We start from the raw sequence: 230,686 nt of genomic DNA, 5'->3' as shown, positions 1-230,686 counted from the left end.
AACGGATAAGCCGAAGGGTCATTTACAATTGCAGCAAAACGTTGCTTAAGGTTGAATGCCGTATTCGACTCTTTTGCCGAGAGGTAAGTGAGGACCCGTAGTGTGTAGCTATTGATGAGCTTCCTCCATTTAATAATATTTCCATTATATACAACATCACCCTGCATGGGCTCTTCAATATTTGCCAATTCGCTGTTGGCCTGCTCAAGCAGCTCAAGAGCCTGCAGGAATACAGATTCCTGGCTATCATATTTAGCTGTGTATTGAGCTTCATCGCCTTTCAGCGCTTCACTAAATGGAATATCCCCAAAACTCATGGTAAGCTGGATACCGAAATATGCACGAAAGAATTTTGCGACCGACTGGTATGCAGGTTTACCAACACGTGCTGCTTCTTTTTCCATTCGCAGCACCTGGCGAAGGTTGCTGTAATCACTGAAGCTACCACGCTGCCAGCCATAATATTGCTGATCAGATACACCATCCGTATATGCCAATTGCCTGCTGGCAAGGGCCGCACCTGTATTTACCTCGTTGAATGCTAATCGCTCAATAGTAGTAAGCAGGAGATCGGGAGTTGCCTGGGTAGTTCGGTTGGGGTCAACCTGGAAATCTTCATATTTGCTACAGGAGGCGAAGCCAAAAACGGCTATCGCTGAAATTGCTATATATATCTTTTTCATCTTGATCTTATTTTATAATCAGAAACGAACATTCAGGTTTATCCCGATGTTGCGGGTGGAAGGAGTTTGCAGGTTATCGCTTCCCGGATCCGGATCTACATTCTCAAGTTCTGAAACAAGGAAGAGGTTTCTTCCCACTGCTGATACAGAGGCGGATTGTATTTTATTACCCAGCCATTTTGTTGGGAGTTGCCAGGTTAGTGATACCTCACGTAGTTTGAGAAAGCTCTGTGAATAGTTATGGTAGTTGTTATCGATGGCGTTACTGGTGCTGATCATATAATCGATATAATTGACACCTTTAGTATTCGGGGCAAACTTCCTGGTGTCACTGAGTACATTTCCATCTTCATCATAAGTTATTTCGCCGGCTGTCACCACAACACCCTGCCCAATCCAAGAACTGATCCCTTCATTAGCATCATCCCTGTATTGGTTGACGGTACCAGGATGAGTGCCACCCCACCACATTTTCTGGTTGGTAGTAGAATACATCAAACCACCGATCCTTCCATCTACAAGGAATTTGAAGGAGAAATTCTTATAGTTAAAGCTGTTCTCCAATCCATATACCAGGTCGGGATTTGCATCACCAATATACCTGGTGAAATTATCCCATCTGGGGAAGCCATTACTGTTGTAAACCACATTACCGGCACCATCCGTTTCATATTTCCAGTCGAAGATCCGGTCCACTCTTTCCCCTACCCTTATCTTGTTAAGTTGTTCTGCACCACCGTAAATAGCGGTTAGGTAGCGGCGGTAATTGCTGAGATTGGCATTAATATCCCATCGGAAATTTTTGTTCTTAACTGGGTTTGCATTGATCATCAGCTCAAATCCTTTGCGCTTGTATTCATTTCCATTCTCCAACCTTGATGTGTAACCGCTTGTTTCAGAAACAGGGATGGAAACGATATTATTATAATCACGACTCTGGTAATAAGTGGCATCAATTCCAAGTCGGCCGTTGAATAGTTTTAGCTCCAAGCCCGCTTCCCAACTATCAGATGTTTGCGGTTTAATATCAGGATTGATCTGTGCGCTGCCATAAGACAATGCCGGTGTATTGTTCCAGCTGGTTCCTTTATCATATGCCTGCAGGAATCCATAGGTATATTCATTGTCATTAAGTGTACCACTGCTCACCCGCGACCATGAGCCTCTTGCTTTCAGGTAGCTTATTTGTGAAGGAAGGTCGATCAGGTTGGAAAGTATCACTGACCCCGACAGAGAAGGATAAAAATAACTGTTGTTGCCAACCGGGAGGGTGGAGATCTTATCCTGCCTTCCTGTAAGCGTCAGGTAAAAACTATTTCTATAATCAACGTCAACATATCCATATAGGCTGCTGGTTCTCCTCTCCTCAAGACCGTTAGAGCCCTGGATGGGATTGGCAGAGTTGGCAAGGTTATAAAAGCCGGGTACCGTTAGTCCATCTGTACTTGCAGTTTGGTACCGATGGTTACGATAGTAATTGGATGCGCCTACCTGTGCGTTTATATTGATCTCACCAAGGCTTTTGCGATATGCAAGCATGAGATCAGAAATAATATCGAGATAGTTTACAGTTGAAGTGCTGAAATTGCCGCGCGAAATATTGCTATAACCAACATAACTATTAGGCTCTTTATATGACCTGTTGAGTGCATAACCATTAAGGCCATTTCTGAGTTTCAGGCTAAATGATTCAGAGAGATCATAGTTGAGATCAAGGGCACCAAAGTAGTTATCCTTATGATATCCGCGGAGGTATTCATAAGCCTGGAAGTAAGGGTTATTGTACCAGGAAATATTGTAATGGTTCTGCTGGATGCCTTCCTTGCCGGGTACCCAGTAATTGCGCAGCTTTCTAACATCCACATCGGGGCCGGTCCATAGCACAAGGTTGTATAGATAATTGGTTGGTCCATACCCGGTTTCCGGAAAATTATCGGTGTATTCGCGGTTATAAGTAAAGCGGCTATCGATGCTGAATTTGGAAGTGAGTTTATAATTACCGGCAAGGCTAAAGGATGTGTTGTTGAGGCTTGTATTAGGTACTACGCCATTTTGGTAGATATGTCCTGCAGAAGCCCTGAAACTTCCATTATCTGAGGCTTTGGTAATGCTGATATTGTTGCTGACAATAAGGCCTGTTTCAAAGAAGTTGCGAACATTATCTTGTCCCCTTGAAAGGAATGGCGTAGGGATTCTTTCACCGGTAACGGGATCAACGGGACTATCAAACTGGGTAGTCTCGAAATATCCGCTGGGAGTGGATGCGTCGCGCTGGTTAAGTTTCGGTCCCCATATCCATCCACCACCTTCTGTTCCACCGCCGCTTCCATCTACGAAGGCATATTTCCCTTTATTACCATTACCATAGGTTGTTTGTACATCGGGGATGCGGATGAACCCGGTTTGAGCAAGTATGGATGAATTGACTTCAATGCTAAGCTGATTGCCTTTACCTCTTTTTGTGCTGATCATGATGGCGCCGTTCTGGCCAATGGAGCCATAGAGTGCTGATGCAGCGGGACCTTTAAGTACACTGATATTCTCCACATCATCGGCGTTGATCTTCCACATGTCGGCCGATTGATCAGGAATTCCATCGATAACGATCAGGGGTTTACGCCCACGAAGCGAAAGGCCCGCATCCTGGAAAAGGTCGGTGGAGTTATTAATCTGTAAGCCCGCAACACGTCCTGTGAGTGAGTTCACCACGTTAGGCTCACGCGCCTTCACTAGGTTTTCACCCTTTACATCCTGTACGGCATAGCCCAGTCTTGCTTTTTCTTTCTTGATACCAAGAGCAGTAACAACCACTTCCTGCATATCAGAAGATTCAGCCACCATCACGATTTCAAGATTGCCAGCAGCATTCACTTTAATAGTTTGTCGGGCAAAGCCAACGGAACTGAAGACCAGTTCATCACCCACTGCTGCTAAAATTGAAAAGAGTCCGGATTCATCCGAAACAGTAGTTTGACCTGAGGCAGATCGCTGTACTGTAACTCCTGGAATGGCTTTTCCATTTGTTTTGTCTGTAACGGAACCTTTTACCAGGATATCCTGAGCAAGGATGTTGTGAGATAACATAATAAGGATGCAAAAAGAAAGCACCCGGGTTAAGATGATTCGCATAAGCTATGTGTAGTTTCGAGGCACGAAATTCACATTCCCAGATTATGCAGATGTTAACGCAAGAAGAACTTTACATGAACAAGCAATAAATAAAAACAGGATATGAAAAGAATGAAACCAATAAAATACCCAACTTTATAATACGGATTCATATGGTCAATTTACAAACAGTAAGGAAAATTGCATTGTCACTAGAGGGCACTATAGAAATGCCGCATTTTGAAAAGACCAGTTTCAGGTTGAAAAAAAAGATCTATGCAACCATGGACGAAAAACAGCAGGTGGTAACCATTAAGCTCAATGAAATTGACCAGAGCATTTTTGTTGCAATTGATAAAGGAATGATCTACCGGGTGCCAAATAAATGGGGGCTACAGGGATGGACCATCATTGATCTGAAAAAAGTAAATGCTGAGCTTCTGAAAGACGCTTTGGAAAAAGCCTGGCAAACGCTGAAAGGTGCTTAACTTCTTTCATTAAAGAATTCATGCATAAACAGCAATTGGTATTTAACTGCCTGTTGCCAGTAAGGCCAATTGTGTACACCCGGTCGCACTATATAATCATGCGGAATATTACGGTATAAAAGTTGGCGGTGCAGGTTTTCATTAACCTCATAAAAAAAGTCACCGGTACCACAATCAATTATGAGTTTTAATGATTTTGGCGGAATAAGGTGCAGCATATTTATCACTGTATGCTTCTCCCACTGTTCGGATTGAAGAGAATATTCACCTAATCTTTTCGCCATATCCCAGTTATGAGGAAAAGGTCGGATATCCACTCCGCCACTCATACTTCCTGCAGCACCAAATACAGACTGGTGGCGTATTGCAAGATAAAGAGCACCATGGCCACCCATGCTAAGTCCGGTGATGGCACGCCCTTTACGATCTTTAATGGTTTTGTATTTAGCATCGATCCATTCAACCAATTCATTCGATATATAGGTTTCGTATTTAAAAGTGGTATCAATTTTACTATCCCAATACCAGCTTCCGAAACCACCATCCGGGCAAACGATCATCATGTTAAACTGATCTGCCAGCTTCTCAAATCCGGGTGCCTTGGTTATCCAGCCGGCGTAATTGTCGCTGTAGCCATGAAGAAGGTAAACAACCGGCAATTCCTTGATGCTGTTATAACTATTTGGACGGATAACAACAGCCTTGATCTCCTTTTTCATGGAAGGGCTATAGGTAATAACGGTATCAACAATAGCGCAGTTTCCGGAATTAAATGCAAGGAGAAAGATAATTAACGAGCAAAATAATTTCACGGCTTTGTTTATTTGTTTGTGAACGAATATACTGATGACATTTATAAACGCGACTTTAGCAAGGCGGAAAACATTGTATCAGCCTTTTGGTCATAACCTTTCAATGTACGCGAGCTGATCAGTTCAAGGTTAAATTTATCTTGAAGGAATTGAACATTTTCTTCGTTCTCATTTCGGAAAACAGAGCAGGTAATATAAAGGAAATAACCGCCGGGCAGAAGTTTAGGAATTGCATTAGAGATGATCTTTTTTTGCAGGGCGCTATATTCATTTATGGAGGAAGCATTAAAATAATATAGTTGTTCTGGATTACGGCTCCAGGTGCCACTACCTGTACAGGGTACATCCGCAATGATCAGATCCTGTAAAGGCAGCAGGTTATATTTCTCGCCGATCTGTTTTGCGGAGCTAAGTGAAAGGTCAGCAACAAAGCCATCGTAGGAGTAAATGCCGGCCTGCTTAAAGCGCTGAAAGAGGTTCTGCAAGATTGAGGAGCGTATATCTGTGACAGTAAAAGTCATTCCCGGCATACGATCAAAGGCAAGCATTGTTTTTCCACCACTTGCTGCACAACAATCCCAAACCACGGCATCCTCTTTACTTAAAATGTCTGTTGCCACGAGGTCAATCATTTCACCTATACGCTGAGAATTGAGATCCTGAACTACCACCTCTTTGTTCAATTCAAAATGATCTTCAACCTTAAAACCGTTTGGCAATCGGAGGGTATTTTCAAATTCGATATTAAAGGGAATGGCAAGTTGTTCCAGTTTCCTTATGATCGATTTTTTATAGCCGGGTCTTATGCGTAGAAACAGATCTGGCTGTACGAGATGCGATGCTGAAAAAGCTTCAGCATCAATGCCTTCGCTTAGCATATCAGTCCAAGGAAATATGTTTAACCGAAGGGATGAGAGTTTCTCATTCAGGGGCAGGCTTGCTTTTTCATTATATTCTTCGTGAAGTGCTGCAAGTAAAGGATTTGGTTCATCAGAACAAAGATAGAGTGCCAGAAGTAATCGTTCTTCTGCTACCATATCTCTGCAGGCATGGCCGAGCCGGAACCAGCAATAACAAAGCTGCGCGATCTGTTTACGATCGCGCGAGCCATGTTTTTTATTTGTACTGAAATAGTTCTTAAGGAAATGTACAAAAGGCATCTCGCCTTTGTAGGTGTGCAGCAACTGAATAGCTGTATTTAGATGTGCCCTTGCAAACATTATACTTCGAGCAAGGTCTTAACCGGGTCCTTACCAAAGAGAAGTAGTTCAGGAGTTTCCAGCAACTCTTTCACACGAACAAGGAAACCAACGGATTCGCGACCATCAATGATGCGGTGATCATAACTCAGTGCCAGGTACATCATTTGTTTCACCACTACCTGTCCATTTATAGCCATTGGTCTTTCCTGAATCTTATGCATTCCCAGGATAGCTGATTGTGGTATATTGATTATTGGTGTACTCATAAGTGATCCGAAAACACCACCATTGGTGATTGTGAATGTACCTCCGGTCATCTCCTCCATGGTGAGCTTATTGTCGCGCGCTTTTGTTGCAAGCTCCACCACTTTCTTTTCAATGCCTGCCATACTAAGGCTTTCGGCATTACGGATCACAGGAACTACCAGCCCTTTTGGAGCGGAAACTGCAATAGATATATCACAGAAATCGTGGTAAATGATTGAATCGCCATCGATATATGCATTTACTGCTGGCCATTCCTGCAAGGCATAACAAACTGCCTTTGTAAAGAAACTCATGAATCCAAGATTTACACCGTGGGTTTCTTTGAACTTGTCCTTGTACTTAGAGCGTATTGCCATAACAGGGCCCATATCCACCTCATTAAAAGTGGTGAGCATGGCGGTAGTATTCTTTGCCTCCACCAGCCGGCGTGAAACCGTCTTGCGGAGGTTACTCATCTTCTCGCGCTTTTCATTACGTGTGAACATTTCAGCACCGGGCTTGCGGCCTGGATTATTAAGCGCTTCCATTACATCCTGCTTCATGATCTTACCACCAGAACCACTTGCGCTTACTGATTTGGGATCAACTTTTTTATCAGCGATAATTGCTGCCGCAACAGGACTTGCCTTAATGTCATTCGGAATTGAGGTAACAGGTGCATTGGCTGCAGAAGGCTTTGCACTGGGTTCAGCAGGTTTAGATGCAGGCGCTGTTTCCGCTGATGCAGCCGATGGCACGGCAACATCAGAATTAATTGTAGCAACAACATCTCCTATTTTCAAGGTATCACCTTCTTTGGCAACCGGACTAAGCTGACCAGCTTCTTCTGCATTCAATTCAAAGGTTGCTTTCTCACTTTCCAGTTCACATAATATTTCATCACGCTGTACAAGATCTCCCTCTTTTTTTAACCACTTTACAAGGGTCACTTCAGTGATGGATTCTCCTACTGTAGGAACCTTCATTTCAATAACACCCTTGCCTGCTGCCTTTGCCTGCTCCCCTCCATCTTTAACAGGAACTTTTTCGGCAGTCTCATCCTTTTGAATGCTGGCGGGTTCTGCAGCCTCAGCTTTGGCTGGTTCAGTTGATCCGGCCGGAGCAGCTGCCGATTCATCAATGGAAGCAACGAGATCGCCAATTTTCAAGGTATCACCTTCCTCAGCCTTTGTTACCAATGTTCCGGCACGTTCGGCATTGAGTTCAAATGTTGCTTTTTCACTCTCAAGTTCTGCAATGACCTCGTCACGTTGAACATAAGAGCCATTAGGCTTTAGCCATTTTACGAGGGTCACTTCAGTGATGGATTCGCCTACTGTAGGAACTTTGATATCGATCATACTTTTCAGTTATTGAACTTGAGCTTATTGTTTATTCTTAATTCTTTAGTCTGCACTAAAAATATGCAGCATCATATTCCAAATGCAGTCTCAATGATCTCCGACTGCTCCTGGGTATGAACCTTCATGTATCCGGTTGCAGTAGAAGCACTTGGCTGACGACTGATTACTCCAAAATTAATATTTGCCAGGTTCATTTTCAGGAAGGATGCAGCACCCATATTGAGTGGTTCTTCCTGCACCCAGAACCAGGTGGCTTTATTATATTTCCTGTAAAGATTATCCAGTTGTTTTTGAGGGAGTGGATATAATTGTTCCACTCTTATGATAGCTACATCTTTTACGCCATCTTTATGCTGCTTTGCTGCCAGGTCAAAATAAACCTTACCACTGCAGAATAATACTTTCTTAACGGAAGCTGCATCTCCAACAAATACATCATCAATCACCTCCTGGAACTGACCGCTCGTAAAGGCTGCCTTTTCAGAATAGGAATCAGGCAAGCGAAGGTTTGCTTTTGGAGAGAAATTGATCATTGGTTTGCGGAAGGGCCATTTGATTTGCCGACGCAACGCATGGAAGAAATTGGCTGCTGTAGTGATATTAGTTATCACCATATTCAGCTCTGCACACATTTGCAGGAAACGCTCGAGACGGGCCGAACTATGCTCGGGTCCCTGACCTTCATAACCGTGGGGTAAAAGCATTACCACACCGTTCATTCGATTCCATTTTTGTTCACCTGCAGCAATGAACTGGTCAATCATGGTTTGGGCACCATTACAGAAATCTCCAAACTGTGCCTCCCAGAGTACAAGGGAATTTGGACTGGCAAAAGCATAGCCGTATTCAAAACCAAGTACACCATATTCACTTAGCAATGAATTGAAAATGCGGAACTGTGCCGTTGTGCCTTCAATACGACTGAGCCTGTTATAAGGTTTATCGGTCACTTCATCGCGTAATACTGCATGCCTGTGACTAAAGGTACCTCTGCGAACATCTTGTCCACTCATACGCACATCATGGCCCTCCAGCAACAGGCTGGCATAGGCCATCAATTCACCCGTTGCCCAGTCAAGTTTTCCTTCCTCCCTGAATAAGCGCACCTTATCCTGGATGATCTTTTCAACTTTCTTAAGGGGTTTAAAATCATCAGGCCATTGCATTATGGCATCAAATAATTTATCGAATGCCTCTACAGTAATTGCTGTACTATCAGGGCTCCTGTCAAAATCTGTTTCCACAGCACGACGCAAGCTTTTCCAGGCCAATTCAGGCTGCTGATATTTATATGGAAGAGGATTCTGTTTTACTTCATCGAGCCGCTCCTGAAGATCAGCCCAGAACTTTTTCTCCATTTCCTGTGCTAATCCGCGGGCATTTTCATTTCCATCTTCCATCAGGAAGTGCGTATACACTTCACGTGGGTTTTGGTGCTTATCGATCAATGCATAGAGTCCGGGCTGGGTGAACTTTGGATCATCACCTTCATTATGACCATGGCGACGATAACAAACCATATCAATAAAAATATCGGAATTGAATTGTTGGCGATATCGGGTGGCGATCTCTACGCATTTTACTACTGCTTCAGCGTCATCCCCATTAACGTGGAGTACAGGAGCCTGAACTGTTGCAGCAAGAGAAGTACAGTAATCAGAACTGCGTGCATCATCAAAATCGGTAGTAAATCCAATTTGGTTATTGATAACAAAATGTATGGTGCCACCAGTATAATAACCTTCCAGCTTGCTCATCTGAAGTACCTCATATACGATCCCCTGTCCTGCTATAGAGGCATCTCCATGGATAAGTATCGGTAATATCTGGTCATAATTACTGTTGTAAAGAATGTCTGCCTTCGCACGCGCCAATCCCACAACTACTGGATCAACAGCTTCAAGATGTGAGGGGTTTGGTGCGAGTTTAAGGTGAACTGTTTTGCCTTCATCTGTTTTTACATCAGAGCTATACCCCATGTGGTATTTTACATCGCCGCTTCCCATGGTCTGGTCCATAACGGCCGTTCCCTCAAATTCACTGAAAATATGTTCATAGGTTTTGCCGAGTATGTTGGCAAGGATATTAAGGCGACCGCGATGTGCCATACCGATCACCACTTCCTTAACACCCATTGACCCCGCAGTATTGATGATTGCATCCAGTGCCGCAATAGTTGTTTCACCACCTTCAAGGGAAAACCTTTTTTGCCCGATGTATTTTGTATGGAGAAACTTCTCGAATATCACTCCCTGGTTTAACTTCTCCAGAATCCGGCGTCTTTTCTCCAGAGGCAGGTCCTTGGTGAACTCCTTCTCCATGGCATTGGTAAGGAAATCCACTTTGGTCTGATCACTGATATATTTGAACTCGATACCAACATGGCTGGCATAAGCATTCTGCAGATGATTCAGAATATTCCGGAGTTCAGTGGTACCGAGCCCCACCCTATGGCCGGCATGAAATTTCCGGTCGAGATCTGCTTCGGTGAAGCCAAAAAAGGCCAGGTCGAGGTTTGCACCCCGGTCGCGGCGCTTGCGAATTGGATTGGTTTTGGCAACCAAGTGCCCCTTGTTGCGATATCCTAGTATCAGCCTGTAAGCGCTGATCTCCTTCTGAATATCAAAATCAGGCGGAAGGCCAGCCAATGCGGTGGTTCCATTATCAGAAGATGGTCTGACAGCTGGCAGATCACCGTTTATGGCAAAATCAAATCCTTCAAAAAACTTACGGTACTCCGGGTCTACACTGCCGGGATCTTTTACAAAATCCTGATACAGAGACTCTATATATGCCGGGGATGAACTTGTGATAAACGAAAAATCCTTCATATGAGAAGCCCTTTTGGGTCTTATTTTGGGTATGCAAATATCGGGGAAAAGATGGAGAAGTTTGCCCAAATCGCATAGCATTACTCAGTCCTGGAGTCAATAGAAAAAAATCAAGGTTTTATTTTGTTGTTCCATCTATGCTCGCTACCTTTGCCGTCCTAAATTTTGAAGAATGGCAAATCATAAGGCTACCAAAAAAGATATGCGTCAGGCTGCCAAGCGTCGTGACAGAAACCGTTACCACGGTAAGACTACACGTAACGCAATCCGCGACCTGAAGGCATTGGATGAAAAGAAAGCAGTTGAAGAGGGCATGCCCAATGTAATAGCTATGATTGACAAGCTGGCCAAGCGTGGAATCATCCACAAGAACAAGGCAAGCAACCTGAAGAGCAAGCTTGCTAAGCGCGTCAATAATATGGCTCCAGCCCAGTAATTGGTATTCTGAACATCTTTCCTTAATAATATTAGGGTACTGTCTTTGACAGTACCTTTTTTTGTTGGGTCGTATGCTGTCGTCTGGGTGGTTCATTACCAAGCATTTATACTAAATTGCCAGACCAATAACTAAAGCATGCGAAAAATTTTATTCCGCCGGAATCTCCTCTTCTACTCAGTTTTTCAGATCATTCTGCTGTTCAACTTCCCCATTGTTTCATACGCGCAGGTACCTCTTACAATTTATGAGGAAACCAATGGGAAGCACACCGCTACATACTTCCAGGTAATTGATTTTTACCAAAAGCTTGATGAACTCTCGACCAGGGTCCAGATGCAGAGCATGGGAACAACCGATGCAGGATATCCCTTGCACCTGGTATTATTCAGTAATGACGGGAAATTTGATCCGCGACGCTGGCAATCTGGCAACAAGGTGGTGATCCTGATAAATAACGGCATTCATCCCGGTGAACCCGATGGAATTGATGCCAGTATGATGTGGGTTCGTGATCTGGTTACTGGCCGTAAAAGGATTTCGGATAGTGTGGTTTTAGCTTTTATCCCGGTTTATAATATTGGCGGGGCTCTTAACCGAAGTGCATTTTACCGGGTTGACCAGGATGGACCGGCAGAATTCGGCTCCCGAGGAAATGGCCAGAACCTCGACCTTAACAGGGATTTCATAAAGGCCGACTCTCGTAATGCACGGAGTTTCGCTGTAATCTATCAATACCTCAAGCCGGACATATTCATTGATAACCATGTTAGTAATGGTGCTGACTATCAGCATATTATGACGTTGATCAGTTCGCAGCATAATAAATTGGGAGGCAGGTTGGGTGAGTTCATGAATAAGCAATTTGAACCATCCATATACCTGATGATGAAAGAAAGGGGTTATGACCTTATACCCTATGTAAATGCGTTTGGTGATACCCCTGAAACGGGCTGGCCCGAATTCCTGGAAGGCCCCCGCTATAGTAGCGGATACGCAACCCTGTTCAATAGTTTTGCTTTTGTTCCGGAAACCCATATGCTTAAACCTTATCCCCAGCGCGTAGACGCTACTTATGCCCTTATGGAATGCTTTGAACGCTATGCGGCTGCCAATGCGGATACTATCCGGCAAATAAGGAAAATGGCCCAGGAGGAGCAACTCAATCGCAGCGTGTTCCCGGTACAATGGGTACTCGACCGTTCAAGGTTCACTGAGATAAGTTTTAAAGGATATGAGGCAGGCCGTAAACCAAGTGCAGTATCGGGGCTTCCACGGCTTTATTATGACAGGAACAAGCCATTTGATAAGAAAATTAAATTCTATAACCAATATGTGGCCTCGGTAGAAGTTTTGGCCCCCAAGGCCTATATAATTCCGCAAGGTTGGTGGAAAGTAATTGAACGCTTACAGGATAATGGTGTAAAAATGGAGCGACTTCAGCGGGATACGATATTGGAGGTGGAAGCATTAATGATAAATGAAAACAAAGTTTCAACACGTGCATTTGAGGGGCATTACCTGAATAGTTCGGTTAAGGTTAGCCGAAAGCTGATCAAAAAATCTTTTAGAAGAGGAGACTGGCTGATCCAAACTGCCCAACCCGCAAAAAGGTTTCTCGTGGAAGTGCTTGAACCGGAAGCAATGGATTCTTATTTTACGTGGAACTTCTTTGACCCGATACTATCCCAAAAGGAAGGATTTAGTTCGTATGTTTTTGAAGATACGGCAGAGAAACTGCTGGCAGAAAATCCACAGCTGAAAATGCAATTGGAAGAAAAGAGGACCACCGACACCAGTTTTGCCCGGAATGCCTACCAACAACTGGATTTTATATTCAAAAATTCACCTTATGCGGAGCCTGATCATAATCGTTACCCTGTATTCCGGTTGCTGAACTAACAAGATAATTTTAACAGCCGCCGCCATAGGGAAGGCCTGCAGTTTCGTAATTTTGCGCAATTGCTTCAAGTTATGAAACGAATCCACCACATGATACCATGCCTTTTATTGGGAGTGATGCTTCTTGCAGGGAAAGCTGACCTATACTCACAGATGGCTATTGATGTGGAGCATAATTCCTGGCATCCAATCACTAAAATGCGCGATTCCGGCAAGTTGAAAAAAGGAATTCCAGATGGTGAATGGAAGGGATGGTATGCCAATGGCTCGCAGCGATATCTGAGAACATATAGTCACGATAAATATGAACGCCTTCGTCAGGAAGTGAAAAAGCATCCCCGTTTTATTTTTATCCCCCTTGCGATCGAAGCAAAAAATGATCGCCGCAAACTTGACCTTGCTACTAATGCAAATTATTCCATTGCTTCGGCGCCATTCGAAAAATGTCTTCATGATGGTTTATACATCAACTACTCGGAAGACGGAATGATGCTGGATTCTGGTTATTACAAGTATGGCCTACGGGAAGGCCATTGGGAAGAATGGAATTCCACGGAACAAACACGCCTTTCGGGAGCTTATCGTCATGGCAGGAAAACAGGAAGCTGGACTGCTACTGATAAAACAGGAAAAACCAGGTCCATCCTGCAATACAACAGGAAAGGAGAACTGGTTCACCAGAAATTCTATGAATGATATTATTAGCTGGACTTATTGGTTAATCGACCTTCTTTACATTTCCACTGCCCCTGATATTACTTTTGACAGAAGGGTTTCCTTTGTAACTAACATCACCACTACCCATAACCGAAATATCGAGTGAACGGCTAGCTTCAACACTGGCGTTACCACTTCCTTTTATCTCTATAGATGCCGTCTCTGTTTTAAGATCAATTGCTTCCAGGTTACCACTGCCAGCACTTTCCATTTTAATGCTGCGCGTTTGCCCTGAAACCTTTACGTTTCCACTACCATAGGAATACAATTCGAGATCAGGACATTGTACCTGAACGTTAATATCCCCACTACCTTTTGTTCCCATCTCCATACCAGTGCTATCGGTAATAACAGATTCACTATTGATGTTACCGGAACCAAGGGTGTAGACGGATTCAAAATCAGGCGAGGTAACTATAATATTAACCTCACGGGTAGGCCTCAGGTTAAATCCTTGTTCGCTGCGGATCACAATTGTATTCCCTTCAATATTTGTTTCAATATGCTGAAGGATATTATCTTCCCCTTCCAGAAATACCTCATGGCGGGGACCATTTTTAATTACGATATTAAAAGATCCCTTTTGTTCTAGTTTAGAAAATTCACCGGGTGTTCGTGTAGTTGTTGTTGTGTTGCCGTTGCCTTTTACCTTTTTACCAAAATTGTAAACACAGGAAGAAAGGAACAGTGATAAAGCGATCAGAATAAAGTTTACGGTTCTCATTTATGCAGGTTTTGTATTTGATTAGACTACCGGTCGCAAATTAAGTTACAATAAATAAAAAAAATCTGATCTGCCTATAGGTCTGTAACTGGTTTATACCTGGGAACAAGCCACTTCATTACAGTCCATGCTACCAGGTAAGCTATTGAACAGATGGCAAACATAATAGTATAACCGGTTTCAATTTTTCCGAGAGATTTATAATGATCAAAAATGGCCCCACCCAGTTTAGTAACAAGTACACCACCCAGTCCCCCAGCCATCCCTCCTATTCCAACCACTGAACCAACAGCCTTAGCAGGAAACATATCTGAAACAGTGGTAAAAATATTGGCGCTCCAGGCCTGGTGAGCAGATGCACCAATGCCAATTAGTAATACCGGCATCCAATAGGATACCTGTCCCAGGGGCTGGGCTGCAAGAACCACCAGGGGTATTATGGCAATCAGCAGCATGGCCTTCATTCGCCCATCATAGGGCTCGAAACCTCTTTTAATAAAATACATGGGAAACCACCCACCTCCGATACTACCGAACATGGTCATGCTGTATAGTATGGCCAATGGTAACATGATAGCAGTTCCGGTCATTTGGTATTGATCATTAAGATAAGCGGGGAGCCAGAATAAGAAAAACCACCAAACACCATCTGTCATGAACTTACCGAATGCAAATGCCCAGGTCTGCCTGTAGCCCAGAAGTTTGAACCAGGGGATACTGGAATACTTTAACTCAGTTGTTTGAACAGACTGGCCTTCATTAATATAATTACGTTCAGCCTCTGTAAGCCTTTTCTGTTTTTCGGGTTTCTCATAGGCATAAAGCCAGAAAAACAGCCATATAAAACCGAGGGCGCCAATACCCAAGAAAGCAGCTTCCCAACCCCATTTTACTGCAATCCAGGGAACAGTGAGCGGCGCAAGTATGGCCCCCACTGTAGTTCCGGAGTTGAAAATGCCGGTTGTTAGGGAACGTTCTTTCTTTGGAAAATATTCAGCTGTTGCTTTAATGGCAGCAGGAAAATTACCCGCCTCACCAATTCCGAGCAATGCACGGGAAAACATAAATCCTGCAACAGACACAGATACAGCTCCTATTCCCACCCAGGCAATTAAACTTACGATGCTTTGTCCGATCGGAATAGCCAGGGCATGAACCATTGCAGCAAGTGACCATATGATAATGGCCCATGAATAGCCCGACTTAGTTCCTAACCTGTCAATAATTCTTCCTGCAAAAAGCATGGATACTGCATAGGTGAACTGGAACACTGATGCAATATTTGCATAATCGGTATTGCTCCAACCGAATTCTAGTTCCAGTGCAGGCTTAAGCAGACTGAGCACCTGGCGGTCGAGATAATTTATAGTGGTCGCAAAAAAAAGAAGCATGCAGATGGTCCAGCGATACTTACCTATTAAAGCAGGCTGTTCAAGAGGTGCCGTTGACTGCATGTGATGGTTTTTATTATTTAATTTATACTTAATCCTAGCGCACAATTTTAAGCAGTTCGATCGCTTTATTTGCAAGGCTGCCAATTTCATTAAAGTTGCGATCGGCCAGCAACTCTTTACTGATCATTTTACTACCTATACCCACTGCACATACTCCCGCGGCAAACCACTCACGCAAATTTTTTTCCTGTAACTCAACTCCTCCCGTTGGCATAAAAAGCAAGTCAGGAAATATATCTTTCACTACAGCTATGAATCCTGGTCCCAGAATATTACCGGGAAATATTTTCACCATTTTCGCACCTGCATTTTCTGCCAGCAAAATTTCAGTTGGAGTCATGCAACCCGGGATCCATAATGTTCCTGAATTAAGTGCCATCTCCCCTACTTCAGGTATCATTGCAGGGGAAATTATATAGTCAGCTCCTGCATCCAGAAAATTCAGTGCCTCGCTTTTTGATTTGATAGTACCTATACCAAGGATCATTCCTGGCCATCTGATTGATCGCTCTCTGGAAAGTGCCTTGAAGTTGTTTAGGGCATGTTCACCACGATTTGTATATTCAATTGTGCGGATGCCACATTTATATAGAATATCTACCACTGAAATGCTTACCTCCTGGTCCTTATCATAGAAAAGAGGGAGAAATCCCTGATCGCAAATGAGATTAATAATTGAATTTGACTTCATTTACAAGTGGTTGATTTTTTAAAACTGATTAGGATTTTTGGAACAAATTATTAGCTGTGAGCTTGAAGTTGGCCTGGTTTACCCAATTGCTGACCTTATCAGTGAATCCCGGTAACTTATTCAGATCTGTACCCCACAATGCCAAATTACCGAGTATTGCTTTAACGATTTCATTTTTGTTATCCTTCCAGTGCTTTGCAAAGATGGCTGCATTATCATCATTTATTGGATAATCAACCATTTCCCACTTTCCAGTATACCCATTACCGGTAGATCCGGATCTCATAAACAGAATATGTGCAGCAAATCCACATGCAATCAGGTCAGGTACATTATTAAACCGTATCATGTATTCCTGCAATACTGGTAGAACGCGGGTTTTAAGCTTTGAACTGTATTGGAGTGTTATATTGATCCACTTATGATCAATATAAGGATTCCTGAAACGGTCCAGTACCTGATCAGCAAACTCATTGGCTTCTTCGAGGGAGATATCATCACCAATAATGGAGGGGATAATTTCCTGATTCATTATGTCCTGAATTAGTTTGCGCATGTGCTCATTTTCCATGGCATCTTTTACCGTTTCTATTCCGTTAAGAACGGCAATACCACAAACAAGTGAGTGGGTAGCATTCAATAGTCTAAGTTTTAATTCGCGGAACTTCCGAATATCGGGGGCAATAATAACGCCTTTGTCAACCTGGCTAAAGCTTAGAGTATCTTTCACAATTGCCAAGTCGGCAGCAATTGCCCAGAGACCATACACTTCGGATACAACCAAAAGTTCATCACGGTATCCAAGCAATTGTTCTTCTCCGGCCATGTGTTGACCATCAGGTTTGCCAGGTACAATACGGTCTACCAATGAGTCACAGAAATGATTATGGGCAATCAGCCAATTGAGAAATTCATCCTCCATTTGATTCAATTGTGCCAGTGTGAGAATTATCTCTCTAAGTTTCTTCCCATTCTCAGGAATTAACTCAGTTGGAATGATGACCATGCCTTTATGAGGGTTACCCTGAAAAAAATGATACCGACGGTAAAGAAAAGCAAGGAGTTTTCCTGGGAATGACTTCGGAGGAGAATTAATTATTTTATCTTCTGCATCCAGCACCAGACCTATTTCGGTAGTATTTGATATTAGCAGTTCCATTGCGGGGTTCTCAGCACAGGCAAGAACAGCCTCCCAATCTTTTGATGCCGATAATACGCGGCTGATAGAAGCATTGATAATTGTTTTTTCAACATGCATACCATTTTCTATGCCCATCAATTTATGGGTATACAATGAATCCTGGCGCTGAAATGATTCGGTTGACCCCAAGTCGGTAGTTTTGACAACCACAATCCTCCCATTAAAAATTCCACTCTTATTAGCCTTATCTATATAATAATCCGGGAGCGCACGCAATAACACACCTGTCCCGAACTGGAGAACTTTTTCAGGTAATTCAAATATCTCCTTTCCCGGCATTTCAATCCATTCCGGAATACTTCCCTCCGGCATTGATCTTGAAAGAATATTTTGCATGATGGTAGATTATATGAAAGCAGTTATCTGTTACAATATCGGAAACAAATCCTAGCAGAGTATTCATCTTAGGCAACTCCGGTTCCACAAACCTCAGCCGGAGATATTATCTTTGCGGCACCATGACAGAAAAAATACTCATATTAGATTTTGGCTCTCAATATACACAATTGATAGCCAGGGCTGTGCGTGAAGCGAATGTTTATTGCGAGATCATTCCTTATCATAAACCATTCGAAATAGATCCGTCCCTAAAAGGAATTATTCTCTCGGGTTCACCATTTTCAGTGAATGATGAGAATGCTCCGGATGTTGATATCCGTTTTCTGAGTGAAAAGTTGCCGGTATTAGGCGTTTGTTATGGAGCACAGTTAACGGCAAAAAAATTTGGCGGAAGAGTTGAGAAGAGTGATAAACGTGAATATGGCCGGGCATTTATGAGAACCATTAAAGAAGACGTTATACTTAAAGGAATATCAACGCCATCACAGGTTTGGATGAGTCATGGCGACAGCATCCGCGAACTGCCAGACGGGTTTGAGTTGCTTGCTGATACGGAATCTATTCCCGTTGCTGCATTTAAAAAATCTTCAGGAAGTGAAATTTTATATGCTGTTCAGTTTCACCCTGAAGTATACCATTCCATAGAAGGTAAAAAACTCATTCGCAATTTCCTTGTGGAGATATGCGGATGTTCTCAGGATTGGACGCCTGCACATTTTATAACAGATACAGTGGAGGCTCTTAAGAAACAGATTGGAGACCGCAAAGTGATCATGGCACTGAGTGGCGGGGTTGACAGTACAGTAGCGGCAACCCTTATCCACCGCGCAATTGGAGATAATCTCTATGGTATTTTTGTAGATAATGGTGTATTGAGAAAAGGGGAATATGAGCAGGTACTTAAAACTTACAAAGACAACCTGCATCTTAATGTGAAGGGCATAGATGCAAAGGATACTTTCTATCGGGAACTGGCTGGCAAAACCGATCCTGAAGAAAAAAGGAAAGTGATCGGAAAGCTTTTTATTGATGTGTTCCAGGAAGAAGCCGCTAAAATTGAGGGTATTGGCATGCTTGGACAAGGAACAATTTACCCGGATGTGATTGAAAGTATTTCAGTGCATGGTCCTTCGGTAACCATCAAAAGTCATCATAATGTAGGCGGCCTTCCGGAAAAAATGCATCTGGGATTGGTAGAACCACTGCGTTACCTTTTCAAGGATGAGGTGCGGAGGGTTGGCAGGGAACTGGGTATTCCGGATGAATTACTTGATCGTCACCCTTTTCCCGGTCCGGGGTTGGCAATACGCATTCTTGGTGAGATCACAGAAGAAAAAGTTAAACTCTTGCAGGATGCTGATCATCGATACATCTCAGGGCTCAAAGAACACAACTTATATAAAACAGTATGGCAGGCTGGCGCAATCCTGCTTCCGGTGAAGAGTGTGGGGGTTATGGGAGATGAACGCACCTACGAATATACGGTTGCATTGAGGGCGGTAACTTCTGTAGATGGGATGACTGCCGATTGGGCTCATCTCCCCTATGATTTTCTGGCACACATTTCGAATGATATCATTAACAATGTTCGGGGAATCAACCGGGTAGTATATGATATTAGTAGTAAGCCGCCGGCCACCATCGAATGGGAATAAAAGAACAAACCGTTAGATAATGAGGTTTACCAAATGGATTTTTTTATTGGCAGGAGTTATTTTTACCAGCTTTGCTATCAGTTCAAAAGCTCAGGATTCAGCTATAGTTAATTTACCGGACACACTGAAAGCGGTTAAGACCAAAAAGCCTGTTTTAACCATATTATTGCCTTTGTATCTTGATTCAGCTTTTGATGCAAGTGGCCAATACCGTTATGGAAAACAATTCCCACGCTTTATGCTTCCGGGTTTAGAATTCTATGAAGGTGTTCAACTCGCAATTGATTCACTAAAGAAAGAAGGTGTTGTTTTGGATGTAAATATAGTTGACACCCGATCGAGCCAAAGTTTAGGAAAGATTTTAGCGCAACCTGCCGTTAAGAATGCCGATTTATTACTTGCACATATCAGTTTTAATGAATTGAAACCACTGGCAGAATTTGCAAATGATGAAAAACTTCCTTTTATCAATGTGAATCTGCCCAATGACGGAGGTGTTACCAATAATCCGTATATGGTAATCCTTAATAGCACGTTGCAATCGCATTGTGAGGGTATATATAATTTTCTGCAAAGAAATTACAGCAAGGGCCCAATTGTGGTATTCCGAAAGGCAGGAGCGCAGGAAGATAGGTTAAAGGCCTATTTCAGTGATGTGGAAAAAGCAACTATGGGCACAGCATTGAAGCTCAAATACGTAACCTTACCTGATGGGTTTACCGAGGCCCAGCTAAAAACACACCTGGACAGTAATCGCATAACGATGGCGGTTGCTGGTAGTCTTGATGAAGGATTTGCGCGGCATCTTGCCACACATCTTGCTACGCTTAACAAGACCTATCCCGTACAGGTTATGGGAATGCCTACCTGGGATGGAATAAGAGATCTTGACAAGAAAGAATACAAGGATCTCGAAATATTTTATTCCATTCCGTTCAATCCCGTACGTACAGATGCGTTGAGCGAATCAATTGGCAAGCATTTCAAAGACAATTTATATTCAAGGCCGAGCGACATGGTGTTCAGGGGTTTTGAAACCATGTACCGTTTTGGCAAACTGCTTGAGGAGCAGGGTCCCAATATCAGTTCCAGCCTCGGTGAGAAAAAATTTAAGGTATTTACCGACTTTGATATACAGCCAGTATTGCTTGATAACCAGAAGCAACAACTCGATTATTTCGAAAATAAAAAGCTTTACATTATCAAGAAGCTAAATGGTGCTGTGCAGACTGTGTTTTAACAATCTTACCGCAATCTAGGATCCGTTGCGAACCTAAGCTCGAACATGTATGTGGCGTTGATGTTGTAAATGCCTTAAAGAATTCAATCGCCAGGTAAATGAATCTCATAACTTTCACAGAAGCGGGATTATTTTGCGAAGTAGGTCAATTTTATATTGACCCCTGGAAGCCCGTTGATCGTGCCGTTATCACGCATGCCCATAGTGATCATGCACGATATGGATCCAAGCATTACTTGTGCCATACTTATACAAAGCCTTTACTTGAGTTAAGACTGGGGCCGGGTAATTATCAGGCAATTGATTGGGGGGAAAGAATCAGCATCAATGATGTATATGTTAGTCTGCACCCTGCGGGCCATATTATTGGTTCATCACAGGTAAGAATTGAATATAAGGGGGAAGTTTGGGTATTCAGCGGCGATTACAAGACAGATAATGATGGTATAAGTGGTCAATTTGAGGCCATTCCCTGTCATACTTTTATTACAGAATCCACATTCGGACTTCCAATTTATAAATGGGAAAAGCAGGAAACCATTTATGAAGAAATCCGTAAATGGGTGACACAAAACAGGGAAGATGGATTCAGTTCCGTGTTACTTGCTTATAGCCTGGGAAAAGCACAAAGAGTAATTAATGCACTCGAGCAAAACCAAAATATATATGCACACGGCGCTATTTGCAATTCGCAGCAACTATTGATACAGCAGGGCTGGGAACTCCCTTCGGTACAGCGAATTTCTGTTGATACAGAGAAGTCTGCCTTAAAAAATTCTATTGTGATCGCCCCTCCCAGTGCGGATGGCAGTAGCTGGATGAAAAGATTTTCCCCTTATCGTGTGGGTGTTTGCAGTGGTTGGATGCAAGTGCGGGGTAATGTAAGGAGGAGAAATGTTGATGCGGGATTTGTTTTGAGTGATCATGCCGACTGGGATGGATTAATATCAGCCACAACTGCAACAGGGGCAGAAAAAGTATATGTTACACATGGATTTCAATCAGCTTTTTCAAGGTATCTCAATGAAAAAGGCATTGAAGCTTATGAAGTTAAAACGGCCTATGGTCAGGAAGAAGAAGATGAAGGCAAAGAAAACAAAATTGATACACCATGAATGGTATGTCATTATTTGCGTTGCTTGTACAGGTGTTGGGAACTTCCACTAAAACCAATGATAAACTGGATGCATTGGTTAACTATTTTGGTCAGGCATCACCTCACGATAAAATTTGGGTGATCGCCCTGTTTAGTGGCAGACGACCTAAAAGAGCAGTAACCAGTACTCTGCTTGCGGCATGGTGCCGTGAAAAGGCAGACATGTCACAGTGGCTATTTGAAGAATGTTATCATACTGTGGGGGACCTTGCCGAAACAATTGCCTTATTATTACCTGATATTGAGAGAGGCATTAATCCCCACTCCCTCTCCTATTACCTCGAAAAGCTTATTGATCTTTCACAAAACTCTGAGGCTGATAAGAAATCATTCATAGTGGAGAGTTGGGAGCAACTTAACCGCCAGGAGAAGTTCGTATTCAATAAACTAATTACAGGAGGGTTCCGGATTGGTGTATCGCAGCAGATCATTGTACAGGCTTTAGCCCGAACGGTTTCGCTTGAAACTACTCTTATAACCCACCGTATCAGTGGCAAATGGGATCCAATGGCCACTTCCTTTGAAGAATTGCTTGGCAGTGATCTGGCGTCAACTGACGATTCCAAACCTTATCCATTCTTTCTTTCCTATGCGCTTGAGCAATTACCGGAAGAACTGGGTTCGCATGAGGAGTGGCAAGCAGAATGGAAATGGGATGGCATCAGGGGGCAATTAATTAAAAGGAATGATAAGCTCTTTGTGTGGAGCCGGGGGGAAGAACTTATAACTGATAAATTTCCCGAGTATGATGGACTGCTTAATACCCTGCCAAATGGAATTGTTATTGATGGCGAAATAATGCCTAGCCGGGATGGACAACCTTTACCATTCGCATTATTACAAACAAGAATTGGCCGTAAAAATGTTTCCAGGAAACAACTACTGGAAGCACCGGTTACTTTTTTTGCTTATGATTTACTTGAAGTTGACGGAAATGACATCCGATCTTATTCACTTTCTGACAGGCGAAAACATTTAGAAACAATTGTAAAAACTATTAATAACCCGGCATTATTAATATCACGAATTATTGACTTTGATAACTGGAATGATTTAAAAATTCTACGCGATTCATCACGCGAAAACGGAGCGGAAGGATTGATGTTAAAACGCCTCTCATCCGCCTACCAGGTTGGTCGTAAACGCGGAGATTGGTGGAAATGGAAAATTGATCCACTTACAATAGATGCGGTGCTGGTATATGCGCAGAAAGGACATGGGCGAAGAAGTAACCTTTATACAGATTATACTTTTGCAGTTAAAGACGGAGACAAGCTTGTAACATTCACCAAGGCTTATTCGGGCTTAACAGATAAGGAATTTGCCCAGGTGGATGCTTTTGTGAAAAACAATTCACTGGAGAAATTCGGTCCGGTGCGAACCGTAAAGCCCGCGCTTGTGTTTGAGATTGCGTTTGAAGGTATAGCGGCATCTGCAAGGCATAAAAGTGGAGTGGCACTTCGATTTCCACGTATGTTGCGTTGGCGTCATGATAAAAATGTGGATGATATAAACACTCTCGAAGATCTGAAAAGAATGCTTGAGATTTATGGAAAATAAAAGTGGTAAATTGAGCTATGCAAATGAAGTACAGAATCTGTGTAGTATTGATGCTTGCCATTGTTGGCATGGTGAATCTGCTTGGAACTGGTAACCCCGCAAGGGATCCTGAGAAGCCTGTTCCAATTCCCGCCTCACCGCAGCGACCCGGTAATGCTGCAAAAGGATATGAATATCTTACCACGGGAGATTATGTGAAAGGGGGTATACCATATGATTTTTTTCTTCTTGGCAAGGGGAAGGAAAAATACAATTACCTTAAGCGCTCAGGCCTGAATGCAAACCTTAGCCATGAATTTACTGCCGTTACAGCGGCTAATGGAGAAAACCTGGTGGCCCCTAATTGTATGCAATGCCATGCACAGGTATTTAATGATAGCCTGGTAATGGGCATGGGAAATAGTTTAATGGATTTTTCTTCGGGGGCTGCACAGCAATTAAACCAAAAAAATGTAAACATGCTTGCCATGATGCTCAAAAACGCATCGCCAGCCAAGTATGAAGCAGCAAAACATTTTCTGGAGGTGACCGGAACAATTGGTCCTTATCTACAGACTGCCACAAGAGGGGTTAATGCGGCTGATCGTCTGGCCGCTGTTCTTGTAGCACACCGCGATCCACTAACATTACAATGGCGCGATTCCGCTATTATGGACATTCCATCTGAAGTAATCCCAAGCGACGTGCCAGCATGGTGGCTCTTAAAGAAAAAGAATGCCATGTTCTATAATGGGTTCGGCAGGGGTGATTTTGGAAGGTTCCTGATGGCATCCAACCTCCTAACGGTGAAGGACAGCGCAGAAGCAGCTTCAGTTGATAGAAAAATCAGTGATGTTCTCGCTTATATATATACGCTGGAACCACCTAAATACCCTGGAAGCATTAATAAGGCATTGTCTGAAAAAGGCAGGATTATTTTCAAAGACAATTGTTCAAAATGCCATGGCAGCTACGGGGAGAAAGAAGAGTATCCTAACCTTCTAATACCCCAATCAGTAATAAAAACAGATTCGGCATTATTCAAAGCCAATTATCAGAACCCGCAGTTTGTAAATTGGTTCAATAACAGCTGGTTTGCCATGGGTGATCATCCTGCCCGTTTAGTGCCTTATAATGGTTATATAGCCCCTCCATTGGATGGGGTTTGGGCTACCGCACCGTACCTTCATAATGGATCTGTTCCTACTATAAACACCTTATTGAACAGTTCGACCCGACCTAGATATTGGGAACGAAATTTTTCCAGACCAGAATATGATTATGAAAATCTGGGATGGAAATATGAATCTAGGGATTCTGCAACTGGCACAACAATTTATAATACTACCCTAAAGGGATATGGCAATTACGGCCATGATTTTGGTGATAAGTTGAGCAAAGATGAGCGATTGGCCGTGATCGAATACCTGAAAACATTGTAAGAAAATACTTTGGCGTTCCAAAAAACCATAGGATATAAAGTTGTTGAAAAATGGTTGGAGAAGCAGGGACGAAGACCATTTCTATTCCAGTCTGAAACATGGGAAGCAATTCACCTTGGTGAAAGTGCCTTGGTAAACGCGCCTACAGGTTATGGCAAAACATTCTCTGTATTCCTGGGCGCTGTCATTCAATTCATAAATGACAATCCAAACGACTATCAATCAAAATCTTCAAACGGCCTTCAACTTCTATGGATCACTCCGCTTAGAGCACTTGCCAAAGATATAGGAAGGGCTATGGAAGAAGTAATCGGAGAATTGGGGATCAAGTGGAAAGTGGGCATCCGGAATGGTGATACCCCAATTTCGGAAAGACAAAGACAAAAAAAAAATGTACCTGACGTTCTAATTATTACGCCTGAAAGTTTACACCTGCTGCTTGCCCAAAAAGGCTATGCACTTTTCTTTAAATCCTTACGAATCATTGCCGTTGATGAATGGCATGAGTTATTGGGAAGCAAACGAGGCGTTCAGGTTGAACTCGCCATCTCCCGCATTATCAAGGTCTGCCAATTATATCAGGAAAACCAAAATTCAATATCGAATAATCAATCTAAGCACCTTTCGGTCTTCGGCATCTCTGCTACTGTAGGTAATCTTGAGCAGGCAAAAAATGTTTTATTATCGCCTTTAGAGGTTGAAGGACGAATTATCCAGGCTAGTCTTCCCAAAATCACCAAAGTGGAATCCATCTTTCCTGATGAAATTGAAAAGTATCCCTGGGCGGGTCACCTTGGAATCAAACTGGTTGATAAAATTGTTCCTATAATCCGGAACAGCACTACAACCCTCCTCTTTATTAATACAAGGGGAATGACGGAAATGTGGTACCAGGCATTACTTACTGCAGCTCCGGATCTTGCCGGTGCCATTGCGATCCACCATGGCAGTATTGAACAGGAATTGCGGCAGTGGGTAGAAGAGGCCCTGCATACGGGTACACTTAAATGTGTAGTATGTACAGCAAGTCTTGATCTTGGTGTTGATTTTCGACCAGTCGAAACCGTTATACAAGTGGGTTCACCAAAGGGCGTTGCCCGCTTCCTTCAACGGGCCGGTAGAAGTGGACATCAACCAGGTGCAACAAGCAGGATTTATTTTTTACCAACTCATTCTCTAGAACTTGTGGAAGCAGCTGCCTTGCAGGAGGCGATCGATCTGGGAATAGTAGAATCAAGACAGCCAATGTTACTTTGTTTTGATGTATTGATTCAATATTTATGCACAATTGCAGTATCAGATGGATTCAGGCAGGAATTGATCTTTGATGAGGTAAAAACTACATATTGTTTCAAAGAAATGACCCAAGATGAATGGGCACTCATTCTACAATTCATAACCTCGGGTGGTAAAGCACTTCAGCAGTATGATGACTATAAGAAAGTTGAGATCGTTGATGGTATTTATCGCATAACAAGCAGACGTATGGCAATGCGTCATCGCATGCATATAGGTACAATTGTAAGCGATGCGATGCTGAAAGTAAAATTCATGACCGGAGGATATATTGGAGTAATAGAAGAATGGTTCATCAGCCGACTTGATCCAGGTACAACATTTACTCTTGCCGGGCGAAACCTGGAATTGGTGATGATCAAAGACATGACAGTGCTGGTGAAGAAGTCAAATGCTAAAAAAACTATCGTACCGAGTTGGATGGGAGGCCGGATGCCTTTATCAGCGAATCTTGGAAAACTTCTGAGAGAACAATTCAATGAAGCGGGCAAACAAAAGAACAAACGTAAAGAAATAAGTGCTTTAAAACCACTCTTTGATCTACAGTCATCACTCAGCCATATTCCGAAGGACAATGAATTGCTGATTGAACAGATAGAAACTAAGGATGGCTTTCACTTGTTTGTATTCCCTTTCGAAGGCAGGCTGGTTCATGAAGCTATGGCTGCTATCCTTGCCTGGCGGATAAGCCAGATCAGACCCATCAGCTTTTCTTTCGCAATGAATGATTACGGCTTCGAACTTCTAAGCGACCAACCCATTCCGGTTGATGATACTAATGTTTATGATCTGTTTTCACCAGATAACCTCTTCATTGACATCCAACGAAGTGTAAATTCTACGGAAATGGCTAAACGAAAATTCAGGGATATCGCCGTAATTGGTGGTCTTATATTCCAGGGCTACCCGGGTGAACATAAAAAAGCGAGGCACCTGCAATCAAGTGCTTCGCTTCTATTCAAAGTTTTTCAGGAATATGATAGGGACAACCTCCTCATGAGGCAAGCTTATCAGGAAGTGTTTGACCAGCAAATGGAAGAAGCTCGCTTGCGTGAAATGCTTGACCGTATACAATCTTCCAGCATAGTTCTTCAGTTTCCGGAAAAACTGACTCCTTTCTGTTTCCCTATTAAGGTTGACAGTATGCGAGAGAACCTAAGTTCGGAAAAGTTGGAAGACCGTATCCGAAAAATGCAGCTGCATCTGGGTGATTGATTATTTCAGATATTTCAACTGTGTGGTATACAGGATTATAAATAAAAGAGGCAATAATAACATAAAGGAAGCTCCACCTGCAAAACCAACTCCTATAAAAAGCAGGCTCCCGATAATTGGAAGAATTTCACCGATCAGCCACATAAAATACCCGGTCTTTTGAAGTTTTCTCATCTGCAATGCTCCATAAAAACAAAGCCCAATGCCCACAACCATTATAATAAAAAGTGGTATTCTGTTTTCATAGGCGAGACGTGCATTTTCAAGTGCTTCAGGCCCCATCATAGACTTCATAAATTCTGGCACTTTATCCATGTCACCGCTTGCCTGGGCTTCTTCCAATCGTTCGAGATTTTTCCGTCCATTAATAAGATTGAGTGATCCGAAAAATAACTCAATGGCGCAGCCGATCATTGTTAATATAGTCAACACGTTCAAAAGGGATGGAAGTTTTTTCTCATCCTTATCAAAGGGGTTTTGTGTACTCATAAAAACAGGTTTGGTTTATAATTCCATTAAAAATAAACCATTTAGCTTTGCATGGCATGCAGGCACCAATATCTTTTTCAATATCTGGCCAACAACTTTGGCTTTCCCCACTTAAGGCTATATTTTGGGAAGATCAAAATTCGCTGATCCTATCGGATCTCCATTTCGGAAAAAGCGGACATTTCCGAAAATCTGGTATTGCTATTCCGCAAAATGTGTACCGCAACGACCTCCAAAGGCTTTTCGCCCTTGTACAACATTTCCAGCCCTCATCAATAATTATAGTGGGTGATTTTTTTCACTCCACGCAGAACAAGGAAGCTGAATTATTCTCAAAGTGGCGAATTGATCATTCAGGTATTGTTTTTAACCTGGTAAGGGGTAACCACGATATATTTCCAGACCGCTGGTATGAAAGTAATAATATAAAATTACATTCGAAAACGTATCAGCAAGGTCCATTCTGTTTTGTACATGAATGGTCAAAGTGTGATGATGAGGAAAGGAAGGGATATCATTTTTCAGGCCATATACATCCAGGGGTAAGATTCAGGGGGGTTGGCAAGCAATCCCTGAGGCTTCCCTGCTTCTATTTTGAACATGACTATGCGATCTTGCCTGCATTTGGTGATTTTACGGGTCTCGCGATTATTGAACCAAAGAGGGATGCAAATGTTTTTGTAATTGCCGGTAACCAGGTATTGAACCTCCAATGATAAATCCATATCTGTATATTGCCTATGAGCCGGCTTATAATCATCCCCTACCCGAAGGTCATCGCTTTCCCATGCTTAAATATGACCTGGTACCTGAACAATTACTATATGAAGAAATCATAACAAAGGATAATCTTCACCCACCTGTTCCATGCAAAGATGCGATAATCCTCATGACTCATACAGCTGAATACCTTGACAAATTGAAATTGCAACAATTATCACCCAAAGAGCAACGACATATTGGGTTTCAACAATCTCCTCAGCTTACACAAAGGGAACTGATCATTACACAGGGCACTATTAATTGCTGTCATGCAGCATTGAAGAATGGCATCGCCCTAAATGTTGCAGGAGGAACTCATCATGCGTTTGCAGATCATGGTGAGGGATTTTGCCTGTTAAATGATTTTGCAGTGGCTGCCAACTACCTCCTCCTCCAGAAGCTGGCAGAAAAAATACTTATTCTTGATCTTGATGTTCACCAGGGCAATGGTACTGCAAAAATTTTCGATAAAGAAAACAGAGTTTTCACTTTCAGCATGCATGGCCGACACAATTACCCCTTTCATAAGGAGAAATCGGATCTTGATATTGAACTCGAGGATGGTACTGAAACTATCACCTACCTTCATCTGCTTAATCAAAATTTGAATTCTTTGCTGCAAAACTTTCAACCTGATTTTGTTTTTTATCTTTCAGGTGTTGATATACTTTCGACAGATAAGTTTGGAAAATTAAAGGTTACTATGGAAGGGTGCAAAGAAAGAGACCGATTGGTTTTCAGCCAACTTTGTTCATTTAAGATTCCATGTGTTGTTGCAATGGGCGGAGGCTACTCTCCAAATATCAGGCATATTGTTGATGCGCATTGCAACACATTTCGCGAAGCAGCAAATTTCTTATGGCAATAATTCATGATCTCTTTTTCCGAAGATCCTGATAATCCAGGTAATAAATGAATTTCAGGGTAAATTCATTTCCATGGTCAAGCCCCATTATATGCGAAAGATTTTTTCCATATCCGGGTCTGCTATAAAGATCATTACTATAATCTGGATCTATCCAATTTTTCCACCCTGCGATGATCCTGCTCCCTAGCCTGAAATCCCACACATAAAATATGTCAAGGTTGAAAATATTCACATTCAGATCGCGCCCTTCAATAAAGGGACGATCTGTCCAGTTACCATCTTTGTTAACTGAGTGGAAGGAGTGATTAGTTACCTTATTCCAATAATGACGCCCCCTTACAGTCATGTTCATGCGTGGGGCAAAATTGTAGATGCCACTCAGTATTGTGGTCACATCAAGATTCTGCCTGAAAGCAATGATAGGTCTTCCATCTGCCTCTTTTTCAAATGCAGAACCAAATTGGCCGTTGTCATTCTGGTATGCATTACTAATCTCCATCGATAATTTATCGCTGAACCGATATCTCAGACCCAGGCTGTATTTAAGGAACATATCATTATAAATGTCTTTGCTTTCTGCAAATCCGGCTGACCAATAGCCATACAGACGTTTACGGCTATCGCTACTACCGCTTAACCCAATAAAAGCCCAAGATGGTCGGCGGAGGAGTTTGTAACCAGAACGCAATTCGAAATAATCATTGTACCATGTGGGTGTGGCAGTTATCTCCACAGTAAGGTCCCAGAAATTTTTAAACCACCAGAAAGCAGTTGTTTTTATCCTGGCTTCCTGAAAACCAAAAGGTTTAAACAACGATGTATGATTGGCTGTGAAACGATACCGCTGCTGAATGAATTTTTCTGTGGGAGTGAATATATTATAACTCAGGTTTAAGGCAGTTGTAATTTCATTTGAAGCTGGAAGGAAACCAAGATCATTTGGATCATAGAGATCAGATTCAATGGTGTTACTTAAAGACCATTGCCACCTGCCGCTTACTTTTCCGAATGAAATAATATTGGCCCAGCCTTCACGACCATTTCCTCCGGTGATTTTACTGAAGCGGGGTTTAAAAAGAAAGGAATAGCGATTGTCTGGTGTATAAAGACCAAGATCAATTGCAGAAACATTTGCATCGGGCGATGACCCACTTCGCCATACATTGGTGTTAGTAAAACTTATATAAGATCGGTTTCTTAAAGCTTTATCCAGTACTATAATATTATAATTGGAGAGATGTTCGGTACGGATAATGGAATCATTCCCGGAAATTTCATTACGTATGATTGCGTCAACCGGTTGGGCAACCGCGTTAAATATTCCAATCCCCAGATTATGCTTATTTCTACCAGAAAATTTAATCGCATTAAATAAAGGAGTTACAGCCGGGTTCTGTTTGATTGTGTAATTTTCATCCTCTCCATAAGTCTCAGAGATCATAGCAAAGCGCCCGGGTGTTCTCCCCACCCTTCTGCTGTAAAAGATACCAGCCTTATTAAATAATTCTGTACCCTCTGTGAAGAAGGGTCGGTTTTCCTGAAACTGAATATCAAAAGGAGTCAGATTATTGATTTTGTTATCAGATATCACTTGCCCGAAATCTGGTATCAATGTTGCGTCAAGTGTAAAACTTTCATTAATGCCCCATTTAAGGTCCATGCCGCCACTACGCAACCACTCAACTTGTTTCTCGCCTTTTTCATTCGGGGTATTGGAGCGATAACCACCACTTACATAGGGAGAAAAGCTCAGCCGAAGCGGGGGACTTAGCTCGGTTAATCCATCTAAAATTCCAAACTGGTTTACGAAACCGTTTACTGCAGGATTCACAGGATTCCAAAAGCTTGTTTCATTAGCAATTCTGTCAAATCGCAGGAATTGGATTCCCCATGTTTGCATTTTTTCTTTGGAGAACCTGATTGCACTATAAGGAATTCTTATTTCAACTGACCATCCCTCCTTATTAAAGCTAACCCGACTATCCCAAACTGCATCCCAGCTTTTATCTCCGTAATTACCCCAGTCGCCACTAACCAGCGGGGACAAACGAGCATCCGATTGAACATTACGGGAAGTGACTAGAAACTGGAAACCATTTTGCTGATCTTTATAGGTATCGAGGAATACGGCAAAATGGTCAGCATCAGCCCGGTCGTGTTCGTCACGTGCAGTTAATTGTCTACGAACCCTGGAAGGGTCATCATAGAGCTGTGCTCCAACATATATAGCCGCGTTATCATAAAGAATCTTAACTGATGTTTTTTTTGCAGCAGGGTTTCCAAATGCAGGTTGATTAAGTATAAAATCGCTGGCAATGGGAGCATCGGCCCAAACCTGGTCATCCAGTAAACCATCAAGTTTCGGGCCCTGAACTACCTTTAATGCAATAGTCGTTTTATGTTGCGCCTTTAAAAACAAAGATGAAATCAGTAATAAAAAAAGGGCAATCGGTCGCATTCAAAAGGGATTATTTGTAAAACTACTTTAGAAGCCAATAATATCTATCACCTTTCATCATAAACTTAACCAAATCCACCTACCACTAAAAAAAGAAACCGGCATAGAAATGCCGGTCTTACTAACCCATAGTACTAAAAACAAAGATTTATAGTTAATTCATTTTTTTCTTAAGAGAGCTAACCTGTTCCTGCAGATTAGTAACAATAGTTGCCAGTTGATCTACATCCCAACGTTGCTGCAGATTGGCCCTGGTAATTACCATTTGTGCCTGCCACACTTCAACAATATCACTTGCATCTACCTGGTATGGCTGATAGACAGGGTTGTCACTTACCAATGTCAATTTTTGCTTTGATCTGGGATTTTTCATCACCCGTTTATATACAATACCTTCCTGCCTGGAAACAACTATATAGGTATTGCTGGTTTTTACCGCTTCAAGATCTTCAACTTTTTCTCCTACTATAATAGAACCACTGGGAGTTGGTAACATTGAATCTCCAAGTATCTCAAACGCCCTGTATTGTCCGGGCGCCAGCATTGGTAAAGTGAAAGTATTCAGTTCGTCAATAAACTCGGGGTCAGCAAATCCATTAAGATACCCAGCCGCCGCCTTAACTGGTACAAACTGTATAACGGTAGGTTCCGTTGCCAGTTTCTGAGCCCTTCTTTTTGCAATATAACTGCCCTTGGTTTCACCCAGGTCTTTAAGGAATAATTCATCAAGGCTAACCTTGAAGAGATCACTTACCAATTCCAGCACTTCGAGCCTTGGCTCAGCCCTCTCTTCCTCGTAGGCTCCTAAGAGCGAGCGTTTGATCTTCAGCCTGGTGGCGAAATCTTCCTGTGTCCATCCGCGAAGTTTGCGTAAGTACTTTAAGTTCTTTCCAGCGTAAGACATGCTAACTGATTTAGCACGAAATTACTAAATTTCTTATCATTACAAAATCTTTTTCAGGATTATTTCCTTCTTACATTCGCGTATGGCCAAGGCGAAAAGAATCAAAGAAGAACCCATCATACTGATAACCAACGATGATGGCATCACTGCCCCGGGCATAATAAACCTTGTAGAGGCAGTTAAAGATCTGGGTAAAGTTGTTGTGGTTGCACCAGACAAACCACAATCAGGTATGGGACATGCAATAACCATCGGATCACCTCTTCGGTTACATGCCTTTCACCAGTTTCCCGGCATTGAGGCTTACCAATGCACAGGTACCCCTGTGGATTGTGTGAAGCTTGCTGTTGACAAAGTGCTGCATAGGAAACCTGATCTATGCTTGTCTGGAATAAATCACGGCGCAAATCATTCCATAAATGTTATCTACTCCGGAACAATGTCAGCTGCAATGGAAGCAGGAATAGAAAGCATACCATCAATTGGATTCTCTCTGATGGATTATAGTATTGAGGCCGATTTTACTGCTGCCCGTGTTTATGCGCGTAAGATCACCCAGCAGGTCCTCAGTAAAAAGCAGGACAAGCATATGGTGCTGAATGTGAATATTCCAGCTGTGCCACAAGAGCATATCAAGGGGATTAAAATCTGCAGGCAGGCATACGCTAAATACCAGGAAGATTTCATGGAGCGGCAGGATCCTCATGGAAGAAGGTATTACTGGCTCACTGGTGAATTCATGAATTTTGACAAAGGAAAGGATACAGATGTATGGGCATTAAACAATAATTATGTTAGTGTAGTTCCCGTGCAATTTGATCTTACAAACTACGTTCTTAAGTCCAAACTTGAAAAAAGCTGGAAACACTGATGTTAAAACAAGACAATCTAAGGTTGGGCATATTTTTGGGATTCCTGGCTCCCATAGCAGGCCTAATCCTTTATTATTTTTTTGCTTTCTATACGCGACAGGTTGGCTTTCTTGAATTTCTGGGTTATCTCAAACAATACAAAAACCTTCTTACTGCGGTTAGCAGTATTTCCCTTGTGGCCAATGCTATTTTATTTACGGTTTATATCAATAACCGAAAGGATAAGACCGCGAAGGGAATTTTTGTCGCCACATTGATTTATGGGATAGCAGTACTTCTGATCAAGGTTTTGAAGTAGTCGTCACCCCTATCTTTGCTTACATGAAATACTATATCATCGCAGGCGAAGCAAGCGGCGATCTCCATGGCAGTAACCTTATAAGGGAAATGAAACTGAAAGACCCCGGGTCGATATTCCGTGGTTGGGGTGGTGATCTTATGCAAGCTGCCGGCGTAGAACTTGTAAAGCACTACTCAGAACTGGCTTTTATGGGTTTCGTGGAAGTGATAGCTAACCTCCGCACAATTTTGCGAAACCTTGATACCTGCAAAAAGGATATAGCTGCTTTCAACCCAGATGCTATTATTCTGATAGATTATCCAGGTTTCAATTTGCGCATCGCTGAATGGGCAAAACAACAACAATACCGCACTATCTATTATATATCTCCACAGGTATGGGCATGGAAAGAAAACAGGGTGAAGTTAATTCGTAAGACAGTTGACAAAATGCTGGTCATTCTTCCATTTGAAAAGGAGTTTTATAAAAAATGGAATTATCCCGTGGAGTATGTGGGTCATCCGCTTGCCGAAGTAGTCGATAATCATATAAAGGCCAATCCCCAGCTACAACCAAATAAAGATCTCGTAACATTATTACCTGGAAGCCGTAAACAGGAGATCCTCAAGAAACTGCCTTTGATGCTTGAAGTAACCCGATCATTTCCTGAACATAGGTTTGTAGTAGCTAAAGCGCCAGGACAACCGGATTCATTTTATGCGCCCTTACTGGCTGCTTACCCACAGGTCACCGCTGCCCGTGATGCTACTTACGACCTTTTGATGCAAAGCCGCGCTGCACTCGTAACTTCTGGAACTGCTACCCTGGAAACTGCATTATTCAGTGTACCACAGGTTGTATGTTATAAAGGCAACAGGATATCATACCTGATTGCACGAAGGCTGATCCGTGTGAAATATATTTCTTTGGTGAACCTGATAATGGATAGACCAATTGTGAAGGAGCTTATCCAGGATGAAATGAATGTTGCCAATCTTCGTGATGAACTGGAGAAAGTTCTTTTTGACAATGAATATCGAGACAGGATGGCTGCTGATTACCTGGAGCTGATCAGTAAGTTACAAAAAGGAGGCAGAGCTTCCGAAAAAGCTGCACATAGTATCTTGCAGTTCATGCAGGGTGCGGGCTAAGTTATTTTTTCAGAAACAGAAAACGGATAAGCATATAAATAAGTGCAGCCAGAAACATAAGAAGGGATAGGCGATTGATGCCATGCATATATCCTATCCATTTTGATTTTGGCGCATCGGGATCTTTTTTCTTTAAATATAGATATTCCGCAAGCTGTCTGAGAATGCCCATCCGTTTTTTATTATTAACAAAGCTAGCCGTTTTTTGTTTTCAAACGCGATTTCTGCCCCCAGGTTCATATTAGGTGATAGATATCACAGTACAGGCGTCTTCATTGTTTCAAATTTGCATTCAAAATAACAGCAATGGAAATAATTGGATATCTGGCAGCATTGGTAATTGGTATTTCCTTGGGATTGATTGGAGGTGGGGGTTCAATTCTCACTGTTCCCGTACTGGTATACCTTTTTGGTGTGGATCCTATAACAGCAACAGCTTACTCATTATTTATTGTTGGAGCTACCAGTCTGGTAGGAACCTGGCCAAAGCACAGGCAGGGAGAAGTCAATTTTAAAACTGCTTTAATTTTCGGAATCCCATCCATTCTGGCAGTATTCGCCACCAGAAAATTCATTGTGCCTGCCATCCCCCATGATATTTTCCATATAGGTGATTTTTTGGTTACCAAGCCTATTCTCATGATGATCTTATTTGCAGTCTTAATGGTATTTGCTTCTGTCTCAATGATTCGTGAAAATGGTAAAGCCAAAGAAATTGCAGAAGGTCCTCAGCAATTCAATTATCCGCTCATAATTATTGAAGGTGCAATTGTTGGTACACTTACCGGTTTGGTTGGTGCAGGTGGTGGCTTCCTTATTATCCCGGCTCTTGTTTTATTAAGCAAATTACCTATGAAACAAGCGGTGGGCACATCGCTTCTTATTATAGCAGCCAAGTCACTTATTGGCTTTACGGGTGATCTTGGTCATACTATAATGGATTGGAAGCTGCTGTTGTTAGTTACAGCTCTTGCTATTGCAGGAATTTTTCTGGGAAATACCATGAGCAAAAAAGTATCCCCCGAAAAACTCAAGAAGGGGTTTGGTTGGTTTGTACTGGTAATGGGCATATACATAATTATTAAGGAACTTTTTTTTGGTGGTGGCGGAGGCCATTGAAATTGATGGGAAGAATATAATAGCACGGTGCAAATGATAATTAATCTATCAAAAATGAAAAAAGCACACATAGTCATTTTAATGCTATTAGTGTTAACATTTAAAGAGGCAGCGGCCCAGCAGGCTATTGATCATTCATCTGCAGAATCAGATAGCAGCTCAATTCTACATGCCTTTAAAAACGGCAGGATTCATGGCCATTTCCGGTATTTTTTTATGGCTACACAAAACAGAGGGTCTCTGCAAGACTATTATGCTAATGCCATTGGTGGAGGCATAAAATATGAAACAGCTCTATTCCATGGATTCCAGTTTGGTGTTGGCGGATTCTTTATTTATAATATCGGATCCTCAAACCTTAGTGTTCCAGATCCAACTACAGGCTCAATGAATCGATATGAATTGGGTTTGTTTGATATAGAAAACCCTGGCAATAAGAATGATATCGACCGGCTTGAGGAATTATACCTGAAATATAAGATTGGAGAATCAACGATCGTGTTCGGTAAACAATTGCCAGATATGCCTTTTATAAATATGCAGGATGGAAGGATGCGTCCCACCGAAGTAGAGGGCGCCGTAACAACTATCAATGATATAAAAAATACAACAATCACAGCAGCCTGGCTCTATAAGATCTCTCCGAGAAGCACTGTTGAATGGTATTCAGTGGGAGAATCTATTGGTGTTTATCCGCAAGGAATAAGTCCGGATGGAAAACCTTCTTCCTATCGGGGACAACTCGAAAGCAAGGGGGTAGGAGTTTTGGGAATAAAAAGAAAAATTAGTGAAAGGTTTACTGCTGAGGTATGGAACCAATATGTAGACAACATTTTCAATACATCAATGATACAGTTCGATGTAAATCATCCCATAAAATCTTCCACCAAATTGAATGCTGGTTTGCAGTTGTATCGTCAGGATGCAATAGCCCATGGAGGCAATGAGGATCCTGAGAAGACATATTTCAAAAAGGGATCCAAAAGCTTTGCCTATAGTTTGATGACAGGTTTGAAAAGTAAAAAATGGGATGGCTCTCTCAATTATACCCGTATTACTAAGAGTGGCCGATACCTAATGCCGCGCGAATGGGGGAAGGATCCCTTTTATACATTCCTGCCCAGAGAAAGAAATGAGGGCACAGGCGACCTAGACGCTGTTGTAATTAAGCTGGGATATAATTTCCCAAAGGCGCATCTTCGTTCCACTCTTGGTTATGGGCATTATTATTTACCAGATGTCAGAAATGCAGAGCTTAATAAATATGCTATCCCCTCCTACCGTCAAGTGAACGCTACTGTAAAATATGATTTTCAGAAATTATTTGAGGGGATGGATGTTCAATTCATATACGTGGGAAAAATTCTGGCAGGGGAAGACTATGGAAATGATAAATATGTAATTAATAAGGTAGCCCTGTCACATTTCAACCTTATCATCAACTATAACTTTTAGTGCCATGATCAATAAGATAGACCCTGTATGGTTCTCCCGAATAATTCGCTTTGGGTTGGGCATTGCCTTCATCGCTATTGCCAGGCAATATGAAGACGCATGGCCCTTATATCTATTTGGCGGTATTTTTATTGTAACGGGATTCTTAAGGCCCCGGCGGTGCATTGATGACAAATGTGAACTGTGACCAATATCACAATAATTAACCTGGCAAAAGAGCATTTTTAATTGTATAAGCAGGAAACAGATGAAAACGATTGCATATTCAGGTCTCGAAGCAACTATAATGTTCTTATTTATTGTACTGTTGTTATCCGCCTGCACTCACAAAAAACCTTCAAAAGATATTGAAAAAACGTCGATGAAGGAAATTCCATGGCAGGGATGGAGTAAAGATTTCATCAGTCCCCAGGATAGCCTTGTACGGTATGGATATGAACTGATCTCCAATACATCTCAGTACCTGGGACCGAAAGGATCTGTTGCACAGATATCAAATGGCATGAATTGCCAGAACTGCCATATTTCGGGAGGCACAGTTCCATGGGGTAATAATTACAGTGCTGTTGTTTCCACCTATCCAAAATTTCGCGACCGTAGTGGTGGTATGGAGACAATTCCAAAACGTATAAATGATTGTTTTGAAAGAAGCCTGAATGGCAGGGCCCTTGATAGTAATAGTTTGGAGATGAGATCTATAGTTGCATATATGCATTGGGTAGGTGATGATATTCCACAGGGCGAAAAACCACCAGGTAGCGGAATTAAAGAATTAGCATTCCTTGATAGAGCCGCTGATCCTAATAAAGGTAGGAATGTGTATATTAATAGTTGTCAGAACTGCCATGGAAATAATGGCGAAGGTCAATTAAATATATCTGGTACCGGATATACCTATCCCCCATTGTGGGGAGCAAACAGTTATAATGAGGGTGCAGGTCTTTATCGTATATCGCGGCTTGCCGGGTTCGTTAAGGCTAACATGCCTTTCCTCCTGGCCACTTATAATCATCCTGTTCTTAGTGATGAAGAATCATGGGATGTTGCAGCGTATATAAATTCACAACCAAGGCCAGGGAAAGATATCAGCCAGGATTGGCCTGACATTTCTAAAAAACCAATTGATCATCCTTTTGGTCCCTATTCCGATGGATTTAGTGAAGAACAACATAAATTCGGTCCATTTCAGCCAATAAAGGAAGCGAGAGATAGCAGGAAAAAAACAGCTCTGAAGTAAGCAAAAAACTTTTAAAAAACAGCAATGTCAAGACCCCATCCATCCATTTGTGCATGCACCAATTGCAACGCTGGCAGACTTACCCAGAAAGAAAAAGAATTACACCTGGAAATTTCATCCAATAGCCGACGTGAATTTTTACGAACAGCAGGGATGCTGGGATTGGGAATGGGTGTTGGTGGTGGCCTTGTTACACCAATGGCCGCGGCTGCAAGCAACACTCCGGAAAGCAACTTAGAGGAGGCCGGGATTTATGCAAATAAAGCGGTTAAAAATGGAAAAGCATCAGTAATTACATTACTTCATAGTGCCGACATCCATTCACAGCTTTCAATTCATGATGAATTCTTCATTGAAAATGAAAAGGTTGTTTACAAGAAAAGAGGTGGGTTTGCAACACTTAAGACGATGATCAACAAATTACGTGCAAAGAATCCCTCTGGTACACTTGTAATTGATGGTGGCGATTGCTTCCAGGGAGGAGGAGTTGCGGCACTGACAGAGGGTAAAGCTATTGTTCCACTAATCAATAACATAGGATATGACATCATGCTTCCAGGCAATTGGGAAGTTGTATATGGAAAGGAAATGATGATGAAAGATATGTTTGCTTATAATGCAGTTAAGGTCTGTGCAAACATGTTTCACAAAACAAATGATACTTATAATGGGGATCTTATCTTTCCTCCCTACTTCATTAAATATATCGGCGGCTCGAAGATTGGGTTCATAGGATACAATGACCCTTTAACACCAAAGCGTCAATCACCGGCATATAGCGATGGAATTCAATTTACATCCCCCGAGTTGAACGTATCAAAGTATATCCGTTTACTTAAAGAGTATGAACATTGTGATATGGTTTTCCTGCTTACACATATGGGACTTGCCCAACAGGTTGGATTAGCCAACATGGTTGAAGTAAAAGGGGTCGATTATATTCTAGGTGCAGACACCCATGAACGGGTACGTACCCCAATTGAAGGGAAGTATACAAAGGTTACAGAACCGGGTGCATTTGGTTCGTTCCTCGCCAAACTTGATATTGTTCTTGAAAATGGAGTTGTTAAGGACCAGTCGTATCAGTTACTTGATGTTGATCCTGACCGATATAAACCAGATGCGGAAATGGAAAAGCTTGTAGAAAATGCCCGTGCGCCTTTTAAAGCACAATTGGACAAAGTGATTGGAAAAACAAAAACGCCATTGGTAAGATATTATGTTATTGAAACTCCGATGGACAATTTCATCACAGATGCAATCATGTGGAAATTTAAACCTGATATAGCCATTAGTAACGGTTTCAGATTCTGTCCACCCCTGGTTCCTGATCCGTCAACAGGAGTTGCCGAAATTACAAAGGATTATTTATGGAGTATGTTACCGGTAGATAGCGAGGCAAAAGAAGGTCTGATTACCGGACGCCAGTTATTGGATTGGATGGAAAAGGAACTTCAGAATGCATTCGCAAAAGATCCTGCAAAACGATTTGGAGGCTGGGTAGTTCGTTTTAAAGGTATGGATGTAAAATTCACTATTGGAAATGAGGTAGGAAAAAGAGTCCAACATATAAATGTTGGTGGTGAACCACTTGATATTCAAAAAAAATATCGGATCGTAGCATGTGAACGAGAGGGCGATCCGGATACCACATTATGCCGAATTGAAGGTGTTGCGGGGGCTAAACGTCTGGGCTCAACACTTCATAACATGATAGAAGAATACCTTGCGTTGCATTCGCCCATTTCACCAGAAATTGAGGGAAGGTGCACAGCAACTGATGCACCGGACTCCTTGTTGACCCAGTTGATGGGGGTAGGCTATGAATTCAGGTAAAGGCTTTCAACGCCTCTGCTTGAAATAAAATGTAAACAGAAAAAAGATAAGACGGATAATATCATAGGATGAACGTTGCAGAAAAAGTTCAAATAAATTATACTGTTTTGACCATTCCGTTTCCGTAATAGCTTTGCAATCACTTTCAATGATCTTCTTTAGCTCTTGTTCCACCGTTAATGAAAATAGGCCGTCGTTGATATCGAGATTCAATTCAATGCTGGCATAAGCACTAAGAAAATTGATATTGTATGATCCAATGGTTGTGAATTCAGAATCAAAGCAACTGATTTTTCCATGCAATATATTTGCCTGATATTCATAAAGAGAAATTTTGTTTCTAAGTAGCCATCGGTAAAGATAACGTTCAGCATTCTTGGCCATAACTATATCCGATTTACCTGCCGTTATTACATGAATTTTCACACCTCGGGCAGCTGCTCTTGCCAGACTTTTTCGCATCACGCGACCCGGCAGGAAATAACTTGACATGAGATAAACTTCTTTCTCAGCTGAAGAAAGTAACTCAATATAACTGCGCGATATCTCGGTGCGTCTGCGCACCCAATCTTCTCGCCTGATTCTAACTTTACAACTGCCTTCACTAAAATAATGCTCTGGTTTAAGTTGATATCGAACAGACTTTTTCTTACCCCAACCCGCTTTATTCCATAGGTCCTGGCAAATCAGGAATAACTTTCCACAAATTTCTCCTTCAACAAATACCGCCCAATCCAGCCAGGCTGTTTCCTGCGGCATATCATTGTACCGGTTACTAATATTGATACCCCCAACCATTGCCCTCGCGGCATCCGCAATTATAACCTTATGGTGGAGCCTTCTTCCAAAATAAAAATGCTTTGCCCTGAGAAGTGGTTCGAACCAGCGAAATTTAATTCCAGCTAACTTAATTTCTGCAATACGATTCCTGGACAAACCTTGTGAGGCATAACCATCGAGCAGCATAAATACTGATACGCCTTTTGCAGAAGCCTCATTTAATGCATTAAGCACAGATCTTCCTGTTTCATCATCATCGAAAATATACATCTGAAGATGAATTGAATGTTCTGCGGATCTTATCAGATCAATAAGACTTTCAAAATAATTTTTCCCTCCCCGAATCAATTTGACCCGATTATGAAACGTGAATCCACCAAGTGCATTTTTGGATTTCATGATTAAGTTAATATAGTACTTTTAGGTAGATTCAAACATGGCAATAAGTATTGAAATATGGAAGTTGATTGCAGGCATCGTTATCTTTATTATGGGTATGCGATTTCTGGAAGAGGCCCTGAAACAGATCGCTGGCCGTCCTTTCAAATTATTTCTCAGAAAGCATACTACCAATAAAGTTAAAGGCATCTTAGGCGGTGCAGTTGTTACAGGGATTCTGCAAAGTAGTTCAGTAGTAAATATAATGGTTTTAGCGTTTGTGGGTGCCGGAGTCATAAGTATGCAAAATGCACTGGCTTTAATGCTGGGATCAAATTTGGGTACAACACTCACAAGTTGGTTAATTGCCACCATCGGCTTCAAAATTAATATCGAATCACTTGCCTTTCCTCTTACAGGTATTGCAGGTTTGGCATGGTCCCTTACCTCCAGTAATTCACGATTTTATCAATGGCTACATTTTCTGCTGGGATTTGGTTTACTGCTTATAGGGCTGCAGTTCATGAAAGAAGGGGCAACTGAAACGGTGAAACAAATTGACCTAACCCAGTTTAATCAGTACCCCGCAATAATATTTTTGCTTTGCGGGGTAATAATTACCTCTTTGGTCCAATCAAGTAGTGCCACCGTCGCCCTTGTTCTTTCAGCAATATATACTGGAGGTATTACCCTATATGCGGGGTGTGCAATAGTTCTTGGTGCTGAAATTGGAACTACCATTAAACTACTAATTGCAGCGCAAGGTAAAATGGCTGACAAAAAACGGGTTGCCTTCGGAAATTTTCTTTTTAATACCTTAACCACAATCGTGGTTTTCTTTATGCTCACCCCTTTTTTATGGTTCATAACAGAAACAATCGGTATAAAAGACAACCTGATAGCACTGGTTTTTTTCCAGAGTACCGTCAACATTATAAGCATTATTCTGTTTTTCCCTTTGCTGAATATTTTTGGTAATTTTTTGCAGAAACGGTTTACAGAGAATGAAAAAGAAACCAGGTTTCTACACCTAGTTAAGCCAACAGACCAGGAACTTGCCCTTCAGGCAATGGAGAAAGAAGTAATTCACTTTATTTACCATGTTATTGATTTTTTTATAGATGCCCTTGAACTTAAGGAATTGTCTGTTGAGGGTAATCTTATCAATCATCATTACAATACAAAGGGCACACTGGATAAATATGAGTTTATTAAAGAGTTGCATGGCGACATTCATGGCTTTTATCTGAAAATGCAGGGAAACAATTCAGATTCTGAGAATGTATTGAGAACAGAATCATTGATTTCCGCAGTACGGAATGCAATGTATGGAGCAAAAAGTATGAAGGATGGCTTGCAAGATGCCTTACTGCTCCGGAATTCTTCAAATGAATCCAAATTCAGGTATTATAAGGCCTCTCAGGGGCGTATGAAGGGATTTCTGGAGCCGTTGCTACGAATAATGATAGCTCCAGATGATAAGAGGGCTGAATTGCTCGAGCGTCTCTATTATAGCGTGGCTGAACAGTATACAAACTCTGTAAGGTTATTGTATAAAGAGCATACTTATTCGAATCTTAATGAATCTGAAATAACTACGATTATTAATTATAACAGGGAACTGTACACGGCAAAAAAATCTATCCTTCTGGCAGTAAAAGATTTCCTATTAGGGTCAGAAGCAGCTGCCCGCTTTAATGATCTTCCGGGGTTCATTCGATGAAGATCATTTCCTATCCAACATTTTTTGATTACATTGAAGTGAACTATACCGGTATGAAATTGCCCCTCACTACCCAAAGATTTTTTGATGAAGCGGGAGCTATAAGCCGATTTACGGGTCGATTTTTCCATGAGGCGTTCAGGCCTCGATATGAAATTGCGGAATTTATAAATCAATGCTTCATTATAGGTTATCGATCATTACCATTGGTTGGGTTAACAGGTTTTATTATGGGCCTGGTATTGACCATGCAGCTGAGACCCTCCCTGGTAGATTACGGGGTAGAAAGTGAATTACCTGCGATGGTAGGAATCGCAATCATCCGGGAAATAGGCCCTGTACTTACTGCATTAATATTTGCTGGAAAAATTGGAAGTAGTATTGGAGCAGAATTAGGAAGCATGAAGGTAACTGAACAGATCGATGCCATGGAAGTCAGTGGAACTAATCCCTACAAATATCTTGTAGTGACACGCGTTCTGGCGACTACTCTTATGCTTCCATTGCTAGTTTTATTAGGGGATGCAATATCCCTTTATGGCGCATTTATGGGGGTGAACATTAAAACCAATACATCTTTTACCCTTTATTACACACAGGTGTTTGACGCACTTGCGTTCTCGGATGTGATCCCTGCTTTTGTTAAATCTTTTTTCTTCGGATTTGCAGTAGGAATAATTGGATGCTTCAAAGGTTTTAATTCCAGTAAAGGCACAGAAGGGGTTGGTCGAAGTGCAAATAGTGCTGTTGTTGTGTCGAGCCTGATGGTATTTGTCCTTGACCTGCTGGCCGTTCAGGTAACCGATTTATTGGGTCTAAATTAATTCGATGGAAGAGCGTAGTGTAAATAACACCGAATTGGTGATTAGTATTCGAAAGCTGTATAAGGCATTTGGAACTAACGCAGTTTTAAAAGGCTTCGATCTGGATCTTAACCGAGCGGAAAACCTTGCTGTACTTGGTAAATCCGGGAGTGGCAAATCTGTTTTGATTAAATGCATTATTGGACTGCTCAAACCTGATAGTGGAATAATTAATGTATTCAACGAATCCATTCCCGAAATGGAACAAGATGAACTTGATCACATACGTGCCCGCATTGGGTTTCTATTCCAGAGTAATGCCCTTTATGATTCCATGACAGTTAGAGAAAATCTTGCCTTCCCCCTCAGAAGACATTGGATTGAAAAGAACCAGGCAAAAGAACTTGAACTGATCGAGGAAGCGCTGGAAAATGTTGGTCTCGCCCACACGCTTAACATGATGCCTGTAGAATTATCAGGGGGTATGCGAAAAAGAATTGCCCTTGCCAGAACATTGATTCTGCGCCCGGAGATTATCCTTTATGATGAACCAACAACAGGTTTGGATCCCATTACCGGCAAGGAGATTAGCGAATTGATGGTCAGCATCCAGGAAAAGTATAAGACCTCCTCCATTATCATCTCACACGATATGAATTGCATCAAAATTACTGCTGACCGGATTACCCTACTAACCGAAGGAATCGCATATGCCACAGGAAGCTATGATGATCTGAAAGCTTCGGATGATCCTGTAGTTAAGCAATTCTTTGATTAATTTAGCAATATGGCCGAATCACGAATCAACAATCTTAAACTTGGAATTTTCACAATAGCGGGTATACTATTCCTTGTGATTTCGCTTTACATGATAGGAAAGGACCAGAACCTTTTTGGCTCTAACATTACCATAAGTACAAGGATGAGGAATGCAGGGGGGCTTGTGAGCGGCAATAATGTTCGGTATTCTGGCATCCAGGTAGGGACGGTGAGTGAGGTAAACCTGCTTTCAGATACAAGTATTGAAATTATTATGTTGATCGACGAGGATGCTGCAAATAAAATCCTGAATACATCAATCGCTTCACTTGGAACGGAAGGTTTGATAGGAAATAGGATCGTTAATCTAACTGCAGGTCAGGGTACAGGCAGGCCTATCAGGGAAGGTGACGTGATAACGGCGAAAAAAACAACGGATACAGACCAGATGCTTGAAACACTTTCTACAACTAACAAGAATGCTGCAGAACTCTCTTCTGAACTTCTGACTGCCGTCAGAAGATTAAATGGAAGTAGTGGCCTTTGGAGAATCATTGAAAATGACACATTGGCTACAGACCTAAAAACCACCTTGCAAAATATCCGGAAAGCTTCTGAAAATACAAATAAACTGACCTCTGATTTGAATGGAATGGTTAACTATATCAAATCAGGAAATGGATCAGCAGGAAAAATATTATTTGATACTACATTGGCCACCCAGCTGGGCGAAGCTCTTTCCAAATTAAACCACGCAGCCTCCAGTGCTGCAGCCCTGACTGAAAAAACTGACCAGCTCCTCACAGGTATAAAACATGATATAGAATCAGGTAATGGGCCAGCGAATGCTGTGCTAAAGGATTCCGGAATGGTTGTCAAACTCCACAATACCCTAACCAACGTAGAGAGTAGCACTGCTGCTTTCAATGCCAATATGGAAGCGCTAAAACACAATTTCTTATTAAGAGGCTATTTCCGTAAACAAGAAAAGATTAAAGCCAAAGATTCAGCTTTACGTAACCCAAAATAATGCAGGAGTTAGAGAATGTTAAAATTGACAAGAATCATGGTCCTCCCTGTCAACTATCAATTGTAGGTATTGATGAATTTGGTATCTTAGAAAGGCTAATAAATCCATCATATAAACCTATTTATCATGACAAACACTAATAAGTTACTTGCGGCAGTTGCAGCAGGTGTGGCAATCGGAAGCATACTGGGTGTTTTGTTTGCTCCTGATTCAGGCGAACATACCCGCAAAAAGATTGCAGATGGCACAAAAAAGTTGTCAGATGATCTGTTGGATAAGATAAATGAAGGAAAAGATCGCCTTTCAAGTGTACGTAATAATATGCGTAACAGGGTAGATTCTTTGAAAGAAAAAGTTGAAGAGTACACTTCTTAACTCCCATTTTAAATTTGATGACCATTTAGTGGAACTAACTGCTAAATGGTCATTTTTTTACCTAAGCCATTTCAATTCCCTCTTATTCGCCGAACCAGAGACTTTGCCGTTTCCATATTCCAGCCCGCAAACCTCCCCCGCTGAACAATGATTTCATTGTCCTCAGGATGGGTGAGGTAATAATGAAATACAAATTTTTGCCTGGGATCATGCCAGCCAATAATCTGACCGAACCTGAGATCATTGAAAACAAGACTGTCTCCTCTTTTTTCGATTGTATAGAATTCTTGTGAAAAACGAACCAGGTTTTTAACATCTTCATGGTCCGCAATGGAATCTAGATAGTGTGCATTTCTGGGGAAGTATTGAAAATCGATCTTTTTCTGTCTATCAAACACAGAACGGAATCCTACATGGTAACCACTATCATTACCTGCTACAACGAACCATAACCAATTATTCAATGGCGTGGGTGTTGTAAAGTATCTCTTCGCTGGTATATTCTGAGCTGCAAGAATTTGGCGTGTATCTCTGTCAATATTAAGCTTATTCACAATTGCGTAACTGAGATAGATGGCAGGAATATAAATTCCAAATTTCCACCAGAAACGTCGACGGACACTAAGCATTGGCGTTACCAACATTATAAAAGCGGCTATTCCTGGCCAAACTGAGAAAAACGGATCTGCTACGTAAAGTGTATTGAAAGAAAAACGGTGATGACTACATGGTTCAAACCACGCAGTGCCATAATTATTAAAGCCGTCTAAAAAAACATGGATAAGCATTTCGGCGATGAAAAATAACATCCATTTCTTTAAAGTGCTGACATTAGGTAGATGGATACGGTCTGCAATTAGTGCAAGAATTGGTGTCATCAGCACAACAAATAAGAAGGAATGTGTAAAGCCACGATGGGCAAGTAATTCCTCTGAAAGAGGCATCCAAAAACCTGCTATAAAATCGATGTCAGGTACGCTTTGTGAAACTGCCCCCCAAAACATTGCCTTTTTACCAATAGATTTTCCCCAGAAAGCTTCGCCTATACAGGCGCCTATTGCTATATGCGTAAGTGAATCCATGCTTTACGAGTATGGTAAATTAAAATAAATAAATGGCGATGAGCAAAAAAGAAAAAACTTCCAGCCCATCGCCATTGTATAAAAATCTACTTATCTGCTTATTTAAGCGTTTCCCTGATTTCGCCACAGGTAAGCATCTTATCTCCAAAATAGGGATTGCGAATTTCTTTCTCATTACTAATCCACTGTGCACCTTTGTCATTAAATGCCATAGGACAGTACTCTACATATAATTCTCCACTATTGAAACCACTGGCCTTCACTTTGGGTATCAAAAGATTGCTTATTGTTGAAAAAGCTACTCGCTGCGTTTCTATATCTGATGTTGCTGAAACTTTTGCCGCTTCTGCTGCAATTGCCTTACCATCTGTAAGTTGTAGGGCTCCTTCTTCAATAGCCATTGCAGCTTTCTTAGCTTCTACCACATCACCGTTAACAAGTGCTGTCTTGAGATGAATATAGTGCTGGTATACTGCATTCAGAGAAGCATCTTTAAGACTCACGGAAACAGTTGAATCCGGATTAACTGTTGTTACGGTCGCAGTGTCATGTCCACTATGGTCTTCTGTTTTGGTAGCTGCATCCCCGCAAGCAACCAGTGAAACTGATAAAATGGAAAGGATTCCGATTTTGATTGGCATTCTGATCATTTCATTGATTTTTATATGAATTAATAAATATTAATGCTGCATTACCGGATGCCTGCCTTTTTTGAGAATAAACTCGCTGTATAACAGATACGCTCCGCTTACAACTACCCTATCACCCACCTGAAGTCCCTTTACTATTTCCGTGCCATTCATTCCTTCCTCACCTACCACCACCTCAACTGGCACAAAAGTATTAGCCTCCTCTTCCTTCCATACATGCGTTGAAGCCCCATCCCGCAAAATTGCATTGGAAGGCACGGTAATTAACTCCTTTGATGCTTTACCGGGCAGAATCACCTGGGCGGATAATCCTGGCTGCCACAATTTATTGGGATTAGCTATAGTACCCCGAATCCGGATTACCTGTGTTTTTGGATCGATGGCGGGCTCAATGAACTCTACCCGCATTGGCATTTTAGTTCCTGAATTACCCCCCACTATAACCTGAAATATCATACCTTTTCTAACTTGAATAATTTCTGAAGGATAAATATCTGCTTCTACCCAAAGCCTGTCATAATTCTCGATTTCCATAAGTGTAGTTCCCTCACCTACATATTGTCCCTGTGTTACAGAAAGCTCTGAAACTTTTCCACTGACCGGTGAAAAATACGTAAAATATGGTTCGGGTTTACCCGACTTGATGAGTTGACTGATTTGCGCTTCTGTTTGCTGGTATAACATAAGACGTTGTTCGGCGGCTGCCGCAATATCGTTGAATCGCTTATCATCCTTAAAAGCGACCGACTGGGCACGTGCAAGCAAATACTCTTGTTGTAAACTCATTAGCTGTTCGGAATAAATCCGGTAGAGGGGTTGCCCTTTAGAAACGTTTACACCAAGTTCTTTTATATATAGTGTTTCCAAACGACCTGCTATCCTGCTACTGACAACCGCATTACTTTGTGGATCTTTAACCAGCCTGCCATTAAGCATTGTTTGGCTGCCAATTTTGCCTGATCCAATTACCGCAACATGAACATTTGCCAGTGCCTGTTGATTCTTATCTAAAATAAGTTTTGCCTCCTGGTTATTCCTATCAAATAAAACCAGGTCCATACCACAAATAGGACAGGTACCTGGCTTGGTTTGTATGATTTGTGGATGCATGGGACAGGTAAAATTATCAGGCATAGCTTCTGCCTGATTTGCTTTTTGATCGTTACATGCAGATAATATCATCGTAAATTCTAACAACGCAAAAAGCGAAACTTTCAAAAATGATTTTCGTTTCATTAATTGTTATTTTCTATAGTAGGAATAAAGCTTTCACTATCCACCAGAAACCAGGCATTGGATGATACTCTTAATGAACTGATATCGTCCAGTATTTGAACCCATTCATCATCCTTAACTCCTGTCCTTATCTCTTTTGGCAGAAACACATTTCCTTCTTTGTGAAATATGACTTGCCTATCGCCAAGATCCCAAACGGCTTTTCGTGGCAGCCACCAGCCATCATTAACTGTATATGCTATTAATGCAGTCATTATCTGTCCTGGACGGAAATCTTTTTTATCCATGTAAACACGAACTTCCGAAAAGGACCTCCCATTTAATACAACAGGCTCCACAAATCCAACTTTCACCCTATGTGTATTAAGCGAATCAGACAATGCCCAGATCATCATTTTTCTATTCTTATGGATATACGAAGCCAATTGATTATTAAAACTGAAACGGGCGATTAATCCATGATTCTGGTAAATATTGAAAACCGGTTCGCCGGCAGTCAGGTACTCCCCCTCTTTAGTTAGGATTGGTGTATTGCGAAAAAGATCTGGTGTGATGGAAGAGACTCCACCTATATCTACCACATCATCACCCATTCCGTCCATTCCATTTGTTGCCTGCCCCGCTGTGAGGACTTCTTCTCTTGCGGCTCCAGCGGAATTAGATTCAAGAATATAGCCGGTGGCTGGACTATAAACGCCAATCCGATATTGCGGTTGTCCTTTATTGATTACATCATTAATTTGCGAATAAGTCATACCAAGTAGTGAAAGTTTCTCCTTGGCACTCTTCACCAATCGTTCATCTGACCCAGACTTGACCAGGTATAATAGTTCACGCTGTGTAGCTACCAAATCAGGCGAGTAAATTTCCATAAGGAGTTCACCCTTCGATACAGGTTGATAATTGAAACGAACCCTCATCCTTTCAATTCGCCCGCTTACCCTGCTAGACAGAGTAATAGTGTTACGGGAATCATAATCAATGATACCCGGTACGGTTTGAATTAAAATCTTAGGCCCTTTTACAGCCGATACCACAGGAATATTAGAAACCACCCTTTCATTCACTGGTTTTAAAAGGTGGCCTACTGAAGTATCCAGGTTGAATTGATGGCCTTTATAGGCATCAGTCGCGGCTGGTTTTTGATTACAACCAGCTATCGCTAACAACATTATAATCAATAAACCAATGCTATTTATATAATTCCCTTTCATAGTCTACAATCATTTGATAGAGTTTAGCCTTCTCGTCTGCAATATTTACCTGCATCATTGATAATGCTTCCCAATCACCAATAAGGGTTGTAAGAGGAAGCTTATTTTCCTGATAGGATAAATAATTCACATCAAATGCTTTCTGCAATGCTGGCAAAATCTTTACCTCCATTGCATTGATGCGAGCCTGCATGGATATTATTTCATACTGCATCCCATAAAGCATTCCTTGTGTTTCCTGAAGCATAGCTGATCGCTCATTCTGCATGGCGCCAATAGTTAGCTGCATAGCTTTGACATCATTCCTGTACATTTTCGATGCCCACGGTGCAATGGGTATACTTACCATTGCCATAATACTGAATGCATTGGGCATCATTGAAGCACGCGGAGTCATATGATCATAGCTTATCCTGAAATCAGGCTTACGTTCTAATTTCATGGATTGAATATTCAACTCCATTGATTGAATTGATACATCCATCTTTTTAATGTCTCCACGCAATGAAGATAAAAAAGCAGTATCATTCAGATTGGTTTTAAACTCAGGAAGGCTGGTGGTATCGATAGTGAAAATAAAATCTCCTCTTTCGTTCATGAGGCTATTGAGATATGCCCTGCTTTTATTAATCTCACCCTCCAACATTGTAAGCATATTCCTGTTCTGTTCAATCTGAGCCTCAGCGCGAAAGATATTTCCCAATAAGCTTTGATTATATGGATATCGCACCTCTTCAATTTTTTTCATTGTTTCCAGTATCCTTTCATTCTTTTCCAAAATGCCACGTTTCTTTTCTGCCACTACCCAGTTATAATAAAGTTTCTTGCCCATTGCTTTGAGGTCATTCAATGTAATAACCCTTTCAGCCAGATCAATCTCTCCTTTACTTTGTATAAATGCTTTTTTGGCCCTCCGCTTAACGGGATTGGGAATTTCCTGCTCCAGTTTAATCATAAATGAACCCTTATCCCTATCATCCATTGGTTTTGAATACGGATACATAAAGGTTCCCGCACCAACCATGGGAGCCATCCATGCAGTAGATGCCTCTGCACTAAACTGATAACTACGGGCCTTCAGATCATATGATTTCAATAATATATTATTGCTATCAATTCTTTCCAATATCGCCCGCAAGCTCAATTTTAGTGAATCCTGAGCAGCACCAATATTTTGAATGCCCATGATTAAAATAGCCACATTAATGATTCGTTTCATGGATCTCAATTTTTTTATATTTCCTTAATTCATATTCTTTGGTGATCAGAAAAATAAGGGGGGTAACCAATAGTATATGGGTTGAAGAAGTAAGTACACCTCCTATCATGGGAAGAACAATAGGCTTCATAATATCGGTACCTACTCCGGTGGCCCACAAAATGGGAACCAATCCAAAAAGGGATACACATACAGTCATGAGTTTAGGTCTTAATCGTTTGGCCGCACCCATTACCACATATTCTCGCAGATCGTCCTTTGTAATAGAAGCTGCACTGTTTCCTTTCTTTGCCACTAACTGCTGCATTGCATCATTAAGGTAAATTACCATTACAATGCCCGTTTCAACTGCGATACCAAAAAGTGCTATAAATCCTACCGCAACACCAACAGAAAGATTCACTCCCCACAAATAAATCATATAAGCACCTCCTATAAGAGCAAATGGTACTGTGATAAGACTTAAAAAAGCTTCCCTAAGGGAATGAAAAGCGAAATAAAGCGAGAAGAAAATTATGAGAAGAACAATGGGGGCAATCCATAATAAGGTCTGTTGTCCTCTTATTAGATTTTCATATTGCCCACTCCATTCAAGGTAATATCCTTCCGGAAGAATTCCCTTTTCATTATTGAGTTTAGCTATCGCATCTTTTACTGTTCCTCCGAGATCACGGTCACGCACATTAAACATTACGGCCCCACGTAATAAAGCATTTTCAGAATTAATCATGGGTGGACCATCCTGAAGAGATACATTCGCCACAGACCCAAGTGCCACTTCACCGAAAGCCTTGCTTTGCAGTGGTATTCGCTTGATTCTTTCAATACTGTTTCTGTAGTCCTGTGCAAGTCTTACATTAATACTGAATCGTTGGCGTCCTTCTATTGTCTGACCAATTGCACTGCCTCCCAGTGCAGCTTCAACGGTGGAGTTCACATCATCAATCGTTAAACCAAATCTTGCCAATGATGTCCTGTCAGGTTCAATATGCATATATTTCCCCCCGGTAATAGGTTCAACATACAGATCAGTTATGCCAGGAGTTCCTTCAAGCGAGTGTTTAACTTTTTCCGAAACCGATGCGATAGTATCCAGATGCTGCCCAAAAACTTTAATGCCGACATCAGTACGGATTCCGGTTGATAGCATATTTATGCGATTGATGATAGGTTGGGTCCATCCATTTACAACACCTGGAATCTGAAGCTTCCGATCCAGCTCATTAATAATATCTTTTTTAGTAACCCCTTCCCGCCATTGATCTTTTGGCTTAAGCATAATAATGGTCTCAATCATACTTATAGGTGAATTGTCGGTTGCAGTACTGGCACGACCAGCCTTTCCTAAAACCTTTTCTACTTCAGGTACTGATTTAATTATTTTATCCTGTACTTGCAGAATACGCTTTGCTTCACCATTACTGATATCTGGTAACGTGACTGGCATGAAGAGAATGCTTTGTTCATCAAGCGGAGGGATAAATTCAGTTCCCACCCTCATCATCAGAGGCACAGTTATTAAAAGAGCTACTATGTTGATTGCTATGGTCGTCTTTCTCCATTTTAATACCCATCGGATTATGGGTTCATAAATCCGTTCTAGTAACCGATTCACCGGATTTGCATTATCGGGGCGGAATTTTCCTTTCATAAAAAAGGATATTAGTACCGGTGCAAGTGTAATAACCAGCAATGCATCCACAACCATTATAAAAGTCTTGGTGTATGCCAGGGGGTGAAACATTTTGCCTTCCTGCCCGGTGAGCATGAAAACCGGAAGAAAGGATGTAATGATGATAACAGTTGCAAAGAATACACCTCTGCTCACCTGTTTACTCGACTTTTCTATGGTCTGTAAACGTTCCTCTTCAGTGATCCAATTTTTAGATGGCTTGTTGGTCTTTAACCAGTTTGCATATTTTTCTCCAAGGTGTTTATAGGCATTTTCACTCATTATAATCCCATTATCCACAATTACACCAATTGCAAGTGCTATTCCCGTCAGAGACATAATGTTGGAGGAGATGCCAAAACCATTCAGAAGAAGAAAACTGGCTGCTATGGTGACGGGTATCTGTATGATAATACTCAGGGCGCTACGCCAATGGAAAAGAAATATAATTACAACAAGAGACACGACTATCATTTCTTCAACGAGTGTTGTCTTAATGGAGGAAATCGACTCTTTGATAAGTTCTCCCCGGTCATAAACAATGTCGAATTTCACACCTTTAGGGAGGCCAAGTGAAATCTCCTCCATTTTTACTTTTACACGGTCAATTACCTCCGAAGCGTTTTCTCCATAACGCATCACAACAATTCCACCAACCTTTTCCCCTTCCCCATCCTGATCAAAAATTCCAAGCCTTGATTCTCCCGTCATTTGTACGGTTCCAATATCAGCCACACGAACAGGTATTCCCCCATTATTTGAGATTGGTATATTTTCAATCTCCTCAACCGATTTGAGGTAGCCACTCGTTTTGATGATATATCCGATATCACTCATTTCAAATTTCCTACCACCACTTTCATTATTGTTTGAACGAATTGCCGCGATTACATCTGAAATGGATAATTTGAAATAAAGCAGTTTATTTGGTTGAATTGTAACCTGGTATTGCTTTTGAAATCCACCGAAGGAAGCAATCTCACTAACCCCAGGTACATTTTGCAATGCAAACCGGACATACCAATCCTGAATAGCTCGCTGTTCTCCAAGGTCCATACTCTCAGCATCAAGTGTATACCAAAGAATGTGACCAACGCCGGTACCATCCGGCCCGAGCTGCGGACTTATGCCAGGTGGAAGACTCCTGCTGACGGTACTAAGCCTTTCCAAAACTCTTTCACGTGCCCAGTAGATGTCAACATCATCTTCGAAGATCACATAGATAAAACTCATTCCAAACATTGATGATCCCCGTACATACTTAATTCGTGGCAGACCTTGTAGGTTTGTAACCAGTGGATAGGTGATCTGGTCTTCTACCAGCTGGGGCGCACGACCCATCCATTCAGTGAACACTATTACCTGATTCTCTGATAGATCCGGAATAGCATCGATCGGATTTTTCTTTATAGCAAATATTCCGGCAATGAAAAGGCCAAGCGACAATAACAAGACTATATATCTGTTACGCAGGCTCCATTCGATGAGACCATGTACCATAATTGGAAATTAGGGAGATAAAATAGATGGCAGGATTATGCACTACGGCAATATTTATATTACCGTAAGAAGATTTTATCAAATTCGAATGGACCCAATAAAAAGAAAAATTGGATGACTAACCGTTCGGGGTGGCGCATTGGAGTTGGGTATGCGCTTTTCTACAAAAAATACTTTTTCACCAATAAAATAAGAGAAATGAACCTCATTAATAATAGGTTCATAAGTGGCAAACAGATTTTCAGCTGCTTTTTTCTGATCCTGTTCCAACTTTACAAAACTTGCTTCATTATCACAACAACCTTTGCTCTCTGAAGAATGAATATCCATACCACATTCAGAGCAGTTATTATTACTCGGTTCAAACAAGCTCCAATCGGCCAATTTGCCCATACAGTAATGGAGGTTTAATGCGATTCCTGTACTTAGGGAAAGGTAAACAAATGCTAGTATGGTAAATAATATACGCAAGGACCAATAATATCTCAAAAATAAGTATAAATAGAAGAGTGATATTATATAATTAGGAAATCGGTTTCCAAAATTGTGGCAGCGAAAGCAAACAATGCCATTAGTAAGCATAAAAAAGGGAATGCAATCGCATTCCCTGAATATAGTGGAGAATACCGGAGTCGAACCGGTGACCTCTTGCATGCCATGCAAGCGCTCTAGCCAGCTGAGCTAATTCCCCAATATTAAGAACATATCCCCTTAAACAGGGATTGCAAATATAGAACCCTGTTCGATACCAGCAAAAATTTCCCGCCAATAGGCGGGAATAAAAATCGGATAAAATATATAAGGAATGCGACCTCTTAAGACTGCTTTATAACCTCAACGTTGATGAGAAGTTTAACTTCATCAGCTACTACAATGCCTCCTGCTTCTGTAACCGCACTCCATGCCAACCCATAATCCTGACGGTTGATTTTGCCTGATAATTCAAAACCAGCCACAGTATTCCCATAAAAATCATTCTGAATACCGCCAAACTCTACCGCAAGTGTTACAGGCTTTGTTGTACCTCGAAGGGTTAAATCACCTGTTAGTTGGTAATCATTCCCCGATTTATGTGTAAAAGAAGTTGAATGAAATTCTAATTTGGGATGACTTCCTGCATCAAAGAAATCTGCAGATTTAAGGTGTCCATCTCTTTGTTCGTTTCCGGTTGCGATACTATCGATATCAGCTGTAAAGTCAATTTTAGCATCTTTAAAATCATCATTTTCAGATTCTATTGTTCCATCAAAACTGGTGAATTTTCCAGTTACCGTAGAAATTACCAGATGCTTTACTTTAAATGCAATTTCAGAGTGATTGTTATCAATTTTCCAGGTTGCCATAATGTTTGAGTTTTAATGATAAGGCAAAATTAATGTTTGAACATCGTTTAGCCAAATCTTATGCTGTTAAATTTTTTCAAAGTGGTCTTTATAGAAAAAAATCCGGTCAAAGCCGGATTTACTATTTGTTAGGGGAAATGCTGTCTTATTCACCCCAAACTTCTTCCTCACCTTTAAGCCATTTTTTTACAAGCTCGGTGGTCACAGATTTTGGTCTTTCCAGTGGGAAAGAAAGTGCACGGCTCCATATCAGGCTGGCCATAACCCCCAATGCACGGCTAACACCGAACATGACGGTATAAAACTCATATTCTTTGAGTCCAAAATGAATCAGCAGTGCGCCACTATGTGCATCCACATTAGGCCATGGATTTTTAATTTTACCGAGGCTCTGTAAAATTGGAGGCACAGTATCATATATATTCCATACTGTCTGGCAGAGGGGATCATCCGGCATATGCTTTTTACCAAATTCCATCTGGGCTGTAAATCGTGGGTCTGTTTTTCGCAAGACAGCATGTCCGTAACCTGGAACTACTTTACCGGAAGAAATGGTTTCCTGCACATATGTAGCAATCTGCTCTTTAGATGGATTATCTGTGCCTAATTGCTCCTGCATTTCAAATATCCATTTAATTACTTCCTGGTTTGCAAGTCCATGTAATGGACCCGCAAGACCATTCATTCCCGCTGCAAAACTAAGATAAGGATCACTTAGTGCTGAACCCACAAGGTGAGTAGTATGTGCTGATACATTACCCCCTTCATGATCGGCATGAATTGTCATATAAAGACGCATGAGTTCATGAAAGCCTTCATTCTCATAACCCAGCATATGCGCAAAATTACCTGCCCAGTCAAGCAGACCATTAGGTTGAATATGCTCGTTATTTTTATACTTCCGCCTGTATACATAAGCGGCAATCCTTGGCAACCTTGCAATAAGATCCATAGCATCATCGAAGGCATAATCCCAATAATCCTTCTTGTTCATACCCTTGGAGTATTCCTTTGCGAAGTTGCTTTCGGTCTGAAGAGCCATTATCCCAACAACAAACATTGTCATAGGGTGAGTACTGAGGGGTAGAGCATCGATGGTATTGAATACATGGGTGGGTACATGCGAGCGTCGCTGCCATTTTGCTGTCATCTCATTTACATCAGCTTCAGTTGGCAATTCACCATACAGCATCAAATGAAAAAGTCCCTCTGGTAATGGCTCACTTCCATTTTTAGCTTTGGGTAACTTCACCTGCAATTCGGGAATTGAGTAACCGCGAAAACGAATTCCTTCCTGGGAGTCAAGAAGAGAAGTTTCAGAAACCAATCCAGTCATTCCACGCATACCCTGGTAGATCTGGGATAAATGCACATCCCCAATCTTTTTGTTACCATGCTCTTTCAGTAGGTCTTTGATTTCGGCTCCTGCCGCATCCGCTTTTGATTTGAATTTCTCTTTGTATGTGTCCATGAAGAACAATTTATATATGTACTATCGTTAGAATTTCCGACTGGCTATAACCAATAAAATTAGCTATTGTCAGTGGTACAACAAAGATTATTTGCTATCAGTTCTGTATGTAAGCCATTAAAATCCAATGATATTTATTTTGGAGCATTCCGGTACAGCCACCAGGCAACCACAGCGAATATTATATTTGGAAGCCAGGCAGCCAGTGCGGGGGGGAAACTGCCTTTTGTAGAAAAAACGGTTGAAAACCTATCCATCACTACGAATAATGCCGCGGTAACAATTCCAAATGCCATATGAAGCCCACTACCGCCCCGAGTTTTTCTTGCTGCAACGGCCACTCCCATAATCGCAAGTATGAAAACAGAAACCGGTGTTGCAAAGCGGCGGTATAATTCTACTTTATAGGTATTAAGTCCCTCTGTTCCCCGCTGTTCTTCCCGCTGGATGAATGTATACAACTCAGGTGTTGTAAACTTATCTTTCATGTATTCATCCCGACGTAATTCATCAGGTTTCATATTCAGGTCAACGATGATAAACTGGTGTCGAACTACTGTTTCTTTCAGCCCGTCAATCCTTCTTTCAAATGCATTTTCCGCACGCCATTTGCGGGTTGCTGTATCCCACCTTATGTAATCTGAACGCAGATTATAGAATACCTGGTTATCCTTTACCTTTTCCAGAAAGAAACTACTGGCTGATTTATTGAGCGTGTCATAATATTTCATACCAACAAAAGTGTTGGTATCGGCCCTGAAATAAAAATCCCGGCTCCCTCCCTGCCCCGCATAATAAGTGCTATGCTTATCAATATATGTCTGCTTAAATGAACTATGGATCTCATTAGCTCTCGGAATCACATATGCATTTGCCCAAAGCATTAATAGCGAAAGCAGGGTCGCTCCCATCAGGTAAGGACGTAACATCCTGTTATAAGGAATTCCAGCGGCGAGAATGGCAACCGTTTCAGATCTGCCTGCCAGTTTAGAGGTGAAGAATATAACTGATATAAATACTATCAGTGGGAAGATCATTGAAATTATGAAGGGGATAAATCCAAAATAATACTTGGTGATAATCCCGGTAAATGGTAGCCCCGATTTAACAAAATCATCTGTTTTTTCACTGGCATCTATAACCATTGCAATAATGGTAATCGTCAGTATGGTGAACACGAAGGTCACCATGAATTTTTTAAATATATACCAGTCGAGGATCTTCATTATTTCTCTGTTACCACAATCAAAAGTAGGCGAAATATATGTTGAATTAAGGTTAAGAAGATCAGCATCTGGTTTTAAGCACAGGGATCATCTCATTTTTCCAGCGTTGGAAATCTCCGGCTATAATATGTTCACGCGCCTGTTTTACAAGCCAGAGATAGAAACCCAGATTATGTACACTCGCAATCGTTAATCCAAGTATCTCCTTTGCTTTTACCAGGTGACGTAAATAAGCCTTACTATAATAATTACTGAAATTGCAATCAATGCCATCATCAATAGGTGAAAAATCCTGTTCCCATTTTTTATTATCTATGTTTATTACCCCTTTGCTGGTAAACAACATAGCATTCCGACCATTACGTGTTGGCATAACACAATCAAACATATCCACCCCTAAGGAAATATTCTCCAGAATATTCCAGGGAGTACCTACACCCATAAGATAGCGGGGCTTATCTTCCGGCAGGTTTTCGCAGCAGAGTGCAGTAAGTTCATACATCATCTCTTCTGGTTCGCCCACACTAAGACCGCCAATAGCATTACCCACTGCCCCTTTCGATGAAATGTATTCGCAGGATGCTTTCCGGAGATCAGCAAAAGTACTACCCTGTACAATCGGGAAGAGGTTTTGCGAATATCCATATAGGTCAGGAGTTTCAGCCAAACGGTTAACACATCTGCTTAACCATCGATGGGTTAGTTCCATAGATTTCCTGGCATATTCATAATTGCTGGGGTAAGGCGGACATTCATCAAAGGCCATAATGATATCTGCACCAATCACCCGTTGTATATCCATTACACTTTCGGGGGTGAACATATGTTTTGACCCATCTATATGCGACTGAAACAATGCTCCCTCTTCTGTCAGCTTTCGGTTACCAGCCAGCGAAAACACCTGGTAGCCACCACTATCTGTAAGTATAGGGTGATCCCAGCCATTGAAACGGTGTAATCCGCCTGCTGCCTGTAATACCTCCGTTCCAGGCCTGAGATAAAGATGATAGGTATTACCCAGTATGATTGTAGCCTTAACCTCATCCTGCAATTGCTGCTGTGATACTGCTTTTACGCTACCTACTGTACCCACGGGCATGAATATGGGCGTTTGAATACTGCCATGGTCAGTTGTAATGATACCCGCCCGTGCTTTAGACGATGTATCCTGATGCTGGAGACAGAAAGAAAGTGCTGACATGGCCGCAAAGGTAGGGGCTGCGATGGAGTTATCCCCAGTTGTTGATGATTCACATGCCAATAATCTTAACCTAAACGTATTTTTGTAGTCAGCAGACAAAACACCCCAAGCCCAGATGTTTATGGATTTATCGCAGCTTCAGTTCGACTGGCGGCTCACCGCCTTCGTTATTTTTTGTGTCATCAGTTTTATCCAGCTCCTATATTATTGGGGATTTTTCAGCAGATTGGCGTTTTTCAGGGAAAAGCCAAAAGTTATAAACCAGCAACATCCGGTTTCAGTTGTCATCTGCGCCCGGGATGAGGCTGGAAACCTGGCCAGAAACCTTCCCGGAGTCTTGTTCCAAAAATATCCCAGCACGCACGAAATACTTGTCGTTAATCATAATAGTCAGGATGATACCCGCTACCTCCTGGAAGAATTCAGGAAAACATTCAAAGGACTGGAAATAGTTAATCTGGAGCAAGAGGCGAAAGGAATACCAGGAAAAAAATACCCTCTCTCGATGGGAATCAGAGAAGCAAATCATGAGGTGCTTCTATTAACTGACGCAGACTGTGTACCCGCTTCTGAACACTGGCTTTTCAAAATGCAGGACGCCTATGAACCTGGTGTTGATATTGTATTAGGGTATGGGGCCTACCACAAACGCCCAGGCTTATTGAACAGGCTTATACGTTTTGAAACATTTCATACTGCACAACAATACCTTTCATATGCGCTCGCTGGAATGCCTTATATGGGAGTTGGACGAAACTTATCCTATAAAAGAGAACTATTCCTGAAAAATAAAGGTTTTAGTTCCATCAACCACCTACCCGGCGGAGATGATGATCTGTTCATTAACAAAGTTGCAACAGCAAGTAATGTAAAGGTGGTACTTGACCCTGAAGCTTTCACTTTGTCTGAAGCAGAAAAGACTTTCGGAAATTGGTACCGTCAGAAGACCAGACATTATACTACGGGTAAATACTATCGTCCCATTTTCAGGTTTTTACTTGGATTGTATACCCTCTCCCAGTTTCTTTATTATCCACTATTCCTTTTAAGCCTATTGGTATACAACTGGCAACTTACACTCGCAGTTTTTGGATTGCGATTTATCAGCCAGGCACTGATAAATTACCACTCCATGAACAAACTGGGGGAAAAGGATCTATGGGCATGGTGGTGGCTCTATGATATATGGATGTTCTTTTATTATTGCATCTTTGCAACTGCATTATGGAAAAAACCCCGTCAAAACTGGACCTGATCGAGAAATATTTTACTGATTTCACTCCCGGGCAAAAAGAGCAACTTAATGCTTTGGGAGATTTGTATCTCGAATGGAATAGTAAGATCAATGTAATCTCCAGAAAGGATATAGACCATCTTTATGAAAACCATGTATTGCATTCGCTAAGTATTGCTGCAGCATTTTCATTTCCTCCTGGTTCAAAAATAATTGATATTGGCACTGGCGGTGGGTTTCCCGGAATTCCCCTGGCCATTTTTTTTCCCGAATCCGAATTCCTGCTGGCAGACAGTATCAATAAGAAATTAACGGTAGTAAAGGAGGTAGCAAATGCCATTGGTTTAACTAATATATCCACCCGGCATGGCAGGGTGGAAGAAATCCGCGACCGGAAGTTTGATTATGCTGTGAGCAGGGCGGTTGCACCATTAAAAACACTCTGGCAGTGGAGCCGGCCCCTACTCCTGAAACGCCCTTCAGAAGGAGAGTATCCTGCATCGGGACTAATCTGCCTTAAAGGTGGTGATCTCTCCCAGGAAATCTCAGAAAGCGGTGTTAGACCTCGTTTAATTGAAGTGTACAGTCTTTTCCCGGAAGAATTTTTCCGCGAAAAATATGTGATTTATGTGCACCGGTAACTTTCCACAATTACCACTTTGTGGTATTGCAGAAATCATATATAACCGCACCTTTGCAATATGGCTATTACTGTATGTATTGTAGATGACACTCATGATATAAGGCTCGCCCTTGAAGAGATTGTTCAGCTTTCGGAAGAATTTCAATTGTTGGGAAGTTTTGCTAGTGCTGAAGAAGCGATAAGCAAGATGCCACTGTTGCAGCCCAAAGTAGTATTGATGGATATCAATCTTGGTGGAATGAGTGGTATTGAGTGCGTGAGAAGACTGAAGCCCGAAAACCCTGATATTCTTTTCATGATGTGTACCGTATATGAAGAGGATGAAAAGATCTTCGAAGCTCTAAGCGCCGGAGCAAGCGGATATATTCTCAAGAAAACCTCGCCCGCCAAATTACTGGAGGCCATTAGAGAACTCAATGAAGGAGGGGCTCCCATGAGTACCCAGATTGCCCGCAAAGTAGTAGCTGCTTTTCAGCATAAACCAGTTACGCCGGAAATTGCAGGAATCTCAAATACAGCATTGGGAACAATTGGCATTCTCTCAAACAGGGAAAGGGAAATTCTCGAACTTCTTGCTAAAGGATTACAATACAAGGAAATATCTGCCCAGCTTTTCATAACCGGTGAAACAGTTCGCAAACATGTTTACCATATTTATGAAAAACTCCATGTTAGCAACCGGGTAGAAGCTGTAAACAAGTATTTCGGTCGATAAAATACCCACTTTGTGGTATATACAGGAAAAAAATGCGCTGTATTTTTGGGTCGCAACAAGAGAGGGATGCCTCAAATATTGTTAATCATTAACCTTACCTACTGATTCGCCGCCCGTTTTTGGCTTTTCATAAATGATAATGCCGCTGCATAAGCAACGGCATTATCATAATTATGAATCAGGTGATCACCAGTTCAGTTCTAGTGTATTATCTTTTGCATTCACATCAGCCATACGGCCAGATGGATCAATTTCCACCTTTACGATATCCTGTAGCTTTCTTGATGTACTTACCTCATATGTGGGGTGCGTCCACTTCCATGCTTCATATGTCTTTTTGTTCATTTTCGGATCTTCCAGCCCTTTAGCACCAAACATAAGGTACATAGGTACATAATGCAATTCTTTAGAACCATCACGGAATGTAATCATAAGATCTACTGGCATTGGCATTTTACCGCTTCGTTTCAACCTGATACGGGTTTCATTACCCGTCTCGAACAAACTATCAATTCCATAATCAATTGTTTTGGTGGTATTAACCCAATATTCACGGTACCAGTCCAGTTTCATACCACTCCTTTTTTCTGCAATCCTAATAAAATCATTGACATTGGGATGTTTGAATTTCCAGGTATTGTAATAGTCAAGCAGAATTCGATCGCGCGTTGCTGCACCAACAATATATCCCAGCTGTTCAAGAAAGATCTCCCCTTTTGAATAAGCAGCGATACTGTAAGCGAAATTTGTTTCATAATGGTCTGAATGGGTGGTCATTGGTTCTTCTTTACCACTGCGTACCAATGCAAAATAATTCTGGTATGCTCCGGCATGCGGATTCTGCATTGAATTCTCATCAGCAATTCTCCGGGGACCTGTGCCATCGGCTGACCTTGTTACCTTCTCTTCGAAACTGACATCCCGGTAATACCGATCCACCAGGCTTTCTGCATAAGAAGTGAACCCCTCATCCATCCATGCATAGAGGCTTTCGTTTGTGGCAAGAACCATCTGGTACCAGTTATGCATCCATTCATGGAAAGCTGTTCCCAAACTTGGACCGCTAAGCAAAGTTGACATCGGGTATTCCATACCCCCATCGCCCCCGTGTATAAATGAATATTGCTTATAAGGATATTTCCCAAAGTTTTTCTCAATGAACGGAAGTACCTGAACCGCTGCATCAGCAATCTTCGTCCATGCCTCATCATTTTTGGTGTCGTTCTCCTTATAATTATAGAGCACATGAATCGTAGGGCCCTGAGGAACGTTTCTTACTATGTGCCTGAACTCGGGATCAGCGGCCCACATGAAATCGTGTACTTCAGGCGCAATGAAATGCCAGGTGAGTTTCGAACCCTCAGGTCGGGTTACCCTGGAACCAGGGGCTTCATAACCATACCCTATCTGCTGGGCATTCTGTAAATACCCGGTACCACCAAGAATGTAGTTTCTATCAATTGAAATCTTTACATCAAAATCACCCCAAACGCCATGGAATTCACGTGCTACATAAGGTGTAGGATGCCATCCCTCAAAATCATACTCGCAAATTTTGGGATACCATTGGCTCATACTATAACGTACACCAGTACTTGCGTTATCCCTGCCGGAGCGACGGATCTGCAAAGGCACCTGGGCTTCAAATTCCATATTAAAAACCACCTTGGTTTTAGGTAAAATTGGTTTTGAGAGCGTAACCTCCAATATAGTTTCATGCACCTTGAATGATTGAACCACACCATTCATTTTTAATGAAAGGATCTTCTGGTATCCTATTTCTTCAGGTTTCAGATTCTGTATACGGTCACGAACCCGTCCATCCCAATCCTGGCGGTTATTTGAATGTACGATCTTGCCGAGTTCACGACTGCGGGCATCCATCATACTGTTGGGCTGGAAAGCATTCCAATACAAATGATAGAATACACGGTGAAGGGTATCCGGAGAATTGTTAGTGTACTCCAGTTGTTGCTTGCCCGTAAACCGGTTTGTATTTACATCCATATTGATGTCCATCTTATAACGGACACGCTGTTGCCAACCGCTGGTTTGCGCATGTGATAAACTAAGGCTGCCAACAACAAATAGTAATAACAAAAAATACTTCATTGTCTTGTATGTGTTAGATTGATGCGATGATCGGTAAATTTCAGTAAAAATGCATAATGGAATAAATAAAAACAGGGTTCAGATTAATCTGAACCCCGTAGCATTAATAATATTTATTATATCAGAGCGTGAGCTTGTCTTTTAATAATCTTCCGTTTGATGCAAAGATAAGGTCTCGTTTATTCAGGTCTGATTTGCGAACAAGCAAACGGTACTCAAGGTGATCGTCGGGATAAATTAGCTGGTAATAACTGTCAATCTCCCAGTCTGCATATTTACTTTTTGAAAGCCCCTCTTCCACTGCATCGGGAACATCATCTTCGCTTATATCTTTCTGTGAACTTATCCACGTACCATCATTTTTAAATCCAGCCTCATAACGATCATTATTCATCTGGAAGTATACAACATAATGTGTGAGCTTATCCTTCCATTCAACACTTTCCGCATTGCGATACTTGTACTTGAAGGCATCGGTGACCACTGCCGGAATCTTCCTGATCTGTGCCCATCCTTCTTTGGGAAGGCCTACAAATGAAAGAAATAAAATTGCGATGATCGCTGATCTCATGATTGTTATGGTTTATTCGATGCAAATATCCTATGCATCCTGATAATGAAATCATAAAAATTAAGAATTGACACCTGCAACAACAAGTACTATCTCCCCTTTAACAGTTTTGCCACTGAAATAGCCCGCAACTTCCAAAAGCGTCCCCCTTTTATTCTCTTCAAACATTTTGGTTAATTCCCTGCTTACACAGCATTGCCTTTCACCACCAAAATATAAGGCGAGTTCTTCTAATGTTTTTACCAATCTCATGGGGGATTCGTAAAAGACCATGGTCCTCTCTTCTAAGGCCAGCTTCCTTAACATTGTCTGCCTTCCTTTTTTTGGTGGAAGAAACCCTTCAAAGCAAAACCTGTTGATCGGGAGTCCGCTATTTACCAATGCAGGAACAAAAGCGGTTGCCCCAGGCAAACACTCAACCCGGATATCATGACGAATGCATTCACGGACCAACAGGAAAGCAGGATCAGATATGCCGGGAGTACCCGCATCAGTTAATACAGCCATTTTTTTTCCACCCACCAGTTGATCAACAAGATGCTGCAGAACTTTATGTTCGTTATGCTGATGATACGGACTTAATGGTTTCTGAATATTATAGTGTGTTAATAACCTCGCTGAATTCCGTGTATCCTCAGCCAGGATCAGATCTACCGTACCCAGCACTTCCAAAGCCCTTAGTGTTATATCCTGCAGGTTTCCTATGGGCGACGGAACTAAGTAGAGCATCGGGAAATTTTGTTAGAGCAAGGACAAGGTTCTTACGATCAATTGATGGTGATCTCAAATTGTTCCATTACAGGATTTGCGAGAAGTTTTTTTGCAGCCTGCTCAGCAATAGATCTTGCTTCATCCCCGTTGGCCGCTTCAACCTGGAGTGTAATGTTTTTTCCTATGCGAACATCAGTTATTGCATTGAGTCCAAGATTTCCCAATCCACCCATAACAGCCTTGCCCTGCGGATCAAGGAGTTCTTTAAGGGGCATTACTTTAACCTGTACAGAGAAAGTCATTCTTTTCGGTTTTTGAGGGCCAAAGATACAATAATGTATGCAAGGAAAATAACGGGCATGGCCGCCCATTTCAATACAATAGCTGAAATTATTGCAATGGCGAGAATAATGAGTTTAGGAATATTGTTTTGTACACTATAGTCTTTAAACTTCAATGCCATGATGGGCAATGTACTTACCATGAGATAACTTAATACCAGTATTATGGCATAAAGCACCCATCTGTTCGACAGGATATTAATCACTGTTTCACTATTTGTACTCCAATAGATGAGTGGCATTGAGGCAACTACTAATCCGACAGCAGGAACCGGAACGCCTTTAAATCCATATGACTGACTTTCATCAATATTGAATCGGGCGAGACGGTATGCTGCAGCACATGGAATTAGGACTGATGGCAGTAACCAAATAAAACTGGTATCAAGACCATTCTCATCTGCAGCGAAACTTAACCTCAGAAACTGGTATAGGATCAGTCCCGGTGCCACGCCAAAACTCACAACGTCAGCCAATGAATCCAGTTGTTTGCCCATTGCACTGCTTGCTTTCAGCAGGCGTGCAATGAAACCATCAAAGAAATCAATAACTGCGGCTATAGCTATGAAAAGGGATGCAAGCCAGATCTTTTCAGGCATATCAACCATATACTGCCCTGCTGATCCGTTCACCATGGTTATGCCATTCTGAAGAATGACAATTATTGCCATGAAGCCAAAAACAAGGTTTAAAAGGGTAAAGAGATTCGGAATTTGTTTCATGCTTTGTTCAGGGTTTACTTAAGCAGTTATTTTTTCATCAGTTTTTCTATCTCTTCAGCAGTAATTGGAATATTTTCGAATAGATCCTTATTGCCTGTTCTGGTGATCCAGACATTATTTTCAATACGGACTCCCATTTGTTCTTCTTCAATATAAATTCCCGGCTCGATCGTAAAGACCATTCCTGCTTTTATAGGTTCGGTTCGTGTACCAAGGTCGTGAACATCTATTCCAAGATGATGGGATATTCCATGGTACAGATATTTCCGATATGCCCTGTTTTCAGGATCCTCATTCTTTACAGCATCCTTCGTTAAAAGACCAATTTTCAGGAATTGTTTCGTAGCCTCATCTCCAACCATCTCTGTATAGTTGAGAATTGTTATGCCTGGCTTTAATATTGATTTCGCATAATTGTGTAAGGCAAGGCATGCATTGTATACTTCCTTCTGACGTTTTGTAAATTTCCCGTTTACCGGAATTGTGCGGGTCAGATCAGCGCAATATCCGCCATACTCTGCCCCAAAATCCATAAGTATAAGTTCACCATCCCTGCATTCCTCATTATTACTTACATAATGAAGTGTCCTTGCCCTGTCACCACTGGCGATAATACTACCGTAGGCCGGACCTGTGGCTCGGTTTCTGAGGAACTCATGGTAGATCTCCGCTTCGATCTCATATTCCATTACACCAGGCCGGATGAATTTCAATAATCGACGGAAAGCCTTCTCCGTTATATCAACAGCTTGCTGCATTACCACAATTTCCTGGGGCGTCTTTATGGCACGAAGTGCCTTAAGTATACGCGCGCTTCTACGATATTGGTGAAGCGGATATCGCATTCGCATTTCCTCCGCATAACGATAATCCCTCACAGGCACCAGGTTTGCTTTCCTGTCATTCTCATTCGTATTTAGATAGATAGTCTCCGCTAGATGGATCATTGGTTGCAACAGGGCATCTAAGCTATCAAGCCAAACAATTGTTTTAATGCCCGATATGGCAGTGGCCTCTTCCCGGCGGTGGCGTCGCCCATCCCATTTCTCCTTGATCTCGTTTGGCCTCACAAGTACTAAAATCTCCCTGTATTTTGGATCAGGGTTGGCGGGGAATAAAATCAACATTGTATCCTCCTGTTCAATGCCGGTTAGCCAGTATAAATCAGAATTCTGCTTGAACTTGAAGAGTGCATCGCCATTTGTGGGCAGCTCGTCATTACTATTGAAAATAGCTATGGAATTTGCTTCCATTTCCTTTATAAACCTCTTCCTGTTTTCAATAAATATCTTAGAATCCAGCGGCAAATATTTCATATTCAGACATTTCGGGTGGCTAAAATAACCATGATTTTCGCTATTGCTGAAAAAAAGTGGATATGGACAGATATTGTTAAAAAAACTGACTCATAGAACAAATAAAAAAATAGCCATCATTCAAGCTAACAGTTGTTAGTATGTGGTTTTAAGTCAAAATACAAGCATTTTGCTGAACATTATTTAAAGATTGGCCTGTTTTTTTAAACAAATTCTATAGTGTTAGATTGACGCATTGTTAGTACACTTAATTTTCAACCCCTAGATTTGCGCTAACAAACGATTGTTCGAATATGTCAGTACCTACCATTATGTTTCCTGTTGACCAGCTCGTAAACATTGGTCTCCATGCAGCAGATAATGTGCATTATCAGTTAACCCCGGAAGAATTAGTCCAGGATACACTGCGTTTAGGTGAAGGTGTATTAAATGATACGGGAGCACTGGTGATCAGGACGGGTGAGTTTACCGGCCGCAGTCCAAAAGACAAGTTCATCGTTAAGGATGATCTTACCACTAATACAGTGCACTGGAATGAGTTTAATATCGGGATTGACGAAAAGTATTTCTTCATAATAAAGAAGAAAATCACCGACTACCTGGCAAAATGTCCAGAAATCTGGGTACGCGACGCTTATGCATGTGCGGATAGCCGTTACAGGTTGAATATCCGGATAGTTAATGAAAAACCCTGGATCAACCTCTTTTCATACAATATGTTTCTTCGCCCTACTGAAGAGGAATTGGAGAACTTCAAACCAGAATGGACGATTTTTTCAGCACCCGACCTTTTGCTTGATCCGGCAGAATGCGGCACTCGTCAGCATAATGCTGCTGTGATCTCTTTCCGGCATAAAACAATACTCATTGCAGGAACCGGGTATACTGGTGAAACCAAGAAGGGGATCTTCAGTGTGCTGAATTATATATTACCCCTGGAGCGGAATGTACTTAGTATGCACTGTTCGGCAAATATGGGAAGGGATGGTGAAACCGCACTTTTCTTTGGACTGAGCGGAACTGGCAAAACAACTCTAAGTGCTGATCCGAAAAGAAAGCTCATTGGTGATGATGAACACGGCTGGACAGATGACAATATTTTTAATTTTGAAGGTGGATGTTATGCAAAATGCATTGGGCTAACCGAAGATAAAGAGCCTGAAATATATAACGCCATACGACAGGGCGCCCTGCTGGAGAATACCATGTTTTTTGATGGAACAAACCGAATCAATTTTGACGACGGATCTATAACGGAGAACACCCGGGTATCCTATCCTTTGGATTTTATCAGCAATGCACAGGAACCTTCGCTGGGAAATATTCCAACGAATGTTTTCTTCCTTACATGCGACGCGTATGGGGTTTTACCACCTCTTAGCAAACTCACAACAGAGCAGGCCATGTACCAGTTCATATCTGGTTATACTGCAAAAGTTGCAGGAACTGAAGCAGGGGTTACAGAACCAAAATCAACCTTTAGCGCTTGTTTCGGCGCTCCTTTCCTCCCACTTCATCCAGGAAAATATGCTGAAATGCTGGGAGAAAAATTGCGTAAGCATAATGTAAAGGTTTGGCTGGTTAATACCGGATGGACGGGTGGCCCCTATGGTATAGGTCACAGAATGAAACTGTCTTACACCCGTGCAATGATAACAGCAGTGCTGGAAGGTAAAATGGAAACATCTAAATATGAAACACATCCTGTATTTGGAATGGAAATGCCGTTGGAATGCCCCGGTGTTCCTTCAGATGTTCTGAATCCACGCAATACCTGGCCAGACAGTTCTGCATATGATTCAAAGTGCAAGGCCCTTGCAAATCAATTCCTGGCAAATTTCGAAAAGTATGCTTCAGGGGTTTCTGCTGAAATTTTAGCAGCTGCTCCTAAAGTTTAGTTTTATAGTTTTCGGTCTCAAACGTTGCTTGCAGTCCGCCCCGTTCACGGGGCGGAATTTTTTTACCATATTTTAGCATTCACGCACACCACCCGAAAGAGGTGTTTTGCATCTTTGCTCTGGATAAAATTGTTTATTCATGATACTACCCTTCTTAATGATAATATTTGGAAGCATCGGAATTATAAATACTCCGGTGAAGCAGGCTAAATTTACTATTCCCAATAAATCCAGAATTACCCTTTCACATACCCCACCCAGATCCGAGAAGGAGGCGATCAACTGGCGCAATCGTCGTATCCTTAACTGGTCTGATTTCAAAGGCGCACCTATTGAAAGCTCAGATAATGCAGCATTAACAAGTACCTCTATTCTAATTAACTACGGCTATGATGAAAATGAACTTAGCTACCAGTTGAAATGCATCTTTTATCCTCATAAATCATGGACCAAAGTAGAGAAGGTATACATCCTGGCCCATGAACAAGGGCATTTCGACATATCACAGTTATATACACGAAAATTGCATAAAGCTCTCAGCGAGTACAAATTCAGGCACGCAACGGTGGAAAAAGATATTCAACTTATCTATCAGCGAATCACCCAGGAGCAGGCCGGTTACCAGCAGTTGTATGATAAGGAAACAAACCATTCAAGACACAGGGACAAACAAGTACTTTGGCAGCAGATCATAGAAGATCAGCTCGACTCACTTAAGCAATATGCCAATTACCCTCAATAGTTTCCTTAGCATATCAGTTCATTCTGAATTGTTTGACCAATAACTGTAATAAGCGCCTCCCATTTCTATTAATTCCTGATGACTTCCAGATTCCCTGACCATACCATTTTCTATAAGATGGATTGTATCTGCATTAATTATATTTCTAAGGCGGTGAGTGATCAATATTATCGTTGTACCCGAATTCTTTAATCCCTGGAGCAATTGATTGATCCGGCTTTCGCTTAATGAATCAAGATTAGCTGTTGACTCGTCAAGAATCAATATCTCAGGTTTTCTGTACAATGCTCTTGTAATACCGATCCGCTGCTTTTGTCCTCCCGATAAGTTAGTCCCCTTCTCTCCTATTTTGGAATAATAACTATCAGCCATTTTTTCAATAAACTGGTCTGCACCTGTGCTCCTACAAAGTTGAATTATTCGTTCCAGATCAGGTGCCGGATCACCAATGGCAATGTTTTCTATGATCGTTCCATTAAACAGATCAATCTGTTGAGGAACAACTCCTACATAATTCCGCAAACTGTTGTGACTATAATATGTAATGTCAAAATCACCTATGAATATTTTTCCTTCCTTTAAAGGATAAAGATTCAATAGCAATGATATAATGGTGGATTTCCCACATCCACTTTCCCCTACCACAGCAGTGATGCTGGATTTCCTGATCCGGAATCCAAGATTATTAAAAATCATATTCCGGGGGCCATAACTAAAACAAACATTACTGAATACAATGTCACCACCCATTGGGCTACTTAGTTCTAATAATGGTACTCCTGCAATTTGTTCTGCATCCAGATCGATCACTTCAAATAATCTTTCTGCAGCAATTGTCGCATCCTGGATCATTCTACCCGAACCTATTAGTGAAGCGACCGGACCAGTAAAATATCCGATCAGTGAATAAAAACTCAAAAGCTCTCCGGCCGATAATTCCTGCTTCATTACAAACCAGGCGCCAATCCATAGTACAACGATGATCAATAGCCGATTGATAAATTCGGAACTTGTTCCTATGAAAAGATTATAAAGTCCGGACTTATATCCAGTGTTAATTAATCTGAAAAAACTATCCTCTGTTCGTTCTACCACATATTCACCCAGGTTAAGCCGCTTTACAGTGGAAGCATTATGAAGCCCTTCAACGAAGCATGATTCAAGTTCAGCTGACCTTTCCATTATGCTACGCTGCCATTTTCGATTAGTTTTTGCGGCAATATGATATAATAAAAGATAAACCGGAAGTACTGCCATAACAACTAAAGCAAGCTTCCAATAGTATAGAAACATCAAAACTATAGTGAACGATACAATCAGGACACTTACCATAAGGCTAAGAGCCAATTCATTTATGAAGACCCGGATCTTTATTGCGTCACCCACACGGCTTAAAATTTCGCCCACCCGCATTGTGTCAAAAAATCGTACAGGAAGACGAAAGAGGTGTTTATAATATCCTGTTACCAATCTTGCATCCAAAGCCTGTCCTATTTTTAATCCAATAAGCGATCTGCATAAACCGATCACTACCTGGATAATAATGAGAATGATCATTACAGAACTCATCATATGTAATAACTCCAAACTGGAATTACCAATAACATCGTCGATGAGTTTCTGTATATAAATGGATGTGGCGAATCCCAGGACTGTATAAACGATGGCTCCCAGCAAAGCCTGTAACATATCTGGATAATGTGGCCTTACCAGTTCCATGAATCTTGAAGAAACAGATAGTTTTCTGTTCTTTGGTGTAAAGCCTGGCTGTGGAGCAAACATCATTATCACCCCCGACCATTTTGAAAGAAACAGATCCAGGCATTCCGATACAGTTTTCCCGGTTGCGGGATCCATATATTCAACGCCTGATCTCCTTAGCCTGTATATCACTACATAGTGCTGCAAGCCTGAATTGAGCACCAGGTGTGCGATTGCGGGTAATTGAACCAGGGGAAGATTATCTTTATTTGCCCTAACAGACCTTGCACTCAATCCAAATGTTTCTGCAGCCTCCTTCAATCCCAGTAAACTTGTGCCTTGCTGATCTGTTCCCGCATATTGCCGAATCTGACTAACCGTAATGAAGGTGCCGTAGTAATCCAGTATTGAGGCAATACATGCAGCACCGCAATCTGTGATATCACGTTGCCTTATAGCTTTTACCTTTTTCATTTCAGAACTAAATAGCAGTTACAGGATCAAGCCAGTTATCCAGTTTATCAAAGAGCAATTGCCACAAAGTTCTGCGTGCGATAATAAAGCGAGCCTCCAGACCCAGTCCCTTTTTCAGCCTTGCCTTAAACCCATTACTAGAACTGAGTTCAAGCTGGGTAATGGAACAACGAATCCTGAATACCGCAAGGTTATCCATGATTGTGTGGTCTTCATCAATTTTCAGGATTCTGCCGGAAACAGTTCCGAATGTTTTGTGGTCATAAGCATCAACACGAAAATTTACAGGTTGGAGATCATATAGAAAGCCCACATCTGCAGTATTAACATAACACTCAGCTATAAGTGTATCTTCTGGGGAAACTGAACAAAAGGTTTCCCCCGCCTGTATTGTATTGCCTTCATACCTTGAATTAATACCCATGATTATTCCACCTATTGGTGCAGTTATCAGCAGTTTTTTCTTCTCTGCCATAATTTGCCTTGAACGTGAATCAAGCTCTTGCATCTCCTGGTTTAACTTCTGTTTTTCCTCACTCCATCTCGAAAGCTGTTGGTGCCAGTAACTCCTTGCATTGAATTCGGCCTGTCTTAGATCTTTTAATTTCAGTTCATACTCTGACCTGGCAATGATCTTATCCGCCAATAAAGCAGATGCCGTAGCTTCTTCACTTTTCGCATATTGGAGCAATAGATTTTTTTCCTGGTAAGATTGTTGAAAACCTTTTAGCTGCTGCCTGTAGGCGTCACTATTAATTACCACTGAATTGGATAAATACGGCTGGCTGATCAATGTCAATTGTTCCAGGTCTTCCAGTAGTTTCCGCTTTCTTTTCAGCTCTTCGCTGAACTGAGATTCAATAATTGATTCATTCTCCCCGTTTAAGAGCGCAAGCACTTCTCCCTTTTGTACGCGTTGCCCCTCCTTTACATATAGGCTGTCAATAAGCCCTGAGATACCCGATCTTACAATTGTCCTTTCAAGAGCAGGTCGAATTTGTCCTGGTGATTTAACTACCACATCCATTTTTAAGAACCTTCCGGATCCTATTAAAATTAGTACAAGGAAAATGGAGACTAAATAAAGGATCCTGACGGAATTGGGTAGTCGTCCAGCCAATATCTGCTGCTGCTCAAATACTTTATTTGCCATGACTGTAAACTGTGATTCTGGTGTAAAAGGCCGGACGATATTACCCGCCGGCCTTATTGTTACTTTTTGTCGGAAGTTGAAAGAGTTGACTGGTAATCCATAGCTGTTTCTGCCAGTGTTACTATAGATTTTACAATTGTTCCCCCAATCTGACCTATGGTGTACCAAAAACCTTCACCTGATTCAGCACCACCACTTATTGTCACCAGCTCATCGGCGGTGAGTTCATTTAAGATTTTATTTTCCATTTTAATTTGTTTTATTATTTCTTATCAAAATTCCATCCGGCTATAAAGCCCTGAACCATCTCTTCTGCGGCCACAAATAAATTTGTAGTCACATTTATCAAACTAAGTGATGCTGAAGGGAGCAGAAGGTCTCCCCCATTTATATCCATCATTTCAGAGCACTTCAACTCCTCAAATTCCATTTCACTTAAACTTACCTGTTCCATACTACTTGAATTTTTAATTATGTATTCTTCTTTTGTCACTGGCCGGCAACGGGCATTACAATACAAATCTTCCCTTTACACGTGTTATAATTAATTACATCACTAAACTAATACATGCTTTAACCTCAGGTAAGCGTGTTATAACGGTAAAATTTCAGGTATAAAAAAATCCGCTCAATGAGCGGATCTCCAACAATAATTTGTATTCTAAAAAAAATTAAAACAGACCATATAATTGCGCATCCACTTTCCGGATGATATCGCCAAGGTCTTCCTCGTTCTCCGCAAATTTATTTTTGTCAACATCAATTACCAGCAATGGCCCTTCTTTATATGTATCTATCCATTTGTTATAAAAATCATTGAGCCGCTTGAGGTAATCAAGCCTGATATTTTCTTCATATTCACGGCCTCTCTTCTGAATTTGTCCAACCAGAGTGGGTACAGATGCCTGGAGGTAAATCATCAGGTCAGGTGGCTGAACCATGGTTTTGAGTGTCTGGAAGAATAGAAAATAATTATCAAAATCACGCTTGCTCATTAACTGCATCTCGTGAAGGTTGGGTGCGAAGATGTGCGCATCCTCATAAATTGTCCGGTCTTGTATAACAGTTTCGGTTCCACGATGAATATCAAGGATCTGATTGATTCTGCTGTTAAGGAAATATATCTGAAGGTTGAAGCTCCACCTGGGCATGTCTTCATAGAAGTCATTGAGGTAGGGATTATGATCTACATCTTCAAACTGGGGAATCCATTTATAATGTTTGCTCAATAACTCGGTAAGAGTGGTCTTACCCGCACCGATGTTTCCGGCAACGGCAATATGCTTAGGTTTTTTTCCTTTGGCCATAATAATTAAGCCTGGCTTAACAGGTTTTTGAATATAGGAAATTAATAGTATTTCAGTCCAATTGCTTCGCGAACCTTCTCCATGGTAGCACCCGCGCTTTTGCGTGCCTTCTCCGCGCCAAGTTCCATGATCTGGCGTAGATATTTTTCATCATTGCGAATGCTTTCTGTTCTCTCACGGATAGGGCTGATAAATTGAACCATATCTTCTGCAAGCTGCTTTTTCATATCACCATACCTGATAGATGCCTGGTTGTAATCAGCGGTAAATTTCTCCACCACATCATTAGCGCTCACCAGTTTCATTAGCAGGAAAATATTCTCGATATAGTCAGGCATAGGAGTACCGGGAGCCTCCGGACCCGCATCCGTCTTAGCTTTCATAACCTTTTTGCGGATGAGCTCATCATCATCGGAAAGGAAAATGGTTGCATACTGATTCTCACTCTTACTCATTTTCCCAAGCCCATCAAGACTGGGAACCTTTACCAGTTCTTCGCCGTAATTGAATGCAAATGCTTCTGGAAAAACTTCACCATATCTATGATTAAACCGGTTTCCATAATTACGGGTCATTTCCAGATGTTGTTCCTGGTCTTTTCCAACGGGTACCAGCGAAGCCCTGTGTAAGAGAATATCGGCAGCCATTAATACGGGATATGTCAGAAGCCCGGCATTTACATTTTCGGGATGTTGACGCACCTTATCCTTAAACGTAGTTGTTTTTTCCAATTCGCCTTTATAGGCAAGCATGTTCAGGTACAGATAAAGCTCAGCAGTTTCATGAACATGGCTCTGGCAGTAGAGGGCTACTTTTTCGGGATCCAGTCCGCAGGCAATATTTTCGGCAAGCACCCTGTGAACATTCGCCTTAAGTTCTTTTGTATCCGGATGGGTGGTCAGGGTATGAAGATCTGCCACCATGAAATAGCATTCATATTCATCCTGCATCCGCACATAATTGCGTATTGCTCCAAAATAATTTCCGAGGTGCAGGAAACCGGTACTCCGTATCCCGCTCATCACAACTGCTTTTTTTCCATTTTCCATAGAGCGGCGAAGATAAGAAGCTCCTTCAAAACCCATTCATTTCCATTATTTTTGTTGATAGCTTATGGAACTTACCAAAGAAATGATAGCCCAGCTTGCCAGTTTGGCCAGGCTGGAGTTTAATGAAGAGGAAACACTAAGGATCCAGGATGATCTGGCCCGGATGATATCTTTCGTTGAAAAGCTCGGTGAACTAGATACTACAGGTGTAGAGCCCTTGCTTCACATGACAGAGATCCGAAACAATCTCCGCGACGACCTGCCCCGGGGTTCTATGGACCGCCAGGCAGCCCTTTCCATTGCCCCTGATGCAGATCAGCAATATTTTTATGTTCCTAAAGTGATCAAAAAGTAATATGACCCAACCGATAATCCACCTTGAGTCCATTGTAAAGAATTACTATATGGGAAAACAGGCTATCACTGTTTTAAAAGGCCTGTCGCTAGATATCTTCAAAAACGAATATGTAGCCCTGATGGGGCCCTCTGGTTCGGGTAAGAGCACATTGATGAACATACTCGGATGCCTCGACTCACCTACCGATGGCACTTATATCCTTAACGGAAAGGATGTTAGCACCATGGCTGATGATGATCTTGCAGCCGTCAGAAACCAGGAGATCGGATTCGTATTCCAGCAATTCAATTTACTACCCCGACTATCAGCTGCTGAAAATGTTGCCCTTCCACTTGTATATGCGGGCATTGCCAAAAAGCAAAGAAATGAGATCGCTCTGGAGGTTCTCAATAAGGTTGGACTGGCAGACAGGAGCCATCACCGCCCTAATGAGCTAAGCGGGGGGCAGTGCCAGCGTGTTGCCATTGCCAGGGCACTGGTAAATAACCCCAGTATTATCCTTGCCGATGAGCCAACCGGAAATCTCGACACGAAAACATCCGTGGAGATAATGGATATTTTTGGAAAGATCCAGAGTAGTGGAAACACGGTTGTGCTTGTAACGCATGAAGAAGATATCGCCAATCACGCACACCGGATCGTGAGACTGCGCGATGGCATTATCGAATCTGATAAGCGTAAACACCTTGATGAACACACGCTTGTTCTCTGAGAATTTAAAACTGGCTCAACTTTCCTTCTTTTATTTTGTTGGAATCCCAATCCTAACTCATGGCTTTAAAGATTTATACAAAAACCGGCGATGCCGGTAACACTTCATTGATCGGGGGTACTAAAGTGCCCAAGAGTCATATCAGGATTGAAACCTATGGTACTGTTGATGAACTGAATTCCTATATCGGCTTCTGTAACGACCAGCTTAAGGATGAGGCATCAAGGGCAATGTTGAGGGAAATACAGGATCGTCTATTCACTATTGGTTCCTCCCTTGCCTGTGATCCGGATAAGGAACCCAAGATGAAGATGCCAGATCTGCTGGAGACTGATGTAACTCTTTTGGAGAAAGAAATCGATCGGATGAATGATACCCTCACGCCCATGAAATTTTTTATTCTACCCGGGGGGCATATGGCCGTATCATCTCTGCATATTGCGCGATGCATCTGCCGCAGGGCAGAACGGTTATGTGTTCACCTGCAGCAGGAAAAACTGTTTGTGGATCCATTGGTCATCAAATACCTCAACCGGCTAAGCGATTACCTTTTTGTATTATCCAGGTATATAGGTCACCTCCTTTCTGTTGAGGAGGTTCCGTGGAAGCCAAGACTTCATTAATCTCCGTTGACCATCCTGCCATCTTTCATGTGCAGCAGGCGGTCACTCATTTTGGCGAGTTCTTCATTATGGGTAACGATAAGGAATGTCTGGTTGAATTCTGCCCGAAGCCGGAAGAATAATTCATGAAGATCGCGGGCATTTATTGAATCGAGGTTACCGGTGGGCTCATCGGCAAATACTATCCGGGGCTCATTGATCAGCGCACGGGCAACTGCTACTCTTTGCTGCTCGCCGCCCGACATAGCCTGTGGTTTATTATCTATCCGGTGTGAAAGTCCCAGAGTATTAAGCAGCCGCACAGCCCTTTCCTCCACCTTGTCCTTGGGTCGGTTAGCGATCCAACCTGGAACGCATACATTTTCAAGGGCGGTGAATTCAGGCAGGAGATGGTGAAACTGGAAAACAAAACCTATATACTGATTCCGGAATGCTGCCAATTGCCGGCCGTTTAAGGAAGTGACAGCAGTATTGTTCATATTGATTGAACCCTGGTCGGGCTTATCCAGCGTACCCAGGATATGCAGCAAGGTGCTCTTCCCTGCTCCGGAAGAACCCACTATACTAACGATTTCCCCGGTACTGATATCGATATCCACCCCTTTCAGTACTTCTACGTCGCCGTACCGCTTATGAATATTTCTGGCCTGAAGCATGTGCGATTATATTCTTTTTTTGTCTAAAATGAAAAGGAAGCCGCAATATTAAGCGTTGTTGACCGAAAGGATTTGGAAATTTCATATTAACCCCTACATTTGCCGGAAAATTAAAATAAGTACAGATGTTCTGGACCCTCGAATTAGCATCCTATCTGGAAGACGCTCCATGGCCCGCTACCAAAGACGAGCTGATCGATTACGCCATCCGTAGCGGTGCCCCTATTGAAGTAGTGGAAAACCTGCAGGAACTGGAAGATGAAGGCGAGATCTACGAAGGGATCGACGATATCTGGCCGGATTACCCCTCTCAGGAAGATTTCTTCTTCAATGAAGATGAGTACTAGTTGCAGCGGTAAATGGTGATCAGGATCGGGCGCTTTTTATAGCAAATTTCATTAAAACATAAAATGAGGCTGTCTCAAATATGAGGCAGCCTTTTGCTTTTTCCCAGTTTTTTCCTTGCCACAACCAAAATCTATCCTAGGGTTATCCTAGGGTTATCCTAGGGTTATCCTAGGGTTATCCTAGGGTTTATAGCCTGGCAATACCTTAGAATAACCCTGAAATAACCCTAGAATAATAAATCTTTATAACTCAGCTCACAGTTATTTTAAGAAACAAAAAAGCCGCTTCAAAAATTTGAAGCGGCCAATTTATATGATTAATTGTGAGGTTAGTTATTATCCTTCAACCCCCAATTTCTGCATCACCTCTGTACTAACACCAGTAGTTGAATATCCACCATCATGGAAAAGATTCTGCATGGTAACCATCCTGGTAAGGTCTGAGAATAATGTGATACAATAGTTGGCACAATCCTCAGCAGTGGCATTTCCCAGTGGCGCAATAGCATTGGCATAATCATAGAAATCGCCAAAACCTTTAATACCCGTGCCAGCAGTAGTTTTGGTGGGTGATTGTGAAACGGTATTGATCCGAACCTTCTTTTCAACACCATAATGGTAACCAAAACTCCGGGCTATAGATTCCAGCATGGCCTTAATATCAGCCATATCGGTATAAAAAGGATAAACACGCTGTGCCGCCATATAAGTGAGGGCTACAACACTTCCCCATTCATTTATAGCATCAAGCTTACGCGCAACACTTAACATCTTATGAAACGACATGGCAGATACATCGATCCCTTTCATGAAATAATCATAATTGGATTCAGTATAAGGGATATTTTTCCGAATATTTACGCTCATTCCAATTGAGTGCAATACAAAATCGATTTTACCGCCTAAAACTTCCTGTGATTGGGTAAAGAGATTGGTCAGTTCTTCCACATTGGTTGCATCAGCCGGGATGATCTGGGAGCCTGTTTTTTCAGCAAGCTTATTTATCTCACCCATCCTCATGGCAATAGGTGCATTGGTGAGAACAAACGTTGCGCCTTCTTCGTGTGCTTTTTCAGCCACTTTCCATGCGATAGAATTTTCATCCAATGCTCCGGTAATGATACCACGCTTTCCTTTCAGTAAGTTATAGGCCATATGCAGTTATTTAAGATTGAGGGCCAAAGCTACTATTTCTGGGTTATCCATAGCGATCAGGCCAAAGTAAAATTTCAGTTCACCATCATCTCGCGGGCATTGTCCATGGCAGCCGTAGAAGGCTTATCACCTCCCAGCATTATGGCAATGGCCCTGATCCTCTCTTCCTCTGCCAGTACCCTGATCCTTGTTCTGACTGCCTTTGCAGCAGTATCTTTATACACCAGTAAATGCTGGTCGGCCTTGCCTGCAATCTGCGGCTGGTGGGTGATACATAGTATCTGACGGGCAGCGGAAAGTTCTTTCATAATGAGCGCAACCTGCCGGCTTGCCTCACCTGAAATGCCGGAATCAATCTCATCAAAGATCAGCGTGGGAAGATCCATTTTGCCTGCAACTAATGATTTTATACAAAGCATAAGCCTGCTTAATTCACCACCACTGGCCACTTTTCGTATGGGCGAAAACTGGTTGCTTTTGTTGGCATCGAATAGAAAATCTATTGTATCCGTTCCATGAATACCAGCATCGGCAGTTTCCAGTTGCACCTTTATCCTTGCATTCGGCATTCCAACCCTTGTAAGCAGATCATTAACCTGTTTTTCAAAGGGCTGGGTAAGTTTTTTCCGGGCTAGGCTTAATACCTGGGCATGCTGAAACATTTCATCAGCAGCTTGTTGCCTCTCCTTCTCAAGTTGGCTGATTGAATCTCCAAGTTGTTCAACAGCGGAGAGTTTTGCTGAAAGCTCATCCATGATTTCCAGCAGGGATGCGGTGGACTTTACACTATGTTTTTTCAGAAGCCGATAGCCGGTATTCAATCGCTCGTTGATCTGTTCAATCCTGGCAGCATCATAACCCATTTTATCTTGCAGGCGACCAGCCTCGGAGGCAACATCATCAAGTTCAACGTATACTGCCTGTATTCTTGTTGCCAGTTCACCCAGCTGAGGATGTTGTGAAGTATATGGTTGGAGCTGCTGGAGCAATTGCTTCATTATCTGAACTGTGGGCCTGTCCTGCCCCAGCAGTTGTTCATATACGTTAGAAAGTGCTGCTTTGATACCCTCCGCACTATTCAATAACTGTAACTCTGATTCCAGATTTTCTAACTCATTCTCTTTCAGGGCAGCCTCCTCCAGCTCATTGAAAAGAAACTGATGATAATCCATCTCCTTTGTTTCCCTGGAGCGGCGATCTGTAAGTATTGCAAGCTTATTATTTATTTCCAGCCATCCCTTGTAAGCCTTACGATATTTCTGAAGAACTGCTTCATTACCTGCCATTGCATCGATAACAGCCATCTGGAAACCGGATTCACCCAGTGAAACGGTGTCGAATTGCCGGTGCAGGTCAACAAGCTTACCACTCAACTCCTGCAACTGGTTAAGGGTAACAGGTGTATCATTTACAAAAGCCCTTGATTTTCCACTCACGGCTATCTCCCGCCGAATGACCAATTCAGCATTTACATCGAGGTCATTTTCCTGCAGAAACTTTGTTACTGCGTGTTTTCCAGAAGCGTAGAAAACGCCCTCCACGAAACATTTTTTTTCTTTATTTAATACAACATTACTATCCGCTCTCTCACCAAGAATAAGAGACAGGGCTCCCATCAGGATAGATTTACCAGCACCGGTTTCACCAGTGATTATATTCAACCCACCATGAAAAGAAATCACCAGCTCATCGATGATGGCGTAATTCTGTATATGCAACTCTTGTAACATCTGTTATAATGACCGGCAATTTAGGGAATAAATCAGGCAATCTTTTAAGGTGTATTCACGGAGAATACAGCTGCATAAAAAAAGCTACCCAAAAGGTAGCTTTTATAATATTTGAACACTAACGTATTACTTCACTTCAACACCGTCATTAAGCTCATTGTCAACCAGGATACGTCCGCAGTTTTCACAAACAATGATCTTCTTACGTTGCTTGATCTCGCTCTGGCGTTGGGGAGGAATAGCATTGAAGCAACCACCACAGGCATCGCGAAGAACCGGAACAACCGAAAGACCATTCCGGTAGTTATCCCTGATACGATCATATGAATGAAGAAGCCTCGCATCAACTTTCTCCCTTGCTTCTGCAGCAAGTTTGTTGAAATGCTTTTCCTCAGCTTCAGTAGTAGCGATGATCTTCTCGAGTTCATCTTTCTTATGCTTAAGAACACCTTCCTTTGAAGAAAGCGCTTTCTTTGCCTTATCCAGACCAACTACTTTCTCAGAGATCTCTTCATTAGCATCCTTAATATGTTTCTCTGCCAGCTTAACTTCAAGCTGCTGCATTTCGATTTCCTTATTGATGGCCTCAAACTCACGGCTGTTCTTCACGTTCGTGCTCTGCTTCTCGTACTTCTTGATCAAAGCTTCCGCTTCCTGGATAATTTCTTTCTTCTGATTGATAAATTCATTGATGCCATTGATCTCTTCCTCGATACGTGTCTGACGGGCATTCAGTCCCTGGATCTCATCTTCCAGGTCACTCACTTCCATGGGCAATTCTCCTTTCAGGATCTGGAATTCGTCGATCTTAGATTCGATCTTCTGTAACGCTACAAGTGAAACCAGTTTTTCTTCAACCGAAAAGTCTTTAACAGTTGCCATATTTGTTTTTGAGATTATATATAATAATTCACCGGGTTCGTCAACACCCCCGTTTTGAAGACGGCAAAGGTAGGAAATTTTTCCGCCAAAATATCATATAGGAGGTCTACTGTGAATTGCTCCGTTTCAAAATGGCCTACATCTGCGATCACCATCTGCCCATTAGCATCAAAAAATTCATGATACTTCATGTCACCTGTGATATATATATCCGCTTTCAATTGTAATGCCCTATTAACCAGGAAACTACCTGCCCCTCCGCAAACGGCGATCCGTCTGATCTTTTTGTTCCGCAATTCTGTATGCCGCACTACCGGTACGCGGAATAACTCCTTAAGCCTCCCAAGGAATTGCCGCTCTTCCATTTCTTCTCCAAGCTCTCCCATTATTCCTGAACCTACCCTATCCCATTGATTCTGAAGTTCTACCACGTCAAAAGCCACTTCTTCATAAGGATGGGAAGCTTTCAGCGCCGAAATTACCCCCCGCTCGAGGTAGGAAGGGAAGATCAGCTCCAGCCGACTCTCTTTTTCATAATGCCTGCTACCCTTCTGACCTGTATAAGGATCGGAACCTTCCCCTGCCAGGAAACTACCCTCTCCCTCGGCCTGGAAACTACATTCACCATAATTGCCGATGTGGCCGGCACCTGCAGCAAAAAGAGCATTCCTCACTATATCAACTTTATCGACTGGTACAAAACTGATCAGCTTCCTGAGTAAACCTGTTTTAGGAAGAATGATCTGCCTGTTCCTGAGTTCAAGCAGATCCGCGATCCGGCCATTTACCCCTTCCTTTACATTGTCAAGGTTAGTATGAATGGCATACAGGGCTATATCATTTTTTATGGAAGCTATAACTGCCTTTTCAACATAATTAGTTCCCGTTATCTTTTTTAATCCGCCGAAAATAATTGGATGGTGTGAAATCACCAGGTTGCAACCCCTCGCTTTTGCTTCCAACACCACCTCTTCAGTACCATCAAGCGAAATCAGGATACCTGTGCAATGCCAGGTTGCATCACCTGTAAGCAAGCCGATGTTGTCATAAGACTCCTTTAAAGAAGGAGGCGCAAATTGTTCCAATGCCTGGATGATCTCATGTATCTGCATAGTCCAAAGATAATTGGAGCTGGCTCAATATTTGTTAACTTTAATACCCTGCCCTACCGGATTTTTAAGGCATATTCAAAATGGCTAACCTACCAATATTGGCCAGATTCCTTAGATTGTGACCAGAATCACTAACCTATGAATGTTTCGGCGGTAACCGCATCTTTATATGAGCAGTATGTAAGTGAAATGCAGCAGATTGCGGATATCCGTTATTCAGCGGCTGTTTTACAGTGGGACCAGGAGACTTATATGCCTGCTGGTGGTGCTGATGCGCGCTCGAGGCAGATTGCCACTTTGAGTGAAATCGCTCATAACCGGTTCATTACAGATTCAATGGGCACCCTATTAAAATCTCTCTCTGAGCGGACCGACTTAAATGAAGAGCAGCAAAAAAATATCAGCCTTAGTCTTTACGATTATCAGCAACAGGTAAGACTTCCCGCTTCACATATCCGCGATCTGAGCGAAGCCTCATCTAGAGCCTTTCACAGCTGGATGGATGCACGCCGGTCAAATGATTTTTCTCTGTTTCAAGGATCACTCGAAACCCTGGTAGCGCTAAAAAAAGTGGAGGCTGATCTTCTTGGTTATGAAAACCATCCTTATAACGCCCTTTTAAATGAATATGAAAGGGGCGCAACCACCAGCTTATTGGATTCCGTTTTCTCTGAACTCCAGATACCATTAAAAAAATTACTTGAAAAGATCCGCCAATGCGAACAGGTGGATGACCGGTTCCTCAAGCAATATTATGCCGAGTCTGACCAATGGCAGTTCAGTCTTGCGTTGCTCGAAAGAATGGAATTTGATATGCAATCAGGCAGACAGGACAAGGCGGCCCATCCCTTCACCATAAATTTCAGCAGTAAGGATGTTCGGATCACCACCCGGATAGATGAACAGGATATTTCAAATATGACCTGGAGTACGATCCATGAATTGGGGCATGCTCATTATGAACAGGGATTGCCTGCCGGGCAATATGGGTTGCCGCTGGGTGAGTATGCATCACTGGGCATACATGAATCGCAATCAAGGTTATGGGAGAACAATATTGGTAGAAGCATGGCATGGTGCGAGCATTTCATGCCCCTGTTCCAGCAGCATTTCCCTTCACAACTGGGCGAAATCAGCGCTTCGAAATTTTACCGGGCACTAAATAAAGTAACACCTTCTCTGATTCGTACAGAAGCCGATGAACTGACCTATCATTTTCATGTGATCATCAGATATGAACTGGAGAAGGAACTTATTGGAGGCCAGCTTAATACAAAGGATATCCCTGATTTCTGGAACCAGAAATATTGGGAGTACCTGGGCATCAGGGTGCCGGATAATCGCCAGGGTTGTCTCCAGGATGTTCACTGGAGCCATGGAAGTTTTGGTTATTTTCCCACATATAGCCTTGGCAGCCTTTATGCGGCACAATTCTTTCATGCTGCTAAGGGGGCTGTTCCTGACCTGGAAGAGCAGATCAGATCTGGCAATTTCAGGGATTTGCTGACCTGGTTAAACCAAAGCATTCATCGCCATGGCCGTAGATTCAACAGTGAAGAACTCTGCAAGCAACTCTGTGGAGAGGGAATAAACATCAATTATTTCATGCAATATTCAACTGATAAATACCGTTTTATATACGGTTTTCAAACTGAGGAGGGTGTATTATGAGAAAACTATACTGGGTGATAATGGCCTGTGTGCTGGTAATTTCCTGCAAAAAGGCAATAGAAGAGAAGAAGGAAGACATTGTGCTAGACGCCATGACTAATGGTCAATGGTATGTTTTCTCCTTCAAAAATGGTGATACTGATATAACAACTGATTTTGCACCCTACACATTCCAGTTTTACCGCGATGGCAAAGTCAGTGGCTTTACAAGCTCCACTGAAGAAAAGGGAACATGGGCTGGTGATCCAAATGCAATGACGATCACTTCCAATTTCCCCACTGCTGCCGATCCGGTTAAGATGCTGAATGCAGTTTGGAAGATCACTAATAACTCCTGGGATTATGTAATAGCAGAAAATTCCGCCTCCGGCGTTACCAGGCTATTACATCTAAAAAAGAAATGATCCCGGAAGGCAGATGAAACCCGATTTAATCCGACTACCTTTTGAAAACAAGTTGCTTACTGATTTAACACAAAACAGCTTGTTGAGAAAGATCCATACTACCTTTTTTCTGATCCTGCTCATGGCGGGGTTCAATGTGGCGTACAGCCAGAAACCTGTGCCCAATTTCACGGCCTCAACAACAAGTGGCTGTGCTACACTTACCGTTAGTTTCAGAGATCAGTCTACCAATAATCCAACCAAATGGTACTGGCAGTTCAGTCACGACCAGGGATTAGTGGCCGACCAGATCTCACAGGCACAGAATCCAACCATCAGTTTTGGCACTCCCGGAAAATATACCGTTACACTGGTTGCAGAAAATGCATCGGGTCCTGAAAGGATCATTAAGGCTGGCTTAATAGATGTATTCCCCTCAGCGCGAATTGGCTTCAATGCCGACAGGAGAATTGCCTGTTCTCCAGCCACTATTCGATTTACGGATGGTAGTACCATACCAAACGGTGCGTCCATTACGAGCTGGCTATGGAATTTTGGGGATGGTGGCACAAGCACTCAAAGAAACCCAACTTATACCTATACTAATCTTGGATATTATAATGTTACCCTCACTGTTACCACCTCAAGTGGTTGTACAGTAACTGCATCGGCAGACCGGTTCATCCGGGTGATTGGAGGGGTGAAACCAAACTTTGATTTCAGCCGCTCACAAGACTGTAGTTCTCCTGTGAGTGTGAATTTTATTAACCAGACTGTTGCGCCGGGAGTTTTGCAGCATCAATGGACACTGGGCAACAACACCACTTCAACGGATAAAAATCCTGTTACAAGCTATAATTCACCAGGAACTTATAATGTTAAACTGGTTACCAGCAGTAGCTATGGTTGCAGGGATAGCATTACCAAACCCATCGTTTTCAATACAACAACAACTGATTTTAATACAGTTGGTTCAGTTTGCGTAGGAAGGGATATCAGCTTTACCAATGCAAGTACTCCCAGTCCCGTGTCTTCCCTTTGGGATTTTGGTGATGGCACCAGTTCCAGAGAAATTAATCCATTGAAAACATTTACGACTCCTGGAGTATATACAGTGACGCTTACAAATAATTATGCTGAATGTACAGGAACAGTAACGAAAAATATTACGGTAACAACTTCCCCAACAATTGATTTCACTGCTGATAAAACGGGTGGTTGCCAGGTACCGGTAACCATCAGGTTCACTGATCCGGAAACAAATTCTACCGGTTGGTTATGGGATTTCGGAGACGGGGGAATATCCAATGAAAAAAATCCAACCCATACATATACAACAGCAGGAAATTATACTGTCACCTTATCATTGATTACAGCAGCCGGATGCCCGGCAACTGTTGTTAAAACAAATTTCATTCGCATTGCCGAACCCGGTCCACTCGTAATTAGCGGGATACCAGCAGGTGGTTGTGTGCCCTTTACCATTAATCCAACTGCGGCATTTGCTGGCGGGAATGATCCAATTACAAGTTATCAATGGAATCTTGGTTCAGGTGGAACCAGTACCAGTGCCACACCTTCCTTCACCTTCTCCACACCTGGAACTTATAATCTTACGCTACGTGTAACCACAGCAAATGGCTGCACCAAAGACACAACTATTAATGCCGCCGTTAAGGCAGGTACAAAACCAACAGTGGATTTCAGTATTGATAAAACCACCGGATGTGCCGGTGATGAATATAATTTCACCTCTCTTGCAACGCCAGCCGATGAATGGATCTGGAATTTCGGCGACGGTGCATCATCCTCAGATGAAAATCCTTCGCATAAATATTTAGATACAGGATTATTAACTGTTCAATTGATCGCTTTCAATAATGGCTGTAGTGATACACTTACAAAAGCAGACTTTGTAACCATAGAAGCTCCAGTGGCACTTTTTGAGCCAATCATTGATTGTAACAACAGGCTTCGGGTACAATTTGACAATACATCCATTACAGACGCATCACATGGTGTAACTACCTATTTCTGGGATTTCGGAAACGGACAAACTTCAACTGCTGAAGATCCGGTTATGACCTATTCCGGGTATAGAAAATATACCGTGAAACTTGTTGCAACAGATCCCATATGTAGCTATGAACGTGAAGTGGAACTAAATCTTTTTGAACTGGCAAATGACTTTACCGTTAACAAAACATCTATATGCAGGGGAGAAAGGTTCCGCCTGAGTTTTACTGGTCTTGATCCTTCCCTGGTGGAATCCTACAGTTGGAGGATTGGATCAGGTGTTGCAGCTGCAGGTTCAAATAATTATGATACCAGTATCAATGTAAATGGCAGCTATGATGTTACGCTCACTATCGTTGATATTTATGGATGTACTCTTACACGAACAAAGACCGGACTGATAAACATTGTTGGTGCAGATGCAGACTTTACTGTAGTAAATGATGGTGGATGCGTCAACAGCCAGATCACAATTACGGATGCGTCAACTCCACCGGCAAGCATCACACAGTGGACATACATATTCGGAGATGGTACAGCGGAAACGTATACCAGCTCACCTATCACACATGTATATGCGAACCCGGGCATCTATAATATAAAGCTTACCACCCGCGATAATTTTGGTTGTATTGATACCCTTACAAAAATAGCAGCTGCTACAGTAAGCCAGCCACGCACAAACTTTAGCGCTGCCGATACAGTTTATTGTCCGGAGACACCGCTACAATTCAGTGACTCCACCCTGGGATCAAACCTGACCTACCTGTGGGATTTTGGTGATGGCGGAAGCTCCACACAAAAAGACCCACTGCACAGTTATGCAAAAAAGGATACTGTTTATACCGTTAAACTTTTGACAGTTGATCGTTTTGGATGCCGTGATTCTGTCACTAAAACAAATTATATCCGGATCGTTTCACCCAAAGCTGCCTTCAGTGCGTTTGATACCGCATCCATTTGTCCTCTGCTTGAAGCCAAGTTTATAAGCGAGTCAATAAATTATGACTCACTATACTGGAATTTCGGTGACGGAAATACTTCAACACTGCCTTCAACCAGTAATTTCTATGAGACCTTCGGACGCTACACGGTAACGCATTATGCACGGGGAGTAGGAGGATGTGTTGATTCTGCCACCGCAATCGTGAATGTTTATAATCCCTCTTCCACACTTGGCTTTACCTATGGCCCACTGGAAGCATGTAACCAGCTTGAAGTTACATTCAATATTAACCCTCCACCCGGAACGAGGTTTCACATAAACTTTGGAGATGGTACAAGAGACACATCAGGTGCAACTACCCTAACACATACCTATACCCGCCCTAATACATATACTCCAACTGTAACATTGTTTGATAACCTCGATTGTATTGCCAATGTTGGTGGAAGGCAACGCATACTTGTAAAAGGTGTTTTGCCTGTATTTGGAATGAACCAGGATCGCTTCTGTGACACCGGCATGGTAAGATTTACTGACTTCAGTATTGGAAACGATTCCATCACCAGCAGAAACTGGAATTTCAATGATGGCAATACCAGCACGGATACTGATCCTACTCACTTTTTCGCGGCAGCAGGCACCTATTATGTTACCCAAACAGTAACTACTATAACAGGTTGTTCAGCAACCTATATGGATACTGTACGAGTATATACAACACCGGTACCATTGATTGTAGGTCCCACAGAAGTATGTGTCAATGATGCAGTTCCATTCAATGCAACAACGGTAGTACCCGACTCACTTACTTTCTGGCAATGGAATTATGGCAATGGCCAATCGTCGCAGCAGCAAACAATTCTTGGCAAATTCAGCAGTCCGGGTACGGTGAATTTCCAACTGAAAGCTACCAATGAGATAGGATGTACAAACGATACAGCAATGGATGTTATCGTATGGCCATTACCGGTAATCACCCTTGACCCCGAAGCAACAATAGTGGTGGGAACCGGTCTTAACATGCCAGTAAGTTATAGTCCCAATGTAAATACATGGACCTGGACCCCTGATTATAATTTAAGTTGTACCAATTGTCCCGTGCCTTTTGCAAATCCACAATTCACAACCACTTATAATGTTGCGGTTATTGATTCAAATAATTGTAAAGCAACGGCAGGCATAATTGTAAAGGTAATTTGCGTGGACAAGAATTATTTTATTCCCAACACTTTCAGTCCGAATAATGACGGCGTCAATGACAGATTTTATCCCCGTGGTACCGCTATTGATAAGATACAATCCATGCGCATCTTCAATCGCTGGGGAGAACTTGTATTTGAGAGAAGAAACTTTCCTGCCAATTCGCAGTCAGATGGCTGGGATGGAAGAATCAGGGGCAATGTGGCGGCCATGGATGCCTATGTTTATATTATCGAAGTTATCTGTGATAATGGAGAGATTATACCAATTAAAGGAAATGTAACGTTGATCCGATAAGACCATGAAAAATCTTGTAATCAATATTGTTCAATTCCTGCTGATGGCATGCATAACACTTGCAGGCGGAAGTGCATATGCGCAGGATATTCATTTCTCACAGTTTTATGAAGCCCCCCTCCTTAGAAATCCTTCCCTGGCAGGAATCTTCACTGGCGATATAAGGGCGCAACTGGTATATCGCGATCAATGGAACAGCTTTACCAATGCATACAGGAGCGGATCATTCAATGCTGAGTATAAAATGCCAGTGGGCATTGGTGATGATTTCATTACTGCGGGAGTTCAATTATTATTTGACAGGGCCGGAACAGCTGCATTAACATCCAGCCATTTTTTACCTGCTGTCAATTATCACAAAAGCCTGAGCACAGAAAAAAATATGTACCTGTCGGTTGGGTTCATGGGGGGATTAGTACAACGGCGGATAGACCGTTCGAAGATCACAACTGATAACCAGTTTGTGGGAGGAGCCTATAATCCGGCAGTGGCTGATGGAGAGTCTTTTGCCAATGCAAACTTCAGTTATATTGATGGAAGTGTTGGAGCCAGTTTCAATACCAGCTTTGGCCCTGAAATGAAGAATAATCTATTTGTGGGGCTGGCATATCATCATCTGAACAAACCTCGTAACTCTTTCTACAGGAATGCAACAGAAGCATTGTATCCCAAATGGGTGGCATCTGGCGGTGTAAGATTCGATGTAAATGAGCAGGCATTCTTTAACCTCCAGGCAGATTATTCAAAGCAGGGCCCCGCAAGCGAAACAATTGGTGGGGCAATGTATGGTTATAGAATTGGCGACCCTGCAAACCCTGATTATACTATTTATTTTGGTGGTTTCCTTCGCCTGAAGGATGCACTCATACCGGCAGTTAAGATCGACTATGATCCATTCTCCATTGGCGTCAGTTATGATGTGAATGTGTCACAATTGAAAACCGCCAGCCAGGGAAGGGGTGGTTTTGAACTATCGGTTACCTATATCGGATTTGTGAACCGCTATAATTCTTCAAAATTCAAGATCTTCTGTCCCCGATTCTGATCAGGTAAATTTTCTTAACTATTTTTTGCCCGGCTTGTTATGATGCAAAGAAATAGTTTCCATGAAAATAAGTAAAGGACAAAAAGCGCCCGAATTCAGTTTGTTTGATTCAGCAAAAAACAAGGTAAGCCTGGCTGACCAGAAGGGTAAGAATATAGTATTGTTATTTTTCCCGCTCGCTTTTACAAGCGTGTGCACCACGGAACTTTGTAATGTTCGTGATAATATTGCCTTCTACAATAATACCAACGCCCAGGTATATGGCATAAGTGTGGATTCCGTTTATTCACTAGCAAAATATAAAGAAGAACAAAAACTGAATTTCCCGTTGCTGAGTGATTTCAACAAGGAAGTATCTGCAGCATATGACTCCCTGATGGAAACTTTTGCCTTTGAAATGAAAGGGGTTTCAAAAAGATCGGCTTTTGTAATTGATAAGGAGGGCGTCATCCAATATGCTGAGATCCTTGATAATGTAGGTGAACTGCCAGATTTTAACGCAATCCGTCAGACACTTGATAATTTAAACTAATATTCTGTTAGAATTTTCATAAGGGTCGGGATATTTACCGGCCTTTCTTTAATTTCAGGTGTGGATTGTAACTTTGAAGAAAATAGAATATCTTGTTTAAGCGTTATAACCATACAAATACGCCAATGAGGATAATATTTACACTATCCATTTTATTGTTTTTGTACACAGGAGGGGTTGCACAATCCCGCCTGCCGGTTAATAATACACCGGCAATACGCTTTTACCCTAACCCTGCAATCAGCCAGATAACATTTGATTTCCCCCGCCAATTCGAACGCAATTACACTTTCCAGATATATAATTTTCTTGGCAAGAAAGTATTTGAACAAAAGAATATAACCCCTAAAACTACGGTTGAATTAACCCAGTATTATCGAGGGGTCTATATATTCCAGCTACGTGATAAAACCGGGAAGGTTGTAGAATCCGGTCGCTTCCAGGTTGCCCGCTAACACAAAATCTTCCCTCCTGCTAAGCTATTATTAAAGCACCTGAACGATCAGGAATTTGAGGTAATGCGTGTTTTCTAATCCCCATACAATAGGATGGTCGCTGGCCTGGGTCTGGTATACAACCTGCCTTAATGTTCTTTTAGCATCATAAGCAGCCATCTGAATGATTTCCAGAAACAGTTCGGGCTGGATCAGGTTGGTACAGGAGGTGGTTACTAAAAATCCCCCTGGTTTAACCAGTTTCATTCCCCTCAGATTGATCTCTTTATACCCGGTAATGGCCTTTTGAATGTTTTCCCTGCTCTTGGTGAATGCGGGGGGATCAAGCATCACCACATCATACTGACGCCCATCCTTGCTCCATTGTTTTAATACATCAAAGGCATTGACCACCTGAAAGCTACACCTGTCAGAATAGCCATTAAGAGAGGCATTGGCATTGGCCTGCTCTACTGCCGAAGGAGAAATATCCAGTCCCACCACTGATTTTGCCCCATAATGCGCCGCGTGGATCTCAAATGTGCCGGTATAGGTAAAAGCTCCCAATACATCCGCATCCTTAACAATATGGCGGATGGCACGACGGTTATCCTGCTGGTCGAGGAAGTAGCCTGTTTTCTGGCCATTTTCAATATCTACCCTGAACTTAAGTCCATTTTCGTTGATGATGATGGTGGTATCAAAAGGTTCAGATAAAAACCCTTTTAGCTGAGGAAGTCCTTCTAATTCCCGAACCGGCACATCGTTTCTTTCATATATTCCCTTAGGTGAAAAGATGGTATTCAGCGCCTTCACTATGGCTGGCTTCCAGATATCCATTCCCAATGCCAGTGTCTGTAAAACAAAATAATCATTGAATTTATCGATGATAAGTGCCGGGAGGAAATCAGCTTCCCCAAAAATGAGACGACAGTTTTCTGTATAACCAATTTGCTGACGATAATTCCATGCTGACCGAATCCTTTCCAGGAAAAAGTTTTCGTCAATCTGTTCATTTTTATTTCGGGTTAACAGTCTTACAATTATCTGGGATTTAGGGTTTGCATAACCCCTGCCGATGAATCTCCCATCATGTGTGAGCAGCTCCACGATATCACCCCCATCCAATGGTCCCTCTACCTTACCTACTTCATTGCCGAATACCCAGGGGTGGCCATTCTCAACACGCCTGCTAACTTTCTTTTTAAGAAAAACTTTTGTCATGCCGGCAAAGGTAAGGTGTAGACCGGCTGGGAGAGAAGACAAAATGTCCCTAAATAAAGCTCTGGCAAAAAAATTGCCCCTTATACAATCATCTTAAATGAAAGCTGAACCAGTACTAAAAAAGCCAACTTTCCGTCAAAAATGGCAAAATGTACTAGGTTTGCTGCCAATTTGTTCAATTATGGAAGAGAAAGATTTAAAAGAAACAACCGACTTTGATATCAACGCGGATAGTGATGTACCCGGCACCAGCCATTTGAATGAACCGGTTAAGGAATCAGGTGAATTGGAGAAGCTGGAGATGGAATTGTCTGATATGAAAGATAAGTATCTCAGGCAGGTGGCTGAATTTGACAACTTCAGAAAACGCACCGCCAAAGAAAGGCTGGAGCTTATCCAGACTGCCGGAAAGGAAGTGATCGGCCAGTTGCTGGAAGTGCTGGATGATGCTGACCGTGCTCAGAAGCAATTGGAATCCAATGCTGATATAGCCTCTTTCAAAGATGGCAGCATATTAATATTCAATAAGTTAAGAAATATCCTGCACTCCCGGGGATTGAAACAAATGGAAAGTATCGGGACCGATTTTGATGCAGATAAGCATGAAGCCATAACCGAGATTCCGGCTCCCCAGGAAGGTCTTAAGGGAAAAGTTCTGGACGAGGTGGAAAAAGGCTATCTGTTGAATGAAAAGATCATCCGTTTTGCCAAAGTGGTGGTAGGTAAGTAACAAGCACAAGTATAACAATCTGATGTCAACGAAAAGAGATTATTACGAAATACTGGGGGTAGAGAAAACAGCATCGGCAGATGAAATAAAGAAAGCCTACCGTAAAGTAGCCATGCAGTTTCACCCAGATAGAAATCCGGGTGATAAAGCTGCGGAAGAGAAATTCAAGGAGGCTGCTGAAGCCTATGAAATATTGAGTGATGCAGATAAGAGATCACAATATGATCGCTATGGTCACGCGGGAGTAGGGAACGGCGCCAGGGGTTTTGGAGGCCAGGGCAATATGAACATGGATGATATTTTCAGCCAGTTCGGTGATATTTTCGGCGATGATATTTTCGGCTCCTTCTTTGGAGGTGCCGCTGGTGGCGGAAGAGCAAGGGGCGGTGGAAGGGCCCGTGGTGTTCGCGGAAGCAACCTTCGGGTAAAACTGAAGTTGAACTTTGAAGAAATAGCCAAGGGCGTTTCTAAAAGCATCAAGGTAAAAAAATATGTGGTCTGCAATACCTGTTCAGGATCAGGTGCAAAAGATAAGGGCAGCGTTCAGACCTGTTCAACCTGTTCCGGAAGCGGCCAGGTCAAGAAGGTTACCAATACATTCCTGGGTCAGATGCAAACTGTTACTACCTGCCCTACCTGTAATGGTGAGGGCACCACTATTACCGCCAAATGCGGAAGCTGTAAAGGTGAAGGCAGAACCTATGGCGAAGAAACAGTAACCATCGATATTCCTGCCGGCGTGCAGGAAGGCATGCAACTTAATGTAAGCGGAAGAGGTAACGCCGGAGAAAGAGGTGGGATGGCGGGCGACTTAATCGTCCTTATTGAGGAAGAACAGCATAAAGAGCTTCAGCGCGATGGGTTGAATGTGGCTTATGACCTTCATATATCCATTCCTGATGCCGTTTTTGGTATCCAGATAGAAGTACCAACCATTGATGGAAGGGCTAAGATCAAAGTGCCGGCGGGTACACAAAGTGGTAAGATCTTCAGATTGAAGGGAAAGGGATTCCCAGCTGTAAACAGTTACGAGAAGGGCGATCAGCTTATACATATTAATGTATGGACTCCTCAGCACCTAAGCGCCGAAGAGAAGGCTATCATGGAAAAATTGCAGCATTCGGGCAACTTTAAACCTAACCCCGATAAGAATGAAAGAAGTTTCTTCGAAAAAGTAAGGGAAATATTCTCCTGATAAAATAGAGCCGCTTTTGAAAATAGCGGCTTTTTTTATTATATTTCGTTCAGGTTAGCAATTCATAAAAATATGTAATCCTGGCTTCCATGACTGAAACCGGCTTTTTGGCCCTAAAAGAAAAGATCATTGCCCGACTATCGGAAGGGCTTGATAAGAGGCTTACCTATCACAACCTGGCTCATACATTAGATGTATTGGAGCAGGCTGAAAGAATCGCTATTGAAGAAAAAATATCCGACCCGAAAGCATTGTTGCTTGTAAAGCTTGCCGCTTTGTATCATGACACGGGCTTTCTTGATACCTATAAAGGGCATGAAGAAAGATCCTGTGAAATTATGCTGCATGACCTTGGAGGTAATTCATTAACAACAGGAGATCTTGACAGAATTAGTGGGATGATAATGGCAACAAAGATCCCTCAAAATCCTGCCAACCTGATGGAAGAGGTTATCTGCGATGCAGACCTGGATTACCTTGGACGAGACGATTTTCCGCCTATCAGCAATAATCTGAAAAAAGAATTTCTTGTATTTGGTGTTATTAAAGAAGAAAAAGATTGGGATCCATTGCAAATAGGCTTTTTTGAAAAGCACCATTATTTCACAGCCAGTTCACGAATGATCCGACAACCCCGGAAAATGGATTTTCTGAAAAGTCTGAAGGCTTCAGGAAAATAACAGAAACCACTAAATCCCTACCGGCTTATGCGTACCAACCGATTTTGGTTGAATGTCCTTAATGTGCACACCAGTGAATGGTGGATCGTCAAAAAATTATTCTGGCTCCAGTTCTTCCAGGGTGCTGGCATCTCCTTTTTCTTTACGGCCGAATTCGCGCGCTTCCTTGAAAGATTTCCGGTTTATGAATTGCCCTGGGTGATGGTACTCTCTTCTGTACTTCTCTGGTTAACCGGATTGATCTACAGCTACTATGAGCATAAGCTGAATTTTGCACGCTTCAATGAAGGGATCATCATCTTTATGGCCGCCAGTATGTTGCTCGTAAGGGTGGGATCAAATGTTTTTACCGGCGACTGGTTTTATTATTTCAGTCTGGCCTGGTTCTATGTACTATATCTATTAAACAATCTTGAATTCTGGGGAATAGCCTCCCGCCTATTTGATATCAGGCAGAGCAAGCGATTGTTCGGTGTGATCAGTTCAGGCGATATCCCTGCAAAGTTCATAGGATATACCCTTGCCCTGATCTTTGTTCCTTATACCGGAACCCTCAACCTCCTGTTACTGGGTGTGGTCAGTATGCTTGTATCAATCCCTTTCTTCAGGAGCATCTCAAAATCAGAGCATCGCCATTTTGCCCATGCACATCCAAAGCAAAGGGTGCATCATTCCTCCAACACTATACAAACCTTAATGCAGAGTTTTGTAAGCTCTGTCATGATCAGGCGTATTGCCATGATATCCATGCTGGCATCAGCCTGTATCATCCTGGTAAACTATGGACTCTATGCCAACGTTAAAGATGCCTACAGTGATGATGTTGAGCTGGCTAAGTTCATAGCTATGTTCATGGCGGGACTAAGAATCATTGCCCTGATCACGAAAACGATCTTCACCAGCAGGTTAACAGAAGCGATAGGTGTGAGATCATCTCTTTTTATTACTCCTGTAATTCTGATACTGCTCACACTCATGAACCTCTTTGCCAATTGGATGAGCTCAGATGAAAAACAGATCTTTTATCTTTTCGGTGCAACTTCTATTGCCATTGATGTATTACGAACATCCATAAATTCTCCAGTTCTGTTAACTATCATGCAACCCCTCCCAACGCATGAAAGATTAAGGGCGCACAATATCATTAAAGGCATCATGGATCCCTTCGCCACCTTGTTTTGCGGCATTATATTACTTGTGTTTTTCAAAATGCAGCAGGAGGTAAACCTGATCACCATCTGCTATACGCTGATCGTGCTTGCAGTTCTCTGGATCATCGGAATAAAATGGGTTAACAAGGAATATCTGAATATGCTGATCAGCACTATTTCAAGCAGGTTTTTCAGCCAGGAAGAATTTTCGCTGAATGATCCGGAAATGCTCCAAAAGATCAAGGATAAAATTACCAATGGTTCTGACCAGGAAGTACTTAGCATATTGAATATGGTAGCCAGCAAACAGAATCCCATTTCAGAAGAATTGCTAGGCTATTTTCTCTCCCACCCATCAGAAGCGGTTAAGCTTGAAACTGTAAAGCTTATCGGATTGAAGCAGATAGTGCCCTTACAGCACCAGTTAGAAACATTATTGCAAGAAACAAAAAATGAAACGGTAAAGCTGGAAGTAGTGAATGCCATCTGCAGTATAGCGGAAGACCACCAGACCATTTCACCATATCTACATAACCAGGATGGTGCAGTCAGGAAGGCAGCCCTAACAGGCATGCTCACCAACAAGAATAAGACTATCCATTCAGAAGCTGAGCAGGAGCTGGAAAGGTTACTTACAAGTAATGAAAGAATGGAGATCGATTCGGGCCTCCAGATCTTATACACTACAAGAAATGTATATGATCACCCCGCGCATGCAGCATTGATCAGGGGAAAAGAAGTCCCAGAACTGGCAGCAGTTGCGATACGTGCCATTGGAACAGCAGCAACTGATGAATCGCTGCAAGCCTTGCTCTCACATTTACCAAAACATGAGAAACCGGTTATCGCCGCTTTGCTCAGAGCAGGTCCGAAGGCAGTAGGGCATATTGAAAATTATATAGATAAACACCGTCCCGGTTTTTCCCTTAGCGAGCAGTTGGTAACTGTACTCGGCAAGATCGGTACTTCGGAATCCAAGCTCCTGTTAAGTAAATACCTGGGGCAGGAATCACTTTTACTTCCAGTTATTATCAAGGCGCTATACCGAAGTAAATTCAAAGCCACCAATGAATCCAGGCAAACAATGGAAGATCTTGCCCGTGCCTATACCCGCTATGGAGCAGAACTGCTTCATATGCAACTTGCCCTCAACCGGAAACATATTCCATCTGAATTGTTATCCAATGCCATAAAAATTGAACTGCATGAAATCAGGGAGTTACTCCTTTGCTTATTCGGATGTATGTATGACCGGGAAAAGATCAATAAGGTCAGGAACAGCTTTCTTTCCAATCAAAAAGAATCAATAGCCAATGCAATGGAATTGATTGAAGTGACCGTAAGGAAAGATATCGCCAGATATTTCAATATCCTGTTTGAAAACACCGGAATACAGGAAAGATGCAATGCCCTTCGCCAACTGTTTACAGAAAAAGAATACACGAATATTGACCAGATAATGGGCAGGATACTCACGGAGAGGCCTATCCGTTACCAGGATTGGACCAAGGCCTGTTCATTATATATATCGCGTAAATATGGAATCCGCGTTGATCACCTGCTATTCAGGAAGTACATTGATTCTGAGAGCCAGCTATTACAGGAAACAGCGCGGTATGCACTCGCTTAAACAAATGCAATTATGATTACATCCACTGATAGATTATTATTAATAGAAAAAGTCCTTATCCTTAAGGCGCTTTCTATTTTCAGTGAAACGCCGGAAAACATCCTGGCCGACCTCGCGCCACTCATGCAGGAGGAGGAATTTGAAAAAGATACCGTCATATTTGAGGAAGGAGAGATTGGTGATTGCATGTTCATTATCCACCGTGGACAGGTGAAGATTCATAAGGGGATCACAACACTTGCGATCCTTGATGAAAAAGAGGTATTCGGAGAGCTATCCCTCCTTGATGCAGAAACCCGCTCAGCAAGTGCTACGGCCTATGCGGACTGCACTTTATTCCGGATAGACCAGGAGCCCTTTTATGAGCTACTGGATACCCGTCCTGAAGTGGCCAGGGGCTTCATTAAAATCCTCTGTCAGCGCCTCCGGGCCCAGAATGAAAAGTCCATTTTATCGAATAGTTGAAATATTACTTATGTCAACCATTGATTATAAACATTAAAATACTTAACTTTCGAGATCGAACCCCCACCCTAATCCATTCCTATCAATACGTAGAATCTATTTACCCGCTTTTTATTGACGGATCGAACCTGGTATTAAAAATTTGCTCACGATTGTTGCAAGACGCCTAACTGCAATGGCACCCTGATTTCCGGAACCGACGCCGACTATCATCTGGTGCCCATTAAGGTTGTGTGCCTTGACAATCTTAATGAACCTAACAATGAAAAAGCCTTTCCTAAGGGTATGTAATTTTGCCTTCCTTTTATTATTCTTATCAGTTTCTTCAGTTGTGGTGGCACAAACACAAACACTGAACCGGAATCAATTTGTTATGTTCGGAGTGGAAAGTGTGCAGATCAGCACTTCCAATACCATTTCCGGAGGCGCTGTCGGTAGTACAAAAATGGTGAAGTCCACGGGTAATGTACTATTTACGGGTAGCCTTCACAGTGATGGAAGAATAGAACTGGCAAATGGTAACATTGTGAATGGTGTTGTTACTGCCGCAAACAAAGCTGGTGCGTCGGGCAATATTCTGCAGACAGGCTCCGGCGCCGCTTTTGGAGGAAATCTTGTAGTAAATGGTGACATTTTTATCAGTGCAGGAACCGTTAGCGGAACCGTGTACCAGCCTGCTGGCGCACAATACAGCGGTCCAAGTAAAGTACCGGAATTGCTTATTGACCAGTTACCGGTTCTGCCAGCACTCCCTCCCTTTATTCAATTTACTGGGGGTGCAGGAAATATAACCAATAACAGGACGCTTGAGCCTAATGATGTCAATGGCTATGGTAACATTAACCTGTCTGGTAACAAAACCATAAGGTTCAATGGCCCTGGAGTATATAAGATCAAGTCAATAAATCTTACCAATACCAACCGATTCATTTTTGACTTCAACGGATCAACTACCGGCAAGTTCATTATCCAGGTAGAAGGAAATATGCTATTAAGCAAGGTGGCTACAAGTTTTGAAGAAGGTCCGGCAGGTTCTACCAACGCTAGTGTTGCCACAAGAATATATACAGAGGTGCATGGTTCGGGTGATGCAAGCGGAAACAGCTTTCTGATAGCAAACGGATCAAGTTCAACACAATCGCGCTGGCTCGGTACTGTTTGGGCGCCGAATGGTTCAATCACTATAGGATCAGGCACCGGCAATACTGATCTGACAGGAGCACTCTGGAGTGGTAAAAATGTGATGATCAACAGTGGTGTTAATGTGGTTCACTCACCGTTGGTTAGTAATTGTGAAAATGCAACAATAGATGCCGGGTCAGATGCCAATATTGCATGTGATCAGCTTTCCATTCAATTAAATGGAAGCTCTACTAATATTCCTAATCCATCCTATACTTGGAGTACACCCACTGGTAATATCATAACCGATCCAAACCAGGCTACTATTACCGTTACTACAGCGGGAACATATACATTGACTGTAAGCAATGACGAGTGTAGTTTCACAGATGTGGTAAAAGTAACATCTTGTGTTAATGATGCAGTTGATGAGAACCCTTTCAAAGTGTTTACGATCGTTAATGCCAATCTCACACAACTGGTTGCGGATCCTACTTACGGTGAGGGACAGGGTATTTTCCAGTTCGATCCCAATAATAGCGGGCGTGTATTAATTGATGCTATTCTTCAGTCTGACAATATAAGTGCTGCAACAAATCACCTTGCAATAAATGGCTTTGACCAAACGGAGATCTCGAATAATCCATCCTTCTACAGGATCACCGGATTCTATGAGATCAGCAAATTGCTTGAACTGAACGGACACCCTGAATTTTTCAAAGAGGTTCGTCAAACTGTTGCACCATTTGGTCTTGCTGTTGGTGATGGCGGACTGTATAAAACAGGTGGTGATAGTAGTATGGGTGCCAGGTCGGCCCGCGCAGGATATACCATCACAGGTGCAAAATTCAAAAACCAGGCAGGTGCCGAACAGGATATTAAGATCGGGGTATTATCGGATAGTTACAACATGCTCGATCGGGTAATAAATAAGACCAGTTACCTGGGAACGCCTGTTGCAGCTGATATAGCGGAGGGTGATCTTCCTGCAGGTAATATGCCAGGTGGTGGAGTAGAGCTACCTGATGGTGATTTCCCATTCCCCTTCCAAACATCAGATGAAGGCAGGGCGATGTTGCAAATCATTCATGAAGTTGCGCCTGGTGCAAAGCTCGCATTCAGGACAGGATTTGTTTCTGAAAGCGATATGGCAGAAGGAATACGCCGGTTGAAAGAAATCAACTGTAATATTATTGTTGATGACATCACCCATGCAACGGCACCTTTTTACAGGGAAGGACTTATAAGCAAGGCCATTAAAGAAGTTACATCCCAGGGTGTGTTGTATTTCACATCCGCTGGAAACTTTGGCAGCAAATCCTATGAGGGAAAATTCTCTCCATCGGCTATTCCGGATGGAGGAGTGATACCATTAACAGGAGGTCAGCCGCTACAAAAACTCTTCCTTAAAGGAAGAGGAGTAAGTGATTATATGCTCATACTTCAGTGGGATGATGATTTCTATTCTGCTGGTGAAGTAGATGGAGCAGACTACGACCTTGACGTTTATCTGACCGATTATACAGGTAAGAATATCCTCGGCTATAACAGGGTCAACACTGGTTCCGATCCATTGGAAATTTTTCCTTTCAGGGTATCGGATGCAACTACTGCATATCTTAAGATCGTGAAGGCGAGTGGTCCGGATGCAGGTGCGGATGTAAGTTTTAAATATATCCTCTTCAGGGGCAATGTAGAAATAGAAGGCAACCCGAATGCTACTACTATTATTGGTCATGCCAATATACCGGAAGCATTTTCAGTGGGTGCGGTTCAATATAATCTTACACCGGCCTATGGTGTTACCAATGTTCAGGTTGAACCGTTCTCCTCATGGGGAGGTCCTATCAATGGCATCTCCACTAACAAGCCTGATTTTGTTGCGCCTGATGGTGTTAATACCAGTGTAAGCCTGGGCAACCGTCCATTGCTGGATAAAGACGGCCAGCCATTTGTAGATCCTGAAGCGCCATTGAATGCTGATGGCACTCCACGATACAACAGTTTCTTTGGAACCTCCGCGGCAGCACCGCATGCTGCTGCACTTTCAGCACTGTTGCTGGAAACAAGACATAAGTTCAATCCCAGCCGTGAGGCCTTTAATTACAATGAGGTAAGGGAAGTGTTTCAATCCACAGCACTTGACTTTACCAATGATGGAAGTGATTATGATGTCAAGAGTGGAAATGGTATGTTAGATGCATACCAGGCTTTGTTAACCGAAGCCAATCCAAAACCTGTCATAACGGAAGTTATTTCCTTAACATCATCTACTACCCCTGACCAGAAAGTTGAGATAACTGTTTTGGTGGAAGGCAACTACCTGGTGGAAGGTTCACAACTGGAGATTGATGGCGTGAAGTATCCAACAACAGTTGATCTTGTCAACAAGACCTTAACTGCAATTGTAGATCCTTTTGAGGGTAACCCCGAAGTGCGGGTTTGCAATCCATCAATAAGTGAGACGGGAACTGATGGACAATGTTCCAATGTTATCAACCTGCTTGATGCAGCCAGAACGCCGATCACCGTCAGGGCCAAATCATATACCAAAAAGTTTGGTGCACCAATACCCACCTCTTTTGAATATGAATTGCTAATTGGGGATGATGAAAATCCGGTGGATCTCAGTCAGCCACTTCCTGATGGACTTACATTACGTGATCTTGGGCTGACTAAACCTGGGCCTAACGCTGGTGATCCTGATGTAAGTACCGTATTATTGACCACAGCTGCAACCGCCTTAAGTCCATCCGGTACACCTGTTTCTATACAGGTTAATATTGAAGGATTTGAAAATGGTGTTCCATTAGACCTGGTTAAAAAATATGACTATAAAATTATAAATGGCATTATCGCCATAGAAAAACTGAAGGTTAAAATTCAGCCGGAAGACCAGGTGATAACTTATGGTGAAGACCTTAAGCCCGTCCAGTTTAAATACAGTACAGAGGTAGATGTTGATCAATCTATAATTGAGAATATCAGGGCTGAACATAATCTCTATATGGCCAATGGCTATGCGCTTGCAAAAGAACTTGACCTTACAAATCTCAGCAACCTGGCCACCCTTTCAACCGTCACATTCGAAAATGGCGTGGTAAGGGCAAATGGCGTAGTGAGGGCAAATGGCGTGGTCAGAGCGAATATTGTTGCGGAGTCATTTTATGAATATCTGAACCGTATTGCAAATGGAGTGGTGAGAGCCAACGGCATACCATATGAGAATGGTGTGGTAAGGGCAAATACCACTAATGGTGTGGTTAGAGCAAATGCTATTGTAAATGCTGATGCAATTATTAATGGTTTTGTGATCGTTGATAATATTCCGGTATCGGGCAGCGGCATCACACCAAATGGTGTAACAAGGGCCAATGGTGTTGTAAGGGCCAATTATATCAACTTCACTACCGACGCAAACGGGGTGGTAAGAGCTAATGTAGTTATAGACAATGCAGCTTATCCTTTCGCCAATATAAGCCTGGCGCCTGATCTGAACGGTGTTGTCAGAGCTAACGTTGTGCCTGACCTTAACTCACAAATAGAAAATGGTGTGGTAAGGGCAAATGGTGAACCTGTTGTAAACAGTGCACTATTTGATGGAATATCCAATTCAGGTGTTGTTGTGATTCTTGATGAATCAGATATTGCACGTGGCTATGTTGAAGGGTATATCTCCATCAACACAATTACCGGTCTTACTGTTACCAACAATGACAACCCGCACAGTATCATTCCAGGTGCTTACCTGCCGGTTGCCAGCGGAAACTATATCATTGAATATGAGCCGGGTGATCTTACAGTCAACAAAGCACCATTAACAGTTACAGCGGAGAACAAGGGCATACAGTATGGTAATGAGGTCACACTTACTTCAACAGTGTCTGGTTATGTGAAAAACCAGGAAACAGATGTTGATGATGATATCTCCATTTTTGGTGAAGCAGGAATAACCCATGAAGTGCGGAAAGCGGATAATACTATTGTTACAGGCCCCATTTATCCTGTTGGCAGTTACAGTATCAGGTCAATATTTACAGACCCTGCCAACTATGAAGTAACAAGGATCAATGGAACCCTCAATGTGGGTAAAAAGGATCTGATAGTAACCATGGGATCACCGGTTTACTACTTTACAGTAGGCCAGCCAGTTCCTGTTTTCAGTTCAACTACAGATCCGGCAGGTGTAGTATCAAATGACCTTTATACCATACGGAACAGCAATAATGCAATTGTATCTGCCAATAATTTAACGGCGGGTGTTTATTCTGTATTCCGCAATATCAACAGTACAAACCTGGTGGACTTTAATAGTTATAACATAATAGGAACGCCATCTGCATTGTATGTGAATCCAAGTGGAGGAAATACCAAAGCAATCAGGCCTGTTCTGGTTTGTATCGAGCCACTTGAGAATCCGGTTGATGGTTTAACTTTCAGGGCCAGATATGCCTACGAGAACCTCAACAAAACAATCATCTATGTGCCGTTGGGTGAAGAAAACCAGATCATTCTTTCTCCAGGTGCAGAAAAAAGTGGTAATCCACCTGAACTCTTCCTGCCTGGAACGCATGAATTCTATATCCTGTTCAATGGTACCAAGATAACCTGGCTTATCAGTTCTGTTGAGAAGAATAAGAAATCATCTTCATCCAGTGAGGCTAGTTCCACTTCCAACAAGTGTAACAGTAATGGTCCGATCACACTTGCTGCCAGTTCAAGGGCTGTGCCAGTGGAAGTAACCGGAGGGGCATCAATATTCCCCAACCCTGCAAGTTCACAATTGATGATAGTGGGCGATTTCAGCAAGGTTACCGAAAGGGATGTAATAGTAGTTGATGTGCTGGGTCGCCAGGTCAGACCTGCATCAATACGGAAACAGTCATCTCAGCGAATGATATTTGATATAGGTAATCTATCCAATAGTCAATATTTCATTCGGATAAATGGATCCTCAGGCGGTCAGGTGTTCAAATTCATTAAACAATAAGCACCAAACTATCCTGATATAAGAAAGAATGGAGGATTACCTCCATTCTTTCTTTGTTTTATTTCCATTTATAAGTAATTTAAGCATTATATAAAATGGAAAGAATGGGTAGGTTCAGAACTGTATTTGTGGTGTGTGGGCTGATGGTAATGCTAAATGCCCATTTTGTGGCCAATGCACAGGATAGCAGGACTGACAGCCTCATCCAACTCCTCAGCAGATCAAAGGAAGATTCCAATAAAGTCAATCTCCTGAACCAGATTTCCGCAGCTGACATTCAATCACCTTCCGCCCTCGATTATGCTCAACAAGCTGTTACTCTTTCTGATAAGATTAAATACAATAAGGGAAAGGCACTTGCATACAAAAACATAGGTCTCCATCACTTCATTAAGAGTGATTTTATTCGTGCTGATGAAAACTGGAGGCAGGCACAAAAACTTTATGCGCAGATAAGGGATGAAGCAGGGCTTGCCAATATCCTGAATAACCTCGGCTCAATTCAGTATAACCTGGGTAATCTTTCCAGTGCGATTGAGTTTTTCTTTAAATCGCTGGAAGCCTCACAAAAAGCCAGCGATACATTAAGAACAGTAACCGCACTTAATAATGTTGGTCTCATTTATATGACCAAACCCAATACACACGACCTCGCCATTGACTACCTGAATAAAGCATTGAAATTAGGGGAACTCATAAAGGACAGTGCCAATATGGGGCTTTCATATGTTAATCTTGGAGAAGTATATTATGAGCAGAAAAATGATTCTGCTGCTCTCTACAACTGTTTTAAAGCCAAAGAACTATTGCATCCCAATGACGAGATACTTCCTTATTTGCTGAATAATATCGGGAAGATTTATTCCAGAAAAGGACAGAACGATCTGGCATTAAAATACCATGAAGAAGCTTTTGCAAAGGCCACTGAAATCGGATCTAAATTATTTATGGCACAGGCTTCACTTTCTATGGCAAACCTTTACAAGAAGCAAGACCTGCTGGGCAAATCCATGCTTTATTTTTCAAAGGCAAGTGATCTTGCGCTGGAAATAAAAGCCGGACCGGAATTACAAAGGGCATACCGTGGACTTTCAGAAGCTTATTATGCAACTGATGATTATCAAAATGCATATCGTTACAGCAACCTGTCAGCAAAACTCGCAGATTCACTTTATAAATATGCAGCAGATAGCATGCAGCTAAAATATGAGGTGGGTATTAAGGAAAAACAAATCGATCTGTTGACAAAGGATAAAGATCTAAAAGATTTGGAATTAAAAAGACAGAAAATTGCAAAGAACGGGCTCATAGCCGGACTGGGATTGGTATTCCTTATCATTGGAATACTATATCGTGATTACCGCACCAAAGTAAAAACAAACAAACTTCTTGACCACCAGAAGGCTGAGATCGAGGGCCTTTTGCTGAATATTCTTCCCGCTGAAGTAGCCACTGAACTACAACAGGAAGGCAATGCCACTCCAAAATATTTTGAGCAGGCCTCCGTTCTTTTTACAGACTTTAAGGGGTTCACACGAATGGCAGATGCCCTTTCACCCCAGGAAGTTGTTGCTGCCCTCAATGAATGTTTCATGGCATTTGATGATATCATAGAGCGCAACAATCTGGAAAAGATAAAAACCATCGGAGACTCCTATATGTGTGCCGGCGGTATTCCACGCGCTGATCCTAACCATGTAATGAATATTGTGAGGGCAAGCTTTGAGATCCTGGAATTTATGCGTGGATGGAATAAGGTGAGAGCCGAAAAAGGCCTCAGTTCATGGGAACTTCGCATAGGTATACATGTTGGTCCCGTTGTTGCCGGTGTGGTGGGTAAAAAGAAATATGCCTACGATATCTGGGGCAGTACCGTGAACATTGCCAGCAGGATGGAAAGTGCCGGGGAAATAGGACAGGTTAATATTTCAGAGACATTATATGAACTGATCAAGGATCAATACGACTGCAGTTACCGTGGTAAGATATCAGCGAAAAATATTGGTGATATCGACATGTATTTTGTTAACCACCTGAAAACAGAAGTAGAGGAAGTGGAACTAACGAAATATGCTTCTTAACCTGGTTGGAGGTTTCCCTTTATAATAGATTTTTTTTGCCTTCTCCAGTAACAACAGAAACTCCTGCTGAAGGAAGTCGCCCTGGGTTGCCACCGGCACCACAATATTCTGCACATCATTCCAACTCGCCTGTTTGGTGAATTTGGATTCTTTAAGCAACGATCCGAATAATGCCACACCTGTTGCCAGCCTGTATTCTGCCGGCAACTGATCAAATGCTGTTTCCGTTGAATAAACCTTGCTCCTTATTTCATTGTGAACACTGTCTTTTGGCTTTTTATAGGTCAGCGATATGTCTGCAAGTTCCAATGCCTCTGCTTTGGCTGTGGCAGCAGGCACTAATTCAAAAATGGCCATTAAAGTATGCCCTGAGCCTAACTCCCCTCCTTCCAGCACACTGGTTGTATCAGACACAGCTGAATATTTGTTATCAAACCCAAGTAAGCGATATTCAGCCACCTGTGATGGATTAAATCGTACGTGTAATAAGGCATCATCGGCTACAGCATACATGGTTTGCGTAAGCTCCCTCACCAATACTTTCTCTGCTTCCTTCTCATCATCGAGGTAAGAAAAATTACCGTTCCCTTTCTTTGCAAGCACTTCCAGTTTCGAGTCTTTATAATTACCCATCCCCACGCCAAGACAGGTAAGGTAAATGCCTAGCTGACGCTGTTGTGTTATCAGTCGCTCAAGGTCTTCTTCACTTGTTTGTCCAACATTGAAATCACCATCAGTGGCTAGTATCACCCGGTTATTACCCTTGGGAATATACTGGCTTTGAGCTACCCGGTAAGCAGCACGAATTCCTGACTCACCGGCAGTTGCACCACCGGGTTCTAATCCCTCAATTGCTTTATGGATCTTTTCTTTTTCAGCACCGGAGGTAGGATTCAACCACACGCCAACACTTCCGCCATATACAACAATTGATACGGTATCAATAGCGCGCAGATTGTCAACCATTAGCTTGAAGGCAGATTTCAATAATGGAAGCCTGTTGGGCATATCCATGGAACCGGAAATATCGATAAGGAATACAAGGTTGCTGGGGGCAACATTTTCCAGATCAAGTTTTTTTGCAGAAGCTTTTATCAACAGTAATTTATTGGTGACTTGCCAGGGGCAGGCAGTGAGTTTGGCATCGAGATGAAAAACATCCTCACCACTGGGTGCAACATGATTAAGGTTGAAGTAATTGAGCATCTCCTCAATCCTTACAGCATCGTGCGGAACAGTACTTCCCATATTCAGGAAGCGACGGATATTGCTATAGGATGCCTTATCGGTATTGATGGCAAAGTCTGTATGGGGGAATCGGTTTGCATCGGTGAAATTATTTTCCACCAGGCTACTGTATGTTTCACCTCCTACATTGAAGCGCGTTCCATCCTTTGAATGAAGGTCGCGGGTTACAGACATCAATCTCTTCTCCTGCTTTTTTGCCTGTTTGGAAATCAGCTTCATCACGAAGTTATTTTCCTTCCTGCTGTCAAGCATAACCGTCATTGGTTGATAGCCTTCGAGACTAAGTGTAGCAGAATCTTTGAGAATGGTGGAGGTGATACCAAAGCCGCCGTAAGTGCCTGAATAGTAAAGATATCCAGTGGCATGAAGCATCATCTTTACGTTGGCTAATGCTTTGCCTGCATCATCCTTTATTTCACCCCGGTAATAGAATTGGGCGCTGGTGGAAATAGAGGTAAATACCAGTAATATGGCAAGTACAGTTTTCAGGGTCTTTATTTCTGGGGGAAAGGTACATCATTCCAAACGCATTGTCAAGGGGGCAGGCTTCCACCTAGTGCTCCTTCAACTGGTAGATCTCAGGAATATTGCGACCGAGGCCATCGTAATCAAGCCCATATCCCAATACAAATTTATTAGGGATGCTGAAGCCGAGATACTTTATATGTGTAGGATACTCAGTAGCATCGGGCTTATGAAGTAAGACGGCTAACTCAAGTGAAGCTGGTTGCTGGTGATTAAGCTGGGGAAGAAATTCACTCAACGTTTTACCCGTATCAACTATATCTTCAACAATAATCACATGCCGGTTATGTATATCAATATCAAGACCTATTGCTGTAACTACCTGACCGGTTGATTTAGTACCCTTGTAAGAAGCCAGTTTGATAAAACAGATCTCTGCATCAATACTTATTGCCTTGAAAAGATCAGAGGCGAACATAAAAGAACCATTCAAAATCGGTATGAACAATGGCCTCTTGCCTTTATAATCACGATTGATCTCCGACGCCAGTCTTTGTACCTGGCCATTGATCTCCTCCGCAGTCAGGTATGGCTCAAACGTCTTATCATTAACCCGGATATCTGTCATTTCAATTTGTGTAAATGATTAATTCCTGTCCTGTTCTCAGACTCACACCCACGAGTTTATTCCATTCGCGGATCTGTTCCTGGCTCACACCATATCTCTTGCTGATGCCATATAAAGTTTCCTTACTTCTAACAACATGGGTTGTTCGCTTTGCAGTTGTAATAGTAGCTGCTGCTGAAGTTTCTGTCTCATTTGAAACCTGCGCTGCTATTGCCGGCTGCTCCTGCAAGGTCCTGGTTTCTCCTGCAAGTAGAGGCCGGGCGGGGGCTTTCTCGCGCAGATAAATCTTTTCTCCCTCCGCCGGCTCAGAACCTGCCAGCAGATGGTTGAGCTCCAGAATATTTTCATAGCGGATTCCTTCCTGCTGTGATATGTCGTAGATTGTTTCTCCCGGTTTCAGTACCCTGAAAATATTAGCCCCGGTTTTACGCTTGCGCTGGAGATACACCAGTTGATCCATCGCCAGAATATTTCCCTCACCGGGTGTCATGTCATTGAAATCAAGCAGGCGCGAAAGCGTAAGATCATGCTCATTTGCAACTGCCAGTAATGATGTGCCTGCTTTCACAAATACAACTCTGGTATCGTTGATCTCAAAAACGCCGGAAGGATAAGTTATAGAAGGTGCGTCGGCAATAGTTGTTGTTTCAGCCGGTGGTCTTATGCCTGTTAACACGCCCGAAGGAGCCGGTATCTTCCCCATGGCTATCAGGCTGTACTGCTGCAGGTCATAGGTTTCAATCAGCTTTATCAGCAATTGCGAATATTTGATATTGGTGGCATACCCAGCTTGTTTCAGTCCATAGGCCCAGCCTTTATAATCGGCAGGATCAAGGCGGAAAAGAAAAGAATATCGCTGGTTGCTTTTTAGAAAATTTGAATGGTCGCGATATGATTCAATCGCGGCAGCATAACTTCGGAAGCACTCGCCACTGGCATCATCATCATGGTAAACTTTTTCGCCCTGCCAGGAAGTCTTACACTTGATACCGAAATGGTTATTGGATTTCTGCACCAGTTCACTCCTCCCCGCTTCGGTCTCATGTATTCCCTGTGCAAGTTTAATTGCCGCTGGAACACCGGTTCTTTGCATCTCATCAATGGCAACCTGCCGGTAGGTGTTGATATAATCAAGTACAGCCGGATTGGTTTGCGCCAATCCAATTGTAAAGGTGAAAAAAACCAACCCTGTTAACAATACTGTGCGGATCATGTAATATTTTTTTTCTGCAACAATAATAGTCCATCCCTGATTGTAACCATCACCCGCTCAACTCGTGCATCGGCCGCTACATGCTCATTAAAAGCCTGCACTGCTTTAGCATTTTTTCCACTGGGTGGGTTTTCAAGTACCTGTCCATGAAACAGGACATTATCGGCGATGATCAATCCGCCATTGCGTAATTGCGGAACAACCAATTCATAATAATCAATATAGCCCGTCTTATCGGCATCTATGAAAACCAGGTCCCAGGGGCGGTCTAAAACCGGAATGATTTCCGTGCCCAACCCTTCATGTAAAATTATCTGACCGGCATAGGGCGACAAGTTAAAATTTCTCCTCGCAACAGTTGCCTCTTCATTTCTTAATTCAATGGTATGTAACTCACCTCCCGGCACAAGTCCCTCTGCAAGGCAGAGCGCACTATATCCTGTGAAACTGCCAACCTCCAGAATATATTTCGGTTGTACCAACCTGCTAAGCATTGCCAGCAACCTTCCCTGCAGGTGGCCACTCAGCATATGCGCCTGCGGATGGGTACTATTTGTTTCCTCCGCAATATTTTTCAATAACTCCGGCTCGGGTGAACTGAACTTCTCAGCATACACATTCGCCAGAGGGTTGACCAGGTCTAATGAATCCATTATGGCAAAAATAAGGCTTCCTGCCTATTTATACTCCCTTAGAAGTTCGGCTGTAGCGGATGTTTACTATAGAAATGCAAAACATGCTCGGCAACTTCCTCCGCGGTATCCGCAACTTTCAGGAGCTCCAGGTCATCTCCTGAAATATAAGCCTCCTTCAGCATCGTATGCTGCAACCATTCCATGAGTCCGGCCCAATAATCCCTTCCCACTAAAATCAGGGGTACTTGCAACATCTTACCGGTCTGGATCAGCGTGGCAACTTCAAAGAATTCATCCATGGTCCCAAATCCGCCGGGCATCATCACAAATCCCTGCGAATACTTGGTAAACATAGTTTTGCGCACAAAGAAATATTCAAAATTGAGATTGGCGTCGCGGTCAATATAGGGATTGGCATGCTGCTCAAAGGGCAACTCAATATTCAATCCCACCGATTTACCACCGCCCAGCTGGGCGCCTTTGTTGGCGGCTTCCATGATACCCGGTCCGCCACCCGAAATGATACCAAATCCCTCCCCGGCAAGCTTCTGGGAGATGTCTACCGTTAATTCATAAGATGCATGGCCCGGTTGGGTGCGGGCAGACCCAAAGATGGATATACAGGGACCTAATTTGGCCAACGCTTCAAATCCATCTACAAACTCCGCCATTATTTTAAAGATCTGCCAGCTAGAATGTGCTTTTGATTCACTCCACCGCCTTTGCTTGTTCATCCTTATCGTGTCATTCATTTTCTTCTTTTTAAGGTTTGGAGACAACAATGCCACCCATTCAGAACATGGATGGCATCGTAGTTATACAATATTAAGAACGTATATTTTCTTTAGATAGTTTGTAACCCGGTTGATTTTTTTGAAATCATTAACAGCCCCAGGAAGGTGATCAAACCATTGATCAGCAAGAGCTCTATACCAATCTGGTAGCCACCCAGGTAATCCGCAGCAAACTTACTTATCAGGTAACTGATAAAGGGGGATAGCAGGCAGATAATGGTAACAATAAAATTGTCAGGGAAGGTCCTTTTGGTGAGCAACCCAAAAGCAAATAAACCGAGTAATGGCCCATAGGTATAGCCTGCAAGATCGAGGATGATTCCGATGATCGATTTGTTATCGATCCACTTAAAGATGAAGATGCAGATCATGAAGATCACGGAAAATGTGAGGTGAACGGTCATGCGTATACGCTTCTGTTGTTTCTCGGTGAGATTCGGGTTTCTCCTGATGCCAAGTATATCAATACAGAAACTGGATGTTAATGCAGTGAGTGCTCCATCTGCACTTGGGAACAAGGCTGATATCAGTGCAATGATGAAGATGATTCCTATGGCCGGTGGAAGATAGCTGAGTGCGATGGTTGGAAAAAGATCATCCCCCTTTACATCCATTCCCTTATTGGCAGCATAGATATAAAGTAAGCCTCCCAACAGCAGGAATAAGAAATTTACAAATACGATCACCACGCTAAACGTCATTATGTTTTTCTGGGAGTCTTTTAGTGTCTTTACACTGATATTCTTTTGCATCATTTCCTGGTCGAGCCCGGTCATGGCAATAGTGATGAATGCTCCACCGATCACCTGTTTCAGGAAGAATCCTTTACTGTTAACATCAGTGTTCATCATATCGGTATATCCTTTTGCGGAGAGCGCCTGCATTGCTTCTCCCAGTCCATATCCAAGGCTGTTCATTATATAAATGACACATACAACAAGTCCAAGTAACATGAAGCTTGTTTGTAATGTATCAGTATACACGATGGTCTTTACGCCTCCTTCAAATGTATAGAGCAGTATCATCAGCAAAATGACGAAAGCAGTAACTACAAAGGGTACACCCAGATTATCTAGGATGAAAAGCTGCATCACGTTGATCACCAGGTATAGTCTTGCTGTTGCGCCGATAGTTCTTGATATGATGAAAAATAAAGCCCCGGTTTTATAGGCTGTGAAGCCGAATCGTTGTTGCAGGTAATGATAGATGGATGTGAGGTTCAGCCTGTAATAAAGGGGTAGCAACACATAGGCGATAACGATATATCCAAGGAAATATCCCGCCACTACCTGCATGTACATGAATGCATTGGTTGAAACTGTACCGGGAACAGAAACAAAAGTTACACCACTCAGCGAGGTGCCGATCATGCCAAATGCAACCAGCATCCAGTTGGAACTTTTGTTGCCGATAAAAAAGCTTTCGTTATTGGCATTCCGGGATGTATACCAGGCCACCACAAGCAATAAAACAAAATACGCGATTACAAAAGAGAACAACAAGGTTGGCGACATGCAGTAAGATTTTTCTGAAATAAGCTACAAATTAACCGTTAATACAATTACTTTAGTACAATTAATCTATGAATATAAAAGCCATAGCAGTTTTTTGCGGGTCGCAGGCAGGATCCAACCCTTTGTTCAAACAGCATACAGCAGAACTCGGTAAACTGCTGGCCATGCTTAATATCAGGCTGGTATATGGTGGTGGTAAAAAAGGATTGATGGGCGCCATAGCTGATTCTGTTCTTAAGCATGGCGGTGAAGTGATGGGTGTTATTCCGAAAGTTCTGACCGAATGGGAACAACAACATGAATCGCTTACCGATCTCGCCATTGTACCGGATATGCACAGTCGAAAAAAGATGATGTATGAAATGAGTGACGCCGCCATCATCCTCCCCGGAGGATTTGGTACCATGGACGAACTATTCGAAATGCTTACCTGGAACCAGCTAAAGATCCACGACAAAAAGATATATATACTCAACAGCGCAGGATACTATAATTCACTGATCCAGTTCCTTCGCCATGCAGAAAAGGAGAACTTCCTCTACGAGCCGGTGGAAGAAAGGATCATCATCTGCAATAACCCGGTTGAACTTTTCAATAAGATTCAATAGCCAGCGTGATAGGTGTCTGACACATTAAAGGCCGGCGGGTAACCTCAGCGGCCGATATTAAAACCTATGCTGTAGAATACCCGGTTGCCGTAGGGGGTACCGGGATTGGAATTGCTGGACGCCTTGTATAGCAGATCGTATTGCGCGGAGATGATCATGTTCACAGCCCCGCCAACAGGAAGTACAGCACCTGCCCCTGCAAGTAAAGAAGGAAGGATCTTACCATTGAGTGAATATTCAACATCTGTTGGATAGTATTTGTATTTACCCCAGATATAATTCATTTCGGGCTGTAGCTGAACGAAGCCCTGGCGGATGGGATAAAACCGGCCGAAAATATTCATACCGGCCACGCCATAACTTTCACGCGAAATAGTTTCACCATTATAGCGATCACGAAATTGTGAATACTGTGCATTGATGCCAATGCCGGCTGCGAAATAATTATTGAAGCGATAACCCACCTGCGGAGAGATATTGATAAGTGTATAATTACCGAAACTCAATCCGAAATTTCCACCAAAGAACAACCTGCTCTTATCAAAACCTTTCTTCTCCGTTTCAGCTTCTTTTTCTACAGCAGTACTATCCTGGGCATTGACGCCAGTACAAAATGCAGCAAACAGCAGTAAGCAAATAATTTTCTTCATAGTTTCTGAATTAAAACCGGTTCACCCTGTAAAACTCGGATAATTCAGGCAATCAATGAAAAAAGGCATGTGAAATGGTGCCGGACCTAAAATACCGGGCAGAGACTCTGGCGCTGGTTTCCCTGGAACTCATCGAAAAAGCCATGCTTGATGAGAGAGAACTCGATGGCACCCCGGGAACCGTTATAGGCCGATAGTGCTGAAGTGGTAACATCATAGCTGAAGCTCATCCTGAAATTATTCCACTGAAATCCTACCAGCGGAATAATGGATTCACCCGCGCGATAGTAAAGTCCACCGATCAACTGCGTGGTACCATCACCACTGAGATTATAGTTGGCAGAAGCACCTCCAACCAGCTCGGATGCAGATGCCTGTGTGGTGTAATAGGCCATAGGGTTAACAATAACGAGATCATTCACCTTATAACTGGCATTTACAAATCCGATATAACGAGGCGAGAGCCTGTTATCGAATCCATCTTCTGCAAAAAATGTTTCTTTCGGACGGTTGAGGTGATGTACCGAGAAACCGGCATTCACATATAATTTATCGCTGGGAAAATAGGCATAGTTCATTCCCACCTGCAGGTCAACATAACTGGTGCTTGTAGAGTTAAATACCACATTGGTGGGGATGCCCGCATCAAAAAATCCTGTCGACTGGTTAAACTGATCAGGGAATTTTAGCCGGGTGGGATCAATGCGCTTATTGGCATAGCCCACGTTAAAGCCGGCAGAAAGCAGGCTCGAATAACCAAGCATCTGGTGATAGGCCACCGAGCCATAAAATTTGGTAGAGGTAAGATTACCACTGCCAGCAACATCACGAAGTAAAACGCCGCCAAGACCCAGCCACCCTGTTTCAATACGATTTCTGAATACCTGCGCATCCCCGAAAACACTGATGGTCTTGTAAGGCACCGACATTATATTCACCCACTGGCTGCGATAGTTTGCGCCTATACGGTAGTCCGCATCAGGAATAAATCCTGTATTGGCCGGGTTGGTGGTCAATGGCGAATTGAACCACTGAGAAAATCTCAGGTCCTGCGCATCCGCAACAACTGTGAAACCTGTCATTACCAGGCAGATCATCCATAACCTTTTCATTGGCATCCTCTTGCTAATCATCGTCATTTCATTAATGGTTACCGGATCAGGGTGATATCCCCTTTTTTGGTTGCCTTAGTGCCATCGGTAAATTCAACATCCAGCACATAGGCATATACATCCATTGGTTGCAGCACGCCATTGAAGCGGCCGTCCCATCCAATCTTCAAACTATTTGATTCAAATACCTTCTGCCCGAAACGGTTGAATATGATGAATTTCATCCGACCGATCGCATAACCCCTCACCACGATCTGGTTATTAGGGGCGGGACCTAATGGCGTAAATGCATTAGGAATATCAATTCTCGGGATCACCAGAGCCTCTACCGGTAGGCAGATGGTGTCAGCACATCCTGTTTGGTTAAATGCTACCAGACAGGCATCAAATATTCCTGTTCTGTTATACTGGTGGTCAATAGGCGCCCTGCTGGCGGTCCTTAAGCTATCACCATCTCCAAACTGCCAGAGGAAATCAATAGCATCGGCCGATGATGTATTGGTGAAGGTGGTAGGCGTATTCTCTATGGGCGTAACTGGCGAATGAGTAAAACCAGCCACCGGAGCCGATTGTACGATCACATTCCTGAAAGCCGAATCAGAAATATTACAGGTGTTGGGATCGGTCACTACCAGCTTCACGCGGAAGGTACCCGGGTTAAGAAATTCCTTCACCGGCTCTTTATCCGTTGATGTTGTACCATCCCCGAAATCCCAGAAATATGTTTGCCCAGCTATTGAAGTATTGACAATTGGTGCCGTGTAAGGTGCACAACCATCGGGCATTTCAAAGCTTGCAACAACCAGTGGGGCCAGATTAAATTCTTTCATCAATGAGTCGCCGCCATTACAGAATATAGTATCCCGCAACAGCAGCCTTACCTGGTAAGTGCCGGCAGAAATATAATTATGATTAACAGGTGCGGTACCTGCAATTACTCTTGTTCCATCACCAAAATCCCAGAGGAAACTGGTATCCGTAAACGCTTTTCCAGGAGAAGGCACAGAGAGGTTATCAAACCGGAAAGAAAGCGATTCACAGGGTTGCAATTTCGTTGCTGTGAAATCAAGTAGCGCCTCATCGGCACGAACCCTTATTGTAAGGAAAGATGTATCACGAATATTACAACTGGTTGAATCAATGGCGATCAATCTTACCCTGAAATCACCCACCGAAGTATAGGTATGCTCCACTTCAACCGAGGTAGTGGAAGTATCGGCAGAACCATCCCCGAAATTCCAGATATAACTCTGTGCATTCTGGACGGTATCAATAAGTTTAACGGTGAGGGGAACACATCCCGAGGTATCATAAACGCCATTGATATAGGATGACACACCCGATCCAACGCCTGCAAAATTGAAGGCGATCTTAAGGGCAGCAAGGTTACACTCAGCACCATTGCCGGTTCCATTAGCTCCTGAAAATCCATTGGAGCAACACCAGGCACCTCCTGAAACGGGGAAGCGCGGACGCGGACTTCCTATAGCGCTGCTATAACAGTTGGCACACATGGCCTGGTAGATAATTCCATTCTGGTCGAAGCGACTTGTTCCGCCATCCACATGCTCTGAGAAATTACCATCCTGTCCAAAGAAGGTGGCATACATCAGTTCCGTGGCATCGCGCTTTATTACTATAAAATAGAAATCGTTATTGTCGGTGGTCCGTTTAAGTGCATCGGGTGTTACTTCCATCCCGATGGTACCTGCCATGGGGAAATCAGCGAGGTTGGTTCCGCCCCAGCCACTCACATAAATATTTTCACATCGGTCAACCAGGAATGCCACCGGCGAAATATTGGGTAGCGCTGAAGTGGTACCATAGGTAGTGGTATAGACCCATTCAGAGAGATCGATCTTCAATTTGCCTATGAACTGTTTGGCTCCTGCCCTGCCATAAGGTGCATTTATAATATTCCAGTTACCATAGGTAACCCCCATCACATAGGGATCGCCATCGCGGTCAAATTCAAATCCCAAAACAGCATCTGTTGCAGCTGTTCCAATAAAGGTTGACTTCTTCAATACAGACCCGTCGGAAGAAAATATGGCTATGAAACCATCGGAGCGATAACCCCCGAATGTTTGTCCAAGCGTTCCTGATTTATCTCCCGGAAAGTTATTACTCATGGTTGCCCCTGCGATCCAGATATCACCGCCATTGGGATTGATACCAACCACATAAGCGGCATCCAGACTATCACCACCAAAATAGGTACACATGGTGAGGTCAGAAAGGTCGCCCCTTGCTTTGATAAGAACTGCATCCTGCTTTCCTCTCAGTGAGCGGAAAGGTGCATTGGCAGTTGTATAGAAATTGTCGGATTGCGTGCAGGAAGCGAGATAAATATTACCACTGTTATCGAGCATCACTTCACTGCGGGCATCATCACCATAAAAATTCAACAGGCCTCTTGGATTCTCGCGGTGACTGTCGGCAGTATTAAAACCATCGTCACCACTACCACCAATGCGCAGTGAACCAACCAGTGCTGTACCTGCTGCATTCAGTTTTGTAAGAACGATATCATATCCTGACAGTGTACCACCACCCGTTGGTCCAAGGGAACGAAAGGCGGGGTAGTCAGAAGAACTTGTTCTGCCACCGATGATCAGGTTTCCCTGTCCATCTACAATAAGACTATGGGGCTGGTCGCTGGATGTACCCCCTAAATAAGTTGCATATACCCTTTGTGTTCCGGTAGCATCAAATTTCATGATGCCCATATTGAAAGGATTGGTATCAGTAGTAGCGGTAAAGCTTTGCTGGAATGCACCGGGTGAAACAGGGAAGCCGGTTCCGAAAACGATACCACCGCTATAAAGTGAACCATCGCCACCATAGGTAGCGGTATAACCCCAGTTGTCTGCGCGACTACCGGTGAAGGTGGCGAAGATCAGGGTGGGATCAATAATAAGCGTATTCTTTTTATCATAATCGCCGAGGGCGAACTTCACGGTGTTGTTGCGGAGCTGGTATCTCGCTTCAATGGTAGTCCGGCCCTTTGCCGTATTCTGGTAAGTGAAAGGAGGCATCTCCCTTACTTCACCTACACTTGTCTTAATAACGAGCTCGCCCTTGCTTGTGCTGAGGCCGGTGGCGCCGTCGTAACGCATAACAATAGCCGAAGGATCACCACCCGGATGAACGATGAATTCATATTTCGTCATACCCTCATCAGTAAAATAGCGCATGTCAATATTCGGGTATACATTCCGGTAAGTAACGGTATTGAATATGCGGCAATTGCCTGCCCAGGCAGAAGGATCATTACCGATAAAATAGTTGTTGTAGGAAGGCAATGGCTTTGAGCCTTCAACTATCATTGAGGGATTCATCCCTTCCAATACCATGCGATATGCATGGGAGCGGATCCTGATGGTGCCTTTGGGTAATTCGGAAGGTGCTGCTGTCTTATTTTTTGCGCTTGCCTTGTTATCTCCACCGCCACCTCCTGCGCCACCACCCGGGCCTTTAGCACCATCATGGGCATGGCCATGGGTAAGCGCGGCGAGGTTGGCAAGATCTTCAGGGTGGTGCTGAACAACAGTGAAGCCGGTACGTTGCAAAAAGAACGCACCGTTGCCAAGGTCACCCATGAATGTTACAGATTTATCCCATTGCCCTTTGTTTTCAACGAACTCAATATTGTTCGTATTCTTTTGGGCGAGGGCCGAGGTGGTACATAGGGCGGCCAGAAAAAATATGTGGAAATACTTTACCAAGGTCTATTGAATTTACATCAAATAATCGAATTAAACCAGCGCTTCTAATCTACGAGATCTTGCTCCATGCCAGTTTTCCTTTCTGCATCTGAAGGTAGCCTTTCAGCCTTTGATGTAAGGGCAGGTCAAGGGTCGGATCCGTTTCTATCAGCAACTGTGCACGCTGTTTGGCCGCGTCGAGCCAGCTTTTATCCTGCAAAATATCAGCCAGTTTAAAATTCAGTAATCCGCTCTGCCGGGTTCCTTCAATATCACCCGGGCCGCGAAGTTCAAGGTCCTTTTCAGCAATCAGAAAACCATCATTCGTTGAACACATTGTCTTCAACCGTTCACGGGCATCGTTGGTTATTTTAGGGCCTGTTAATAATATGCAAAAACTTTTATCGGCACCCCTTCCTACCCTTCCCCGAAGCTGGTGAAGCTGTGATAATCCAAACTTCTCCGCGCTCTCAATCACCATCACCGTTGCATTCGGAACATTCACTCCCACTTCAATCACTGTTGTTGACACCATTATGTGAGTATCATTTTGAACAAAGCGTTGCATGTTGGTTTCCTTCACATCGGGAGCCTGCCGGCCATGCACCATACTGATCCAGAATTTGGGTTCAGGAAAAAATGCTTTCACATTTTCATAACCACGCATCAGGTTTTCCAGGTCCAGCTTTTCTGATTCTTCAATTAATGGAAATATTATATATGCCTGCCGGCCCTTGTCAATTTCCGCCCTGATGAAATCCATCACGCTAGCCCTTGCATGCTCATAACGATGAACCGTGGTAATAGGTTGCCTGCCGGGCGGTAATTCATCTATTACGCTATAATCAAGATCGCCATAGGCTGTCATGGCCAGCGTTCTTGGGATAGGCGTTGCCGTCATCACCAGTATATGTGGGGGGATGGCTGCCTTCTTCCAGAGTTTTGCCCGCTGTGCTACGCCAAAGCGGTGCTGCTCATCAATAATGGCAAGGCCAAGGGAATGAAATTTAACCTTGTCCTCCAGTATGGCGTGGGTGCCAATGATAAAATGTATTTCTCCTTCTTCAAGTCCTTTTAATATACGTCGTCTTTCTGCAGCTTTTGTTGATCCCGTAAGCAAGGCCACCTGCACCGGCATATCCTTCAGCAGTTCGCTGATGCCATGATAATGCTGTGTGGCGAGGATCTCGGTGGGTGCCATCAGGCTGCTCTGAAATCCATTATCGGCTGACAGCAGCATACTCAATAATGCCACCATGGTTTTACCACTGCCTACATCTCCCTGCAGAAGGCGGTTCATCTGTTTGCCCTGGGCCATATCTTGCCTGATCTCCTTAAGCACTCTTTTTTGTGCACCCGTTAATTCAAAGGGCAGATAGTTATGATAAAAGTTATTGAAAAGCTTCCCCACCTGTGCAAACACTACGCCTTTTGAATAGCGATGTCTTTGCAGCCTGATCAGCGCCAGCCTGAGCTGTGCAATAAATAGTTCTTCAAAAACGAGTCGCTCACGGGCCTGCTTATACGCCAATTCGGAAGAAGGGAAATGTATCTGGCTATAAGCTTCGAACCGCGATGGAAAATTAAATTCCTTTATGAAAGAATCCGGCAGGTTCTCAGGAAGGTCAGCCTCTTTCAATGATGCCAGCAGAGAGTAGGTCAGTTTACCGAGTTGCCTTCCCCCCAGGTTTTTTGCTTTTAATTTTTCTGTACTTGGATATACCGGCTCAAGAAAGGCCTTTCCTCCTGCGCGCGAAGGATCCCAGGGCTCCATCTCCGGATGGGTGATCTGCGGAACACCATTGAAGAAGCCTGCCCTTCCAAAAACAAGATATGCCTGCCCCACCTGCAATCCCTTCTGGATCCAGTGTATACCCTGGAACCATACCAGGTCCATCTCACCACTGGCATCGCGGATCTTTGCCACCAGGCGCTTGGCGCGGTTCTCACCTATTACTGAAGTGCTGATAATAGTACCGGCAACCTGTACATATTCTGATGTAGGATGCACCGAGCTGATCGGGTTCACAATCGTTTTATCAATATGCCGAAGGGGAAAATGATCAAGCAGGTCCTTGAAGGTGAAAATATTGAGTTCCTTTTTGAGGATGTCGGCACGCAGGGGACCAACACCTTTCAGGTATTCAATGGAGCTCGATAATATGGTGGCATCAAAACTGATACGGAATGGTTGGTTTGATGCAAAAATAAGTGGCTGGAAACTATTCTTCGTGATTTGCTGTACTGGTATATGATTTGGGGGTATGCAGGAATTCTTTCCGGGAGCGCTGCATGCTGAACACGGCGCGCAGCATCGAGATAATCAACAGCGGTAATGCCAGCAGTGCACGGATAGTGGCAGATGAAAAGAACCGGGATGGCATTGCCATGCACAGGGTCAGAACAAAGAATAGTAGCAGGCTGAGCCACCACCCTGCAATAGGAAACATAAAATGTTTGCCGGTAGCATAGCGTAATATCAGCAATACTATTATGCCGCTGAATACGACCATATAGAGTGAGCGGGGGAGCAAAAGATTTTGCACCAGCTTATTTACATATTGCCGGTTAATTTTAATTCCCTTCATATCAGGTTCAAGGAAACGCCGGAGGTGATACCATTGCGCTTCCAGCCATCTTACCCTTTGCTTCTGGAAAACATCATGGCTGGCAACTTTCTCATCAAGCACCCAGGCATCCGGAATATAATGCATGCGTATGCCACGCTTTAAAAGCTGCATATCAATTTCACGGTCCTCCCCCGGATTATCCAGTATACCCGGATAATCAAATATTGATCGGATAAGTCCTATCTCAAATGCCATCCCTGAGCCGCAGGGAGCAGCGGAAAATCCAAGTGCCTGCGGACCCAGCCTGAACAGATGGTTATTGATCTCCTCGCTGATGGCATCGAGCCTGGCAACAGGATTCTGTTCATTTTTTGCAGTGCGATGACATTGTATGGCGAGATGACCCGCCTGGTAATAATCATTCACCAGGTTAAGGCATTCGGGTTTCATGATATTGTCGGCATCCAATATCATCACCAGTGAATACTTATCATCAGGAAGAACAGACAAGGCTGCGTGGATTGATCTTGCCTTCATACCTGCCGCAACTTCCAGCACCGTTGCTCCCATCTGCCTGAGTTTAGCGATGGTGGAATGCTTCAGCGAATCTGCTATTACTATAACGTCAAAAAGCCCTTCATGATAATCATGATTAAGGGCTTCTGACACAGTATGTTCAATAACATGGTCGTCTTTAAAAACCGGTATAAGGATGGCTATCCTCGCAAATCGCGATGCCGGTGGCGGGAGGTTTTCCCGGTATAGCATTCCTGCAATAGCAATCACCAGCAGGTAGGATATACTGCAAAACAGGTAAATGAACAGGATAAGTCCCGCGATGTGAAGAAAGGTTAGCAATTTGCTCAGACATTGGCTTTCTGGATAAGCGCTGGTGGTGTGTTAGCAATGATCCAGAGATCAAAAAAGAAATTTTGCTTTTTAGAATACGTTATATCCAGGTTGATTCTTTCCTGAACACACATGAAATGTCGGTCTTTTTTACGGATCTGCCAAAGTCCGGTCATTCCGGCCGGTGCCAAAAAGCGTTCACTCCATTCATCCGTTGTGAGCATGGCTGCTTCATAAAGTGGCAGGGGACGGTTACCAACTATCGACATATCACCCAGCAATACATTAAATAATTGTGGAAGTTCATCAAGGCTTGAGTTCCTCAGGAACTTACCAATGCGGGTAACCCTCGGATCATCCGTAACCTTGAAAAACACCTTTCCCTTTTCTTCATTGAATACATTGAGGTGCCTGAGCTGGTCGAGCTGTGATTCAGCACCACACTTCATTGTACGGAATTTGAAGAAATTGAAGATCCGGTATCCTTTGCCTGCTCTTTTGGAGATATACAATACGGGGCCTTTGCTTTCCAGCTTGATGGCAATTGCTATCAGAAGCATAACGGGAAAGGTTATCGCTATTGCGAGTAAGGCAATGCTGATATCAAAGATCCTTCTTCCTGTAGGGCCCATTCCGGTGAAGGAATCAGCATAATTGTAAACCGGCTTTTTAGCCTGTTGGGCAATACGGCGGGCTTTTACTTTCTGCAGGAAGCTGATGCGATGAAGCAATTTTGCATCGGCCTTACGGGTATCGGTGATATCATCAAAAAGATGCATCAGCAGGGATGGGTCACCGTAATCGCGACTTGTATCACTGCTATCCATGATAACAGGTATAGCCCGGAACCTTTCCATGGAGGCGAGGTATTTAGATAATACTTCAACTTCACTGAGCGCAGTGCTGCTGTCGATAATAAAAGCTGCAGGAACAATTTTCTGCCCGCTTTCAAGCCTTTGCAGGATGGTAATGCCTTTGTTGATAGTTTCGGCAGCATAGCCACCATCGAAAAGATTCACCAGGTAATCGATACGGCGGGTATTTCTGCCGATGTAAAAGAATTCACGGGAGTGAATCTTCACAACAGGGGCCGTTTCCGGTTCGCGGAAAACAGAATACCTTTTGTAGGTAGCAGTTTGTGGTGATGGATGTGTTAAGTGTAAAGTTTGTTCCATTCAGGTACTAGTTTTCTGTTAGGTAATAGTCAGACTACTTTGAGGCTTACTGGCCCCCTGGCTGACGGTACGTGTAACAGGCTTTCCAACTTTTGGAGGAGATCGATCGGATTAAAGGGCTTTTTGAACCATGCATCAATACCATATTCATCGCATGCGGAAATGATCTCTTCTTCCGGTAATGCTGATATGACTATAATAGGTATGTGCTTGTAAAGCCCGCTGGTCTTGAAGTATTCAACAAGCTCCCAATTTTCAAGGTCGGGGAGACTGGAGTCCATTATGATAGCATCAGGAAAGGTTGACCTTGACATCCACTGCATGGCATCGCCAGCACCGGAGGCGGTCAGGGTAGAATACCTATCCTGTAAAACTGTCTGCAATAAAAACCTGATAGCATTACTACCGGTGATCACGAGTATCTTTCTTCTCATCATTGAATAATTAAGCGGTTAAACTCAATCTTTCAATAGGAATGCAATTGGAACGGCTATGATTTCATAAGGTATTCGACGCCATTGAAACTTTCATTTCAATTTGTAATGAGCCAGCAATACTTGTAATCAGATACCGTTTTCAGGCGAGTTCTTAGGATTCGTGGAATAGCAAGCGAGATTATAGCGGATTTGAATAGGACTATTGTGAGGTAAAATTAGCACTCTTTTCGGTTAATCAAAATCTTTTGCCACAATTATTTATGCACCATTGTGAATCTCTCACAATAGCTTTACCCAGCCTGGTTTTCCTTAACGGGCAGGTTCAAACGTTTTGACTTTTCCCAGGTGGCAGAATGTTTTCCTGAGAGGTACATGATCCCACCCAAAATGGCTGACCAATTCATGAAAACAAAATAGTATATGGCGCTGACGATGGGCCATTTTCTATTAATAAGTGCCCCCAGCCAGCCAGCCGTGGCCGCTAAATAAAATAGGAATTGCATCCAGCAGCTGAAGGAATAAAAACCACCCATGTCCTGTATAACCAGCACCAGGTTGGAAACCAGTAAAAGTATCAGGCAGAGAGGCGTGACGGTCCACCGTAGTACGCGGTGACTGATATACTGAAATAATAGCATGGGTTTGTGCCGGGCAGCCTGCAGCATTTTAAGCCGCACCATCGACTGGTACCCTCCTGCAGCTATACGTACTTTTCTTTTCTGCTCCTCTGCCAGCGATACCGATCCTGTTTCGGTAGCAGTTGCCCCGGCCTCATAGGCAATGCGATAGCCTTTGAGGCAGATCCTGAGCGATAACATGAAATCATCGAGGATAGTATCAGGTTCAAAGGGCTGAAACAGCGCTGTGCGGAAAGCAAAAAGCTCCCCTGCCGCCCCTACGAGGGTCTGCACCGCGGCATCCTGCTCTTTTAACCATGATTCATAGATCCAGTAAAGTCCCTCCCCGCCTGCACTCACCCCATCGGCAGCAGGAGAAGCGATGCGCTTTTCACCGGAAGCCCCTCCCACCCTGCTATCAGCAAAATGGGCCACCAGTAAACGAAGACTGGCAGGGTCAACCATTGCATTAGCATCGGTGAGAACGGTAATGCTTCCCTCCACCCTTTGCATCGCCCGGTTTATGGCCATGGCCTTTCCTTCCCTGGCTGCCTGGTGCATGCCCATCACCTGCGGGAATGCATGAACAATTATGTCGCTGCCATCATCCGATCCATCCGTGATCACGATCACCTGTAAGAGTTCCTTGGGATAATTCAGCTGGAGGGTATTCCTGATCTTGGGCCCCAGTATATCCGCTTCATTATAAGCCGGGATGAGAATGGTAACGGCAGGGAGATCTTCCTCTTTCAGGGGCATGGGAGCAGGCCTGTTTCGAATACGCGCCAGCATCGCCATCACCATGCCATACCCAATATAGGTGTAGAGCACAACCAGCAGGCTGAACCAGTATACGATAAGCATCACCGTTGCCATCCTGCAATAATACCCAATTAAAGTACAATCCGGATATTTGCAGCTTTCAACACATGCATTATCCCGTCTACCTCCACACAATAGAATATGGACTCTATTCCACGGAAATATTTATGCCCGATGAAGATGAGGTAAAGAAAATATATGAGCGGGAGAAATCACTTCGTCCGGATATTGATTTTCCTTTCTGGACAAGACTATGGCCCTCTGCAATTGCACTCTCAATATTTCTCCGCGAAAATGAGGACTTGATTGAGGGGAAGAAGCTTTTGGAATTGGGGGCTGGACTGGGATTGCCATCTGTTGTTGCTGCAACAATAGCCCAGTCTGTTACCAGCAGTGATCATATTGACGCGGCCGTGGAAACAATGGTCAAAAGCTTTTCATATCATGGGTTTAAAAATGCAAATAGTGTACGGATAGACGTTAGGGATATACCGGTAGAGCTTCAAACGGATATTCTACTATTAAGTGATATCAATTATGATCCCCACTTATTTCCGGATTTAATAAAACTGGTGACCCGGTTCCTTGAAAATGGAACCACCATCATCCTCAGTACTCCGCAGAGAATTATGGGAAGCGCTTTCATTGAATTATTAATGCTTTACATGAAAACGCATCAGTTGTTTGAGATAAAAGAAAAGAAGGATATCGCCAGCATCTCAGTTTTTGTATTTGGGATTCAGTCCTGATTAGGATCTTTGCAAATGCTTTAGTAATCCGAATATGGGGCAGCGTGCATCAGGATGATATCGGCCTTTGATACATTTTTTTGGTATTCTGCCATGGTAGAGATCCTTTTCCACTCGGGTGATGCGCCAAACGCTTTCCAGTGCTCATTACGCTGTTCCATATTATTGAAACTCGTCATGTAGATCAGGTTAGGCATTCTGCTTCCAGCAATTACATCACCATAAAATATTGCATTGAAATCAAGTCTTTTGAAAAGATCGATCTCCCCTCCTTCATTGAACATATGTACCTTATTGCGATACCTTTCTTCCGTGCTGGATTCATAGCTTCTCAATTCATAAACCTTATCGGCAATGCTGCCACTAAGCACAGGAAGAGTAAGCGATGGGGCGAGTGCAAAGGATTGCATATAGATATTTTCCATTCGAGTGTAAGGCGCCTTATCGTATTGTGCAGCATGGAAGGCAGCAGCATCCTTACTGTAATCTTTATCCTTCAGAATTGCCAGCCTCCACTCTGTTGCATCCTTCCAGTTTTTGAATGGAAGCAACACATATAGTTGTTTGGTTTTTGCCGTATCATTAGCAATGGGTTTGAAGGCCCCGATCTTCTGCACACCTCTTTTATGTAATACTGGCAGCAAGGCTTTCTCCATATACGAATCAAGTGCGGCCTCCTGCTCCTTATCCTGGAAATGATAAATGATCAGTTGGTAAATTGTACCGGAGGTGCGCTGGCTGTAAAGATTTAATCCACAGAGCAGGATGGCGAAAATCAGCAATGGCAATCGTAACATGTTCGTTTGTTTGTGAGCGTTATCAGAGTGGTTTTTGTTCTACAACCCAGTCGTCGGTCCTGAATGGAATAAGCGGCAATCCTGCTTCATTAAATACATTACCAATAAGCGTATTGCCGAATCCATACCTGGCATGAACGGGCTTCGGCACTTCTTTAGCCGTGAGTATCAACTTCCCTTTCTCCCATTTTGCTTTAGCAGGATACCAGGCTTCGTTTTCTCCGGAAATATAAAATCCGGATGCTTCTTTATCGTTGAACTTTAACTCCTTTGCATCTGTGAAGGTAAGCTCCAATCGGTTCTTAACCGTACTGTGATTTTGGTAAGCCGGACTTTTAAAACTGATCCCCGTCTTTCCATAATTTTCTGCAAGTGCCCAGTTGGCGAGCCTGTCTCCCACGGGTTTCTTCCTTGAAGGATGAATATCTTTTACATCATCTACCAGGTCGGTAACCACCACCATTCCAGTACGGGGATGGCTCATGAGTTTTGTTTGCTGCTCCTGGAGTAGCGCACCAATATTCGTTTGTCCATAGTTGAAAGGTGCGATCTGCACATAATAGAAAGGCAGTTCTTTTTTCCACGCGTTACGCCAGGAATCTATCAGTGAAACCATCAACTGTTTGTAGGATGCATTGGTTTCTGTATTGCTTTCACCCTGGTACCAGATAGCACCGGTAATATTGAAATGTGTAACCGGGTAGATCATTCCGTTAAAAGCTTTGGCGGCGGCTGATGGCCACCAGGCAAAGGTCTTCAGTTTGGAGGCAGCTTCGCGAAGTGTTGCATCATTTAAAATATTCGCTTCAGGCATCCATGTTTCAGCAGGCGTTCCGCCCCAGCTTGCATTGATGAGTCCGATGGGAACATTCAGCTCTTCCTGGAGTTTGCGGCCGAAAAAATAACCGACTGAACTGAATGATTTTATGGTGGTGGAATCAGCGCTAACCCAGTTCGCCCTCACATCCTCCTGTGGATGATCGGCACCCGTTCTTGGAATATGGAAGAGCCTGATATTTGTATTTTTTGCTGTAGGAAAAACAGCGGCCAGGTCGGATGTGCCATTAAAATAATTCCACTCCATATTTGATTGTCCCGAGCATATCCAAACCTCCCCGATCATAACATCAGTGAGGTTTATAGTATTCCTGCTTTTTATTTCGATACTGTAGGGGCCACCGGCGGCGGGCGTCTTTACCCTCAGTTTCCAGGTAGCGAGGTTGGTGGCGAGGGTTGAATCAGTGGAGGATGACCAACTGGTTTTTACATAAACTTTCTCTCCGGGGCCGGCCCATCCCCAAAGGGCAACCGAATCATTCTGTTGCAATACCATGCCGGAGGATATCAGGGCTGGTAAACGGAGTTGCGCCACGAGGGGCAGACCTGCCAGCAATAGCAGGAGGGCGAATAAAAGGGAAGCAGGAGATTTCATACTCCTAAAGTAAAAAATTCCTGCCTCCCTTACTGGTACTAAATTACCCGAAACTGATTATAACTTATTAATTACAACCGCTTCTACCATCTGGCTTTTACGGGTTACCTCGAAAGTTTCTGTCGTGCTTCCTTTTTTAGAAGCAACGGTAACCTTGATCTGGATGGGTTCGATACTGTAATTATCGAACTGGAATTTCTTCGCATACTTACTGTCAGAGGAGGTCTCTGTATACAGTGTGTTACCATCGAGGTCGCGGATGATAATGGTCAGGTCTTCTTCGCTGGCATTTTCGAAACTAAGTTCGAGTACGGGCGACTGGTAGTTGCTACCAACATACTTGATCTCAACGGGTACTGACTTCTTAGTTCTCTTCTCCGTGTTGGCCATTGCGCTGGATGAACCAACTGCCAGTGTTGCAAAAACTGCGATTGCTGAAAGAATGTTTCTCAGGTGTGTGTTTGTGTTCTTCATAATAAAAGTTTATCTGTTAGTGTGTTTAAAAAAATCTTGCATGGAGGCAATCGATATGAAGAAGCAATCGTGATGGAGAAGCAATCGTGAAGGGGAAGCAATGTTGAGGAAAGATACCAGGCAAGTGGCCCTTTTAGCGTGATGCTGATACAAACTTAGACTATGATTTTCCGGCCTGCAACCCATCTTTTTGCAGATTCACTGATGACAAAACCCTTAATGAATTTTAAAAATCCTGTACCAGCGGGCGTTTCACAGGAAAACTCAAATGATGTTCAACCAACATTTTTAGGTGTCTGACACATGTTCGCGCAACGTTCGAACATATGTTCTAACATCCTCCGAACATGTGTCAGACACCTAAACATTTCTTAACTTGACCGCATGATCCGATCGGAAATAAATAAGAAAATAAAAAAAGCCGGAGCGGCGGCGGCCCTTCTTTCTGTTGAAATGGTTATCATCATAACCCTTTTTTTTGTTTCGTTGTATGCGTTCATCTATATGGTTCGACGGGTATTTTATTTGCAGAATAACAGTTTCGATCAGTACATATTCGACCACCTCGGTAATCATGTAAGTGATTTTAATAACCAGGTAATGTTGTTTTTCAGTTATATCGGCGGACACTATTTTCTTATTCCCGCTAACCTATCGCTCATTGTATATTTTCTGTTTGTAAGGAAGCATAAATGGTTTTCCATAAAAGTGCCGGCCATTGCCTTAAGCAGTCTGGCACTGATGTTTCTGCTCAAACATTTCTTCGGTCGCGCCAGGCCCCTGATCCCACTGCTTGCAGAAGCAAGGGGATTGAGTTTCCCCAGCGGCCATGCCCTTAATGCCGTTACATTCTACGGATTGCTGATCTACCTGATCTGGAAAACAGTTCCCAACCCCTATCTGAAATGGACACTAGCTATCTTTCTGATCACCATCATCCTGATGATAGGCTTCAGCCGGATCTACCTGCGCGTGCATTATACCAGTGATGTATTAGCGGGATTCAGTATGGGACTAATATGGCTGGTTTTATCCCTCATTTTACTCAAGCGGATCGAAGTATATAGCAGCAGGGAACTTGATCCCACGGTAGAGGGAAGGAAGTAGATGCGGGGTTGGCATCCGGATTGCAATAGCGGGGCATGAAGAAGATCATTACCCTATCTCTTGCCTTAATAATGCTGGCCATAAAATCTTTCAGCCAGGAGGACAGTTCTGTTGTGAATGCGCCTGTTGAGCATGCGAGAAACAAGGTGGAAGACACCCCGGTTTACATCATCAAACCAGCCATCGATTATCCCCTTACTGCCGTTGGAACAGGCTGGACCCTCTATGCCTTCACCCAGATCTATAGTAAGGATAAATCAACCGAAGCACAGATAAATGCATTAAGGAAAGATGATATAGGTAAGATCAATCGCTGGGCCATCAGGCCTTACTCTGAAAAAGCCGACAAGGATAGTTATATCCCTTTTTATGCGTCGATGCCGATGCCCATCTTATTCCTGCTTGATAAAAAAATGCGCCGAGATTTCTGGAAGCTGAATCTACTTTTCCTCGAGACCATGTCAATGACCGGGATAATGTATACAGGAAGTGTTTACCTGAATGACCAATACCGGCCTTATGCCTACCATGAAGACACGCCCATGGATTTTCGCCGCCGCGGTGGAGCAAAAAATTCTTTCTATGCCGGACATGTTGCCTTAGTAGCAACTTCCACTTTTTTCATGGCCAAGACCTATGCCGATTATCACCCTGAATCAAAATTGAAATATGTTTTCTATGGTGTGGCGGGTGCGGCCACTGGTCTCACGGCTTATGGCCGCTACAGAGGGGGATTACATTTTCCTACCGAGATACTTTTAGGAATGGCACAGGGTACAATAACCGGCATACTCGTACCTCATTTTCACAAGAATAAACTGCTGAAAAAAGGAGACCTGAAAGTGGTTCCTTTCTCTGGTGAAAGCCATGGACTCGCCGCCATCTACAAGTTCTGATAGATTCGACGCAATTCGCTGAAGCCCGACACGCGGTGATCGACAACCGCATCGGGAAACTGTGACGTTTTATCAACCAGCACTGTTTCAATACCGAGTTGCTGCGCGGCACTGATCTCCGATTTAGGATCATCGCCAATTACAACCACTTCGGCAATAGGATAACCGTGTCGCTCAATAATATCAGCAAATACATCACGCTTGGTGCGGGATGAGTTGGAAGGATCAACAATATGGATCTCAAGAAAATCCTCTTCAATCTGCATCCCTCTTATCTTGCTCCACTGCAGTTTGCTGAATCCTGTTGTAACAAGAAACCTATCCCCCTCCAATAAAAGTATCTCACCATAATCGGGAAAGGGATGAATTGCATCATCATAGCTCATGTTATTAAGCAGATCAAATCCAGCCTGGGTGAGACTTTCACTGAAACCAAATTCCTTTGCCACCAACTGGTAAGGTCTTCTTTGCAGCTCATGTTTTATTCCCTCAATATTACCGTCATGCTCCGTGCTGTTCTCTATCAACGCAAAGAGATCAGCAAACAATATTTTACTGATAGACGATACCGCGTAAATGGTATTATCAAGGTCATAGATGAATGCTTTCTTCATAATCTTTATTGCAGGTGGTCATAAACGATTCGCGAAACGGTGGAGAGTATCTCTGTGGCAACCGACTGATCGGGAATGCCTTTGGACAATAGCACGATAACATATTTTCTTCCATCGGGCAGGAATACAATTCCTGAATCATGACATACAGCAGTGATATTTCCGCTCTTGGTGGCGGCTTTCACATCGGCAGGAAGCTTAGCGAGAATGATGTCACGAAAATACTGGTCCATCAATACCTTAATCATTCCTTCACTTGATTTTTTATCAACAGCCGTTCCGTTCGCAATAGCTTCCATGATCAGCATCAGGTCATAGGCAGTTGTTGTATTGTTGAGTCCTTTTGCAAAGGCCTTTCCATCTTCCACACCACGCAATACCTGGATCTTAGAGGCGCCAAGTTTTCGCATGCTTGCATTTACATTAGGCGCTTTTACCAGGTCGATGATAAGATTGGTGGCGAGATTAGAACTTTTGGTGATCATCCTGTAAAGCAGGTCTGATATTGGAAGTCTAGATCCGATCTTTGAATAGAGGTCTTTCTCACTATCATCGGTTGAATCAAGTGAATAAAGGCTTCCGTCAACAATGCTTTCAAAACTATTCTTCACCAGCATAGAATCGGCCAGAGAAAATTTTCCTTCTTTCGCCTGTTTGTAGGCTTCTACCAACACCGGCGTTTTCATTGTACTTGCAGCATGAAATTCAAGTTGATCATTATAGAGAAATGTATCACCACTTGAAAGATCTTTCACCGCCACGGCAAATAAAGCCTGTGGTTGTTTATTAAATTCGGCAACTATTCTTTGTTTAAGGACGGTTGTATCAATTGGATTAAGCGCCATGCATGCAAATGTTAATAAAGTCATCATGATGGTCAATTTACCCTGTGGAAAGGAATTTACCAAGAAATAGACTATCTTCACGCAAATGACATTTGAGTATTCAGCCTCTCGTAATTGAAGTCCGCTAATCAACCGCATTTCTTTACCTCTCGCTTTTGTCCTCAGACTATTTTTATTTAAAAGTTAAGTAATGAACATCTATGTTTCCAATTTGGGCTTCGGCGTACAGTCGGAAGACCTGAAAAAAATTTTCACTCCTTACGGAGAAGTTTCTTCTATTAACATTATCATGGACAAAGTAACCAATCGCAGTCGCGGTTTCGGTTTCGTTGACATGCCTGACCAACAATCAGCAGAAAATGCCATGCGTGAGCTAGAAGGCAAAATGCTTGATGGCAGGGCTATTAAAATGAACGAAGCAAGACCAAGAGAGCAGCGCTAATAAATAACGCTTCCACCACTCCGCAGTGTGGGAAAAACATCGTCCCGTCTCGTTATCTTCCTTAAGGAAGTTGTAACGACACGGGACTTTTTTTGTGCTAACTTAGAAATACAAAATCTTTAGTCATGGGTTCACGTCGTGATTTTCTGCAAAACCTCACCATCTCTGCAATAGGAATTCCTTTTCTTAATCTCAAAGACGGTTCCAGCGGTTTAACCCCTGGTGAAAATCCGCTTGCTAATAATCCTGAAGAAAATGAGGCTGCCGCTAAATCAGATGATTATGATCCACATGCACCTGTTTTAAGAGTTGCACTCATGGGCCTCGGCAGTTACGCCTCCCGTGTAGCTGATGCCATGCAGCAATGCAAAAAGGCGAAGATAACCGGACTCATCAGCGGAACCCCTTCCAAGATCCAGGAATGGAAGAAGAAATATTCGGTGCCCGACAAGAATTGCTATAACTATGAAAATTTCGACCAGCTAAAGAATAATCCTGATATAGACGCGGTATATGTGATCACCCCCAATGCATTGCATAAGGAGCAGGTAATAAGAGTAGCCGCCGCGGGCAAGCATGCGATCTGTGAAAAGCCAATGGCAATCAATGCCAAAGAGGGCGAAGAAATGATCGCTGCCTGCAAAAAAGCGAATGTGAAATTACTGGTAGGCTACCGCATGCATTTTGAGGCCAATACCCTTGAGATCATCCGCCTCCGGAATGCAGGCGAATTTGGTAAGCCGCTGTTCTTCCAGGGACTCAGTGGTTTCAAAATCGGCAATCCCAACCAGTGGCGTATGAAGAAAGAATTATCGGGTGGTGGTGCCATGATGGATATCGGGATCTACTCCATCAATGGAGCCAGGTACATGATCGGTGAAGAACCCATCTGGGTTACGGCACAGGAAACCAAGACCGATCCGGCTATGTTTACAGAAGGTTTAGATGAAACGATAATATTCCAACTCGGCTTCCCGGGTGGAGCCGTTGCATCCTGCCTCTCCACCTATAGCATGAATTATCTGGATCGCTTTTTCCTGAATGGAGATAAAGGTTTTGCGGAGATGAATCCTTCCACGGGATATGGCCCCATCAAGGCAAGAACAAATAAAGGCGAACTTAATTTCACGCATATCACTCACCAGACAACACAGATGGATGAGATGGCTGCTATCATCCTCGAAGGCAAGAAGCCTATCGTTCCGGTTGATGGAGAAGAGGGATTAAAAGACCTTAAAATTATCGATGCCATTTATGCGGCAGTGAAGAGTGGAAATAAAATTCCACTTGCTTTATGAACTGATGAATAATCAGCTTTCTTTAACTGCCAACATCCTTTCCATCAGGGTGCCATAGCATTTGCGCCAGGCATTGCCAACTTCTTCCGACCAATCCTGTCCGAGCCCCTGCTGCAAGGTCCAGAGTAAGGCATTGCCCACCATCCTGTAATGCCCGGGACGAACTTTATAACGGATATGCCTGTTCGCTAATTCTTCTATCTCCGTATCTATTGCATCCAGTTTATCTAATCGTTCGATCAGGAAATTAAGCATCATCACCAGCTTCTTATATTGCTCATCCAATTGCGCAGGAAAGAGCTGCCGCAAGGATGGGTTCTCATAAAACAGCTTTGAATAAAATGTATCCCCTACTACCGAAGCATCGATCTGACGGATCATTTTCCAGGTGCTTTTCACCAGGTTAATTTCTTCCTTCGTCATAGAATAATAATTGTTATAGCTACAAAGCTGCAATGGTTGCAATGCTTAAACAAGAAAATCTGAATGAAGTGTATGGATTAGCGATCTAACCATTTTTTAAAGGTGGGCGCCTTCTCCCTGCTCATATCAATTTCGAACTTATTGTTGGGTGCTTTAAGTTTAAGAACCAGTTTTGAATTTTCCACCGGCTTCACGGCATGAACCGCATCCACATTGATGATAAACTGCCTGTTGGCGCGATAAAATCTTGCGGGGTCCAGCAGGTCCTCCACTTCATCGAGGGTGGTGATATCAAGGAGATAACGCTCTCCTGTGTGCAAATAAATATAGTTCAATGACTCACGGGTAAAGCAGGCGATATCATTTGTATTCACCGGGATCCACTGGCTGCCAAGGCTGGCAATGAACTTTTCCTTGAACCGCTTTTCACCATTGCCGTTGATCAGGTTTACCAGTTGGGAAAGATCACCCGGCAGCGGATGTTGTGCAGCGATGATCTGCTTGCATTTCTGTATCGCTTTCAACAGCTCATCATCATCAACCGGCTTCAGCAGGTAATCGACGCCATTCACTTTAAAGGCCCTGATCGCGAATTCATCATAGGCTGTGGTAAATACAATAGGGCAGTCGAGTTTGAACTGTTCGAGCAACTCGAAGCTTACACCATCAGATAATTGTATATCCATGAATATCATATCCGGCGTAGCATTGTTCAGGAACCATCGCTTTGCCACTTTAAGGCTTGGCAGTGTTGCCACAACATCAATGGAATCATCCAGGTTTTTGATCTTATTCTGGAGAACCTTTGCAATGATCTCTTCATCTTCAATGATAATGGCTGTCATACTAATAAAGTTTAGGTGATCAGTGGGATGGATACCTTATAATCTGTTGTTGATTCTTCTGTAATGATTGGTCGCTCGCTCAGGAACTGGTATAGCGAACCCAGACTTTTCATTCCGTGCTGGTTGGATGTTTCCACTACATTCTTCTTCTGCAGGTTATTCTTCACCACGAGGTATTCATTCTCTACATAAAGTTCAATGACCAGTGGCGATCCCTCATCAATGATATTATGCTTGATGGCATTCTCCACCAGGTTCTGCAATGTTACCGGTGCAATTTTACGGTCCATCATTTCATCTGGCACATCAATTTTTATTACCAGTCCATTCCGGAAGCGGGTATTCTGCAGATCGGCATACACTTTTACAAAATCAAGTTCCTCCCGAAGGGCCACCAGTTCCTTGTCATCATTCTTCAGGATATAGCGATAGAGTTTCGACATCCGCGAAAGAAAACTGCCGGCAAGTTTCTGGTCTGTTTCAATTAGTCCGGATAAGGAGGTGAGCGAGTTAAATAAGAAATGCGGATTCAGTTGTTGCTTCAGGCTTTCGAACATCACCTTAGTTTTCTCCTTTTCCAGCAACTGTGCTTTTTTCTCCAGCTCAAATACCAATGCCTGTTGCCTTATGCGGTAGCGGTATATCAGGTATAAGCCAAGGAAACCCAGACTGATCAGTATTATCCAGAAGATGGGTGTATTATAAAATACCCTCCCAATTTTTATGGTGAAGGAACGTGGTTGTTGCTGCCAGTGATCGGCACTGTTAGAAGCCATATAACTGAACTTATAACTGCCACCCGGGATCTTGGTATAGCTGGCGATATTTTGTTGGGTATAATTCCATTCGTCGTCTACCCCTTCCAGTTTATACGCGTACCAGGTGCGGGATGGATCACGGAAGTTGATGGCATTCATCTCGATGGAGAAGAAGTTTTCATCGGGAGCAAGTTCTATCACTGCATCATCACGGTTCAGGTCAACCGAAAGTTCCTTACCAAACAAGCTGAAGGAGGCTGCATAAAAAGCCATCTCGCGGTTCTGTTCACAATACTGAAGCGGATCAAAATAAATATAGCCATTCTGGGTGGGCATGATAAAATGCCCCGAGCGGGTGGTGTAAGAAAAATGTTCAGGAAACTCAATGGAGGGCAGTCCATCCTGCTGCGTGAAGAGGGTGAAATATTTCCGGCTGCTGTCGAGCAACTGCAATCCTTTCCTGGTACCGATCCAGAGCCTGTTCAAAGAATCCACTGCCAGCGGACCGGTGGTATTACTTGCCAGTCCATTGGTGCTGTTGAAATTGGTGATTGTCCAGTTCGCCGGGTTTATTCCCGACACACCGCTATAGCTGCTGACCCAGATGATGCCGTTTTTATCTTCCCTTATATCCACGATAATATTCCCTGCAATGGAGCCCGCTTTATTACCGGCTGTGAAAATACGGGTGGTATTATTGGAAGGATCGTAAACACCCAATCCCTCGCCATTGAATCCCAGCCAGTACCTGCCTTTTGAATCATGGAATACCTTCCGGCCCCCCTTTCCGGCGAAGGCTTTCAGGGGGGATGGATGTTCACTTATGCTGGAGAATTTTCGGGAGGTTGTGTCATAATAATAAAAGCCATCCCCATCACGCGAGGAGAACCATATCCTTCCCTCACGGTCAGTATCAACCGAAAAATAAAAATGCTCGGGAATGCCATCTTTATTGCGCAGGAATTCCATTATGCCTGTACGGTTATTGTACCTGTTTATTCCACGGCCGGTGGCGATCCAGATATTATTCTGGTGATCGGTAAAGAGTCCGCGGATCGAATTATAATGAATAACCTGTGCACGCTGGTCGCGGTTATTCCACTCCGTATATTTTTTTGTGCGCGGGTCAAATCTTACTACGCCATCGATGGTGCCGAACCAGAGATTGCCCTGGTGGTCTTCGGTGGTAACCCTTGCCACACGGCGGTTCAGGATATCAATATCAGAGAGAAAAGGAGGAATGATGGTAAAGAAATTTTCCTGTGGATCAAAATAATTCACGCCCCTGTTTCCCCCTACCCATACCATGCCATCGCGATCGCAGAAAATGCTGCTATGCAGGTTGGTGGAGATGGAAAATGGCTGGAGGGGATCATGTTTATAAGCCGACCATTTTTCTGTGCGGGTATCAAAACGAAGCAGTCCATCCAACTGGGTGCTGATCCAGATATTACCGGCACGATCTTTCTGCAGACCGGTAACGTTGATTATGGTATTACCACCGGCGGAGAAAACCGAATCAAAAGACTGGCTGGAGAGGAAGTCGGGCGATATACGCCATACCTTTCTCTGCCTTCCGGTAACCACCCAGAACCATCCCTTTTCATCAACGGCAACACTGAATAGTCCCTGCCCCTGCAGCGAAGGAAGGTTCACGATATCAACAGATCGCTGCGCCGGGTCAAAGCATAGCAACCCCTTTCTGGTAGCTAGATAGAGCTTGTTCTGCTGTTTTACCATATCCATTACCGGTAGTCGTAATAAACTATCGGCATTATCGCGGAAAAAATGAACGGAATTGGTATTGGGCTTAAGGTTTACCAATCCCTTTCTGCTTGCCAGGTATACTTCATTTTTATTGAAGGGGATGATCCTTGACACGATAACGCCTTCAAGTGATTTCACGGGGTGGAAGCGGCCTGTTGAACGATCAAAGGAAACCAGTCCCGTTTCAAAACCAATAAAGAAATGCCCACTACTGTCGGCGCCCATGCTTTCAACGATACTTGCTGGGATGGAATAAGGATCGCCGGTTTTATGGCTATAGGTTTTCACCGTGGTACCATCATAACGGTTAAGGGCACCCTGTGATGCGATCCAGATATATCCCTCACTATCCTGGCTCACGATGGGAACGCTTCCATCATTGAGTCCCTCTGCCACGGTAAGCTTGCGGAAATAAGGATCCTGTGCCCTAACGGTAATAGCCAGGGAAAGGAGTAATACGGTGATGGTCAGCTGATAATGGGGCATCAGTCTCTAAAGATAAATCTCCTGCGCTGGAAGAGAAATAAAAGGAACCGATCGGGTGATTTTTCGACTGAGGTGTAGTCGAATCCCATTGAGCCGTAAGACTCTGGAGCTGACTATCCCCCGGTACTAGTCCAATGCCTTTGAATTACTCACAAAAGAAACCTGCTTACTATCGGGGCTCCAGCTGGGTGTATTGATAGTTCCCTGTCCGCCGAAGAGATAAGCGATCACTCTTGGCGCTCCCCCTGATACTGGCATCAGCCTCAACAGTACGCGTTTGTAAAAAGGGTGGTCGGTAGCAGAAACGGTATTGGGAAAAGACAGGAACACGATCCACTTATTATCGGGAGAAGGATGCGCGAACCAGTTATTGTATTCGTCGAAGGTGAGCTGCTCGCTTCCGCTGCCATCGGGCTTCATGCGCCATAGTTGCATATTACCGGAAACGGTGCTGTTATAATAGATCCATTTACCATCGGGTGCATATTCCGGTCCATCTGCCAGCCCTTTTTTGAGATTTGTGAGCTGCACTTCCTTACCCCCCTTCAATGGAATCCGGTAGATATTATACGCCTCCGATGATTGAAGTCGCTGGGCGGTATATACCAGCTGCTTTCCATCGGGGCTCCAGCCATGCAGGTAAGAGGGTGTGCTGTCGGTAACCAGTGTGGGCTCGCCGCCGGTGATGGGCAGGTAATAGATTGTACTTCCACCACCCGTCATGCCATCCCGGTGCGAAGAGATGGCCAGCCATTTGCCATCGGGAGAGATCACATGGTCATTATTGTTGCGGGTAGCGCTGCCTGTGTTGAGCTTTTCCGGACTACCGCCTGCCACTGGGATAGTATAAATTGCCCCGCCCTGGTTATACAGTAATCGTTTGCCATCCTTCATCCAGTTGGGCGCTTCAAACCGGCCCTTGTCCTCATGGATGATCCTGCGGATGCCGCTGGCAATATCGATGGTTTCGAGGCGGCTGCCGAGGATGCCATCGCGGTAGCCATTATAATTATCGGGAACAGTTTTCTCTATGCGAACATTCCAGGCGATGGCTTCTTCTTTTACTTCCGGGTTATGGCTGGAGAGAAAAATTCCTGCCAGTGCTGAGTCCGGCATATCAATCTCATCAGTTCTGCCAACTTCCTGCAAAGGCTCACCGGGATTGGCTACGCGCATGATAAATGTTTTTCCGACCCGTTCCAGCTGAATGATCTCCGTAGCCGTTTTTTTGGTGAAGATCTCATCCTGCGGATCGCGCATATGGGCACCGCGCATCCTTCGCCATTGAAGGGCCACCATTCCATCGCCATGAACCGTGGCGGTCATATGCGCAGCATCTTCGCCCTCCCCTGCCCTTACCATCCAGCCGGTTTTGCGGTGGGGGTCAACGCCTTGAGCCACCAGCTTGAAATTGGCCGTGAGGATGAAATCGCCGCTGATCTTCCGGAAAGCATAATGAAACTCATCCCTCCCAAACCATATATTATAGCCACCTGCAGTGAGCTGGTATGACTGGTCGGCCTCACGGTACTGCATGCTGCCTTTAATGGCAGGATTACCGATATCCTTATGCGCGGTGAAGACGGGCGCGGGGGGTTGGGCGGATAGGGAAAGGCAGAAGAGGTAAGATGTAAGATGTAAGAGGTAAGATTTGAGGTAAGAGGTAAGATGTAAGATGTAAGATTTCATGTGGGAGCGATTTCTCTGATTGAAATTGATGTACTGAATATAAGGAAAATAAGGGGAGGTATAAAGTTAGGAAGGGCAATGGGCAATAGGGAATAGAACGGTTCAATTTGGAAATGGCACACCTGGTTATGGTTAAACTGCAGAATGGCGGGATAAATTTTTAGTGGCGATTAAGCGCAGAGATATTTGCCCTACCATTTACCATTAAACTTTTTTTAATCATGAAGCAGTTATTACTTTTCGTTTTCTTCTCATTTTCATTCACACTGGCAAATGCCCAGGTGCCATTAACGATGAACTACCAGGCAGTAGTGAGAACAGCAGATGGCAACCCGGTTGCCAGTAAGTCGATCAAAGTAAAGATCATTCTCAACACAAAGGAGAACGGCGTGGAAACCCCGTTCTATTCAGAAGTAAGGGCCGTTACCACCAATACCCTTGGATTGTTCCAGGTAACCATTGCATCACCGGGATATGAATCTGTAACCGGAAATATTGTACCCCTTATAACCGACAATAAACCAAAGACAATCCGGTTGGAAGTGGATCTTGACAACAGCGGTGCTTTCATAAACATGGGCAGCCAGGACGTGGCCACGGTTCCCTATGCGTTTCAAAGTTACACATCGTTTTCAGCCAAATACCTGATAGGCGCCGTGCAGGCTTTCGCCATTGAAACCACCACCCCCAAAGCATATGCATTTAACGAAAACGTCACCATCACCTTTACCCATGATTTCATGGATGATGAAGACCTGGCTGATCCTGCTACCGGCGAATTCACAGTTAAGGAATCTGGACTCTATTACCTGAGTTTCACGGGTAATGCCACTTCTACCGCAGCGGGACAAAATTCAGCAGCACTCGGGTTTATAACTGCACAATATTATGTTGCTCCCTTCACCAATCCGATGTCATTTATGGCGGATGATAAAAAAAGAATAATCACCTATAGCAGGGTTGTGAAGTTGAATGAAGGCGACGTAGTACGGGTTTACATGCGCAGGGAAACCGGTGCTGATCCCATTACCATAGAAGATGCCGTATTTAACGGATACAGGATCAGGTAAACCATGGTCTCCAATAAAATCATCATCATGAAAAAGAGATCATCATCATTTATATTATTGCTCCAATTATTGAGCATAACAATTATGGCGCAGAGCGTGAGTATACGCACATTGAATTCAGGAGGAGGAACTTTAGCATCCGGTAACCTGCTGGTGGAAACTACGCTGGGAGAGTTAGTTGGCAGCAGTTTTAGCAATAGCACTCATCTGGTTACGCAGGGATTTTTACAGCCATACCGGATTGCGATTCCACCTACCAGCACCTATATTTCGAAGATCCAGTTCGCGGCGAAAAGAGTGAATGCGAGCCAGGTGAAACTCGATTGGAAAACAGATAAGGAACTGAACAGTGTTGGCTTTCACATCGAACGCAAACTGGCAGATGGTGTATTCACCAAGGTGGGATATATGGCTTCTGCAGCACCCGGCGGCAATAGCAACCTGCCACTCAGTTATACCAGTCTGGATGCCAATGCCTACCCCGGAAAATCATATTACCAGTTGAAACAGGAATACAAAGATGGAAGCTTCAGCTATTCGGTTGTGCGTGCTATCAATGGATCCAAGATCAAGCAAACTATTTTAAGCGCATGGCCGGTTCCTTCTAACGGCGACCTAAGGATAATGGCAGAAGGCATTACGCAGGATATGCTGGAGGTGTACAGCTTTAGCGGCGCGTTGGTAAAGAAATATAGTATAACGGAGTTCCAGGTGGTTAAGATAACGGGACTTGCGCCGGGAGCCTATGTGGTGCGTTTAATGAAAGAGCCTGACGTAATGCAGAAAATCATTGTCCAGTAGGTAAGATATCAGGTAAGAGGTAAGAGGTAAGATATCAGGTAAGATTTAAGAGGTAAGAAGTAAGATTTGGAAGAAAGGGAAGATTTGGAAGGTTTGGTTGTTGAAAAAAGAAGCCGGGAAGATTTATTCTCCCGGCTTTATGTTTTGGTAAGTGAATTATACAACTGCTTTTAACCCTTTTTGCCTGCACTATGCTGGCGCATATAGTCTTTAATAGCAGTATGGTAAACTGTTTTACCCTTCTTCACTTTATAGGCGGCTTTCTTTGCCGGATTCCGGATGATGCCCTGGGCATAGCGGACGGCTTTGGAGAATAGCGATTTATACCTGAGTTGTTCTTTAGAGGGAACAACATTTGACATATCAGGGTATTTCGACATGAAGGTTTTATCGCCCCTGGTACGATATACAATTTGCTTGCCCACCTGGCCTTTCATGCCGAGCGTTAATGTGCCATGTGCTCTTCCCATAATTTTTTTCTTTAAGATAAGTAATTAAAGGCATTTTCAAGGCATTCTCTCCATATTATCTTACGTTTATCCTACGTTTATCTTACGTCTCCTACCTGACTCCAAAGGGATTATCCCGGCATTAAAAAAGCATCAAGGATTTATTGTGCTGTGACTACCAGATTTCTGCTTTTTTAGAAATAAAGTACCTTGATGTGTACCAAAAAATATATCTATGGGAAAGTTTGCCACCAAGACCGGAAATGACGGTCAGTTTTACTTCAATTTGAAAGCCGATAACGGCCAGGTTATTCTCACCAGCGAAGGGTATACTACAAGCACTGCCCGTGATAACGGAATTGACTCAGTGAAGAAAAATGCAACGGATGAGAGCCGATACGAGAAGCTGACATCGGGCAATGGAAAGTTTTATTTCAACCTGAAAGCGGGCAATGGACAGGTGATCGGGAAAAGCCAGATGTACGAAACAGCGGCAAGTCGCGATAATGGCATTGATTCAGTAAAAACGAATGCACCCGGTGCAGGGGTTTCGGAAGAATAAAATTTATATACAATAAATGAAAACTGCACGGAGAGTCCGGGCAGTTTTCATTTAAATAATGATCACTAAAATCCTGTTTCCATGGAGCTGTTGATGATCGCATCAAATTCAGTCTGGCTTATATATTGCGGTGTATAACTGCCCCCAACCTTCAGGATATTACTGTAGAAGGCCCTCAGGTGATTTCTGCTACCTTTCGTAAGCATTGAATACACCAGTTCGATATCCTGGTTATCAACTATAGCCATTGCATTCTGCAGATCGAAGATGTCGAGGTCTTCAATAGTTGCACCTACTTTATAGGCATCAAGGACACTCCATTTTCCATTTGCCACCAACTCGTTGTAGAGCGTCTGTAAGGCTGCATTATTAAATACCCCGATAGGATTAGAGCCAATGGGATCGGGTATCTCATACTTGTTGAGAAGGATCAGCACAGCCTCCATATGGGTTTGCTCACTGGAGGAGATATTATTGAAAATCCTTGATCCCCATTTGTTGTAAAGGGTGATATACACATCGCGGGCAAGTTTTTCTTCTTCACGCATAAAGACCAGGCTGGTTCGCTCTTCCGGGCTTATTGGCTGATTGGGAAGGTTGTTGACCTGCAACTGGAGATTGGCCACATTGATGACGGCGTTATCGTCATTTGAAGGGCTATCGTCATCGTCCTTATTACAGAAAGAAAAGGAAAAAACAAGTGCGACGAGCAGCATAGAGATGGCTGTATGTTTCAATATATTTTTCATGATGAAGTATTTTATCGTAGTTGCTATAAAGCTACTCCACCAAAAACCCGTGTTGTGTAAGAACTGTTACACAACAATAAGAGGACTGTTAATTTACATGATAAAGTTGAACAGATAACCGGAGATGATGATACAAACAGTAACTACTGCTAAAAATATCATCAGCATTTTAGTTGTCATCACTTTCTTAAGCAAAAGAGCTTCAGGTATGGAGAGTGTAACCACTGCCATGGAGAAAGCAATGACAGTTCCAAGCGGGATTCCCTTTTCGACCAATACCTGCATGATGGGCAAAATACCCGCTGTATTACTATACATGGGAACACCAACTAATACAGCAATCGGAACGGCAAATGGATTTTCCTTACTTATGTATTCCTCAAAAAAACCGGTTGGAATATAGCCATGCATTAATCCCCCAACGGCAATACCAATCAAAATATATACTGCAACTCCTTTCACAATACCTGCAGCTTCTTTAATAACTGCCGGTAATCGTTGAGCAAATGTCAAGGGTTTTTCGCCATCACCATCTATGGCAATCTCTTTCTGTTTGAGTAATGCTTTCACCCAATCGGTAAGTAATCCCTCCAATTTCATTTTACTCAGAACGAATCCGGCAATCATTGATAATATGATTCCGCTAATCACATAGATGAGGGTAATCCTTAGCCCGAAGATGCCAAAGAAAATGGCCACTGTAACCGCGTCAACCAATGGAGAGGAGATCAAAAATGCCAGTGTAACTCCCAGTGGAATGCCACCTTTAACAAAGCCTACAAATAAGGGAACTGAAGAGCAGGAGCAAAACGGCGTAATGGTACCGAAGAAGGAGGCCACAAAATAATCGAGGCCAAACCATTTTCGTTTGGTCAAAAAATTTCGCACCTTATCAATAGGAAAATAGGAGTTGATTATACCCATTAAAAAAGTAACGCCGGCCAGCAGTATGAAGATCTTGATGGTATCGAAAACAAAAAAATTAAGCGCATCGCCTAACTTTGTTTGCTCTGCAATACCAAAAACAGTATAGATAAGCCAGTCGGCGAATGATTGAGCCCAGGTGAACATGATTATTGGGATAATAATTCCTTTATCTCCTTAACCTCTGCAACACGGCCCCGAACCTTTGAGACTTCGTCGATCATCAATACAGGAGTAGCTAAAACATTGTACTGCATCATTGTTTCAAGGTCTTCAATTTTGGTAACGTCGGCTTCGATGCCCAATTGCTTTACAGCTTCCAATGCATTATTATAGGTTGTCTTGCATTTAGGGCAACCGGGACCAAGTACTTTTATACTCTTTTTCATAACTGCCATTTCGTTCACTATAAAAGTACGATTGGCCAATCCCTTGTTATGTGACTTGCATTACCTAAAACGATGAGAGAGATCATACATGCCGCGGTCGCCACTTGTATAAAAAGACAATCGTGATGATAACTGAGATGAGGCCGGGCACACTTGCTTCCAGGCCGAAGTTGCCGCCTGTTAACCAAACCGGGGCGTCATTGAGGACCGGCTTTAACAGGCCTGGCTGCTGGTTTCCGCTAACGCCAAAACCCAGCAGGATACCCTGCACCCAATTGGCCATAAAGTGAATACCGATAGGCAGGGCCAGGCTTCTGGTTTTAATAAAGGCAAGTCCCAATAATATGGAAGCGAAGAAAATATTTATACTGGCCAGCACCTTTATACTTCCTGTCATACCCGGGTTATTCAGATGAGCCAACATGAAAAATCCGGAGATAATTAATTGCGCCGGCCATTCCCCTAAAGCCGCAATAAGTCTTTGAAAAATAAAGCCTCTGAAAAGCAGTTCTTCTGAAACCGCATAGGCAATGAACAATACGGTGATTGGAAGGAGGGATGACAGCTCAAGTGGATTGGCAATCCATCTTACACCTGCCAGCAATAAAACCAAAGCAGGAACCAGCATGAGGGCGGCACCGATCAGCAAACCTTTTGAAAGGGATCGGATCCAATTGATATCAAGCGTTCCAAAAAGATCCTCTAGTGGTTGCCGGATAATAGCCTGGCAAACAATGGAAACAACAGTAATGATGATAACCTGGTAGAAAATACTAAGCTCAAAGGCATAGTGCTGAGAAAGTAGTACGAGGGGGATGGTGATAGCAGCTAAGATCAGAAAGAAAAGGGCGACCCACCAAAGGTTTCTGAGTTTCCCGTCATTATTCGGTATAACAAACTGTGCCATTTCCTAAACAGTTGATTTTATAAATTACGGTATTCTACACCGTTATAACAACATTTCCTTTTTTATGTCCGCCATCAACATAGCGATGGGCTTCAGCAAGCTCTACAAGGGGATAGGTTCTATCGATAACAGGTTTTAGTTGTCCGGCTTCAATAAGGCCAGTGAGATAGTTCAGGTTCTCAACTGTATCTATTGCAACTCCACCAATAACTTTTTTACTGCTCGTTAATGAAACCCCCAGGCCTTTAAGAATGGGAGGCAGTGACATATGAACCACCCTGATATAGTTTCCATTTTTATTCAGCGAATGTACAGAACCCGAAAAGGGGCTCATGCCAACCGCGTCAAAAACAATATCATAGTGCTTGCCATTCTTACTAAAATCTTCTTTGGTGTAATCGATAACTATATCTGCTCCCAGTGATTTTACCAGCGATGCATTGGCCGAACTGCAAACTGCTGTCACTTCTGCACCCATAATTTTGGCAAGCTGAACAGCAGCAGTTCCCACCGATCCGGAAGCACCGTAGATCAATATTTTCTGTCCGGCTTGTAACTTTGCCTTTCTTAAAAAATGAAGTGCAGTATTGGCGCCGAAGGGAATGGCGGCGGCTTCTGGGTAGGAGAGGTTTGCGGGCTTTAAGGCGATCACACCATCTTCCGGTAAACATTTATACTCGGCATAGGCACCAAATGTTTTGATGGATATTCCATAGACCTGGTCACCCTGCTTAAACCTTGTAACATCTTTTCCGGTGGCTTCCACTTCACCCGCCAGGATAATTCCCATCAGTTTGATCCGGGGTTTGAATAATCCCAGCATGAACCTGACGAGAAAGGGATCGGCCTTCCGCATACGAACATCCCCCGAATTAACAGCCGTGGCATAGATCCTGATCAAAACCTCATTATCTTTTGGAACAGGCTTTTCGATTTCTGTGAGCCGGAGTACATCGGGAGGACCGTATACATCATTAACGACTGCTTTCATGATATGTTCATTTAAAGATTGAAGCAATCTATTGAATATTCAAACGCCGATGCGTCCTTCCTACAGCAACGGTAATCAGTTAACAGGGAAATAATAATCAAAAAGCCTTAAGGCTCTCGTTTAGTTGTTTATTGAAAGGCTGTTTATAAAAACGTTTGCCGGTGGCCTTGTACAGCGCGTTGGCAAGTGCGCCGAAAGTAGGTGGAAAAGCAGGCTCGCCCATACCGGTTGGATCGATATCATTCTTTACAAAATGAACATCAATAGCTTTAGGTGCTTCATTATGCCGGATCATCCTGTAACGATTGAAATTATTCCTGTCGGGCACACCATCCTTAAAAGTAAGCTCTCCATACAGCGCATTTCCAATTGCATCCACCACTGCACCCTCGGTGAGATTGATGGCGGCATCAGGATTAATAACAGTACCGCAATCAACAGCACAGCACACTCTTTTAACCACGGGCTTTCCATTTTCCATGGTAAGGTCCAGCACCTGGGCCACATATGAATTGTGACAGAAATAAGCGGATACACCTCTATGCAGATTGCCGGGGGAAGCATTCCAGCCACTCTTTTCACGCACCAGTTTCAGCACGCCTGCATAACGATTGGGATCGTAGTCATGCTTCTCTCCTACTGGTTTCTTTATGACGCGATCTAATAACTCCAACCGAAATTCAATTGGATCTTTGCCAGCAGCCTCTGCCACTTCATCGAGGAAGGATTGCTCTGCGGCCGCAATGAAATTTGATCTTGGCGCGCGGAAAGAACCGGTAGTGATATTTGAATTGATAGTGAACTCTTCGGCCAGATAATTCTCAACGGCGCCTGCAGGAAAACGATTCTCCTCAAGGGGACTTTCAGGAACGCCGCCGGCTTTCACATGAAATGCTACCAGGTTATTATCTGCGTCTAATGCAGCACGATACATCGCTGTATAGGTGGGACGATAAATTCCCGAGCTCATATCATCTTCGCGGGAGTAAATAAGTTTAACCGGTGCTTTGAGTTTTTGTGAGATAAGCGCTGCCTCTACCAGCCAATGCGCATAGGATCTTCTTCCATAGCCGCCGCCAAGGCGCGTCATCTGAATATCGATCTTTTCAACAGGCATGCCTAAACGAGCAGACAGAGCCTTCTCCGTCATCTCCGGCTTCTGGAGCGGACCGATCAGTTCCGCTTTATCGTCAGTTACATCAGCAAAGAAATTCATAGGCTCCATACAATTATGGGCCAGGAAAGGCGCGTTGTATGTGCGTTCAATAATTTTTGCAGCATGTTTAAATGCTTCTTCCGGATTGCCGTCTTTGCGTGCAATATGGGCTGGCTTTTTCAGCAATTCAGCCATGGTGGATGCATGCCTGCTGGTACCCTCAAGCCCGGCAGGGATGGTGACTGTTTCTTTTCTATCAAAAGCATTCCTGCTGAACTTGTGATCAGCAATAGGCTGCCATTGGATCTTCAATGCTTTCTTAGCCTTCATTACTTCCCATGTGCTGTTACCAACAATGGCAACCACTTCGTTGAAAGAGCAGGTATCGAAGAAAGATCTTTCATAATCGTCGTTGAATATTTTGATGGGAAAAATATCCTTTATACCGGGCATTGATCTTGCGGCATTGTCTGTAATGGATTTGAATGTCATTCCAAATGCAGGGGGATGAACAATCATGGCGATGAGCATTCCATCGCGGATAATATCAGAACCAAAGAGCGGTTTACCGGTAACGATCTTTTCGCCATCAACATTTTTCTGTGAGCTGCCGATGATCTTAAAATCTTTAAAGTCTTTGAGTTTAACTTCTTTCGGAATGGGAATCTTTGCTGCAGCAGATGCCATTGATCCATAGGAAGCAGTTTTCCCCGATGCTTTATGATGGAGGTTTCCGTTTTCGGTAGTGATCTCCTCAGCGGAAACATTCCATGCCTGTGCAGCAGCTTGGCGCAACATCTGTCGCGCAGAGGCGCCGGCAGTTCTCAACGTTTTCCATCCCTGCCTGATAGCCTGGCTACCACCAATCGTCTGGCGGGAATAGAGTTTGGTATTGAGGCGTGCCTGTTCAACCACAACTGATTTCCAATCTACGTCGAGTTCCTCTGCGATGATCATTGGCATGGAGGTCTTCACATTCTGTCCGCCTTCCGGATTGGGAGAAAAGATCGTGACAATACCTTCCGGTGAGATCTTCAGGAAGCCGTTGAGCTCAGCAAAATTGCTAGCAACAGCATTGGCTTGGGTGGCAGGCGCGGCAAGGGATGAGAGCCAGCTAAAGCTGATCATCAATCCCCCGCCTGCCAGGGCAGAAGACTTCAGGAAGTTCCTTCTGCTTATGGAAGATTTATTCACTGTCATCCTTTAATTTACCACTAATTCTATAATTCCGGATCGATTTAATATTCACTCTGGAATTTACAATAGCTCTTCTAACTGCTTTATAAACGAATCAGTATTGTAGTTAGCTAACCCCTCTTTTTTTAGAACTACATTACCCTCTTTGTTTAATATTACTGTTGTAGGTAAAGTGCCACTATAGATTTCTTTGGGTACAACACCTGTAGATTTGGAAATTGGCATTGTATAACTATTCTTTTGAAGATATTTTATGGCTTTCGCTTTGTCATCATCTTCGTTCATAAACAAAAAAACAATCCGCTCATCGTCTTTGAACCTGGAATAGAGTGCTTCCAATGAAGGCATTTCCGCCACACAGGGTGGGCACCAGGTGGCCCAGAAATTAATGAACACCACTTTCCCCTTCAGGTCTTCTAAAGAAGCAGGATTACCAGCAGCATCAGTAAAAGAAAATGATGTTTTTTCCGGATTACTATTAATACCCTCCTTCTTTATTTCTGCTTTGAACAATCCTATTGAAACAAGTTGTTTCAGCATCCAGGATTTTGCTCCGGGATTAAAGATTATAAGGAGTAAAAAACCTACCAGTAAAATATCTACGAGATGCTTTCTGACTCCAGCATAAATATTTTGAATAGTCATATGATGATTAATTCAACCTCGTCTTCAAAAAACTTATAACCTTTTTCCGTAGCTCATCTGTATCAAACATCTCACCATAATGTGGTGCATCTTTTACAATTACCAGTTCGTTTTGAACACCTGCCACCGTTAGCCATGAACTCAATAACTGTGATTGCTTTGGTAAAACCATATCATCTTTTTCGCCATGGATGATCAGGAAGGGAGGATCGCTTTTATCTACATAGGTTACAGGACTTGCAGCTTTTGCTAAATCGGGACGGGATAAAGGCGTGGCGCCGATCAGGATACTTTCGGGAGACTTAGGATCGTCGCTTCCCGGAAACAATATCAATTCAGCCGGACCATAAAAATCTACAACTGCTTTGAAGCTGAATGATCTGTTTGTTCCCGGCATGAAGAAGCCTTCAATATTATTGTTCTTCGATAAGCCCATCAATGATGCAAGGTGTCCTCCTGCTGAAAAGCCCATAACAGCAAGCTTGTTTTTATCGAATCCATACTTGTCGGCATTGTCCACCAGGAATGAAACGGCCCGATTGCAGTCCTGTATCTGCGCCGGGAAAATGGCATCAGAAGCAAATCTATAATCGATTGATGCCAGTGCAAATCCGCTACTTACAATTTCAGCAATGGTCTTTCTCATATAGCCCATGTCGGCATATTTATCATTTACTAACCATGCACCGCCGTGAACGAAAATCACCAGGGGTAATTTCCCCTTTGCGTTGGGAGGTAAATAAATATCTAAAAGTTGTTTTGGTAAGTGGTTGGTGTTGTAAGGAATATTGCCATGCAATACCGTGCCTTTGGGGAAGAACTCAATTACTTTATTTGTTTGTGTAAATCCATTTACTCCCAAGAATAAAAGGGAAATCAAGAAGAGGCCTTTTGCACTGTTCATTGTGATAATCATTTCAATGTTTACAAAAAAAATCCGTAAGCGAACTGCTTACGGATTGTATGGTTTTATGAATTTAATTAGCCTCTCTTAACACCTTCCATAATGAAAGGTTGCTGGTAATGACGTTTACCACTGGCCTTATAAAGCGCATTAGCCAATGCACCCATTACCGGCGGAAAAGGTGGTTCACCCAAACCTGTTGGATCAACATCGCTCTGCACAAAGTGAACATCAATTTCTCTTGGTGCTTCGCGATGGCGAATCAGTCGGTATTGATGGTAGTTATTCTGATCGGGCGTACCATTGGTAAATGTTAGTCCGCTGTACATGGCATGACCAATTCCATCAACCGATCCACCTTCAACGAGGTTGATAGCCGCAACTGGATTCACGACGATACCGCAATCCACTGCGCAATGTACTTTTTGTACCCGCGGCTTATCATTCTCCATCACAAGATCAATTACATGGGCTACATAACTATCGTGGCAGAAATAGGCAGACACACCACGGAATACATTTGGCGTATCAACACCCCAGTTTGATTTGGTTTTAACCAACTCCAGCACACCGGCATATCGCTTAGGCTCGTAGTCATTCTTTTCTCCAACCGGATTCTTAATGGCCCTGTCTAACAGATCTAGCCTGAACTGGATCGGATCTTTTCCTGCAGCTTCTGCTACCTCGTCTATAAAGGACTGTTCAGCACCTGCAATGAAATTAGAACGTGGAGCACGGAATGCACCAACACTAATGTTGGAAGGGGCTGACCACTCTTCCGCAATATAGTTTTCAACTGCACCTGCAGGAAAACGGTCAGCAAACAATGGGCTTTCAGGAATACCACCTGCCTTCACGTGAAAGGCGATCAGGTTATTATCGGCATCCAGTGCTGCACGATACAAAGCATGGTATGCCGGACGGTATACACCATTAGACATATCATCTTCGCGCGTATAAATTAATTTGACAGGAGCATTTACTTTTTGTGAGATAACAGCGGCTTCAACGAGGAAGTGACCATACAGGCGACGACCAAATCCACCACCCTGCCTTGTCATCTGGATATCAACTTTCTCGAGTGGCAATCCAAGCCTGGCGGCAACGCTCTTCTCCATGAATTCTGGTGTCTGGATAGGACCAACCAGTTCTGCTTTGTCGGCAGTTACATGGGCAAAGAAGTTCATTGGCTCCATGGTATTGTGAGCAAGGAAAGGCGCCGAATAAGAACGTTCGATAACCTTGGCAGCTTTACTGAAAGCGGCATCCGGATTGCCATCTTTGCGGACAACTTTTCCCGGCTTTGCTGCATATTCATTCATGAGCAGCGCATGGCGGGTGGAGTTTTCGAGTCCGCCGGGAACTTTGATACTAACCTTATCACCCGAAAAAGAAGAGGAGCTAATATCATGGTCCTTGAATTGCTCCCACTCAAGCTTCAAGGCCTTGCGGGCATTCATTACTTCCCATGTAGTATTTCCAACAACAACAACGAGGTCATTAAAGGCATCCACATCACACCACTGTCTTGCATAGTCATCTTTATAGGTATTGATGGTGAAGATGTCTTTAATACCCGGCATGGACCGCGCCTGTGAGTCATCAACACTTTTCAATTTCATGCCAAAGCCGGGAGGCTGAACCATCATAGCGATCAGCATACCTTCTTTCTTATAGTCCAACCCGTATAGAGGCTTACCGGTAACAATGCTCTTACCATCCACATTATTTTTGGAGGTACCGATAATCTTAAAGTCTTTGTTGTTTTTCAGTTCCACTTCTTTAGGAACTGTAATGCTGGCTGCAGCCGATGCCATTTCACCATAGCTCGCAGATTTGCCACTGCCTTTATGATAGAGCATGCTTGCCTCGGTGGTCACTTCATCCAGCGGAACGTTCCACGACTTGGCTGCTGCCTCGCGCAACATTCTCCTCGCGGTAGCGCCTGCCATACGAAGGCTTTTCCATCCCTGGCGGATACTCTGGCTTCCCCCTGCCAACTGGCGGGTGAATACATTTGTATTGAGCGGTGCCTGTTCTACGATCACATTTTTCCAATCCACATCCAGCTCTTCTGCAACGAGCATTGGCATAGATGTTTTTACATTCTGTCCAATCTCGGGATTGGGGCTCATAATGGTCACCAGTCCGTTCTCCCCGATCTTGAGGTAACCATTCAGCTCGAACCATTCTTTAGGAAGGGAGAGGGCTTCTTTAGGAGAGGGATTGCATCCCCCCAACCAACTGAAGCTTAATAATAAGCCTCCACCTGCAAGTGCAGATGACTTAAGGAAAGACCTTCTGCCGATTCCAGTTTTTATTGTTGTCATGATCTTAAGCGTTAATGGTTTTAGAAGCTGTTTTGATTGCTGCCTTAATGCGGGTGTAGGTACCACAGCGGCAGATATTTCCACTCATCGTGTTTTCGATCTGCTCATCGGTTGGCGATGGATTTTCTTTCAGCAGGGCAGCCGCGCTCATGATTTGTCCCGCCTGGCAATACCCGCACTGGGGCACGTCATGTTCGAGCCATGCAGTCTGTACGGGATGGTCACCGTTTTCTGATAGTCCCTCAATGGTGGTCACTTTCTGGTCGCCCACCGCTGAGATCGGCAGTATGCAGGAGCGGACGGCCTTGCCATCAAGGTGAATGGTGCATGCACCGCATTGAGCCATGCCGCAGCCAAACTTGGTGCCTACAAGATCGAGGTGATCGCGGAGTACCCACAATAGAGGTGTACTCGGATCAACATTTAATTCTTGCTTTTTTCCGTTAACAGTCAGGTTGAATGTTGCCATGAGTTTGAAAAATTTATCAGCGTAATTATTGACTAATGAAGTTAAATATAATCTTTAGATAGAGCCGTTAAGATTCTTGTGTAATACAATCGTTTAAAGATGTGGCTAATCGAGGGAAAATGACCTATACAAATTACTGAAATCCTTACCAAATTTACTGATTTTGGTAAAAAATTGCTCCTCATACCGGTTCCGCTGTACTAATTTCCACTTAGCCTGATCTTAATGCCGCCGTTCACTACAAACCCTTCCAGGGGTGCATAGATATCGCGGAAGACGGGATTGGTGATTGCACCCGTGTAGATCGTATCAAACCTGGTTTGGCGGGTATTGGTGAAATTCTCGAAGTTTATAAAGAGGGAAAACTTCTCCCAAACCTTTTCCCCCATCAGTCCCATTATCCAGTATGATTTACCAAGGGCACCGTCGCTGAGGCGCTGGGGACTGAAATAATAAGCTTCCAACCCGATCTTCAGTCTCTCATCCTTCTCAAACATCAGCACATTATTTAGTCTATGCCTTGCCGTGAGCGGAAACCATTCTTTACTGCCATCAAAATGTGTATTCACATCTGCATATGTATAGCCCACGAATAGTTTAAAATCGCCGTAGGTAAGTCGAAGGTTGGTTTCCATTCCCTTTGTATCTATATAACCATCGGCATTCACGAACTCCGAATCAGCACCATTGTTGCTGAGGACAAGGGGCTTGTTGAGACGGGTATAAAAAAAGAGCTGGTTGATGGTAAATCCGATTTCGCCGATGGTGGTGCGATAGTTCAGATCAATGTTGCTTCCAACAGAGCGTTCATTGTTGGTGGTGGAGGTATTGATGGGAAGAATATTCTGAAACTGGATACGTTCTGATTCTTCATTGAACACGGTTGGTGTCTTATAGCCGAACCCTCCACCAATACGCGCTGTGAGCTGGGGCGTGAAGCGCAGCATGGCAGAGATCCTTGGAAGGAGTTCAAATCCATACTCGTTCACATAATCGCCGCGCAGACCAGTTTCCAGGGTCAGGAAATTATTGGGTGCCCACTGGTTCTGGACAAAGATGCCGTAGGTGTTGTAGTGATAATTGCGAAGCGGATCAGCTGACTGCTGCTCCTCCTCAAAATCATCCGTGAGGAAATTAGCGCCAATAATCCAATCTGCTTTCTCGCGTTCATGGGTAAACGTAAATTCAGAAAAGCTTGATTTTTGCAGTCCCTTGAACTGGTAGGAAGGAACTTGTAGCTGCCGGTCAAAGTAGCTATAGCTGTTTTTAAAGTTCAGGGTAGATTTATCGGTGAGCCGGTGGTTGATAGCCAGTTGTGTGGTGAATCGGTCTGTATTATTCTCTTCAAAATAGCCATCGGTTCCACGCTTGATATAATCCACTGAGCCTCCGAGCCTGTCTTCTGTGATATAACTAAAGCCGGCATTGGCAGTGGTTTTATTGCCATAAAAAAACAGCCTTGGATTAATGGTATATCGTTCAAACTTAGGGATAGCCGTGAGGCCGATGTCAGCCGGATCAAAAGGGCTGCCGCTGTTCCTCGATCCGAAAACGGTTAATCCCAGGCTGCCGTATTTCTCACTGTAGAATCCACTGAAATCAAGGCCCCCGGCAGAAGTAGCATTGGCGAGGAAGCTGATCTCCCTTTCATCGGTTGGCACTTTTGAAACAAGATTTACCAGTCCGGCGATGGCACCCGCACCAAAAAGTGTGGAGGCAGATCCTTTAATAACTTCCACCTGTCGAAGATCAAGTGGTGCAATCTGCATGATGCTCAATCCCCCGGAGAAGCCGGCATAGAGTGGGAATCCATCTTTCAGGATCTGGGTATAGCGACCGTCCAATCCCTGAATACGAATGCTGGCGTTAGCAGAGGCAGGAGAAGTTACCTGTGTCTGGATGCCTGTTGTTTCATTCAAAAGCATCTGCAGGTTTCCCGGCCGCATGTTTCCTTTCTCTGCGAGTTCTTCTCCACTGAGTACTTCAATACGGGTAGGGATATTCGCTATTGTTCTGCTAAGCCTGGTAGCTGTTACAAATACTTCTTCTTCATGATGCTCCTCTCCTTCTTCAAGGAATATTTCATAAGGTTTAGTTGATAATGGCGGAACAGTCAGCATTAGCTTCTGTTCTTCAAAACCTATAAAGGTCACCGTTATAGAATAGTTGCCCTTTGGAACATTTGTAAAGATGGCCAGTCCGCTGCTGTCAGCAACCACTGTTCGGTTTAGAGAATCAATGGTAACAGTTGCTCCTGCCAGTGCATTTTTCTCATCTGCATTTTTAACGAGTATTGATACTGTATGCAGATTGTCTTGGGCAAATAAGCATGAGCAACCAGAAAGTAAAATAATGAACAGAGGAAGTAATCTTTTCATCAGGAGCAATATATTAATCTTGCGAAGATAAAGATGCTAAAGCGCGCTTATTCAAGAACAATTTCTTGCTTGCCTGTTTTCAGTTTTGATAGCAATAAGCCTCCGATAACCAGGATTACACCTGTAATAGTATAGGTGCTTATTTCATCATTCATCCACCATGCGGCAAATACATAACCAAACAATGGGCACAAAAACAACCATAGTCCGGCTCTTACAGCATTTGTTTGCAAAAGCCACAACCAAAGCTGAACAGCTATGATAGAAACAGGAATAGCCAACCAGGCGACCGACCACCAGAAGGTGCTGGTGAAATGATTGGAGCTATCCTCATAATAAAATAAAGTTGCTGGCAGTAAAAACAAGCCACCTAAAAATGTTTGCCAGCCATTGATGGTAAATAAGGAAAGATCATTCCACTTCAGGGAGGAAAAATAAATGGCCCCTAGAGAGTAACAGAGCATACTAAAAAGTAAAAGCAGTAAACCACCTGTTGTTATTTCAGCCCCGGCAAATAAAGGCCATGCAGCAGTAAGAACGCCGGCTGTACATACAATAAGGGCAGCAATAACGGCCCATGTCAATCTTTTCCTTAAAAGTATCACGGAAAAAAAGCTGATGAACACGGGGTTGGTAGCAATGGCCAGTGAACCAATACCTGCAGTGAGAGTTTTCATTGCAATAACATAACAACCCAAATAAATGGTGATATTAAGCAGCCCATAGATTGCGATCTGTTTCCATTCTTTGCCTGCTGGTAGTCTATGAGCTTTGATAACGTGCGCTATAATGAGCATGATAAGAGCGGCCAATCCAAAGCGCATTTCTGCGATCACCAGGGGTTGTGCAACCCTAAGACCAATTTTAGTTGCTGTTGCCGCAGATGCCCAAAATGCCGCGAACAATATGCCTGCAACCAGCCATTTTATTCTCACATTAGTATTTAGGGGCATCTACTTTCTTTATATATCAATATTTTTATCTTCCTGGCCAGGCAGGTAATGTTCATGTGTTTTAACCGGCGCTGATTTTCGCTTGTTCATCTTCATTTGAAAAACATCTACAAGCAGAGCAAATGCCATTGAGAAATAAATGTATCCTTTGGGAATATGAACTTCTAATCCTTCCGCGATCAGTGAAACGCCTATCAACAATAAGAAACTCAAAGCGAGCATTTTAAAAGCAGGGTGATTGTTCACGAACTTGCTTATCGGTTCTGACGCAAAAAGCATAACGCCAACACTTACCACCACGGCTGTATACATTATCCACAGCTCATCTACCATACCTACAGCAGTTATAATACTATCAACTGAAAACACGAGGTCAAGAATCAGGATTTGTCCAATTGCACTGCCAAATGTAGTCACCTTGATGTTTTTAGAGGTATCGCCATCCTCCCCTTCCATCTTATGATAAATTTCGGAGGCGCTTTTGTACAACAGGAAAATACCCCCTGCTATCAGGATCAGGTCTTTACCGGAAATATTGTTTGAAAGGATGGTGAAAAGATTTCCCTCCAATTTTAGAATGAAAGAAATAATCGTTAACAGCAAAAGACGCATAAGCATTGCCAGTAAGAGTCCAAGCCGTCTTCCCTTCTTTTGCTGATGTGCAGGTAGCCTGTCGGTTACAATGGAAATAAAAATGATGTTATCTATCCCTAAAACTACTTCCAGGAGTATTAATGTTACCAGGGCAATTATTAATTCCATTGCAAATTATTTCGTCAGTTATAAATTATTCGGAGGCAAATCTATGTCTAAATTAGTTAAGCATATAATGACAACTATTTGAACACAGTATCAAAAAAAGCCTGCATCTCTGCTGCGTACCTAATTCCATACTTCGCAAATGTCGTCCTGGTTGCTGCATCGGGCTTCCAATCAAAGAATGCATGTGCTGCATCATCAACCTGGATGTATTCAACTCTTTGTCCTGCAGCCTTCAATACATCCACATATGACTGAACAACTGCATGGGTTACAAGATCATCCTTTTTGCCACGAACAATGAAGTGGGGAATTGCTCTCTGGGTAGCGTTTGGTACATGCTTAACGGGTGATACGGCATCATAGTATTCATCGCTGGTCTGTTCAATGAACATTTTGAAATGACGCGCATCAGAAGGTCCATAGCTTGGCGCTACTGCTTTGATGGCATCTGTAATTTCTTTACGCACCTGGTCAACAGATTTCCCTTTTGGCATATAGCTGGGCAGATACTGATAAACCCCGGCACGGGTACCAAAACCACCATCACCAATCAATGGAGAGAGCATTGCTGCTGATTCAGATAAATGACCTCCTGCGCTGTCGCCGGTAACAGCTATTCGCTTAGGATCACCGCCATAGGTGGCTGCATGTTCCTGTATATGCGCAATGGCTCCGAAAACATCTTCAATAAGGTTGTGCATGTAGTTGGGTTTTTCATCACCATCCAGTTTGTTGACCCAACGATAGTCGATACTGAATACCACATACTTCCCTCCATTAGCTAATTCGCGGGCCAATCCCCGCATGATATCTTCATTGTTTGACGACCAGCCGCCGCCATGAACTATTACAATGCAGGGAAGATTGCGTGCACCCTTTTGTGAAAACACATCGTACTTCAGGGCTTTATTTCCCGGCTTAGCATAAACCAGATCCTGCGTTACATTCAAATTCTCTACAAGTTCCTTTTCAACAAATGTGGCCCCTATTGACATATCCTTATCAACCCTGATTGTCATGGGAGAAGAAAAACTTTCAAAACTGGTTGTTCCCCACATCCCGCCTTTCACTGTATAGTAAATAGCATCAAGGCTGAATTTAGGTGAGGGCTTAGCGATTACAGTCAATACAGTTCCGGCTTTAACCCTGGTACCATCTGCAATTGGAGGTTGAATTGTATAAGAACCGTTCTCTGCAGGCACCTGGGTTACTGTAAATGTTTCAGTGCCGGTTGCCTGAGCGTTAAGATCCGTGTTCAGAAAAATCATGGACAGGGTTATGTGTAATAACGGTGCCAACAGTTTAAGACGGGAATACATAGTTGTTAATAATTTTTCGGATTATAAAAATAAGCCTTCTTATATACACTCAGGAAACCACCATCGAAGGAAATATCATTAAAAGCTGTATTTTAATTGTTTCACTGAAAGAAATAGAAACCATGAGGACCTTAGTTTGCCTCGAACCCAGGAAGTTCGAATATCAGCAAAAACAGAAACCTGAAAGCGAAGCGAACAAAGCTATCATTAAAATAAAACGGATAGGTGTATGTGGCACTGATTTGCATGCATACGAGGGCACACAACCTTTTCTAAGCTACCCTATAATACTTGGACACGAGTTGGCAGGAGAATTTGTTTCGGCCGATAATGCTCCGGGGTTTCGTACAGGGGAAATAGTATCGCTGATCCCTTACTTCAGCTGTGGCAACTGCGTGGCTTGCAGGGCTGGCAAACAAAATTGTTGTGAAAGCATCAAGGTATGTGGGGTGCACATAGATGGTGGTATGGCGGAATTTATATCCGTTCCATCGGCATCGTTGTTACACAGTGATGGACTTTCACTGGATGCGATGGCGCTGGTTGAACCATTGGCTATTGGTGCCCATGGTGTACGCCGGGCTGAAATAAAGCCCGGTGAATTTGTTTTGGTAATTGGTGCTGGTCCAATTGGCATTGGCACAATGGAGTTCGCGCGGATAGCGGGAGCAAAAGTTATTGCGTTAGACACCAATGATCACCGTCTGCAATTCTGTCGGGATCAACTTAAGGTTGATCATACCATTAATGCGAGGGATTCGAACGTGCTCAAAATTCTGCAGGAAATTACCAGAATGGATATGCCTTCGGTAGTGATAGATGCTACAGGTAATTTACAGGCTATAAACAAAGGTTTTCAATACATGTCACATGGAGGGCGTTACGTTCTGATCGGTTTGCAACGTGAACATATTTCCTTTAGCCATCCTGAGTTCCATAAGCGCGAAGGTACTCTTATGAGTAGTCGCAATGCAACGAGAGAAGATTTTGAACATGTTATTGACTCAATGAAAAAGCAGCTCGTGGATCCTGAGACATACATTACTCATCGGGTAAGTTTTGAGGATGCAGGGAAACATTTTGAAACCTGGCTGAATCCGGCCTCTGACATTATCAAAGCGATGATAGAGGTTACATCATAATATTTAAAAAGGGATAAATGAAATTACTTTCTTTATGTGTTCTGTTATCCATCGCCGTCACGGCTACAGCACAAGAAAAGATACCGCTCAGACTCTGGTATAAAACTCCCGCCGGAAATACCTGGGAAAATGCATTGCCCATTGGTAACGGCAGACTTGGGGCAATGGTCTATGGAAATCCGGAAGAAGAGATCATCCAGCTAAATGAACACACATTATGGAGTGGAGGTCCAAACCGGAATGATAATCCGGAAGCTTTAGCCATGCTCCCGAAGATAAGGCAACTCATATTTGATGGACGTTATAAGGAAGCGGAGGATCTGATTGGCAAAGCGATCATTACAAAAAACTCTCACGGTCAGATGTTTCTGCCGGTTGGAAATCTTAAGCTGGCTTTCAAAGGTCATGAAAGATGCACAAATTACTATCGTGATCTTGACATCGAAAGAGCGGTAGCGAAAGTTTCCTACACAGTAGGTGATGTTAATTACAAACGTGAAATGATCGCGTCTCTTTCAGACAGCGTTATTGCAGTGCGATTAACCGCAAGCAAACCAGGAATGATTTCGTTTATTGGGAATTTTTCTACACCTCAACCAAATGCCAGTGTTATCACCAGCTCATCGCACGAAATAATTGTTGCAGGATCTACCATTGATCATGAAGGGGTTGAGGGAAAAATTCATTTTACAGCAATTTTGCGAATCAAATCAGAAGGAGGGAGCATTACGGTGAATGATAGCGCCCTGATTGTGAACAAAGCAAATGCGGTTACGATTTATATTTCAGTTGCAACAAATTTCAAATCTTACCAGGATCTAAGCGGTAACGATGAAATGCTTGCAAAGAATAGGCTGGATCATGCCTATTCCCAATCCTTTGATGTGCTGGTGAAAAAACATGTTGCTGAATATCAAAAATATTTTAACCGTGTAACACTCGATCTTGGCACAACCGATATGGCGAAACTGCCCACCGATGAGCGATTGAAAAACTTCCGCCATTCCAACGACCCTCAGCTGGCAGCTCTTTATATTCAATTCGGTCGCTACCTGCTGATCTCATCTTCTCAACCGGGGGGGCAGCCAGCAAATCTTCAGGGAATCTGGAATGCCTCGATGCGTCCACCATGGGATAGCAAGTATACCATCAACATTAATGCACAAATGAATTACTGGCCAGCGGAGAAAACCAATCTTGCAGAACTTCATGAACCATTTTTAAAGATGGTTGAAGAATTGTCGGGAACAGGCCAGGAAACTGCGCGTGGCATGTATGGTGCGCGTGGATGGGTAGCGCATCACAACACTGATATCTGGCGTACAACAGGGGCAGTAGACGGCCCTCTGTGGGGCTGCTGGAACGGGAGCGCAGGATGGATGAGTCAGCATTTGTGGGAGCATTTTCTCTACAGCGGAAGCAAACAGTATTTGCAATCAATATATCCCATCCTGAAAGGTGCAGCTTTATTTTATGTTGACTTTTTAGTGAAGCATCCGAATCATGACTGGCTGGTTGTAAACCCCGGCATGTCACCAGAAAATGCACCAAAAGCACACGAAGAAACATCTATTGCTGCAGGCGCAACGATGGATAATCAGATCGTGTTTGACATCTTCAGCACTACTATAAGGGCAGCAGAGATGTTAAACAGTGACAGGTCATTTGCGGACACACTATTAGCGCTGAGAAGAAAACTCCCGCCCATGCATATCGGGCAACACGGGCAATTACAGGAATGGCTGGAAGATATCGATGATCCAAAGGATCAGCACCGTCACATCTCGCATTTATACGGCTTGTTTCCTTCCAACCAGATATCGGCTTATCGAACACCTCAACTGCATTCAGCAGCGTCAACAACACTTATACAACGTGGTGATGTATCTACAGGTTGGAGCATGGGCTGGAAAGTAAATTGGTGGGCGCGTATGCTTGATGGAAACCATGCCTACAAATTGATTCAGGATCAGCTTACACCAGTAGGCACCAATCCCGGCGGGGGAGGCACTTACAACAATCTTTTTGATGCGCATCCGCCTTTTCAGATCGATGGCAATTTCGGATGCACATCCGGTATCGCAGAAATGCTTATGCAAAGTTCAGATGGCAGTTTGCATTTGCTTCCTGCCCTTCCTGATAAATGGCCGGCCGGAACTATTACTGGTTTGCGCGCAAGAGGAGGATTTGAAATAGTGAGCATGGAATGGGAAGCTGGTAAAATTGCTAAAGTAATAATTAAGTCAAGGCTCGGTGGCAATCTACGATTACGCGTTCCTAACGAAATGAAGTATGGCAATGGAGATCTTCTTAAGCGTTCCTCCGGCAATAATACCAACCCGTTCTTTTATGTTGACGAAACACCTGAACCAATTATTTCATCAAAAGTGAATATTCAGCTTCTGAAGATTAAAGAAACCTTTGAATATGACATCTCAACTACAGCGGGAAAAGTATATACGTTCCTGGCGAAGTAAATGCACCCGGGTATAAGGAAAAAAAGAAAAAGCATTGACATAAGTCAATGCTTTTAACCGGATTTCAACATTTCCGGTTATTGGTTTACCATATAGGATTCTGTACAAGATTTGAATTTGCATTAAGCTCCACCAGCGGAATAGGAAATATCTCCGATTTCCCTGGTTGGTACACTGCCGCATAACCGGGAATTTTATCTGCCACTACACGCTCGAAGGCCTGCTCAAGTGTACCCCAACGTTTAAGGTCAAAATAGCGCAGTCCCTCAAAAGCCAATTCTACCCTTCTTTCATGCCGAACAATATTCCTTAAATCATCCTGGCTCAGGCCTTCGCCTTCCACAGCTTCAATGGCTGGCATATTAGAACGGCCTCTTACCTCGTTAATTAATTCATAGGAAGCATCCAATTGATTGAGTTCTATAAACGCTTCTGCACGCATTAATAAAACATCAGCAAAGCGAAGAACTATAAAATCCTGTCCACCCGGATTAAACACTGAAATACCTGTTGCCGAAGCGCTGTTCCTGATATACTTCTTAAGTCCATATTTAGTAGCAGTATTTCCGGTGAATACCCTGTTAAGATCTACCAGGAAAATGTCGTTGCGGAAATAAACAGAAGCTATCAACCTTGGATCTCTATTTTCTTTTGGCGTAGTTGCCTTATACAATGGTGATGATGTAATTGGAAGTCCATCTGTACAATAATAATCGTTAACCATATTCGGCATAGGCTGGTTATCGATTTTAGGAGCCGGTAAAAAGGTGGATGAAAAGGTTTCGCCGTTGGCAGATACATCCTGGAAAAATCTTACCGAGAATAGTATTTCATTTGAAAACTCTCCCGCCTCCGTAAATAATTGTGCATAGTTCGGGTGAAGTGAATAGCCTAAGGCTATTATTGCTTCTGTAGCATCTAATACATCCTGGTATTCTTTATTGTATAATTGAAACCTTGCGAGCAAACCCAATGCAGCGCCTTTGGTTGCATATCCATATTGTGCCGCTGTGTAAGATTCAGGGAGCATGTCAATTGACTTCTTCAGATCTATCACAATCTGTTGTGAAACTTCATCGTATGAATTCTTAGCAACATAGGCCTCTTCTATTTTCTGGCTTTTCAAAATAAGGGGAACATCCTGGTAGTAAACTGCAAGGTTCATGTAAAATAATGATCGTAAGAAAAGTGCCTGCCCCATTAATGCCTGCTTACTGGAATCTGAAATACTTTCTGCCGGTAGCTTCTCAATATTTTCCAGGGCAACGTTTGCTCTCGCGATACCTTTATAACAAGATGTCCATAATGCCGAAAACAATGCGTTTGAAGGATCAATGTTAGCAATCATGAAATTACCCGGCCCTTCAAACTTAAAGCTGTTATAGGCGTTGTCACCAAAGGTATCATACATGGGAAGTCCAGCTGTACCATTCAGGTTACCGCTATACATCACCCTATCCTGCAATACATCATAGATACCATTAATACCCAGGATGGCATCCTGCTCGCTTTTCCAGAAACTGGCGTCACCTATTTGCGTCAGGGAGTTCTTGTCAAGAAATTCTTTTGAGCACCCGCTTAAAGCCAGTACCAATATTATTATTACTAGATTTTTCATTCTGCTTAAAATTTGAGGTTTAGACCAAACGTGTACACTTTATATAAGGGAGTCAACTGATCGGTGTTTCCACTTCTTGCCCTTTCAGGATCGAAATTTTCCATTTTTGTGAAAGTCAGAAGGTTTTGCGCACCTGCATATACCCTGAACTTTGATATGCCGAATTTTTGGGTGAAAGAAACAGGAAGGGAATATCCTATCTCAATGTTTCTCATTCGCAGGTAAGAAGCATCCTGTATATAGAAGGTTGATATAACACTATTATTTACGCCACCAATTCGTGGCAATGTAGTGGATGGATTCTCAGGCGTCCAGCGGTTAACCCAATAGGATAGCGCATTGTTCCTGTCGCCATCAAAAGGCAATTGTCCATTGTCATTAAGAATGCGATCCAGGCCACTCAGTCCTTCAAAAAGCACATTAAAATCGAATCCCTCATAACTCAGATTGGCATTAAAATTATAGATCATCTCCGGGTAGGGATTTCCTATCACCGTTCTGTCGAAGGCATTGATTATACCATCCGGTTTTCCAGCGGGGCCCGACAAGTCCTCATACTGAAAATCACCTGGGGAGGTTAAATTGCTACCAAACTGTTTTGGTGCATTTGCCACCTCTTCCGCTGTTTGAAAAATACCAACCACCTTATAACCATAATAGGCATTGAATGGAACACCGATCCTGATAATGGTTTCACCGTCGATCGTTTCCAGTCCTCTGTCACCAAGGCCAGTAACTTCATTGTCATCAAATTTGCTTAAGCTACCACCAAAGCTATAGTTGAGTTTCCCAACCCTGTCGCGGTAATTCAACGCCAATTCAATTCCGCTGTTGATCATGCTTGCTGCGTTCTGGGCTGCAAGATTCGTTACACCTATCGTGTTTGGAATTGGGAAATTACCATAGAGCACATCAGAGCTAAGCCTTTTAAAATAGTCTGCAGTAATCGATAATTTGTTGCGAAATAAACCGGCATCCAAACCTATATCATACTGTTCAACCGTTTCCCAGGTAATGGTTGGGTTGGCGAGCCTTGTAATGGCAACTGCACCCACAACTGTACTTGTTCCCAAAAAATAATCCAGGTTAGTATTATAGGTTTGATCATAGATGTAGTTACCGATATTATCATTACCGGTAATTCCCCAGCTAGCTCTCAACTTCAGATCTGAGATCCAGCTTATATTCCGCATGAATGACTCTTCGCTTACCCTCCATCCTGCTGATGCTGAAGGGAAGTTTGCATAGCGTTTCGTTGGTCCGAATTTAGAGGAGCCGTCCCTTCTTACATTCAGTTCAAAGAGGTATTTGCTATTGTAGATATAATTCAATCTTGCAAAGAAGGATTGAAGGGATTCTTCTGATGCTGCACCGGTTACTTTTGGATTCAGAACACCCCCTCCATCAAATTCCTGTATGGCATTGGAAGGAAATCCTTCTAATGATCCTGTAAATCCATCGTTTCGGTTATAGATCACCGAATGACCCAACAGAACGGTAAGGTCATGCTTATCATTAAAGTTTTTGTTATACCGTAAGATATTCTCATTCAGAAGCCGGTAATCAAAGCTCGTACCATTGGACAGTGTATTCACCAGGTTTTGTGCAACCAGGTTTCCTTCTGAATCATATAGATTGGCAAATGGATTAAAACTTGAAACATTCCCATAGCTAAGGTTTATACTTCCGCTTGTTTCAAAAGACAGGTCTTTATAAAAATCAACCTTCACACCAAAACGATCGGCAATATTTATATCATTACTCTTGTAGTCGCCAAGGAAGCCTCTCCTGATAGCATGTGTTATGGGGAAACTGGCGTTTACATTCTGATACGATCCATCCACAACAGCATATTCTCCATTAGAATAATATACAGGAACAGTTGGAGCGGATCGTTGAAACTGGTTGATGATCCCTGTTTCGCCGGTTATAGCTCCCGGTCCACCAAAAGGGCCTTTGAACTTTGTCCAGAAAGTATTTGTGACATTAGAAATCGTTAACCAATCTTTTACTTTGGAATTAATATTTAAGCTCAGATTAAATCTTTCAGATTTAAACTTGCCTTTTACTACCGCTTCCTGGTTAAGATAACCAAGTGAAACCCTGTAAGTGGTTTTCTCATTTCCACCGGAAAATGCCAGGTAATGATTCTGAACAGGAGCCTTTCTTAAAATTTCATTGGCCCAGTTGGTATTTGAATATTTATCTGGATCAGATCCGTCAATGATGGCCTGAATGTCGTCTTCAGAATAGCGTAAAGGTGCGTTTGCTCCATTTGCATTAATGTCGCGTTCATTTTTCAACCTTGCATAATTAACGGCATCCAGGTACTTCGGCACAACTGTTACTTGCTGGGAACCAACATATGCATTATACACAACGCTCATTGCGCCACTTTTCCCTTTTTTAGTTGTTACAACTATTACCCCGTTTGCACCTCTGGCACCATAGATGGCACTTGCAGATGCATCTTTCAATACGGAGATACTTTCGATATCAGATGGTGCCAGGTTATTAAATGCATCAAGGCCACTATACTGAATATTATCTATTACAACCAAAGGTGTTGTTGCCCCAAAAGTTCCCACACCCCTGATGATTACATTTGATCCATCTGCCCCGGGTAATCCGCTGCCTTGTGTAAGTTGAACACCGGAAAATTTTCCATACATGAGTTGTCCTGAATTGGTAACAGGCTGGTTAACGGCATCATCAAATTTGATGGTTTGGGTTGATCCCGTCTGATTGATTTTTTTCTGCACACCATAACCAACCACAACTACATCCTGCATGGATGCAGCTTCAGGTTCAAGTTTGATGGTAATGGCAGAAGAGCCATCCCATATGAGGGTATAGGTTTTAAATCCCACATTACTAAAGACCAGTACTGGCTTAGTGCCGGATGCACTTAAGCTGAAAACACCATCCTGGTCGGTTGAAGTTCCTCGTTCTGAACCCTGCTCTACCACTGATACTCCGGCAACAGGATTATTATCCCCTGCATTTACAACAGTACCTTTTACAGTAACGGTTTGTGAAAATGCCGGTAAGCCTGTCAGGAATAGAAAGAAGCATAAGGCAAACAGAGAGAACAGTTTTCTTTGTAGCACAAGCATCGTTTCGGTTTTAGTTTTAGTTGATGTAGAAATACAATAACTAAGTAACCAACATTATTTTATTTGGATGGAGGGCTGGCGCTTCAAAAAAGCGGTGTATTCAGATCAAACAAATGCAGTTGAAAAATGGTCAGGGGAGGGAATTAGCTGAAAGATCAAACGCCGGATTTTTATTGGGCATTTTTGCACCCGTTTTCCTGATCCAGTTAAGCAGGTTTCGCTTTAAACGATTTGCGGTTTTCTTGTTTGTTTCAGCAATATTTTTTGTTTCGGCGATATCGTTCAACAGATCATAAAGTTCCACACTATCGTCTTCAAAATTTAAAATGAGCTTATAATTTCCCGCCATAATTGCAGCGCCCGGTTTGCCTCCCTGGTTGCTGTAATGCGGATAAAACCAGTATAAGGTTCTGCTATTTGATAATGGCTCATTTGAAAGCAATTGAAAAATATCATCCCCGTCAATTTGCTTTTCTTTTGAATATTTTTCATTCATCGCCCATGCAATAGTCGGAAAAATATCTGCGGTGGTTACCGGGATATCTGAGACTGTACCTGATACTATTCTCCCTTTCCAATACATAATAAGTGGAACCCTTATACCACCTTCATACAACCATCCCTTGCCCGCACGAAAAGGGCCATTAACGGTTGGACTTCCTTCGGCGGTACTTAATCCCCCATTATCGGAAGTAAAGATCAACATAGTATTGTCATCTATACCAACCTCTATGAGCTTCTCTAAGAGTTTCCCTATATTGGTATCCATATTTTCAATCATGGCGGCATAAACAGGATTATCCTGCACAAGTCTTCTTCTCCAGCCGTTTTCATATTTCATCCATTCTTCGTCTTTGGCAAAACGCTCATTGTTCTGAACATTCAATTTATTTTTCTTCGCCTCATATTTTTCAATCAATGCCTTCGGAGCCTGCAGTGGGTTATGCACTGCGTATAAGGAATACAGTAAGAAGAAAGGGGATTGCTTATTGTTATCAATAAAATCAAGACATTCTTTCGTCAGCCTGTCTGTGAGGTATTCACCTTTGGGTCCATCACTTAATTTTGGATTTGCATAGGGTGTAAAAAAACCACCTGTACTGTCATTGACTCTACCCGTGGGTGAGCCCTTGCTCCAGCCTCCTTTGTTAGTCTGAAACCCATGGTAATCGGGCCAGTATTTCTCTTCTTCACCAAGATGCCATTTACCGGCAAAGAAAGTTTTATAGCCATTCAATAGGGCGAGCTCACTGATGGTTGTTTCTTCCAGTGCTAACTGGTAAGCGGTAGGCTGTGCAATCAATTTCTCGAAAAGTTTCGCTTTACCATCTTCCTGCCGGCCACGGATCCAGTCGGTAACACCAGTATTTACAGGGTATTTTCCGGTCAAAATGCTTGCACGTGTTGGACTGCAAACCGGGGAGGTGGAATAACCTTTTGTGAAGCGGATTCCCTTTGTGGCCAGCTTATCGAGATTAGGTGTTTCGTAAAAACTACTTCCATAAGAACCCAGGTCGGCCCAACCCAGATCATCTGCTAATATGACAATAATATTTGGAGGCTGGTTTTTGCTTTGTGCATTTAGCGTAAAACAAATGAGCAGCAAACAAAAGGAGGCAACAAGATATTTTGACATTAATGGAGCTTGTAAATATTATTTCTTACCAACAACATCTTTCACACATCTGAATCCGGTATGTTCAAGTCCGGTATCGGGACTGCTTTTCATCCGCCTGGCAACCCTGTAACCACTGCAGTAACTGTCATTGCAGAGAAAGCTGCCGCCACGTAATACTTTTTTGGGGGTATAGGGATCCTGGGGATCAAAACTCTTTTGAGGTCCGGCAGGATTTATACTTGCCTTGCCTTTAAGTGAACTGTAGTAATTATAATCATACCAATCGCTGCACCACTCCCATACATTTCCAGCCATATCAAAGAGGCCATAGCGGTTGCAGTTAAATGTTTTTACGGGAGCATGTTTAATGAACCCATCACGCTTCTCATTTAAATAAGGGAAACTACCTTCCCAGCTATTGGCTTTAGGCGTAGCTATGTTTACATGTTCATTGCCCCATGGATAGATATTGTTGATGAGTGCACCCCTTGCAGCATACTCCCACTCCGATTCTGTTGGCAATCGTTTGCCAGCCCATTTACAATAAGCCATGGCATCATACCAGCTAACATGAACAACGGGGTAATTCATCTTATCATTGATGGTACTGTTAGGGCCTTCAGGATGCTTCCAATCGGCTCCTGCCATCCAATTCCACCATTGTGTATAATCATTCAGATCAACGGGTGCTGATGTTTGCTTAAATACCAGCGAAGCGGCGATCATCAAACTATCTGGTGGCCTGGGAGTACCGGGTGGTAAGGTCTTTTCCAATTCTTCCCAGGTAGGTTTACGTTCTGCTGTGGTAATGTAACCTGTTGCCTCCACAAACTTTTCAAACTCAGCATTAGTTACCTCGGTAATGTCCATATAAAATGAATCAACAATCACTTTATGTTTTGGATATTCATCTGCCGATGCCTGCTCATTATCACCCCCCATATCAAAACTGCCGCCTGGAATTAAAACCATACCGGCATAAGAAGCATCCGGATTTGTTGCTGAAACAGAATCAACAGATATATTGCCAAACCGGGAAGGCACTTGCATACAGGAATGAATGGAATCAGGCTTCGTTTCAATATTAGTCCCAGTACTGGCACTACTGCAACTGAGCATAGAACTAAAGAAAGCCAGGATTAGTAAAAGTGCAGCTATGGACTTAATTAATTTCATGTGTATGGATTACCCTTGTCTGTAAAGGTCTGCACTTTTCTTAGTTTATTGTTGCTTAATGAGATCCAATTTTTGTTTCATTTCCTTTACCCGATCAGGGTAAACAGTTGCAAGATTTTTGATTTCACCAGGATCGTCGGCCAGATTATACAATTGTGGCTCAGGCAGGTTGCCTAATTCTGTATTGGTATCCTTATTGATTTGGGGCCCTTTTGAGGGCTCAATGTATTTCCATTTGCCTATTAGCAGTGAGAGCGTGGAATTAATAGATTGTTCAACCAGGAACTCACGTGACTGATTGCTTTGATTAAGCAATACCGGCAAATGATTTTTGCTGTCAGGTGCCTGGGAGGCTTCCACAGGAACATCGGCCAACGCAGCCAGGGATGCATATAAATCTACCTGGCTGAATAATGCATCATTGCTTACGCCACCTTTTATCTTACCATTCCATTTTACAATAAATGGCACTCTTGTGCCTGCCTCAAAGGCGCTGTACTTTCCTCCACGATAAATTCCTCCCGGTTTGTGGTTCCCTAATTTTTCAACAGCTTCATCTTTGTAGCCATCATCAATTACCTGTCCGTTATCACTTGTAAAAATGATCAGGGTATTATCTGATAGTCCATACTTTGCCAGGATTTCCTCAATCTGTCCTACTGTCCAGTCTAATTGAAGCAACACATCCCCTCTTGGTCCCATCCCGCTCTTTCCCACAAAACGCTCATGTGCAACCCGCGGCACATGTATGTCATGCGTGGAGAAATATAAAAAGAAAGGATTTGATTTGTTCTTGGTTATATATGCTTTAGCTTTTTTTACCAGAACGTCGGCAAAGTCTTCATCTTTCCATAGTGCACTCTTACCACCTGTCATATAACCAATACGGCTGATTCCATTTACGATTGTCATATCATGACCGTGCGAAGGATGCATTTTAAGCAGCTCAGGATTTTTTTTACCTGTTGGGGCATTGGGATCTAAAGGGCCTGTATAGCTGACTTTAATCGGATCATTTTTATCGAGATTAACTACATGATGGTTCTCTACAAAAACACAGGGAACACGATCACCGGTGGCGGGAATTAAAAAAGAATAATTGAACCCAATCTCAATAGGACCCGGTGTGATTTTCCCATTCCAGTCGGCGCCCTTTTCATCCCCAAGTCCAAGATGCCACTTGCCAATAACGGCAGTATTATACCCGGCTTTTTGAAGCATACCAGGTAGTGTTGTTGTATTAACAGGAATAATCAATGATGCATCGCCGGGGGCTATTCCTGTTCCTGCCTTACGCCAGGCATACTTACCTGTAAGCAAAGAAAACCGTGAAGGGGTACAGGTTGCAGAAGTTGCATGAGCATTTGTAAACTTCACACCGGTAGCAGCCAGCCGGTCAATATTTGGAGTGGCAATGGCCGAAGTGCCGTAAGAACTAATATCACCATAACCAAGATCGTCGGTGTAGATGAGTACAATATTTGGCTTAGGCTTTTGGCCAGTCTGTGCATGAACTGAAGTAAAACTTGCCGAAACAATGAGCAACATAAAGAACCGGCTGATTATTATTCTCATAATTGATTTTTATATGGCTCCCTGAGCCCTTTGAAAGCTTACCGGCTAAATTATTACAACATGATCACCTGTACATATCAAAAAAGGGGTGCAAACGTGGCAATGCCTGTTACTTTTTGTATTCTGAAGGAGATATACCAAACTGTTCCTGAAAACGTTTTCTAAAATATTTAATATCGTTGAAACCAGCCTCGAATGCAGTTTCCGTAACGGAATAATTTCCACTTTCCAATAATTTGACGGCATAGTTTAACCGGGCGGTCCTGATAAATTCATTACCGGACATTCCAGTTACTGCTTTTAATTTCCGGTAAAAAGTGGAACGGCTCATATATAAAAGGTTCGCAAGTTCATCGGTATTAAACTCGCTGTTGGAAATATTCTCTTCCACCAGCTTCATAAGTTTATTTAAAAACTCCTCCTCAAATGTTTTTATTTCAAAATTTCCAGAGCCAAGGAATACCTTTTTTGCATACAATTCCTTTAAGGTATTCCTTAAGTTGATCAGGTTATGAATATGCACCAGCAGTAACTGTGAGTTAAACGGTTTGGGCAAATAAACATCAGCACCTTCACGAATACCTTGTACATGGTGTGTCATATCTGATAAGGCGGTCAGAAGAATTATGGGAATATGCGAGGTGTCTTTATTAGATTTTAATCGCCGGCATAATTCAATGCCATCCATTTCCGGCATCATAATATCACTCACTATCAGATCCGGAATAGTTTCCAATGCCCTTTCCAGTCCCTCTTTTCCGTTCATTGCCGTTATAACTTTAAAAGACGGAGACAGTATCTCGTAGATGTACTGCTGAATATCAGATTCATCTTCAACAACCAGTATAATAGGAAGTTCCTGCTCCTGGTTAACGGTGTCATTCTCTTCAGGCATAAGTACAGAATTTAAAATTGAATCACTTGTTTGGTTGGCTATCTGGAATGGCTCGTAGGTAGTATTAAGGGTACTATCGGAATTATGTATAGAGGGCAGGGTAATTGTAAACAGGCTTCCCTTTATTCCGTTGCTTTCCGCTTTAATACATCCGCCATGCAACTCGATCAGTTCCTTTACGAAAGAAAGTCCAATGCCGGTTCCTGAAATTGTGGTACCATCCTCTTCCCTGCCCCGGTAAAACCGGTCGAATATGCGATCTATTTCATTCGCAGGAATACCCCTGCCGGTATCCTTAACAGTGATCTCACAACCATGGTGATGATTTCTACCTAAACGAAGATTGATCTGTCCACCATTAGGCGTGTATTTAAATGCATTGGAAAGTACATTATAGATAATGACTTCGAGTTTATTATGATCAAACGTAAAAGAGCTATACTTTTCATTCGACTGAAAATTATATTCTATGTTTCTCCGGTTTGCCTCGTCAATAAATAGCAGGTAAATGTCTTTACAGAAAGAAACTATCTCACCGGGTTGTAAGGAGAGTTTTAAGCTGCCAGCCTCTGCTTTTTGAAAATCAAGTAGTTGGTTCACCATCCGCAACATGCGCCTCGATTGCTTTTGAATGAGCCTAAGACTTTTTTCAACCGGAAACTCCATTTTTCTTGTCTGCAGCAGGTCATCCAACGGTCCCATTATAAGGGTTAATGGAGTACGGAATTCGTGGGATATATTGGTAAACAATCGTTCTTTGAAATCGGCCAGTTTGTTTTCCTGCTGCCTTTCAAGCTTGCTGAGTGATAATTGATTTTTCAAGGCAACCTGCCGCAAACCAAGATAGCGTGTTAACCAAAGAAGAAATATGAAAACAGCTATATAAATACTATAGGCCCACCAGGTTCGCCAGGGTGGTGGCAGAATCTTTATGGTCAACTGGTGGGGAGAAGGATTCCATATTTTATCACTGTTCGTTGCTTTTACCAATAATTGATAGGTGCCTGGTTTCAAATTTGTAAAAGTTGCCATCCTGTTTTTACCGGCATACACCCAGTCATCATTAAAACCTTCCAGTTTATAAACATATTCATTCTTGTCTGGTGCATGGTAATCGAGTGCGGCAAATTCAACTGAGAAAATATTTTCTTTATATTTAAGGGTTATGGTTTCTGTTTCATAAAATGGTTTATTCAGAATGGAACTATCGGATCCATCTACTCCGAATTCATATGGCTGGTTATTGATCGATAAGTTAGTAAAATAGACAGGAGGATAAAACCGGTTTATCTTTATACTATCCGGAAAAAAATAGGTGAGCCCTTCCAGGCCGCCAAAAAATAATCTGCCATAGGAATCTCTATAAGAGGCATTTTCCGAAAACACAACTGATTGAACGCCGTCTCTTTTATCAAAAACGGTGAAAGAATTTTTAGCCTGGTTAAACCTTATAATTCCTTTATTGGTACTTGCCCAGATATCGCCTGCGCTGTCTGGAATAACTGCATGAACATAATCACTTGGCAGGCCTTCGCGGGTGGTATATTTCACCACATTCAATGTGTTGTTTTCTACGCCAGAGATCCTGTTTAGTCCGTATTGAGTACCTGCCCAGATATTACCAAACTTATCTTCCGATAAACAAAGGATGGTATTATTGCTGAGTGAATTATTATAACCATCATCCTGAGAGAATACCTGGAATTGATCTGTTTCAGGATGGTAGAGGTGAAGGCCTTTATAGGTTCCTATCCAAAGCCTTTTTTTGGAATCCACCAGCAGGCAACTGATCCTTTCATTTTGTAAAGCTCCTTTTATATCATATGCTGGAAGATAATTTCTGAATACCGGCTGGTTCTTGTTATCATAGCCTGAAATATAGCATAGACCGTACTCCTGCGTTCCAATCCAGATTCTGCCTGAAGCATCCTTTATAATTGCATTAATTTTCCTCCCGCTGATAGACGAGGAGTCTTTGGGTCGGGGAACAAAAATATCATAATTCCCTACACCGCCAGGCGTATTAACCATCCGGATCAATCCTTTATTTGTACCAACCCATAAGTAATTGCCGTCCTCCATAAAAGTTCGGCTTTCGTAGGGAAGGGCCCCTAAGTTTGAAAAATTTTCAGCATTGATATTTACCCTGGAGAAGTATTTCCAGTCGGTCGAATATTGAATTCCACCACCTTTGGTTCCCATCCAAAGTTTATTATACTTATCTACGTAAACCGAAAGTACATGGGAACTTTCCAGGTTAGAACTACCCTGGCTTACGGAGCCGATGTTGATAAACTTTTTCTGATTCAGGTCAAACTTAAATGCACCTGTTCCATCCGTTCCTACCCACAACAGCCCTGAAGGATCTTCCTGGAGAGTTAAGATGATCTGGTTATCGGTGGTATATAACCCCGGAATAGTTAATTGGATTTTTTCAAACGATCCGGTACTCCGGTCAAAGCGGTTTAATCCCCCACCCCATGTACCTACCCATAAAGTTCCTTTTGAATCAATTAAAAGCCGGTATGTGTTGTTAGAACTTAAAGATGATGCATTGTTCTTTTGATGTCGGTAATTTTTATACTGCTTTGTCAGAAGATCAAACTGAAATAATCCATTATCCCAGGTACCTAACCATAAACAGTTATTAGCTTTATCATTGACTATAGAAGCTATGTTTAAGGCCGGAATTCCAAAATTATAGGATTGATCATTAACCAGGTCTTTATTTAAATGCTTTAACCCACTGTTGGTAGCCAGCCAAAAACCATTATCACCATCAGGCTGTATATCAAAGGTTTTCCATACACTGTTCAGAATATGAAACTGGCCTGTTGATTTATTGAAATATTGAAAACCTCTCCATGTGCCGATAAATAATTTTTCACTGTCGGTATCTAATATGGAAAGAATATAATCTGCATTAAAATCTTTGGGGTTCTGGCTGTTATTTATGTAGTTGGTTATCTTCCCTGTTTTAAGATCATATCCGCTTAGCCCACCAGATTTTGTTCCGATCCAGATATTATTATTTTTGCCATTCTGAAGAACTTCAATAGACTGGCTTAACAGGTTACTTCCCTTACCAAAATCATTTTTGAGCAGTTTCATTTGATAGCCATCAAAGAGCTGTAGTCCACCTCTTGTTCCAAACCAAATAAAACCATTTTTATCCTGGATGATAGCAGTTACTTCATTGTTAACGAGTTCGTCTGAAATATTTATAAAAGAATTGCCCCGTTGAGTATAAGACTTTGAAGTAATACCAACCAGCAGAAGCAGGCAGATGTATTTTTTTAATTGGGGCAGCAATTCATTTGCGAATTAATCCGTAAATATTCTTCTTACAATTTATACAAATTCCATAATTGATGGAGCTATTTAACCAAGGCATCACGCAGGCCTATAATAATATCATCAATGATATGAACAAGAGTACAAGTAAAACATACACAATTGCGAGCTCTTTGTTCAGGCGCTTATCATTTTTCCTGATTTTCTGATTATTCTTTTCCGAAAGCATAAGGTTATTTTATAATATTTTCAGTAGCTAATCAATAGAGCGGTATTCATTAAGCTCGGCCGGGTTGCGAACCCTGACTTTTTGGTTATGCATCAGATCATCATGGATCATAAGTGTGATGGTATCCCATACGGCTCCTTCCGTCCAGGCAGGTTTCATTTTATCTTTTTCCCAATTATTAAGCTTTTGTTTCAGCAGGGAAAATATTTCAGGTTTTATCTGTTGCAAATCATTGGATTCTCCCGGATCCTCACTAAGATCGTACAGGCGCTCACCTGCACCATTTATGAGTATCAGTTTATATTGGTTAAAACGGATAGCGGCGGCACCATCTTTACGCCATACCAACTCATGGTGAGGATTATCATTCTTTTCCCCTGTCAGAAAAGGTATGAGGCTAATACCATCAATGCCCAAAGTTGGTTGAATCGAAACTCCAGCGGCTTCAAGAGCGGTTGGAAATATATCCAGCGAAGAGCTGAGACCATGGTATTGCACGCCGACATCAAATTGTTTGGGCCAGGAAATAAAAAAAGGAACCCGGTGACCGGCTTCGTATTTATTGCCTTTAAAACCCTTCAGGGGGAAATTATTCGAAAGATTGTCATGTGCACCACCGTTGTCACTCAAAAAGAAAATCAGGGTATTCTCAAACAGTCCATGTTTTTTTAATTCTTCCACCATTTTTCCGATCGCCCTGTCTAAGGAAAAAGTCATAGCTGCCAATTTCTGGCGCGGGTGATTGGCAAATTTCTCCATATCCTCTTCACTAGCCTCCATTGGGGTATGAACAGCATTGGGAGCCCAATAAATAAAGAAGGGGTGATCTTTGTTTTCCCGGATATATTCCACTGCTTTATCACCCAACCTGTCGGTAAGATAACCTTCAAAGGGTACCTGGTTCCGGTTTTCCAGTAGTCCGTTTTTCGACCCCAACCGGTCATCTTTCTGAGGTCGGTAAAAATAACTTCTGCCTCCGCTTAAAAATCCATAATAATATTGATACCCTTTCTGCAGGGGATGCTGAGCTGGTTCAAATCCAAGATGCCATTTTCCAAATGCTGCGGTTCTATAACCTTGTTGTTGTAAAAGCTTTGGAAGAATGGTCTGGGATGTATCCATTCCCGGATACCCCTCACCTTCATTGCATTCGTAACCGAATCGTTGTTGATATTTTCCTGTCAGCAAACCAGCTCTTGAGGGACTGCAAACAGAAGCAGAAACATGCGCATCCATAAATCTTATCGCTCCTGCTGCCAATTTATCAATATTGGGTGTTTGCAAATCTTTTGATCCCATAAAACCAAAATCAGCATAACCGGCATCGTCAACAAGAATAATAATGATATTCGGTTTTGAAGCTGCGGGTGAAAATGAGAAAGCTCTTATTGAAAGGAGACCGCCCGAAACGAAGAGAAAAATAACAGAAATTCGCAATAAATAATATGAAGGCCTTTCACGTTGTAAATTGATAAATTGTTTCATGCTGGATAATATTTACAAATCCTGGCTATTACTGCTTTAGTTTTTTATCGCTGTTATACTGCGCTTCCTGGTTTAATCCATAAAATGCTGGTGGAATAGTTGCAGCCTCCCATTTCTTTCTTTCTTTTTCCATTCGCCTGATCCAATGATTGCTTTTTTCAGCGAGGTTAATTTCTTCGCTGATATCTTTTTTAAGGTGGTACAAAAACAGACTTGAATCCCGTATAATTATTTCTTTATTCCCCGAAGAATGCAACACAGCATAATTCTTTTGATCAAACTGTCGCCAGAATAAATATTCATGGGGAGATCCCTTTTTTAGGCCTTGCAGGTATGGTATCAAGTTTACTCCATCTAATGAATTTTTTGGTGCGGGAAGTCCCTTTATATTGGCGGTAACAGTAGCAAAAATGTCAAGGGAAATGATAGATTCATGATATTCAGACCCGGGCTTTATTATACGGGGCCATTGAATGGCGAAAGGAACCCTGATTCCTCCTTCATAAAGGGAACCCTTACTCCCCCGGAGTGAACCATTATTACTACTATTGTCATTTTCAGGCCCTCCGTTATCAGACAGGAAAATGACAATAGTATTCTCATCAAGATTTAATTCCTGCAATTTGTTTAAGAGCAGGCCAACTCCGTCGTCAACTGCACTAATCATTGCAGCATATGTTCTTCGCTTTGGATCCTGAATATTCAGGAAGCGGTTGAGATATTTTTCTGTAGCCTGCAAAGGGGCATGTGGTGCATTGTAAGCGAGATAAAGAAAAAATGGCTGATGCTTATTCCGTTCAACGAAAGAAACCGCTTCCCTTGATAAAGCATCAGTGAGATATTCTGACTCTTCTACAACTTTTCCATTTCGGACCAGTTTGGTACGGTAGCTCTCTGCTTCATTCCTTGCACTATCCTGGTTAGCAATATTGTAGTCGGTAGGAAAATACCTGTGACCGCCACCAATGAATCCAAAAAATTCATTGAACCCGCGGTTCCATGGACGATACTGCTCATGAGCACCCAAATGCCATTTACCAATACCCATAGTATTGTAATCAGCTTTTACCAACAGTTCCTGCAACATTTGCTCATTCAATGAAAGGCCTATTTCCGGATCAAGGGGTTTATACAATGGATTGCGACTATAACCAAAACGATCCTGGTAACGCCCTGTTATTAACCCAGCCCTGCTGGGTGCACAAACGGCATAGCTTACATAGGCATTTCGGAAAACAACACCAGCTGTTGCAATTCTATCAATATTGGGTGTTGGGATATCTGTACAACCATTAAAACCGACATCTTCATAACCCTGGTCATCAGTCAGGATAATAATAACATTGGGCCTGCTTTCATTTATGATGCTATCAACTGGAGGTTTTTTAAATGCAATATTAACTGCAAAAAGAAGTATGCAGGAGAACCAGATTCGGCATTTTTTTATACTATTTCTTGCCACTGTTGTTGTTTTTATATTATTTATCTTTCCTGTCATCTAATTCAATTGCACCTAAATCGGGTTGACCTTTTATAGGATTTCCGAGAATATCGTGTTGAACCTGTAAACCTATACGAATACCAATACTGTCGTTAGGAATGGACCGAATGTTAATCCCCTTGTCAAGAATTAATTTCTTATTGGTGGGAGAATAATCCACCAGCTGGTATCCGCCTTTGTTTTTAAATGCGGGATCTGCAATTATGGGGGTGTTGTCCTGCAAAGGAAAATCAGCCGGCCAGTTATCTGAACGCAAATAGATATTGTTTGTAAATACTACGTTGGGCACACCATCCAGATCGACTTCTATTTTTTTCTGGTCGCCTGCAACAATTTTTGCTGCCTCTTCGAAATAAAATATATTATTGGCTATAAGAACGCCATCAGAGCTACTGCTTACAGCAATTTTGGGAACAATACCGGCAGAAACATAAATTGTATTGTTGTAAAAATAACTATTGTAGGGACCTTCATTCTTTTTTGCATTACCCTGGTAACCACTAAGCCAGAATATTTTTCCTTCCTGGAATGCACCATTTTTTCCCTTGACTCTATATCCATCGTTTATACTGATATTATAGCGGTAGGCACAGTTAAAATTATTGCCCAATATTTCACAGAAGCCCCCCGCATTATTGGCGCTAAGGTTATACTGAATTACCACATCATTGCAATTGAAATCAATATGAACACCCGCAGAGTCACCCGGACCGTTTGCATTTTCAAAACGATTGTGTTCAATGAGAATGCTACTGCATCCCCATGTCCATAACCCACTTCCGCGGCTCCAATTACGACTGTCTGACACAGAACCGGAATGATCAATCTTATTGTGGTGAATGTGCCCATTGGTTACGCCAGATAACTGCATGCCTGGCCCACCTGTTTGATAAATTTTACACTCTGCAACTTCAATTTTTTTGATTCCATCCTTTGTTGCAGTAAATTTTAAACCGGTATGACTAACATTAAATATTTCTGCTTTAAACACCTGGATGTTGGTTAATCTACCCTTACCAGTGTTATTAATAAAACGGATACCCCAGCCGTAACTCTGTGTACCATTAGCAGATCTTATCTCTTCTGCAGAACGCATGAAGCCGGGAGGATTATAATAAATATCGTGGACTAAAACATCACCCAAATGTATGCTTTCATAGGGCAGGTCTTTTGTTACTTCAACAAGAATGCCGCACCTCATCTCTGCTGTCTTAGATGGAATTTTATTTTTATAAGGTATCTGGGCTGTGATCTCAATATTTTCAATTTTAATAAAAGAGGAATTCTGAATGAGTATTGCATTCAGGTCATTGCCTGCATCTAAAACAGGCTTTGACGAACTTCCCTTGTACGGATAACTACTTATAACCACCGGATGGTGCAAACTTCCTTTAAGATCAACAAGTGAAAGCATGCCGGTAAACCTTTGACCCGAAGCAAATAATACAGAATCCCCGGCTTTCAATTGAATAGCTTTTAATGGCAACGCTGATTTCCAGGGCCGGCTTTTACTGGTTCCATTGTATATATCGTTTCCTGCAGATGCGTTGATATAATAATTGGTTGCTTTCAAGGAATGACTCAGTCCAAAAAGAAGCAAAAAGAAAACTATTTGCCAAAGTTTTATTGAAGAAATATTCATTCTTAAAACTAAATGCAACTGTCAGTTATACACGAAATCAGGCTTTCAAAAAAGGGGGGTATTCTATTCAATTATTGTTCAAATCTTTAATCGCCTTTCCCCTTAATAATGAAACATCGCATGATCTAATCAGGTGCATCATAAAAAGATCAAGACAAAACAACCCGTTTAATGATCTGAATGTTTCCACCTCTGTAAGAGCAGATAAATAGATTTGAGAAATCAGAAACTAACTAAAAATTACCTGCCATGTACAAATTTTTTACTCCTAAATGGATGTACTTTTTACAAATACTTTTATGCTGTATGTTCTTTACATCAGCTCATTCGCAAACGGAAACAGAAAATCCCTGTGATACAACCAGCCGATACATATACTGGACCGGTGAAGAGAACAATGATTTTTTTAATGAAAAAAACTGGAGGATCACTGTAGAAATTCCAACTGGCAGCTATTCAACCAGTGGCGATCCGGTGAAGCCAAATTGTTTGCCTGGAGATAACTCCTTTCTATACGCAATCTGTCCGAATAAACACGACCTGGAAAAAGATCGGCACCCAAAAAATGGCACAATAGATCCTGGTATTCCTATTCGATATAATTTGTTAATGGAAAATGCCAGCGTTTCAGTTAATGGCTCCCTTTCACTTGCCTGTTCCCAAAAAGGGATTACATTGATAAATTCACAGCTTAACGTAACACAGGGAACGATTACCCAAGGAGTTATTTCTTTACTCAGTGAGAGTACAGTACACTTGCATGAGGGTGATTATTCACCACAGCTTTCACTTAACTTTTTGGATGCTGCCTCATGGGTATATTTTCACCAGGCAAATCCTGATGAATTGATGTTACAATTGGGCGGTATTCTCATCAATAATGTAACAGGCGAAATAGATAATAATTTCCGCATCAACCAGTATTATCAGCAAGGGGCTGTTATAAGGCCGATTTCAAATTCATTCTTCCCGTTAGAAATTTTCAATACAACAGGCCAGCAAGGAACATCGGCTACATTAGGGGAGAATATTATTTACAGTGGTGCAGGCATACCAGAAGGGATGGATAATGCAGCACGTTCATTTAAGTTGAAAAGAGGATACATGGCCACGTTTGCCATTAACACAAATGGAACCGGCAAGAGTAAAGTTTATATTGCTTCAGAGGCTGACCTGGAAGTAAATGAATTGGATATTGCGTTGCAGGGAAATATTAGTTTCATCAGGGTGATTCCCTGGAACTGGGTAACCAAAAAAGGCACAGGTGGTTTCTATGACCAACTAGATGCCGGGTGGTTCTATAATTGGGGACTTGCCAATAACCCACTACCAAATTACGATTATGTGCCAATGGCATGGGGTGCAGGAGGCGCTTTACCAGCTTCTATGAACCAGGTAATCCAGAAGAAAAAAACAACCCATGTTTTAGGTTTCAATGAATCTGATAATTGCAACGACCAGTCGGGCCAATTTAATAATTTATGTCAACCAGCAGTTGCGGTAGCATATTTTGAAAACCTAATGGGGCTTGGTGTGAGGCTTGGATCACCTGCGCCAAGAGAAAACGGACCAACAACATGGTTGCTGGAATTTGCAAGGATAGCCAAAGAACGGGATGTAAGATTTGACTTTGTGGCCGTACATTGGTACGACTGGGGTAGCAGTCCTGCCACTACACCTAATGCGGATCCACAACAAATTTTCAATCGCTTCAAAGCCTATCTTGAAAATGTTTACAGGATCTATAAGCTTCCAATCTGGATCACAGAATTTAATGCCAACCCTAACCGTGGCAATCCTATACAGGAAGCATTTCTTCGATTGGCACTTCCCTACCTGGAGAGCCTTGAATATGTTGAACGTTATGCCTATTTCCAACCAAATTCAGCCTTTGCATCCAATCCGGTAACATCGGCCAATTACCTTGACGCAAACGGGTCCTTAACCAATATTGGCGAATTGTACAAGAATCATGTATCCCTTCCTTCCATTCCCGAAGCAACCTATATAAGTCCAAATAATTTAGAAGGGCTTGATCAGCCTTATGTATCGAAACCGGTAAACAGCCTGGTGTTTGAAGCGGAGTGCGGATCATACATCGGGAACCAGTGGAAGGTATCAGAATCTGCAGATGCTTCCAATGGTTTGTTTGTTCGGGGCGATAATAATCTTGCCGGTATCACCTCTTTAGCCAAACAGGTGCATTTTGAATTTGAATTAGAGGAAGAAGGCACATATCGGGCATGGATCCGTTCCGCATCCACGGGTGGTGCAGGTGCTATTCGAATAAAAATGGATGATAAAGAAATAGAGCAGATTTCGCCTTTCACCAGCAGTTCTTTTCTATGGTTCCAGGTGCCCCGTTTTTATGATCTGGGTGAAGGGAAACACCGGCTGACAATCGAATACCCAAATGCCAATATCCTTTTAGACCAAATAGCGATTATAAATGGTTCAGCTAACCTGGATGAGTATAAAAAAGAAAATGGCTATTGTGCACCATCAACATTGAAATGGGGATTGGAGGCAACAGACCTCATTAGATTTCATGAAGCTGAAATAGCAACTAGAGGAATTTACTGGAATACAAAAACTTCAGTTAACGCAATGGGTGGTGCATACTTAGCGAGTGAAGAAAATATGGTTTCTGAAGAGGTTCCTGTTGGTACAGAAAAAATTATTTCCTTTAACATAGATGTTGAAAAATCAGATGAATATGATATCTGGGCAAAGATCCAGGCAACTGATCCATCCGCTAATGTTTTATGGATTTCAGTTGATGATGAGCCTTTCAGACAATGGAGCAATCTTGGTAACACAACATACGAATGGTATTGGAAAAAATTCCATTACAGTTATGGTAGTGAGGACAGAAGCCTGACATATTTCCTTTCGGCAGGACAACACGTGGTAAAAATTGCCATTGCAAGTGGAAAGGTTTATGTTGACCGCCTGGCAATTGCAACCAAAGGAAAGTTGCCGGAAACAATTGATCCCAATGTATTGCAGTTGGGAGAAAAACTAGCGTTTGAAGCGGAAGATGCATCAATTCTTGGTGCTGCCAGTATTGTAAACTGTATCAGCTCATCAAATGGCAAGCAGGTTAATTTATTCAATGTTTATACCAATGGCGTGCGGTTCAATCAGATTGTGGCAGAGGCTGCTGGCGCTTATAAATTAAAGGTGTCCTATATGAGTGCTGCACTAAGATCATTCAGGGTTGTGGTTAATGGCACGGTTCTCGGCAGGCAAAATCCTCCTGTATCCGGTGAATGGTGTTTTAATCAGGGAAGTCCGGCTGTTCATGAAGTTGATGTAATTCTTAAGCGTGGAATCAATATAATTGATATAACACCTTTCAGTGGTGATGCACCTTTTATTGATAAAATTCTACTGGAAAAAGCTGAACTGAACGGGCTGTCGCTGGAAGCTGAGATGGCGGAACTTATCGGAATCAATAACGTGGTGAACTGTGCAACTGCCTCCAATGGCGCCTTAGTAAATATGGGATTGAATGTGGCAAATGGAATTCGTTTCAACGATTTATTATCTGAAGAAAGCCGAAATTATTCTGTGGATATTCATTATATCACTAAAGTTAATCGCAGTATGCGGATAGCTGTGAATGATCAGCCAGTTATTAGTCAATCATTCTTAGCCTCGGGGAACTGGTGTTTCGAAGGTGGTGTTACAAAAGTTCAAACTGTGGAACTTGCTTTATTGCAGGGAACAAACAGCATAGAGTTCAGGCCAACGGGTAGTGATGCTCCCTTCATAGATAAGATTGTATTAAGGGAAGCAGATCCAATGCAAAACAACATTGAAAACTTAGACCAGACAACTACTAAGTCCATTGGTGTTGTGCCGGAGCAGGAAACGAGCGCTTCGATAAATTTATATCCGAACCCTGTTAAAGAGGGCACACCAATTACCCTGTCGTTTACCGGAGCTGCCAATTCAAAAGGATCTGTGTACCTGCAAATCACTGATATGTCGGGAAGAATTGTATTTTCTCAAACTATATGGCAGAATGGTAGTGGGCAGGTTAAACTTGGAAATAGTCTTCGGAAAGGAATGTATATTTTAACTATAATAAAGGGAACGAATAAAACCAGTAAAAAAATAATTGTTCAGTAGTAGTACAAATTAGATTTGCAAAAGGCTCCGTGTTAATACCCGGAGCCTTTTTATTCAGAACCTGCTATTTGCCGATACAGAACTTGCTGAATATATAATCCAGCAGATCTTCATTACTCACTTCGCCGGTGATTTCTCCTACGTAGTGAAGGCAGCGGCGGATATCGAGCGCCAATAAATCGCCAGGGATTTTGTTGTCTAATCCGGAGCGGATGTCCTGAAGGGATGAAAGCATCTGCTGAAGGCTATGGAAATGGCGGGCATTGGTAACGATGGTATCTTCTGTATTCACCTTACCCTGCAATACCATATCCACCAGCCGTTCTTTCAACACTTCAATATGAAGCAGTTGTTTGGCGGAGATGAAAAAGATCGGTGCAGCCTGGGCATATCGTTCACGCATAACCGATTCATCACCTTTATCAACCTGGTTTCCTACAAGCAGGAACTGCAATCCATTCTGCTCAAAGGCGGCCTTATGCTGCAATAGTTCTTCAGGAGGCATAGTATTGGCGTCAAAAAGATAAAGTACTACATCGGCCTGTCGCATTTTCTCGAGGCTTCTCTCCACTCCTATACTTTCGATCTGGTCTTCGGTGTGTTCACGAATTCCCGCTGTATCAATGAAGCGGAAAAGTATGCCATCAATATTGATGATCTCTTCAATGGTATCCCTGGTAGTCCCGGCAATTTCACTTACGATAGCGCGGTTTTCATTAAGCAGTGTATTAAGTAGCGTACTCTTTCCTGCATTAGGTTTTCCAACGATGGCAACACTCACCCCGTTCTTGATCACATTGCCAAGCTGAAAGGAATGCGCAAGCTTTCCTACTCTATCAATAGCAGCGGATACAAGTGTATGTAATTGTGTTCTGTCGGCAAATTCAACATCTTCCTGTGAGAAATCCAGTTCAAGTTCTATCAATGCTGAAAAGGTGATAAGTTGTTCGCGGAGGGCTCTCAGATCAGAAGAGAATCCCCCTCTTATATTATTCAAAGCATTGCGTTGGGAGGCCGCTGTATTGGATGATATGAGGTCGGCCACTGCCTCTGCCTGTGCGAGATCGAGTTTGCCATGAAGGAAGGCCCGTTGGGTAAATTCACCGGGTCTTGCAAGCCGGGCTCCCTTTCGGATGCAGGCATCAATGATCTGCTGCAACACATAAGGTGAGCCATGACCTGATATCTCCACAACATTTTCACCAGTGTAAGAGCGCGGAGCTTTAAAAAGGGTAAGCACCACTTCATCTATGGCATTACCATCCTCCTTCAGTAATCCCACATGTGCAGTATGGGTTGGTTGCTCCAGCAAATTTTTGGAGGGGAAGAGATGGTCAGCAATTTCAATTGCGCGGGTTCCGCTAAGGCGGATGACGCCGATTGCGCCCAGGCCGGGAGGCGTAGCAAGGGCAACGATGGTATCATCCCATTGCGGGGTGGTGTATTTCATGGGGCAAAGTTAATAACTCATCTCCACGATCTCCTTAACCTGGTCTGGCCCCAGGTCTTTATGCTCGCCTAGCTTCGTCCAACCACGCTCGGTAAATCTGTTGGCAATTATATTTGCCGTGTCTTCAAAGCTGCTGGTATATTTTGATAGTTTGGTTTCAATGCCCAGTGAATGAAAGAATGCTTCCGTTTTTTCAATTGCTGCCATTGCCTTTTCTTCAGTAGTTCCTTCACTAACATTCCAGATCCTTTCGGCATACTGTGCCAGTTTATCTTTCTTGCGATCGAAATTGTAAAGAAAATGTCCGGGTGTTATAATGGCAAGAGTTCTCGCATGGTCGATCCCATAAAGGGCTGTAAGCTCATGCGCCATTGCATGTACAGCCCAATCAGTAGGTACGCCTTTCTGGATAAGTCCATTCAGGGCCATGGTGCAGCTCCACATGAAATTTGATGCAGCAATATAATCAGCGGGGTCCTTCATGATACGTGGAGCGATCTCTACCAAGGTTTGGAGGATACTTTCTGCGATCCTATCCTGCAGGAGTGCCCCGGCAGGATAGGTCATATATTGTTCCAGCACGTGCGAATAGGCATCCACGATACCATTGGCAATCTGACGTGTTGGAATAGAACGAACTACTTCGGGGTCCATGATAGAGAAAACAGGAAATAGTCCCGGCCCACCCATAGATAATTTCTCTTTTGTTTCTGCGCGGGAGATAACGGCGCCTGAATTCATTTCAGAGCCAGTGGCAGGAAGTGTCAGTACAGTACCGAAAGGCATGCCCTTTTCGGTACGTATTGATTTTGCTAGTATATCCCATGGTTCTTTGCCTTCATATAGCGCGGCAGAGGAGAGGAATTTAACTCCATCGATCACGGATCCTCCACCCACAGCGAGGAGGAAGCTAATCTCTTTACTGCGAATAATTTCCAGTGCCTGAAGCAATATCCTGTATTCCGGATTGGCGGGAATTCCTCCAAATTCAATGACCTCATGGTTATTTAGTGCCTGTATCACCTGGTCATAAACACCATTAGATTTGATGCTGCCACCACCATACAGTAGCATCACTTTTGAGCCTGCAGGTATTTCAGCAGATAGTTTAGCTATCTGGCCTTTACCGAAGATTATTTTTGTGGGGTTTTTGAATTCAAAATTTAGCATGAGGGGGAATTTTGAGGAAAGGGAATAAGCAATTGTCAATAGTCAATAGTGAATAGAGAATAGAAAGTTGAAGTTAAAAAAAATCCTCCTGCGGGGCAGGAGGATTCAAACAATTATACCGGGACTATTATTCCACTTCGAGGCGGAAAGTAATTGGCTGCTTCTTGTAAGATTTCACCTGGCGACCGTTCTGAACGGCGGGTGTCCACTTACCAGATTTTTTGATAACGCGGGCAGCTTCTTCACGGAGCTCTTCTGGTCCGCTGATAGCTTCCACAGCACTTACAGTACCTTCCTTATCAACGATGAACTGAACTACAACAGTACCCTGAACTTCATTATCAATGGCGTCCTGCGGGTAGCGGAGGCTCTTATTCAGGTAACGCTGCCAGGCACTGGTACCACCCGGGTATTCAGATTCGATCTCCACCTTTGTAAAGGTTTTGTCCCAATCTTCTTCTACCTTTTTGGGGGCTTCCACAACACCCTTTCCTTCATCAGAAGCAGGTGGTGCAACGATACCTTCGTCTTTGATACCTTCCTGGTTGATGGTACCTATCTTGGTTTCCTCCAGCTTTTCAACTTCTGGTGGTTTTTCGTCTTCTTTTACTTCCTCATCCTTTACAATTTTGGGAGGAGTGAATTTTGCCATTTCCACTTTTGGCGGCTCCGGTTTTGGCGGAGGCGGTGGTGGTGGTGGCTCATTCTTTGGCTCTTCTGTTTTCACTTCCTCGAGCTGAACGTCCTGGACGATCATCTCTGTTTTATCGTCACTGTTCCGGAGGGAACTGGCGAGGAAACTTCCGAGAAATGCCAAAGCGAGGAGCAAGGCAGTACCAACCAGTGCATATGTCATGCGCTTGGAATAGGTCTTACGCAAGTCATAAGCGCCATATTCTTTGTTCCGGCCATCGAAGACGATGTCCAGCACATCAGCACTTAAAATTTTATTTACGTCCATTGTTCGCTTTTTTGAATAAGATGCATTTGTTTAGCTTTTCCACAAACCTGTTTACTGCGGATTAGCGCCTTCAGTAGCTGCGATCATCATTTGTTCTGCTTCTGCAATATCAACCAGTGCATATCGCTTCACATCATTGATGGTCATCTCATCGAGCATGTCAACAGTATTCTTATAGGTGGATTCCTTATTAGGCTTGATCACTACAACAAAGTCTTTAGGGTCGGTAGACTTCTTCTTGGTCAGAATAACGTCACGGATTCCTTTGAAATTGGTGCTTTTAAAGTTTGCTCCATCTGGTGCCAGCATACCTTCGTAATAGTAGATTACGTCGTTCTTTGCAAGCATGATGGTGAGCGCACCTGATTCCTTGGCTTTGTTTTGTTCTTCCGGCTTATCCGTATCCTTGGGCAGGAACAGGCGCATTGCTGTTGGCTGGCTCATGGAAGTGGTGAAGATGAAGAAAGTGATCAGCAGGAAACCAAGATCCACCATGGGGGTAAGGTCCACGCGGGTGGATTGTTTTTTCGATTTTTTGACGCCGGGCCCTTTTTTATGTTTATCCCCGCCCGAGGTATCCATTTCTGCCATATGGTAATGTTTTTATGTTAAAAATGATTACTCTTCGGTTGTTTCCGCAGCAGCATTCCTGTTCATATTCCGCTTATATAATTCGGTTCCTTCTGGTACACCTTCAGGGTTAGTCACCATCTGGAACTTCATTTCATCGTTCTTTTTGAAGGCGTCAATAACACCTTTAAAAGCCGGGTATTTTGAAGCGTTGTCACCCTTAACGAGCAGGTTCATTTTGATACCCTGGAAGCCGCTTTTGATAGCGCGCATCCAGTCAACCATTTCGTTATTGATAGTATCCAGAACAGGTATACCAGGAAGGTTCATTTTAGGCCAGTTGTCTGCTGGCTGACTTGCCAGTGATTTCAATTGGCCTATAGGAACGCCGAAGAATGGTCCTTTAGAAAGGGCAGTCAGTTCAGCATCAGATAAACCAAGTGTGCGGTTTGTATTCAATGCTTCGAGGACTTCTTTGGTTGGAGCATCTTCAGAGAAGGAAACAAAAACTTTTCCTTCTTTGTCGATAGTCACCAGCGCAACATCCTTCTGCGGTGCAATTTTGGAAGCAACAGAACTTGGAGTCTGTACCGCAAGAGTTTCTGATGGCTTGAACTTGGTTGTCAGGATGAAAAATGACAACAAGAGGAATGCCACATCACACATCGCGGTCATATCAATATTCGTACTCTTCCGTGGGAGTTTTGCTTTTGGCATGACTTGTTAATTGATCAGTTCACATTTAGATTCAGTGAAAGCAGCATTCCATAAAATTCTTCCGACTTTTTTTGTACTGCTCTCTTACTCTCCTATTCCCTATTGCAGATTCACTTATTTGTAAAGTGAAGCAAAGCTTTGGGTAAGGGTGAATCCTGATTCATCAATACCGTATGTGATACCGTCGATCTTAGTTGTAAATACGTTATACATGATGATGGCCAGGGCAGAAGTACCGATACCAAGGGCTGTGTTGTAAAGGGCTTCAGAGATACCGCGTGATAGTTCACGTGCAGCATCACCACCACCTTCATCACCGAGCTTGGAGAAGGAACGGATCATACCCAATACCGTACCGAACAATCCGAGGAGTGTTGCAACAGATGCAATGGTAGAAAGGAACACGAGGTTCTTCTCAAGCATTGGCAGTTCCAGTGCAGTTGCTTCTTCCACTTCTTTCTGGATAGAAACAACTTTCTGCTCTGTATCCAGTTCAGTGTTGGTGATCATTTCTTTGTACTTGCGCAATCCGGCTTTCATTACATTACCTACAGAACCTTTTTGCTTATCACACTCTGCGAGTGCTGCATCAACATTCTTGTTAGCAAGATGATACTGAACCTTGCGGATGAACTCATCATTGTTACCGGTACCGGTAGCTTTGGAGATGGTCATCATTCTTTCAATTGCGAAAACCAATACGATCAGGAAGTTGGCAATCAGGATCGGTACTACGATACCGCCTTCATAAACGCCATGGAATGCACCGATAGGTCCAACATGGTTAGGCCAGAATCCACCAGCGGGATCAGGATTGGTAAAACCACTAGCAGCACCCATACCAAATCTCCAGATTATATATCCTCCGATGATACATAAAACAGGGGCAATCCAGGAAATGACATTGCTTCTCTTTTTAGCCTGAACAGAAGTGGCCGCTCTCGCAGTTGCAGTAGGTTTAGTCTCTGCCATAAATGTTTGTTTTTAGTTTTTTTGTAAACAGGTGATAATTGTTCTTGAATTGACCCAAAGCGTATTGGGGACACAAGTCTAAATAAAAAAAGAATAAAAAAATCAAATTAGCACAATAAATATCCAAATACGGTACAAATTAAAAAAAAATGATTGTCCCAACAATGATCGATCATTTCTGCTGTTTTTCTGTTAAGGGTATGTCTTACATTTATTGATTCAACCTAAATTTAAACAGAGATCGCTATGTTATCAACCCCGTTTCTTAAAAGGGTAATGCCACTTGCCATTCTTGCCGTATTGACACATGCAGCCGGTTATGGTCAGCAAAGGCCCTCACAGACAAGGGATGCCGCAGCAAATCCGGCTGCAGTACCACCTGTACCCCCCGCAAAATCTACCGGCCCGAAGCCTTACAAGGATGTTATTACTGCCAAGGCGGTAACTGATGATGGACTCTTCACAGTACACAAGGTAGATGATAAGTATTACTTTGAGATACCTGAATCTGCATTGGGTCGCGAGATCCTGGTAGTGAACCGTCTTTCGAAGGCAGCAGCCGGTATGCGGAATTTCTTTTTTGGCTATGCCGGTGATATTATCGGTGAAAATGTAATAACATTTGATAAAGGCCCCAACAACAAAGTTTATATCCGCAGCATTTCTTATGACGAGATGTCGAGGGATTCAACCCAGCCAATGTACCGTGCTGTGGCCAATTCAAACATCCAGCCCATCGTTCAGGCCTTTGATATTGCAGCATTTGGTAAGGATTCAAACGGCGTGGTGATTGAGGTTACCTCTTTTCTTAACAGCGATAATGAGGTGCTGAATTTTGAGGCAAACAGCAAGCGGACCTTCCGTGTTGGGTCACAGCAATCAGACAAGTCGTATATCGATAATGTTCGATCATTCCCGATGAACACTGAGATCAAAACGGTAAAGACCTACAGCCGGGCAGCAGCCGCGGCGGGATCTGTTCCTGCAACCCCAGGAGCCCCCCAACCTTCCGGGGGTGCTTTCACTGTTGAGATCAACAGCTCAATGGTGATGCTTCCGGCCGCTCCTATGAAGGCGCGCCACTATGATGAGCGAGTTGGTTTTTTCACCCGCCAGTATGTTGATTTTGATCTCAATCCACAAGGAGTTGAGAATGTTAGGATGGTAACGCGCTGGCGCCTTGAGCCTAAAGACGAGGATATTGCACGTTACAAAAGAGGTGAACTGGTTGAGCCAAAGAAACCCATCATATTTTATATTGATCCGGCCACCCCAAAGAAATGGGTTCCATATCTAATAAAGGGTGTGAACGACTGGCAGGAAGCTTTTGAGAAAGCCGGTTTCAAGAATGCCATCATGGCGAAAGAAGCGCCTTTAAATGATCCTGAGTGGAGCCTGGAAGATGCGCGCTATTCTGCCATCGTGTATAAGCCTTCAGACGTTCCCAATGCAAGCGGACCGCATGTGCATGACCCGCGTACAGGGGAGATCCTTGAAAGTCATATAAACTGGTATCATAACGTGATGGAACTTCTGCGCAACTGGTATTTCGTGCAGGCATCTCCAAATGATGCACGAGCACGCAAACCAAAATTTGATGATGAACTGATGGGAGAACTCATCAGGTTTGTATCATCGCATGAAGTTGGACATACACTTGGGCTCCGCCACAATTTCGGATCATCCTCTTCCGTGCCTGTTGAAAAACTTCGCGATAAGAAATGGCTGGAAGAAAACGGACATACTCCCTCCATCATGGATTATGCCCGCTTCAATTATGTAGCCCAGCCTGAGGATAATGTAGGTGATAAAGGTATCTTTCCGCGTATTGGTGATTATGACAAATGGGCTATTGAGTGGGGATACAAATGGATACCTGATGCCGCCAGTCCCGAAGCAGAGATTCCTATGCTGAATGCCCTCACTATGGAGAAGTTGAAGAACAAGAGGTTGTGGTTTGGAAGGGAAACCAATCCCGATGATCCGCGTTCTCAGAATGAAGACCTGGGAGATAATGCCATGAAGGCAAGTACCTATGGTATCAAAAATCTTCAGCGTATCATTCCCAATATTTCAGAGTGGGCAAAAGAACCCAACGAAAATTATGCATCCCTCAATAAACTTTATAATGAGGTAGTGACCCAGTATGGGCGCTATGTAGGTCATGTGAGTAAGAATATTGGCGGAGTAACAGAAACGCCAAAAACAGTAGAACAGCCTGGTGCGGTATATGAATTTGTAAGCCGTGAAACACAGAAGGAAGCCATGGATTTCCTCAACAGGCAGGTATTCACAACACCAACCTGGTTACTGGACCAGCAGGTTTTTGCCAAAACCGGCAATACTCCTACAAGCGTTGTAAGCCGCCTCCAGGACGCTGCACTTGGCAGGGTACTCAGTGCATCAACCCTGAACAAACTGCTCAATGCTGAGGTTGTAATGGGCGCTAAAACCTATACACTTCAGGATCTGCTGGGCGACCTGCGCCGGAATGTGTTCAGTGAGCTTAGTGCAAGAAAGCCTATTGATATGTATCGCCGCAATCTCCAGAAGAACCTGGTGGAGCGGATGCTGACCCTGATCAAGCCATCTACGGTACCGGCTATTTCAGTTGGTGGGGTAGCGCTCAACTTTGCACCTGCAGTGAACAAGAACAGTGATGTCATCTCCTTTGTAAGAGGTACACTGCGTACCCTTCAAACTGATATCCGCACTGCCACGCCGGCCTATCAGGATCTCGCAAGCAAGTATCACTTGCAGGACCTGAATGATCGCATCACTGATGCATTAACAGTTAAATAGATTCATATCTGCCTGAAATAAAAAAGGGGAAACTATAATGTTTCCCCTTTTCATTTATTATCCACCCCAAATATTATCTCTTCTCTTTCTACTATCTATTGCCTATTGCCTTCCATCCCTCCACCCCTCCATCTCTCCACCTCACTCATACCTCAACGCCTCAATAGGATTCAGCCTGCTGGCCTTATAGGCTGGATAAGATCCCGCGGCAAGTCCAACAATTGTACATATTAGTACGCCCATGAAAACCCAGAGCCATGGCACCACGAATCCTGTATCCATCAACATACTGACAATATTACCCAGCAGCACTCCCAGCACGATTCCGAAGAAAGCGCCAAGCAGGCTTATCAGTATTGCCTCCAGAAGGAACTGCCATCTCACATTGCTCTGTCGTCCACCGATTGCTTTAATGAGCCCCACTTCCTTGGTTCTTTCTGTAACTGCCACCAGCATGATATTCATGAGGCCGATAGCTGCACCCATGAGCGTAATGAACCCAATGACAACCGCCGAAGCTGTGAGCCATCCGATTTGTTTCAGTGCCATTTCCACGAATGCATCGCTCTTATCGATCAGGAAATTACTTTCCTCTTTGATGCCATTTTTGCGGATCACGCGAAATATACCTTCAGCCTCACCGATGGCGGTTTCGATGTTGGCTATCTCCTGCGCTTTAACCCCTATATTAAAAGTATTAGAGGCCGAGCCGGCAAAAAACCTAACAACACTCATATAAGGTATGATGATGATATTGTCGCGACTCATTCCAAATGTAGAACCTCTTGATTTCAAGGTTCCCACAACCCTGAAGGGAATATTATTTACACGAAGGATCTTATCAACCGGTCGTTCAGGGTCACCGCTACCGAAAATTTTGTCATAGATATCTTTTCCGATGATGCAGACATTTCGACCCGAACTAATATCGATCTCACTCATGTTCCTGCCACCTTCAATATCATATCCGTTCAGTTCAACATAGTTCTCATCCCCGCCAGCAACCCTTACAGTAGGGTTAGTTTTTTTCCCTCCATAGGAAGCGGTAAAACTATTTCCTGCCCCCAGCGAGATACCTACTTTGGCGGGGTAATCATATCTTTCTTTAAAGAGTTCTGCCTGCTCTCTTGTAATGGGTTGGTTAGTATTTGATTTTTTAAGTTTCCGACCATTCTTCTCTTCTTTCTTCAGCTCCCCCCTGTCGAACCGGAACATGGCCCTGTAGCGGATGGAAAAGCCACTGGCGCCCATGCTGGAAAAACTTTCCATGAATTTCTGCGAGATGGCCTGGATGGCGGTGTTGATACCTATCAGTGCTGCTATACCAAGTGCGATGATCGCAACAGTGATGCTGGTGCGAAGAGCATTGCCGCGGATGGTTCGGTAAGCGAGGGATAAGGTGTCAAGAAAATTCATTCAGGTAAGAGGTAAGATTTAAGATTTAAGATCTAAAAATACAGATATTGGAGCACAAGATTGGGGAAGATTCCAAGTATAATAACAGCAGCTGCCATGCCGGCGAGCAGCCAGCGGAAAACAGGCGTTACTGGTTCAGTTTCGGCCTGTCCGGTTTTGAAATACATCGACTGAATAACCCTGAAATAATAATACACACTGATGGCGGCACAGAGTATTGCAAAGATGACCAGCCAAAGGTGTGAGCCACTCTTAACCGCGGAAGCCAGCATGAAATATTTGGCGAAAAAACCGATGGTCAGTGGAATCCCTGCCAGGGATAGAAGGAAGATGGTAGTTGTTGCTGCCAGTACCGGCTCTGTTCTTGCAAGTCCATTAAAGCCTTCAAAGGTATAATCCTTCATCTTGATAAGAACAGCAAAAATACCAATGGTAGCAAGGCTATAACCGAGGGTATAGAGGATGATACCTTCCCTTGAAAAATCGTTCTGACTAAACACGCCAAAAAGCATGAAGCCGGCTTGTGCTATTGAAGAATAGGCAAGCATTCTTTTGACGCTTTGCTGGAAAATGGCGGTAATATTTCCGATAAAAAGTGTTGCTGCTGTAACGATGGCAATGATGAGTTGCCAATCATATCCGGAACCAACGAATGACATATCAAACAATCTAACCAACGCAATAAAAACACCTGCCTTCACAATGGTTGCCATAAAAGATGTGAACACCGTTGGGGCTCCATCATATACGTCGGGAGTCCAAAAATGGAAGGGTGCAGCAGATACTTTGAATAGCATGCTGATAAGAACAAGCAGCAATCCTGAATAAAACCATGCATTCCTGCCTGCATTTATGCTTGAATGCATTTGTTCCATGCTGAAGCTTGCCTTTGCACCGTAAACAAGGGCAATACCAAGTAACATTATGCCCGTTGAAAAAGATCCCATCAGGAAATATTTCAGCGAGGCTTCATTACTTTTAAGATTGCGCTTATCGCTTCCTGTTAGAATGTAAAGCGGGATGGAAATTATCTCAATACCCAGGAAAAGCAAGAGGAGTGAATTGAAAGAAGATACTATTGCGATACCACAGGATATAAAGAATATAAGCGCAAAATATTCAGCTGCATTAATGCCAACATTGGTAATATCTTTTGCTGATACGAGGAAAAAAAGCAGTGTTGCAGAGAAAGCAATAGAATTAAAAAGAAGGCCGAATTTAGAGAATACAAGCATGTTATGTGTATTCACATCAAAGAGCAAGAATCCTCCCTGTTCGGCAATATTTGCAAGCAGCAGCAAAGCCATGCCGGCAGTTGCTATATTACGAATGGCGGTTTTGCTGGTCAGGAAGATGCCACTGAACATCAGTATCACTCCAAGTATTGCGGAAAGAATTATTGCATTCATACTATTCTGGTCGTTCTCTGGTTATTTTAAATTCATCCTTCCTAGGATATCTGCCGATACTTCACTGGTAAGAGATAATAATGGTTTGGGGAACACGCCAATCAGGATGATTCCCACTACAATTATTGCAAGGCTCAATTTTACATTGAATGAAATATCGGTGGCTTTTGATGTAAGTTCATTTGTTTCACCGTAGAAAACCCGCTGTATCATACGTAATGTGTAAACGGCACTAAGAATTATCGTTATCAATGCGGCAATGGTATAAGCCAGTCCGAACTTAGTGGCGGTTGAACCCAGCACGCCGTTAAACATCATGAATTCACCTATGAAGGCATTGGTGAGGGGCATGGCAATATTGGCAAGTGCAACTATCACCAGCAGGATGGTGAGGACAGGAGCTTTTTGTGCCAGTCCGCCGAGTTCGCTGATCTTTCGCGTTCCGAATTTTTGCTCGATCACATTTACCACGATCCACATTCCGAGGATATTGATACCATGGTTGAACATCTGGATCATTGCACCCTGTATACCGCTATAGCTTGGTGCAAAAATGGCAAGGATCATGAGCCCGATATGCGCAATGGAAGAATAAGCTACCAACCTTTTCAGGTCGTCCTGCCGCATGGCGATAAAGGAGGCGTAGAGCATTCCGATAACGGCTAGTGTGGCAAAGTTATCACCCCAGAGAAAAGTGGCAGAAGGAACAATTGGTGCCAGCCAGCGCAGCAATCCGAATACCCCCATTTTGGCCATGATAGCGCTGAGGATCATGGTGACGGCGGTGGGTGATTGCTCGTAGGTATCGGGCTGCCATGTATGGAATGGGAATAATGGCATCTTGATAGCAAAGGCTATGGCAAGCATCAGGAATATTCCCAGTTCCTGTCCCGAAGTCATTTTAAGATTCAGGAAATCACTCCATGCAAAAGAACCGCCGGCTTTAAAATAAAGCATTATGAGCCCGATAAGCATGAAGAGAGAGCCAATGAATGTATAGATGAAAAATTTAATGGTAACCTGGATACGTCTTTCGCCACCCCAGCGAGAGCAGAGAAAGTACAGTGGTATAAGAGCCAGTTCCCAGAAAAAATAAAACAGCAATGCATCTAATGCCATGAATACGCCCAGCAGGCCGGCCTGTGAAAGCAACACCAATCCATAGAATCGGTTACTATCATCATACTGGTTGTTCCATGTTGAATAAATAATAATGGGAAAGCTAAGTGTAGTAAGGAGGCATAATAGTTGGCTCATTCCATCGAGAGCAAAATGAAAACGGCTGTTAATACCGCCCAGCCAGGGTTGGTTAAAAGTCATTTGAGCCGCATCAATATAGCCACTCATCCCTGCCAGCATCAGTGCCAGTGAGAGAAGTGTCGCTAATAGCGCTATGGACTTGGCCGTTGCTTCCTGCTTTACCGCAAACAATGCTGCTCCGGTAATCAGGGGGATCAAAATCAGTAGAACTGGTACCATTATATGAATCTGGTTTCTTTCTTTGGATGAATTATTTTTTCAGGAAAACCTGTAATGCAAAGAGGACGATCATACCGATCACCATCAACAATACATAACTTCCGACCTGCCCACTTTGCAATAATCTGATCTGCCGGCTTGCATACTGTACGCTTCTTCCCACGCCATTTACAACCCAGTCGATTCCGAAATTGTCAAACTTACCCAGCATTTTTCCGAAAGCATTCACGGGACGAATAATGAGAGCTTCATAGATCTCATCAACATACCATTTATTCTCCAGTATCCTTGCAAATCCGGTATTCTCTTCTGGTGTTTTCTCGTATTTCTTATACTTACCTATAGCCCAGAAAATAACCACTGCAATAACAGCCATCAATCCAAACATCAATAAGAGTTCTGTTGTATGGTCAGGGTGGTGGGGTACAGAAATTCTATTCGATTCGGCGAAAACGGGTTCAAGGAATTTGGCAAGTGAGTGTGAATCATGCATCAGTACTTCAGGAATCCCAACAAGTCCACCTGCAAAACTGAGAACTGCCAATATCACCAATGGTATTGTCATTGCAGGCGGTGACTCATGCAGATGATGCTCCTGTTCGCTTGTTCCCCTGAATTTGCCGAGGAATGTCATTGCATATAGTCTGAACATATAGAATGCCGTCATAAGTGCGCCGATAGCAGCGAGGGCCCAAACAATGGGGTTCTTCATGAAAGCGGCTGCCAGGATCTCATCTTTTGAAAAGAAGCCCGAGAAAGGGATGATACCGGCGATGGCCAGGCATCCTACAAGGAATGTAAGGTGAGTTGTCTTCAGTTTTTTAGATAGTCCCCCCATATTGCGGATATCCTGCTCATGGTGCATGGCATGTATAACCGAACCTGCTCCGAGGAATAAAAGTGCTTTGAAAAATGCGTGTGTCATCACATGGAAAACAGCGCCTGTATAGGCACCAACGCCTAGTGCGATGAACATATAACCCAACTGGCTAACGGTGGAGTATGCAAGCACTTTCTTTATATCATTTTGTTTGAGTGCGATGGTTGCAGCGAGCAAAGCAGTGGCCAACCCAACAACCATAACGACCGTTTGGGTTGTTGGTGCCATGGTGTAAAGAATATTGCTCCGCGCAATCATATATATACCGGCGGTTACCATTGTAGCGGCATGGATCAATGCAGAAACCGGGGTTGGTCCGGCCATGGCATCAGGCAACCATGTATATAAAGGGATCTGTGCACTCTTTCCTGTAGCACCTATAAAAAGCAGCATGGTGATGGCAGTAAGATCCAGGGAGCTAAGTGAATCAACTTTACTGAATACCTCGCCGAAATTAACGGTGCCAATGCGACCAATTAACCAGAATACAGCAAGCAGAAATCCAAGATCGCCGATCCTGTTCATGACAAAGGCTTTGCGGGCTGCATTGGAATATTCGATGTTTTTAAACCAGTATCCGATCAGGAGATAAGAACAGAGGCCCACACCTTCCCATCCAATGAACATGATCACGTAATTTGATCCCAGAACGAGAAGCAGCATCGAAAAAACGAAGAGGTTGAGATAAGCGAAATACCTCGCGAAATGACTGCTGTTCTCCTCATGCATGTAAGCAACAGAGTAGACATGAATCAGGAATCCAATACCGGTAATGATGAGCAGGAAGAGACTGCTAAGCTGGTCGACCTGGAAAGCGAAAGGGATACTTACATCTTCAAAAGAAATAAAATCGAATAGGGTTACTATAACGGGACCATCAATTCCAGCCTTAACATCCAGAAAGATCAGGACGCTGACGATAAATGATGCCAGTATTGATCCTGAACCTATGATGCCGGTAAGGGATTTTGACAAGCTGTTCCGCAATAAGCCGTTGAGGAGAAATCCCACCAGGGGAAACAGGGGAACCAGCCAAACATATTCAATGATATTCTTCATATTAGTTTTTCAATCTGTTCAGGAAATTCACATCAACCGAATGTGTATTGCGGTACATCATAACGATAATGGCAAGCCCAACTGTTACTTCGGCAGCAGCCACCACCATGATAAAGAAAACAAATAGTTGCGCATCGGTTCCATTGTTGGCAAGAGCCGGTGCCGCATTCCCCATTTCGGCGAGGTGCATTTTAGAGAAAGCAACAAGCAGGAGGTTCACCGCATTTAACATGAGTTCAATACACATGAAGATGATGATGGCATTCCTGCGCGTAAGCACTCCTATCACTCCTATGCAGAAGAGGGCCAGTGCTACGAAGATGTATAAGTTGATGGGCATGTTGAGGGATGTTTTTTAAGTTGGACACCGTTTTATTTAGAGGGCTGGAGTGATGGAGTAATGGATGTGTTAATGGTTCCTTCCATCTCTCCACCCCTCCATCTCTCCCCTATCATTCCTTCTTCCCCAACACCACGGCACCAACCATGGCACTAAGGAACAGCACACTGCTGATCTCAAAAGGAACGACATATTCATTGAATAAAACTTTACCCAAGTGTTGGATCAATCCGGTTTCGCCATAAGTTGTCATGGCAGTAGCGGCCCTGCTATCTGCATCCCGGAGAGCAGCCACCATTACAAGCAGGAAACATCCTCCTGCGATAATCCCTGCAAAGCGCAGCCACTTGTTCTTCTGTGGTTCTGTTTCAGCATTCAGGTTCATCAACATGATCACAAAGAGAAAAAGGACCATGATAGCACCTGCATATACTATCAGGTTAACGATGGCAAGGAACTGCGCATTCAATAAAATGTAATGACCCGATAATGCAAAGAATGTTACGATAAGTGACAATACGCTGTAAACCGGATTCCTACTTGTAATAACCATCAGCGAACTGCCGATGGCAAGTACTGTCAGAAACCAGAAAAGTATTTGTGTGATATTCATGTTCTTTATTAGCAGTTACTTTTTATCCTTTCTTTCCTTCCCGTTTAGCCCTCGATCCAAGTGCCTGTTGATATAATTCAGGCTCTTTTTTTGGATCAGGAATCAGCAAATCATTCTTTCCATAAATGAATGTTTCGCGTTTATAGTTGGAAGGGGCAAAGGTTTCACTGAGATAGATCGCATCTTTTGGACAGGCTTCTTCGCATAGTCCGCAGAAGATGCAGCGTAGCATATTGATCTCATACTTAGCTGCATATTTTTCTTCACGGTAGAGATGTTCTTCTCCCTCCTTTCTTTCCGCTGCTTCCATAGTGATGGCTTCAGCGGGACAGGCAACAGCACAAAGTCCGCAGGCAGTACAATTCTCACGGCCTTCCTCATCCCGGTTAAGAATATGCAATCCCCTGAAAACCGGACTGAAGGGTCGTTTTTCTTCAGGGTATTGTACCGTCACTTTCTTAGAGAAAAAGTGTTTCAGGGTAATACCCATACCCTTGGCAATGGCGGGCAGGTACATCTTCTCCATCATCGTCATTGGACGACGATCAACGGGCTTAGCTCTATTTGTTAGTGTGGGCATTAGCAAAAATATTTCAATCCGGTTTTCTCTCCAAGTAAAACAAACTTAGAAAGGCCATCCGTTTTCTTTTATCAATACGATCAATCCTGTTATCACCATGTTGAATAAGGCCAGAGGTATCAATGATTTCCAGCCCAGCTTCATCAACTGGTCGTAGCGGAACCTTGGAATGGTCCAACGAACCCACATGAAAAAGAACAGGAAGAAACCAACTTTTGCGAAAAGTGAAATTGTTTGCAGCAGGGCCATCAGGTTGGTACCGATGCTTTCAGTTAAAGCCGCGTCATTTACAAAAGGAATATCATAACCACCAAAATAAAGCGTTGCCATAAGCGCACTGCTGATGAACATATTCACATATTCGGCGAACAAATAAAAACCGAGTTTCATGGAGGAGTACTCCTGGTGATATCCCTGGTTCAGTTCACTCTCCGCTTCCGGTAGGTCGAAGGGTGTACGGTTGCATTCTGCAAATGCACAAACCAGGAAAATCAGGAAACCGAGGGGCTGGTAAAAAATATTCCACCATCCGGTCGATTGCTGTTCAACGATGGTCTTAAGACTTAATGATCCTGTTAGCATGAGAAGGGCAATAATTGCCAGGCCCATTGCAAGTTCATAAGAGATCATCTGTGATGCACCGCGTAATGCAGCCAGCAGCGAGAATTTATTATTGGAAGCCCAACCTCCTATCATGATACCATAAACACCCATGCTCACCACGCCAAACACATAGAGGATGCCAATATTGATATCCGCGATCTGCAGGGGGATGGTACGTCCAAATAGTTCGATCTCCCTGCCCCATGGTATAACAGCGCTTGTAAGCATGGCCATTGTCATGGCTACAGCGGGACCAAGAACAAAGAGAAACTTGTTGGAAGAATTTGGTATCACATCTTCCTTCATGAACAGCTTGATACCATCGGCGAAGGGCTGGAAGATACCGCCGGGACCCGCGCGGTTAGGACCATAACGATCCTGAATATACCCTGCCACCTTACGCTCTCCGAAAGTTGTGTACAAGGCTACCAGCAGTGAAATAACGATGATCACTGCTATGAGAACAAATTTCTCCAGTATAAAGGCCAGGTCAATTGCCAGTGTAACCATAATTTATTTATTCAGATTCTTGAAATCATCGCTATGTGCGGGTCCATCTATCTTTGACAATTCTATTTCGGGACGGTTAACCTCACTAACCTTATGGATATCGAGTAATAATTTTGGTCCACGTCCTCCCATTACTTCGGGCAACAGGTCTTTTTGTGGTTTCACACCAACATAATGGCCCTGTGAAATCACGGAGTGCCGGTTTACTTTTGTTGGTCCCTCGATGATCCAGTCTTTTATATCTTTCTTCTCAAAGCGGCAATCATTGCAGATCCACCCCGGTCTTCCATCACTAGCATCTTTCACTTCACCCCATTCATCCTTACGCGCTGTAACCCTGAATACTTCATCTCCTCTCATCCATAGTTGCGCTTCTCCTGAGCATTTGGGACAATTACGATGAGCATCTACGGGCTTGGTGAACCAAACCCTGTTCTTGAATCGGAAGGTTCTGTCGGTGAGAGCACCTACCGGACAAACATCGATCACATTACCTATAAAATCATTATGAAGTGCCTTCTCTATATAGGTAGCAATTTCAGAATGATCACCCCTGTCCAGTACACCATGAACACGTTTTTCAGTGAGCTGGTCGGCAACATAAACGCAGCGATAACAAAGTATGCAGCGGGTCATGTGCAACTGGATATATTCACCAAGGTCGTGTTTTTTGAATGTCCGCTTCTGGTATTCGAAACGGGTTCCTTCTTTTCCATGCTCATAGCTAAGATCCTGGAGGTGGCATTCGCCGGCCTGGTCGCAGATGGGACAATCAAGCGGATGATTAAGCAGCAGGAATTCAGTAACGCCAGCACGAGCATCCAGTACGCGGTCGCTGGTAATATTTTTTACAATCATTCCATCCATTACATTGGTGCGACAACTTGCCACCAATTTAGGCATGGGGCGTGGATCTGCGGTGGAACCGGCGGCAACTTCAACCAGGCAGGTGCGGCATTTACCACCGCTGTTTTTCAGCTTGCTGTAGTAGCACATTGCTGGCGGAGTAACATCACCACCGATCATTCGGGCAGCATTCAGAATGGATGTGCCGGGTTCAACATCAATGGTGATGTTGTCGATCGTTACCTTGAATAATTTTTTCTCTTCAGACATATGTTGGTGCTCAAATCTTTAAAAGGCAATAGGCAAAAGTCAATAGGCAATATAAATCAGGAGACTGGCACATGAATAGGATCGGCATAATGGGCCAGTCCATAATTACGTGTCAGGCATTCCTGAGGATTATTCACATGCCATTCAAATTCATCTCTGAAATGCCTTATGGCTGCTGCAACCGGCCATGCGGCTGCATCACCCAGCGGGCAGATGGTATTTCCTTCAATTTTGCGCTGGATATCCCAGAGCAGATCGATATCACTCATCTTTCCTTTACCCATTTCAATACTCTTCAATATTTTTTCCATCCAGCCGGTGCCTTCCCTGCAGGGAGAACACTGACCACAACTTTCATGGCGATAGAATCTTGCGAGTGTGTAAGTATTTTTTACCACGCACTGGTCTTCATCCAGCACTATAAAACCGCCCGAGCCCATCATTGATCCTGTGGCAAAACCACCATCACTGAGGCTTTCGTAATTCATATACCTTGTTTCACCTTTTGCTGTTTTCAATAAAAGGTTAGCAGGCAGAATAGGAACGGAAGATCCACCGGGAATGCAGGCTTTAAGCCTTTTACCTTTAGGTATGCCGCCGCAATATTCATCACTGTAAATAAATTCTTCAACAGAAATGGTCATGTCTATTTCATATACCCCAGGCTTATTGATATTGCCACAGGCTGAGATAAGTTTAGTACCGGTGGATTTACCTACCCCGATTTTCGCATACTCCTCTCCTCCCATATTAATGATGGGAACTACTGCAGCGAGGGTTTCTACATTATTCACTACGGTTGGACGGTCCCACACTCCTTTAACGGCCGGGAACGGTGGTTTGATGCGTGGGTTTCCTCTTTTGCCTTCCAGCGATTCAATCAATGCTGTTTCTTCGCCGCATATATAGGCGCCGGCTCCTCGCTGTACATAGATCTCGCAATCGAAACCGGTACCCAGTATATTCTTCCCAAGCCATCCATTGGCTTTTGCTTCGCCTATGGCCTGCTCTAATATATCAACGATCCATGCATACTCTCCACGTATATATATATAGGTAGCATTGGAGCCCAGCGCAAAGGAGGATACTATAAGGCCTTCGATAAGAAGATGGGGGATGAATTCCATCAGGTAGCGATCCTTAAAAGTTCCGGGTTCAGATTCATCTGCATTGCATACAAGGTGACGGGGTATGCCTTCCGGCTTTGCCAGGAAACTCCATTTCATACCGGCAGGGAAACCGGCTCCACCTCTTCCGCGCAGTCCGCTTTTCTTCACTTCCTCAGTAACAGCATCAGGACTCATTGTTCTAAAAGCCTTTTCCACACTGCGATAGCCGCCTTCACGACGGTATACATCGTAACTGCGTATGCCTTCAACATCGGCCTTTTCTAAAAGTAACTTTATACCCATACAATTATTTTGTTGAACAGTGCTCTGTTAAATCAATTAAGCTGGCCGGCGTTTTTGCGGCATTCTTCTATGATCTGGTCAACTTTCTCTTTTGTGAGGTGTTCACGGTAATGTTTACCAAGTTGCATCATCGGCGCATAACCACATGCTCCAAGGCATTCAACAGTTTTAAGGGTGAATAATCCGTCGGCTGTTGTTTCACCAACACTGATGCCTAGTCGCTGTTTGATATGCTCAACAATATCATCGCTGCCATTGATCATGCAGGGACCGGTTTGGCAAACTTCAAAAAGGAATTTACCAACTGGTTTCAGGTTATACATAGAATAGAAGGTGGCAACTTCATAAACTTCAATGGGTTCCAGTTGAAGTAGTGAAGCCACATAGTCCATTGTTTCGGCACTAAGCCATCCATATTCTTCCTGCGCCAGGTGCAGAACGGGAATCAATGCGCTCTTCTGCTTTCCCTGGGGATAGCGGGCAATGATCTCCTGCACTTTGGTCAATTTCTCTTCTGAAAACTTTATCATAACTATTTCAATACAAGTTGGATAAATACTAAGCATCCATTTCTCCGGCAATAAGGTTCAGGCTACTCATCGTGATTACCGCATCGGACAGCAATGCCCCCTTAGTGAGTTCAGAATATGCCTGGTAATAAATAAAACAAGGCCTTCTGAAATGCAGCCTGAATGGCGCTCGACCTCCATCACTGATAAGGTAGAAGCCAAGTTCACCGTTTCCTCCTTCCACTGCCTGGTAAACTTCACCTGCCGGCATATCAATTTCACCCATAATGATTTTAAAATGCCAGATCAGTGCTTCCATCTTCGTATATACATCCTCTTTCTCGGGAAGGTAATATTCCGGAACGTCTGCATGGAATACTTCTGCATCCGCACCTTTGAACTCCTGCACTTTGCGGTAGGCCTGTTCTATGATCCGGATACTCTGCCACATTTCCTGGTTACGAACCATAAATCGATCATAGTTGTCGCCAGTTGTTCCAACAGGAATATCAAATTCGAAATCTTCGTATGAGCTATATGGTGTAGCAACACGAACATCATAGTCAACGCCGGTAGCGCGGAGGTTGGGACCGGTGAAACCATAATTAAGCGCCCGCTCAGCAGAAATGCCACCTGTACCCATGGTGCGTTCCATGAAGATTCGGTTGCGGTTGAAAAGATTTTCGAATTCTTTCAATGTAACAGGGTATTCCTTTAAAAATCTTTCGAGTTTTTCAAATGCAGCCGGAGTGAAATTCCTTTCAAATCCTCCGATGCGGCCAATATTTGTGGTAAGCCTGCTTCCACAGACCTCTTCAAAAATTTCATAGATAAGTTCGCGATACTGCATCACATAAAGGAATCCACTGAAGGCGCCACTATCAACACCAACTATTGAGTTACAGATAAGGTGGTCGGCAATGCGCGATAGCTCCATGATTATCACCCTTAGGTAATCAACCCGTTTAGGAGTAGTTACGCCAAGCAATTTTTCACAGGTGAGATGCCATCCCATATTATTAATGGGAGAAGAACAATAATTCAACCGGTCGGTGAGAGGGGTGATCTGGTAGAGAGGGCGACGCTCGGCTATCTTTTCAAAAGCGCGGTGGATATAGCCAACAGTTTGCTCTGCTGAAACGATCCTTTCACCATCCACTTCCAGGATATTCTGAAAAACGCCATGGGTTGCGGGGTGTGTTGGTCCCAGGTTCAGCGTGGTAGTCTGTTTCCCGATGGATCCTTCCGGAAGCTTAACGTGTTGTTCTTGTTGTATGAGTTCAGACATTACTGCCTATTTGTTTAAGGTTTGTTGTTGCTGATTTTTATACTACTGATCCTCCCCTGCCGAACATCTCATCATCTTTATCAAGGCGGGCCCTGTCTTCCAGTGGGTATTCCTTTCGCATCGGGAAATAGTCCATCTCATCTACATTAAGGATCCTTTTAAGATTGGGGTGACCCAGGAAGTTAACGCCATAAAAATCATATGTTTCACGCTCCTGCCAATTTGCTGATTGATAAAGACTGGTTGCTGTAAAAACATCCGGTTCATTTATATCAGTAAATATCTTCATCCTTATGCGAATATTATCCACCATATTATGAAGATGGTAAACCACTGCCAATTCCCGACCTTTCTGATCAGGATAATGAACGGCGCAAACATCGGTCAGAAAACGAAAGTTCAGATCCGGTTCATCATAAAGGAACTGCATAACCTTCAGGTTAAGATCCTTTGGAACTTCAAAACTGAACATTCCATAGGGTTCTTCCATATTGGTAATCGCATCGCCGAATTTTTCAACAAGGCGTTTTTGGATGATCTCATTAGTCAAAACCGTCGACATGTATAACTTTTAAGATTAAAATACCTCTTACTTCTTACTTCTTACCTCTTACCCCTTACGTGTTATTCGATTCCATAACTATTCAAAAGTGCCTTATACCTGTCACTATTTCTTCTGCGAAGGCTTTCCTGACCTACAAGGTCCTGGCATTTCATCAGTCCATCAATAATAGCTTCAGGCCGGGGTGGACAACCGGGTACGTATACATCTACGGGTATTATCTGATCGATACCCTGCAACACACTATAGGTATCGAATATTCCACCCGACGATGCACATGCACCTACAGCAATCACCCATCGCGGTTCCGACATCTGCAGGTAAACCTGTTTTACAATTGGTCCCATTTTTTTGGCGATAGTACCCATTACCATCAGCAAGTCGCACTGGCGGGGAGTATGCGCCATTCTTTCTGAACCAAAACGCCCAATATCATAATGGGATGCACTGGTTGCCATGAACTCGATGCCGCAGCAGGAAGTTGCAAATGGCATTGGCCAGAGTGAATTCTTCCTTCCCCAGCCCACTACTTCGCTGAGTTTAGTAGCAAAAAAACCTTCGCCTTCGAGGCCCGAAGGCATTTCGTCAGTGATAAGTATTTTACCACCTTCATTCTTTACATTATATTGAACAGGACGTGCCATAATAAATTACTTTTATATTAATCCTCCCACTGCAGTGCGCCTTTTTTAATTATATAATAAAAGCCGCAAACGAAAAATCCAACAAACATAAGCACTGCCAAAAAACCATTCCAACCCAGTTCGCGAAAATTAACAGCATAGGGATAGAAGAATATTACTTCAACATCAAACAGAACAAAAAGGATCGCGACAAGGAAATATTTGATGGCAACTGGCTGTCGGGCATTTCCCACAGAGTGAATACCACTTTCATAAGTCTCAAGTTTCTCTGCCGTTTTACGGTTGGGGCCCAGGAAAGGTGATATTCCGAGTGTAAGGGCAACAAAACCAGCAGCGCAAAGTACTTGTAGAGCAATGGGAAGGTAATTAACTGCGGAACTGGCTGAAACCGCATTCTGTAAAAAGAAAAGATTCATGCCTTTGTATTGTTGTAGCCGCAAAAATACGTTAGCCACCCGAATAAAAGTGCAACACTGAAAATAAGTTAAGGCTGTTCACAGGCAAGTTGATGATGTAAAAGAAATCCCCGCCAGTGGCGGGGATCGTTAAACATATTGTATTAAAATTATTCGCTATTTAGCAGCCGTTTTCTTTTGCGGCGATTTATTCAGAATATCACGGATCCTGATGGCATCGGCATTACCCGGGTCAACTTCAAGAACCTTATCTACATAGCGGAGTGCTGCTGCTTTATCTTTCTTAATATCATTATGGTATTGAACAAGGTAGAAATAAGAGGAAACTGCCTGTCCTTTATACTTTACGGAATCGAGACTACGGGCCATTTCAGCGAGTTTCTCATAGTGAGGAACTGCTAATCCCTGTGCCATTGTTGTATCCATTGCCTGGTTACTACGTGCACGCCAGAGGTAACCGAATATCTCATTTGGATATTTCTCCGTGTATTGAGCAAATAGTGAATCTGCAGATTTATAATTACCTGCCTGGTAATTGGCAAAACCCCAGTTATAAAGATCTACATTATTAGGGGTCTTTTTTGTTTGGTATAACTGACCCAGGAAATTCGCTTCTGCAGCCCTATTACCATTTGACTTTGCAAATGCAGCTGCGTTCTCCAGTAATTCAAGCTTACTTTCATAAGCAGTATCCATTGCGATTGCCTTTTCATAACTGGCAAAAGCTTCTGTTTCGTTACCAGGAAATTTACTCAGCATCTTTGCCCGGAACTCATAGTCTTTAGGAACGAAATCTTCTGCTTTTTGCTTAGCAAAATATTGCTCGAGATAATCCTTTGCATTAACTGAATCTTTCAGTTCATCATAAGAGTATGCTGCAAGTTTGTAGTAGCGTGGATCAGCTTTATCACCCAACTGACTGATGAAACCTTTCGATGCATTAATGGCTCCCATGAAATCTCTCGATGCATAAAGAATGGATGCTTTATCATAATCATTCTTCGGATCCGGATCAGAAATGGTTAAATACTTATCATAGTAGGTTTTAGCTTTATTGATATCACGATCATACCAGTAAACATAAAGGTCATATACTGATGGAGCGTAATTGGGATCAAGGGCAATAGCCTCTTCATAAGCCGGAAGAAAAGATTCCGGATTTTTTTGGGTCAGGTAGATCCTGGCAATACGATGTTTAGCAGCCGCCAACGTTGGGTCAATAGCCAGCGCCTTCTGGTAAGCTGTTACAGCGTTGCCTCCATCTACAAGTACACGGTATGCGTCACCAATCTGTAGCCAGGTTTCCGCATCCTTAAATTTCTTGTCCTGTGTGTAGGGTGTAAGCTTGGTAATTACATAATTGGCATCGCCATCTTTTGAATCTACGTTAGCATTTCCTATTGCATTAAGAACTGCTCCATCCTTTCCTTTGGTGAGGGAAATAGCGGTTTCAAAACGCTGGCGTGCTTCATCTTTTTTACCTTCCAACAACTCAACATGCCCCATCCCAACAAGTAAGAGAGGTGCGTTACCGTTGGTTTCCAATGCCTTCAGATAAACTGCCCTTGCCCCGGCAACATCCTTCATTTCTATAAGAGTTTGCCCAAGCCAGTAGGTGGCAGAAATGTCATTTGGATTAGCGGCCAGAACTTTCTCAAAATTATCTTTTGCGCTCTTGTACCGCTCGTAATAAAAGAATTTCTTTCCCTGGTCAACACTCTGCGCGAACAGGGAACTTCCACACATTACTGCGGCTATTACCAGGCTGTAAAAGGATTTCTTCATTTTCGTTTGCTGTTTTTTAGTCGAGTTGTTAAATATTTTGTCCACTTAGTTATTCATCGATCCCTGCATTTCTTAATTCGAATTGCATTCTTGCCGGCCAGAGATAAGCTCTTCTGAAAATCAACTGGCCTCTTTCATAGATGAGGAAATTAGCGAATCCGCTTCCTAATCCTTCATAATTTTCCTTTAAAATATAATGCAATCCCCGTACCAAAGGATAGCGAAGCGTTGCAATATTTGCCTGATAAGGCTTTACATATGTCTCTTCCGGACAAACCAAACAGCGTAGTGACGCAATGGTAACTTTATCCTGAAAGCTAAGCTGTGTGGCATCTTCAGGGTTTCCAATCCAGTTAACACCAACAAATCCAACAGCATCTTTATGCTGTGAAACATAATCAATAACACCCTGACTGGAGGTTGCCGCGGTCACCTCTTTGCCAAGCGCCTGGCCTGCTAACAATGAGTCGAGCGCGTATCGTACAGTACTGGTGGCCGTGAGACCATCCATCACAGGTCTCAGTTTAAATCCACTGGTTCCTTTTAACAATGATTTTACATCAGTCATGTCAAATATAGAATCCTTCGATTGTTTATTTACAACCAATGCAACCGCATCATAGGCAATCTTTGCCTGCAGGGGTATAAATCGTAAAGTATCTTTTAACCTCTGTTCTTCTACCGGAAGCAACTGCCTTGTAACAATCACCATACGCACACTGTCAACCAGCAGGTCTTTCAGGCATTCAGCTTCAGGCTTGTAATGGGCAATTATATGGGCATCCGGATATGAAGATTCGAAGACTTTGATCTGGGAATCAATAACGGGTTTGAAAGATTCATCAACACTAATATGGATGGTTCCACTGGTAAGAGTGTCATTACGATATACTGCTTTCCGGCCATTATTACAATGGCTGAACACCAGTATAGATAAGGCAGCGATCGTTATTCGTAGCAAACGCCTATGCATAAACGTTTTCATTGTTATTATTCGGAATAATAATTCTTTTGGTATCCCCTGTAGATGCGCCAACCTCCATAAACAATACATAGGAAAGAGAAAAAATACTTGAAAATCGGCTCCATATCAAAGCTAAATCCAAGTTTTTCTGAAAAAAGAAAGAAAATTCCAAAGAGCAGGATCAGGCCGCCCATTCCATAATCGAGAATGGAACGCATCAGGCTGTATTGCTTTCTTCTATTATCCTGTGAGTCTGAGGCCATAATAAAGTGGTTCATTTATCCGGGAGAGGCAAGTTAGGAAAAATAATAATCAACTGCTGAGATGCCTCCTGAAATGGAATCCATAAAACAATCTACCTTATTTTTGCGGGCATGAAGATTCTGATGGTCTGCCTGGGCAATATTTGCAGAAGCCCGCTGGCGGAGGGTATATTGAAGCAAAAGGCCAGTGAGGCGGGGTTGAACTGGACTGTTGAAAGTGCAGGAACCAACGGCTATCATGTTGGCGAAGCCCCTCATCTCCTGTCTCAAAAAGTAGCAAGGCTGAATGGGATAGACATCAGTGGTCAAAAGGCCAGAAGGTTCAGGCCTTCAGATTTCCATCATTATGACTTGATTTATGCTATGGCCTCAGATGTAATGGATGAAATCAAACATATTGCCCGGCATGAATTTGACCCTACCAGGGCAGACTTGTTATTAAATGTGCTGGAACCATCCTGCAATAAGGATGTGCCTGATCCATGGTATGGCACTGAACCCGGATACCATTCTGTTTATGCCCTTATTGAGAGCGCCTGCGAAGAAATTATAAGAACAGCAGTGAAAAAGAAAACTATCAACCAACAAATTTCAAACCCCAATCCCTAATGTCCAAGCCCTCCCTTCCTTCCGGAACCCGCGATTTTGGCGCGGAAACCGTCCGTAAAAGGAATTATATCTTCAATACAATCAGGCAGGTTTTTGAAACATATGGTTTCCAGCCCTTGGAAACTCCTGCCATGGAAAATCTTGATACACTGATGGGAAAGTACGGTGAGGAGGGGGATAAGCTGATTTTCAAGATCCTTAATAATGGACTGAATGATCCCAAAAACGCCGATCGCTCCAGGGCGGCATTCGATCAGGTAATGTTGGGAAAAAACGATAAGAACCTTACGGAAAGGGCTCTACGTTATGACCTTACCATTCCTTTTGCCCGGTATGTGGCCATGAATTATGGGCAACTAACCCTTCCCTTCAAGAGGTACCAGATACAGCCGGTATGGCGGGCGGACCGGCCCCAGAAAGGTCGTTATCGCGAATTTTACCAGTGTGATGCTGATGTGGTGGGTAGTAATTCTCTGATGAATGAGGTGGAACTCACTGCCATATATGCCACCGTTTTCCAACGTCTTGGAATAAAAGTGGAGATCAGGCTCAATAACAGAAAGATCCTGGCGGCACTGGCGGAGCATTGTGGAGGCTCTGATAAGATGGTTGATATCACTACAGCCATTGACAAACTTGATAAGATAGGCCTTGAGAAGGTGAACCAGGAGCTTGCTGAGCGGGGCCTAAGTCAGGAACAGATCAATAGCATAAGCAAATACCTTGCGGTAAACGGAAGCAATGAAGAAAAACTGAAACAGGTTGAGGAACTGCTGGGCCAGTATAATGAGGCAAAAGAGGGAATCAGGGAGTTGGAATTTGTACTGGGTTATCACCAACCTGACACTGGAAATCGGGAATCAGCATCCATAATACTCGATTTCACCCTTGCACGTGGACTTAATTATTACACCGGTATCATTTACGAAATCAAGGCGCAAGGAGTACAGATGGGAAGTATTGGGGGAGGTGGCAGATATGATGATCTGACAGGATTATTTGGAGTACCAAATGTTCCTGGTGTGGGTATCAGTTTTGGTGTTGACCGTATTTATGATGTGATGGATGAACTGGGTTTATTTCCTGCAGGAGTTCATAATGGAACACAAGTTCTATTCTTTAACCTCGGCGAGATGGAAAGTCGCCGTGCATATACACTCATGCAAGAGCTCCGGAACAAGGGCATACGCTGTGAAATCTACCCTGAGTCGGCAAAATTCGACAAACAGTTTAAGTATGCAGACAAAAAATCAATTCCCTTTATCGTGATCCTTGGCAGCAAGGAGCTTGAAGAAGGGAATTGCGTTGTAAAGGATCTCGGCCGGAGTATTCAGGAAACAATTACTCAGTCGGCGCTTTCGAGCTTTGCTTTTGAATGATTTGTGCTGGCTACTATATGAAGAGATGGCTGTAACCGAACTTTCCAGGTAAAACCTGTACCATTTTTATCTTTTTCACCGTCCAGAATATAACCCATCGCTTCAATATGAATAGCTATGACCTGCTTGGTAGTATCGTTTCTTTTAAAGCTGGCAGTACCACTGAAACTCGTTATTTCGAAATTATCTCCCTCTGTGTGAACCATTGGGGATGAACCGGCTTCTGAGTTCATAGTAAGCGCCGAAAGGCTATCTCCCACCACTTCTACATGCGGAACAACACTTCCTGCAGGAAAGGAGTATTTACCGATAAAATCAATATGGGTTGGCACTGGCTTTTTGGTACTGTCCTGCTGAGCCATCAGATTTGAAAAGGTGGTAATGAAGTAGAAGCATAAGAGCAATTTAATTTTCATATAACAAGTGTTTTCTACAATTTAGGGATTTGGCATTTATTATTGAATGCAACTATACAAAAGGCCTTCCAAAATGATGGAAGGCCTCCTGAAATCTTCAATTGCCGCATTTGACGGTTTTGACCGATTTATTGAAAAGATCCAGCCGTTTTGGATCAACATCAGAAAAACCCACGACAAATCCGTCTTTTAATGTTCGGCGCCAGTGGGTGCCTTCTGCACTTGTTCCAGCACCTTCACCACCCATCCTGGCTAATAGTGCGGTCATTACATCGGCACTCTTTTCGATGGTGGGCACCGGGTTAGTGGAGATCTCTTTACATGCAATAAAAAAAGAGGCACCATCCGGATAGTTGAAGGTACGTACCATGTAGCCCTCCTCTTGTTTTTGATGGTTTTCAGACAAATAGCCATCCGGAACTTTAACAATAAGCCGGCGTTCTTTGGAACCTTCGTCGTAATCGTGCTCAAGCCGGTGCGATTGGGCAACCATGCATGAGGTTCCACCGGCCAATGTGGCAAGCAAAAGGCAGGTGAAAAGGGATGTTCTTGTAAACATAGTATAAGGCATTTGGTGTACCATCAAGTTATGAACAGTCTCAGGCAGCATAAAGTGAAATATGGATAAGTGTAACCTACTAGATAATTAATCTGTGTTAAAGTTTTCTCAATGCCCGAAACCCGACTGTCATGAATTGTACATGAAGCTGCTGCAATTAAACATACATATCTTTGCGCCATGGTAACAATGGGGAAGAAGAATATCAGGCAATTATCGAAGGAGGAGCTTGAGAGTTATTTTGAACAGCTTGGCGAGAAAAAATTCCGGGCCAGGCAGGTGTACGAATGGCTCTGGGCGAAGCATGTGAGGAGTTTTGAAGACATGACCAACCTAAGCAAAGAGCTTAGGGCAAGGCTAGCAGAACATTTCAGCCTACCGGCTCTCACCCATGATGTTACCCAGCACAGCGGTGATGGAACAGTTAAAAGCCGGTTTCGCACTTTCGACAGCCATCTTGTTGAAGGGGTACTTATTCCAACCGATGATCGCAAAACTGCCTGTGTTTCTTCCCAGATTGGCTGTTCACTCAGCTGTAAATTCTGTGCGACAGGCTATATGGATCGCAAGCGTAATCTTGAATTTGATGAGATCTTTGACGAAGTGGTTCTTATCAATGAACAGAGCGAAAAAGTATATGGCAAGAAACTGACTAATATAGTCTTCATGGGAATGGGCGAACCATTACTAAATTACAAGAATGTATTAAAAGCCATTGAGATGATCAGCTCTCCGGAAGGATTGGGCATTAGTGCACGTCGCATTACTGTTTCCACTGCCGGTGTTGCCAAAATGATCAGGCAATTAGGGGATGACAAAGTGAGGTTCAAACTAGCTCTCTCCCTGCATGCCGCCAATGATGCAAAGCGTCATGAGATCATGCCCATCAATGACACAAATAATATACGTTCACTCATTGATGCTTTAAATTATTTCTACCAGCAAACTGGAAATGAAATCACCTTTGAATATATACTTTTCAAAGATTTCAATGACTCTATTCAGGATGCTGATGAACTGGTAAAACTTTACCGACAGGTACCCGCCGATCTCATTAATATAATTGAATACAATCCTATTGAACTGGCATCTTTTGAAAAGCCCGATGAAGAGAAGACCATGGAATTTATGCGGTATCTCGAGAAGCACCGGGTAAATGTTCGTTTGCGTCGGAGCCGGGGAAAAGACATCGATGCCGCTTGTGGCCAGTTGGCAAATAAAGGCTGAAGGCATTAACATTACCTTTTAACAAAAGCATTAAACCTGTAACAGTTCCTGGGGTCTATGTATCAAATGCATAGCATATGAAAAGAATACTGACAGTTTTAGTGATGGGAATGAGCATGCAGATGGCCATAGCCCAGGACAGTGGTCATGAAGGCATGCACCATGGAAAACGTGAAGGTGGCCGCATGAAAGGAATTGAGTTAACGGAAGCCCAGAAAGTTAAAATCGATGCTTTGCGAAAAGAGCACAAGGCGGAAATGATGGCTATCCTGACCCCTGAACAGCGTCAGCAACTTGAGAAGCAAAAGGCCGAGCGCTCTATGAAAAGGCATAAAATGTCAGGAGCGAGGATGGAGAAAATGAAGACCCAGCTGAACCTGAGTGCAGATCAAAGCGCTAAAATGGAGCAACTTAATAAGGATTTCAAATCCAGGGCCGACCTCATAAAAGCCAATGAAACACTTGCACAGGAAGAGCAACGCAAGCAAATGAAGGCGCTGGCAGAGGAGCATCGCAGCAATATCAAAGCAATTCTTAGCCCCGAACAGCAGGAAATAATGAAAAGGGTGAGGAAAGAAAAAGGTCCGAAAAAAACAGTCAAATAATTACGACACACCCTATGCGCCTGGTTCACCGGAAGTTTATGAGGTGAATGGTGGCGACTCCGAACGCTCGTAAACCTACAAAAAGGCAGCTTTAACAGCTGTCTTTTGTATTTTTGCAGCCATCCCTGTTGAAAAACAGTAAATACAAAAATATGAAGCAACCCAAAGGGTTCGAGAAATTCGCGAACAAAAAGAAAGCGGGTACCGTGAAGGAACAGTACCGCAAAGAAAGAAGGGAAGAGAAAAACGAGCGATCATCTGCCATTGATCAGCGTTTTGATGAAAAGCGTAAAGAGCGTTCGAATCAGGCAGAAACCCCAAAGGGCCATTTTCCCCGAAATGCGCCTGCGCCGGCATCCAAATCAGGTTTTAAAAAATCTTCTACTCAGGCTGAAAGGTCAGCCCGTTATGATGCATCTTCTGATAAACCCATGCGGCCGGTTGCTCCGGCATCAGGAAGGTCGTCCACAAAAAGGACAGCCATCCCACTTGAAAAAAATATAGCAGCTGATAACATGAGTTATCGGGATCGTGATCCCAACCTTCAATCAGCAGGCGCACAGATGCCCCTTAATAAATATATTGCCCATTGTGGTATATGTGCACGCAGAGATGCTGCTGCCCTGGTGAAAGAAGGTGGTGTAACCGTAAATGGCAAACCAGTTACCGAGCCGGGTTTTAAGGTGACAGATAAAGATGAGATCAAGCTCAATGGAAAAAGAATAACTATTTCAAAGAATCTTGTTTATATCTTGTTGAACAAGCCTAAGGATTATATCACCACAACTGAAGATCCTCAAGGCCGTAAGACAGTACTTGATCTCATAAAGACTGCTACAACTGAGCGGGTTTATCCTATTGGGCGACTCGACCGCAATACCAGCGGCGTTTTGCTTTTTACCAATGATGGCGATCTTGCCCAAACCCTCTCCCATCCAAAGCATGAGGTTAAAAAGATTTATGAGGTAACCTTAGACAGGCCGCTTACAAAACATGATTTTGATACAATAGCAAATGGCATTACTCTTGAAGATGGTTTCGTAACGCCGGATGCTATGGGTTATGCTGATCCAAAAGATAAAACCGTGATCGGGATTGAGATACACAGCGGAAGGAACAGAATCGTCCGCAGAATCTTTGAACATATGAAATATGATGTTCGTGGCCTCGACAGGGTGATGTATGCAGGTCTTACTAAGAAGAACGTAACCCGCGGTAAGTGGCGATTCCTTAATGAAAGAGAAGTACGCCTGCTTAAGCATTTCAACAAAAGTGCGAAAAAATAATTGACTTCTCAAGGAAGGAATCGAATGAAACATAAACTGGAGATACTATCCGAAACGGATGATTATGTGGCTATCAATAAACCAGCGGGACTATTATCAATTCCCGACCGCGAACAGTCAGAGCCATCCCTGAAAGATATCCTAATTGCACGCTACGGTTCAATTCTGACAGTGCATCGTCTTGATAAGGAAACCAGCGGTGTGATTGTGTTTGCAAAGAATGAAACAACACACCGTTTTTTATCACAACAGTTTGAATCACGAGCCACCGAAAAATTTTATAATGGCCTTGTACTTGGCAGGGTATATGAAGAAGAGGGTATCATTGATGAACCTATTGGCGAACATCCGGCAAAGAAAGGCCTGATGACTGTTGTGAGGAAAGGAAAGCCATCAATTACGGCTTTCCGTCTGCTGGATGCCTTCTCACAATACAGTTGGCTGGAGTTTAAGATTCTTACCGGGCGTACACACCAAATCAGGGTTCACATGAAACATATGGGCCACCCAATAGTATGTGACCCATTATATGGTGATGGCAAACCAGTTATGCTCTCCTCGATAAAGAAGAAATATAAGTTAGGTAAAGATGTATTGGAAGAGAAACCTTTGCTGAACCGACTTGCCCTCCATGCACGAGAACTCCGCTTTACAGATATGGCCGGCAATACAGTATCGCTAGAAGCACCTGTGCCCAAAGATCTCAGGGCTGTTCTTCAGCAATTGGGAAAGCTCACCTAAGGTGTCTGACACATGTTAAGTATACGTTCGAACATATATTCGAACAAGTTCCTAACATGTGTCAGACACTTTACTATTTACTCTTTACCAGTTCCATTTTCTCAGGATTCCACAACATGGCTTTATCCTGATGATAACTGTCATTGCATAATAATGCAGGGGCTGCTGCCCGGTATCCGAACACAGCGTCTTCCACCACTTTCCCGTTTTTCCTGATTGCTTCAAAGAAATTTACGAAATGGTCATATGGGCCACCCTCGTATCCTTTTTCTGCCTTGAAAGTATATTCCTCAGGTGGGAGTATACGCTTACGGCCTGTAATGGGTGTGCCGGCTTTTTTCATTTGTTCAATGAAGAAAGGATCATCCGATTCAACAGCCTTATTTCTTTTGAGTGTTACATCATCCCATGTTATATCCATGGAACCTTCGCTTCCTACAAGTTTCAAAAAAGTAGTGCCGCTGGTTCCATCAACAAAATTGCATCGGAGAGAAAGATTGAATGCGGGATGTGCTTTGGCCTGGGGATAATCAAAAGTGCCAAGCAATACATCGGGTACTTCGCGACCATCCTTCCAATAACGGAGTCCACCAGACGAATATATTTTTTCAGGACCAAATGAATCAGTTATAAAGTGCAGGCTGGAAAATAAGTGCACAAAAAGATCTCCTGACATACCCGTACCGTAATCGGTATAATTGCGCCAGCGGAAAAAGCGGGTCTTGTCGAATGGACGTTTTGTTGTATTGCTGATAAACGCTTCCCAGTCAACTGTTTCTGGAGATGCGTCAGCCGGAATTGGATATTGCCATGCACCGGTTGGAGAATGTCTTGCCCAAAAACCTTCAGCATAATTCAATTCTCCAATAGCGCCATCTTTAAGTAATTCCTTTGCCTTTTCATTACCCAGGGAGGATACCCCCTGGCTACCCACCTGAAAAATTTTACCGGTTTCTTTCTGCGCCTTAATTACAGCCGGCCCTTCACCAATGGAATGTACCATTGGCTTCTCACAGTAAACATGTTTACCTGCACGCATCGCATCAATAGAGATTTGCTGGTGCCAGTGATCGGGCGTGGCAATGATCACCGCATCTATATCTTTGCGGCTGAGCAATTCCTTATAACTGCGGGTGGTGAAAAGATCAGCACCCCAACGTGTTTTTGCTTCAGATAGCCTCCCCTTATACAGATCACATACACCAACCATCTTGGTACCAGGCACTCGTAAAGCAGTTATTGCGTCCTGCACACCCATGATGCCGGCACCAATCAGGGCAATATTTATAGTGTCATTGGCTGCATACCCATTACGGTGCAGAATATTGAAAAATGCAGGTTCTCTTTCTGTTGCCAGTACTGCCTGGCCTGTAGCAAGGGCAGCAGTTGCAGTAGCAAAATTCCGGATGAATTTCCTCCGGGAGGCATCTCTTTTGTTTGACATGCTTATAATTTTTTCGGGTTAATTCAATTCCTTGATCTCGATTTTTTTCCATCTAACCTTTATACCACCACCATCGTGGATCTGCAAGGCAATAAATCCATTACCGGCTCCTATTTTTTCATCTTTTATATTGACCATTTTATACCCATTTAACCAGGTGGTCACTTCATCATTCACAACAAGGATGCGCATTTGATTCCATCCTTTTGCATCCAGAAATTTTTCGGCTACAGGTGTAGGTTTGATTAACCATCCCCTTCCGTACGATTCATAGATACCCCCTGTGTGATGATCGGGTGGAGCCACTTCAACCTGCCATCCGTTGATTTTTGTACCATCAATACTGGAACGGATGAAAACGCCACTGTTCCCATTTGCTTCGAGTTTGAACTGAAGCCGCAATTCAAAATTTTTGTATTGCTTGTCGGTAGAAAGGTATCCATACTGTTTATCGGGACCACTTTCACACACCAGGTTTCCATCCTCTACGTACCATTTTTCGGTACCATGGATATTCCACCCACTTAGGTCTTTTCCATTAAATAAAGATTTGAATTTTTGTGCCGTCGTAACTGATGAAATGAAGAGTACGAGCAGCAATAAAGCTGATTTTTTCATGGCTATAAATATTAATTGAAACTACTGAGGAAAGCCCAGATATGTTACCTGATTTTTGTCATATACTTCCATCATTGCGGCTTAGCAGCTTTTTCAATGGCCTCCTTTTTTTCAGAAGGATCGGCTTGAGGCTCTTCCTGAATATTCTTCAAAACAGGTTTGTATTCGAAATGACTCACTATGGCATAATGGTCTGATCCGTTCTTGGGCAGCCGTTGCATATTTATCAGACCAAAATCAGCTGAGCAGAAAATATAATCCAGCGGGAAACTGATGAACCAGCTTTTAGCTGAAAAGGTACTATAGAAGCCGCGTCCCCGTCTTGGATCAAGCAGTCCGCTGGTTTTGCGGAATAATTCAGTTACGTAACTCCAGGCCACATCATTGAGGTCACCCATCACCATTACCGGCAGTTTTTCCTTTTCTGCCCGAAGTGCCACTTTCATCAGTTCTTTGTCTTTTGCGGTTGATCGGTCATCTTCACCTGGTACGGGTGGCTTGGGATGGAGCCCCCATATTTTTATACGCTGGCCTGAAGGCAACACCGCAATCGTTTCAACAGATGGCACCTCCGGATCTACCAGATAATTTATCTTCCCCCCTTCCAGCGGCATTTTACTATAGAATAATAATCCATAGGTATTGTCCAATGGCATTTTGAGGGTATGGGGATATGCTTTATTCAATTTTTCATCCATTGCATCCTGCCATTTGAGGTCTGTTTCAAGGAGAAAAATGATATCGGGATCATGTTCCTTTAGTTGTTGATAAAGGCGGTCATATGCGTTATTCTCCTGCAGCACGTTTGCACATATAACTTTCACCTGATTGGCTCTGTTTGTGGAGGCGATATCTTTCATTTCCTTTTCGGCAAAAGGCCAGTAAGGCCATATGCGGTATGCGAGGTAAATGATGGAAAGTGCCAGCAAGATCATGGTGGAGACATGGAACCAGTTTCTGTAATCTCCAAACCAGAGAAGGGCAGCAAAAAATGGAAGCAGGAGGAGGAATTTTTGGTACCTGGGATATTCAAAGATGCGAAAGATCCAGTAGTCATCCCTTACAAAGGGTAACACTACGGCTATTATAAGGATCCATGATATGACAAGTAACACTCTCAAGAGGAGTGGAAGATAATAAATCTGGCCAATCGGTTATATCTATTGTTTAGGTTTTGAATCCAGTGGTGCTCCTACTGCAATATCGCAACGATGACCGGGTTGGCCATGTTTGGGATTCATTCCTGCAGCAGTAGATTTAGAATCGGTTGTTCCGGGAGTTGTAGATGATGTAAAGTTTGTATTTGCAACGGTATCATTACCAAGGGCAGCCAGGGGGGCGGGTAACGAGTTTGCAACCGGGGTTGTTGTTGTTGTTGCTGCGGGGGTGGATTTCGAAGCACTGTTTAACGGGGCTCCCACAGCAATATCGCAACGGTGGCCTGGCTCTCCGTGCTTAGGATTCATACCGGAGGCGGTTGATGAATTTGAATTAAGTTTTATTGGACTGGAATTTATTTGTGTATTTGTAACAGCAGGTGAGCTGCTTGAATTTGTTGTAGGGGATGAATTAAGTGGTGCCCCAACAGCAATATCGCAGCGATGGCCAGGCTCTCCGTGTTTTGGATTGAGTGCCGAGCCTGATGAAGCTGTAACAGGAACCTGCTGGCCAGTACCAGGTGCATTCAGGGACACTGTTGAAGAAGCCTGCGTGCCGTTTAGACTGGCAGCAGGAGTAGCAAAAGACCTCAGGTTTGGAGCAGTTACACCGGGCAATGCAGGTAATGCACTAGTGGTGGAACCGGTTCCGGGAAGTGGTTCACCTACGCCGATATCACAGCGATGGCCGGGCTGACCATGGGCGGGGTTTCGTTTAGCGGTGGCAACCGGACCTAATGCAGGCACAGCTGCATCAGATGAAGGGGTTATTCCAGCAGTTGTAGCAGGAAGGGCTGGAACTGATGAATAAGTTGAACTGCTGCTATCAGGAATGGATTGATCACAAGCCATAAAAAACAATGCGATCAGTGTGGTGGTACAGAGGGAAACCTTTTTCATACAAGAGGTTTAGGACTGACAAATTACAATAAATTATATGGAAAAGGAAATCCAGCCTGAAATTAGTTGCGCCGGCCAATCATCTATTCCCCTTTGTAAACATTTCCCTCTTTCATAACAAAACGCACCCTCCCCATGGATCTGACATCTTTTGAGGGGTCACCTTCTACAGCGATGATATCCGCAAGCTTCCCTTTTTCAATGGCCCCTAACTGGTTGGTCACCCCCAGTAATTCAGCTGCTGAAAGGGTTGCTGAACGAATGGCTTCCAATACAGGCATTCCAGCTTCATTCATGTAAACAAATTCCAGCCAGTTTTTACCATGTGCGTAAACCCCTGCATCCGTACCGAATGCAATTTTAACCCCTGCTTTATAAGCTTTGGCAAAAGTTGATTGGATCTGCGGGCCCGTTGCCAGTGCTTTAGGAGTTACGATATCTGTGTAATAGCCGGGAATCTTAGCGCTATCCCCAACCGATTTACCTGCGGTAATTGTTGGAACATACCAGGTTCCGAATTCTTTCATGAGGGCAATTCCTTCATCATCCATAAAGGTTCCATGTTCAATAGAATTTACTCCCCCCCTGATAGCGCGTTTGATGCCTTCTGCACCATGTGCATGTGCCGCCACCATATAGCCATAATCTTTTGCGGCTGTTACAATTGCCTTTACTTCTTCTACGGTAAACTGAGCATTAGCACCATCTTTCGCCTGGCTCAAAACTCCACCAGTGGCTGTGATCTTAATGAGATCAGATCCGTCTTTGTAGCGTTGGCGAACGGCCTGGTAGGCATCTGATGCGCCGTTAATTACACCTTCCAACGGACCCGGATTGCCCATCAGGTCTTTCCGGTAACCATTTGTGGGGTCAGCATGTCCGCCTGTAGTCGCGATAGATTTTCCAGCAGTGAATATCCTCGGCCCTTTCACTTTTCCTGCTGCAATAGCATTACGTAGTGAAATATTAACTCCTGAGCCTCCCAGATCACGAACTGATGTGAAACCCGACATCAATGTAATCTCCGCATATTGAAGCGATTCAAAAGCAATATCAACAGGGTTCTTGATAAATCTGTCAGCTGTTGCCCCTTTTCTTGTTTCACTCTCCATGTGCACGTGCATATCTATAAGGCCCGGCATCACTGTAAATTTCCTCAGATCAATAACCTTATCTGATGCAGTACCTTTTGTATAACCCGTAACAACATCCGAAATCTTTTTTCCCTCTACTACTATGGTCATCGAAGTGAGTATTTTACCGGAATTAACATCAATCAATTGTCCACAATGAAGCAAAGTCTTTTGGGCTTGCAGACCATTTAGTACAAATAAAAGTAGCAGAAGCAGGGAGTATTTTCTCATAACAGCAATTGGTTTCTTGTAATACGTAACTTACAAAAAAATACCCGGTGCCATGCATCCGGGTATTTTAAAATTGTAGATGACCATTTAGAATCAGTCCAGATCCGGCTGAGGAGTATAACGCAGATAAGGCTTTACCACCTTAACCCCCTTTGGAAATTTCCGGATTGCATCTTCAGTACTAACAGCAGGTACAACTATTACATCATCGCCGGCCTTCCAGTCAGCAGGCGTAGCAACGCTATAATCGGCAGTAAGTTGCAGGGAATCTATTACCCTTAATACTTCATAAAAATTCCTTCCTGTTGATGCCGGATAGGTTATTGATAGTTTGAGTTTCTTATCCGGTCCAATTACAAACAATGAACGAACGGTGGCAGTTGCTGATGCATTCGGGTGTATCATATCATACAGCTCTGCTACTTTTTTATCTTCGTCAGCAATGATGGGAAAATCAACCGTACAATGCTGTGTTTCATTGATGTCATTGCGCCAGCCAAAATGCTTATCAATCGGATCAACACTAACTGCCATCACCTTCACATTGCGTTTTGCAAACTCCTCTTTGAGTTGTGCAGTGCGTCCCAATTCTGTGGTACAAACAGGGGTATAATCGGCAGGATGCGAAAAAAGTACACCCCAGCCATCGCCCAGGAATTCATAAAAATCAATTTCTCCTTCTGTAGTTACGGCTTTAAAATTGGGCACCGTATCGCCTAATCGTAAACTCATATGATAATTTTTAAAACTTGATGGGATGCTAATTTAATAAAAACCTACTAGATTTATAGGTTTCTGTTTTTCAGTCCTCCTGCTTTATTGATACTTTCTTTCCCGAATTGATTCTTAACCGAATCAATTGCCTTGTATAGATCTGATTTCCGGTCAATGTCCTGGAAAAGATTGGTTTGCTTTGCTTCAGCAGTAAGTTCGCTTAACCGCACCCCTAAAAGCCTGACTGCGCAACCTTTGCGGTAAAGCTGCCGAAATAAAGCCCTGGCCTGTGGAATTAGTTCGTCATCATAAAAGGTATAAGGGATAGTTGTTTGTCGGGAGGTTGTTTCAAAATCAGGGTAGCGGATCTTAACGGCAATGCATCCTGCGAGTTTATTTTCCTGGCGAAGTTCATAGGCTATCTTTTCCGTCATCCTGACAAGTTCTGATTCAAGAAAGGATAGATCGGTAATATCTGTTTCATAGGTATTCTCCGTAGACACAGATTTGGCTTCCTGGTATGGATTCACCTCTCCCGAATGACGTCCATGAGCCTTGTTCCAAAGTTCTGGTCCCAATTTTCCCAGCTGACGGAGCAGCATATCGGGATTGGCTAAACGCAATTCGCGGATTGTTTCAATCCCCAATTGAAGAAGGTCACGATTTGTTTGATCTCCAACACCAGGAATTTTGCTGACTTTCATCGGGTCAAGAAACTCTACTTCTTTTCCTGGTTCAATGAAAAGATAGCCATTTGGCTTGGCTGCGTCAGTTGCGATCTTGGCGATCATTTTGTTGGCTCCCATTCCGAATGAGATAGGAAGTCCTGTTGTTTTTATGATTTGCTCCCTCAATTGCAGTGTCCATTCGATCGGCCGGAAAAATTTTTCCATACCAGTAAGGTCAATATAAAACTCATCTATCGATGCCTTTTCAAAAAGCGGGGCTGCCGAGCCAATGATGTCAGTAACTATTCTGGAGTACCGACTGTATTCCCCCCTTGTTCCGCTTACCACTTTAAGGTGTGGGCACATTCGGAGAGCGGTCTTCATAGGCATGGCAGAATGCACCCCATACTTTCTTGCTTCATAACTACAAGCTGCCACAACTGATCTGTCACTGCTTCCACCTACTGCCAGGGGCAGCCCTTTCAGTGAAGGATCATTAAGACACTCCACAGATACAAAAAATGCATCAAGGTCAAAATGAGCAATCAGTCGTGATGGGGATGACATAATCAAATGTAAGGGTGTGAAATGAAAAAAGTTATTTTGCAACCGATTTCATTAAATCTGACCAGAAGTGAAAGAGTTGAACGATCCTATTGAGATTATGCGGCGACAACTTACAGAACTCCATCCTGTAGGTGAAGAGGCTTGGGAGGAATTCAGCTCAATATGGGTACCGGTTACCTTTAAACGAAAATCAGTGATCACGGCTGCAGGTGAAGTGGAGAAATACCTATATTTTGTGACCGATGGTGTACAGCGTGGTTTCCACCTGCATGAACAGAAAGAAGCGACAATCGTTTTTACATATCCCTATTCCTTTTCAGGAATTATTGATTCCTTCCTTCTTCAGAAACCATCCCGATATTTCCTTGAAACATTAACAATGAGCAGCTTCCTGCGTGCACCGTATTCACTTGTTGAGAAATGCCGGCAACAACATCCTGCTATTGCTGAACTGATGTATAAAACGTTGACGCATACAGTGTCAGGTATCCTGGAAAGACAAATTGAGCTGATGGTTTATTCAGCCGAAGAAAAATTCCGCACCCTGTTAAAACGCAGCCCGCATATTTTACAGATCGTGCCTCATAAATACCTGGCATCCTATTTAGGACTCGACGCTACAACCTTTAGTAAATTGCTGGCTACAATCAGGATCTGAAAATCTTGGTCTACACCAAGATTCAGCATAAAAGGAGAATTTAGTTTTGGTTTCAAATAGAAGTATATGAAACATTACAATAGCAGTAACCTGATTAATTCGTTAAAAGAGGATTCTGTTTTGTTGCTTGAACAAATAGAGCAGATTGTAAATCACACTCCCATCGAATTACTTGAATCCAATGACGGACCGGGCAGGTGGAACACTTTACAGGTATTGGAACACCTCAATAGTTATTACCGGTATTATATCCCAAAGATGACGGAACTCGTAGAAAAATCGGTGACGGCACCTTCTGTATTCTTTACCCCAGGTTTGTTGGGTGGTTATTTTACCCGATCAATGATGCCAAAAGATGGAGTTGTAAAGAACAAAATGAAGGCAATGAAAGGGCATTCCCCAAATGCCCAACTCAATAGTGAAAATGTGCTAAGTGAATTTCTGCAATGGCAGAGAAAATTGATATTGCTGATTGGTAAGGCGGAAAATATTGACCTGAATGCTATCAGGGTACCCGTTTCCATAGCCCCATACCTTAAGTTAAAATTGGGTGACATGCTCATGTTTATAGTTGCCCATAACAAGAGGCATTGGGTGCAGATTGAAAAACTACTGGAAAGGTATCCAGCTCATCAGTCCATATAAATATCCAATAGTCCATCCGGTATATCAAGTACCACTTCTTTCTTTTTCTGGTCAATCTTGAGGAGTGTATCCGGATGAACCGGAATAAGAGCTTCCTTACCATTCAGATCGATGCGGCAGAGCACCTGGTGAGGTTGTTCAATGACTTCGAGTATCTCACCAATATTTTTCCCATCAGAAATTATATGAAATCCAAGTAATGATATTGGAGATGATTTAGATGCATAGCGATGGAAATCTTCTTCCGGCAGCCAAACTTCTTTCTGTGAAAGTTTCTGGGCAGCTTCACGGGTGAGCACACCATCCAGTTTCAGATATATCTCCGATTCATTTTTTGCTCTTGCCTCTATTATGAAATAAGGCAGGAATTCTCCTTTTCGCAATTCCAGGAAAATGATCTCAAGTCCTTTGAGGGCCGTTTTTTTGCCCAGGGCGTGTTTCAGCACAATTTCACCCTGAATACCATGAGTGGCAACTATTTTACCGATATTATTGTAGTGCATAAGGATTTCATAAAAAAGTCCCGATGCCAGGCACCGGGACTTTTATTTAGAGCTTTTTTGTCAATTACTCAGCAGCGCCGCCTTCCTGACGAGGTTGGGGTCTTCTGTTGGTAGTTGGATAACGGCGCACCTGGCGCTGTTGCCTATGCTCGTCGCTACGCTTCTTCAACTGAGCTTCATGTTCTTTGTGCCATACTTCAAATTTCTGCATAGCTGTAACATCATCGAACAAGCCCAGTTTCACGCCACGCAGCAGGTGCTTAAGGTACAATACACCTTTGAAAGACAGGATTCGGCGAACGGTATCAGTTGGTTCTGCACCCTTGTGCAGCCAATCGAGCGCGCGCTGGCGATCTAACTGAATTGACGCTGGAACTGTCAGGGGGTTGTAAGTACCGATCTTCTGGATGAATTTACCATCCCTCGGTGCACGTGCGTCCGCCACTACTATGAAGTAGAAAGGTCTTTTCTTGGAGCCGTGACGCTGCAATCTCATTTTAACTGGCATCGTAAATAAAAATTTAAATGCGTGAACAAATAGGGTTAACGTTGATAAGGACTGCAAAAGTAGCAATCCGGAGCTTATCTGCAAACTAAAATATTATTACCAAATGATGATATTTACCTGCGGCCCAATCCGCCTAAACCGGGCATCTTTCCACCCATTGGCATCTTATTCATCATTTTCATCATATCTTTCATCTGCTCGAACTGCTTCAT

194 protein-coding genes and 1 tRNA gene (2 of these 195 running past the window's edge) are annotated in these 230,686 nt (G+C 43.1%); 67 read left to right on the top strand and 128 right to left on the bottom strand.

All coding sequences use genetic code 11. The features are described 5' to 3' along the window. Both V6M43_RS02030 and V6M43_RS02025 read right to left on the bottom strand, forming a co-directional pair. On the bottom strand, positions 1 to 683 hold the start of the coding sequence (locus V6M43_RS02030; RefSeq protein ID WP_332732378.1) for a SusD/RagB family nutrient-binding outer membrane lipoprotein. The gene continues 772 nt to the left of window position 1, outside the view; 683 of the gene's 1,455 nt are visible here — the first part of the coding sequence; the start codon lies at positions 681 to 683; its stop codon lies off the left edge, out of view. 18 nt (positions 684 to 701) lie between these two features. Beyond that, entirely contained in the window at positions 702 to 3,812 is a 3,111-nt protein-coding gene (locus tag V6M43_RS02025) for a SusC/RagA family TonB-linked outer membrane protein (protein ID WP_332732377.1), read from the bottom strand. A gap of 152 nt (positions 3,813 to 3,964) precedes the next feature. On the opposite strand from V6M43_RS02025, the gene V6M43_RS02020 reads away from it, so the two are divergent. Beyond that, on the top strand, positions 3,965 to 4,279 hold the full coding sequence (locus V6M43_RS02020) for an MmcQ/YjbR family DNA-binding protein (RefSeq protein ID WP_332732376.1): 315 nt from the start codon (positions 3,965 to 3,967) through the stop codon (positions 4,277 to 4,279). On the opposite strand, the gene V6M43_RS02015 is transcribed toward V6M43_RS02020, so the two are convergent. From V6M43_RS02015 to V6M43_RS02000, 4 genes are all read right to left on the bottom strand, one after another. Beyond that, positions 4,276 to 4,998: an alpha/beta hydrolase gene (locus V6M43_RS02015; protein WP_332732375.1), complete on the bottom strand. Its 723-nt coding sequence runs from the start codon at positions 4,996 to 4,998 to the stop codon at positions 4,276 to 4,278. The genes V6M43_RS02020 and V6M43_RS02015 overlap by 4 nt on opposite strands. A gap of 134 nt (positions 4,999 to 5,132) precedes the next feature. After that, positions 5,133 to 6,251 carry an Fmu (Sun) domain-containing protein gene (locus tag V6M43_RS02010; RefSeq protein ID WP_332732374.1) on the bottom strand — a complete coding sequence of 373 codons (1,119 nt, stop codon included), beginning with the start codon at positions 6,249 to 6,251 and terminating at the stop codon, positions 5,133 to 5,135. A gap of 59 nt (positions 6,252 to 6,310) precedes the next feature. Then, positions 6,311 to 7,900: a 2-oxoglutarate dehydrogenase complex dihydrolipoyllysine-residue succinyltransferase gene (gene odhB / locus V6M43_RS02005; RefSeq protein ID WP_332732373.1), complete on the bottom strand. Its 1,590-nt coding sequence runs from the start codon at positions 7,898 to 7,900 to the stop codon at positions 6,311 to 6,313. Between the two features lie 71 nt (positions 7,901 to 7,971). After that, entirely contained in the window at positions 7,972 to 10,734 is a 2,763-nt protein-coding gene (locus V6M43_RS02000; RefSeq protein WP_332732372.1) for a 2-oxoglutarate dehydrogenase E1 component, read from the bottom strand. A 172-nt stretch (positions 10,735 to 10,906) separates the two neighbouring features. Here V6M43_RS02000 and rpsT point away from each other — a divergent pair, with 172 nt between their 5' ends. From rpsT to V6M43_RS01985, 3 genes are all read left to right on the top strand, one after another. Further along, a complete protein-coding gene (gene rpsT / locus V6M43_RS01995; RefSeq protein ID WP_332732371.1) occupies positions 10,907 to 11,170 on the top strand; it encodes a 30S ribosomal protein S20 in 264 nt (87 codons plus the stop codon). 138 nt (positions 11,171 to 11,308) lie between these two features. Then, positions 11,309 to 13,072, top strand: a complete 1,764-nt coding sequence (locus V6M43_RS01990) for a M14 family zinc carboxypeptidase (protein WP_332732370.1) — start codon at positions 11,309 to 11,311, stop codon at positions 13,070 to 13,072. 72 nt (positions 13,073 to 13,144) lie between these two features. Beyond that, entirely contained in the window at positions 13,145 to 13,768 is a 624-nt protein-coding gene (locus V6M43_RS01985) for a toxin-antitoxin system YwqK family antitoxin (RefSeq protein WP_332732369.1), read from the top strand. A 22-nt stretch (positions 13,769 to 13,790) separates the two neighbouring features. Here the strand turns inward: V6M43_RS01985 and V6M43_RS01980 are convergent, their stop codons facing one another. The 4 genes from V6M43_RS01980 to V6M43_RS01965 form a co-directional block, all read right to left on the bottom strand. Continuing rightward, complete coding sequence (locus tag V6M43_RS01980) at positions 13,791 to 14,513, bottom strand: head GIN domain-containing protein (protein ID WP_332732368.1); 723 nt, start codon at positions 14,511 to 14,513, stop codon at positions 13,791 to 13,793. A 74-nt stretch (positions 14,514 to 14,587) separates the two neighbouring features. After that, the gene (locus tag V6M43_RS01975; RefSeq protein ID WP_332732367.1) at positions 14,588 to 15,967 is read right to left on the bottom strand and encodes an MFS transporter; all 1,380 of its coding nucleotides are present in this window, start codon (positions 15,965 to 15,967) and stop codon (positions 14,588 to 14,590) included. A 34-nt stretch (positions 15,968 to 16,001) separates the two neighbouring features. Continuing rightward, entirely contained in the window at positions 16,002 to 16,658 is a 657-nt protein-coding gene (locus V6M43_RS01970) for a bifunctional 4-hydroxy-2-oxoglutarate aldolase/2-dehydro-3-deoxy-phosphogluconate aldolase (protein ID WP_332732366.1), read from the bottom strand. Positions 16,659 to 16,686: 28 nt separating this feature from the next. Continuing rightward, complete coding sequence (locus tag V6M43_RS01965) at positions 16,687 to 18,195, bottom strand: tagaturonate reductase (protein WP_332732365.1); 1,509 nt, start codon at positions 18,193 to 18,195, stop codon at positions 16,687 to 16,689. Positions 18,196 to 18,317: 122 nt separating this feature from the next. Between V6M43_RS01965 and guaA the strand changes: the two genes are divergently transcribed. The 6 genes from guaA (at position 18,318) to V6M43_RS01935 (ending at position 27,741) form a co-directional block, all read left to right on the top strand. Further along, positions 18,318 to 19,853: a glutamine-hydrolyzing GMP synthase gene (guaA, locus tag V6M43_RS01960; protein WP_332732364.1), complete on the top strand. Its 1,536-nt coding sequence runs from the start codon at positions 18,318 to 18,320 to the stop codon at positions 19,851 to 19,853. Positions 19,854 to 19,872: 19 nt separating this feature from the next. Continuing rightward, entirely contained in the window at positions 19,873 to 21,093 is a 1,221-nt protein-coding gene (locus V6M43_RS01955; protein ID WP_332732363.1) for an amino acid ABC transporter substrate-binding protein, read from the top strand. A gap of 98 nt (positions 21,094 to 21,191) precedes the next feature. Then, entirely contained in the window at positions 21,192 to 22,208 is a 1,017-nt protein-coding gene (locus tag V6M43_RS01950; RefSeq protein WP_332732362.1) for a ligase-associated DNA damage response exonuclease, read from the top strand. Next, positions 22,205 to 23,809 carry an ATP-dependent DNA ligase gene (locus V6M43_RS01945; protein ID WP_332732361.1) on the top strand — a complete coding sequence of 535 codons (1,605 nt, stop codon included), beginning with the start codon at positions 22,205 to 22,207 and terminating at the stop codon, positions 23,807 to 23,809. The genes V6M43_RS01950 and V6M43_RS01945 overlap by 4 nt, the downstream gene beginning before the upstream one ends. Before the next feature lie 23 nt (positions 23,810 to 23,832). Next, positions 23,833 to 25,230: a hypothetical protein gene (locus tag V6M43_RS01940; RefSeq protein WP_332732360.1), complete on the top strand. Its 1,398-nt coding sequence runs from the start codon at positions 23,833 to 23,835 to the stop codon at positions 25,228 to 25,230. A 9-nt stretch (positions 25,231 to 25,239) separates the two neighbouring features. Continuing rightward, on the top strand, positions 25,240 to 27,741 hold the full coding sequence (locus V6M43_RS01935) for a ligase-associated DNA damage response DEXH box helicase (protein ID WP_332732359.1): 2,502 nt from the start codon (positions 25,240 to 25,242) through the stop codon (positions 27,739 to 27,741). Here V6M43_RS01935 and V6M43_RS01930 read toward each other — a convergent pair whose 3' ends face one another. Then, the gene (locus tag V6M43_RS01930; RefSeq protein WP_332732358.1) at positions 27,742 to 28,230 is read right to left on the bottom strand and encodes a hypothetical protein; all 489 of its coding nucleotides are present in this window, start codon (positions 28,228 to 28,230) and stop codon (positions 27,742 to 27,744) included. It abuts the gene before it with no gap. Positions 28,231 to 28,286: 56 nt separating this feature from the next. On the opposite strand from V6M43_RS01930, the gene pdeM reads away from it, so the two are divergent. Together pdeM and V6M43_RS01920 are read left to right on the top strand one after the other, a co-directional pair. Continuing rightward, on the top strand, positions 28,287 to 28,946 hold the full coding sequence (pdeM, locus tag V6M43_RS01925) for a ligase-associated DNA damage response endonuclease PdeM (RefSeq protein ID WP_332732357.1): 660 nt from the start codon (positions 28,287 to 28,289) through the stop codon (positions 28,944 to 28,946). After that, positions 28,943 to 29,860, top strand: a complete 918-nt coding sequence (locus V6M43_RS01920; protein ID WP_332732356.1) for a histone deacetylase family protein — start codon at positions 28,943 to 28,945, stop codon at positions 29,858 to 29,860. The genes pdeM and V6M43_RS01920 overlap by 4 nt, the downstream gene beginning before the upstream one ends. Before the next feature lies 1 nt (position 29,861). On the opposite strand, the gene V6M43_RS01915 is transcribed toward V6M43_RS01920, so the two are convergent. Together V6M43_RS01915 and V6M43_RS01910 are read right to left on the bottom strand one after the other, a co-directional pair. Then, positions 29,862 to 32,318, bottom strand: coding sequence for a DUF5916 domain-containing protein (locus V6M43_RS01915; protein ID WP_332732355.1), 2,457 nt, complete (start codon positions 32,316 to 32,318; stop codon positions 29,862 to 29,864). A gap of 154 nt (positions 32,319 to 32,472) precedes the next feature. Then, positions 32,473 to 33,222 (bottom strand): XRE family transcriptional regulator, encoded by a 750-nt coding sequence (locus tag V6M43_RS01910; RefSeq protein ID WP_332732354.1) that lies wholly within the window; start codon positions 33,220 to 33,222, stop codon positions 32,473 to 32,475. Positions 33,223 to 33,304: 82 nt separating this feature from the next. Here V6M43_RS01910 and surE point away from each other — a divergent pair, with 82 nt between their 5' ends. From surE to lpxB, 3 genes are read left to right on the top strand one after another with little or no spacing between them, the layout of a single operon-like run. Continuing rightward, a complete protein-coding gene (gene surE / locus V6M43_RS01905) occupies positions 33,305 to 34,093 on the top strand; it encodes a 5'/3'-nucleotidase SurE (protein WP_332732353.1) in 789 nt (262 codons plus the stop codon). Further along, positions 34,093 to 34,392 (top strand): hypothetical protein, encoded by a 300-nt coding sequence (locus V6M43_RS01900; RefSeq protein ID WP_332732352.1) that lies wholly within the window; start codon positions 34,093 to 34,095, stop codon positions 34,390 to 34,392. The genes surE and V6M43_RS01900 overlap by 1 nt, the downstream gene beginning before the upstream one ends. A gap of 23 nt (positions 34,393 to 34,415) precedes the next feature. Next, positions 34,416 to 35,525, top strand: coding sequence for a lipid-A-disaccharide synthase (lpxB, locus tag V6M43_RS01895; protein WP_332732351.1), 1,110 nt, complete (start codon positions 34,416 to 34,418; stop codon positions 35,523 to 35,525). Between the two features lies 1 nt (position 35,526). On the opposite strand, the gene V6M43_RS01890 is transcribed toward lpxB, so the two are convergent. Continuing rightward, positions 35,527 to 35,697 carry a DUF6728 family protein gene (locus V6M43_RS01890; protein ID WP_332732350.1) on the bottom strand — a complete coding sequence of 57 codons (171 nt, stop codon included), beginning with the start codon at positions 35,695 to 35,697 and terminating at the stop codon, positions 35,527 to 35,529. Between the two features lie 134 nt (positions 35,698 to 35,831). Here V6M43_RS01890 and V6M43_RS01885 point away from each other — a divergent pair, with 134 nt between their 5' ends. The 4 genes from V6M43_RS01885 (at position 35,832) to V6M43_RS01870 (ending at position 41,172) form a co-directional block, all read left to right on the top strand. Further along, positions 35,832 to 36,644 (top strand): sulfite exporter TauE/SafE family protein, encoded by an 813-nt coding sequence (locus V6M43_RS01885; RefSeq protein ID WP_332732349.1) that lies wholly within the window; start codon positions 35,832 to 35,834, stop codon positions 36,642 to 36,644. A gap of 54 nt (positions 36,645 to 36,698) precedes the next feature. After that, complete coding sequence (locus tag V6M43_RS01880; protein ID WP_332732348.1) at positions 36,699 to 38,099, top strand: OprD family outer membrane porin; 1,401 nt, start codon at positions 36,699 to 36,701, stop codon at positions 38,097 to 38,099. A 247-nt stretch (positions 38,100 to 38,346) separates the two neighbouring features. Beyond that, a complete protein-coding gene (locus V6M43_RS01875) occupies positions 38,347 to 39,336 on the top strand; it encodes a c-type cytochrome (RefSeq protein WP_332732347.1) in 990 nt (329 codons plus the stop codon). Between the two features lie 24 nt (positions 39,337 to 39,360). Beyond that, positions 39,361 to 41,172, top strand: coding sequence for a bifunctional metallophosphatase/5'-nucleotidase (locus V6M43_RS01870; RefSeq protein ID WP_332732346.1), 1,812 nt, complete (start codon positions 39,361 to 39,363; stop codon positions 41,170 to 41,172). 6 nt (positions 41,173 to 41,178) lie between these two features. On the opposite strand, the gene V6M43_RS01865 is transcribed toward V6M43_RS01870, so the two are convergent. Continuing rightward, positions 41,179 to 42,351 (bottom strand): phospholipase D-like domain-containing protein, encoded by a 1,173-nt coding sequence (locus V6M43_RS01865; protein WP_332732345.1) that lies wholly within the window; start codon positions 42,349 to 42,351, stop codon positions 41,179 to 41,181. A gap of 37 nt (positions 42,352 to 42,388) precedes the next feature. On the opposite strand from V6M43_RS01865, the gene V6M43_RS01860 reads away from it, so the two are divergent. The 5 genes from V6M43_RS01860 to V6M43_RS01840 all read left to right on the top strand — a co-directional run bounded on the left by V6M43_RS01860 (position 42,389) and on the right by V6M43_RS01840 (position 47,020). Then, entirely contained in the window at positions 42,389 to 44,053 is a 1,665-nt protein-coding gene (locus V6M43_RS01860; RefSeq protein ID WP_332732344.1) for a Na/Pi cotransporter family protein, read from the top strand. A gap of 53 nt (positions 44,054 to 44,106) precedes the next feature. Then, positions 44,107 to 44,877 carry an MlaE family ABC transporter permease gene (locus tag V6M43_RS01855; RefSeq protein ID WP_332732527.1) on the top strand — a complete coding sequence of 257 codons (771 nt, stop codon included), beginning with the start codon at positions 44,107 to 44,109 and terminating at the stop codon, positions 44,875 to 44,877. 4 nt (positions 44,878 to 44,881) lie between these two features. After that, positions 44,882 to 45,634 (top strand): ABC transporter ATP-binding protein, encoded by a 753-nt coding sequence (locus V6M43_RS01850; RefSeq protein WP_332732343.1) that lies wholly within the window; start codon positions 44,882 to 44,884, stop codon positions 45,632 to 45,634. 9 nt (positions 45,635 to 45,643) lie between these two features. Further along, the gene (locus V6M43_RS01845) at positions 45,644 to 46,645 is read left to right on the top strand and encodes an MlaD family protein (protein ID WP_332732342.1); all 1,002 of its coding nucleotides are present in this window, start codon (positions 45,644 to 45,646) and stop codon (positions 46,643 to 46,645) included. Between the two features lie 126 nt (positions 46,646 to 46,771). Then, positions 46,772 to 47,020 carry a YtxH domain-containing protein gene (locus V6M43_RS01840; RefSeq protein WP_332732341.1) on the top strand — a complete coding sequence of 83 codons (249 nt, stop codon included), beginning with the start codon at positions 46,772 to 46,774 and terminating at the stop codon, positions 47,018 to 47,020. Between the two features lie 71 nt (positions 47,021 to 47,091). Here the strand turns inward: V6M43_RS01840 and V6M43_RS01835 are convergent, their stop codons facing one another. The 12 genes from V6M43_RS01835 to tgt all read right to left on the bottom strand — a co-directional run bounded on the left by V6M43_RS01835 (position 47,092) and on the right by tgt (position 60,834). After that, positions 47,092 to 48,102, bottom strand: coding sequence for a metal-dependent hydrolase (locus V6M43_RS01835; RefSeq protein WP_332732340.1), 1,011 nt, complete (start codon positions 48,100 to 48,102; stop codon positions 47,092 to 47,094). Positions 48,103 to 48,200: 98 nt separating this feature from the next. Beyond that, positions 48,201 to 48,743, bottom strand: a complete 543-nt coding sequence (locus V6M43_RS01830) for a DUF3347 domain-containing protein (RefSeq protein WP_332732339.1) — start codon at positions 48,741 to 48,743, stop codon at positions 48,201 to 48,203. Between the two features lie 39 nt (positions 48,744 to 48,782). After that, positions 48,783 to 49,988 carry an efflux RND transporter periplasmic adaptor subunit gene (locus V6M43_RS01825; protein WP_332732338.1) on the bottom strand — a complete coding sequence of 402 codons (1,206 nt, stop codon included), beginning with the start codon at positions 49,986 to 49,988 and terminating at the stop codon, positions 48,783 to 48,785. Next, a complete protein-coding gene (locus tag V6M43_RS01820) occupies positions 49,988 to 51,160 on the bottom strand; it encodes an efflux RND transporter periplasmic adaptor subunit (protein WP_332732337.1) in 1,173 nt (390 codons plus the stop codon). The genes V6M43_RS01825 and V6M43_RS01820 overlap by 1 nt, the downstream gene beginning before the upstream one ends. Positions 51,161 to 51,179: 19 nt before the next feature. Continuing rightward, entirely contained in the window at positions 51,180 to 52,421 is a 1,242-nt protein-coding gene (locus tag V6M43_RS01815; protein ID WP_332732336.1) for a TolC family protein, read from the bottom strand. Continuing rightward, a complete protein-coding gene (locus tag V6M43_RS01810) occupies positions 52,405 to 55,593 on the bottom strand; it encodes an efflux RND transporter permease subunit (protein WP_332732335.1) in 3,189 nt (1,062 codons plus the stop codon). The genes V6M43_RS01815 and V6M43_RS01810 overlap by 17 nt, the downstream gene beginning before the upstream one ends. A gap of 78 nt (positions 55,594 to 55,671) precedes the next feature. Next, entirely contained in the window at positions 55,672 to 56,175 is a 504-nt protein-coding gene (locus V6M43_RS18285) for an HYC_CC_PP family protein (RefSeq protein WP_442902310.1), read from the bottom strand. A 35-nt stretch (positions 56,176 to 56,210) separates the two neighbouring features. Then, positions 56,211 to 56,284 (bottom strand) — tRNA-Ala (locus tag V6M43_RS01800). A 124-nt stretch (positions 56,285 to 56,408) separates the two neighbouring features. Continuing rightward, positions 56,409 to 56,936 (bottom strand): YceI family protein, encoded by a 528-nt coding sequence (locus V6M43_RS01795; RefSeq protein ID WP_332732333.1) that lies wholly within the window; start codon positions 56,934 to 56,936, stop codon positions 56,409 to 56,411. A gap of 145 nt (positions 56,937 to 57,081) precedes the next feature. Further along, on the bottom strand, positions 57,082 to 58,407 hold the full coding sequence (locus V6M43_RS01790; RefSeq protein WP_332732332.1) for a citrate (Si)-synthase, eukaryotic: 1,326 nt from the start codon (positions 58,405 to 58,407) through the stop codon (positions 57,082 to 57,084). Between the two features lie 134 nt (positions 58,408 to 58,541). Next, a complete protein-coding gene (locus V6M43_RS01785) occupies positions 58,542 to 59,633 on the bottom strand; it encodes an LptF/LptG family permease (RefSeq protein ID WP_332732331.1) in 1,092 nt (363 codons plus the stop codon). 61 nt (positions 59,634 to 59,694) lie between these two features. Then, positions 59,695 to 60,834, bottom strand: a complete 1,140-nt coding sequence (tgt, locus tag V6M43_RS01780) for a tRNA guanosine(34) transglycosylase Tgt (protein WP_332732330.1) — start codon at positions 60,832 to 60,834, stop codon at positions 59,695 to 59,697. Positions 60,835 to 60,955: 121 nt separating this feature from the next. Here tgt and V6M43_RS01775 point away from each other — a divergent pair, with 121 nt between their 5' ends. The 3 genes from V6M43_RS01775 to V6M43_RS01765 are packed head-to-tail and all read left to right on the top strand — an operon-like array spanning position 60,956 to position 63,426. Further along, the gene (locus V6M43_RS01775; protein WP_332732329.1) at positions 60,956 to 62,089 is read left to right on the top strand and encodes a glycosyltransferase; all 1,134 of its coding nucleotides are present in this window, start codon (positions 60,956 to 60,958) and stop codon (positions 62,087 to 62,089) included. Further along, positions 62,059 to 62,709, top strand: coding sequence for a 16S rRNA (guanine(527)-N(7))-methyltransferase RsmG (gene rsmG / locus V6M43_RS01770; protein WP_332732328.1), 651 nt, complete (start codon positions 62,059 to 62,061; stop codon positions 62,707 to 62,709). The genes V6M43_RS01775 and rsmG overlap by 31 nt, the downstream gene beginning before the upstream one ends. A gap of 60 nt (positions 62,710 to 62,769) precedes the next feature. Beyond that, positions 62,770 to 63,426, top strand: coding sequence for a response regulator transcription factor (locus tag V6M43_RS01765; protein WP_332732327.1), 657 nt, complete (start codon positions 62,770 to 62,772; stop codon positions 63,424 to 63,426). 186 nt (positions 63,427 to 63,612) lie between these two features. Here V6M43_RS01765 and V6M43_RS01760 read toward each other — a convergent pair whose 3' ends face one another. The 6 genes from V6M43_RS01760 to V6M43_RS01735 all read right to left on the bottom strand — a co-directional run bounded on the left by V6M43_RS01760 (position 63,613) and on the right by V6M43_RS01735 (position 69,199). Continuing rightward, positions 63,613 to 65,538, bottom strand: coding sequence for a M1 family metallopeptidase (locus tag V6M43_RS01760; protein WP_332732326.1), 1,926 nt, complete (start codon positions 65,536 to 65,538; stop codon positions 63,613 to 63,615). A gap of 121 nt (positions 65,539 to 65,659) precedes the next feature. Further along, positions 65,660 to 66,109 (bottom strand): PepSY-like domain-containing protein, encoded by a 450-nt coding sequence (locus V6M43_RS01755; RefSeq protein WP_332732325.1) that lies wholly within the window; start codon positions 66,107 to 66,109, stop codon positions 65,660 to 65,662. 60 nt (positions 66,110 to 66,169) lie between these two features. Next, positions 66,170 to 66,838 carry a 16S rRNA (cytidine(1402)-2'-O)-methyltransferase gene (rsmI, locus tag V6M43_RS01750; protein ID WP_332732324.1) on the bottom strand — a complete coding sequence of 223 codons (669 nt, stop codon included), beginning with the start codon at positions 66,836 to 66,838 and terminating at the stop codon, positions 66,170 to 66,172. A gap of 38 nt (positions 66,839 to 66,876) precedes the next feature. After that, positions 66,877 to 67,122 carry a phosphoribosylformylglycinamidine synthase subunit PurS gene (gene purS / locus V6M43_RS01745; RefSeq protein WP_332732323.1) on the bottom strand — a complete coding sequence of 82 codons (246 nt, stop codon included), beginning with the start codon at positions 67,120 to 67,122 and terminating at the stop codon, positions 66,877 to 66,879. Continuing rightward, on the bottom strand, positions 67,119 to 67,883 hold the full coding sequence (locus V6M43_RS01740; RefSeq protein ID WP_332732322.1) for a CDP-alcohol phosphatidyltransferase family protein: 765 nt from the start codon (positions 67,881 to 67,883) through the stop codon (positions 67,119 to 67,121). The genes purS and V6M43_RS01740 overlap by 4 nt, the downstream gene beginning before the upstream one ends. A 26-nt stretch (positions 67,884 to 67,909) precedes the next feature. Continuing rightward, the gene (locus V6M43_RS01735; protein ID WP_332732321.1) at positions 67,910 to 69,199 is read right to left on the bottom strand and encodes an aminopeptidase P family protein; all 1,290 of its coding nucleotides are present in this window, start codon (positions 69,197 to 69,199) and stop codon (positions 67,910 to 67,912) included. Positions 69,200 to 69,492: 293 nt separating this feature from the next. Here V6M43_RS01735 and pckA point away from each other — a divergent pair, with 293 nt between their 5' ends. Beyond that, complete coding sequence (pckA, locus tag V6M43_RS01730; RefSeq protein WP_332732320.1) at positions 69,493 to 71,097, top strand: phosphoenolpyruvate carboxykinase (ATP); 1,605 nt, start codon at positions 69,493 to 69,495, stop codon at positions 71,095 to 71,097. Positions 71,098 to 71,236: 139 nt separating this feature from the next. After that, on the top strand, positions 71,237 to 71,839 hold the full coding sequence (locus V6M43_RS01725) for a DUF922 domain-containing protein (RefSeq protein ID WP_332732319.1): 603 nt from the start codon (positions 71,237 to 71,239) through the stop codon (positions 71,837 to 71,839). 18 nt (positions 71,840 to 71,857) lie between these two features. Here the strand turns inward: V6M43_RS01725 and V6M43_RS01720 are convergent, their stop codons facing one another. From V6M43_RS01720 to trpS, 6 genes are all read right to left on the bottom strand, one after another. Beyond that, positions 71,858 to 74,014 (bottom strand): peptidase domain-containing ABC transporter, encoded by a 2,157-nt coding sequence (locus V6M43_RS01720; RefSeq protein ID WP_332732318.1) that lies wholly within the window; start codon positions 74,012 to 74,014, stop codon positions 71,858 to 71,860. 7 nt (positions 74,015 to 74,021) lie between these two features. Further along, entirely contained in the window at positions 74,022 to 75,167 is a 1,146-nt protein-coding gene (locus V6M43_RS01715; RefSeq protein WP_332732317.1) for an HlyD family efflux transporter periplasmic adaptor subunit, read from the bottom strand. Positions 75,168 to 75,226: 59 nt separating this feature from the next. Beyond that, positions 75,227 to 75,415: a hypothetical protein gene (locus V6M43_RS01710; RefSeq protein WP_332732316.1), complete on the bottom strand. Its 189-nt coding sequence runs from the start codon at positions 75,413 to 75,415 to the stop codon at positions 75,227 to 75,229. Between the two features lie 14 nt (positions 75,416 to 75,429). Further along, positions 75,430 to 75,621 (bottom strand): hypothetical protein, encoded by a 192-nt coding sequence (locus V6M43_RS01705; protein ID WP_332732315.1) that lies wholly within the window; start codon positions 75,619 to 75,621, stop codon positions 75,430 to 75,432. A gap of 217 nt (positions 75,622 to 75,838) precedes the next feature. Further along, on the bottom strand, positions 75,839 to 76,474 hold the full coding sequence (locus tag V6M43_RS01700) for a deoxynucleoside kinase (protein ID WP_039131541.1): 636 nt from the start codon (positions 76,472 to 76,474) through the stop codon (positions 75,839 to 75,841). A 41-nt stretch (positions 76,475 to 76,515) separates the two neighbouring features. After that, positions 76,516 to 77,559 carry a tryptophan--tRNA ligase gene (trpS, locus tag V6M43_RS01695; RefSeq protein WP_332732314.1) on the bottom strand — a complete coding sequence of 348 codons (1,044 nt, stop codon included), beginning with the start codon at positions 77,557 to 77,559 and terminating at the stop codon, positions 76,516 to 76,518. Between the two features lie 28 nt (positions 77,560 to 77,587). Between trpS and gatC the strand changes: the two genes are divergently transcribed. Genes gatC through V6M43_RS01680 form a run of 3 tightly spaced genes read left to right on the top strand, consistent with a single transcriptional unit; the run spans position 77,588 to position 79,216 of the window. Beyond that, positions 77,588 to 77,878, top strand: coding sequence for an Asp-tRNA(Asn)/Glu-tRNA(Gln) amidotransferase subunit GatC (gatC, locus tag V6M43_RS01690; RefSeq protein WP_332732313.1), 291 nt, complete (start codon positions 77,588 to 77,590; stop codon positions 77,876 to 77,878). A 1-nt stretch (position 77,879) separates the two neighbouring features. Beyond that, complete coding sequence (locus V6M43_RS01685; RefSeq protein WP_332732312.1) at positions 77,880 to 78,593, top strand: ABC transporter ATP-binding protein; 714 nt, start codon at positions 77,880 to 77,882, stop codon at positions 78,591 to 78,593. A 59-nt stretch (positions 78,594 to 78,652) separates the two neighbouring features. Next, entirely contained in the window at positions 78,653 to 79,216 is a 564-nt protein-coding gene (locus tag V6M43_RS01680; RefSeq protein ID WP_332732311.1) for a cob(I)yrinic acid a,c-diamide adenosyltransferase, read from the top strand. On the opposite strand, the gene V6M43_RS01675 is transcribed toward V6M43_RS01680, so the two are convergent. Further along, positions 79,213 to 79,872, bottom strand: coding sequence for an ABC transporter ATP-binding protein (locus tag V6M43_RS01675; protein ID WP_332732310.1), 660 nt, complete (start codon positions 79,870 to 79,872; stop codon positions 79,213 to 79,215). The two genes, V6M43_RS01680 and V6M43_RS01675, sit on opposite strands and share 4 nt — an antisense overlap. Positions 79,873 to 79,997: 125 nt before the next feature. Here V6M43_RS01675 and V6M43_RS01670 point away from each other — a divergent pair, with 125 nt between their 5' ends. Next, positions 79,998 to 80,219 (top strand): DUF2795 domain-containing protein, encoded by a 222-nt coding sequence (locus tag V6M43_RS01670; RefSeq protein ID WP_039131553.1) that lies wholly within the window; start codon positions 79,998 to 80,000, stop codon positions 80,217 to 80,219. Positions 80,220 to 80,555: 336 nt separating this feature from the next. Here V6M43_RS01670 and V6M43_RS01665 read toward each other — a convergent pair whose 3' ends face one another. From V6M43_RS01665 to V6M43_RS01650, 4 genes are all read right to left on the bottom strand, one after another. Then, a complete protein-coding gene (locus V6M43_RS01665; protein WP_332732309.1) occupies positions 80,556 to 81,374 on the bottom strand; it encodes an enoyl-ACP reductase FabI in 819 nt (272 codons plus the stop codon). A gap of 74 nt (positions 81,375 to 81,448) precedes the next feature. Continuing rightward, the gene (recN, locus tag V6M43_RS01660; RefSeq protein ID WP_332732308.1) at positions 81,449 to 83,104 is read right to left on the bottom strand and encodes a DNA repair protein RecN; all 1,656 of its coding nucleotides are present in this window, start codon (positions 83,102 to 83,104) and stop codon (positions 81,449 to 81,451) included. A 126-nt stretch (positions 83,105 to 83,230) separates the two neighbouring features. Further along, positions 83,231 to 83,986, bottom strand: a complete 756-nt coding sequence (locus V6M43_RS01655) for a zinc ribbon domain-containing protein (protein WP_039131560.1) — start codon at positions 83,984 to 83,986, stop codon at positions 83,231 to 83,233. Between the two features lie 14 nt (positions 83,987 to 84,000). Further along, a complete protein-coding gene (locus tag V6M43_RS01650; protein WP_332732307.1) occupies positions 84,001 to 85,098 on the bottom strand; it encodes a Nif3-like dinuclear metal center hexameric protein in 1,098 nt (365 codons plus the stop codon). A gap of 138 nt (positions 85,099 to 85,236) precedes the next feature. Here V6M43_RS01650 and V6M43_RS01645 point away from each other — a divergent pair, with 138 nt between their 5' ends. The 6 genes from V6M43_RS01645 to V6M43_RS01620 all read left to right on the top strand — a co-directional run bounded on the left by V6M43_RS01645 (position 85,237) and on the right by V6M43_RS01620 (position 93,643). Then, on the top strand, positions 85,237 to 86,769 hold the full coding sequence (locus V6M43_RS01645; RefSeq protein WP_332732306.1) for a carboxypeptidase M32: 1,533 nt from the start codon (positions 85,237 to 85,239) through the stop codon (positions 86,767 to 86,769). Continuing rightward, complete coding sequence (locus V6M43_RS01640; RefSeq protein WP_332732305.1) at positions 86,766 to 87,173, top strand: hypothetical protein; 408 nt, start codon at positions 86,766 to 86,768, stop codon at positions 87,171 to 87,173. Before V6M43_RS01645 ends, V6M43_RS01640 begins: the two co-directional genes overlap by 4 nt. Positions 87,174 to 87,255: 82 nt before the next feature. Then, complete coding sequence (locus V6M43_RS01635; RefSeq protein ID WP_332732304.1) at positions 87,256 to 91,611, top strand: PKD domain-containing protein; 4,356 nt, start codon at positions 87,256 to 87,258, stop codon at positions 91,609 to 91,611. Between the two features lie 4 nt (positions 91,612 to 91,615). Continuing rightward, complete coding sequence (locus V6M43_RS01630) at positions 91,616 to 92,656, top strand: PorP/SprF family type IX secretion system membrane protein (protein WP_332732303.1); 1,041 nt, start codon at positions 91,616 to 91,618, stop codon at positions 92,654 to 92,656. Between the two features lie 61 nt (positions 92,657 to 92,717). After that, the gene (locus V6M43_RS01625; protein WP_332732302.1) at positions 92,718 to 93,188 is read left to right on the top strand and encodes a redoxin domain-containing protein; all 471 of its coding nucleotides are present in this window, start codon (positions 92,718 to 92,720) and stop codon (positions 93,186 to 93,188) included. A 125-nt stretch (positions 93,189 to 93,313) separates the two neighbouring features. Continuing rightward, positions 93,314 to 93,643: a T9SS type A sorting domain-containing protein gene (locus tag V6M43_RS01620; protein WP_082022131.1), complete on the top strand. Its 330-nt coding sequence runs from the start codon at positions 93,314 to 93,316 to the stop codon at positions 93,641 to 93,643. A gap of 30 nt (positions 93,644 to 93,673) precedes the next feature. On the opposite strand, the gene V6M43_RS01615 is transcribed toward V6M43_RS01620, so the two are convergent. After that, on the bottom strand, positions 93,674 to 94,846 hold the full coding sequence (locus tag V6M43_RS01615; RefSeq protein ID WP_332732301.1) for a class I SAM-dependent rRNA methyltransferase: 1,173 nt from the start codon (positions 94,844 to 94,846) through the stop codon (positions 93,674 to 93,676). 181 nt (positions 94,847 to 95,027) lie between these two features. Here V6M43_RS01615 and V6M43_RS01610 point away from each other — a divergent pair, with 181 nt between their 5' ends. From V6M43_RS01610 to V6M43_RS01580, 7 genes are all read left to right on the top strand, one after another. Further along, positions 95,028 to 95,576: a nucleotide exchange factor GrpE gene (locus tag V6M43_RS01610; protein WP_332732300.1), complete on the top strand. Its 549-nt coding sequence runs from the start codon at positions 95,028 to 95,030 to the stop codon at positions 95,574 to 95,576. A gap of 22 nt (positions 95,577 to 95,598) precedes the next feature. After that, on the top strand, positions 95,599 to 96,771 hold the full coding sequence (gene dnaJ, locus V6M43_RS01605) for a molecular chaperone DnaJ (protein WP_332732299.1): 1,173 nt from the start codon (positions 95,599 to 95,601) through the stop codon (positions 96,769 to 96,771). 89 nt (positions 96,772 to 96,860) lie between these two features. Continuing rightward, positions 96,861 to 97,451, top strand: a complete 591-nt coding sequence (locus V6M43_RS01600; RefSeq protein WP_332732298.1) for an HD domain-containing protein — start codon at positions 96,861 to 96,863, stop codon at positions 97,449 to 97,451. 27 nt (positions 97,452 to 97,478) lie between these two features. Next, positions 97,479 to 100,232, top strand: coding sequence for a hypothetical protein (locus V6M43_RS01595; RefSeq protein ID WP_332732297.1), 2,754 nt, complete (start codon positions 97,479 to 97,481; stop codon positions 100,230 to 100,232). Positions 100,233 to 100,244: 12 nt separating this feature from the next. Then, positions 100,245 to 100,697 (top strand): Crp/Fnr family transcriptional regulator, encoded by a 453-nt coding sequence (locus V6M43_RS01590; RefSeq protein ID WP_332732296.1) that lies wholly within the window; start codon positions 100,245 to 100,247, stop codon positions 100,695 to 100,697. A gap of 262 nt (positions 100,698 to 100,959) precedes the next feature. After that, the gene (locus tag V6M43_RS01585) at positions 100,960 to 106,809 is read left to right on the top strand and encodes a S8 family serine peptidase (protein ID WP_332732295.1); all 5,850 of its coding nucleotides are present in this window, start codon (positions 100,960 to 100,962) and stop codon (positions 106,807 to 106,809) included. A gap of 104 nt (positions 106,810 to 106,913) precedes the next feature. After that, positions 106,914 to 108,890 carry an adenylate/guanylate cyclase domain-containing protein gene (locus V6M43_RS01580; RefSeq protein WP_332732294.1) on the top strand — a complete coding sequence of 659 codons (1,977 nt, stop codon included), beginning with the start codon at positions 106,914 to 106,916 and terminating at the stop codon, positions 108,888 to 108,890. Here the strand turns inward: V6M43_RS01580 and V6M43_RS01575 are convergent. From V6M43_RS01575 to V6M43_RS01550, 6 genes are all read right to left on the bottom strand, one after another. After that, a complete protein-coding gene (locus tag V6M43_RS01575) occupies positions 108,870 to 110,510 on the bottom strand; it encodes a vWA domain-containing protein (RefSeq protein WP_332732293.1) in 1,641 nt (546 codons plus the stop codon). The genes V6M43_RS01580 and V6M43_RS01575 overlap by 21 nt on opposite strands. A gap of 181 nt (positions 110,511 to 110,691) precedes the next feature. Continuing rightward, entirely contained in the window at positions 110,692 to 111,231 is a 540-nt protein-coding gene (gene hpt / locus V6M43_RS01570) for a hypoxanthine phosphoribosyltransferase (protein ID WP_332732292.1), read from the bottom strand. Position 111,232: 1 nt separating this feature from the next. Continuing rightward, positions 111,233 to 112,444: a glucosaminidase domain-containing protein gene (locus tag V6M43_RS01565; protein WP_332732291.1), complete on the bottom strand. Its 1,212-nt coding sequence runs from the start codon at positions 112,442 to 112,444 to the stop codon at positions 111,233 to 111,235. Beyond that, positions 112,441 to 113,097 carry an O-methyltransferase gene (locus V6M43_RS01560; protein WP_332732290.1) on the bottom strand — a complete coding sequence of 219 codons (657 nt, stop codon included), beginning with the start codon at positions 113,095 to 113,097 and terminating at the stop codon, positions 112,441 to 112,443. Before V6M43_RS01560 ends, V6M43_RS01565 begins: the two co-directional genes overlap by 4 nt. Before the next feature lie 38 nt (positions 113,098 to 113,135). Then, the gene (locus tag V6M43_RS01555; protein WP_332732289.1) at positions 113,136 to 113,831 is read right to left on the bottom strand and encodes a TIGR00730 family Rossman fold protein; all 696 of its coding nucleotides are present in this window, start codon (positions 113,829 to 113,831) and stop codon (positions 113,136 to 113,138) included. Between the two features lie 92 nt (positions 113,832 to 113,923). Next, complete coding sequence (locus V6M43_RS01550) at positions 113,924 to 115,387, bottom strand: sodium:solute symporter (protein WP_332732288.1); 1,464 nt, start codon at positions 115,385 to 115,387, stop codon at positions 113,924 to 113,926. 68 nt (positions 115,388 to 115,455) lie between these two features. On the opposite strand from V6M43_RS01550, the gene V6M43_RS01545 reads away from it, so the two are divergent. Next, positions 115,456 to 115,995 (top strand): TIGR00730 family Rossman fold protein, encoded by a 540-nt coding sequence (locus V6M43_RS01545; RefSeq protein ID WP_332732287.1) that lies wholly within the window; start codon positions 115,456 to 115,458, stop codon positions 115,993 to 115,995. A gap of 44 nt (positions 115,996 to 116,039) precedes the next feature. On the opposite strand, the gene V6M43_RS01540 is transcribed toward V6M43_RS01545, so the two are convergent. The 8 genes from V6M43_RS01540 to V6M43_RS01505 all read right to left on the bottom strand — a co-directional run bounded on the left by V6M43_RS01540 (position 116,040) and on the right by V6M43_RS01505 (position 127,988). After that, positions 116,040 to 116,645, bottom strand: a complete 606-nt coding sequence (locus tag V6M43_RS01540; RefSeq protein WP_332732286.1) for a hypothetical protein — start codon at positions 116,643 to 116,645, stop codon at positions 116,040 to 116,042. An 86-nt stretch (positions 116,646 to 116,731) separates the two neighbouring features. After that, positions 116,732 to 117,757 (bottom strand): PorP/SprF family type IX secretion system membrane protein, encoded by a 1,026-nt coding sequence (locus V6M43_RS01535; RefSeq protein WP_332732285.1) that lies wholly within the window; start codon positions 117,755 to 117,757, stop codon positions 116,732 to 116,734. 38 nt (positions 117,758 to 117,795) lie between these two features. Continuing rightward, positions 117,796 to 121,485: a DUF7948 domain-containing protein gene (locus V6M43_RS01530; protein ID WP_332732284.1), complete on the bottom strand. Its 3,690-nt coding sequence runs from the start codon at positions 121,483 to 121,485 to the stop codon at positions 117,796 to 117,798. A gap of 49 nt (positions 121,486 to 121,534) precedes the next feature. After that, on the bottom strand, positions 121,535 to 123,628 hold the full coding sequence (recG, locus tag V6M43_RS01525; protein WP_332732526.1) for an ATP-dependent DNA helicase RecG: 2,094 nt from the start codon (positions 123,626 to 123,628) through the stop codon (positions 121,535 to 121,537). A 58-nt stretch (positions 123,629 to 123,686) separates the two neighbouring features. Further along, a complete protein-coding gene (locus tag V6M43_RS01520) occupies positions 123,687 to 124,892 on the bottom strand; it encodes a glycosyltransferase (protein ID WP_332732283.1) in 1,206 nt (401 codons plus the stop codon). Between the two features lie 5 nt (positions 124,893 to 124,897). Next, on the bottom strand, positions 124,898 to 126,058 hold the full coding sequence (locus V6M43_RS01515) for a sugar transferase (RefSeq protein WP_332732282.1): 1,161 nt from the start codon (positions 126,056 to 126,058) through the stop codon (positions 124,898 to 124,900). 29 nt (positions 126,059 to 126,087) lie between these two features. Further along, on the bottom strand, positions 126,088 to 126,492 hold the full coding sequence (locus V6M43_RS01510; protein WP_332732281.1) for a response regulator: 405 nt from the start codon (positions 126,490 to 126,492) through the stop codon (positions 126,088 to 126,090). A 293-nt stretch (positions 126,493 to 126,785) separates the two neighbouring features. Then, positions 126,786 to 127,988 (bottom strand): glycosyltransferase family 2 protein, encoded by a 1,203-nt coding sequence (locus V6M43_RS01505; RefSeq protein WP_332732280.1) that lies wholly within the window; start codon positions 127,986 to 127,988, stop codon positions 126,786 to 126,788. A 53-nt stretch (positions 127,989 to 128,041) separates the two neighbouring features. Here V6M43_RS01505 and V6M43_RS01500 point away from each other — a divergent pair, with 53 nt between their 5' ends. Continuing rightward, complete coding sequence (locus V6M43_RS01500) at positions 128,042 to 128,683, top strand: hypothetical protein (RefSeq protein WP_332732279.1); 642 nt, start codon at positions 128,042 to 128,044, stop codon at positions 128,681 to 128,683. A gap of 20 nt (positions 128,684 to 128,703) precedes the next feature. Here the strand turns inward: V6M43_RS01500 and V6M43_RS01495 are convergent, their stop codons facing one another. Genes V6M43_RS01495 through V6M43_RS01485 form a run of 3 tightly spaced genes read right to left on the bottom strand, consistent with a single transcriptional unit; the run spans position 128,704 to position 131,386 of the window. Continuing rightward, positions 128,704 to 129,480: an NIPSNAP family protein gene (locus V6M43_RS01495; RefSeq protein ID WP_332732278.1), complete on the bottom strand. Its 777-nt coding sequence runs from the start codon at positions 129,478 to 129,480 to the stop codon at positions 128,704 to 128,706. A gap of 22 nt (positions 129,481 to 129,502) precedes the next feature. After that, positions 129,503 to 130,912 (bottom strand): sialate O-acetylesterase, encoded by a 1,410-nt coding sequence (locus tag V6M43_RS01490; RefSeq protein WP_332732277.1) that lies wholly within the window; start codon positions 130,910 to 130,912, stop codon positions 129,503 to 129,505. A gap of 57 nt (positions 130,913 to 130,969) precedes the next feature. Beyond that, positions 130,970 to 131,386, bottom strand: coding sequence for a hypothetical protein (locus tag V6M43_RS01485; protein WP_332732276.1), 417 nt, complete (start codon positions 131,384 to 131,386; stop codon positions 130,970 to 130,972). A gap of 384 nt (positions 131,387 to 131,770) precedes the next feature. Here V6M43_RS01485 and V6M43_RS01480 point away from each other — a divergent pair, with 384 nt between their 5' ends. Together V6M43_RS01480 and V6M43_RS01475 are read left to right on the top strand one after the other, a co-directional pair. Next, the gene (locus tag V6M43_RS01480; RefSeq protein WP_332732275.1) at positions 131,771 to 132,493 is read left to right on the top strand and encodes a phosphatase PAP2 family protein; all 723 of its coding nucleotides are present in this window, start codon (positions 131,771 to 131,773) and stop codon (positions 132,491 to 132,493) included. A gap of 35 nt (positions 132,494 to 132,528) precedes the next feature. Then, entirely contained in the window at positions 132,529 to 133,389 is an 861-nt protein-coding gene (locus V6M43_RS01475; protein ID WP_332732274.1) for a phosphatase PAP2 family protein, read from the top strand. Here V6M43_RS01475 and V6M43_RS01470 read toward each other — a convergent pair. Both V6M43_RS01470 and V6M43_RS01465 read right to left on the bottom strand, forming a co-directional pair. Further along, positions 133,377 to 134,003, bottom strand: a complete 627-nt coding sequence (locus V6M43_RS01470) for an HAD family hydrolase (protein ID WP_332732273.1) — start codon at positions 134,001 to 134,003, stop codon at positions 133,377 to 133,379. The two genes, V6M43_RS01475 and V6M43_RS01470, sit on opposite strands and share 13 nt — an antisense overlap. Positions 134,004 to 134,008: 5 nt before the next feature. Then, positions 134,009 to 134,875 carry a serine hydrolase gene (locus tag V6M43_RS01465; RefSeq protein ID WP_332732272.1) on the bottom strand — a complete coding sequence of 289 codons (867 nt, stop codon included), beginning with the start codon at positions 134,873 to 134,875 and terminating at the stop codon, positions 134,009 to 134,011. Between the two features lie 163 nt (positions 134,876 to 135,038). Here V6M43_RS01465 and V6M43_RS01460 point away from each other — a divergent pair, with 163 nt between their 5' ends. Both V6M43_RS01460 and V6M43_RS01455 read left to right on the top strand, forming a co-directional pair. Beyond that, on the top strand, positions 135,039 to 135,290 hold the full coding sequence (locus V6M43_RS01460; protein ID WP_332732271.1) for an RNA recognition motif domain-containing protein: 252 nt from the start codon (positions 135,039 to 135,041) through the stop codon (positions 135,288 to 135,290). Between the two features lie 125 nt (positions 135,291 to 135,415). Next, entirely contained in the window at positions 135,416 to 136,588 is a 1,173-nt protein-coding gene (locus V6M43_RS01455) for a Gfo/Idh/MocA family protein (protein ID WP_332732270.1), read from the top strand. A 12-nt stretch (positions 136,589 to 136,600) separates the two neighbouring features. Here V6M43_RS01455 and V6M43_RS01450 read toward each other — a convergent pair whose 3' ends face one another. The 4 genes from V6M43_RS01450 to V6M43_RS01435 form a co-directional block, all read right to left on the bottom strand. After that, on the bottom strand, positions 136,601 to 137,011 hold the full coding sequence (locus tag V6M43_RS01450) for a globin domain-containing protein (RefSeq protein WP_332732269.1): 411 nt from the start codon (positions 137,009 to 137,011) through the stop codon (positions 136,601 to 136,603). Between the two features lie 77 nt (positions 137,012 to 137,088). Next, positions 137,089 to 137,856, bottom strand: coding sequence for a LytR/AlgR family response regulator transcription factor (locus V6M43_RS01445; protein WP_332732268.1), 768 nt, complete (start codon positions 137,854 to 137,856; stop codon positions 137,089 to 137,091). Positions 137,857 to 137,867: 11 nt separating this feature from the next. After that, positions 137,868 to 140,867 (bottom strand): ligand-binding sensor domain-containing protein, encoded by a 3,000-nt coding sequence (locus V6M43_RS01440; protein ID WP_332732267.1) that lies wholly within the window; start codon positions 140,865 to 140,867, stop codon positions 137,868 to 137,870. A gap of 126 nt (positions 140,868 to 140,993) precedes the next feature. Then, complete coding sequence (locus tag V6M43_RS01435) at positions 140,994 to 142,556, bottom strand: TolB family protein (protein WP_332732266.1); 1,563 nt, start codon at positions 142,554 to 142,556, stop codon at positions 140,994 to 140,996. 221 nt (positions 142,557 to 142,777) lie between these two features. Between V6M43_RS01435 and V6M43_RS01430 the strand changes: the two genes are divergently transcribed. Then, complete coding sequence (locus V6M43_RS01430; protein WP_332732265.1) at positions 142,778 to 143,626, top strand: C1q-like domain-containing protein; 849 nt, start codon at positions 142,778 to 142,780, stop codon at positions 143,624 to 143,626. A gap of 27 nt (positions 143,627 to 143,653) precedes the next feature. Continuing rightward, entirely contained in the window at positions 143,654 to 144,427 is a 774-nt protein-coding gene (locus V6M43_RS01425; protein ID WP_332732264.1) for a T9SS type A sorting domain-containing protein, read from the top strand. Positions 144,428 to 144,597: 170 nt separating this feature from the next. Here the strand turns inward: V6M43_RS01425 and V6M43_RS01420 are convergent, their stop codons facing one another. Then, positions 144,598 to 144,897: a hypothetical protein gene (locus V6M43_RS01420; protein WP_332732263.1), complete on the bottom strand. Its 300-nt coding sequence runs from the start codon at positions 144,895 to 144,897 to the stop codon at positions 144,598 to 144,600. Positions 144,898 to 145,111: 214 nt separating this feature from the next. Between V6M43_RS01420 and V6M43_RS01415 the strand changes: the two genes are divergently transcribed. Then, positions 145,112 to 145,438, top strand: coding sequence for a YegP family protein (locus tag V6M43_RS01415; protein ID WP_332732262.1), 327 nt, complete (start codon positions 145,112 to 145,114; stop codon positions 145,436 to 145,438). 65 nt (positions 145,439 to 145,503) lie between these two features. Here V6M43_RS01415 and V6M43_RS01410 read toward each other — a convergent pair whose 3' ends face one another. The 14 genes from V6M43_RS01410 to V6M43_RS01345 all read right to left on the bottom strand — a co-directional run bounded on the left by V6M43_RS01410 (position 145,504) and on the right by V6M43_RS01345 (position 161,460). Continuing rightward, complete coding sequence (locus V6M43_RS01410) at positions 145,504 to 146,187, bottom strand: DUF2202 domain-containing protein (RefSeq protein WP_332732261.1); 684 nt, start codon at positions 146,185 to 146,187, stop codon at positions 145,504 to 145,506. Positions 146,188 to 146,280: 93 nt separating this feature from the next. Then, a complete protein-coding gene (locus tag V6M43_RS01405) occupies positions 146,281 to 147,258 on the bottom strand; it encodes a permease (RefSeq protein WP_332732260.1) in 978 nt (325 codons plus the stop codon). A 2-nt stretch (positions 147,259 to 147,260) separates the two neighbouring features. Continuing rightward, the gene (locus V6M43_RS01400) at positions 147,261 to 147,500 is read right to left on the bottom strand and encodes a thioredoxin family protein (protein ID WP_332732259.1); all 240 of its coding nucleotides are present in this window, start codon (positions 147,498 to 147,500) and stop codon (positions 147,261 to 147,263) included. Positions 147,501 to 147,582: 82 nt separating this feature from the next. Beyond that, on the bottom strand, positions 147,583 to 148,407 hold the full coding sequence (locus tag V6M43_RS01395) for a CPBP family intramembrane glutamic endopeptidase (protein WP_332732258.1): 825 nt from the start codon (positions 148,405 to 148,407) through the stop codon (positions 147,583 to 147,585). Between the two features lie 34 nt (positions 148,408 to 148,441). After that, the gene (locus V6M43_RS01390) at positions 148,442 to 149,398 is read right to left on the bottom strand and encodes an NAD(P)-dependent alcohol dehydrogenase (protein WP_332732257.1); all 957 of its coding nucleotides are present in this window, start codon (positions 149,396 to 149,398) and stop codon (positions 148,442 to 148,444) included. A 97-nt stretch (positions 149,399 to 149,495) separates the two neighbouring features. Then, positions 149,496 to 151,754, bottom strand: a complete 2,259-nt coding sequence (locus V6M43_RS01385; protein ID WP_332732256.1) for a xanthine dehydrogenase family protein molybdopterin-binding subunit — start codon at positions 151,752 to 151,754, stop codon at positions 149,496 to 149,498. Positions 151,755 to 151,811: 57 nt separating this feature from the next. Continuing rightward, on the bottom strand, positions 151,812 to 152,396 hold the full coding sequence (locus V6M43_RS01380; protein WP_332732255.1) for a TlpA family protein disulfide reductase: 585 nt from the start codon (positions 152,394 to 152,396) through the stop codon (positions 151,812 to 151,814). A 7-nt stretch (positions 152,397 to 152,403) separates the two neighbouring features. Next, positions 152,404 to 153,312 carry an alpha/beta hydrolase gene (locus V6M43_RS01375; protein WP_332732254.1) on the bottom strand — a complete coding sequence of 303 codons (909 nt, stop codon included), beginning with the start codon at positions 153,310 to 153,312 and terminating at the stop codon, positions 152,404 to 152,406. Between the two features lie 65 nt (positions 153,313 to 153,377). After that, complete coding sequence (locus tag V6M43_RS01370; protein WP_332732253.1) at positions 153,378 to 155,630, bottom strand: xanthine dehydrogenase family protein molybdopterin-binding subunit; 2,253 nt, start codon at positions 155,628 to 155,630, stop codon at positions 153,378 to 153,380. Positions 155,631 to 155,634: 4 nt separating this feature from the next. After that, on the bottom strand, positions 155,635 to 156,099 hold the full coding sequence (locus V6M43_RS01365; RefSeq protein ID WP_332732252.1) for a (2Fe-2S)-binding protein: 465 nt from the start codon (positions 156,097 to 156,099) through the stop codon (positions 155,635 to 155,637). Between the two features lie 200 nt (positions 156,100 to 156,299). Next, positions 156,300 to 158,477: a TonB-dependent receptor gene (locus V6M43_RS01360; RefSeq protein ID WP_332732251.1), complete on the bottom strand. Its 2,178-nt coding sequence runs from the start codon at positions 158,475 to 158,477 to the stop codon at positions 156,300 to 156,302. A 47-nt stretch (positions 158,478 to 158,524) separates the two neighbouring features. Continuing rightward, complete coding sequence (locus V6M43_RS01355; RefSeq protein WP_332732250.1) at positions 158,525 to 159,430, bottom strand: DMT family transporter; 906 nt, start codon at positions 159,428 to 159,430, stop codon at positions 158,525 to 158,527. A gap of 9 nt (positions 159,431 to 159,439) precedes the next feature. Next, complete coding sequence (locus V6M43_RS01350; RefSeq protein ID WP_332732249.1) at positions 159,440 to 160,192, bottom strand: TerC family protein; 753 nt, start codon at positions 160,190 to 160,192, stop codon at positions 159,440 to 159,442. Between the two features lie 74 nt (positions 160,193 to 160,266). Next, a complete protein-coding gene (locus V6M43_RS01345; RefSeq protein ID WP_332732248.1) occupies positions 160,267 to 161,460 on the bottom strand; it encodes an alpha/beta hydrolase in 1,194 nt (397 codons plus the stop codon). Between the two features lie 173 nt (positions 161,461 to 161,633). On the opposite strand from V6M43_RS01345, the gene V6M43_RS01340 reads away from it, so the two are divergent. Continuing rightward, positions 161,634 to 162,653 (top strand): zinc-binding alcohol dehydrogenase family protein, encoded by a 1,020-nt coding sequence (locus V6M43_RS01340; protein WP_332732247.1) that lies wholly within the window; start codon positions 161,634 to 161,636, stop codon positions 162,651 to 162,653. A 17-nt stretch (positions 162,654 to 162,670) separates the two neighbouring features. Then, complete coding sequence (locus tag V6M43_RS01335) at positions 162,671 to 165,130, top strand: glycoside hydrolase family 95 protein (RefSeq protein WP_332732246.1); 2,460 nt, start codon at positions 162,671 to 162,673, stop codon at positions 165,128 to 165,130. An 85-nt stretch (positions 165,131 to 165,215) separates the two neighbouring features. Here V6M43_RS01335 and V6M43_RS01330 read toward each other — a convergent pair whose 3' ends face one another. The 9 genes from V6M43_RS01330 to V6M43_RS01290 form a co-directional block, all read right to left on the bottom strand. Continuing rightward, complete coding sequence (locus V6M43_RS01330) at positions 165,216 to 166,748, bottom strand: RagB/SusD family nutrient uptake outer membrane protein (RefSeq protein ID WP_332732245.1); 1,533 nt, start codon at positions 166,746 to 166,748, stop codon at positions 165,216 to 165,218. Between the two features lie 5 nt (positions 166,749 to 166,753). Beyond that, positions 166,754 to 169,864, bottom strand: a complete 3,111-nt coding sequence (locus V6M43_RS01325; protein ID WP_332732244.1) for a SusC/RagA family TonB-linked outer membrane protein — start codon at positions 169,862 to 169,864, stop codon at positions 166,754 to 166,756. Positions 169,865 to 169,994: 130 nt separating this feature from the next. Next, a complete protein-coding gene (locus V6M43_RS01320; RefSeq protein WP_332732243.1) occupies positions 169,995 to 171,500 on the bottom strand; it encodes a sulfatase in 1,506 nt (501 codons plus the stop codon). Between the two features lie 18 nt (positions 171,501 to 171,518). After that, positions 171,519 to 172,658, bottom strand: coding sequence for a formylglycine-generating enzyme family protein (locus V6M43_RS01315; protein ID WP_332732242.1), 1,140 nt, complete (start codon positions 172,656 to 172,658; stop codon positions 171,519 to 171,521). A gap of 45 nt (positions 172,659 to 172,703) precedes the next feature. Then, positions 172,704 to 174,233, bottom strand: a complete 1,530-nt coding sequence (locus tag V6M43_RS01310) for a sulfatase family protein (protein WP_332732241.1) — start codon at positions 174,231 to 174,233, stop codon at positions 172,704 to 172,706. Between the two features lie 109 nt (positions 174,234 to 174,342). Then, positions 174,343 to 178,440, bottom strand: coding sequence for a hybrid sensor histidine kinase/response regulator transcription factor (locus tag V6M43_RS01305; protein ID WP_332732240.1), 4,098 nt, complete (start codon positions 178,438 to 178,440; stop codon positions 174,343 to 174,345). A gap of 238 nt (positions 178,441 to 178,678) precedes the next feature. After that, a complete protein-coding gene (locus tag V6M43_RS01300) occupies positions 178,679 to 180,136 on the bottom strand; it encodes a sulfatase-like hydrolase/transferase (RefSeq protein ID WP_332732239.1) in 1,458 nt (485 codons plus the stop codon). Positions 180,137 to 180,164: 28 nt separating this feature from the next. Further along, positions 180,165 to 181,634 carry a sulfatase-like hydrolase/transferase gene (locus tag V6M43_RS01295; protein ID WP_332732238.1) on the bottom strand — a complete coding sequence of 490 codons (1,470 nt, stop codon included), beginning with the start codon at positions 181,632 to 181,634 and terminating at the stop codon, positions 180,165 to 180,167. Then, complete coding sequence (locus V6M43_RS01290; protein ID WP_332732237.1) at positions 181,615 to 183,237, bottom strand: right-handed parallel beta-helix repeat-containing protein; 1,623 nt, start codon at positions 183,235 to 183,237, stop codon at positions 181,615 to 181,617. Before V6M43_RS01290 ends, V6M43_RS01295 begins: the two co-directional genes overlap by 20 nt. 348 nt (positions 183,238 to 183,585) lie before the next feature. Between V6M43_RS01290 and V6M43_RS01285 the strand changes: the two genes are divergently transcribed. Further along, complete coding sequence (locus tag V6M43_RS01285) at positions 183,586 to 187,416, top strand: glycosyl hydrolase (RefSeq protein WP_332732236.1); 3,831 nt, start codon at positions 183,586 to 183,588, stop codon at positions 187,414 to 187,416. A 64-nt stretch (positions 187,417 to 187,480) separates the two neighbouring features. On the opposite strand, the gene mnmE is transcribed toward V6M43_RS01285, so the two are convergent. The 6 genes from mnmE to V6M43_RS01255 form a co-directional block, all read right to left on the bottom strand. Continuing rightward, a complete protein-coding gene (gene mnmE, locus V6M43_RS01280; protein WP_332732235.1) occupies positions 187,481 to 188,866 on the bottom strand; it encodes a tRNA uridine-5-carboxymethylaminomethyl(34) synthesis GTPase MnmE in 1,386 nt (461 codons plus the stop codon). 9 nt (positions 188,867 to 188,875) lie between these two features. Continuing rightward, positions 188,876 to 190,036, bottom strand: coding sequence for an iron-containing alcohol dehydrogenase (locus V6M43_RS01275; RefSeq protein ID WP_332732234.1), 1,161 nt, complete (start codon positions 190,034 to 190,036; stop codon positions 188,876 to 188,878). 127 nt (positions 190,037 to 190,163) lie between these two features. Then, positions 190,164 to 190,997, bottom strand: a complete 834-nt coding sequence (locus tag V6M43_RS01270) for an energy transducer TonB (protein WP_332732233.1) — start codon at positions 190,995 to 190,997, stop codon at positions 190,164 to 190,166. A 51-nt stretch (positions 190,998 to 191,048) separates the two neighbouring features. Further along, positions 191,049 to 191,588, bottom strand: coding sequence for an ExbD/TolR family protein (locus V6M43_RS01265; RefSeq protein WP_332732232.1), 540 nt, complete (start codon positions 191,586 to 191,588; stop codon positions 191,049 to 191,051). 27 nt (positions 191,589 to 191,615) lie between these two features. Then, complete coding sequence (locus V6M43_RS01260; RefSeq protein ID WP_332732231.1) at positions 191,616 to 192,284, bottom strand: ExbD/TolR family protein; 669 nt, start codon at positions 192,282 to 192,284, stop codon at positions 191,616 to 191,618. A 114-nt stretch (positions 192,285 to 192,398) separates the two neighbouring features. Further along, positions 192,399 to 193,256, bottom strand: a complete 858-nt coding sequence (locus tag V6M43_RS01255) for a MotA/TolQ/ExbB proton channel family protein (RefSeq protein WP_332732230.1) — start codon at positions 193,254 to 193,256, stop codon at positions 192,399 to 192,401. A 246-nt stretch (positions 193,257 to 193,502) separates the two neighbouring features. On the opposite strand from V6M43_RS01255, the gene V6M43_RS01250 reads away from it, so the two are divergent. Continuing rightward, positions 193,503 to 196,058, top strand: a complete 2,556-nt coding sequence (locus tag V6M43_RS01250; protein WP_332732229.1) for a zinc-dependent metalloprotease — start codon at positions 193,503 to 193,505, stop codon at positions 196,056 to 196,058. A 141-nt stretch (positions 196,059 to 196,199) separates the two neighbouring features. Here V6M43_RS01250 and V6M43_RS01245 read toward each other — a convergent pair whose 3' ends face one another. From V6M43_RS01245 to V6M43_RS01160, 18 genes are all read right to left on the bottom strand, one after another. Next, a complete protein-coding gene (locus tag V6M43_RS01245; protein WP_332732228.1) occupies positions 196,200 to 197,474 on the bottom strand; it encodes an ABC transporter permease in 1,275 nt (424 codons plus the stop codon). 32 nt (positions 197,475 to 197,506) lie between these two features. Next, entirely contained in the window at positions 197,507 to 198,883 is a 1,377-nt protein-coding gene (locus tag V6M43_RS01240) for an NADH-quinone oxidoreductase subunit N (RefSeq protein ID WP_332732227.1), read from the bottom strand. A gap of 21 nt (positions 198,884 to 198,904) precedes the next feature. Next, entirely contained in the window at positions 198,905 to 200,362 is a 1,458-nt protein-coding gene (locus V6M43_RS01235; RefSeq protein ID WP_332732226.1) for a complex I subunit 4 family protein, read from the bottom strand. Positions 200,363 to 200,393: 31 nt separating this feature from the next. Further along, entirely contained in the window at positions 200,394 to 202,301 is a 1,908-nt protein-coding gene (nuoL, locus tag V6M43_RS01230; RefSeq protein ID WP_332732225.1) for an NADH-quinone oxidoreductase subunit L, read from the bottom strand. A 1-nt stretch (position 202,302) separates the two neighbouring features. Then, complete coding sequence (gene nuoK / locus V6M43_RS01225) at positions 202,303 to 202,641, bottom strand: NADH-quinone oxidoreductase subunit NuoK (RefSeq protein WP_332732224.1); 339 nt, start codon at positions 202,639 to 202,641, stop codon at positions 202,303 to 202,305. A gap of 112 nt (positions 202,642 to 202,753) precedes the next feature. Beyond that, positions 202,754 to 203,254, bottom strand: coding sequence for an NADH-quinone oxidoreductase subunit J family protein (locus V6M43_RS01220; protein ID WP_039131718.1), 501 nt, complete (start codon positions 203,252 to 203,254; stop codon positions 202,754 to 202,756). 22 nt (positions 203,255 to 203,276) lie between these two features. Beyond that, the gene (gene nuoI, locus V6M43_RS01215) at positions 203,277 to 203,834 is read right to left on the bottom strand and encodes an NADH-quinone oxidoreductase subunit NuoI (RefSeq protein ID WP_332732223.1); all 558 of its coding nucleotides are present in this window, start codon (positions 203,832 to 203,834) and stop codon (positions 203,277 to 203,279) included. A 45-nt stretch (positions 203,835 to 203,879) separates the two neighbouring features. Further along, a complete protein-coding gene (gene nuoH / locus V6M43_RS01210) occupies positions 203,880 to 204,947 on the bottom strand; it encodes an NADH-quinone oxidoreductase subunit NuoH (protein WP_039131722.1) in 1,068 nt (355 codons plus the stop codon). A 3-nt stretch (positions 204,948 to 204,950) separates the two neighbouring features. Continuing rightward, positions 204,951 to 206,063 (bottom strand): 2Fe-2S iron-sulfur cluster-binding protein, encoded by a 1,113-nt coding sequence (locus tag V6M43_RS01205; RefSeq protein ID WP_332732222.1) that lies wholly within the window; start codon positions 206,061 to 206,063, stop codon positions 204,951 to 204,953. 56 nt (positions 206,064 to 206,119) lie between these two features. After that, positions 206,120 to 207,475: an NADH-quinone oxidoreductase subunit NuoF gene (nuoF, locus tag V6M43_RS01200; protein WP_332732221.1), complete on the bottom strand. Its 1,356-nt coding sequence runs from the start codon at positions 207,473 to 207,475 to the stop codon at positions 206,120 to 206,122. Positions 207,476 to 207,507: 32 nt separating this feature from the next. Beyond that, positions 207,508 to 208,005 carry an NADH-quinone oxidoreductase subunit NuoE gene (gene nuoE / locus V6M43_RS01195; RefSeq protein WP_332732220.1) on the bottom strand — a complete coding sequence of 166 codons (498 nt, stop codon included), beginning with the start codon at positions 208,003 to 208,005 and terminating at the stop codon, positions 207,508 to 207,510. A gap of 28 nt (positions 208,006 to 208,033) precedes the next feature. Then, positions 208,034 to 209,272: an NADH-quinone oxidoreductase subunit D gene (locus V6M43_RS01190; protein WP_332732219.1), complete on the bottom strand. Its 1,239-nt coding sequence runs from the start codon at positions 209,270 to 209,272 to the stop codon at positions 208,034 to 208,036. A 37-nt stretch (positions 209,273 to 209,309) separates the two neighbouring features. Next, complete coding sequence (locus V6M43_RS01185) at positions 209,310 to 209,834, bottom strand: NADH-quinone oxidoreductase subunit C (protein WP_332732218.1); 525 nt, start codon at positions 209,832 to 209,834, stop codon at positions 209,310 to 209,312. A 62-nt stretch (positions 209,835 to 209,896) separates the two neighbouring features. Then, positions 209,897 to 210,478, bottom strand: a complete 582-nt coding sequence (locus tag V6M43_RS01180) for an NADH-quinone oxidoreductase subunit B (RefSeq protein ID WP_332732217.1) — start codon at positions 210,476 to 210,478, stop codon at positions 209,897 to 209,899. Positions 210,479 to 210,495: 17 nt separating this feature from the next. Beyond that, on the bottom strand, positions 210,496 to 210,894 hold the full coding sequence (locus V6M43_RS01175) for an NADH-quinone oxidoreductase subunit A (protein WP_039131736.1): 399 nt from the start codon (positions 210,892 to 210,894) through the stop codon (positions 210,496 to 210,498). Positions 210,895 to 211,050: 156 nt separating this feature from the next. Then, positions 211,051 to 212,679 carry a tetratricopeptide repeat protein gene (locus tag V6M43_RS01170; protein WP_332732216.1) on the bottom strand — a complete coding sequence of 543 codons (1,629 nt, stop codon included), beginning with the start codon at positions 212,677 to 212,679 and terminating at the stop codon, positions 211,051 to 211,053. Positions 212,680 to 212,728: 49 nt separating this feature from the next. Beyond that, positions 212,729 to 213,664: a substrate-binding domain-containing protein gene (locus V6M43_RS01165; RefSeq protein ID WP_332732215.1), complete on the bottom strand. Its 936-nt coding sequence runs from the start codon at positions 213,662 to 213,664 to the stop codon at positions 212,729 to 212,731. Positions 213,665 to 213,669: 5 nt separating this feature from the next. After that, complete coding sequence (locus V6M43_RS01160; RefSeq protein WP_172644648.1) at positions 213,670 to 213,906, bottom strand: hypothetical protein; 237 nt, start codon at positions 213,904 to 213,906, stop codon at positions 213,670 to 213,672. A gap of 111 nt (positions 213,907 to 214,017) precedes the next feature. On the opposite strand from V6M43_RS01160, the gene V6M43_RS01155 reads away from it, so the two are divergent. Beyond that, complete coding sequence (locus V6M43_RS01155; protein ID WP_332732214.1) at positions 214,018 to 214,515, top strand: low molecular weight protein-tyrosine-phosphatase; 498 nt, start codon at positions 214,018 to 214,020, stop codon at positions 214,513 to 214,515. After that, positions 214,515 to 215,894 carry a histidine--tRNA ligase gene (hisS, locus tag V6M43_RS01150; RefSeq protein WP_332732213.1) on the top strand — a complete coding sequence of 460 codons (1,380 nt, stop codon included), beginning with the start codon at positions 214,515 to 214,517 and terminating at the stop codon, positions 215,892 to 215,894. Before V6M43_RS01155 ends, hisS begins: the two co-directional genes overlap by 1 nt. Here the strand turns inward: hisS and V6M43_RS01145 are convergent. Continuing rightward, complete coding sequence (locus V6M43_RS01145) at positions 215,861 to 216,310, bottom strand: hypothetical protein (RefSeq protein ID WP_332732212.1); 450 nt, start codon at positions 216,308 to 216,310, stop codon at positions 215,861 to 215,863. The two genes, hisS and V6M43_RS01145, sit on opposite strands and share 34 nt — an antisense overlap. Before the next feature lie 97 nt (positions 216,311 to 216,407). Beyond that, the gene (locus tag V6M43_RS01140; RefSeq protein ID WP_332732211.1) at positions 216,408 to 216,869 is read right to left on the bottom strand and encodes a hypothetical protein; all 462 of its coding nucleotides are present in this window, start codon (positions 216,867 to 216,869) and stop codon (positions 216,408 to 216,410) included. A 180-nt stretch (positions 216,870 to 217,049) separates the two neighbouring features. On the opposite strand from V6M43_RS01140, the gene rlmN reads away from it, so the two are divergent. From rlmN to V6M43_RS01120, 4 genes are all read left to right on the top strand, one after another. Next, positions 217,050 to 218,096: a 23S rRNA (adenine(2503)-C(2))-methyltransferase RlmN gene (rlmN, locus tag V6M43_RS01135; protein WP_332732210.1), complete on the top strand. Its 1,047-nt coding sequence runs from the start codon at positions 217,050 to 217,052 to the stop codon at positions 218,094 to 218,096. A gap of 77 nt (positions 218,097 to 218,173) precedes the next feature. After that, positions 218,174 to 218,701, top strand: a complete 528-nt coding sequence (locus V6M43_RS01130) for a hypothetical protein (RefSeq protein WP_332732209.1) — start codon at positions 218,174 to 218,176, stop codon at positions 218,699 to 218,701. Positions 218,702 to 218,853: 152 nt separating this feature from the next. Continuing rightward, positions 218,854 to 219,987 carry a pseudouridine synthase gene (locus V6M43_RS01125; RefSeq protein WP_332732208.1) on the top strand — a complete coding sequence of 378 codons (1,134 nt, stop codon included), beginning with the start codon at positions 218,854 to 218,856 and terminating at the stop codon, positions 219,985 to 219,987. 24 nt (positions 219,988 to 220,011) lie between these two features. Further along, complete coding sequence (locus V6M43_RS01120; RefSeq protein WP_332732207.1) at positions 220,012 to 220,728, top strand: RluA family pseudouridine synthase; 717 nt, start codon at positions 220,012 to 220,014, stop codon at positions 220,726 to 220,728. 73 nt (positions 220,729 to 220,801) lie between these two features. Here V6M43_RS01120 and V6M43_RS01115 read toward each other — a convergent pair whose 3' ends face one another. From V6M43_RS01115 to dinB, 7 genes are all read right to left on the bottom strand, one after another. Continuing rightward, on the bottom strand, positions 220,802 to 222,172 hold the full coding sequence (locus tag V6M43_RS01115; protein WP_332732206.1) for a Gfo/Idh/MocA family protein: 1,371 nt from the start codon (positions 222,170 to 222,172) through the stop codon (positions 220,802 to 220,804). 18 nt (positions 222,173 to 222,190) lie between these two features. Beyond that, entirely contained in the window at positions 222,191 to 222,790 is a 600-nt protein-coding gene (locus V6M43_RS01110; protein ID WP_332732205.1) for a 3-keto-disaccharide hydrolase, read from the bottom strand. Positions 222,791 to 222,861: 71 nt separating this feature from the next. Continuing rightward, positions 222,862 to 223,905 carry an endonuclease/exonuclease/phosphatase family protein gene (locus V6M43_RS01105; RefSeq protein ID WP_332732525.1) on the bottom strand — a complete coding sequence of 348 codons (1,044 nt, stop codon included), beginning with the start codon at positions 223,903 to 223,905 and terminating at the stop codon, positions 222,862 to 222,864. Positions 223,906 to 223,950: 45 nt separating this feature from the next. Further along, positions 223,951 to 224,847 (bottom strand): hypothetical protein, encoded by an 897-nt coding sequence (locus V6M43_RS01100; protein ID WP_332732204.1) that lies wholly within the window; start codon positions 224,845 to 224,847, stop codon positions 223,951 to 223,953. A gap of 83 nt (positions 224,848 to 224,930) precedes the next feature. Beyond that, entirely contained in the window at positions 224,931 to 226,091 is a 1,161-nt protein-coding gene (locus tag V6M43_RS01095) for a metal-dependent hydrolase family protein (protein WP_332732203.1), read from the bottom strand. A gap of 213 nt (positions 226,092 to 226,304) precedes the next feature. Continuing rightward, complete coding sequence (locus V6M43_RS01090; protein WP_332732202.1) at positions 226,305 to 226,943, bottom strand: peroxiredoxin; 639 nt, start codon at positions 226,941 to 226,943, stop codon at positions 226,305 to 226,307. A 53-nt stretch (positions 226,944 to 226,996) separates the two neighbouring features. Beyond that, complete coding sequence (gene dinB, locus V6M43_RS01085) at positions 226,997 to 228,160, bottom strand: DNA polymerase IV (protein ID WP_332732201.1); 1,164 nt, start codon at positions 228,158 to 228,160, stop codon at positions 226,997 to 226,999. Between the two features lie 67 nt (positions 228,161 to 228,227). On the opposite strand from dinB, the gene V6M43_RS01080 reads away from it, so the two are divergent. Then, a complete protein-coding gene (locus V6M43_RS01080) occupies positions 228,228 to 228,818 on the top strand; it encodes a Crp/Fnr family transcriptional regulator (protein ID WP_332732200.1) in 591 nt (196 codons plus the stop codon). Between the two features lie 66 nt (positions 228,819 to 228,884). Next, the gene (locus V6M43_RS01075; protein WP_332732199.1) at positions 228,885 to 229,463 is read left to right on the top strand and encodes a DinB family protein; all 579 of its coding nucleotides are present in this window, start codon (positions 228,885 to 228,887) and stop codon (positions 229,461 to 229,463) included. Here the strand turns inward: V6M43_RS01075 and rimM are convergent. The 3 genes from rimM to ffh form a co-directional block, all read right to left on the bottom strand. After that, complete coding sequence (gene rimM, locus V6M43_RS01070) at positions 229,451 to 229,966, bottom strand: ribosome maturation factor RimM (protein ID WP_332732198.1); 516 nt, start codon at positions 229,964 to 229,966, stop codon at positions 229,451 to 229,453. The genes V6M43_RS01075 and rimM overlap by 13 nt on opposite strands. Positions 229,967 to 230,030: 64 nt before the next feature. Continuing rightward, positions 230,031 to 230,411 (bottom strand): 30S ribosomal protein S16, encoded by a 381-nt coding sequence (rpsP, locus tag V6M43_RS01065; protein WP_442902309.1) that lies wholly within the window; start codon positions 230,409 to 230,411, stop codon positions 230,031 to 230,033. Between the two features lie 176 nt (positions 230,412 to 230,587). Next, on the bottom strand, positions 230,588 to 230,686 hold the 3' portion of the coding sequence (ffh, locus tag V6M43_RS01060; protein ID WP_332732197.1) for a signal recognition particle protein. The gene runs 1,236 nt beyond the window's last position; the window shows 99 of its 1,335 coding nt (coding positions 1,237-1,335); the start codon falls outside the window, past its right edge; its stop codon occupies positions 230,588 to 230,590.

It is taken from the genome of Flavihumibacter sp. (assembly GCF_036676075.1).
GTDB lineage: Bacteria > Bacteroidota > Bacteroidia > Chitinophagales > Chitinophagaceae > Flavihumibacter.
This window is presented reverse-complemented; position numbering and strand designations above follow the sequence as displayed.

Coding starts and splice junctions, on each gene's coding strand:
- V6M43_RS02025 (WP_332732377.1), bottom strand. CDS start 3,812: ATGCGAATCATCTTAACCCGGGTGCTTTCTTTTTGCATCCTTATTATG.
- V6M43_RS02020 (WP_332732376.1), top strand. CDS start 3,965: ATGGTCAATTTACAAACAGTAAGGAAAATTGCATTGTCACTAGAGGGC.
- V6M43_RS02015 (WP_332732375.1), bottom strand. CDS start 4,998: ATGAAAAAGGAGATCAAGGCTGTTGTTATCCGTCCAAATAGTTATAAC.
- V6M43_RS02010 (WP_332732374.1), bottom strand. CDS start 6,251: ATGCCTTTTGTACATTTCCTTAAGAACTATTTCAGTACAAATAAAAAA.
- odhB (WP_332732373.1), bottom strand. CDS start 7,900: ATGATCGATATCAAAGTTCCTACAGTAGGCGAATCCATCACTGAAGTG.
- V6M43_RS02000 (WP_332732372.1), bottom strand. CDS start 10,734: ATGAAGGATTTTTCGTTTATCACAAGTTCATCCCCGGCATATATAGAG.
- rpsT (WP_332732371.1), top strand. CDS start 10,907: ATGGCAAATCATAAGGCTACCAAAAAAGATATGCGTCAGGCTGCCAAG.
- V6M43_RS01990 (WP_332732370.1), top strand. CDS start 11,309: ATGCGAAAAATTTTATTCCGCCGGAATCTCCTCTTCTACTCAGTTTTT.
- V6M43_RS01985 (WP_332732369.1), top strand. CDS start 13,145: ATGAAACGAATCCACCACATGATACCATGCCTTTTATTGGGAGTGATG.
- V6M43_RS01980 (WP_332732368.1), bottom strand. CDS start 14,513: ATGAGAACCGTAAACTTTATTCTGATCGCTTTATCACTGTTCCTTTCT.
- V6M43_RS01975 (WP_332732367.1), bottom strand. CDS start 15,967: ATGCAGTCAACGGCACCTCTTGAACAGCCTGCTTTAATAGGTAAGTAT.
- V6M43_RS01970 (WP_332732366.1), bottom strand. CDS start 16,658: ATGAAGTCAAATTCAATTATTAATCTCATTTGCGATCAGGGATTTCTC.
- V6M43_RS01965 (WP_332732365.1), bottom strand. CDS start 18,195: ATGCAAAATATTCTTTCAAGATCAATGCCGGAGGGAAGTATTCCGGAA.
- guaA (WP_332732364.1), top strand. CDS start 18,318: ATGACAGAAAAAATACTCATATTAGATTTTGGCTCTCAATATACACAA.
- V6M43_RS01955 (WP_332732363.1), top strand. CDS start 19,873: ATGAGGTTTACCAAATGGATTTTTTTATTGGCAGGAGTTATTTTTACC.
- V6M43_RS01950 (WP_332732362.1), top strand. CDS start 21,192: ATGAATCTCATAACTTTCACAGAAGCGGGATTATTTTGCGAAGTAGGT.
- V6M43_RS01945 (WP_332732361.1), top strand. CDS start 22,205: ATGAATGGTATGTCATTATTTGCGTTGCTTGTACAGGTGTTGGGAACT.
- V6M43_RS01940 (WP_332732360.1), top strand. CDS start 23,833: ATGAAGTACAGAATCTGTGTAGTATTGATGCTTGCCATTGTTGGCATG.
- V6M43_RS01930 (WP_332732358.1), bottom strand. CDS start 28,230: ATGAGTACACAAAACCCCTTTGATAAGGATGAGAAAAAACTTCCATCC.
- pdeM (WP_332732357.1), top strand. CDS start 28,287: ATGCAGGCACCAATATCTTTTTCAATATCTGGCCAACAACTTTGGCTT.
- V6M43_RS01920 (WP_332732356.1), top strand. CDS start 28,943: ATGATAAATCCATATCTGTATATTGCCTATGAGCCGGCTTATAATCAT.
- V6M43_RS01915 (WP_332732355.1), bottom strand. CDS start 32,318: ATGCGACCGATTGCCCTTTTTTTATTACTGATTTCATCTTTGTTTTTA.
- V6M43_RS01910 (WP_332732354.1), bottom strand. CDS start 33,222: ATGTCTTACGCTGGAAAGAACTTAAAGTACTTACGCAAACTTCGCGGA.
- surE (WP_332732353.1), top strand. CDS start 33,305: ATGGCCAAGGCGAAAAGAATCAAAGAAGAACCCATCATACTGATAACC.
- V6M43_RS01900 (WP_332732352.1), top strand. CDS start 34,093: ATGTTAAAACAAGACAATCTAAGGTTGGGCATATTTTTGGGATTCCTG.
- lpxB (WP_332732351.1), top strand. CDS start 34,416: ATGAAATACTATATCATCGCAGGCGAAGCAAGCGGCGATCTCCATGGC.
- V6M43_RS01890 (WP_332732350.1), bottom strand. CDS start 35,697: ATGGGCATTCTCAGACAGCTTGCGGAATATCTATATTTAAAGAAAAAA.
- V6M43_RS01885 (WP_332732349.1), top strand. CDS start 35,832: ATGGAAATAATTGGATATCTGGCAGCATTGGTAATTGGTATTTCCTTG.
- V6M43_RS01880 (WP_332732348.1), top strand. CDS start 36,699: ATGAAAAAAGCACACATAGTCATTTTAATGCTATTAGTGTTAACATTT.
- V6M43_RS01875 (WP_332732347.1), top strand. CDS start 38,347: ATGAAAACGATTGCATATTCAGGTCTCGAAGCAACTATAATGTTCTTA.
- V6M43_RS01870 (WP_332732346.1), top strand. CDS start 39,361: ATGTCAAGACCCCATCCATCCATTTGTGCATGCACCAATTGCAACGCT.
- V6M43_RS01865 (WP_332732345.1), bottom strand. CDS start 42,351: ATGAAATCCAAAAATGCACTTGGTGGATTCACGTTTCATAATCGGGTC.
- V6M43_RS01860 (WP_332732344.1), top strand. CDS start 42,389: ATGGCAATAAGTATTGAAATATGGAAGTTGATTGCAGGCATCGTTATC.
- V6M43_RS01855 (WP_332732527.1), top strand. CDS start 44,107: ATGAAATTGCCCCTCACTACCCAAAGATTTTTTGATGAAGCGGGAGCT.
- V6M43_RS01850 (WP_332732343.1), top strand. CDS start 44,882: ATGGAAGAGCGTAGTGTAAATAACACCGAATTGGTGATTAGTATTCGA.
- V6M43_RS01845 (WP_332732342.1), top strand. CDS start 45,644: ATGGCCGAATCACGAATCAACAATCTTAAACTTGGAATTTTCACAATA.
- V6M43_RS01840 (WP_332732341.1), top strand. CDS start 46,772: ATGACAAACACTAATAAGTTACTTGCGGCAGTTGCAGCAGGTGTGGCA.
- V6M43_RS01835 (WP_332732340.1), bottom strand. CDS start 48,102: ATGGATTCACTTACGCATATAGCAATAGGCGCCTGTATAGGCGAAGCT.
- V6M43_RS01830 (WP_332732339.1), bottom strand. CDS start 48,743: ATGCCAATCAAAATCGGAATCCTTTCCATTTTATCAGTTTCACTGGTT.
- V6M43_RS01825 (WP_332732338.1), bottom strand. CDS start 49,988: ATGAAACGAAAATCATTTTTGAAAGTTTCGCTTTTTGCGTTGTTAGAA.
- V6M43_RS01820 (WP_332732337.1), bottom strand. CDS start 51,160: ATGTTGTTAGCGATAGCTGGTTGTAATCAAAAACCAGCCGCGACTGAT.
- V6M43_RS01815 (WP_332732336.1), bottom strand. CDS start 52,421: ATGAAACGAATCATTAATGTGGCTATTTTAATCATGGGCATTCAAAAT.
- V6M43_RS01810 (WP_332732335.1), bottom strand. CDS start 55,593: ATGGTACATGGTCTCATCGAATGGAGCCTGCGTAACAGATATATAGTC.
- V6M43_RS18285 (WP_442902310.1), bottom strand. CDS start 56,175: ATGCTTACTAATGGCATTGTTTGCTTTCGCTGCCACAATTTTGGAAAC.
- V6M43_RS01795 (WP_332732333.1), bottom strand. CDS start 56,936: ATGGCAACCTGGAAAATTGATAACAATCACTCTGAAATTGCATTTAAA.
- V6M43_RS01790 (WP_332732332.1), bottom strand. CDS start 58,407: ATGGACACATACAAAGAGAAATTCAAATCAAAAGCGGATGCGGCAGGA.
- V6M43_RS01785 (WP_332732331.1), bottom strand. CDS start 59,633: ATGAAGATCCTCGACTGGTATATATTTAAAAAATTCATGGTGACCTTC.
- tgt (WP_332732330.1), bottom strand. CDS start 60,834: ATGTCAGCACTTTCTTTCTGTCTCCAGCATCAGGATACATCGTCTAAA.
- V6M43_RS01775 (WP_332732329.1), top strand. CDS start 60,956: ATGGATTTATCGCAGCTTCAGTTCGACTGGCGGCTCACCGCCTTCGTT.
- rsmG (WP_332732328.1), top strand. CDS start 62,059: ATGGAAAAAACCCCGTCAAAACTGGACCTGATCGAGAAATATTTTACT.
- V6M43_RS01765 (WP_332732327.1), top strand. CDS start 62,770: ATGGCTATTACTGTATGTATTGTAGATGACACTCATGATATAAGGCTC.
- V6M43_RS01760 (WP_332732326.1), bottom strand. CDS start 65,538: ATGAAGTATTTTTTGTTATTACTATTTGTTGTTGGCAGCCTTAGTTTA.
- V6M43_RS01755 (WP_332732325.1), bottom strand. CDS start 66,109: ATGAGATCAGCGATCATCGCAATTTTATTTCTTTCATTTGTAGGCCTT.
- rsmI (WP_332732324.1), bottom strand. CDS start 66,838: ATGCTCTACTTAGTTCCGTCGCCCATAGGAAACCTGCAGGATATAACA.
- purS (WP_332732323.1), bottom strand. CDS start 67,122: ATGACTTTCTCTGTACAGGTTAAAGTAATGCCCCTTAAAGAACTCCTT.
- V6M43_RS01740 (WP_332732322.1), bottom strand. CDS start 67,883: ATGAAACAAATTCCGAATCTCTTTACCCTTTTAAACCTTGTTTTTGGC.
- V6M43_RS01735 (WP_332732321.1), bottom strand. CDS start 69,199: ATGAAATATTTGCCGCTGGATTCTAAGATATTTATTGAAAACAGGAAG.
- pckA (WP_332732320.1), top strand. CDS start 69,493: ATGTCAGTACCTACCATTATGTTTCCTGTTGACCAGCTCGTAAACATT.
- V6M43_RS01725 (WP_332732319.1), top strand. CDS start 71,237: ATGATACTACCCTTCTTAATGATAATATTTGGAAGCATCGGAATTATA.
- V6M43_RS01720 (WP_332732318.1), bottom strand. CDS start 74,014: ATGAAAAAGGTAAAAGCTATAAGGCAACGTGATATCACAGATTGCGGT.
- V6M43_RS01715 (WP_332732317.1), bottom strand. CDS start 75,167: ATGGCAAATAAAGTATTTGAGCAGCAGCAGATATTGGCTGGACGACTA.
- V6M43_RS01710 (WP_332732316.1), bottom strand. CDS start 75,415: ATGGAAAATAAAATCTTAAATGAACTCACCGCCGATGAGCTGGTGACA.
- V6M43_RS01705 (WP_332732315.1), bottom strand. CDS start 75,621: ATGGAACAGGTAAGTTTAAGTGAAATGGAATTTGAGGAGTTGAAGTGC.
- V6M43_RS01700 (WP_039131541.1), bottom strand. CDS start 76,474: ATGGCCAAAGGAAAAAAACCTAAGCATATTGCCGTTGCCGGAAACATC.
- trpS (WP_332732314.1), bottom strand. CDS start 77,559: ATGGGTTTTGAAGGAGCTTCTTATCTTCGCCGCTCTATGGAAAATGGA.
- gatC (WP_332732313.1), top strand. CDS start 77,588: ATGGAACTTACCAAAGAAATGATAGCCCAGCTTGCCAGTTTGGCCAGG.
- V6M43_RS01685 (WP_332732312.1), top strand. CDS start 77,880: ATGACCCAACCGATAATCCACCTTGAGTCCATTGTAAAGAATTACTAT.
- V6M43_RS01680 (WP_332732311.1), top strand. CDS start 78,653: ATGGCTTTAAAGATTTATACAAAAACCGGCGATGCCGGTAACACTTCA.
- V6M43_RS01675 (WP_332732310.1), bottom strand. CDS start 79,872: ATGCTTCAGGCCAGAAATATTCATAAGCGGTACGGCGACGTAGAAGTA.
- V6M43_RS01670 (WP_039131553.1), top strand. CDS start 79,998: ATGTTCTGGACCCTCGAATTAGCATCCTATCTGGAAGACGCTCCATGG.
- V6M43_RS01665 (WP_332732309.1), bottom strand. CDS start 81,374: ATGGCCTATAACTTACTGAAAGGAAAGCGTGGTATCATTACCGGAGCA.
- recN (WP_332732308.1), bottom strand. CDS start 83,104: ATGTTACAAGAGTTGCATATACAGAATTACGCCATCATCGATGAGCTG.
- V6M43_RS01655 (WP_039131560.1), bottom strand. CDS start 83,986: ATGGCAACTGTTAAAGACTTTTCGGTTGAAGAAAAACTGGTTTCACTT.
- V6M43_RS01650 (WP_332732307.1), bottom strand. CDS start 85,098: ATGCAGATACATGAGATCATCCAGGCATTGGAACAATTTGCGCCTCCT.
- V6M43_RS01645 (WP_332732306.1), top strand. CDS start 85,237: ATGAATGTTTCGGCGGTAACCGCATCTTTATATGAGCAGTATGTAAGT.
- V6M43_RS01640 (WP_332732305.1), top strand. CDS start 86,766: ATGAGAAAACTATACTGGGTGATAATGGCCTGTGTGCTGGTAATTTCC.
- V6M43_RS01630 (WP_332732303.1), top strand. CDS start 91,616: ATGAAAAATCTTGTAATCAATATTGTTCAATTCCTGCTGATGGCATGC.
- V6M43_RS01625 (WP_332732302.1), top strand. CDS start 92,718: ATGAAAATAAGTAAAGGACAAAAAGCGCCCGAATTCAGTTTGTTTGAT.
- V6M43_RS01620 (WP_082022131.1), top strand. CDS start 93,314: ATGAGGATAATATTTACACTATCCATTTTATTGTTTTTGTACACAGGA.
- V6M43_RS01615 (WP_332732301.1), bottom strand. CDS start 94,846: ATGACAAAAGTTTTTCTTAAAAAGAAAGTTAGCAGGCGTGTTGAGAAT.
- V6M43_RS01610 (WP_332732300.1), top strand. CDS start 95,028: ATGGAAGAGAAAGATTTAAAAGAAACAACCGACTTTGATATCAACGCG.
- dnaJ (WP_332732299.1), top strand. CDS start 95,599: ATGTCAACGAAAAGAGATTATTACGAAATACTGGGGGTAGAGAAAACA.
- V6M43_RS01600 (WP_332732298.1), top strand. CDS start 96,861: ATGACTGAAACCGGCTTTTTGGCCCTAAAAGAAAAGATCATTGCCCGA.
- V6M43_RS01595 (WP_332732297.1), top strand. CDS start 97,479: ATGCGTACCAACCGATTTTGGTTGAATGTCCTTAATGTGCACACCAGT.
- V6M43_RS01590 (WP_332732296.1), top strand. CDS start 100,245: ATGATTACATCCACTGATAGATTATTATTAATAGAAAAAGTCCTTATC.
- V6M43_RS01585 (WP_332732295.1), top strand. CDS start 100,960: ATGAAAAAGCCTTTCCTAAGGGTATGTAATTTTGCCTTCCTTTTATTA.
- V6M43_RS01580 (WP_332732294.1), top strand. CDS start 106,914: ATGGGTAGGTTCAGAACTGTATTTGTGGTGTGTGGGCTGATGGTAATG.
- V6M43_RS01575 (WP_332732293.1), bottom strand. CDS start 110,510: ATGCTTCATGCCACTGGATATCTTTACTATTCAGGCACTTACGGCGGC.
- hpt (WP_332732292.1), bottom strand. CDS start 111,231: ATGACAGATATCCGGGTTAATGATAAGACGTTTGAGCCATACCTGACT.
- V6M43_RS01565 (WP_332732291.1), bottom strand. CDS start 112,444: ATGATCCGCACAGTATTGTTAACAGGGTTGGTTTTTTTCACCTTTACA.
- V6M43_RS01560 (WP_332732290.1), bottom strand. CDS start 113,097: ATGGATTCATTAGACCTGGTCAACCCTCTGGCGAATGTGTATGCTGAG.
- V6M43_RS01555 (WP_332732289.1), bottom strand. CDS start 113,831: ATGAATGACACGATAAGGATGAACAAGCAAAGGCGGTGGAGTGAATCA.
- V6M43_RS01550 (WP_332732288.1), bottom strand. CDS start 115,387: ATGTCGCCAACCTTGTTGTTCTCTTTTGTAATCGCGTATTTTGTTTTA.
- V6M43_RS01545 (WP_332732287.1), top strand. CDS start 115,456: ATGAATATAAAAGCCATAGCAGTTTTTTGCGGGTCGCAGGCAGGATCC.
- V6M43_RS01540 (WP_332732286.1), bottom strand. CDS start 116,645: ATGAAGAAAATTATTTGCTTACTGCTGTTTGCTGCATTTTGTACTGGC.
- V6M43_RS01535 (WP_332732285.1), bottom strand. CDS start 117,757: ATGAAAAGGTTATGGATGATCTGCCTGGTAATGACAGGTTTCACAGTT.
- V6M43_RS01515 (WP_332732282.1), bottom strand. CDS start 126,058: ATGGAACAAACTTTACACTTAACACATCCATCACCACAAACTGCTACC.
- V6M43_RS01510 (WP_332732281.1), bottom strand. CDS start 126,492: ATGAGAAGAAAGATACTCGTGATCACCGGTAGTAATGCTATCAGGTTT.
- V6M43_RS01505 (WP_332732280.1), bottom strand. CDS start 127,988: ATGGCAACGGTGATGCTTATCGTATACTGGTTCAGCCTGCTGGTTGTG.
- V6M43_RS01500 (WP_332732279.1), top strand. CDS start 128,042: ATGCATTATCCCGTCTACCTCCACACAATAGAATATGGACTCTATTCC.
- V6M43_RS01495 (WP_332732278.1), bottom strand. CDS start 129,480: ATGTTACGATTGCCATTGCTGATTTTCGCCATCCTGCTCTGTGGATTA.
- V6M43_RS01490 (WP_332732277.1), bottom strand. CDS start 130,912: ATGAAATCTCCTGCTTCCCTTTTATTCGCCCTCCTGCTATTGCTGGCA.
- V6M43_RS01485 (WP_332732276.1), bottom strand. CDS start 131,386: ATGAAGAACACAAACACACACCTGAGAAACATTCTTTCAGCAATCGCA.
- V6M43_RS01480 (WP_332732275.1), top strand. CDS start 131,771: ATGATCCGATCGGAAATAAATAAGAAAATAAAAAAAGCCGGAGCGGCG.
- V6M43_RS01475 (WP_332732274.1), top strand. CDS start 132,529: ATGAAGAAGATCATTACCCTATCTCTTGCCTTAATAATGCTGGCCATA.
- V6M43_RS01470 (WP_332732273.1), bottom strand. CDS start 134,003: ATGAAGAAAGCATTCATCTATGACCTTGATAATACCATTTACGCGGTA.
- V6M43_RS01465 (WP_332732272.1), bottom strand. CDS start 134,875: ATGATGACTTTATTAACATTTGCATGCATGGCGCTTAATCCAATTGAT.
- V6M43_RS01460 (WP_332732271.1), top strand. CDS start 135,039: ATGAACATCTATGTTTCCAATTTGGGCTTCGGCGTACAGTCGGAAGAC.
- V6M43_RS01455 (WP_332732270.1), top strand. CDS start 135,416: ATGGGTTCACGTCGTGATTTTCTGCAAAACCTCACCATCTCTGCAATA.
- V6M43_RS01450 (WP_332732269.1), bottom strand. CDS start 137,011: ATGACGAAGGAAGAAATTAACCTGGTGAAAAGCACCTGGAAAATGATC.
- V6M43_RS01445 (WP_332732268.1), bottom strand. CDS start 137,856: ATGACAGCCATTATCATTGAAGATGAAGAGATCATTGCAAAGGTTCTC.
- V6M43_RS01440 (WP_332732267.1), bottom strand. CDS start 140,867: ATGCCCCATTATCAGCTGACCATCACCGTATTACTCCTTTCCCTGGCT.
- V6M43_RS01435 (WP_332732266.1), bottom strand. CDS start 142,556: ATGAAATCTTACATCTTACATCTTACCTCTTACCTCAAATCTTACCTC.
- V6M43_RS01430 (WP_332732265.1), top strand. CDS start 142,778: ATGAAGCAGTTATTACTTTTCGTTTTCTTCTCATTTTCATTCACACTG.
- V6M43_RS01425 (WP_332732264.1), top strand. CDS start 143,654: ATGAAAAAGAGATCATCATCATTTATATTATTGCTCCAATTATTGAGC.
- V6M43_RS01420 (WP_332732263.1), bottom strand. CDS start 144,897: ATGGGAAGAGCACATGGCACATTAACGCTCGGCATGAAAGGCCAGGTG.
- V6M43_RS01415 (WP_332732262.1), top strand. CDS start 145,112: ATGGGAAAGTTTGCCACCAAGACCGGAAATGACGGTCAGTTTTACTTC.
- V6M43_RS01410 (WP_332732261.1), bottom strand. CDS start 146,187: ATGAAAAATATATTGAAACATACAGCCATCTCTATGCTGCTCGTCGCA.
- V6M43_RS01405 (WP_332732260.1), bottom strand. CDS start 147,258: ATGTTCACCTGGGCTCAATCATTCGCCGACTGGCTTATCTATACTGTT.
- V6M43_RS01400 (WP_332732259.1), bottom strand. CDS start 147,500: ATGAAAAAGAGTATAAAAGTACTTGGTCCCGGTTGCCCTAAATGCAAG.
- V6M43_RS01395 (WP_332732258.1), bottom strand. CDS start 148,407: ATGGCACAGTTTGTTATACCGAATAATGACGGGAAACTCAGAAACCTT.
- V6M43_RS01390 (WP_332732257.1), bottom strand. CDS start 149,398: ATGAAAGCAGTCGTTAATGATGTATACGGTCCTCCCGATGTACTCCGG.
- V6M43_RS01385 (WP_332732256.1), bottom strand. CDS start 151,754: ATGACAGTGAATAAATCTTCCATAAGCAGAAGGAACTTCCTGAAGTCT.
- V6M43_RS01380 (WP_332732255.1), bottom strand. CDS start 152,396: ATGACTATTCAAAATATTTATGCTGGAGTCAGAAAGCATCTCGTAGAT.
- V6M43_RS01375 (WP_332732254.1), bottom strand. CDS start 153,312: ATGATTATCACAATGAACAGTGCAAAAGGCCTCTTCTTGATTTCCCTT.
- V6M43_RS01370 (WP_332732253.1), bottom strand. CDS start 155,630: ATGACAACAATAAAAACTGGAATCGGCAGAAGGTCTTTCCTTAAGTCA.
- V6M43_RS01365 (WP_332732252.1), bottom strand. CDS start 156,099: ATGGCAACATTCAACCTGACTGTTAACGGAAAAAAGCAAGAATTAAAT.
- V6M43_RS01360 (WP_332732251.1), bottom strand. CDS start 158,477: ATGAAAAGATTACTTCCTCTGTTCATTATTTTACTTTCTGGTTGCTCA.
- V6M43_RS01355 (WP_332732250.1), bottom strand. CDS start 159,430: ATGCCCCTAAATACTAATGTGAGAATAAAATGGCTGGTTGCAGGCATA.
- V6M43_RS01350 (WP_332732249.1), bottom strand. CDS start 160,192: ATGGAATTAATAATTGCCCTGGTAACATTAATACTCCTGGAAGTAGTT.
- V6M43_RS01345 (WP_332732248.1), bottom strand. CDS start 161,460: ATGATTTTTCTGAACACGGATCTTAACGCTCAGGCAACCGGCACTGAA.
- V6M43_RS01340 (WP_332732247.1), top strand. CDS start 161,634: ATGAGGACCTTAGTTTGCCTCGAACCCAGGAAGTTCGAATATCAGCAA.
- V6M43_RS01335 (WP_332732246.1), top strand. CDS start 162,671: ATGAAATTACTTTCTTTATGTGTTCTGTTATCCATCGCCGTCACGGCT.
- V6M43_RS01330 (WP_332732245.1), bottom strand. CDS start 166,748: ATGAAAAATCTAGTAATAATAATATTGGTACTGGCTTTAAGCGGGTGC.
- V6M43_RS01325 (WP_332732244.1), bottom strand. CDS start 169,864: ATGCTTGTGCTACAAAGAAAACTGTTCTCTCTGTTTGCCTTATGCTTC.
- V6M43_RS01320 (WP_332732243.1), bottom strand. CDS start 171,500: ATGTCAAAATATCTTGTTGCCTCCTTTTGTTTGCTGCTCATTTGTTTT.
- V6M43_RS01315 (WP_332732242.1), bottom strand. CDS start 172,658: ATGAAATTAATTAAGTCCATAGCTGCACTTTTACTAATCCTGGCTTTC.
- V6M43_RS01310 (WP_332732241.1), bottom strand. CDS start 174,233: ATGAGAATAATAATCAGCCGGTTCTTTATGTTGCTCATTGTTTCGGCA.
- V6M43_RS01300 (WP_332732239.1), bottom strand. CDS start 180,136: ATGAAACAATTTATCAATTTACAACGTGAAAGGCCTTCATATTATTTA.
- V6M43_RS01295 (WP_332732238.1), bottom strand. CDS start 181,634: ATGACAGGAAAGATAAATAATATAAAAACAACAACAGTGGCAAGAAAT.
- V6M43_RS01285 (WP_332732236.1), top strand. CDS start 183,586: ATGTTCTTTACATCAGCTCATTCGCAAACGGAAACAGAAAATCCCTGT.
- mnmE (WP_332732235.1), bottom strand. CDS start 188,866: ATGAAATACACCACCCCGCAATGGGATGATACCATCGTTGCCCTTGCT.
- V6M43_RS01275 (WP_332732234.1), bottom strand. CDS start 190,036: ATGCTAAATTTTGAATTCAAAAACCCCACAAAAATAATCTTCGGTAAA.
- V6M43_RS01270 (WP_332732233.1), bottom strand. CDS start 190,997: ATGGACGTAAATAAAATTTTAAGTGCTGATGTGCTGGACATCGTCTTC.
- V6M43_RS01265 (WP_332732232.1), bottom strand. CDS start 191,588: ATGGCAGAAATGGATACCTCGGGCGGGGATAAACATAAAAAAGGGCCC.
- V6M43_RS01260 (WP_332732231.1), bottom strand. CDS start 192,284: ATGCCAAAAGCAAAACTCCCACGGAAGAGTACGAATATTGATATGACC.
- V6M43_RS01255 (WP_332732230.1), bottom strand. CDS start 193,256: ATGGCAGAGACTAAACCTACTGCAACTGCGAGAGCGGCCACTTCTGTT.
- V6M43_RS01250 (WP_332732229.1), top strand. CDS start 193,503: ATGTTATCAACCCCGTTTCTTAAAAGGGTAATGCCACTTGCCATTCTT.
- V6M43_RS01245 (WP_332732228.1), bottom strand. CDS start 197,474: ATGAATTTTCTTGACACCTTATCCCTCGCTTACCGAACCATCCGCGGC.
- V6M43_RS01240 (WP_332732227.1), bottom strand. CDS start 198,883: ATGAATGCAATAATTCTTTCCGCAATACTTGGAGTGATACTGATGTTC.
- V6M43_RS01235 (WP_332732226.1), bottom strand. CDS start 200,362: ATGGTACCAGTTCTACTGATTTTGATCCCCCTGATTACCGGAGCAGCA.
- nuoL (WP_332732225.1), bottom strand. CDS start 202,301: ATGAAGAATATCATTGAATATGTTTGGCTGGTTCCCCTGTTTCCCCTG.
- nuoK (WP_332732224.1), bottom strand. CDS start 202,641: ATGCCCATCAACTTATACATCTTCGTAGCACTGGCCCTCTTCTGCATA.
- V6M43_RS01220 (WP_039131718.1), bottom strand. CDS start 203,254: ATGAATATCACACAAATACTTTTCTGGTTTCTGACAGTACTTGCCATC.
- nuoI (WP_332732223.1), bottom strand. CDS start 203,834: ATGCCCACACTAACAAATAGAGCTAAGCCCGTTGATCGTCGTCCAATG.
- nuoH (WP_039131722.1), bottom strand. CDS start 204,947: ATGGTTACACTGGCAATTGACCTGGCCTTTATACTGGAGAAATTTGTT.
- V6M43_RS01205 (WP_332732222.1), bottom strand. CDS start 206,063: ATGTCTGAAGAGAAAAAATTATTCAAGGTAACGATCGACAACATCACC.
- nuoF (WP_332732221.1), bottom strand. CDS start 207,475: ATGGGTATAAAGTTACTTTTAGAAAAGGCCGATGTTGAAGGCATACGC.
- nuoE (WP_332732220.1), bottom strand. CDS start 208,005: ATGATAAAGTTTTCAGAAGAGAAATTGACCAAAGTGCAGGAGATCATT.
- V6M43_RS01190 (WP_332732219.1), bottom strand. CDS start 209,272: ATGTCTGAACTCATACAACAAGAACAACACGTTAAGCTTCCGGAAGGA.
- V6M43_RS01185 (WP_332732218.1), bottom strand. CDS start 209,834: ATGTCGACGGTTTTGACTAATGAGATCATCCAAAAACGCCTTGTTGAA.
- V6M43_RS01180 (WP_332732217.1), bottom strand. CDS start 210,478: ATGGCACGTCCTGTTCAATATAATGTAAAGAATGAAGGTGGTAAAATA.
- V6M43_RS01175 (WP_039131736.1), bottom strand. CDS start 210,894: ATGAATCTTTTCTTTTTACAGAATGCGGTTTCAGCCAGTTCCGCAGTT.
- V6M43_RS01170 (WP_332732216.1), bottom strand. CDS start 212,679: ATGAAGAAATCCTTTTACAGCCTGGTAATAGCCGCAGTAATGTGTGGA.
- V6M43_RS01165 (WP_332732215.1), bottom strand. CDS start 213,664: ATGAAAACGTTTATGCATAGGCGTTTGCTACGAATAACGATCGCTGCC.
- V6M43_RS01160 (WP_172644648.1), bottom strand. CDS start 213,906: ATGGCCTCAGACTCACAGGATAATAGAAGAAAGCAATACAGCCTGATG.
- V6M43_RS01155 (WP_332732214.1), top strand. CDS start 214,018: ATGAAGATTCTGATGGTCTGCCTGGGCAATATTTGCAGAAGCCCGCTG.
- hisS (WP_332732213.1), top strand. CDS start 214,515: ATGTCCAAGCCCTCCCTTCCTTCCGGAACCCGCGATTTTGGCGCGGAA.
- V6M43_RS01145 (WP_332732212.1), bottom strand. CDS start 216,310: ATGAAAATTAAATTGCTCTTATGCTTCTACTTCATTACCACCTTTTCA.
- V6M43_RS01140 (WP_332732211.1), bottom strand. CDS start 216,869: ATGTTTACAAGAACATCCCTTTTCACCTGCCTTTTGCTTGCCACATTG.
- rlmN (WP_332732210.1), top strand. CDS start 217,050: ATGGTAACAATGGGGAAGAAGAATATCAGGCAATTATCGAAGGAGGAG.
- V6M43_RS01130 (WP_332732209.1), top strand. CDS start 218,174: ATGAAAAGAATACTGACAGTTTTAGTGATGGGAATGAGCATGCAGATG.
- V6M43_RS01125 (WP_332732208.1), top strand. CDS start 218,854: ATGAAGCAACCCAAAGGGTTCGAGAAATTCGCGAACAAAAAGAAAGCG.
- V6M43_RS01120 (WP_332732207.1), top strand. CDS start 220,012: ATGAAACATAAACTGGAGATACTATCCGAAACGGATGATTATGTGGCT.
- V6M43_RS01115 (WP_332732206.1), bottom strand. CDS start 222,172: ATGTCAAACAAAAGAGATGCCTCCCGGAGGAAATTCATCCGGAATTTT.
- V6M43_RS01110 (WP_332732205.1), bottom strand. CDS start 222,790: ATGAAAAAATCAGCTTTATTGCTGCTCGTACTCTTCATTTCATCAGTT.
- V6M43_RS01100 (WP_332732204.1), bottom strand. CDS start 224,847: ATGAAAAAGGTTTCCCTCTGTACCACCACACTGATCGCATTGTTTTTT.
- V6M43_RS01095 (WP_332732203.1), bottom strand. CDS start 226,091: ATGACCATAGTAGTAGAGGGAAAAAAGATTTCGGATGTTGTTACGGGT.
- V6M43_RS01090 (WP_332732202.1), bottom strand. CDS start 226,943: ATGAGTTTACGATTAGGCGATACGGTGCCCAATTTTAAAGCCGTAACT.
- dinB (WP_332732201.1), bottom strand. CDS start 228,160: ATGTCATCCCCATCACGACTGATTGCTCATTTTGACCTTGATGCATTT.
- V6M43_RS01075 (WP_332732199.1), top strand. CDS start 228,885: ATGAAACATTACAATAGCAGTAACCTGATTAATTCGTTAAAAGAGGAT.
- rimM (WP_332732198.1), bottom strand. CDS start 229,966: ATGCACTACAATAATATCGGTAAAATAGTTGCCACTCATGGTATTCAG.